We start from the raw sequence: 214527 nt of genomic DNA, 5'->3' as shown, positions 1-214527 counted from the left end.
GTACTGAGCAGCCCATTGGGACCTAACGATTGATAGGTTTGAAGGCATTGTTTCATGGAGGAAAAGGAAACATCTAGCGTTCTTGCTAGATGTTTCAGAGAATCTTCTCCGCGAAGATATTTTTCGATAGCGGTAACCTTATCTGCTCCAGCTATTTTTGCTTTATGGGACATAAAAAAATGCTCCTCCTTACAGGTAGACAGTTTTATTATTTCAACTGTCTACCTGAAGGGGAGCATATCACTTCAACGGCGACAGGGCTTTTTATTGATACTTTATACGTTGATGGCATTTCCAACGCCCAGGTCAGATCATAAAAAAGAACCAGGATCACATGTATCCTGGCTGCTGGTGTTGCTTCGTTTACTGTTGGTTGTTCTCCTGAGACATGAGCGATACAGGGCGTTGCGGAGTGAAAGTGGAGATCGCATGCTTGTATACTAATTGTTGCTTGCCTTCGCTATCAATCACAATCGTGAAATTATCGAATGCTTTAATATACCCGCGCAATTGAAATCCGTTCACAAGGTAAATGGTAACCGCGATGTTTTCTTTCCGCAAATGATTCAAGAACGTATCTTGAATGTTGATCGTCTGTTTCATGTACACTACCCCCTAAAAGGACTTGTATGTTATATATTCGGCAATTGTTGAAACTTTCCTGCCAATATTCGCTTGATAGTTTCCACGTTATTCCTCTGTTCGGCTGGATCAGTCATGTCAAACCATTGAATTTCTTCCATACGACGGAACCAGGAAAGCTGGCGTTTGGCAAAATGCCGTGTTCGTTGCTGTATGTCGTTCACCGCTTTTTCTAGCGTGATCTCTCCATACAGGTAAGGGATGAGCTCTTTGTACCCCAAGCCCTGCATAGAGACCAGTGACGCGTCGTAGCCAGCATCCAAGAGCCCCCTCACTTCCTCAACCAGCCCCGCTTCGATCATGAGTTCGACCCGGTGGTTGATTCGTTCATACAGCTTTGCGCGGTCCATCGTGAGACCAATCATCACCAAATCATAGGGTGAATGCTGCGCCCGCAGCTGAAAGTCGGACATTTTGTACCCGCTGCTTTCATAAATCTCCAGTGCGCGAATCACCCGCTTTACATCATTGGGATGCAGGCGTTCGGCTGTAATCGGATCGACATCGGCCAATCGGGCGTGCAGTGCTTCCACGCCTTCGCTGTCAGCCAATCTTTGCAGTCGATCACGCAGCTCAGGGTCTTGAGATGTGGTGGAAAACTGAAATCGATGAGTAACTGATTCTATGTAGAGACCTGTTCCGCCGACGATAAACGGAAGTTTGCCACGTCGGTTGATGTCTGTAATCAACCCTGCGGCACTTTCCTGAAACATCGCGACAGAGTATTCCTCGTCTGGATTTTTAATATCAATGAGGTGATGCGGTATGCTCGCAAGCTCCTCAGGTTCTGCTTTTGCGGTGCCGATATTCATTCCACGGTATACTTGCATGGAATCACCGGAAATAATCTCACCGTCGAACTGTTCGGCCAGCTCCAGGCTAAGCTGGGTTTTGCCGACCGCTGTTGGGCCAATAATCACGACTAGCCTTTCTCTCTGTTGCAAGGTCACTCCCCTCCACCTATCTCTTTGTAGCTGTACACGACCTGCTGGCCGCGGGAGCGAAACGGCGTAAAACCAAAGCGCTCGTACATCCTACCTTCTTTTCCTTCTTTCATTACCACACGTTTTCTCGCAACTCGCTGCGCTTCCAAAACAGCCTCCTCGGAAAGAGCATCTGGATTGGCGAGCTCACGAACTCCGGCGATCCCCGACGAGCTTTGTACCGTTACTTCGAACATGGGATCGAAATAAACGACGTCGAAGGAACGGGCAGGCAGTCCTCTCAGTACTTCTAGATGGTTGCCACATCGCACCTCAATACGACGCATGGCTTGCTCCAATTCTATCGCATCGGAAGACCAGTGCCGCAACCCATCCTCTACTAAGATGGCTAGCAATCGCTCAGATTCGATGCCAACGACTTTCCCCTTTGCGCCAGTCGCATGAGAAAATACAATCGCATCAGCACCCAGACCCAAGGTGGCGTCCAGCACTTCATCTCCTGGTTGAATTTGGCAAGCAACAAGCATAGTATCAGTATCGCCGCGCATGAGCCGCTTTATACGAAAAGCAGATGTGTTCGGATGAAAAAAGAATGGTTTTTTCCCCGGCACTTCCAGACGTGCTCCGAGAGCGGAAACCACCAATACTTCTTGTACCCCATATCGCTTGCGCATTTGACCCAATGAAAAATCGCGTCGATTCACAACTTGTAGCCCCAATGTACTAGCCAATTCAGCTGCGTGACGCAAGGTTTCTTCACCAGGCTCAAGTCCTGTTGTAACAATCACGCCTTTGTTCCCTTCCTTACGTCTTCGCCCTTTTTTGATAAGAACTGCTGTTCTAGAAAAACGACTCGACGGTTTTTACATAAACGGTAACGATCATATTATTGTAAGCAGGATTAATTTTCCGGTCAAATAGAATCTGAACCAAACTGTTTTCCTCTTCGCTATGACAATCATACCATTTTTTATGAAAGCGCGTCGGACTGTAGTATGATTTTCCAGTCCATCCATATGAACAAGACCCGCGAAGTTCCGTGGGTCTTGTTTGTTGCGAATATCTACTCCTCTATGCTAAGGTTCGCCTGTTTGATCCAGTCCAGCCTGCGGTTATTTAACAGACCAAGATTGTAATAAATAATCGATTGAGCGCCTGCGTTCACTGCTGTTTTCACCCTCGCTGCCAACTCGGCTGCTGACTGGATTTGGCTATGATGCAGGGAAAAAGCTGCCCCCAGTGCAGCTTCTGGCGCTACAAGCTTGATCGCATGGAACGTATACGCCACCTCATTGACACTGTCCCCATAAGCGAGCGGAACGACACGATCGAGAGTAGCCGCTGCTTTTCGCAACGAAACCCCTTCCCAATATGACTGGTTCACGAAAAACGGTGTCGAGGACGGAAAACCATCCACCGCAATCCCCATACTCTGCGCAATTTCCTTCAGGCTCCTCCATAGCCCATCCACTACTTCCAGACGGGATTGCTGATAGTGATACAATTCTGGATATTCCAACAGCAAAAAGGCAACTTCTCTCGATTCTGCTGATACTTGCGTGAGAGAATCGGCATCCACCATCTGACTGACTAGCCTCGATACAAGCTGTCGGACTGCTCCTACATCGATTCGCTTCGATTCGGCACGCTCCGTACATGCCCCGCAAAAACAGAGCGAGAGTAACCATTGCAGTGATTCTCCTAACGGCAGAAGACATACTTCATGATGCTCACCATGCTTCATCGGCAAAAAAGCAGTCGCTTCGATCAAAATCCGCTCCGGCTTGACCTGCTCCAGCGTATCGGTAAAAAGCGCCTTGGCGTAGTGCTGAACCTCAGGCTGCGATGGACATAATGCGTATGTGTATGTATCCTCCCAAATGTTTTGCACACAAAGATCTGGATGAGCCAAACCAAGCGTAGAATTGTGAAGGCCAACCCACCATGTATGAAATCCCATTCCTGCCTGCTCACAAGCTTCTTTCATTTTGGCAAGAATGCCTGCTTGTGCGATTTGCTCGTGTACGGTCGGGCGCAAACGGTTATACTTCGACCATTCAGGCGTAAACGATACTCCTGAAAACGGCAGCCTGCGAAACGTTTTGCTTCGCGGGTGAAAAAATCTCCCCTGATGATAGCTGCTATTGACAACTGCTGTATTGCATCTGGCTTCTTGCAAGGTTTGCATTACTGCTTCAATACCACTCTCGGCTATATCCCAGGGATAAATAAACATCCCGTTTTGTCGTGATGAACTCATTTCGTTTCTCCTCGTTTTTGCAAGTAATCATATGTCAGTGTTTGCCAAAAATCAACCTTGATTTTCAAATTTTCTGAATAATACCTCCAAGAAACATCACCAAGGAATTGTCCCAGGCAGGGGGTGTCTGTCAGGGATGCATGTTTCTTCAACATGTCATATTTAGCGTATCAGTATAAATTTCATAAATATTTCATTTTTATTTAACATTTTATTTTTATTTAGCATTTTATTTTTGTTAGAATCTGAAAGAGTTTTACATTACATATAAAGAAAATAGGGGTTGGTTTCATGATTGCACTGGATAATGAATGGAATTCACTTAGGGTGTTCTACGGCCTAACAAAAGAAGACTTAGACCTCTTGTATTCACACAAAGAATTCTTCAGCACTCACTCAAAAGAAATCGTAGATTGTTTTTATGAGAAATTGGAAAAGCATCCTAATTTGGATCAATTGATTCGTACAAATGTAACAATGGACCAATTAAAGAACATGCAGATTTGGTATATCGAAACACTTTCTTCTCATATTATTGATGAAGAATATGTAAACAGCCGAAAACGAATCGGAACAACCCATGCGAGAATTGGATTGTCAGCTTCTTGGTTTTTGGGTGGATACTCACTATATTTACGTCTTTTTTCAGAAAGAATTCAATCGCTAGAAAACTCAACTGCATTTTATCAGGCTCTTATCAAAAGAGTTTTTTTTGATTCTGCAATTATTCTTGAACAGTATATCGGTGACACGATGCGTGAAAATGTAAGCTACCGCCACAATATGGAGCAAATGGCAGCCGAATTGACAGCTACAACCCAGGAAGCGCTTAGAATCTCTTCCGTCTTCACCGACTCCGCAACCAAACTATACGAATACAATGGTGAAATCGCTCATTCCATGAATGTGTTAAAGGAGCAGAATGAGGAGATTGAGAAACTCAGCGGCTTCGTAGCAGATGTTTCTACACAAACAAATCTTCTAGGCCTTAATGCTGCGATTGAAGCTGCTAGAGCTGGAGAGCACGGACGTGGCTTTACCGTTGTTGCTAATGAAGTACGTAAATTAGCCGATAAATCAAATGCTTCATCTAAAGACATCTATCAATCTCTACAGAACATTAATAATCAATTAATTAAAATTGATCAACAGGTTTCATTATCAACTGTTTCCGCTGAGCAATTAGATACTACTTCCGAGCAATTATTTTCTATCATCCATAAACTAGATGGAATTTCTCGTCGTCTTCATAATAAACACTAACTACTTCTGAACGGCCAAAGGAGCTTATTTCTTTGGCCGTGTTCTATTATGTAGCTCCTTCCTTTCTCACGTGCCAGGGCCTCCAACACCTTCATGATGCCACCGCGAGACCGACCTGTCTTGTATGCTTCTTATATTTACACTCCTGCCAGGTTTGCTAAGCCCAGCAACGGTTTGAGTAGCAATAAAGAAATCCGTTGCTTATCCTCCATAAAAAAATCCTCCTGCAAATTTCTCTGCGGGAGGATTGTGATGACAGATTGGGGTAACCGCAGAGGAACACCTGATTTCGATGGGAACCGAAGCAAATAGTCCACACAAAAATACCCTCCCCGGATTTTTCCGCAGGAGGGCATCGTTTACATCACACGCTTAAACATTTTTTCTAAGTCATAACCAGTAAAATGAATGACAATCGGCCTGCCATGCGGGCACGTATACGGACTGCTCGTCTTGCGTAGCTGGTTCAGCAAGCTTTCCATCTCAGCATGCGTCAGGAAGCGGTTAGCTTTAATCGATGCTTTGCAGGACATCATGATGGCAGCCTTTTCGCGCATCAGCACCACATTGGCTTGGGTGTTTTCTCCCGTTTCCAGTACAAACTGAATGAGTTCCTCAATGACCTCCAGCTCAGCCCCTTCTGGAAACCAATGTGGATGAGCGCGAACGATAAAGGTCCGCCCACCAAACGCCTCGATCTCCAAACCAAATGATTGCAAAAGCGACAGTCGCTTCTCCAGTTTGCTTGCCTCTGCAGCTGTATATTCCACCGTATGAGGGAACAGCATGATTTGGCTGGAAATGTCCTCTTCTGCAAGCTTGTCCATGAAATACTCGTAAAAAATTCGCTCCTGCGCGGCATGTTGATCAATTAAATACATGCCTTCGTCATTTTGCGCGACGATATAGGTACCATGGACTTGACCAACTGGGTACATAACGGGAACAGGCGAATCCGTTTCATTTTCTTTGGTTGCTTCCGGAAGTGGCGGTGGTTGTTCGGTACGTCCCGCGGCTGAATTGTCCTCCCTGCTCATTTCATTTAATGGATGCTCAGGAGGTGGTGCCTGGGCAATGTCCCATTGTACCGGAATCTTAGTCTCGAAAGGTTGGAAAGCTTCGCTAGTGCCCGTTTGATCCAACAAAGTCGCCTGCACGATTTCTTGCGGGATAGCCTCTACTTTTGCAGCCTCCAGCTTTTCATAGTTGGCTGCCGACTCTTTCACCGTGCCGTTCTCAATGGATGGTGCGACAGGCGTCACTAGATCCACTTGCTTACTTGGCACCTCCTGCTTGGCCATCCATTCCTGGAGTCGGGGACTCGCAGCTAATAACGGCGATTGCGGAGTGTCAGGCTTGGTGATTTGCAGGTCAAACTGCGGTTGAACGACCTGCGTGACGACCTTAGCTTTTGGTTGCGTAGCCATGGGTCTGACAATTCCCAAGCCTTGTCTCAATGTCTCTTTTACCGAATGTTCTATTGCACTGCACAACTCATCTTCTTTACTGAATCTCGCCTCTAGTTTGGCAGGATGTACGTTCACGTCGACCAGTGACGGATCCATCTCGATCTGCAAAGCCACAATCGGATAACGGCCGATAGGTAACAATGTATGATAACCGCGCATAATCGCATTGTTGATCGAATAGCTGCGCACGTACCGACCGTTTACCAGTGTCGAAAGGTAAGAGCGATTCGCCCTTGTCACTTCCGTCTTCGAAAGAAAACCAGACCACTTATAGTCAAGGGTCTCCCCTGCAATTGGAAGCAACAGCTTCGCGACCTGCACACCGTAGATAGCCGCCATGACGTGCAGCAGCTTTCCGTCGCCAGACGTTTGCAAGAGTGTCTTGCCGTTATGAGTCAGCAGGAAGGAGATCGATGGATGCGTGAGTGCAAGCCGATTCACATAATCAGAAATATGTCCAACTTCCGTGGCGATCGACTTCATGTATTTTAAGCGAGCAGGTGTGTTGAAAAACAAGCTGCGCACACATACTTCCGTCCCTTTTACAGCGGCTTTATCGGAAATCGTTCCGAGCTGCCCACCTTCAATGAAAAGATGAGTACCTACCTCACTACTGGACGTACTGCTCGTCAGCTCCATACGCGAGACTGCCGCAATACTCGGCAGTGCCTCTCCACGAAAGCCCAGCGTACGAATGCGGAACAAATCACGAGCGTTGCTGATTTTACTCGTGGCATGGCGCTCAAAAGCCAGCTGACAATCTTCCCGATCCATCCCTTTCCCATTGTCAACGATCCGAATCATCTCCAGACCGCCTTCCTCAACGTGGATCTCGATTGTCATTGCACTGGCATCAATTGCATTTTCAACCAGCTCTTTCACAACCGAAGCCGGTCTTTCCACTACTTCCCCTGCAGCAATCATATTGGCGAGATGCTCATCTAAAACTTGAATGGTTCCCATGAGTGCCTCCCCTCCGGACAAATCCTACCGCTTTTTCAATTGCTGTTTCCATGCATATAGTTTCATCATGGCGTCCATTGGCGTCGTTGAATTCAAATCCAGCTCGCGCAGTTCAGCCATAATCGCTTCTTCCTCCGCCGACGCAAACTGCATTGGTTCTTCGCGCACCGCAGCAACTGGTGCCGTCCAAAGCGATTCGAGCGACATTTGCACATCACTCGCTGCATTTCCATTCCCAGCACTTCCATTCGCCTCAAGCCCGGTTAAGATACTGCGTGCCCGCTCAATGACCCACGTCGGCATTTCCGCAAGCTCTGCCACATGAATTCCATAACTTTTATCTGCTCGTCCCTCTTCAATTTTGTGAAGGAACAAGAGCTTTCCTTCCCGTTCTTCGCATCGAGCATTGACATTCACGACACCACTCAACGTCTCTGCTAACCCGGTCAACTCGTGGTAGTGCGTGGAGAAGAGTGTTTTGGCACCGATTTTTTGGCAAATGTACTCAATGACTGCTTGTGCAAGCGCCATACCATCGTACGTCGAAGTCCCGCGGCCAATCTCATCGAGCAGAATCAAGCTCTTCGCTGTCGCTTTTTGCAAGGCGTGTCTGGTCTCGAGCATTTCCACCATAAACGTACTATGCCCGCCTACCAAGTCGTCGGCTGCCCCGATTCGTGTAAAAATCTGATCGACAATCGACAGCTTGGCCTGTTTAGCTGGAACGAAGCAACCGATCTGTGCCATCACCGTGATCAAGGCAATCTGTCTCATGTACGTACTCTTACCTGCCATATTCGGACCCGTAATGAGCAAAACTTGACGAATGGTCTGATCCATCTCCACGTCATTTGCCACGTATTTTTCGCGCTCCAGAACGGCTTCTACTACTGGATGACGCCCTTCTGTAATGACGTATTCGCCGCTTTCCACAAGCTCAGGGCGTACAAATCCCCGCTCGTCACTTACCGTAGCAAATGCCTGGAGAACGTCCACAGATGCAATGCGCTCCGCGAGGTTCTGCAGTCTTGGTATATGCTTCGCGACTTCACTTCTTACAGCCACGAACAGTTGGTATTCCAGCTCAATCATCTTTTCTTCCGCTTCCAGAATGAGAGCTTCACGTTCCTTCAGCTCTGGCGTGATGTACCGCTCTGCATTGGCCAAAGTTTGCTTGCGCTCATACCGGCCAGCGGGAACGTTGGCAATGTTGGATTTCGATATTTCGATGTAATAGCCGAACACCTTATTGAAGCCAACTTTAAGGGAACGAATCCCAGTCGCTTCCCGTTCTCCCTGCTCCAGTTGGGCAATCCACGTCTTCCCTTCACGACTTGCCGTGTGGAGCTTATCCAGGTACTCATCATATCCCGTCCGAATCATTCCGCCTTCACGAACCGATATCGGGGGATCATCCACTAGCGCATTAGCCAAATAGTTGACTATATCCGTACATTCATCCATCCCATGCGCCAGCTCCATCAATACTGGCGTATTCGTTTGGATCATATACTGCTTCAGCTCTGGAACAGCTTCCAAAGACATCCGCAGCTGAATGAGATCTCGCGCGTTTGCATTCCCGTAGGAAATACGGCCCGCCAGACGCTCCAAATCATAGACACGATCTAAGCAAGTCCGCAAATCGGATCGAAGCAGCATGTCACCCTTCAGGGCTTCCACAGCGCTCAGACGTGCCTCCAATTGATCGCGACTCAGCAATGGACGCTCAATCCATCTGCGCAAAAGACGACCACCCATTGCGGTCTGCGTCCGATCCAACAGCCACAGCAGAGAGCCTTTTTTCGTCTTATCGCGAATGGTCTCTGTCAATTCCAAATTGCGTCTGGAAAAGCCGTCCATTTGCAGATACTGCTTTGCATCGTACTGCTTTAATAGCCGCATATGGGCAAGACTGCGTTTTTGCGTCGTCCCTATGTAGAACAAGAGAGCATTGACCGCCGCTCGCATGGACATATCCAGACCTTTTGCCTGCTCTGCATACTGACTATCCACTGCAAATACGTCCAGTTGGTGCGTATCCACGACAGTAGATGGCAGTGCTGTCTTCGGCAAAACAGCGAGGCCAAAAAAGACGAGCTCCTTGGGGCGATATTGCAATGCTTCATCCAGAACAGCCTCTGCCTGACCCACCAAAGAGGTAACGTACATCTCGCCTGTACTCATATCACACGCAGCAACACCCGTTCGCCCTTCTACTTGGGCCAACGCTGCCATGTAATTGTTTTCCTTATCCGTCAGCCATTTGCCCTCCATCATCGTTCCCGGAGTAATGACGCGTGTCACTTCCCGGCGAACAACCCCTTTGGCTTCTTTTGGATCTTCGACTTGCTCACAAACGGCTACTTTATGACCTTTTTTCAGTAGCTCTGCAATATAGCCATCTGCCGCATGATGTGGAACTCCACACATTGGTATGCGCTCAGAACCACCACCATCACGTCCCGTCAGTGTAATTTCCAGCTCACGGGACGCAAGAACGGCGTCATCAAAAAACAGTTCGTAAAAATCGCCTAAGCGAAAAAATAAGAAAGTATCCGGATAATCTTTTTTGATAGCCAGATACTGTTGAATCATCGGGGTATATTGAGCCATGATTGTCTTCTCCTAGCCTACTATTTCTCGTCGTATTATATCATGATTGTTCGGTAATGTTGACCCTGCATACGTTGGTAGATATGTTTATAGCAGCTTCCATGTCTTGCGAAGGTCTTCGTCCGTTCTCCACGATTGACTTTCGATTAAAAAAGAAAAGTATCTATCCAGATGAAGTCGTGACAGCGTATAGCCTGGTAGCTCCTTTAATTCGTGCCAGACTTGGACTACGTACGGCAGGAGCTTTTCTTTTTCGCCCTGGTAGTACGCTTTGATGAGCGGGAGCTTTAAATGAGGCGTTGCTTCTAGCTTCTCGTGATTGATTGCAACCAAATGGGCCAAATGAAGAATGCCTCGAGCGACAAGGGGATCAACGAGCCAACTAGGGAGTGTACGATATTCGAATCCATATTCCTTCTCCCTTACATCCCCCAAAAATCCATAGCGCTCTCTGCGGCTCATACAGCCTGCATCCTCAATCAGAACAAGGGGAAGAGCTAAGTACGCATCCAGCTTTCGCCGAAGAGAAAAAGTAGGGGTAAGCCCGCCAAAATGAATATGCCCGCCGATTGGATAACCTTGAAACGGCATTCCGCCAGCGAGCCATTCGATAGACGCATTCCCTATTTTTTTGTATGCGAGTGCCAAATTATCGTAAATATGCATAAATAATTGATCAGGGTCCTCCGATGGCGCAGGTCTCAACTCTGCAACTGGGTGCTGATGGAGACCTAATTCTTCCCGGTAGCGTGTCGTATCACATCCGACCGTCCCATTGATGCTCAAAAAGTCAGAAGCAAGTGCCATTTCTCCCGTGGGCTTGCGCAAAGCAAATTCGGGATCAGCTCCCATGCTTTGCAGCTTTTGCGGCTGTTTGCGCATCCGACCTTCCCACCACACTCGAGCCCGCTGCATATATTCATCAGCATGCTTGGCTGGCCAATTTGGTTCCACCTCGACGACCTTAAGTCGATGGGGAGAAGCAGCCGTGATCGTCACTTGACCCGCATCGGCTCCGACGGCATACAAACTGCGAGCTGCCAGCCCTTGCACCACCTGAACCTCCGTTTCGGTGGAAGGCAAGGAGACGGAATGCCACTCGGGTTCCTGTAGGCGGTGCAGTAGCCATTGTGATTGCTCCTCGCTTCTGACGATATCCAGTACATAGTCTTGGTAAAGGCATATCCTATAGGTTCGCCAGCCCGGTCGCGCTGCTTTTCCTGTTGTTACAGGTATTCTCCCCTGCCGGAGCAACCAACGACCTATTTCAGGACGATGCAAATACGCTACCACTTCTTTAGCGTTGGCCGTCATCGGTTGTGTTGCTGGCGTTTCCTGCTTGTTAGCTCGCTGACTCGTCTTTGTGCGTAGAATCATGCCTTCCACACTCCCCCGCTATTCTCTCGTTATCTTATGACTACGCCCAGAAAAAAGTGAGAATGGTACGTACGTATCCGAAAAAAAGAAAAAAGAGGAGATAATTTCTCCTCTTTAGTCGAGCTCGTCGAGTAGCGTAGCGGAATCAAAGTCATCAAACTCGTCACTGTTATCTTCAAAGTCGTCAACCAGATGGAATTCTTTGTCATCACAACTATTGCAGACAACAACGCACACCTTTGTTTCTCCAATGACTTCTACTGCATATTCGCTTTCAACTCTGACCGTGATTGTGCCACCACCACTTAACTCCGCTTTTATGCACTTCGGTTGCTCCACGGCGCGTGCAACGATTTCCAGATCGCCTCTGCAGTTTTTGTCGAAGAACGTAAGCGGTACGAGTACGGAGAACTGAACAGTTTCCCGCTTGACTTCGGTTTGCGTGTTATTAGCAAACGAAAACCACAGGTTGACGTCATACGTACCAGATACTTCAACGGCATCTCCGACTTTCTCTGCTTGGAAGTTCGTGTTTATAATCCAGCATCCGAGGATCGTCGAAGGAGTTTGCGACGGTATGATGGTGTGGGTGGTAGTAGAAAATTTATGGCCTTTGCCGCAGACTGCTTTCGCGATAAGTTCCCGGCACTGTAGATCTTTGTCTATACCCGACATTTCGTTACCTCCTCCATACAACGTTTCTGTACATTTGTATGCAGGGCATTCGACTAGCGTGCAAACAACCACCTTATATTTGGGAAAGTTGTTGGGTATTCATCAAAACAGCGCCGGGAAGGCTTTCTATCAAGAATTAGGAGCAGCAGCCGTCAGATTTTTTCTTTTCAGGCCCGCCACCCGTCTCTCCGGTCAATGGGTTTCCGCCTGTATCCAAAATAATACGCTCCGAAACGGTGTTCGTGATTACGTTCGTGACCATTTGCAAAAGATCGTTCACATCTACCTGCGATTGCTTGAATTCCGTAACGATTGGAATCGAATCCAGTTCCTCATGCAATTGGTTGTATTCGCCTTCCACTTTTTTCACCAGTTCTGGCTTGTTGATGGATTCAAACATCACCATTTGCTTTTGTTTCTGCTTCAATGTATCAATCAAATCTTGCACACGTTCATTGTTCTTGATTTGCAGTTCGGCACGTTTGAAGAAATCAACTTCATTCGTACGCGCGATCATAGCTGCAAGCTCGCGAGCTTTATCAAGAATTTCTTTCTGAGTATATACGTTTGTTTGTTCCATAATGACCTACACCTCAACTTTGGATACGAGTTCGCCGTGGAGTGTCCACGTTTTCGCATCTGTAATTTTTATGTGAACATACTGTCCGATCAAGGATTTGTCGCCGGTGAAATGGACCAGCTTGTTCGTACGCGTACGCCCCGCAAGAACTTCCGAATTCGTCCTCGATTCGCCTTCCACCAGTACCTCGACGACCTGATTCTGCAGTTTTTTGTTCTGCTCCAGTCCGATGCGAGCCAAAACTTCATTGAGTCGATACAAGCGCGCTTTTTTCACTTCCATCGGAACGTTGTCTTCCATGACAGCTGCCGGTGTACCTTCACGCGGGGAGTAGATGAAAGTATACGCAAAATCGTACTTAACCTCTTCCACCATCGAAATCGTATCTTCGAACTGCTCGTCGGTTTCGCCTGGGAAGCCAACAATAATATCGGTAGAAAGCGAGACATTCGGGATTGCGTCCTTGATTTTGCGAACGAGCTCCAGATAATGCTCACGCGTATATTTGCGCGCCATCCGCTTGAGTACTTCTGTCGAGCCGGATTGGACAGGCAAATGGATTTGCTCCACGAGGTTGCCCCCTTTTGCCAGCACCTCAATCAAATGGTCGTCAAAATCGCGCGGATGACTTGTCGTAAAGCGCACACGCGGAATATCAATCTTGCGGATCTCGTCCATCAAGTCTCCAAATCCGTACTCGATGTCATCAAAATCTTTCCCATACGCATTGACGTTTTGTCCGAGGAGCATGATTTCTTTAAAGCCTTGGCGAGCGAGATCACGCACTTCCGCGATGACATCTTCCGGGCGTCGACTGCGCTCTTTTCCGCGGGTATACGGCACGATACAGTACGTGCAGAACTTGTCGCAGCCGTACATGATGTTAACCCAGCCCTTGGTGTTTCCTTCGCGGAGCTTCGGCATATTTTCGACGATATCGCCTTCTTTGGACCAAACCTCAATCACCATTTCTTTGCTGAACATCGCATCGCGCAACAGTTCTGGCAGTCGGTGAATATTGTGCGTTCCAAAAATCAGGTCGACCTGCTGGTAGCTTTTCAGGATTTTCTTGACGACTTTCTCTTCTTGGGACATACAGCCGCAAACACCGAGGATCAGATTTGGGTTGTTATTCTTGAGCCGCTTCATGTGGCCGAGCTCTCCAAATACTTTATCCTCTGCATTTTCGCGGATCGCACAGGTGTTAAATAGGATGACATCCGCATCTTCGACAGAATCAGAGGAAGTATAACCCATTGCCTGCAAAATACCAGAAATCGTCTCCGAATCGTGCTCGTTCATTTGGCACCCATACGTACGAACGTGATAACGCTTTCCTTTTCCGATGTTCTGCATATCTTCTGGGATATTAAAATCGTAATGGACTAAAATCTCTTCCTTACCGCGCTTTTTCGCATCTTTCAGAGAGGGGGCCTGGAAGTATTTCGCATAGTCTTCCGTTTTCTTTGGAGACTTAACGGATTTTAAGTCCACAGTCGCCTCTTTCGTTTCCTTCATCATATATCACCTCAGCTAAAATCATCTATATAAGTAACCAATAAAGAATTATATCATTTTGGGTGATACAAAAGCCAATGCATAATAACCATTATGAGGCAAAATATGTACGAAACGCTGAGAAACAAGCATGCCCTTACCATTGCTACATGCCTCTACAATTTTTTTGGAACTCCGTCTTTTTTCCTATTTTCACCATAATATTTTTTTCTCCTGCAACAATACAAGCCCACTAACCGTCTGAATAGCAGTCAACAAAAACTACATTGCCATTTTGAGGAGGTTAACATGAAAAGAGCACTAGCCGTATTTTTGTCGGTGTTAATGTTCTTAACGGTTATCCCGGTCGTCGGTGCCGCTTCCACCCCTTCGTTCTCAGACGTTCCACGTAGCCATTGGGCATACAAGGAAATTACGGAGATGGCGGCAAAAGGGATCATCAAAGGGTACGACAATCGGACATTTAGACCGAACAATGAAGTTACCCGCGCCGAATTTGCAAAAATTATGATCGCAGCAGCAGATGTAGATATAAACAAAAGCTACGTCGACCAAACCTTTAAAGATGTACCGCGTCATCACTGGGCATTTCTGTATGTGGAATACGCCAAGCCTTACCTGACTGGTTACAAATCCGGCTCCACCTACACGTATAAGCCTGATCAAGCGGCAGTACGCGAAGACATTGCTGTCGCATTGGTACGCCTGTTGGGCTACGATCAAAAGTACAAAGCCGACTTGAATCAATTGAAAAAGTTCCGTGATTACGAAGATATTTCGTCAGCACTGCGTCCGTATATTGCGATTGCGATCCAAACCGATCTGATGAAAGGATACAATGGCAATTTCCGTCCACAAGATCCAATTACTCGTGCGGAAGCTGCTTCTCTGCTCTATCGCGCTATTTTGGATCGTGACGATGATGATGAGATCAAAATTGTTTTCCCTACCCCTGGTCAACCGAAACCTCAACCAGAACCAGAGCGTATCAGTATCAGCGACTCCTTCTCTGATTCCAAATTGAAAAACTGGGATACAGACAAAGCGACAGGAAACTGGGAGGTCTCGAGCAAACAAGTGACAGCTGAATCCGATGACGATGATCTGGATCACTACTTCCTGCCGCTGAATTGGAATGAGTCTGACAAAGTTAAAAAATACGAATTGAGCGTAGATGTTAATGTCGTAGGCAGTGAAGGTTTAGGAGGACTTTACTTCAACGGTAAAGACGGAAAAGCCAATGTTGTATTCGTCCAAAAAGATCGCGTTGTTTTAGGAAAAGTGAATGATGTCGAAGAAGACGATATTGACATCATTACATCTAGCTCCTACAAGCTGAAATCCAGCAATCGCTTAAAAGTAGAAGTTAACGAGAACACTGTTTCCATTTACCTGAACGATCAATACTTGTTCGGTCAACAGTATGTGAAACAAGAAGGTAAAAAACTCGGTCTGTACTTGCAAGAAGATGCGACGAAAGGTGCTCCTCGCAAAACGACTTACCTGGATAATTTCTCCTTTAAAGAGACGAAATAAAGACCCATTTTCCACCCGACAAGCTACCTTGGCCTGTCGGGTATTTTTTCACTCTACTCAACATGCATGTTCTACCAAATGGAAAAAAGATAGCGAAAACGTAGAAATAAACGCATTTCAGATGTTATAATGGTAGCTATTCTTGTCCTGTGAAGGAGCCTTCCTATGTCATTTTCTGTAAATCAACCGTTTCGCTGGATGGACTCCGGTACCTACCAGGATAGTCCACTTGAGCCTTTAATCCGTGATGAAGCGTTGGCAGCCAGTATGCAATCTGAATCAGCAACACCCGTCATTCATCTCTGGGTGTACGATCAGGCGTTGTATCTCGGCCGCAGAGACGCCAAGCTTCCTCATCTCCAGCAAGCCTTGCGTAAGTTTGGTCAAGATGGCTTTGGTTGTGTTCTTCGCTCGTCTGGTGGCGCTTGTGTTCCGCTTGATGCTGGCGTACTTAATATGGCTTGTTTATTGCCTGACACTTCGATTTCCATTGACTCCTTCTTCTCGTTTGTTGCCCAGCTTCTTGATGTGGGCCTGCGTGATTACGGAAAGCTGGAATTTGGAGAGGTGACGGGTTCGTACTGTGCAGGGGAATACGATTTTTCCATTCACGGTAAAAAAATCGGAGGTATGGCACAAAGACGCACGCGACACGGCTCTATTTTGCAATTATGCATTAACGTCGACGATCGGCCACGAGGAGAATGGATGGAGCGCTTTTACCGTCTCGCCGGCTTGGATGAAATGCAAAGTCATAAGCCAATTCCTTCTATCGATGCTTCTACCGTTGGCAGCATTGCGAGTTTGACTGGAAAATTGGCGACTATGGATGATGTAAAAGCACGTCTATTGGAGACAATCCGTTCTGAGTGGGCTGTATCACCTACCCCCTTTTATGTGCAAAATGAGTTAGTGACAGAGTCAAGGCAACATTTGTCGCAGCGATTACACTTATTTTCTTATACCGCAAAAGAACTGGCCGCACCTGACTGGCACTTACCCGAATGACGGGGATTTTACTTGCTTTTGATTCTCCAGGTGCTGCCGGTAAAATTCTGGAGGAATTATGCATAGCAATCGAAAGGGGACGTTTCAGGATCTGAATGCCCTTTTTGTTTTTGGGGCTCTTACTGTCTTGATGATTCACATCCTCAGTTTTTTTCTCGCCAATGAGAAGACGTATCCGTGGAATAGTGATTTGCAAGCCGTTCTAATTATCTTATTAAAATTCGGCCGCTCCTTGTTTATCTTTGCAACTGGAATGCTGTTGTTCTACTGGTATCAAAACCGCCAATTGGATTGGCGTGCTTTCTGGAAAAAGCGCTGGCGGGCTGTTATTTTGCCTTACGTGATTTGGACGGCCATCTTCACCTATTTTAAACATCAAACCTTTGATCCGGCCGTGCTGGTAGGACCCTTTTTCGATAGTCTATTTACCGGTAGCTCTTTCTACCACCTGTACTACATTCCGCTTTACTTGCAATTGTGCTTGTTCTTTTGCCTGATTAAACAGTGGATAGAGCGGTACTTGAATTTCCGCTGGATCATCGTCCTATTCATAGGACAAGCTGGTCTGTACGTTCTCTACCACTATTTGTTCATTACGCCGTTATGGGCTATTGATTGGGATGCAAACCCATTCTTGTCTCTCATAAAACACACTTATGTTTACGGACAGCATTATGTTTTCATGTACGTATTAACTTTTGCACTCGGCGCGTATGCCGGGATGAATGTGGATAAATGGCGAACATGGGTAAAACGCCTTGAGATACCTTCTATTGTTGTGTTGGCAAGTGCAGCTGTTTGGATGGCTTACAGCTATCTTTCCGGGTACAAGAGCTATTACGAGAGCCTGAATATTTTCGAGCCGCTTTACTTGGTGTACACACTCTGTGTAATCATCAGCTTTTACCCTGTATCCAGTTACCTCGGCAAACTGCCTAAACTCGGTCCGTGGCTTGCCCGGTTGGCCAAACAGAACATGGCAATCTATTTGGTTCATCCGTTGATCTTGTTCTTACTGCAAAGCTACGTTATTCATCGACTAGGCTGGTCGACGCCTTCATTGGTTCTCGGCATGTTCGTGATTACACCGCCACTCTGTATTTTCCTTTACGAGTTGACGACGATGTCCTTTTGGATCAATCGAAAAAAACGGGTGGAAGCCAAACCCATTTTCAAAAATCAAACGTATAAAGCGTAAGGGAGGAACTGGTTTCCTCTAAGCTCCTAATGTAAAAAACATCAGGATCTCGCATACTAGAACTAGGGACGATTGTTCCACACCTCGATTACTTGCCTGGCGTAACTGCCGGGCTTTTTTCGTTTTAAGCCCCTCCAAAGCCTTGGCAACGCCAAGTTTTCTAAATGTAGCCCTACCGTTTGTACCTCTCTTACGGTATCATAGAAGGGGACCACAGGCAGTTCTTACTGCTTTAGAAGACAGAAAGAAAAGGTGGTGGATCTGAATGAATCAAGAGATCCCTTTGTTACATATTCCGATCAAAGATCTCATAATCGCGTCCACAAAGGTCGCACATGTGCAGCTAGGTAATTCGCTTGAGCACGCCCTGCTAGTCCTAATCAAGTCTGGTTATTCAGCCGTTCCTGTACTGGATCATCAGTATCGTTTGCATGGGTTAATCAGCACGAATATGATCATGAATAAAACTCTTGGTTTGGAGCGCTTCGAGACTGAGCGTATGTCCGAACATATTGTAGATGATGTAATGGATACGAAGGTCCCTCGATTGCGTGACACCGATGAATTTTTGAAAGCATTAGAAGTGTCCATTAATCACCCTTTTGTCTGTATAGAAGACGACGAGCACTATTTCCAAGGAATTTTGACTCGAAAATCGATTTTGGCTTTGGTATATCGTCACTTTCGCAATCTGCCCTTTCCTTTGGCTGACCAACAACAGCCGGCAGAATCGTAGATCACCGTATACGAAAAGACGGGGCAATAAATGCCACCGTCTTTTTCAAATTCTTCTGCGTTCTTCCTTAAACCAATTGGCCCGGCGCTAGAAGCTGATGTTTCCGTTTCTTTTTTTCCGCGAGCAATGTCTGGGCATACTCCAGTGGATGACGGTACGTTTGTTTAAACATCGCCTTCTCTCCTGCTTTGAAAAAAGAATAGCGTTGATCACGCACATTGACTTCAATTAAATACGGATTGCCTCGCTCGTCAATTCCCATATCCATCCCCAAGTCTGCTAGTGATGAAAAATGCCGACCGTACTGCTTCGCAATTTCCACCGCCGCAATGCCTACTCTTTCCATGACCGCTTGTTGTTGTTTTACCTCAGGAAAAATCGGTGCCAAAGCTTCCGCAAAAGGTACTGCTGTCCCACCACGCGAGAGATTGCTGAGCTTGTTTTTCTTATTGGCGACCTTGGCAACCATCCCGCTAACTGTCCACTGCTTCTCTTTGTTTTTCTGCACCGAAACACGAATATCAAACGTTTTGCCTCCATAACGTGCCAAAGGAATTCCGCGCTGGATCAAAAATCTTTTGTTACCGACCCAACGTCGCACCGTGGAGAGTATCTGCGAATGAGATAAGATCTGACGTTTTTTCGATGCAATGAAGTGATAATTGCCTCCGTGCCGTTCAATACGTGCTACTCCAATTCCAACAGATCCAATTGAAGGCTTGACGTACACCACCTGGTATTTATCCAAGAACAGCCGCAACTGCTCCATGGAATAAGGCACTGTATGGGGCAGATAGCTGCGAATCTGTTCGTTTTTCCAGAGCATCTGATGTACTTTTCTCTTATCTCGTACAACCAAGCCGTTAAATACTGTCTTCTTTTGGCTCAATCTTCGAATGACATTCCGTGCTTTTGAATCCCCTGTCAAAACACGATTGTGGATGACTCGCGGGACTGAAACCAGTTGTGAAACGAGTCGGCTTCCGTTCCAAAAATATCCCTTGACCCGCTCATCTCCTGGCTTCACATGCCGCGGATGGAAAAAAACAGGCTCCAATCCAAGCTCTTTACCGATTTCGACATAATAAGGCAGACGCTCATATGACTTGATGCCATGAATTCCTTTCTCCATAAGGGCCCAATCCAACATTATCCCGATTCTGTCCACGTAGATCCCCCTTGCCACATTGCTCTACATAGGGTATGTGCCAGAAAGGGCAAGAGCGTGCCTATTTTTGTACACCTGTCGGCGACCCGACAAAATATTGCTTTCTCATAGGAATATGTCGGATGCTGCGCTTGCCCGGGAAAGGATCGCGTTGCGTTCTTTTTATTGTCCCCTGCGTTCGATAGCCAGTAAAAATGGTGCTTGGTTTTGCTGATTGATATATTGGTATTTTAAAACCAAGTAATCTAATTGACTTAGCTCGTGGCAAAATGCTTCCACTGCCTCTTTTTCGGTCTCTCCCGCCGGGTGCCCCCAATAAATCATGACTGTCATGATTCCCCCTGGTCTGAGCACCCTCAACCCTGATTGAATCGCCTGAATGGTACTGCTCGCTTGTGTGGTGATTTCTTTGTCTCCACCCGGCAAATAACCCAAATTAAACATGATCGCCGCGGCACTAATCTCCAGCTTGTCAATTTCCTCATGACTGGCGAGCTTCATTTCTACCCTGTTTGCCAGACCTTCTCTCTCAAGTCTCTCTCGCGTTTTCTCGATCGCCTGTGGCTGGATATCGAAGGCGATTACTTTCCCTTCTTCTTGCACCAATTGCGCAAGAAATAAGGTGTCATTTCCATTCCCCATCGTGGCGTCTACCACTGTTTCTCCTGCTTGTACGCGTTCACGGATTAACTTGCGTGCGACTTCTAATACATTTGGAAACAAAGTCAACTCTCCTCTCTATGTACACAAACAACGTTATAAATCGATTTGCAGACCGATGCGTGCGGCATAAACTGGACCTGCGACAAAGGCATTCGCCTCTGCGATTACCTGCGACTCATCATAGCCGTAAAACAAATGCGTAACTAATAAAGAACGGCACGATAGGGATTGTGCCAATTCTGCCGCTTGGCGAACAGACAGGTGCCCATTTGGCTTGGCTGGTAAATTGTAATCCAGATAAGTCCCCTCGCAAATAAACAAATCCGCTTGACTTGCAAAGCCCTTCCAAGCTGTCCCTGGTCCACTGTCAGCTCCGTATACGAGAACGCGTCCGTTTGCTTCTAAGCGCATGGCGTAGCATGGATCACCGTCACCATGGTCTGTCCGTAAAAAAGTAATCGCGACGTCCCCAATGGTTACAGACGTTTCTTCGGTGATTGGGGTAAAGGTGGTCGCTTCTCGATACACCAATGTCTGAGCATTGACAACTGGCAGCCCAGGAGCGTAGATCGGAAGCGGCTTGTCGGCAGGTCTTTGGCCAAATAACTGATGAACCATCAAACCGTACTGCATCACTCCTACATCCGCAACATGATCATGATGATAGTGAGATAAGAGCATGGCATCCAGCTCAAAAATGGGTAAATGCTTGCCTAGCTGCGCAAGAACACCGCTGCCGCAGTCGAGAAGAATTTTGACACGCTCTGTCTCAATCAGGTAACCAGGAGTAGCACCCCCTGGGCCAGGATAAGGAGATTGATAGCCTAACACGGTAACGCGCATATTCGGTTCACTCCCTCTCATAGGATGGAATAAGGTGGGACAGGAGGTCTGAGATGCAAGGAACATGGAGAGCCGCATGGCAGATCGCTTTTACGTATATTGGGACAGTCGTAGGAGCTGGTTTTGCCTCAGGCAAAGAAATTGTAGAGTTCTTTGTTCAATATGGAACACAAGGCTTAGTTGGCATCATTCTGGCGACGACGCTGTTTATTTGGGCCGGCATCCGCGTCATGCTGATTGCCTATCGGATTCAGGCCGATTCCTATCAAGAGGTCAGCACCTATTTATTTGGGCATCCGTTTGGCACTGTATTTAATACTTTGCTTCTAACCGTATTGCTAGGCACTACCTCCGTCATGCTCGCTGCTACCGGTGCGATTTTTTGGGAGTCTTTTCGATTATCCCCCCAAATCGGCATTTGGTTTAGCATGATTTTGATTTTTTTCGTGACGAAAAAAGGGCTGTTCGCCATCCATCACGTGAACAGCATTTTTGTACCGATGCTCATTGGCTTTACTGTACTTGTCTTCCTTTATACGAAGCCATGGTTAGATACGGGTGTCGTCGTTGAATCGTTACGGCCTTGGGCGTGGCTTAGCTCTCCCTTTTATTATGTTGCCTTAAATGTCACACTTACACAAGCGGTTTTGATTCCGATGGGCAGACAGAGTACAAGCGAGAAGCCTCTCATTCTGGGGGGAATCATAGGAGGCTTGGGAATCGGCCTTCTGCTCTTGCTCGCTTACGCTTCTCTGTCTGTAAAAATGCCGGGAATCCATCACGCGGAAATGCCCATGATCGCTGTGCTGCAAGACTTGGGACCAACTATTCCCTTTTTGTTCTCCCTATTGGTATATGCCGAAATTTTCTCGACTCTTGTGGCAAACGTATTTGGTCTAGCCCAACAGATTAGACAAGTTATCCCCCTTCGAGGTCCGACTATTATACTCGGAATTTTGCTCATTTGCTATTCGATCAGTTTTATCGGGTTTAGCGCGCTTCTCCGTTTCCTGTATCCACTCTTCGGTCAATTGGTTGTCTTTTTCCTTGTCATGCTCGTGTACAGGCAGTGGCGCGATCGCCTGTAACAAAAAAACCTCTCCCGTTAAGGAGAGGTTTTTCACTCTATCAAACTTAAGCAAATTCTTTAACCAATTTTTCGAAGTCTTCTTCAGACAAACGAATGTCTTGGTTAGCCAAACCTTCTTCTTTGAAGCCATTTACGAGAGCTTCGTAAGGTTTTTGCTCAGTATTTTGGTAGATCAGACCTGTAATCAGGCCTTTGTGTTGCATAGAGGTAGACATTGCTTTGATACGGTCATGTGGATCGTATCCTTCGATCGTGTCTACTGGTACGATGTTCTCTTTGAACCAGTCGTACGTGTTTACCTTGTTGTAGGTCACACAAGGGCTGAATACGTTGATCAAGGAGAAGCCTTCGTGTTGGATACCTTTTTCGATCAGTTCAGTCAAGCCCTTCAGATCGCTGGAGAAGGATTGAGCAACGAATGTCGCACCTACAGACAGCGCCAGTTCAACTGGAGAAATGGAGGACTCGATGGAACCTGCCGGTGTAGACTTGGTCACGAAACCAGTCGCAGAACGCGGGGAGGTTTGACCTTTTGTCAGACCGTAGATTTGGTTATCCATTACGATGTACGTGATGTTCATGTTACGACGGATAGCGTGTACAGTATGGCCCATACCGATCGCGAAACCATCCCCGTCACCACCTGCTGCGATAACTGTCAGCTCGCGGTTCGCCATTTTCACACCTTGTGCGATTGGCAGGGAACGTCCGTGAATACCGTGGAAACCATAGCAGTTGATGTAGCCGGAAATACGACCAGAGCAACCGATACCGGAAACAACCGCCAGATTTTCCGGTTCCAGGCCTACGTTTGCTGCGGCGCGTTGAATAGCCGCTTGGATGGAGAAGTCTCCACAGCCTGGGCACCAGTTTGGCTTAACGTTATTTCGAAACTCTTTCATAGTCGCCATGTTTTACCAGCTCCTTCACTTCAGCATAGATTTCCTTCGGCAGGAATGGGTTACCGTCATATTTAAGCACGGATTCGATTTTTTCAGCGTTTCCAACGTGTTGTTTGAGCAGGTTTGTTACTTGAGCTTGGATGTTGTGCTCAACAACAACGACTTTCTTCGCTTTGTCTACGAGTGCTTTGATTTCTTCAGTTGGGAACGGATGCAGCAAACGGATTTGTGCATGGTTTACTTTGATTCCCTCTTGTTCCAGACGGCCTTTTGCTTCTTGAATCGTACCAATTGTGGAGTTGATACCCACAACCAGAACATCCGCATCAGCGTGAGGAGCATCTGCTGTTACAGCGCCTTTGAAGTTTTTCAGGACGCCTTCCATTTTGCGCATACGTTTATCCATTTGTTGAATACGGTTTGCAGCATTCTCAGATGGACGACCCGTTTGATCATGCTCAACACCAGTTACGTGGTGCAGTCCGTATTTTTGACCAGGAATAACACGAGGAGAAACGCCGTCTTCTGTTACTTCATAACGTTTGAACAGGTCGTTTTGCTCTTTTTCTGGCAATTCTTGTCCAGCAAGCAGTTTTCCGCGACGGATTTCTACTTTGCTGTAGTCAAATGGAGTTACTGTTTGTTTGCCCAAGGACAGTGTCAAGTCTGTCATCAGGATAACAGGCAATTGGTATTCTTCCGCAATGTTAAACGCCTCAACTGCATCGTAGAAGCACTCTTCTACTGTGCTTGGTGCGATAACTACTTTTGGAATGTCACCATGTGTACCATAGATCATAGCATTCACATCGGATTGCTCGATTTTGGTAGGCATACCGGTAGATGGGCCACCACGCTGTGTGTTCACGATTACAACTGGTTGTTCCGTGATACCAGCCAGACCGATTGCTTCCATCATCAGGGACAGACCAGGACCTGCAGAAGCAGTCAAGGAACGAGCACCTGCGAAGTTAGCACCGATTGCCATTGTTACAGCAGCAATCTCGTCTTCTGTTTGGATAACCGTACCGCCCAATTTAGGCAGCTTTTTAATCAAGTATTCCATTACCTCGGAAGCAGGTGTGATCGGGTAAGCTGGCATGAAACGGCAGCCTGCTGCTACAGCACCCAGAGCGATCGCATCGTTACCGATGAGGAACAGTTGTTTTTGTGGGTCAGCCTTTTCCATTTGGAACTCAGGCAGTTGACCACCAGTCAATTCATTTACAAAATCAAAACCGCGGCGAATGGCATCCATGTTCTTTTCAACCACTTTTTCGCCCTTGCGGAGGAACATATCTTCAACGATGGGACGGTAGCTTTCCACTGAAATGCCGAGGATGGCACTGGAAGCACCAATCGACACCATGTTTTTCATCAGGGAAGTTCCCAGCTCATCAGCGATCTCAGTCAGTGGTACAGTGAAGAAGCGAACAGGCTTCAAGCCGTCCGGCAACTTTGGATTAAATTTCGCATCCGCGATAATGATACCGCCTTCACGAAGCTCATGCGCATTGAAATCGATCGTCTCTTGGTCAAACGCTACGAGAATGTCCAGATCGTCAGAGATCGCACGCATTGGCGTTGTGCTCACGCGAATTTTATTGTTCGTGTGTCCACCCTTAATACGGGAAGAGAAGTGACGGTAGCTATACAGATGGTACCCCATCCGGTTCATCGCCATCGAGAAAATCTCACCAGTACTCTCGATGCCCTCCCCTTGCTGTCCTCCAACTTTCCAGGAAAGTTGACTAATCATTCAGATTCCACCCTTTCAGTGACTGTGAGAAAAGCTGCCTATCACACCTTGAAAAGACTGATAAGATGTGACATTTCTGTGCATAGACAGTAACAATTGTAGTCCTGTCCATGTCAAATTGCAAGTGCTTTTACTCAACTTACTTTTGACCTGAATTTTAATGTTGAACTTGGTACATTAATATCCTCATGCTTTATTGTAGCACGTTTCCGAAAACACGCAACCAATTTCATTGCACAAATTTCAATACTTCCGCCTCTTTATAACGTTTTAACAAAGCTTCTAGTAACTGGGAGTAATCTGCTGCGGATGCCATGTCTCCAAACGTCTCGGTAATCCCATCGAAATCGGAGCCAAAACGTACGTGGTCTACGCCACCCAATGCGCAGATGTGATCCAAGTGGCGCAACAAGTCATCGATCCAGACCTTACGCTTCTCCGATACGGTAAAGAAGTCTACAAACGTCAAGCCGATCGCTCCATCATTGGCGATTAACGCTCGAATTTGCTCGTCCGTCAAATTGCGAGAGTGATTGCATATGCCTCTTACGCTCGAGTGTGAAGCGATCACTGGGGCTCTCGAGTATTCTAGTACATCCCAGAATCCCGGATCAGCACTTCTCGTCCAAATGAAGTAAGTCCACCTGGATTCGGATCTCCATTTCCACTCGCTAGGGCATTGACATGATTCTAGGTCAGCGTCATGCCTCGTTCGCCAAGCCGGAACCACGTACGTAGCTGAACGAGGCTCTCTTCTAATGCATGCGCGCCTTCTACAAACAGAATAGCCCCTTTCTGTCCCTTTAATACGCATTCTGCCAAATCTCCCTTTGTGAAAATGGGGGCGGAACTTATCACTCGCCACCTTTTGATAAAAAATATCGATCATTTCTAGTACTGTATGAAAACGCCGTCAAAACGGCACCTGAGAAGGGACAAAACAGGCAAGCACTTGTATGTCTACATTCCCTTTTTCAAGAGCGGTAAAACCAGAATGTATGCTTGTCTTCTTTATAAAAGTCATCGCAATGCGCATCAAAGATTTTCATATGGAAATGCTCCTTCTCTTCGATAACCTCGGAGGTCATGCTTCTGGACAAACGAAAAAACCTGTTCATTCTTCGAACAAACAGGCAGGTGAAGCATTTGCAGTTGTATCATCTGGGTTCTACGATTAATTTGATTGCAGTTCGCTCTTCTCCATCAATCACGATGTCGGTAAAGGCTGGAATACAAATGAGGTCAACTCCACTCGGCGCTACGAACCCTCGTGCGATTGCTACTGCCTTCACAGCTTGATTAAGCGCCCCAGCGCCAATGGCTTGAATCTCAGCCGCTCCTCGTTCACGAAGAACTCCGGCAAGGGCACCAGCAACGGAATTGGGGTTAGACTTTGCTGAAACTTTTAATACTTCCATCCTTTTTGAACCTCCCGTCTGATAGGAATCCTGTCATCATTAGAATGATATTCGCATAACCCCTAAAAATTCCTGCTAACTCGCTTGAAAGATTCAAAAAATTCTAATCTTATTCCCATTATTCCATAAACGGATGGTCAGAGTCAATTCTGATTCGTTCCATTTTTTTCGCATGCCCAGTCGTTTTATCTAGCGTAATCAGCACCGCATTCAACTGTGCTGGATCTGGCGCTACCTCAAAACGAACAGGGAGCTGCGTCAAAAATTTCTTAATAACAGCTTCGCGTTCCATCCCCAAAATGCCGTTACTTGGGCCACACATTCCTACATCACACAAAAATCCGGTTCCTTGAGGCAAAATACGTTCATCAGCGGTTTGCACATGGGTATGTGTCCCCACGACCGCTGTTACCTTTCCATCGAGGTACCACGACATTGCTTGCTTCTCCGATGTGGCTTCGGCATGAAAGTCTACAAAAATGAGCTTCGTACGCTTCCGTGCTTGCTCTACTAGCTTGTCAGCCATTTGGAACGGACAGTCAAGCGGTGGCAAGAACGTACGCCCCATCAAATTAATAACGGCTAGTTCCCCTTCAGGTTGCTTGATATATGTAATCCCTTTTCCAGGAGCTCCTTCTGGGAAGTTCGCGGGTCTAATCATCCGCGGCTCATCATCAATAAAATCGAAAATTTCTCTTTGGTCCCACGTATGATTCCCGAGCGTAATCGCGTGAACACCCCATTCGAAAAGCTCCTTGGTAATTTTCTCTGTGATCCCGCGACCATGCGCAGCATTCTCTCCATTCGCTACGATAAAGGTAGGGTTGTATTTTCGTTTTAGTAACGGCAGATATGTTTTCACGATCTCTCTGCCAGGCGAGCCCATAATATCTCCAATGAATAACAACTTCATTACCAAATCACCTCATTGCTAGTATACACAATTCCTCTGCTCATTAGAAAACTTGACTTCCGCAAGCAATTGATGTGCGACAAAAAAAGTAAAGTGGCACGCAGCCACTTTACTTTGCATACTCAACTGCCCGTGTTTCACGGATAACCGTTACTTTAATATGACCAGGGTAGTCAAGTTCATTTTCAATTCGTTTCGTGATATCCCGTGCCAGACGGGTAGCTTCCGCATCGTCAATCTTATCAGGTTGAACCATCACGCGAATTTCGCGTCCTGCTTGAATCGCATAAGACTTTTCTACGCCATCGAACGACTCAGAGATTTCTTCCAGTTTCTCCAAACGTCTGATATATGTTTCCAATGTCTCACGGCGTGCACCTGGGCGTGCGGCAGACAAAGCGTCAGCAGCTCCCACGAGCATAGCAATGACGGAAGTTGGTTCGGTATCACCGTGATGAGACGCAATACTGTTCACTACTACGTGATGCTCATTGTACTTCTTAGCCAGTTCAACACCGATTTCAACGTGTGAACCTTCTACTTCATGGTCAATCGCTTTTCCGATATCATGCAGCAAACCTGCACGTTTGGCCAGCTTCACATCTTCTTTCAGTTCTGCCGCCATTAATCCGGCGAGATGTGCCACTTCCATAGAGTGCTTCAGTACGTTTTGACCGTAGCTTGTACGATAACGCAAGCGTCCGAGAATCTTGATCAGATCCGGATGCAAGCCGTGAACGCCTGTTTCAAACGTTGCTTGCTCACCGTATTCACGGATTCGCTCGTCTACTTCGCGACGCGCTTTTTCCACCATTTCCTCGATGCGAGCTGGGTGAATGCGACCGTCTGCGACCAGTTTATCCAACGCTGTCTTGGCAATTTCCCGACGAATCGGGTCGAAGCCAGACAGGATGACTGCTTCTGGAGTATCGTCAATAATCAGATCGATACCAGTCAACGTCTCCAGGGCACGAATGTTACGTCCTTCGCGTCCGATAATACGTCCCTTCATCTCATCATTTGGCAGCGTAACCACGGAAACGGTTGTTTCTGCTACGTGGTCTGCTGCACAACGTTGAATGGAGGTCGTAATGATCTCACGAGCACGCTTGTCCGCTTCTTCCTTGGCTTGAGTCTCAATCTCCTTGATCATCACAGCCATTTCGTGACGGACGGTATTCTCCACATCTGTGAGAATGATCGTCTTCGCCTCATCCTGCGTCAAGCCGGAGATTCGTTCTAGCTCTGATACTTGTTCTTTATATAAGTGCTCTACCTTGCTTTGCAGTTCTGCGATGGCACGGTCACGCTCGGATAATTCTTCTTCTTTGCGCTCCAACTGCTCCATCTTGCGGTCCAACGATTCTTCTTTTTGTAGAATTCGTCGTTCCTGACGCTGGATCTCATTGCGTCTCTCACGCAATTCAGTTTCCGCTTCGGATCGAAGCTTGAACACTTCATCCTTTGCCTCCAGCACCTTTTCTTTCTTAACGGCCTCGGCGTCCCGTTTGGCTTCCTCCACGATCTGTCGTGCAGCTTCTTCTGCACTGGAGATCTTCGCTTCCGCAATCGATTTACGAGTGAAGTAGCCAGCACCCAAGCCGATCAGCAGGGCAACGAGCACAATGACAACAGTAATTATAGGATCCATAGGCTTTTTCGTTTCACCTCCTTATTGTAAGACATCTCCCCGCTTTCCAAGCATTTGTTTTTCATGGAGTGCTCTCACATTTGAACATTCGGCTAAAAAACAAGACCGATTTTACTCGGTCCGCTGAATCCGTACTGCTTTCGCACGGTTGTTCAGTTGTTTCATAGGCAACGAGTGAGCAAATCACAAAAAGTTATGATACACCAAGTAAATACAAACCTATTTTATTATTTGTGAACAAGAATTGTCAAGATCATGCAAATAGAGTTGGCCCTAACTATCGCTTCTATGACGCAATTCTTCACGCATTTGTTGAATGATCGCATGAGAGAATCCCTTGCGCATCAGCATGGACAGCAGCTTGCGTTCTTCATCGGGGTTCGGTGCCCCCTCTATGCGTCGCGCCTTCTTCTCTATCAATGCGCGGGCAGCATCGAGTTCAGCCTGCCTAGACACGCCACGTACTGCATCCTCTACAATCGCTCTGTCCACTCCACGCTGAGTAAGCTCCATACGCAGCATATACGGGCTCCGCGGCTTCAAACGCAATCGCTCGTCTACCCATTGCTTCGCAAATGCTTCATCATCGATGTAGCCGTGATCCTTGCAACGCTGGCATATCTCTTCGGCAATCTGCGTAGAAAATCCCTTCTCTACCAAATAAGAATGCAGCTGACAGCTTGTACGTGGGCGTATGCCAAGGTATCGCAAAGCACCTAAATACGCTTTATGCTTTTCTTCTGCTATCAGGACTTCTCGGCAAAAAGCTTCATCTAATTCTGTTCCCTTAAATAGGTTGTACTTTACCAGTATGTCTTCATGTACGGTAATGGCATACTCGCCTTCTACATCGATATGGTAGCGTTGCTTTTGTTTGATATCTCGATGAACGGCAGTAATCAGGCCGCTCTTCATGATGATTCACTCCTTCGCAAAGCTAAAATAACAGCCTGTCTCATCGACAGGCTGCTCTTCTACTCTTCATTAATCCAGATCAAATGTAGGCTCTTCATCTTGCTCTGGGTCATTTACCGGCTCAGTTTCTGGAACAGAGCCAGGGTTCAGACTGAAGTATTCGCGCACTTTTGTTTCAATCTGAGATGCAATGTGCGGATTTTCCTTCAGGAAGACTTTCGAATTTTCTCTACCTTGGCCGAGACGTTCTTCGTTGAAGGAATACCAAGCACCACTCTTTTGAACGACATCAATTTCAGAACCGATGTCGAGAATGCTACCTTCTCTGGAAATACCTTCGCCGTACATAATGTCCACTTCTGCAACCTTAAATGGTGGAGCCACTTTATTTTTGACAACTTTGATCTTCGTCTTGCTACCCATAATGTCGTTGCCGATTTTGATAGATTCCGCTTTACGAACATCCAAACGAACACTTGCGTAGAACTTCAAAGCGCGTCCACCTGGAGTTGTTTCCGGGTTACCGAACATAACTCCCACTTTTTCGCGAAGCTGGTTGATGAAGATCGCAATCGTTTTGGACTTGTTGATGGCACCGGACAGCTTGCGGAGTGCTTGGGACATCAAGCGTGCTTGCAAACCTACGTGAGAATCTCCCATCTCGCCCTCGATCTCTGCTTTTGGCACGAGTGCCGCAACGGAGTCGACTACGATAATGTCTACCGCACCAGAACGTACCAGCGCTTCCGCGATCTCCAACGCTTGCTCACCAGTGTCTGGCTGGGACAACAGCAATTCGTCGATGTTCACACCCAGCTTAGCAGCGTAAACCGGATCCAAGGCATGCTCAGCATCGATAAACGCAGCCTGTCCGCCTTGTCTTTGCACCTCTGCGATCGCATGAAGTGCTACTGTTGTTTTACCGGAAGACTCTGGTCCGTAAATCTCAATAATCCGTCCACGTGGGAATCCGCCCACACCAAGTGCGATATCCAGAGCAAGCGCTCCACTCGATACAGTAGAAATCTGAACGTTGGAAACTTCCCCCAACTTCATAATAGAACCTTTACCGAATTGCTTTTCTATTTGACGCAATGCACTCTCCAAAGCTGCGCGACGATCTGACAAATGGTACACACCCTTTCAATTTTTCGCTTCTGTTTTGCTTGTCTTCATCATACCTCGAGACAGAAGTGTTTGCCAAGTATTTTTTGCGAACAAATATTCGCATTGCAAAAAAGCAGCCATTTCCTGGTTGTTCCCAGTGAAATGGCTGCTTTTCAGTACTAACAAATTAGGAACGCTTCGCTCCGCGAGGCTTTGCAGGCTCCAGATTGATTCGTTTTCCGTTGATGCGTGTTTGACGGAGTGACTCATATACGAATGCCGCTACCTCTTCTGGAACCTCAACAAACGTGAAGTTCTCGAAAATGTCGATGCGACCTACTGATTTTCCTGGAATACCAACAGATTCAGAGATCTCTCGTACCAGATCCTGTGGCTTCATGTTCGCATTGCGGCCTACGTTCAGGAAGAAGCGAACCATGCCTTTTGCTGCACCCGTCTCACCGAAGTTGTACGCTTCTACTTCCTGCCCTTGTCCTGCTTCTGTATGGAATGCCAGGTGCAATGCAGCAGCAGCTACTTTTTCAGCCGGGTATTGACCTACGAGAGCATCCGCTACCTTTTGATACATATCCGCAATTGCATCGCTTTCCAAAAGGCTAGTCAACTGTTCACGCAGTTGCTCTTGTTTGCGCTCAGCCACTTCCTCCAGGGAAGGAACATTGCGAGAGAGCACTTGTGCTTTTGTCTGCTTTTGGATAAACATCATCTGTCTTACTTCGCGAGGCGTAACCAACGTCATCGCAATTCCTTTGCGACCTGCGCGACCAGTACGGCCAATACGGTGTACGTAGCTCTCAGAGTCTTGTGGAATATCGTAGTTGATTACGTGAGAGACGTTTCCTACGTCGATACCGCGTGCTGCTACATCTGTCGCAATCAAGAATTCAATCGAGCCCTCACGGAACGCATTCATAACCTTGTCACGTTGTGCCTGTGACAAGTCGCCATGCAAGCCGTCCGCAAGGTATCCGCGGGATTGCAGCACTTCGGACAACTCATCTACACCGCGTTTGGTACGGCAGAAAATGATACCCAGCTCTACATCCTCACTGTCCAAGATGCGGCAGAGGCTCTCTACTTTGTTGCGGTCAAACACTTTGTAGTATACCTGTTCGATCAATGGCGCCGTTACTTCTTCACGGCTCACCGCGATCGTTTGCGGCTGTTTCATGTAACGGGTAGCCAAACGCTTGATCTCCGGCGGCATTGTCGCCGAGAACAGCAAGGTTTGACGCTCTTCTGGCATATGTGTGATGATCGTCTCGATATCTTCGATGAAGCCCATGTCCAGCATTTCATCCGCTTCATCCAAAACGAGTGTATGTACGTGATCCAGCTTCAATGTTTTGCGGCGCAAGTGGTCCATAACACGTCCAGGAGTACCTACAACGATTTGTACACCTTGGCGCAGTGCACGAATTTGATGTCCGATCGACTGTCCGCCATAGATTGGCAGCGTACGAACTTTGTTGTATTTGGAGATGCGCAAGAGCTCTCCTGCAACCTGAATAGCCAGCTCACGAGTAGGGGTCAGCACGATCGCTTGTACACGATTGGCAGGCGTAATCTTTTCTACAAGTGGAATCCCGAACGCAGCAGTCTTACCAGTACCTGTCTGTGCTTGACCAATCAGGTCTCCGCCATCCAGAACTTTTGGAATGCAAGCTGCCTGAATCGGTGATGGCTCCTCGAAGCCCATATCGTGAATCGCTTGCAGAATAGATTTATGTAAAGGAAAATCGGAAAAAATCGTCATGAAAAAAATCACCTTTCTTTTTGCATTTGCAGCGCATAAAACAACGCGTATTTAGCGGCACGCCCAACGATTGCGTGCCTTCTTCCGGCAAGGCGCAGCTCTTTTACAACTGTGGGCATTCCTTCAGCCGCGATCCCTACGTAAACAAGGCCAACAGGCTTGCCCTCGGATGGATCGGGTCCTGCCACTCCCGTAACAGAAATCCCGTAAGTAGCTCCCAGCTTTTCTCGAACATGCTCAGCCAGCAATTGAGCTGTTTTCTCACTGACTGCCCCATCTGTTTGCAAAATGGAATCAGGTACTTCGAGCAGCTGATTCTTCACTTCATTGGTATAGCAGACTACCCCGCCGCGAAACACTTGCGAGCTTCCTGGTACAGAGGTAATCAACGAAGCAATTGATCCTCCTGTGCAGCTTTCTGCACAAGCAATCGTCTCATTTCTCTTTTTCAGCTCAGAAACCAGCACATCATGCAGGGACGAGTTCTCCCCCATCCCGTACATATACTGGCCAACACGGCTGAGAATTTCTTTTTCTACAGGCAAGATTAGGGCTTCCCCTTCTTCGACTGTAGCAGCTCTTGCCGTAATCCGCAGCGTTACTTCGAATTCTTTGGCGTATGGCGCGATCGTTGGATTGTCCTGCTTTTCGATCAGATCGAGCAGTTTTTCCTCCAAGGCGGATTCGCCTATTCCGTAGAACCGGAGGACATGAGAATGAAACACTTGTTTATCGGGGAGCAAATCAGTCAAGTAAGGCATCACGTAATTCTCGACCATTGGATACAGCTCACTTGGTGGTCCCGGCAACAGCACGAACGTACTACTGTCATGACGGATCGCCATCCCCGGCGCCATCCCGAAATCATTGGAGAATACATGGCTGCCAGAAAGCACCAGCGCCTGCTTACGATTGTTCTCCGTCATGACAATCCCACGTTGCGAAAAGAATTTTTCAATTCTCTCCATGGCCTCTGAATTCGTTTCCAATCCAATGCCTACATGCCCCGCCACGGTCTCTTTCGTCAAATCATCTTGAGTCGGCCCTAGCCCACCCGTGAAAATGACGAGATCAGATCGCCCTGATGCCAATCGAATCACTTGTAGCAATCGCTCCGTGTTGTCTCCCACAACCGTATGAAAGTATACTCCCACTCCAATTTCCGCCAGCTTCTGAGAAAGAAACTGTGCGTTGGTGTTAGCGATCTGGCCTAACAAAAGCTCGGTACCTACCGCGATAATCTCCGCTCTCATCTTCCTCATCCATTCTCTTTGAGAGTAGAAAAGCCTCTAAACTAACAGTTTATCACTTGCAAACGCTCAAGAGAAGAGTCTTGTGAAAAAAGAGACCAATACCCGCATTACGAGTATTGGATCACGTTACGATTTTTCGCAAAGTAGTCGTACCCGGAGTAAATCGTGATGATCACCATCGCCCAAGTAGCTACTTCGTCGAACGGAATACCGAAGAACCCAAATGGGAAGTTGCGAATCATGACAGCCGTAATCGCTACGATCTGCACCCATGTTTTCAGTTTACCCAATGCACTCGCAGCAATTACCTGTCCTTCTGCCGCAGCAACTAGCCGTAGACCCGTTACCGCAAACTCCCGGCTGATAATGACAATCGCAATCCACGCTTCCAAACGCTGCATCTCAACGAGTGAAATGAGTGCTGCAGAAACCAAAAGCTTATCAGCAAGCGGGTCCAGAAACTTCCCCAAGTTCGTCACGATTTTCTTTTTCCGTGCAATATAACCGTCGAGTCCGTCCGTACTGGCTGCTAGGATAAACACCAAAGCCGCAATCAGCTCGTTATACGTCATCGTCAGGCTGCCAATCGAAAATGTCCCGATGTTGTAACGCACCAGCAGAAAAAACATAACTACCGGCACCAGAAAGATCCTGGCGAGGGTGATGCGGTTGGCGAGATTCACCTAGACTACCTCCCCGGCTAAATCGTATTCATAGGAGTGTGTTATTTTTACTTTTACGATGGAGCCCAGTTCGCCTTTAAAACCAGTGACGAATACTTCACCATCGATTTCCGGAGCGTCATACTGTGTTCGACCTACATAAATATCGTTACGTCCTTCGTAACGTTCAATCAAAACATCCAAGACCTGGCCAACAAAGCGTCCGTTGCGATCTCCGGCTACTTCACGCTGAATTTCCATCAGCATGTTCGCACGTTTTTCCTTAACTTCTTCGTCTACATGATCAGGCAGACGGGAAGCTGGAGTGTCATCCTCGTTGGAGTAAGTAAACACACCCAGTCGATCAAAGCGGATATCTTTGACAAACTCGCTCAGACGCTCGAAGTCTTCCTCTGTTTCCCCAGGGAACCCTACGATCAAAGAGGTACGCAGCGCAACATCTGGAACCTGCGCGCGAATTTTTGCTACCAGCGCACGAATGTCCGTCTGTCTTCCAGGGCGACGCATTCTTTTGAGAATATGGTCTTCCGAGTGCTGCAAAGGCATATCTACGTATTTACACACTTTTGGATTGGTAGCAAAGGTGTGGATCAATTCATCCGTGAAAAATCCAGGGTATGCATAGTGAAGACGAATCCACTCGATGCCCTCTACTTCTGCCAGACGGTTTAAAAGTTCAGGAAGCATCAACTTTCCATCGTAAATATCCGTTCCGTAGTTCGTAGAATCTTGTGCGATCAGACTTACTTCTACGACCCCTTGTGCGGCCAAATGACGAGCTTCTTCCACGATGGACTCGATTGTACGACTGCGGAATCCTCCACGCATCAAAGGAATCGAGCAGAAGGTACAGGCGTTGTCGCAGCCCTCGGCAATTTTAATATATGCGGAGTACGTGCCTTGTTTTACTTTCCGCTTCACTACATCTTCGTACGTAAAAATGGGATTTCCTACAAAAATCGGTCTCTTGCCCTCTAGTGATTCTTCGATAATACCAGTAATCGACATAAAATCGCCTGTTCCGACAATGCCATCCACCTCAGGAATCTCGTTCAAGATATCCTCTTTGTAACGTTGTGTGAGACAGCCTGCCACCACAAGCGATTTCAGTTTGCCGGATTCCTTCAATTCACCCATTTCCAGAATCTTATTTACGGATTCTTCCTTGGCTGCATCGATGAAACCGCAGGTATTGACGATGACCACAGTTGCTTCTTCCGGGTTATCAACCAGTTCATAGCCTTTTTCATCTATCAGATGGGCCATCATGTCCGAATCAACGAGATTCTTTTCACAGCCCAGCGTAACAATCGCTACTTTTTCACGCGTGCCTACCTTCTCTGTCATCTTTTTTCCTCCAATTGGTCACACCAACCCATATTACACCTATCCAGTATAATATAAGCCTAAAGGAAGTGTCAAAAAAGAGAAAAGTACAAAAGGCAAGCATATGCTTGCCTACTGGGTGACCGCCTCTTTTATTTTCATCGTAAGATTGGACGGCATTGACTTCATTTTAGACGTGTCTACCAAGACTCCGTTCACCTTCAATTCCACTACAGTCGGTTTGCCCAAACGAATATAAGCGGATTTCCCCAGCTCAATCGTTTTTTCCTGATCCTTCTTGAGCGTGCCCTGCTCAACATACGTTTTGCCTTTTCCTTCCGAAATACCAAACCAGCTTGTTTCGTCTTTCACCTTCAGATAAACCGTAATTTTTTCTCCACCTTGCAAGGAATAGTTATACATCGATCCTTGCTGCGATTCAAATGTGATGGTTGCCTGAGGAGTTTCCGTAACGTTCTCAGGTGGGTTTGTTCCTGTTTCAGGATTCGGTGTCGTAATAGAAGGAGGCTTTGGTTGTTGAGCAATCGGGGATGTTGCCGCTCCACCACCAGTGCCAGGCGTAACAATTTCCGCTCCAGGGTTAACTGTTCCACCCGGCATTGGCTGAGTCAACTGACCTCCGTTGTTGTTGACGACAGCGAAATAAATAACCCCGATAATCAAGGCAATAAACAATACGAGCAAGGTTTTGGTAACCCATCGCCCCGCTTGTAATGGATTGTTCGCTGAAGCAACTCTTCTGCGACGCAGTCGCTCTACTTGCTCTGTAGGTGGCTGGGCCGGCAAATCGGACTGAAAGTGATTCAGGATGTGGTTCGGGTCTAGACCGACAGCTTCCGCATAACTCTTTATAAATGCACGCGCGTAAAAGTGGCCAGGAAGTACGTGAAAATGACCCCTTTCAATTGCTTCCAAATATCGCCGCTGTATCTTGGTGATACGTTGGATGTCGTCGAGCGTGATTCCTTTTTCTTCGCGGGCCCTTTGCAGGACTTGACCTAGCTCAGACACAGCTGCCCCTCCTTAATTCATTTCGAAATTATCAAAGCCGCGATTGTTGATAAGCTCATATGTAATCTCTTCATCCGGATGATGACGCAGCTCAATAATGTAATGGAAATCATCAAGTTGATACTCTGATTCCCTTACGAATATATCCGGATGCTCAATGATTTTTGCGGCAGGAAAGTTCATAATCTCCCGAAGCAAGGTAAAGTGCTTTTCTGTCGATCGCAGCGTTGAGACAATTCCATCTATCAAATATACATGATCAGTAGACATTTCATCAATGGCTAAGGAGCTCCGCACCGTCTGGCGCAACAAAGTAGAGGAAATAAATGTCCAACGTTTATTGGCGGATACGCTGGCAGCAATCATTGACTCAGTCTTCCCTACGCGAGGCATTCCACGAATCCCGATGAGCTGATGACCTTCCTTCTTAAGGATTTCTGCCATGAAATCGACCAGCAAGCCCAGCTCCTCACGAACAAAGCGAAACGTTTTTTTGTCCTCGCTATCCCGTTCTATATAGCGACCGTGGCGAACAGCCAAGCGATCCAGCATTGTCGGGGGACGTAACCTCGTTATGGTTATGTTGTCCATTTTTTGCACAACGTTGCGCAAAACCTCCATTTTTTCATCATCATCGGTCAAGAGCAGCATACCTCGACGCATGGTATCCACACCATTGATCGTCACAATGTTGATGTTCAACATCCCCAGAATAGAAGATACGTCCCCTAAGAGACCGGGACGGTTACGGGCAATCTCATACTCCATGTACCATTCTTTCTTCGCTTCCATATGCAATCCTCTCCGCCAGCCAGAATTCTCTTCTTATGTAGTATATCACGTTCGTTTCATTCGACAATCGCGAAAAGAAAAATCCCCAAAAGTAGGGGATTTGAATGGCTAGTTGCCAGCGTTCGCGTCATTGCGATTCTGAACAAGCTTCACCATGAGTGATGCCAAAGCTTGTTGCTGCTGTTGATCACCTGCGTCCCACAGCTGTTTCAACAGGCGCTCCTGATCGTTTTTCGGGTCTACTTGCTCAGACAGATAGCTACCGATTTGATAAGCTACATTTTGAAGCGTATCGCTTTCCATCCCGGCTTGTTTCGCTTGTTCTACCCGATCTCCGAGAAACGCTTTCCAGTCGCTAAAATTGTCAAGAATCGACATAGGGAAATTCCCTCCTTTTGTACGTTGCGAACAGATTTGCTGCCCACACAAAAGATAGAATTCCATCATTTCTCGTATTTTATTCATGCATACTTACCTTCTACGTGTACCATCCACCGTTTGGACTAATCACTTGCCCTGTCACATAACTGGAATCCGCCGATAGCAAAAAGCGCACGACTGCTGCTACCTCATAGGGTTGTCCGAGCCGGTTGGCCGGTATTTCTTCCGCGATCATTTCCATTTCATCTGGAGAAAAGCGCTCCATCATTCCACCAGCAATAGCTCCTGGGGCGACTGCATTTACCGTGATTCCGTTAGGTGCCATTTCCTTTGCCAAAGCTTTGGTGAACGTATTAATTGCTCCTTTGGTCATGGAGTACAGCACCTCACACGAACCACCCGTAAGCCCCCAAATAGAAGAAATGTTGACGATACGCCCATACCTTGCACGCAGCATAGCTGGAACAGCAGCTTGGCAGACCAAAAAAGTGGATCGAACATTGAGTGCGATAAGGTCATCGAATTTCTCCACAGTCACATCTGTAAATAATCCGACATCATCCACTGAAGCGTTGTTCACGATCAACAGTGGTGCAACCTGCATATGAGCAAACATCGCGGAAATTTGCTGTGGATCCCGCAGATCAGCCTGGAGGATGCCGAACGGAACACCCCGCTCCTGGCATTTTTGCACCAACGGCTCCAATTTTTCCATATTTCGATTGTAATGCAGATAAAGGGGAACCCCCGCATCAATCAGGTAGGCACCGATCGCCTGCCCGATCTCTCCGGAAGCTCCCGTAATTAACGCCCATGGCGTCTCTTGCTTGAACATGAATACATTACTCCTGTGGCGAAGCGGAACGAACGATGGAAACAGCCATCTGCTCGGTTAAAAAATGCTCCTTCAAACGTTTTTCCACATCTTCGCGTGTGATCGACTCCAAGGTCGGCACTACGGAAAACAGATCATTCCCGTTAAATTTGAAGCTGGTAAACTGGTTAGCAATAAACTCTACAGAGTTTAGAGAACGCAGGAAGTTTCCGATTTTTTTACGCTTGGCACGCTCAAAATCGTCCTGAGCTATACCAGTTTGCTTCAATTGATCGATTTCCGCTTTGATTGTTTCCACTAAACGCTCTGGATCAGGTGTATCTCCACCAATGATCGTATAAGCATAATCCTGCTCGCTGCTGTAGTCAAAATCAAAGCTTTCCGTAATCAGCTCGCTATCATACAAACGCTCATAAACAGCGGAGCTAGTACCGAACGCGATGTCCAATACCAGTTTAGTAGTCAACTCGCGTTTTAACAAGGCTTCCTTGGTTAGACCGTTTTCCTTTTCCTTGATTCCGATCATGCATTTGGGCAGACCAACTGTTAGAAACGCTTCTACTTTCGCCTCTGCTGGCGCTGCCGGCTCTTCTGGAAACACGAGCGTGATTTGTGGCGCAGGAGGAAACTCCTTTGCTCCCTGGTTTTCACGAATGAGCTTCATGATCGCTTCTGGTTCGAAGGAGCCCACGACCAACAAGAGCATATTGGCAGGATGATAAAACGTTTCATAGCACTGATACAAATATTCTTTTGTAATATGAGAGATTGTCTCGATCGTACCCGCAATTTCAATGTTAATCGGATACTTCTGGTACATGGCCTTTAGAAGGTTCATGTACACCTTCCAATCAGGATTGTCATCGTACATGGTGATTTCCTGGCCGATGATTCCTTTTTCCTTTTCTACACTGGCATCTGTAAAATACGGGTCCTGCACATAATCAAGCAGCAGATTCAGATTGTCATCCAGCTTATCTGTGCACGAGAACAAATAAGCCGTGCGATTGAAGCTCGTGAACGCATTGCAGCTCGCCCCGTTTTTACTGAATTCGTGCATGACATCCCGATCTTTTTTCTCAAACATTTTGTGCTCTAGAAAATGCGCAATGCCGTCGGGAACATTGATTTCTTCCCCGCTTCGGGTACGGAAATGGCTATCAATGGAGCCGTAGCGAGTAGTGAACACAGCGTATGTTTTGCTGAAGCCTTGTTTGGGAACCAGATATACTTGCAATCCATTTTGGAGAGTTTCATGATATACCGTTTCATTTACTTGTTCAAAGACCGTGGTCTGCATCTTATGCCTCTCCCTTCTTGTCTCGCAGCAGATAAACCGTGTCGATCGTCACCTTGCTCGCTACCTTCTTGATATCTTCAATTGTCGCTTGGTTGATCCCCGCCAAAAGCTCTTCGATTTTCCGAGGACGTCCGCTAATTACACCATTGTACGTAAAATCAATCATGCCGCGTGCACTGTCCAGTAGCTCACGGAATTGGTTGGACAAAGTCGCACGCGTCTGGCTCATTTCCTCATCCGATATGGTTCCTTGTTGCATCAGATCAAGCTGCTGCTTAATTATCTCAACTGCACGCTGATATTTGCTAACATCAATCCCGGACATAATCATGAGAATCCCTTTGTGGCTCTCTAGTCTGGATACGGCATAGTAAGCAAGACTCTCTTTTTCACGGACATTGACAAACAGCTTGGAGTGAGGAAAACCGCCTAAAATCCCGTTGAATAAGAGCAGCGTCGGGTAATCGTCATCCTTATAAGTGATCTGCGTGCGGCAGCCGATGTTGAGCTTTGCTTGGTTAACATCAAGTCGATCGATCACTTCGCGCTCAGCAGATACGTCCTTCACCGTCGATGCGATCTGCAGCTCTCCTGCTTGGGAGCGTTCCAATGGGATATGCTTGCGAATAGCCTCGCTTACTTCCTGCTGATCAACATCGCCCACCACGAACATGTTGATTGGATTCGTCGTCGTTACTTCTTTAAAATATTGATACAGCTCCTGACCCGTGATCTTTGGCAAATCCGCCACACGGCCTTGGACGAGAAGAGAGAAGGGTTCACCTTTACACATTTCTTCTGTCACCCGTTGGTTCGCATACTTCATTTTGTCGTCGATCAAACTCTCTATCCGTTTTCGTAGCGTCTCTTTTTCCTGTGCCAAGTACTTTTCGGAAAAAGCGTTGTCCTGTACATACGGTCTGACAAGCATATCTCCTACGAATTCGATGGCCTGCTCCAAAAGAGAGGCCTCATTGGACAAATATTTTTCATTCGGTACTTCCATATAAATTTGCAGAATTTGCCGCTCGCCTTTTTTCATGACATCGACATCAAAGATGGCACCGTAAAGGAAATCCAAATGTGCTCGCAATAGCTTCGTTTCTGGAAAACGAGCGCTGGCACGTTTCATGACCATTGCAAGCAATGCTGTTTTCGTTACGTGTTCCTCCGATAGCGCCTGTTCAATCATCGTCACGATCGTCGTTGTCTTGAACTTTTCGGTTGGAAGGATATGTACGTTCATCCCATTGATTTGGGAGCTTTGAAATGCAATTTCGGTTGTAGTAGCAGTCATAGTCCAATCTCCCTTCTCCATCAGCTTACTTCTTACTCTTCTCTATTGTAACCAATTGTTAGGGCATCAAGCATCAGAATCTTCCATTATATATCCCAGTGCTTCATCCTATGCGCTCACGCAAGTCCCGTAATACGCAAATCACAGCGCTTCCATTGTATAAAAAAAGAGCGAACGACACCTTTTTACGAAGGGCGTTCACTCTTTTCCTTACATATCCATTGCATCCCAGTCTCGAGGATCATCCGATGTATCATGCTCTTCAACAAATCGACCACAATCAGACGAAAGACAGAGCATGCCATCCAACTGCTCATCGTGAAAGGGTAAGCCGTGGCTTCCCCCACAGTACGGACAAGTCCACATACGAAGGGCCTCCTTTTAAGCGTGAAGGTACTCCGTAGTAGTTTGTCCCAATTTTAGAGCGGACTATCTACTTTATTTTGCTCCCAAATCCGCAAGTAATCATATGGATCGATCGCCTTCCCCGTGCTGTTACGATAGAGACCAAAATGCAGGTGAGGTTCAAACATTCCCACTGTCCCAGCTCCACCATAGCCTGTATCTCCAACAAAACCGATCAGCTGTCCTGCTTTTATCGTTTTCCCTACATGCAATCCTGGTGCATACGCCTGCAAATGAGCGTAATACATCCGATATTGGCCATTCTCATCCGTAATGTTTACTCTCCAGCCACCATACGTATTCCAGCCCACTTTGTTGATCGTCCCATCGGATACCGAGTAAATCGGCGTTCCTTTCGGTGCCATAATGTCGATGCCCTCGTGGCTACGGACACTGCCGTTATTCGTCTCGGTCCACTCTCGATCGGAACCAAAGCTATCCCCATACGGCTCATACCAACTATTATTGTGGAAAGGAAACCGAAATTGTTCCCCAATCAATTGATCATCGGCGACTTTTGTAGCAATGGAGTGCTCAGCTCTTCGTGCACCTTCTGGCAAAAATAAAATTTGGCCCACCAGTACCTCATCAGAAGAAAGATGGTTATTTTTCTGAATGGCACTCATGTTCGTGTCATGGCGAGCTGCAATTTTTGATAAGGTATCACCCTGTTGAACGACATATGGATTCAAGGAGTATTTCACACTCGTAGCCTTGTCTTCCACAGGTTTGGATTGTATGTATGCAACGGTTGAAGTCTCATCCCATTGGACTTGATAGCCAAATGCCTCGGATATAAAACGGATCGGAACAAGCGTCCGCTTATTCATGATGATTGGAGAGACATCCATCTTCAAACGTTTTCCATCTACATACCCTAACTGGCTGCCGATCGTAAGGGATATATGCTTGCCTTTTTTGTTGAGCCATACTTTTTGAGTGGCGGCATCGTAGCTGACTTCTGAGCCTGTTGCCTCCGCTACTACCCGTATCGGAACGAGCATACGCCCATTTCGATGGATGGGCGATACATCTGATTGAACTCCCTTTCCATCGACAACGACAGAAATGACAGGTCCCGGCTCTTTTGCTGAAACCGTTCCACCGGATACTGCTATCATCAGGCAAAAAACAAAAGCGCCTAGAATCCTGTTCCATCGATAACTGCTGTACTTATGTAGACAGCGGTTCATCTTTTTCCCTCCCCACAGACAATTTGCAAAAACGGAATGGACCGTTTTTTTGCGGACCGCAAGCAGTCACAAAAATTATCGCACAGGGAAAGTGACAGGTTCTAGACGCCAAATTTTGTCAACAAATGATTAACGTGATCCCGTATCGTAAGGTTTGCCCAGGGCCGCTGGAGCACTGGATCGTCCAACTAGACCAGCCATCACGAGAATCGTCAGTACGTACGGAAGCATGAAGATAAATTCAGTAGGAATGTAATTGGTCAATCCGAAGATTTGCACCAAAGACTTGATCGCTTGAGCGACACCGAAGAACAAGGCTGCTCCCATCGCACCCGCTGGATGCCATTTACCAAAGATCAAGGCTGCAATCGCGATAAACCCTTGTCCGGAAACCGTGTTATGGGAGAAGTTACTGGTTGTCGTCAAAGAAATGGTAGCTCCACCTAATGCAGCCAGCATACCACTGATCATAACAGCCGTGTAGCGCATTCTCTTAACATTGATCCCTACTGTATCAGCAGCACGCGGATGCTCACCAACTGAACGCAAGCGCAATCCGAATGGTGTCTTAAATACAACATACCACGTAACGAAAACAGCAATGAAAGCTAGAAAGCTAGTAGGATACGCCTCAAAAATGGCATGTCCGAGATACGGAATTTCACTCAATCCAGGAATACTGAATTTGTTAAACACAGCGGTCAATGTTGTTGTCTGACCTGCTCCGTCAAAAATAATTTTGGTCAGGTAGATGGAAAGTCCAGCTGCCAAGAAGTTCAGGGCCACACCACTGACGGTCTGGTCCGCTTTAAATGTAACCGAAGCAACGGCATGCGGGAGTGCAAAAATACAACCGGCAATCCCTGCCGCAATAAATCCGACCCAAGGTGCCCAAGTACCAAGTGAATCTTGGAAAGCATAGGTCATTACTGCTCCGGTAAAAGCACCAATAATCATCATACCTTCTAGCGCAATGTTCACGACACCAGAACGCTCTGAGTACAATCCACCCAATGCGGCAAAAATCAAGGCAGTGGAAAACACGATGGTATCATGAACCAGGTTGCTGAGAATTAATCCCCAATCCATCAGTTTCCACCTTCCTTTTTCTTCATCAAGATCGGCTTAACGAAAATTTTCACGATGCCATGTGCAGCAACGAAGAAAATAACAGAAGCAATCACGACACGAATCAACTCAAACGGTACACCCGCACTAAACTGCATGCCGCTCGCGCCGAATGTGAGAACCCCAAACAATATGGCAGCAAGGATAACCCCGAATGGAGTATTTCCACCAATCAATGCTACCGCGATTCCATCGAATCCATAGCCCGTATGCTGCGTCATAATCGCTTGATAGTGGAAAACGCCCAAAATCTCAGTAGCTCCACCGATCCCAGCAAACATACCGCCAATGAACATGGCCTTTACAACATTACGATTCACGTTCATACCAGCATACTCAGAGGCATGCGGGTTCAAACCAACAGAACGCAATTCAAAACCAGATTTTGTTTTCCAAAGGATGATATAGAAGAAAATAGCTGCGAGTACGGCAATCAGTGTACCCCAGTGCAAACGAGCATTGTCAAACATTTCAGCGAGCCATCCAATGGTAATAATCGCAGAATCCTTTACCTCTTCCGATGTTTGCTTGCCTGCTGGAATAAAGAAAGCATTCATGATCCAGTTTGCAAAGTAAAGTGCTACCCAGTTCAACATGATGCTGGTAATAACCTCATTGACACCACGTGCTGCTTTTAAATAACCGGCAATGGCACCCCACAAACCACCAGCTACAGCGCCTGCAAGGATAGCAAGCGGAGCATGAATGATAGCTGGAAGGTCAAAAGAAACACCTACGACAGTAGAAGCAATCATCCCTACGATAAATTGACCTTCTGCCCCGATGTTAAAGAGACCGGTACGGAAAGCAAACGCTACAGCCAATCCTGTAAAGATCAAAGGCGTAATTTGGCGAATCGTTTCACCAAAGTTATACGCGCTTCCAAATACTTTTTTAATCAAAGCCGTGTAGGCATCGATTGGATTAAATCCACCTGCCAGCATAGCGATTGCTCCGGTCAAAAGACCAAGAATGATCGCAACGGCAGGAACGAGAAACGATTCTTTCGTGAAGACCGCAATGACTTTATTCATCGTTTCCCCCTCCTTGCATTACTTTTCCGCCGGACATCATCAAGCCGAGCTCTTGCTCCGTTGTCGATTTCGCATCGACAATCCCCACAATGGCTCCCTCATAAATAACCGCAATCCTGTCGGACACATTGATAACCTCATCCAGCTCCAAGGAAAGCAAGAGAACTGCTTTTCCCTGATCGCGTTGATCAATCAGCCTACGATGAATAAATTCGATAGCCCCTACGTCCAAGCCACGAGTAGGTTGAGCCGCAATCAGCAAATCCGGATTCTTGTCCACTTCGCGGGCAATAATGGCCTTCTGCTGGTTTCCTCCCGAGAGCGCACGTGCTGGCGTGTAAATACTTGGAGTTCGAACGTCGAATTCTTCGATAAGCTTGGCCGCATGCTTGTCAATGGCGCCATAATCAAGAAAACCGTTTTTGCAAAACGTTGGATGGAAGTACGTTTCCAATACCATATTTTCACTCATGGTGAAATCAAGAACCAATCCTCGTTTATGCCGGTCTTCTGGAATGTGCGACAATCCTGATTCCGAGATGCTACGCGGACTTTGATTCGTAATCTCTTTTCCATTAAGAAGGACACGCCCACTTGTTGCTTTACGCAAGCCTGTTAAAACTTCAATCAGTTCACTTTGGCCATTTCCGTCGACTCCTGCAATTCCGAGAATTTCACTAGCGCGAACCTCTAAGCTGAGATTGTTCAGCGCATTCACTCCACGGTTACCCATCGCAGTCAAATTCTCAACGGAAAGAATCGTTTCTTTTGGTTTTGCTTCCGTTTTATCGACGCGGAAGTTTACTTCACGACCAACCATTTTCGCAGCCAAATCGTCTGGATTCGTATCTTTTACCAATACGGAGTCAATGACTTTTCCTCGACGAATAATCGTAACTGCGTCACATACAGCCATAATTTCTTTCAGTTTGTGTGTGATCAGGATAATCGTCTTACCTTCTTTAACCAAGTTATGCATGATCTCGATAAGTTCATGGATTTCCTGCGGCGTCAATACAGCCGTAGGCTCATCAAAAATCAAGATGTCGGCACCGCGATAAAGCGTTTTCAAAATCTCTACACGCTGCTGCATCCCTACTGAGATATCCTGAATTTTTGCTCTCGGATCAACTTTGAGCCCGTATTGATTCGACAGTTTTTCTACCGCTTTCTCAGCGCTTTGAATATCTATCTTCAACCCGTTTTTCGGTTCATTTCCTAGCACAATGTTTTCCGTGACTGTAAATGTTTCTACGAGCATAAAATGTTGGTGAACCATTCCGATACCAAGTTCGTTTGCAATCCTTGGACTTGTGATCTGTACAACTTTCTCGTTAATCAGAATTTCGCCTTCATCCGGCTGATATAGACCGAACAAGATATTCATGAGTGTGGACTTGCCTGCGCCATTCTCTCCGAGCAGCGCATGAATTTCACCTTTACCTACAGACAGCGTAATACTGTCATTCGCAACAATGCCTGGGAACCGTTTTGTGATCCCTCTCATTTCAACCACTTTTTTTACCGAGTTCATGCATGCTCACCCCATTTTTCGGGTCTAGTGTGAAGGTAAAGGACAAGGCCAGTAGCTCGAACCAGCCTTGTCCGTTTGCAGCTTCCTTCTTTTTACTTGTCAGGAACTGTGATTTCGCCTTTAACGATTTTTTGCTTGTATTCTTCAACCAGCTTCAGTACGTCTTCAGGAACGTTCTTCGTGGAAGTGTCAGCCAGACCTACACCGTTTTCAGCCAGTCCGAGCCATTGTACTCCGCCTTTGAATTTACCCTCAGAAAGGTCTTTCGATACACGAATAACTGCTTCGTCAACACGTTTTACCATGGAAGTCAATGTTACATCGTCGCCGAAAGTCAGGGATTGGTCTTTGTCAACACCGATTACCCATACGTTCTCGCCTTTAGCTTTACGGTCTTTTGCTTCGTTGAACACACCGTCGCCTGTACCGCCGGAAGCGTGGAAGATGATGTCCACACCTTGACCGTACATGGAGGAAGCCGTAGATTTACCCATGTCTGGTTTGTCAAAAGCACCCGTGTAAACTTTAACTACTTGAATGCTTGGATCTACAGCTTTTACGCCCGCTTCGAAACCAAGATCAAAACGTTTGATTACCGGGATGTCAACGCCACCCACGAATCCAACCTTTTTCGTTTTGGTCATTTTCGCTGCAACTACCCCAGCAAGGAAGGAGCCTTCATGCTCTTTAAAGAGTACAGATGCTACGTTAGGAGCATCTACTTCAGCGTCGATGATCGCCAATTTTGCGTCTTTGTTTTCATTTGCTACTTTTTTCAGGTGGTCACCCATCAGGAAGCCGATACCCCAAGTCAGATCCCAACCGTCTTTTACGAATTGAGTCAGGTTTGGTACATAGTCAGCATCTGATTTTGATTGCAGATAGTTTACGTTTTCTTTCGGGAGATTCATATCGGTTTGGAGTTTTTGCAGCCCTTCCCAAGCACTCTGGTTAAAGGAGTTGTCGTTTACACCGCCAACGTCTGTAACCATACCTACTTTGATAGCTTTAGCGGCTGGAGCGCCTCCATTGCTACCAGTTTGGCCTTGAGGCTGTGCTTCTGGTTTGCTTCCGCACCCAGCAAGAACGAGCGACAGGCTGAGTGTTGCCACAGAAAGCACGGATAGAACTTTCTTCATCTGAGATTACCCCCTGTTTTTAGTTGATGAAATTGTTGAGTGAGGTTGCCCCCACTGTTACAACCGTCTCCGTACGACATGAAAGTGAATTTTGTCAGCTCTGAAGTAATTATGGGAGTATAGCACTGGCTTTTCACTTTCGTCGTAATGAATCTGTTTGAGCAAGAGCATGGGAGCAGATTTATCGCAATGCAGCAGGTTGGAAACCTTTTCATTGTAGCCCATGGGTTCTATATCGGCTACTGCGTATGCGATCCTTACCCCTGTTACGCTCTCCAGCCATTTGAAGATAGACTCTCCACTTGCCGCATAGCCCCCGGGCACCAGATGTGCAGGAATGCGGTCCACACAATAAACCACAGGCTCACCGTCAGCCGTTCGAATTCGCTCTACTATGAGAACGCCTTCACCCGGATTTAAGGCTAGCCGCTTCCTCTCTTCTTCAGCAGATTCGCCAAAGGATGTTTTCAGGATCAAGGTTCCTGCTGTATATCCTTGACGCTCGATTGCATCCGTCACACTAAAGAGTTCCCCAATCCCGCCCGAAAAAACAGGCTTTGAATTTATAAAGGTACCTACACCGTGTCTACGAATGACAATCTTCTCTTCCTCAAGAAGTCGGAGTGCCTCGCGAAGCGTCGCCCTGCTTACACCAAGCTGTTTGGATAGTTCGGCTTCAGAAGGGAGGCGTTCACCAGGACGAAGAAGTCCGGTTTCGATATCACTCTTGATCTTGTCCATTACCAAGAGAAACAGTGATCGAACATTCCCTTTGATGCTCATCATCATTCACTCCTGCTGTCCTTCAGCCATCCCAACAGGTAGGACGTCAGACCTCTGATTCGTATGAGACTTAATAACAACAATTTCCGTCAATCTCTTAGAAATTTTACATGAGGGGCGGGTATCATGCAAGCCAAATATTTATGAATAATAATGCAAAATGATTAATTTCGACAGGGATTTTCCTCCTAAAATAGGAAAAAAGACCCTGCCAGTACAAATGTTGGCAAGGTCTCTCTTTATGAAATATTACTTTCTATGGACGGACGTGGAAGACGAACCTCACGAGGCTTGCTTCCCTCATAAGGGCCGACTACTCCTTGGGCTTCCATCATATCAATCAATCGCGCCGCTCGTGTATAACCGACACGGAGGCGACGCTGCAGCAAGGATGCCGATGCCGTCTGCGCTTCAGAAACGATTTGGACAGCTTGATCGTACAGTTCATCATCCACGACTGGCTGCTGTTCCTCTTGCACGTCACCCGGGATCATCTCTTCATTGTAGCGAACCTCTTGCTGTTCTTTTACAAAACGAACGACCTCTTCTACTTCCTTGTCGGATACAAAGGCTCCTTGAACACGGGTAGGCTTGGATGCCCCCATCGGAAGCGAAAGCATGTCGCCTCTACCGAGAAGCTTTTCTGCTCCTCCCATGTCGAGAATCGTTCTGGAGTCAGCCATCGAAGACACCCCAAAGGCAATCCGGGATGGGATATTTGCCTTGATCACACCTGTAATGACATCTACGGAAGGACGTTGGGTCGCGATGATGAGATGAATCCCGGAAGCACGAGCCATTTGCGCGAGTCGACAAATCGCATCCTCCACTTCTCCCGGAGCTACCATCATCAAGTCCGCAAGCTCATCGACGATGACGACGATATAGGGAAGTGGCGCGCCTTCCACTTGTGCATTGTACATTTCGATATTGCGGCTTCCTGTTTTGGCAAACAAATTATAGCGCCGTTCCATCTCGGCCACGACTTTTTTCAATGCAACAGAAGCCCTTCTCGGGTCAGTAACAACTGGAGCTAGCAAATGCGGAATTCCGTTGTACACATTCAGTTCCACCATTTTCGGGTCAACCATCATCAGCTTGACTTCTTCTGGCTTGGCTTTGAACAAAATACTCATGATCAATCCGTTAATACATACTGATTTACCGCTTCCCGTCGCACCCGCCACGAGTAAATGAGGCATCTTGGTCAAATCTGCTACGATCGGCTCTCCGGAAATATCCCGGCCAAGAGCAACGGTAAGCTTCCCTGGCGCATCTTGATACTCGGGAGCTTCCAACACTTCTCGTAATGATACAACCGCTACCTCCGAGTTCGGAACCTCAATACCGATTGCTGATTTTCCTGGGATCGGTGCCTCAATCCGGATATCTTTTGCTGCCAATGCCAAAGCAAGGTCATCCGTCAAGCTGACAATCCTGCTTACTTTTACCCCTGTAGCGGGCTGAACTTCGTAACGTGTAACAGCGGGTCCGCGATGTACCTCGGAAACAGTTGCATTGACGCCAAAGCTCTTCAGTGTCTGCACTAATTTTGCCGCGTTTGAGGTATGATCGACGTCTTTAGCTGTTGAACTCGCTTTGGGCCTTGCGAGCATTTGCAAACTTGGCAGCTCATACGGTATGGTGTTCTGTTCTTCTCCGGTATCTATTGTACCGAAGATTTCTTCTTCTCCTTCAAGCGCAAACGTAATTTCTTGACTCGTTTTTGGTTGTGCAGTTCTCGCTTGATGGCTAGGATCAATCGGTTCCTCATCCTCTTCCAGCGCAATCCGATCCGTAAAATCACGAATTAATGGGGCGTTCGGTTGCTGGATTTCTTCCTCCTGAATAGAAGGCTGTGATTGGGATTTTTGCTCCTTCAACGCCGTAACAGCAATGGCCTCGTTCTCTGCCTCCGATTGCTTTTGCTTGCGAGCCTCTTCGGCTTCCTTTGCTTCTTTCTTTCGCTTCTCGCTCTCTTCCTGCAAAAGCTGTACAGAGTCCTTCACTGTATGCTTCGCCTTTCCGTAAAACAACGCGAGCTTGTCCTTGGCAAACATCAAAATGTTTACATAGGAAAGATTGAACAGAAACATCAGTCCCACAAGGAAAAGGAACACGATCACGAGACCAGTACCAATTGTTCCAACAAGACCATTTGTCACCGCAAAAAACAGGGCACCGACCATTCCTCCGCCTACCCCAGTGGTGGACACTTTCTGGCCATGATCAAGCCAAATTCTGTCCCATGTCACCTTCATAATGCTTTGCTCTGCAAATTTTCCATCTGCGGTAATTTGTTTGTACAAAATCATGTGGTCCCAGGTCAAAATCGCCACACCAATGAGCGCTATGCCTAAGACGCGGTAAGTAAGCTTCGGTGACTTTCTCGTAAACATCATATGTATGGCCATACCGATTAGCAGAACAGGAATGATAAAATCCCATGAGCCCGCAATAAATCGAAATAGAAGTGCCAGTACATTTTTGCCCAGCCATCCACTCTCCAATAGCCCGATCAAGGACAGAACGATGATCAGAAGTCCCAGCAGTTCTATTTTGACAACTGAGGCCAATGCCGCTTGTGAACGCTCTTTTTTTCTCCTACTCAAAGGCACGCCTCCTCCTCGTCATTATACTCGTTATGTACCGAATGTTAAAAAAGGCAGCCGTCGCGTGTTCGGCTGCTGTTCGTACTTCACTAGTATAACACAGGAAATTCATAGAAATACAGGACTTCTTAGGCGAGCCACTCAGGTTGAAACTGAATTTTTTGTCCGGGCGCGTATTGCTCCTTCAGGTAGTCTTGCGGATCTGGACTAATCAGCCTGACGATTTTTCCTTCAAACGGTCCGGTTTGCTCAATGAGCATCGTGGCATGACCCACTGCGATCTCTTTCAGCTCTTGTTTCTCCACTTGCTCCATGTTCTCAAAAACCGTTTCCATCGGAATGATGGAGTATAAGATCATTGGAGTACACTCTCCTCGCCTTTTCGCTCTTTGATCAGTTCGTTCAGTTTTTTCAGCGCGCTACCAAGACCGCCGACTTCATCAATTAAGCCATATTTTACCGCATCTACACCAATCACATTGGTTCCAATGTCTCGTGTCAATTCACCGGTTCGTGTCATAAGCTCACGGAACTTTTCTTCTGATACTTTGGAATGACGGGCAATAAAGCTTACTACACGATCCTGCATTTTGTCCAAGTACTCAAACGTTTGGGGCACACCAATCACAAGACCCGTTAATCGGATCGGGTGAATCGTCATCGTAGCTGTTTCTGCAATAAACGAGTACGAACCCGCTACAGCAATTGGCACACCAATGCTATGACCACCGCCGAGTACGAGTGTGACTACCGGTTTGGACAAGGAGGAAACCATTTCCGCAATTGCTAAGCCCGCTTCCACGTCCCCACCAACCGTATTCAAAATAACGAGCACGCCCTCTATTTTACTGTTTTGTTCTGCCGCAACCAGTTGAGGAATAAGGTGTTCGTATTTGGTCGTCTTATTTTGTGGAGGCAATTGGATATGCCCTTCTACTTGTCCAATGATAGTCATACAATAAATATTGCTTTCGAGCTGTGGGACGTTTGTCTGACCAAGTTGGGTAATGGAATCGAGCAGTTTTTTCTTCGGATCTTCTTGTGCAGGTGCTTCTGATGGCGGCGAGGCAGCAGGCTCCTGATCATTCGTTGGTGATTGTGGCTGGGATTCCTTACTATTTACCGCTGTGTTTGCAAACGGCGGCCTATTTAAAAAATCGCTAAATTGTTGATTCGACATGGATGATCCTCCCTCACTTTCCTCTGTAGTATGGATAAGGGGAGGAAAAATCATGCGCCCTCAAAGGCAAAAAAAGCCAAAAACCCTTATTCTAAAGGATTTCCAGCTTTTTTTCGTGATCCTACACTTCCATGATAATCGGCAAGATCATCGGACGTCTCCGCGTTTGCTCGTACAGATAACGGCCTAATGACTCTTTTACGTTATTTTTAAGTGAAGACCATTCATTCACATTTTCTTCCATGCATTTGACAAGTGTTTGGGTCACTATGCGATTTGCCTCATCCAGCAGCTCTTCGGATTCACGCACGTAGACGAAACCGCGAGAAATAATGTCTGGACCTGACAAAATCGTGCCATTTTGTTTGCTGAGTGTAACGACAACTACCAGTATGCCATCTTGTGACAGTAATTTGCGATCTCTAAGTACGATGTTTCCTACATCACCAACACCCAAGCCGTCAATCAAAACGTTGCCAGCATGGACTTTTCCACCGTAACGGGCCTTGCCCCCTGAAAATTCAACTGTATCGCCGTTATCCAGCAAGAATGTGTTTTCTTCAGGAATGCCAACCTGTTCAGCAAGTAAGGCATGTGTTTTCAACATACGATATTCACCGTGAACGGGAATAAAGTACTTAGGCTTCATTAGGTTAAGCATCAGGCGCAATTCCTCTTGGCTACCATGACCGGAGACGTGGACGGTTCCGTTAGGTCCATGGCCACCATAAATAACATCTGCACCAATGCGCGATAATTGATCGATCGTACGGGCCACGTATTTTTCATTCCCTGGAATGGGAGTGGCTGCAATAATAACGGTATCCCCTGGAAGGATGTCAATTTTCCGATGGGCGGATCGGGCCATCCGAGTGAGCGCGGACATAGGCTCTCCTTGGCTTCCAGTTGATAAAATAACAACTTGTTCAGCAGGCAATTTGTTGATTTCATCGATCTCAACAATCAAGCCCTCAGGGACCAACAAGTACCCTAAGTCTCTGCTGATAGTAATGACATTTTGCATGCTCCGGCCGACAACCGTCAATTTACGGTTGAACTGTGCTGCAGCGTCCACCACTTGTTGAATGCGGTGAACATTTGATGCAAACGTAGAAACAACAATACGTCCAGATGCTTTGCTGAACACATCCATGAGTGCTTTGCCCACTGAGCGTTCCGATCCGGTAAATCCAGGCCGTTCTGCATTGGTACTGTCAGAGAGCAAGCACAAAACGCCTCTGTCACCGATCATCGCCATTTTGGCCAGATCAGCTACCTGATTGTTGACAGGTGTTTGATCGAACTTGAAGTCTCCTGTATGAACGATGTAACCCTCCGGCGTATCCAGGCATACCCCTACACAATCGGGGATGCTGTGGTTTACGCGGAAGAAGGTCGCCTTCATCTTTCCGAGAACGACTTCCGAGTCGCTGTTGATCAATACGCGTTTTGTTTCGTTTAGGATACCCGCTTCTTTTAACTTTGCATCAATTAAACCAAGGGTAAGTTTTGTCGCATAAACCGGGACTTTCAAATGCTTCAGCACGTAGCTGAGGCCGCCGATGTGGTCTTCGTGTCCATGCGTAATAATAATACCCCGAACCTTGTCGCGATGTTCCTCCAAGTAGGTGATATCCGGAATAACCATATCAATCCCCAGCATTTCCTCTTCTGGGAACTTCAATCCGGCATCAATCACTACGATGTCGTCACCGCTTTGTACCACGTACATATTCTTCCCAATTTCGCCGACTCCGCCCAGGGCGAAAACGAGAACAGAGTGATTCGACTTTGCCAAAACGTGTAACCTCCTATATTTAGTTGTCATGTCCACTCAAAAAAACCGCCCCAAATCACTTGTTCTTATTATACCCGAAGTGAAATCATGAACACAAGGAAAAAGAGCCATCCCGGACTGGAATGGCTCTTGATCTTCTATGGAGTTAAACAAGCAGGGAATGCACAAATGCTTTTTCTTGTTCGTTCAGCTCGACTAAAGGCAGTCGAACGCCCCCAACTTGAACACCGAGCTTTTCTAAAGCAACCTTGGTTGGTCCTGGGCTCGGGTAAGCAAACAGGCCTTCAAAAATCGGCAACAGCTTGCGATGGAGTCTTGCTGCCTCCGTATAGTTACCGGCAAAATAGGCGTCCATCATATCTGTCATAGGGCGGCCAACCACGTGACTCGCCACACTGACAATGCCCACTCCCCCGATAGACAGGATGGGCAAGGTTAATCCATCATCGCCACTGTACAGCTCAAAACCTTCCGGGGCATGCTCAATGATTTGCGCCATCTGCGACAAATTGCCGGAGGCTTCCTTGATGCAAACCACATTAGGCAGTTCTGCCAAACGAAGTGTCGTTTCAGCAGTCATATTGACCACGGATCTTCCCGGCACATTATACAGCATCACAGGCAGCTTGGTCGCTTCCGATAATGCCTTGAAGTGTGCGTAAAGTCCTTCTTGTGATGGCTTGCTGTAATAAGGTGCAACGACCATGACAGCGTCCACTCCAATGGATTGTACAGCTTGGGTGAACTCAATGCTGGAGGCTGTATCATTGCTGCCTGTTCCTGCAATGATGTGGCATCTTCCTTTTGCGTAGGAAACCACATGACGGAAAAGATCGAGTTTCTCCGTACGGGATAGTGTCGGTGATTCACCTGTGGTACCACTCAATACGATTCCAGTTGTGCCATTTACAATCAAATGGTCAATCAGTCGCTCTGTTTTATCGTAATCGACCTGCAGCTGCTCATTAAAAGGCGTTACCATAGCGGTAACCAGTCGGCCAAAACGTGCCACTACCTCTCCAACTCCTCTTATCGTGATCAGTAGGTATTTAAAGTCAGGATATCCTCTTACATATGTTGAACATGCAGGTTGAACTGCTGATGAAGTGCGCGAACCGCCCTTACCATGTCCATTTCATGCACGAGTACCCAAATGGTTGTATGAGAGTCTGCCGATTGAAGAATTTGAATATCTTCTTGTGTAAGTGCCTCCACGATTCTCGCCATCACGCCGGGTACGCCCGTCATCCCTGCACCAATCACGGACACTTTTGCGCAATGCGGCAAAAGCTGCGGCTCGTATCCCATTTCCGTTAACAGACGAGCAGCTTTTTCTCCCATTTCATCATGGACCGTGTAAGCAACACCCATTGGGTTCACATTGATGAAATCTACACTGATGTTATGAGTTGCCATCGTTTTGAAGACTTGCAGCTGTGTATCATAAGACCCTTCTTTGTTCGCGACCTTGATTTGAGTAATATTCGGTACATGAGCGATTCCCATAACGACTCTGTCGTTTACAGTGTAGCCCAATTTCCCGATCTCCAGCATAGTCGTAACAAGTGTACCGGGGTCGTCCGAAAACGTAGAGCGAACACGAATCGGCACGTTTGCGTGCATCGCGATCTCCACCGCTCTAGGATGAATAACTTTTGCACCCAGGTGAGCCATGTTGCAAATTTCCGTGTAGGTCACCATACCGAGCCGCTGCGCTTCTTCAACGATACGCGGGTCCGCCGTCATGATGCCTTCCACGTCGGTGAAAATATCCACCGTTTCAGCCTTCAAGGCGACACCGAGGGCGGTTGCAGTCGTATCGCTTCCACCCCGTCCCAGTGTCGTAATTTCCCACTCGGCTGTACGTCCCTGAAATCCTGGAACGATCACAACTTGGTTTTCCTGCAAGTCCTGCAAAATACGACTTGGATCGATCGACATGATTTGTGCATTCGTAAAGTCGTCGCTCGTCACTATATTTGCCTGACCGCCTGTCAAAATCGTTGCTTTAATTCCCCGTGCATTCAACATGCTGCACATGACTGTAGCAGAGATAATTTCTCCGGTATGCATCAGCATATCCATTTCTCTACTCGGCAGTTGGTTCCCATTCGCACGAACCAACTGCAAAAGTGTATCGGTCGCATATGGATCACCCTTGCGACCCATCGCCGATACGACAACGACGAGGGCATAGCCCTCATCAATTGCTTTTTCCATATGGTAGATTGCCCGCATCCGGCAATCCTCCGTCGTCAAGGAAGAACCACCGAACTTCTGGACGAGAATCTTCACTAACCTCTCCCCTATACTCTTGCTTTTATGAGTTCTTCAGCGATTTGTACTGTATTCCATGCTGCACCCTTGAGAAGATTGTCAGAAACGATCCACATATGCAGTCCACGAGGATGATGGAGATCACGACGCACCCGGCCCACGAATACTTCCAGTTTGCCTGTTGCATCAGTAGCGAGTGGATACTGCTGTTCCTCCGGCGCATCTACTAACACGATACCAGGAGCATTTTTCAGCAGGGCCTTTACTTCTGCCAGATCGTAATCCTGTTTCAGCTCTACATATACCGACTCGCTGTGGCCGTAGACCACTGGAATACGTACGCAAGTAGCTGAAACAAGTACAGTGTCATCACCGAAGATTTTTTTGGTCTCATTGACCATTTTCATTTCTTCATAAGTAAAACCATTGTCGGTGAACACATCAATCTGCGGAATCGCGTTGTACGCAATCTGATGATGTACAGGTAATTTGCCTACGGGAAGTACGTTACACTGCGGTTCTTTACCATCCAAAATGTCTCGACTCTGGTCGAGCAATTCATTGATCGCAGATTGACCTGCACCAGATACTGCCTGGTAAGTAGAAACGATAATTCTGTCTATACCAAAACGATCATACAGGGGTTTTAGAGCGGCAACCATCTGAATCGTAGAGCAATTCGGATTCGCAATGATTCCATTATGAGCGAGCGCAGCATCCATATTTACTTCTGGCACAACGAGAGGAACATCCGGGTCCATCCGGAATGCGCTGGTATTGTCAATGACAACCGCACCATGACGCACTGCGTGATGAGCCAGTTCCTTGCTGACCGATCCGCCAGCACTAAACAGGGCAAAATCAACCCCTGCAAAACTGTCTGGAGTCGCCTCTTCCAGTACAATTTCTTGCCCCTTGAAGGTGACTGTTTTTCCTGCAGAACGTCCAGAAGCAAGCAGCTTAAGCTGTTTGATTGGGAAGTTACGCTTTTCTAATAGTTGAATCATCTGCTGTCCGACTGCACCAGTCGCACCGACTACAGCAACATTGAAAGTCAGTTGGTTTGCCATCTCTTACTCTCCTCCTAATCGCGAAAAAGCAGGTTTATTGTTTTTTCTGTAGTCTTATCAGTAGTTAAATCTTTCGATGAGCAAGGGTTGCAATTGTCGTCCTTCCAAAGCTGCTTCGCATGTTTCTACTAGGAGATCCATACGAGCTACAAGCGAGTTCGGTTTTTTATCCGGGGCATCCTGCCCGAACGGTACGAAATACATATTTTTCGCGGCCAACAGCTTGGCAATATTGGCTGCATTTAATCCCAGACCATCATTGGTGGATATGGCAATCACAATGGGTCGCAAATTACGCATCGTCGCTTTAGCCGCCATCAGTACAGCACTATCGGTAATGGCATTCGCCAGTCGACTCGTCGTACTGCCTGTGCATGGCGCAATCAGCATGACATCCAACAGCTTGGAAGGTCCCAACGGCTCAGCCTGAGGAATCGTCGAAATAAGCTCTTCCCCCGTCAGTTCCTTAATTTGTTGCTGCCAGCTTTGCGAAGTACCGAAGCGTGTATCCGTGGTCATAATCGTATTCGATACGATCGGTACCACCCGTGCTCCGGCATCCACAAATCGCTTAATTTGCGGCATGGTTTCCTCAAAGGTGCAATGCGATCCAGACAATCCAAATCCAATGGTCTTTCCCTGAAGCTTACTCATGTTGCATCCCCTCCTGGCGCTTTCCTTTGATCCGCAATAAGACGAGACAATGTTTGGGCTAAAATTTGTCCAGCGGTTTTCGGTGCAACGATTCCAGGCAATCCGGGAGCAAGAAGAGCTTTGATACCTCGTCTTTCAGCGTAACGAAAATCTGTTCCCCCTGGCTTGGAGGCTAGATCAAGTATAAACGCCGACTGAGGCATTTGAGCAATCACTTCTGCCGTGAGTAATAATTGCGGGATGGTATTAAAAATGAAATCAGCATTCGTAACCTGTTGCCTTACTTCGCTTATATGGAAGGGAGTCAATCCCATCTCATAAATGCGTGCCAAGTGTTCTTGACGTCTGGCCCCAACTCTTACGCGGGCCCCCAACGCATGCAATGCTCGAGCCATGGACAAACCTGTTCGGCCCAATCCCAAAACAATTGACTGTGATCCATGAATCGTAATATCCGTATGCTGAATCGCCATCATTAACGCTCCCTCTACAGTAGGGATAGAGTTATAGATAGCAACGTCATCACGATCCAAGAGCTCCACGAGAGGAAGCTGTGTGGAAGCCAACAGCTTTTTCAGATAAGGCTTTGCCATTCCCGTGTAAACCACGCAATGACTCGGCAGACTTGCCACATGTTCGTCTAGCAACTGCAGTTGTTTGGAGCAAAAAATACTTTCCACGTATCCTTGGTCATCGGTCCCTACGATGGGTAGGATGAGGGCGTCCACGTCTTTCAACACATCGCATGTTAATGGTTTCTTCGTTGCCCCTGTAAAATTACTTTCCAGGTTGTCGAAGCCAACTAACGTGACGCTAGCATCCAGTTGTATGCATCGCTTAATGACTTCCAACTGGCGAGCGTCTCCGCCGATGAAGGCAACATGTATGCCCGTTAGCATGCTGCGTTCCCCTTTCCACACATTTTACTGCATTAAATGATCGGAACGCAAAGGTTTTCCTTTTGGAAAAGTTGACGGAAATCCATGCGGTCTACCCCCATCCTATTCCGCTCCTACTACTTCGGTGACAGTAGCGCCTACTTTTGAGAAGCTTGTGCCTCAGGGGCTTGGAGCTGGATGATGACCATATCTGGCCCAATTTTTACGATGGAACTCCATGGGATCACGAGGTCCTCTCGCTTCTTGCCGAACCCAAAGAAACTACCTCCTGGCAAGATGATGGATTGAATCGCACCATTTTCGGGATGGATGACTAAATCGGAATCACTGATGACTCCCATTTTCTCCCCGTTGTCCAGTCCGATAATCTCCTTCCCACCCAACTCGCTTAAGCGCATGGAGAAGCCCCCTTTGTCCTTTCATTTACTGTTGATATACGCAAAAAAATCCGGGCTATGCCGGATTTTTGCCTACAACAAAATATCGTTCTTCACGTTTTCAGGGAAGCCATCGAGTGGGCTCACCATCGCCATTGACATCTTGGAACGGAACAACTGCTGCGCCACAGCCAGAACAGATTCATGGGAAACACGGTCTATTTTGGCGATGATCTCATCTAGACTAAGGTGACGGCCCAGCAAGAGTTCATTTTTTCCAAGGCGACTCATACGGCTATTCGTGCTTTCCAAGCTGAGCATCAAGCTGCCTTTCAGTTGCTCTTTTCCTTTGTTCAGCTCTTTGTCCGTAATTCCATGATCAGCGACATCGCGCAGGACGCGCGAGACAATGTCAAATACCTGTCCTACTTGCTCTGGTGCCGTTCCTGTATACACATGGAACGTACCCGCTTCTTTATAGGACGAATGATAGGAGTAAACAGAGTATGCCAAGCCTCGCTCTTCTCGAATCTCTTGGAACAGACGCGAGCTCATGCTGCCACCCAGCACGTTGTTTAGCAAAATCAAGGAGTAAACCTCGGGATGTCCTACCTTAAACCCAGGTAAAGACAGGCACAAATGCGCTTGCTCTGTGGCCTTGTGATGAGCGATCACATTTCCAGCAAAGTCAGGAGTAGACAAGGTCGGCATACTGCCTGGACGCGAGAAAGTCTGAAAGCGCTTTTGAATGTCTTCAATCAAACTGTCTTCAAAATTACCCGCTACTGTAATCACCGTATTCGTTGGCAGATAGTGCTGATCAATATAAGCGAGCAAATCGTCACGCTTCAAGCTGCGCAGGACATCTTCCGTACCCAAAATCGAATACCCTAGCGGGTGTGTGCTGTACGAAGCGCGTGCAATCAAATCATGCACCAAATCATCTGGCGTGTCTTCATACATGCTAATCTCTTCAATGACGACGTTCTTTTCCTTTTCCAACTCATCTGCATCAAATACCGAGTTGAAATACATATCGGAAAGAACATCGAGAGCGATCGGAGCATGCTGGTCGAGCACCCTTGCGTAATAGCAGGTATATTCCTTCGAAGTAAAGGCGTTCACGTTCCCGCCAATCTCATCAAAGGTTTCCGCAATTTCCTTTGCAGAACGAGTTTTTGTGCCTTTGAAAAACATATGCTCGAGAAAATGGGAAATCCCGTTATTTTTCTCGTTTTCATATTTCGAACCAGTCCCTACCCAGATGCCTAAGGCAACGGAGCGAACGGACGGAATCCGTTCCGTCACGATTCGAAGACCGTTATCACACGTATGACGTTGTATCACGTAAATCCTCCTCGGTTGTTCATCTGTCTCTACCCGAAACCTCGGGGAATTTCTTGTAAACACGTCTAACTATAGCAAACTTCCTTTGTCTCCACAATAAATGAACATGTATTTACGGTGACGGGAGTCTACGACTCGATATGACCTCCGAGACTGTTGTCGGCTGTAGCCCCTTCTTTTTCGCGATTGTCAGCAGTTGATCCAAACTGGCCTCGGAAGTAGAAGTAGGATGCATGAGTACGAGGACACCATTCTCCATTTTACGGCTTATTTTATTGATAACAGAAGCAGGCGAAGGTTTCTGCCAGTCTACCGTATCTGCCGTCCATAGAATCGTCTTCATTTGATAAGAAGAATGCGCGATTTGTACAACGCGCTGGTTAAAAGCACCAGATGGCGGTGCAAACAGGGAAGGCTTTACTTCCAGCGTTTTAAAAATAACATCTTGCGTACGACTTATCTCTTGATGAATTCTCTGTGTTCCCAGTGTGTTCATATCGGGATGGGAATACGCATGATTCCCAATCTCATGGCCACGTGCCATGATCTTTTTTGCTTCTTCTGGGTAACGTTTTACCCAAGAGCCATCCAGAAAGAACGTTGTCTTTACCTTATGTTTATCGAGTGTATTGAGCATCGAATCAAGATACTCATTTCCCCAAGCCACGTTGATCATGAAAGATATCGCTGGTTTATTTGGATTTCCTCGATAGATAGGTTGTGCTCCCAATTGCTCAAGCGAAACCGCTGGAGGTACTTCCTTGTATACCAGCAAATCAGGGCTGGACACACCCGCAGCCAGCATTTTATTGAGGGATTCTTCTACATCGACGACACGTCCATTATAGCCGGGAATCGCCTTCCACGTCTGATCGACGACGGCATCGATTGGCTCTTCCTCTCTACCCTCTCTCCACTTTTCAATCTGCGCCCGTAAACGCGCTTTTTCATTTTCGTTTCGATCCCCATTCACTATTTGGACATTTTTGAGCGTGCTAATGTAATGATGAATAGGCTGATAATTCAAGAGAACAATCAGCGCAGCTCCATATATAACGATGAACAAAAGTCTCCTGGTCCTATTCGTCATTAGGGCGTCGCCCTCCTCTATCAATCGTACGAGTCTCTCTTGTCCAATGTATGAGAGGAAGGAACGACTTAGACATACGAAACGGGAGCAACTGGCACAAAAAAGAAAAAAGCTTCCGTACACGAATTTCTTCGAGTGACGAAGCCTTTTGTTTTTCTTTATTCTGCTTTTGTTGGTGTTTCAGCAGCTTGTGCCGCAGCAGCCTGTTCTTTCAAAACTGCTTTGCGAGAGAGATTCACACGACCTTGGTCGTCGATCTCGGTCACTTTCACTTGTACTTTATCACCAACTGCGACAACATCTTCTGTTTTGGCTACACGCTCTTCAGCCAGTTGAGAGATGTGGCACAAACCCTCTTTACCTGCGAACAACTCGATGAACGCACCGTACTTCTCTACGCGTTTTACTGTTCCCAGGTACACCTGGCCAACAGCTACCTCACGAACCAGATCTTCAATGATTTGTTTCGCGCGCAGATTCGCTTCGTGGTTGATGGATGCGATGAAGACTCTTCCATCTTGTTCGATGTCGATTTTTACGCCGGTTTCTTCGATAATCTTATTGATGACACGACCTTGTGGACCGATTACATCGCGAATTTTCTCCGGATTGATCGTCATGGTCATGATTTTTGGTGCATAAGGAGACAGTTCTTTACGCGGTTCGGAAATCGTGCTCATCATATGGTTCAGGATGTGCAAACGGCCTACACGCGCTTGCTCCAAGGCCAGCTCTAAAATCTCACGGTTGATACCGGAAATTTTGATGTCCATTTGGATAGCTGTTACACCAGCCTCAGTACCCGCTACTTTGAAATCCATGTCTCCCAAATGATCTTCCATACCTTGAATATCAGTCAGGATCGAGAAGGATTTCTCATCTTTGCTCATGATCAAGCCCATCGCAATACCTGCTACCGGTGCTTTGATCGGCACACCTGCATCCATCAAGGCAAGTACGCTCGCGCAAATCGACGCTTGCGATGTGGAACCGTTGGATTCAATGACTTCTGACACGAGACGAATGGTGTATGGGAACTCTGTCTCAGATGGAATGATTGGCTCGATTGCACGCTCACCCAACGCACCGTGTCCGATTTCACGACGCCCTGGAGGACGCAACGGACGTGCTTCACCTACGCTATACGGCGGGAAGTTGTAGTGGTGCATGAAACGCTTCGATTCTTCCAGACCGAGTCCATCGAGAATTTGAACATCTCCCAGCGCGCCTAAGGTGCAAACGCTCAGCGCTTGCGTCTGACCGCGGGTAAACATAGCAGAGCCATGTGTACGGGAAAGAATGTTTGTCTCACTGGACAGCGGACGGATTTCGTGCAAAGCTCGTCCATCAGGGCGGACTTTCTCTTCCGTAATCAGACGGCGAACCTCATCCTTAACAATATTGCCCAGTACTTCGCTAATCATCTTTTCCTGCTCTGGATATGCCTCAGGGTCCTTGGCTGCAAAATGCTCTTTGGTTTCTGCCTTGATATCGTCAATCGCATCGTAGCGTGCTTGTTTTTCTTCGATGCGAACTGCTTCTTTCAGGCGAGCTTCCGCAAATTCACGCACAGCTTGGTCGATTTCAGGATCAACCTCATGCAAAATGACTTCCATCTTTTGCTTGCCGATTTCGGACACGATCATGTTCTGGAATTCTACCAGTTGCTTGATCACGTCATGACCAGCCATGATCGCTTCGAGCATTACCGCTTCTGGTACTTGGTTCGCAGCTGCTTCCACCATGTTAATCGCTTTGTGCGTACCTGCGACAGTCAGGTGAATATCGCTTTTCTCTGCTTGAGCTACAGTAGGGTTAATGACGAACTCGCCGTCAATTCGTCCTACGATTACTCCTGCAATCGGACCTTCAAAAGGAATCTCCGAGACGCATAGCGCTGCGGAAGTACCGATCATCGCAGCGATTTCAGGTGAGCAGTCTTGATCCACAGACAGAACAGTATTTACGATTTGTACATCGTTACGGAATCCTTCTGCAAAAAGAGGCCGGACAGGGCGGTCAATCAAGCGGCTAGCCAAAATCGCCTTTTCGCTTGGACGTCCTTCTCTTTTAATAAAGCCGCCAGGAATTTTCCCAACCGCATAGAGACGTTCCTCATAGTTTACAGTCAGTGGAAAGAAGTCAAGTGGTTTTGGTTCTTTCGAGACTGTAACTGCAGACAGGATTGCTGTATCGCCGTAACGAACCAAGACCGAACCATGCGCCTGTTTAGCCATTTTGCCAAATTCCAGGGTCAGTTTTCGGCCTGCCAGTTCGAAGTCATATGTACGGTATTGTTGCTCCATGATGCTAGCAGTCCTCCTTCACAACAATGTGCGTTTACACACTTTGTTTTCTACCTATATGTATTATTTCCTGCCATGATAAAAATTAAATGGGTACCTTTGGCAGTCGTTCTAGATAATAAAAAAAGCTTCTTTTGTGAAGCTAATGTAAGCAAACCATTTGTTTCCATGCTTTTACTCGTTTCGGATGGGCTTAGCGCATTTCTTGCGCTAAACCCTCCTACACGATAGAAAAAGCGGGCAGAACCCGCTTTCTACAAAACGCTGATTAGCGGCGCAGACCCAGGCGGTCTACAACCGAACGATAGCGTTGAACATCTGCTTCACGCAGGTATGTCAACAGGTTACGACGTTGACCAACCATTTTCAAGAGACCACGACGGCTGTGGTGATCTTTCTTGTGCGTACGCAAGTGTCCGTTCAGATTGTTAATGTTTTCGGTCAAGATAGCGATTTGCACTTCCGGTGAACCGGTGTCGTTCTCATGAGTACGGAACTCTTGAATCAGTTGAGTTTTACGTTCTTGAGTCAATGCCATCATGACTCACCTCCTCATTTTTTATACCGTTCGCCGAGTCTGCCGTCGGTGAGAATCGGACAGCCAAGCTACGGTTATCTGTACAACGTTTTGAATTATAGCATACCATTTTGTGAAAAGCAAAGAGAATCCTTTACGAGATTCCCTCTGCGAATTTTTGCTTTGCCGTTTGTACATCTCGTCCAATTTGCGCGATGAGTGCATCGACTCCAGCAAATTTCTGCTCTTCCCGAATGTAGAACAAGAACTCTACTTCTACTTCTTTGTCATAGATTTCACCAGAGAACTCAAAAATGTGCACTTCTAGTGACTTTTCTTTTTTCTCCAGTTCAAATGTAGGCTTGATGCCTACGTTCATGACACCATAGTAGCTTTGTTCATCCACGGTAAAGCGAACACCGTAGACCCCATTCTTTCCGATCAAGTACGGCTGATTCACTTGGACGTTCGCTGTAGGAAAGCCAATGGTTCGACCACGCTTGTCCCCATGCACGACTGTTCCGCGCACTTTGTAGGAGCGGCCTAACAAATGGCGAACCTGCTCGACATCCCCATGATGAAGATATTCACGGATGATCGTACTGCTCACTTTTTCACCCAAGCGATTTACAGGACCCACGATGTCGAGCCCATAGCGACCTTTGCTCATTTCTTGCAAGGTATGGGCAGTCCCCATCCCGCGATAACCAAAGGTATAGTCGAAGCCAACGACAATATGGCGGCATTCCAATGGAAGAAGGCACTCTGCGATGAAATCTTCTGGATAAATAGCCGCAAAGCTAATATCGAACTTCATCACATATGTGGTATCTACGCCCATCTTTTCGAATTGCTCGAGCTTGTCTGCAAGTGGTGTCAAATAGCGGGTATAACCGCTTTGCCCCAAAACTTCTCGAGGATGCGGATCAAAGGTCACTACCGTACTTTGCCATCCGTTTGCTTTCGCTGTATCAATCGCCTTTTGGATTACACGGCGATGCCCAATATGTACACCATCAAAGTACCCAAGTGCAATTGCACAAGGATTCGCTTGCAGGTCAGACGGAAACGGGTATGTCAGGTAGATCGTTTTCACGGATTACACCTCGGCTGGAAAGACTTTTTCTGGTTTGGCGAAAAGTCCTTTGTCTCCACGGCATACGCGATGAATGCCAAGTAATTCTTCCCCCGCAAACAAGCAAATCAAACTTCCTTCCTCCGCAGTGACGCCCGGAAGCGCAGTCGCAAGTCCATTACGTACTGCTTTGATCCGTTCTGGCTTGACCTGAAACGATGGTAAGAACGAGATTGCCTGAGGGATGGAGACCAAGTGGCGGGAAATGTCTTCCCCATTTGCTGCCTGTTCCTCAATTTGCTGGAGGGGGATTGCCTCTTGCTCCTGGAACGGGCCGCTTTTAATTCGCCGCAACAGCTTCATATGGGCAGGATAACCCAGAGCGCCTCCGAGGTCAACACATAAGGTGCGCATGTATGTGCCTTTGGAGCACGTGCACGTGAATGCAACATCGACAGTATCCCCATCCACGCTAATCTTATGGAGTGTCAGCTCATACAACGTCACTTTCCGTGCCTGCCGCTCGATCACCGTGCCTTCACGAGCTAGGTCGTACAGCCGCTTGCCGTTTACCTTTACCGCAGAGAACATCGGAGGTACCTGCTCCATTTCACCCAAAAAGGATTGGAACAGGGCTTGAATACGCTCCGTCGTAATCGATCCTGCATCTACTCCAGCTTGCTCCACCACTTCTCCGGAAGCATCTTCCGTCGTGGTAGTGGAGCCGAGGCGCATAACTACATCATAGCGCTTAGGCAGCTCTTGCAAATATTCAACTAGCCTCGTTGCGTGTCCCACGCAAATGGGGAGTACACCCGTTACATCTGGATCCAGTGTACCCGTGTGCCCCACCTTTTTCGTTCCATACAATCGACGAATACGTGCTACACAATCATGAGAGGTCATACCAGCTGGCTTGTCGATAACCAGCACGCCGTTCACGTTACTCATCGAATTTCACTCCTACTGCATCGTCCAGCACAGTCCATACTTTTTGCTGTACTTCTGAAAGTGGGCCTTTGATCGTGCATCCCGCTGCTTTTGCGTGTCCACCACCACCGAGCTGCTTCGCAATGACAGCTACGTCAACCCGATCACGAGCGCGCATGCTCACCTTGACCACTCCTGGTTCTGCTTCCACAAAAGAAACGCCGACCTCGACTCCTTCAATGTTGCGGCAGTAGTTGACCAATCCACCAGCATCTTCCCGCTCTGCACCCACTTCGGCAAAATCTGCGGCTGAAACTGTGATAGAGGCAATCAGATTTTGATGGGACAGTTGCAGGGTTTGGAGAGCGCGTCGCAGTACTTTCACATGGGCAAAAGTAATTTCCTCCAGACACCGCTCTGCTACGTCTCCTGGCTTTACACCGTAACCTAGTAATCGAGCAGCGATTTCCATGACGCGCGGTGATGTATTGGAATAGCGGAAACCGCCTGTATCCGTCAAAAGTCCGGTATAGATGCACAGCGCAAGCTCTTCATTGAAAGAAACCCCTGCTGCTTCTGCAACATCAAATAAAATCTCCGCTGTTGCGGCTGCATCCGGACGAACCAGATTTACCGTTCCAAAATGATCGTTGGTCGGGTGGTGATCGATATTCAGCAAAGCAGCGCCAGACGCAAATAAAGACCGTACATCGCCCATCCGCGACTCATCCGCGCAGTCTACAGCGATTACGGCCCCGAACGTTTCGTTCAGTGGTTGTTTGCGCAGGTTATAAAGACGGTCAAACCGCGGCAAGAAGTTAAACTTGATCGGTGTTTCCCCTTCGTTTACAACCACATACTCTTTTCCCAATTGTTCTAGCATGAGCACGACTCCCAAAGCAGATCCTGTAGCATCTCCGTCAGGACTTACATGAGAGAGAACCAGGAAGCGGTCGTGCTCCTGCATAAACCGCGCCGCTTCCTGTACAGCCATTTGATTAGGATTCATCCTGTTTCTCTCCCTCTGTGGAGATTTCCCGCAGGATTGATTCAATTTTGCTGCCGTAGTCAATGGACTCGTCCAGTTTGAATACAAAATCAGGAATGTGACGCAGCTTTACGCGTTTCCCGATCTCCGTACGCAAATAGCCTTTTGCTTTTGTCAAACCTGCAAGAGAAGCTTTACGCTCTTCCTCACTGCCGAAAATGCTGACAAAAACCTTTGCCAATTGCAGGTCACTGCTTACCTCTACATCTGTTACCGTTACGAAACCGACACGAGGATCTTTGAGTCCACGCTGCAATACGAGGCTCAATTCTTTTTTGATTTCTTCACCTACGCGGCTGATTCGTGTTTTATTCATCGATTTTCACCTCCGCTGGCTGCTCCTTACTCGTAGTATTCCGTATCCACGCGAATCAACTCTACCTCTGGATGGTTTTCCACGAATCGGATGACAGCCTGCATTTCTTGTTGTAAAAAAGAGATCTCATTAGCAACGGCAGCGATACCCAACACGGTACGCTGCCATTGCTCGAGATAAGCCACCTCTGCCGCGGAGACGTTAAATCGGCTCCGCAGCTTGCCGATCAGACTTTTGACGATGGCCCGTTTTTCTTTCAGGTTTTGGCTAGCGGGCAGAAACAGTTCAATCTGCACACCTGCTACCATTATTGTTTCACTTCAACCATGACGAATGCTTCGATGACGTCTCCGATTTTGAGGTCATTGAAGCGTTCCAAAGTCAGACCGCACTCATAGCCAGCAGCGACGTCTTTCGCATCATCTTTGAAGCGCTTGAGGGTATCGAGCTTACCTTCATAAATCACAATGCCTTCACGGATCAAACGCGCACCAGCATCGCGGCTCAATTTACCTTCAGTCACATAGCAACCAGCAATGTTTCCGACTTTGGATACTTTGAACACTTCACGAATCTCAGCTTGACCGATAATGTTTTCTTTGAAGACTGGATCAAGCATACCTTTGAGAGCAGACTCGATCTCTTCGATTACAGTATAGATGACACGGTGCAGGCGAATGTCGATCTTCTCTTGTTCAGCCATGCTGCGCGCATTTGGTTCAGGACGAACGTTAAAACCAATAATGATCGCATTTGAAGCATTTGCCAGTGTAACATCGGATTCTGTAATCGCACCAACGCCTGTATGAATGATCTTCACACGAGTTCCGTTGACATCGATTTTCTCCAAAGAACCGCGCAGTGCTTCCACAGAACCGTGTACGTCTGCTTTTACAATCAGGTTCAGTTCTTTGATATCGCCTTCTTGAATGTGTTGGAACAAATCATCCAAAGAAACGCGGGAGCTTTCACGACGCTCGGATTCACGTTGCTTGGAAGCACGTGCTTCCCCGATCGCGCGGGCTTTCTTCTCGTCTTCAAAGACACGGAACTGATCGCCTGCTTGTGGAACATCATTCAGACCTGTAATTTCTACTGGCGTAGATGGACCTGCTTCTTTCAGACGGCGTCCTTTGTCATTCACCATCGCACGCACACGTCCAAAAGCGGAACCGACAACGATAGGGTCACCTACACGGAGAGTACCTTGTTGAACCAAGATGGTTGCAACTGGACCACGTCCCTTGTCGAGCTCAGCTTCGACAACGGTACCGCGCGCAAGTTTGTCTGGGTTGGCTTTCAGTTCTTGTACTTCGGATACGAGCAAGATGTACTCGAGCAATTCCTCGATACCTGTGCGCTGTTTAGCGGACAATGGGGAGAAGATCGTATCGCCGCCCCACTCTTCGGCAACCAGCTCATATTCGGTCAACTCTTGCTTGATACGGTCAATATTTGCTTCTGGTTTGTCAACCTTGTTGACAGCAACGATGATCGGCACATTTGCTGCTTTCGCATGGCTGATCGCCTCAACGGTTTGCGGCATGACACCGTCATCTGCTGCAACCACCAGAATGGTGATATCTGTGATTTGCGCACCGCGTGCACGCATGGTTGTGAACGCCGCGTGACCTGGTGTATCGAGGAAAGTAATTTTCTTCCCTTTGATCTCAACTTGGTACGCACCGATATGCTGTGTAATTCCGCCTGCTTCTCCCGCTACTACGTTTGTAGAGCGAATCGCGTCCAGCAAGGTTGTTTTCCCATGGTCAACGTGACCCATGATGGTAACAACTGGTGGGCGCTCCCGCAGGCTTTCTGGTGCATCTACGTCTTCCAACGTTTCGAAGTTCGTTTCATCGATGATGATTTTTTCTTCGACTTCTACGTTGTAGTCCGCGCAAATGAGTTCGATAGCTTCACGATCAAGGTACTGGTTGATCGTCGCCATGATACCCAAGCCGAACAGTTTTTTGATGACTTCAGCTGGTTCCTTGCGCAGTTTCACTGCCAACTCATTTACAGTCAAAGACTCTGTAAACGTGATCTTTGTAGGTGGTTCAATCACAGGGCGTTGCGGTTTTTGTCCACCACCACCACGGTTGTTATTTCCTCCACGGCGGTTGTTTTGATTGTTGCGGTTATTACCACCACGGAATGGTTGACTCTTTTTGTTATCTTCGAATGTCTTTTGGGTTTGAGGGCCCTTTTTGATTTTCTCACGCTTTTCCAAACCAACATTGGAAGGAAGTTTTACTTTATCCTCAAACTCTTCCCCCGTACGACCCTCCGTTTGATTCGCTGCAGGTTGGTTTGCAGGACGCTGTTGGTTTTGTGGTCGTTGCTGATTTTGAGGACGCTGTTGGTTTTGTGGGCGTTGTTGATTCTGCGGCTTACGGTCAGACGGCTTTGCAGGTTGACTTCTCATATTGTTTGGTTTTCTCTCCTGATTCTTCCCCTGATTTTTTCCATGCTGAGGACTATGCTGATCGGGATTGCCACTTGCACTGCTATTTCCTGGACGATTCGTGCTTGTGTTCTTTGCTCCGCGATCGCTGTTTGGTCTGTCATTTCTAACCGGTTGAGCTTGCCCCGCTTGCTGCTGGGGTTTGATCTGTTGTCCTCTGGAGTCGTTGGGGCGTCGTTGATCGTCCGTTTGTTTGGGTCTTGCATCACTAGGTGTACTACGCGCTTCCGGTTTGGCACCAGAACGCAATTTGGCCATGTGATCCTCGATCCTTTTGATCGTCCCTTCTTCCATGATACTCATATGATTTGCTACTTCTATATTCAATCGTTTTAGCAAATTGAGGATTTCCTTGCTGCTCATGTTGTGCTGTTTGGCATACTCATACACACGTGTCTTCAAATATACTTCACCCTTTCTAAGTTAGGTGAGCAGACGCTGAATGCTTTCGGCCAATTTCCCATCGGTTACCGCCACGGTAACGCGCCCATCTTTTCCGATTGCGTGTCCCAATGAATGTCGGTCGCCAGTGGTTACACATGAGACACCGTAATAGGAACATTTATCCTTTACTTTCTTGGCGGTATTGTCTGATGCATCTGATGCGAGCAATACCAGGCGGGCCTGCCCATTACGCACAGCGGTAATGACCAATTCCTCTCCGGTAACGATCTTTCTCGCACGCATCGCCAATCCGAGTAATTGTGCTGCTTTTGGGGTCATTTTCCCACCATCTCCAGCCATTTCTCACGGAAAGCATCATACTTTTCTTGGGAGATGGACATATTGAGGGCACGTTCCAGCACTTTTTTCCATTTTCCCGATGCGAACGCATCCGGCTTCAGACAGCTTTCCTGCCGACACACATAGGTACCGCGTCCCGCCGCCCTTCCAGTAAGATCAATGACGATCTCTTCTTCTGGCGTCCGGACGACGCGGATTAATTCCTTTTTCGGAAACATTCCTTGGCAAACAATGCACTTACGCAACGGGATCTTTTTTTGCTTCATGATTATTCGTTGTCCGTCCCTTCATCGCTCTCTACTTCTTTTGGATAAGCGATGCCTTCTTGGTCGGCTTGGGACTCGCTCTTGATATCGATCTTCCAGCCAGTCAGCTTGGCTGCCAAGCGTGCGTTTTGGCCACGCTTACCAATCGCCAGAGACAATTGATAATCGGGAACGATCACACGAGTAACCTTCTCCGCTACGTTCACCTCAACATGCAGCACTTTTGCAGGACTGAGTGCATTGGCTACGTACTCGGCAGGATCTTCAGACCAACGAACAATGTCGATCTTTTCGCCTTTCAGCTCCGTAACGATCGTTTGGACGCGCATGCCCTTTGGACCGACACAAGCCCCTACTGGATCAACATCTGCGTTGATGGAATGCACAGCGATCTTCGAGCGATCGCCCGCTTCGCGCGCAACAGATTTGATTTCAACCACACCGTCATATATTTCTGGCACTTCTAATTCGAAGAGACGCTTCAAAAGCCCCGGGTGAGTACGGGAAACGACGATTTGCGGTCCTTTAGTGGTTTTCTCTACTTTGATGATGTATGCCTTCACGCGATCTTGTGATTTAAAATCTTCGGATGGCATTTTTTCGGTGATCGGCATAACGGCTTCCGCCTTACCCAGATCAATGTAATAATTGCGAGCGTCCATACGCTGAACGACGCCTGTTACGATATCGTCTTCACGCTCAATAAACTCGCTGTAGATCAAACCGCGCTCCGCTTCGCGAATGCGCTGTGTAACCACTTGCTTCGCTGTCTGAGCAGCAATACGTCCGAAATCACGAGGCGTTACCTCGATTTCGACGATGTCCTCCAGACGGAAGTTAGGATCGATTTCTTGTGCTGCTTCTTGAGAGATCTCCAGGCGCGGATCCAATACCTCTTCCACTACGGTCTTCCGCGCAAACACACGCACCATACCTGAATGACGATTTACATCCACCCGTACATTTTGGGCCGAGTTGAAGTTACGTTTGTATCCAGAGATAAGAGCCGCTTCGATGGCCTCAATCAGTACGTCTTTGGTGATGCCTTTCTCTCTCTCAATGGCTTCTAAAGCCTCGATAAAATCGCCGTTCATGACTTTCGTTGCCTCCTCCTTTACTTACCACAGGCTACACAGCTGAAAAATTAAAAGACAATTGCCATTCTCGCTGTGTCAATTTGCTCTTGGGAAATTACATACGTTTTCTTTGCTTCTTTTACAGTCAGCTTGCCATCCTCAAAGGATATCAGTTCGCCCTCGAACGTGGTTGCTCCTTCTACCGGCTCTTTGGTTGTGATATGCACATTTCGGCCGACAGCTTTCAGGAAATCCTTATCCTTGCGCAATGGGCGCTCAGCACCCGGCGAAGATACTTCTAAAAAGTATGCAGTAGGGATGGGATCTACTTCGTCTAGTTTTTGACTCAGCTTCTCGCTGACAAGGCTGCAGTCATCGATATCGATGTTGCCAGTTTCATTGTCGATAAACACGCGCAGAAACCAGTTGCTGCCTTCCTTTTTGTACTCGATGTCAACTAGCTCCAGGCCCAATTCTTCAACAATGGGCGTGACGAGTTCAGTGACGATGCCTGTTACCTTGCTCAAGCAAGTACCTCCTTCTCGTTTGAACCATGAGGTGTAGCCAGAAAGAAAGAGTGGGTTTCCCCACTCTCGTTCTGCCATGCGTATAAAACCAGTATTTCCAAAAAAATTATAGCATAACAGCCCTCTCCTGACAACCTTTGGATGACTGTGAGCCTTGACTGCACGCCTTAGAACAAGGATAGCTGGTTGGATTCTGGTAATCCTTTCAAGGCACCTTGCTCGTCCAGGAACTCCAAAATGGTCTTGGAGATACGGGAACGGGACAGGAGGTCTTCCTTGGACAAAAACTCTCCTTGCTCTCTCGCTTGCACGATGCTGATCGCTGCATTCGTCCCTAAACCAGGCAGGGCGTTGAATGGGGCGATAAGAGAATCACCCTCGATCAAGAAGCGAGTAGCGTCCGATTTGTACAAATCAACGTTGGCAAAGCGGAAGCCGCGTTCTACCATTTCCAACGCCATCTCCAAAACAGTCAGCAATGCCTTTTCTTTTGGCTGTGCATCGTGTCCCTTGCCCTCGATCTCTTCGATCTTTTGCTTGATCGCCGCTGAGCCTTTGACCATCAGCGGAATATCAAAGTCATCTGCGCGAACCGTGAAATACGTCGCGTAAAACTCCAATGGTCGATGAACCTTGAAATAGGCAATCCGTACAGCCATCATGACATAGGCGGTCGCATGCGCCTTCGGGAACATGTACTTGATCCGCTGGCACGACTGAATATACCATTCTGGCACGTTGTTGTTGCGCATTTCTTCCTGATCTTCCTCGGGAACCCCTTTACCCTTACGCACGGACTCCATGATCTTAAAGGCACGGGACGGCTCTAGCCCTTTATAGATCAAATACACCATGATATCATCACGACAACCAATTACGTCTGGCAGCTTACATGTACCGTTGCGGATCAAGTCCTGCGCGTTGTTCAACCAAACGTCCGTACCGTGAGAGAGTCCAGAAATCTGAACAAGCTCGGCAAACGTAGTCGGTTTGGTGTCTTCTAGCATCTGTCGCACGAATTTGGTTCCGAACTCAGGTATGCCCAATGTCCCCATGTTCGTTCCGATTTGCTCCGGTGTAACCCCCAAGGCTTCCGTCGAACTGAAGATGGACATTGTCTTTTTATCATCCAGTGGAATCGTCTTCGGGTCCATTCCCGTCAAGTCTTGCAGCATGCGTATGACGGTCGGATCGTCGTGTCCCAGAATATCAAGTTTTAGCAAGTTGTCATGAATGGAGTGGAAGTCAAAATGGGTTGTGCGCCATTCTGACTCATTATCATCAGCCGGGAACTGAATCGGACAAAAGTCTTCAATTTCCATGTAGTCAGGAACTACGATAATACCGCCCGGATGCTGCCCTGTCGTCCTTTTTACACCTGTGCAGCCGTTGACGATTCGAGCTATCTCCGCATTGCGCAAAGTCATGCCTCGTTCGTCGGCGTACTTGCGCACGTAGCCATACGCTGTTTTTTCCGCAACTGTACCAATCGTTCCTGCACGATATACGTAATCTGCTCCGAACAGCTCCTGTGTGTACTTGTGTGCACGCGGCTGATAATCGCCAGAGAAGTTCAAGTCAATATCCGGTACCTTGTCTCCTTTAAAGCCGAGGAACGTCTCGAACGGGATGTCCTGTCCGTCCTTGGCATACATGGTTCCACATTGTGTACATGCTTTATCCTCCAAGTCAAACCCAGAGGCGATTGAACCATCTGTAATAAACTCGCTGTGCTTGCAATTTGGGCAGCGATAGTGAGGTGGCAATGGGTTTACCTCTGTAATCTCAGACATCGTCGCAACAAAAGACGAGCCTACAGATCCACGTGAACCTACCAGGTAACCATCATTCAACGATTTCGTTACCAAACGCTGCGAAATCAAATAAATCACACCGAACCCGTGCTTGATGATACTGTTCAACTCTTTTTCCAAGCGATGCTCGACCAGTTCGGGCAATGGGTCACCATACAATGACCTTGCTTTGTCATAACACATTTGACGCAGCTCATCGTCCGCTCCTTCAATGATCGGCGTGTACAGCTTGTCAGGAATCGGACTTATATCCTCAATCATATCCGCGATGGCATTTGTGTTCGTCACGACAATTTCTTTTGCGGTCTCTTCCCCCAAAAAGGAGAACGCCTCCAGCATCTCATCCGTTGTATGAAAGTACAGCGGCGGCTGGTTGCCTGCGGTTGGATCACCTTTTGACAGTAAGAAAACATCACGGAAGATCTCATCCTGGGGATTCAGGAAGTGCACATCCCCTGTTGCAACGACCAGCTTACCGAGCTCTTTTCCCATTTGGACGATCTTTTCATGGTAGCCTTTCATCGTCTCCAGCGAAGGAATTTCTTCATTACGCAACAGTGGTGAGTAATGAGCGATCGGCTGTAATTCCAAAAAGTCGTAAAAAGCAGCAACTTCCTTCAATTCTTCAGGTGACTTACCGCGGAGAATCGATTGCATGAGTTCTCCGTCTTTGCACGCCGTACCAATTAGCAAGCCTTCGCGATATTTGGTCAGCTGGCTTCGCTGAATTCGTGGCCAACGGAAGAATGTTTCCACATGGGAGCGACTTACGAGCTTGTATAGATTTTTGAGGCCTTCTTTATTTTGCACGAGAATGGTCGCATGGAATGGGCGTCCGCTTTTATAGTCGGCCTCTTCGTTACTTTTTTCATTCAACTCTGCTAGCGATTTGATTTCCGCTTCTTTAATGTCCTTCAACATTTGCTGGAATACGTGAGCCAAGGCAACGGTATCGTCCAACGCACGGTGGGCATTGATGAGCTCGACATTGAACTTTTTCGCTAATGATCCCAAACGATAATTGCGCATTCCTTTGTACATCAAGCGCGCCAAAGGCAGCGTATCTAAAAATGGATTGGTCCATGGCTCCATGCCTATCCGTTTGGCGCAGGCGTTGATAAACGCTTTGTCAAACTCTGCATTATGTGCAACCAGGATAGCGTCACCAGTAAAGTCCTTGAACTTGCGGAGTACCACATCGAGTGTCTCTTGCCCGCGGAGCATTTCGTTCGTAATCCCCGTAATCTCGGTTGTCTTTGGCCCAATTTCCAATTGCGGGTCAATCAGCTCCGTCCATTGGTCGACAATTTCCGCGCCTTTCATTTTGACAGCCGCAATCTCGATGATTGTATGCTCTGACGCGTTTAAACCCGTCGTCTCCGTATCAAACACGACGTATTCCGTATTTTCATCAATGGAAAGATTATTGTCTGCTTGCAGGTTGTAAACGATATCGATACCATCCTCGACTACATACGCTTCCATACCGAGAATGCATTTGATGTTGTTCTTTTTGGCGATGGAATACGCTTCTGGAAAAGCCTGTACGACACCATGGTCAGTGACAGCAATGGCTTTATGACCCCACTTTGCTGCCGTCGAGATCAGTGATTTTACAGATGCAACGGCATCCAGCGCACTCATCGGCGTATGGCAATGAAGCTCGACGCGTTTCTCTTCCGCTTGATCTTTTCGAATGACCTGCTCAATCTGGTTCAAATCATTGGCATTCATAACGAGATCGCGTACAAACGTATCATGCTGGACACTTCCCCGCACTTTCACCCACATGCCGTCTTTCAGCAATTCGAGCATTTTCACATCTTCTTTATCACGAGAGAACATCTTCACCGTGAGAGAATCCGTATAGTCAGAAATGTTGAATGTGAGCAAATGACGTCCACTGCGAAGCTCTTTTACTTCTACGTTAAACACGGTTCCTTGGATGACGATACGGCGTTCTTCATCTTGAATCTCGCAAATCGGGATCGGCGCATCCTTGATTTCATAGCCCATCATGAGCGTAGTGACAGCCTCAGCTTTATCAGACGACTTGCTATCTTGCGCGACAGCCGTCATCACAACCTCGACAAGAGCACGTTCTTCTTCTTTCCGTTGCTCCTCAAAGGCCTTATACGCGTCATCGCTTTCTTCCCCATGGAAAGAAAAGCGCATCGAGCAATCGGTAGCTTTCTGGAAAGCAGCCAAAAGCTCATTATCCGCTCGTTTTCGCTTGGCAACCTCAACGGACATCTCCGTTGGCAAGTACACCTTGACTTCCTGTTGGTCGACTTGCTTACGCGCTTGACGCATCGTAACTGCCAAGGAGTTCAGCGTTGGCTCCAGCCCCGCCAGCAAGACATCCCAATACTCTTCGACTACGTGATCGAGAGACGGCTTTTGGTGATAGCGAAATCGGGTATCTACTTTGGCTAGATGTGAAAATGTATGCGTCAATCGCTTGGTAAAAGCTGCATAAACATCCGCAGGTATCATTCTCGGGAGGGCAAAGTGAAAAACCCATTCTTTGTTTTGCTTATACAGCTCTAGCTTTTCAATCTGAGCATCAAGAAAAAATCGCTCCACCCATTCGTCAGGAACTTCCATTTGCTTGACCAATAGGGAGAAGCGATGTTTTTGCTCTTGTAAACGGTCCACGGTTTTCCCACCTTCCCTATAAGTGAGCGTTCAAACAAGAAAAAGAGGCACTCCCCGTTAATCTAGGGGAGTACCCCGTAAAAATTCGACAAAATCCTTCTTATTCCTGCATGCAACTAGTTCCCGAACAACGCAGCTCCGGTTTGGTCAACACGGGATAGGAAACCTTTCACTTCATCGACCAATTGATCCAGCTTCACATCATGTGTTTCACCGTTTTTGCGGATACGCACTTCAACTGTTCCTTCTTGTGCCGCTTTATCGGAAACCGTAATACGCAGAGGCAGTCCGATCAAATCAGCGTCTTTAAACTTCACACCAGCACGCTCAGGACGATCGTCAAACAAAACCTCGACGCCAGCCTTGCGCAGTGCTTCTGTAATTTGTTCACTAGTTTGACGTTGCTCTTCTACTTTAACATTGACCGGAATCACATGCACATGGAAAGGTGCAACAGATACTGGCCAAATGATACCATTTTCATCGTTGTTCTGCTCGATCACTGCCGCAATTGTACGAGATACACCGATTCCGTAGCAACCCATGATCATCGGTTGACTACGGCCGTTCTCATCCAGGTACGTAGCACCCATCGCAGTGGAGTATTTCGTACCCAGCTTGAATACGTGACCGACTTCTACACCACGTGCAAACTTGATAACACCACCTGTACGAGGGCACTCGTCGCCTTCTGTAATGTTGCGCAAGTCAGCGTACTGGGAAACCGTGAAATCGCGGCCAGCAACTACGTGAGTCAGATGATAGTCTGTTTCATTGGCACCGACGACACCATCATAAACATCTTGAACAAAATTGTCCGCGATGATTTCCACTTTTTCAGGATCAATGCCAACAGGGCCAACAAATCCTGCAGGCGCTCCTGTCACCGAAACGATATCCGCTTCAGAAGCCAGTCCAACGATCGTCGCATCATACAAGTTTTTCAGCTTCACTTCATTGATCTCATGATCACCGCGGACCAGCACCATAACCAGCTTGTCGTCTACGCGGTAAATGAGGCTCTTGATGATTTGCTTTGCTTCGATTTGCAGTGCTTGTACCAATTGGTCGATCGTTTTAGTGCCAGGCGTATGCAATTTTTCTCGAGCTGGCGCTTCTGTTGCTGGCTTCGCAGATGGCTTGTACACGACCTCTGCCTTTTCCAAGTTGGCCGCATAATCGCCTTCTTCAGAATAAGCAATCGTGTCTTCCCCAATGTCACACAACGCCATGAATTCGTAAGTGCCTTTTCCGCCGATTGCACCTGCATCCGCTTCTACTGCACGGAAGTTCAAGCCTACACGGGTAAAGATGTTCGTGTACGCATCGTACATCGCCTGGAAGTTGCGATCCAGACCTTCTTGTGTCGTATCAAAAGAGTAAGCATCCTTCATAATAAACTCGCGGCAACGAATCAAACCGAAGCGTGGACGTACTTCATCACGGAACTTGGTTTGAATTTGATAAAGGTTGATCGGGAGTTTTTTGTAAGAGTTAATCTCATCACGCACGAGACTCGTAATGACTTCTTCGTGGGTTGGACCCAAGGCAAAAGGACGATCATGACGATCACGCAGGCGGACGAGCTCGGGACCGTATACATCCCAACGACCCGTTTGATGCCACAGCTCAGCTGGTTGCATCGCTGGCATCAACAGTTCTTGTCCCCCAGCATTGTTCATTTCTTCACGCACAATCGCTTGGATTTTTTGCAGGGAACGGAGCGCCAGGGGCAGGTACGTATAAATACCGGAAGCCAGTTGGCGGGCCATACCTGCGCGGAGCAGCAGCTTGTGGCTGGCAATCTCCGCGTCGGATGGCACTTCCCGCAGGGTAGGGATCAACATTTGACTTTGCTTCAACACGTGCGTGTCCTCCTTATGCCTCATCAGCAATCAACGTGCATTATCCTACAGTTGTAGTTTTTTGCTCGTTTACTATTTCTTCAATTTCTTTCATTAGCTCTTCAAACAACTCGGTTTCTTTTACTTTCCGAACAATTTCACCATTACGGAAAATCAAGCCCTCGCCATTTCCGCCAGCAACACCTACATCTGCTTCACGAGCTTCACCAGGACCATTTACCGCGCAACCCATTACCGCTACTTTTAACGGTACTTTCAGCGTGGAAACAGCATCCTCGACTTTTGTTGCCAGGCCGATCAGATCAATTGCGCATCGACCGCAAGATGGGCATGCAATGACCACTGGATCGTTGTTCACGATATCCAAGCTGCGAAGGATTTGTTTGGCTACTTTAATTTCTTCAACAGGATCAGCCGTCAGGGATACACGGATGGTGTCACCGATTCCCATCGACAATACCGTTCCGATCCCAACTGAAGACTTAATGCTGCCGGAGAACTGTGTGCCTGCTTCCGTTACACCAACGTGCAATGGATAGTTGCGCTTCTGTGCCATCAACGAATAGGTTTGGATCATTGTTGGAACATCGGAAGACTTCAAGGAAATGACGATGTTGTCGTAATTCAGGTCTTCCAGAATTTGCACGTGGTCCATCGCACTTTCTACGATTGCTTCTGGAGAAGGGTACCCATATTTTTCCAAAAGTCTTCTCTCGACAGAACCGGAGTTGACCCCGATACGGATCGGAACATTGCGCTCACGGCACGCTTCCACTACGCGTTGCGTTTTTTCTTTTGAACCGATGTTTCCTGGGTTGATTCGAATTTTATCAATCCCGCTCTCCAGTGCAATCAATGCCAGCTTGTGGTCGAAATGAATGTCGGCAACAAGCGGCAATGGAGAACGTTCTTTAATTTTTTTGATGGCACGTGCTGCATCTTCATTGATGACGGCCAAGCGAACAATTTGGCAACCGACATCGTGCAGTCTCTGAATCTCGGCCAGAGTTTTTTCTACATCGCGTGTGTCTGCTGTCGTCATCGATTGGATGACTACGCTTTTTTGGCCCCCGATTTGCACTCCACCTACAAAAACCGGTTTCGTCTCCTCGCGCTTGAACATTTTGCACCATCCTTTTACGTATGTCTGTTTTTCTTTCTATCGTGTTAGTACGTGATTAGGAGAACAATCGTTGCAGATCATTCCAAGTCACTACCAAAATTAGCAACATCAAAAAGGCAAAGCCCAAGAAATGAACCATTCCTTCTTTATGCGGGTCAACAGGTCGACCACGCAGTGCCTCTACTCCCAAGAATGCGAGACGTCCGCCATCCAAGGCTGGCAATGGCAACAGATTGAACAACCCAAGGTTAATGCTCAATACAGCAGCCCATTTCAACAGAATCGCCATGCCTTGTTGCGCAACCTCTCCAGTCATCTTGAAAATACCGACTGGACCACTCAAGTCCTTTAATCCGTATTCTCCGGTTACGAGCATTCCCAAGCTTTTCAGGATCATCACCGTAAAGTCGTAAGTGGAGTTCGCACCGTATTTGAGAACTTCTCCTGGGGCAAACGTGAGTGCATTGGTTACCATGATTTTGCCCACGTTGTTTTCGTCTTTCCCTACTTTCACTGGCACAGTCAAACGCTGGCCATTGCGCTCGTACTCAAACGTTAACTGTTGATCCGGCGCTTTGCTGATCTTCTCTACAACGTCTTTCCACGAGGATACCGGCTGACCTTGAATCGCGATCACCTTATCACCTGGCAATAATCCAGCTTGAGCAGCAGGTCCTCCCGGGATTACATCCCCCAGATAGCTGCCATTTGGTACGCCGTACAAGAAGCCGATCACGATAAACAAAACAAACGCCAGCAAAAAGTTGGCTGCAGGTCCCGCAAAAATCGCCCAAAAACGTTGTGAAACCGTCTTGCCTTTGAACTGTCTGTTCAGAGGGGCAATCTGTACTTCTTGTCCATCCTTGACCAGCTGAGCCTGTGGATGAACAGCAAACGTCTTCTGCTCTCCGTCCAGTTCAAGTACGATATTTAAATTTTGCTCCAAATCAAATTGTACCACCGTACCGGTAATCACACGAGCAGAACCAGAACTTGGCCCATCGAGCAAAATATGTGTGACCTTTCCTAACGCATCCCGCTCCACGCTTACTTCCATGTGCGGTTTTAACATATCCATCTCCGGGTCTTCTCCCGCCATGCGAACGAGACCACCGATGGGTAACAGGCGTAAGGTGTATTCCGTTTCTCCCCGCTTCACGCGAAAAATTTTTGGCCCCATTCCCAGTGCAAATTCACGACATAAGATCCCTGCCTTCTTGGCCAGAAGGAAGTGTCCTAGTTCGTGCACAAAGACAAGTACCCCAAATACAACGACAATCGCGAGAATTGATTCAACGGAATCCAGGTTGGGCAAAGGCAAGTGAACAGCCACCTTTCTGTCAAGTATCTAACTCTCATATTCCTTAAATGGAGACGAGCGCATAAGAGCGTGCCCACTCATCTGCTGCAAAAATATCTGCAAGCTCAGGACTCGCTACACCAGGGTGAGCTTCGCACGTTTTCCGGACGACCTTTTCGATGTCTAAAAAACGGATCGCTCCCTTCAAGAACATATCAACTGCGACCTCATTGGCTGCATTCAGTACTGCAGTATGCGTACCTCCTGCCATGCCGCACTCATACGCTAATTTTAACAGAGGATAACGCTCATAATCCATGGCTGCAAAATGAAGCGTGGCGATCTTGACCAAATCAAGTGGTTCCGTAGGCAGTTTTTTTCTGATGGGATAGCTCATGGCGTACTGAATCGGAACCTTCATATCCGGTGTACCGAGTTGGGCCATGACCGCTCTGTCTTTGTATTCTACCATAGAGTGTATGATACTTTCATAATGCAATACGCATTCGATCTGCTCATAAGGCAAATCAAACAGCCAATGAGCCTCGATCACTTCAAAACCTTTGTTCATCATGGTAGCAGAATCGATGGTAATTTTTGCACCCATGCTCCAATTCGGATGAGCCAATGCCTGCTCTACTGTCACTTGCTGGAGATCCTCGCGAGAGAGGTGACGGAAGGAACCGCCTGATGCGGTCAAAATAATCTTTGCCACATCTTCCTTACGTTCGCCTTGCAGACATTGGTAGACAGCTGAATGCTCGCTGTCTACTGGTATAATCGATACGCCTTTTTCTTTCGCTCGTTTCATGACGACAGGGCCAGCGCTCACCAGTGTCTCTTTGTTGGCCAGTCCAATTGTTTTTCCCGCCTCAATCGCAGCGAGTGTAGGTGCGACCCCTACACTGCCGACAACAGCGGTCATAACGAAATTGGCAGCTTCATGACGGGCAACCAGTTCCAAGCCTTCCGCTCCGTAAACAATTTCTGGTTGAGACTTCCCCGCCAATCTATCTCGCAGTTCAACGGCAGCCTTCTCATTTCCTACAGAAACGAGCTCGGGCTTGAACTTTTCCACCTGGAGTGTCAATAGGTCGACGTTTGTTCCAGCAGCCATAGCCACCACCGAAAAATCCTCAGGATGCTGGTCTACGACTTCAAGCGTGCTCGTTCCAACGGACCCCGTTGAACCTAAGAGCGCTATTTTTTTCACGGATTTCACCCTCTATATCTCTTTCTATATGCAAAAGGTTTTAGACAATACCTAATAGATGTAGAACCGGAAAGACGAGCAAAAAACTATCGAAGCGATCCAAAACGCCCCCGTGCCCCGGGATGAGCTGTCCTGAATCTTTCACATGGAAATGCCTCTTGAAAGCCGACTCAACCAAATCCCCCAATTGCCCGACGATCCCTGCAACAAGTGCAATGGTCAAAGCCTGATCAATCGCAAAATGTCCAAAGCTTGCATTGATGGAAAGAACAATCAAGACAGAAGCGACCAGACCGCCTAAGGCCCCTTCCACCGTCTTGTTTGGACTTATTTCTGGCCACAGTTTACGTTTACCTATTGCTTTTCCGACAAAATAGGCGCCCGAGTCAGTGGACCAGATTCCCATAATGACCATGACCGTAAGCATGAATCCTTCAGGTAGGTTTCGGGTAGCGGCCATATAAGTAAAACCGTAGCCTATGTATAACGCCCCCACCAGCGTAAGGGCGACGTGTTCAATGTGAAACTGATTTTTCCGTAAAACGGAGTAAATCAACAAGAGCAGGAGGACGGGCAGCATCAGATCCGGCAAGCTGATACTGAGCCAATCCGAAAATAATAGAGACGGCCATAAAATGCTTAACATCAATACATATCCGAGCAATCCTGCCAAATAAAATGACTGAATGCCAGCCATTCTCATAAATTCAAAATAGCCAATGACAGCCAGTAAAAACACTAATAGTGAGTACCAAACTCCACCAGCATACATCAATAATAGAAAAGCAGCCCCACCAATCAGGCCTGTTATTATACGTTGCTTCAACTGATTCCACCTCTCGGCTATACCGCCCCGTAGCGACGAGCTCGGCCTTGGTATTCCACGATTGCTTGATAAAAATGTTCACGGGTAAAATCAGGCCATAGCACGTCCGTAAACCATAATTCTGTATATGCTAATTGCCACAGCATAAAGTTACTCAAGCGAATCTCTCCACTTGTGCGAATCAAGAGGTCTGGATCGGGAATTTCGCTTGTATACAGGTAGCTCGATATCAATTCCTCTGTCAGCTGTTCTGGTTGAAGCTCGCCTGCTTTTACTTGTGCTGCCATCACTGAAAATGCTTTTGCCAGTTCATCTCGCCCACCGTAATTCAGGGCAAAATTCAATTGCAGACCGCTATTGTCCTTCGTTCTCTCTTCTGCTTCCAGCAGTGCTTTCAGCGTATGAGAAGGCAGCTCGTTTTTACTGCCCAGCATGCGTATGCGGACACCACGTTCTATTAATTCATCCAATTCTGTCGACAAAAATTCCTGCGGAAGTTTCATGAGAAAATCCACTTCATCGCGTGGACGCTTCCAGTTTTCGGTAGAGAATGCGTACATCGTCATATAACGAACGCCGATCTCGTCTGCAGCCTTGACGACTTCTTTTACTGCTTTCATTCCTGCACGGTGCCCGGCAACCCGGGGTAAACTGCGCTTATTGGCCCAACGACCGTTACCATCCATAATAATCGCCACATGTTCCGGAATCTTACCGGAACGATCCAACTCGGCTGGCTCCGATTGCTTTTCTTTGCGGCCCCATTTGCGCGCTAGATGTTCTAACATAAAGTGTTCCCCCGTAATGAGAGATATAGACGTACATCCCCCTCAAACGAGGGGGATTACCATTACCTATACTTCCAAAATGTCTTTCTCTTTGTCCTTAACGATCTTATCAACTTCGGCGATGAATTTATCCGTCGTTTTTTGTATGGTTTCTTGATGACGTCGGGAATCGTCCTCAGAAATAGTAGCAGCTTTTTCAAGCTTTTTGATTTCATCGTTTGCATCACGACGGATGTTACGAATGGCTACCTTTGCTTCTTCTCCACCTTTTCCTGCCAGCTTCACGAGCTCTTTACGACGCTCTTCTGTGAGTGGAGGAATGATCAGGCGGATAATCACGCCATCGTTGGATGGAGAAATTCCCAAATCCGATTGTTGCAGCGCACGGTCAATTTCTTTGAGCGCCGTTTTATCCCAAGGCTGGATTGTCAGCATACGTGGTTCTGGTACGCTGATGTTTGCCAATTGGCTAATCGGCGTTGGAGTGCCGTAGTAGTCTACTGTAACACGATCCAGCATCGCTGGGTTCGCACGACCTGCACGCAAGCTGGACAGGTCTCTTTTCAAAGCATTGATCGCTTTATTCATGCGATCTTCCATGTCATTTAGCACAGTTTGTGGCATAATTATTCCCCTTTCACTAGAGTACCGATTTTGTCGCCCATTACTGCCCGACGAATATTGCCTTCTTCAGAAATGTTAAAGACGATCAACGGAATACTGTTATCCATGCACAAGCTGGACGCTGTTGAATCCATGACACCTAACCCTTTATTCAGCACTTCCAGGAATGTCAACTGGTCGTACTTCTTAGCGTTCGGGTCAAGGCTTGGGTCTGCAGAGTACACACCGTCTACCTTGTTTTTCGCCATCAGGATTACCTCAGCTTCAATCTCAGCTGCACGCAGAGCAGCTGTCGTATCCGTTGAAAAGTAAGGGTTACCAGTACCGGCAGCGAAGATGACCACACGCATTTTTTCCAAATGGCGAATGGCACGACGGCGTATGTATGGTTCTGCTACCTGTCTCATCTCAATCGAGGTTTGAACACGAGTCGGGACGTTCACTTTTTCTAACCCATCCTGCAAGGCGAGTGAGTTCATAATCGTGGCCAGCATCCCCATGTAATCGGCTGTTGCTCGATCCATTCCTTTAGAGCTGCCGGAAAGTCCGCGCCAGATGTTACCTCCTCCGACGACTACTGCGACTTGTACACCCAATTCTACGATTTCCTTGATCTGGTTAGCGACGGAGAAAATTACCTTTGGGTCAATACCATACCCTAAGTCCCCCGCCAAAGCTTCCCCACTCAACTTTAACACAACCCGTTTATAGGCAGGAAGTGGCATGTGAAACGGCCTCCATTCATGAATCATTCTCTGTGCCCAGTCTTCATTCCTTCTAATTGGGAACAGGTACACACTGCTATTTACATGCAGAGAGTTTCACACAAAGTGAAACTCTCGCTTTGAAAATAGGGAACACGAAGGTGTTCCCTATAACCTTTATTATTGCTTATTAACTTGAGCCATTACTTCAGCTGCGAAATCTTCTTGTTTCTTCTCGATACCTTCGCCTACTTGGAAGCGAGCGAAACCTTTCAAGGTAGCACCTGCTTCTTTCAGCAGAACAGCTACTTTCTTGTCCGTATCTTTTACGAATGGTTGCTCAACCAGTACGTATTCTTCGAAGAATTTGGAGAGGCGGCCTTCTACCATTTTCTCAACGATGTTAGCAGGTTTGCCTTCAGCCAGTGCTTGGTTTTTCAGAACTTCACGCTCACGCTCGATCTCATCAGCGGAAACTTCTTCACGGTTAGCAAAACGTGGGTTGGACGTTGCTGCGTGCATGCCCAGGTCGCGTGCCAGTGTTTCGTCTTGTGTACCTTCCAAAGTTACCAGAACGCCAATGCGGCCACCCATGTGCAGGTAAGCACCGAATACGCCAGCGTCAGTTTTCTCAGAGAGTGCAAAACGACGGAAGGAGATGTTTTCTCCGATAGTCGCGATTTTCTCATTGATCACATGAGCCAGAGTCTCGCCAGCACCTTTGAACGGTTGCTCCAGAGCTTCTTCAACTGTTGCAGGACGTTGGGATACAACGTGCTCAGCGATGTCTTTCACGAGTGTTTGGAACTCAGGGTTTTTCGCTACGAAGTCAGTTTCGCAGTTAACTTCTACAACTGCTGCAACGTTTCCAGCTACCGCAGTTGCAGTCAGACCTTCAGCTGCGATACGACCAGATTTTTTTGCTGCTTTCGCGATACCGCGTTCACGGAGCAAGTCAATTGCTTTTTCCATGTCGCCTGCTGTTTCTTCCAGCGCGCGTTTGCAATCCATCATACCTGCGCCTGTACGCTCGCGCAGTTCTTTAACCGCTTGTGCACTAATTGCCATTGAGTGAAACCTCCTCGAAAAGTTACGATCCTATTATAATCGAAAAGCAAGTCACCTGTTAACCTCGGCGACGCTATTCAGCAAAAAAGGATGGACGGGGGTTCTGACACCCTCAGTCCACCCTTTAACACACATGCTTACGCAGTTGTTGTTGCTTGTTGCTCTGTACCTTGGTTTCCTTCCAGGAGAGCGTCTGCCATTTTAGCAGTGAGCAATTTCACAGCGCGAATTGCGTCATCGTTACCTGGGATCACATAATCGATTTCATCTGGATCGCAGTTAGTATCTACGATCGCTACGATTGGGATACCCAATTTACGAGCTTCTGCTACAGCGATGCGCTCTTTACGAGGATCGATGACAAACAGAGCGTCAGGCAGTTTATCCATGTGAGCGATACCGCCCAAGAATTTTTCCAGACGATCCATTTCTTTGCGCAGAACGATAACTTCTTTCTTAGGCAATACTGCGAAAGTACCATCGTTTTCCATACGCTTCAGCTCAGCCAAGCGAGCAGTACGCTTTTTGATGGTTGTGAAGTTTGTCAGAGTACCACCCAACCAACGTTGGTTGATGAAGTAGTGACCTGTGCGTTCTGCTTCTTCTTTAACGGATTCTTGTGCTTGTTTCTTCGTACCAACGAAGAGGATTTTTCCGCCGTCTTGAGCGAGTTCACGTACGAAGTTGTACGCTTCCTCTACTTTTTTAACGGTTTTTTGCAGGTCGATAATGTAGATTCCGTTACGTTCGGTGAAGATATAGCGAGCCATTTTCGGGTTCCAACGACGAGTTTGGTGACCGAAGTGTACACCAGCCTCGAGCAATTGTTTCATCGAAATTACTGCCATATTTCACACCTCCTTCAAAAATGGTTTTTGTGATGCCTACCTCCGCCTCACCGCATGTTCCAAGCAATTCTGCCATAGGCAGCACCGTTGCCGGAATTGGTGGACGTGCGATTTCAACACCGTAAATGAATATATCATATGGGAGTTTCAATTGCAACAAACGAATTCCATTTATTTCGTAAAAAAAGTTTTGGCCTTTTTGGCAGACGACAAACGGCCACATTTTCGTTACAGTGAAAAAACCGCCTATTTTTTAGGCGGCGTCGTTATCAATTTGACGATGTCTGCTTCCTTAGCAGCGGTCGACACTTCATAGGTACCGACACGAATACGATTCAGCTTGTCGCTTGCACGTAACTGGGCCACAAATTGATTGTCGGCAGGAAGGATTCCTTCCTTTACGAGAATCTGCGCTACATCCTCTGCTGTTGCTTTATACGGAACAGTGAAAGATACCTTCTTATCTGCTACAGGTGCTTCTACTGTCGGAGCTTTAGGTGCCACCGAATTTGGTGACGCTGGTGTCTGCGTATTCGGTACAGTTGGAGTAGGCTGGCCGTCCTTACTCACTGGATTTGTTGGCGGAATCACCTTTTGTTCCGATGAAGCCGCAGGTGTCGCAGACTGTACAGTTGGCGTCTGCGGTTGCTTTGTCACAGGCGCCACTGTTTGATCTACCTTTGGCGTAACTGGCGCCTTAGGCACTCCAGGAGCTGGTTTTACGTTCACTTTCTTTTCTTCCTGCCACTGCTTGTATTCTTCTGCTGTAAGTACGACCATCTCCAGCTCTTGTGCAGCTACTTTCATTTGATCTACAGTCATGGCTGGTGCTTGTGCAGTTTGCTTAGGCGCTAACAGTCCGATAATCGAGGTAGCCACAATCAGTCCTGCTCCAAATCCAAATAATAGCTCTTGTTTACGCATCGGCAAGACCTCGCTCATGCCTGTCAGCCAAGGAAAAGATCAAATCGATCTCCCCTCTGCCGGCACCGAGTCGTTTTGCGATCTCATCCCGAGACAAACCTTCTTTACTAAGCTCAAAGGCACGGCGATAACGTTCTCGCAGTGCCAGCATATCCACCTCTTGAACTTGAGGTGCTGGTTCTATCCTATGAGTATCCTTTGGAGCTTCTTGCTTGTGACCTTCACTCTTTTTCCATTGTTCTTCCATACTGTCTAATCGCTTGTGCAAACTAGCGATAACCTCGAGAAGATCCGCTCTCATTTCCTGCCATTCTGCGGCAAGAAGATTGGTTTCTTGCTTTACCTGTTTTTGAAGACGCTGAACGCTTTTTTCGAGCTCGTCCTTGTCCGTCGTGCGTTGTGTCGGTAATGAGGAAAAGGAGTCAACAGGCTGCTTCTTTTTTATGATAAAAGCAAGAAGCATACTGATCATTCCTGCTCCAATCAGGATGGGATACACTACGTCCATGTTGTCCACCTTTATTTCTGGCTTGACTTCATTTATAAAGAAATATCTATAATCCGTCCACGCAATGGATCTCTCATGAGATCAGCATTCGCAGATACACCTTCGCTCGATTCGGATAATTGGCTCCCATTGGATTCTTGTTTGTCCTGATGTTCTTGCTGTCCTTGCTTTTTTTCTCGTTCGCGTATCTGGTTCTTTTCTGATTGCTCAAGATCACTCGGGCGCTGGCGCATATGTTCATCCAGGTCTCTTCGCTGATCAATCATGGATTGTTGTTCATGCATGGTTCGTTGTTGCTGATGCTCCTGAATTCGGCTGACTTCTAACGTGCGTGGTATTGCCACCTGCAATTCAACCGCTTTCAAACTCATATGGCCCCAACTCCCTTGTCACACTAAGTATGTAAGCAGCCTGGATTAGATAAGAGTTGCTGTGCTAATCTCACCGTCCAGCACGATAAATCGCGTTCTCGCATACTCGTGCTTGATAAAGTGCACCAGCTTTCCAAACGTCATTTTAATTCCTGGATACATCACATGATATGCCTCAATAGCTGCTGGCCCTTCACCTTTCAGCTCGAGTTCAATATCATTTCTGCGTGCTTCCAATTCCTTGCTTTCTTTTTCCAAAACCAAACGAGTATTGGTCAGCTTGATTTGCATGAGACGCTTGTCTGCTGGAAGTTCTTTGCTGGCCTGAAGGATCTGGTTAATAACCCCTAGTCCTTGATCTGTTTTGCGTAAATTTTCATACACATTTTGTAGTTCTTTTTGAATATTCGCCAGTTCTTGTCTTAATTCCGGTTTTACTCCTACTTCGAGTATCGTAGGAGTGGCGCTGCTGTTCCCAAATACACGCGCCACAATCTTTTCCCCAGCCTGCAGCACGCCGCCAATGATGAAGCCCTTTGACCCTTTGCAAATGATTTGCTTTCCAGCGCGTACAGTTGAGAACATGATGCTTTGTGAAACAATCACTTGATTGCCAGCCGTCACATTGGCGTTTTGGATAAAGGATGTCCGGACATCCTTCCCCGCAACAATGCAGCCTTTGTCCTGGGCAACAATCCCGCTTTTGATCTCAATGGAGCCTTCCGCGTACAACTCGGCCCCTTCTACACTGCCAAGTACGCGTATATCTCCTGATGACTTTACGCGAAAGCCATTCAATACGTTCCCGCGAATGACCACCGTTCCCACAAAATCAATATTGCCAACACCAAAATCAACATCCCCGTTTACTTCAAATACGGGAAATACGTTCATTTTTGCCTGTTCCGTAAAGGAGACTTGTCCGTCAATAGCGGCGTATAGCATCGTCCGCTCTTGATTGAGTACAACATTTTTCCCAGGCTTTATGTTTATTTCCTTGCCGGCTTTGGGAGCGATGGGCTCTCCGGTAACTGCTGTGCCTGGTTGTCCCTGGCTTGCTGATATTTTACGTGCCAAGAGTTGTCCTTTTGCTACATTAGGGATTGTCGTCACATTATAAAAATCAACTCGGCCATCCTCTAGCTCTTTTGGACCTTCCCCTTCATTAATAGATGCCAAATAGGGGTACTCGATAGTCCCATCGGTTCCGGCCACAGGTGCAATCCCTTGAGCAACCTTTACTCTCGCGTTTGCATACTTCGCGGGTAAGGTGCACAAGTCCCGAACTACATCGTCGAGAATTCCATACTTCACATTGCTTGCTTGTAATGCTTTATAAACATCTGTTTCCAAGATGACAATTTCGTCGATATCTTGTTCGTCCACACGAAGAAGTACTTCGGCCTCCAATTTATCAGCTGAAATTTTTACTTCTATTTTATAGTTCCCGATCCCTTCCATCATTCTACCCCTCTCAAGCTTGGGTAATGTCCCTTTACATCAATTGCGATTTCCATCTGGACAACGCAGAACGAAGTCGGAAAAGAGCTTTGGAGTGCAACTGGGATATTCTTGAAGGTGACAAGCTCATTATTTCCGCAATTTCTGATAAGGTCATTTCTTCAAAATAAAACAAGGAGACAACCAGTCGTTCCTTTTCAGGCAATTTGTCGATGACCGTTACTAGAACCTCTTTTAAGCTGGATACTTCCGCCACATTATCAGGGCGAGGCGTGAGCTCGTCGATGATATACGAATGTCTTGCTGTTTTTTGTTCGTCTTCATCCCCTACTGCCTCATCGATAGAAACCATGCTGGCAAGAGAGGTTTCCAAGAAAACCTGTTGGAGCTCCTTTTTGCTTATTCCCAGATAATCAGACACTTCTTGATCGGTTGGCATTCGCAGCATTTGCTGTTCCAAGGTGGTGTATGCTTCTTCGATTTTTTTGGCCTTGTCTCGAACAGTACGAGGGATCCAGTCGTTCTCGCGTAGTCCATCGATCATTGCACCACGAATTCTCCACATGGCGTACGTCTCAAATTGGAGACCCCGGGTATGATCGAATTTAGCCAAAGCGTCTAATAGTCCAAAGCGCCCATAACTAATCAAGTCATCCTTGTCCACATTTGCTGGCAGATTAATTGCCAACCGATTTGCCACCTTATCGACCAGTGGCAAAAACCGTGTGACCAAGTCAACCTCCGCCTCGCGACTTCCCTCTTGCTTCCACATGACCCATTTATCGAACTCTTTTGCTTTTTCTTGACTGGTTAGCCGTGCCACGAATAGTCACCAACCTTTACTCATCTGATAAGCGCCTAACGACCTCTGCAACGGTGGCTGGATCCTCAGTAGGATGAATCCTTTCCATCTTGTTGATTGAGAGTGGTGCAAATGTTTGATCTTCCTGTTCGACTTGTTGTCCAATTTCCAGAACGACCCCACCTTCTGCTAGAGGAGAGCTTGTCCCCTCTAGCGTGTCCGTAACCATTGGTGGAGTGGATGACTGTATGAATGTTGCGAGCAGCCAACGAATTGGGAATGCAGCGAGGAAGAATAGGACAAATGCAATACCTGCTCTCTCCAGTGATACGAGCCAGACATTACTCGCCACAGCCGTACCCAGCGTTACAAGAAATGCGAGCATCCCTAATCCAAAATTAATCCAAATGGTTCCTAACATTTGTTATACTTCCTTCACACCTTGATTTACGGTCCTGATTTGAAGAATGCCGTTTGTGGCATCTAACTCTATTGTCCGACCGCAGTTTCCCCCTGTATCTTCTGCCACGATCTTTATATGAGCATCCTTCAATGCAAGTTTGCACGCCTCTACATTCCGAGGCCCAATCCGCATGGTGTCATTATTCCCTAAAAATGCGAACATTTGTGCACCGCCAGCCAATTTCGCAACTGTGTGTCTGGTCTCCGCACCAGCCTTCACCATCAACTGAATCAGATGAGGGATAGCGGTATCCGCATATTTGCCTATCGTTAGCTCCCCGCTTTTAGCCAAAGACGATTCAGGGAGCATAACATGTGCCATACCTGCAATTTTATGGATATGATCGTAGAGCACTACCCCTACGCAAGAACCTAAACCGGTAGTACGCAGCTTGCTCGGCGGCTTTGCCACACCGAGATCAGCCATCCCTATCTTAATAATCTCCATCGAACGGAACCCCTAATGAACGAAATAGTATTGGGAGCGATTCAGGATCAGGAATTAAGAAAAAGTTCCCTTTTACTTGATCATTGCCTTCGAAAAAAGCGGTGTCAATCGTGAGGGCAAAGTCACCCGCTTGACCCAACGCTATTAATCCATAACTTAGAATAGCTCCAGCCATATCCACAGCGAGTGCAGGTACGGACGGCTGTAAATTTAATTTTGTAAAATCAGCTAACGATGATAAATAAGAACCTGTTAAGATGTTGCCAATCTCATGAAGCGCCGAGATTTCCAGCTCTTCCCACTCGTACACATCTTTATTAATACCTGTAATTTGTTCGAGGAGGTGCTTGGCAGAATCCAAATCAAGGATAAAAAACATGTTACCTGGACAATCGCCTTCAACCCGGAGGAAGACGGTCACTACAACAGTTTCCGCTCCTCCTACAAAATCTGCCACTTCGTCAAAGGAGATGATCTTGACTTGTGGAACTTTCATATCGATTTCTTTTTGTATGAGCTTGGAGAGAGCCGTGGCGGCGTGACCAGCACCGATGTTCCCGATTTCCCGTAAAACGTCAAATTGGAAATCCCCAAACTTCGTAAAATCGCCCATTTTACTTACCCCTCAATTGCGTCCAACTGCTTGATTTCCTCAGTGCTCAATACTTTATCGAGGTTTAAGAGGATTAACAGTCGTTTATCCAGCTTAGCGACGCCTCGCAAATAAGCAGCCTCCACACCTCCAACAACTTCTGGAGGCGGTTCAATCGCATCAACTGGTATATCGATAACATCGTTTGCAGCATCTACAATGAGACCCACTTCCAACTCACCCACGGCCACGATAATGATTCGGGTTGCTTCGGAATAGACGCTTTCTTCGAGACTAAAGCGATTGCGCAGGTCAATAATCGGTGTCACAACGCCACGCAGATTAATAACCCCTTTGACGAAACTAGGCGTTCGAGGAACTCTTGTGATGTGCTCCAGCTTTTCAATGGATTTGACCTGATGAACCTCTACGCCATACTCTTCGTCCTTCAATCGAAAGACAATCACTTTGACTTCGCTAATGACTTCTTTTTGATCGAGCATGTGGCTGCCCCTCCTTCTACTTAATCAGCGAGTTACAATCTATGATGAGCGCGACCTGACCGTCTCCAAGGATCGTTGCACCTGAAATGGCAAATACATTGACCAGATATTTGCCGAGAGATTTTAGAACAATCTCTTGTTGACCGATGAACGAATCGACGACAAGGCCTGCCATTTTCTCACCTTTACGTACGATGACGACTGCCACTTCATCTTCCATCGTTTCGCCATTATCAGGCACTTGGAAAATGTCCTGCAGCGAAACGAGCGGGACTACACGTCCCCGGAAGTCGATCACTTTTTGGCGGTGAGCCATCATGATTTGATCTTTTTTAAACACAGCCGTCTCAATAATGGAGCTGAGTGGGACAGCGTACTTCTCATCTTTCACTTGTACCAGCATCGCGGAAATGATAGAGAGTGTAAGTGGCAATTGAATGAGGAAAGTCGTGCCCTGACCGCGCACTGAATCTACGCTGACACTGCCGCCCAACGATTCAATTTTGGACTTCACGACATCAAGTCCAACACCCCGACCGGAAATATCAGATACAACTTCCGCTGTACTAAAGCCTGCTGCAAATAGCAACTCGTGGATTTGCTTGTCACTCATGCTATCTGCATTGGCAGGATTGACAATACCTCTCTCAAGCGCTTTTTTGAGAACTTTATCTTTATTGATTCCAGCACCGTCATCTTTTACTTCAATAAAGACATGGTTCCCGCTGTGGAAAGCGCGGAGCTCAATTTTTCCTTCCTCTGGCTTACCCGCCTTTTTCCGATCTGCTGGAGACTCAATTCCGTGGTCAAGCGAGTTGCGCAGCAAGTGATTGAGTGGGTCCCCGATTTCGTCGATGACGGTACGATCCAATTCTGTCTCTGCACCGATAATCTCCAGATTCACTTTTTTATTCAGATCTTTTTGCAGATCGCGAATCATACGTGGGAAACGATTGAATACTTGCTCCACCGGTACCATGCGCATCGTCAGAATGATGTTTTGCAAATCGCCACTAATCCGGCTCATATGTTCCACGGTTTCCTGCAGTTCGTTCTTTCCAATCTCCCGTGCCAACTGCTCCAGACGACCGCGGTCAATGACTAGTTCGCTAAACAGATTCATCAAGATATCCAGGCGTTCGATATCTACACGAATTGTTTTTCCACCAGCCGTCGCCTTCTTCACTGGTGCTTGTGGAGCTTCTGCTGCTCCTTTTTCAGCTGGTGCTGGTGCCTTTTGCACTACGGGAGCAGGTGGAGCTTCCTTCTTCAATTGAATGGTCTCAATTGTCACGTCTTGGATTTCCGAAATGTTAAGAATCGTAGTGCGAACTTTTTCAATCGATTGCTCCGTCACATAGGCGATTTCAAACGATTGTTCAAATCGCTCATTCTCGATATCTTCAACAGCTGGCTTCGTTTTGATCACTTCACCCATAGATTCCAATTGATCAAAAACCATGTAGGAGCGGGCAGCCTTGAGCAAGCAGTTTTCATTCAATGTCACTTTGATCCACAAAACGTTGTTCCCGAGCTCCTGAGACTGCTTCAAGACCATCATGGCATAATCATCCAGTTCATGATCTTCAGCTGATGTAGTCTCTTCTTGCGGTGCTTCCACTTCCATCGTAGCAGCTGCTACTTCCTGCTCAGCTGAAAAGTCTCCCGCAACAATCGCCCGCAGCTTCTTTACAATAGCGGATACATCCGCTGATCCGTCTCCGCCTTCTGTGATATCGATGACCATGCCTTCAATCAAATCTACACTCTGGAAAATAGCGTCCATGATGTCACTGGTAATCGTTAACTTCTGATTGCGAATCAGGTCCAGTACATTTTCCGCTTCGTGAGTCAAACTCGCCATGTCTTCAAAGCCCATAGTTGCCGACATACCCTTCAATGTATGCGCGGAACGAAAAATCTCTTTGACGTGACCAATGTTACCCGGATCACTTTCCAAAAGTAACAAGTTGGCGTTGATCGCCTGTAGGTGTTCCTTTGACTCCTCAATAAACATGTCCAAATACTGATTCATATCCATAGGTGATCCACCTCCCAAAAATCAGTGCAAGAGCTTGCACAACAGCTCTGGAATCTTTTCCAATGGGGCCACGTTGTCTGCCAAGCCTGCTTGAATCGCTGCTCTTGGCATTCCGTATACGACACAGCTCGACTCATCTTCGATAATACTTGTGACATGGCCAAGCTCCTTCATGAGCTTTAGTCCTTTAGTCCCATCATTTCCCATGCCTGTCATGATGATTGCCCATTTGTCTACATTTGTCAATTGACTGACTGATTCAAACAGGATATCGACAGACGGTCTGTGTCCGCCTCGTGGCTCCTCTTGATGTAAGTAGGCCTGCAATCTCCCATTCACTTGACGAACCTCGAAATGGAAGCCTCCTGGAGCGATGTAAGCTGTACCATTTTCCAAATACTCGCCATCGACAACCTCGGTTACTCGAATCTGGCATAGCGAGTCTAACCGATTTGCTAACGATTTTGTGAAACCTGCTGGCATATGCTGAACGATGGCAATTGGTGCCGGAAAGTTCGCCGGAATTGCAGTCAGTACGCTCTGCAATGCTTTAGGACCACCTGTGGAAGTACCTAGAACCACCAGTCTTGCCTTTCCGCCAACTTGTGACCGCATCACGGCAGGCGGGCTCGGTATTTTCGTACGGATTACTGGAGATGCCGGTGTAACAGGTGCAGCTTTTGATTCGGAAGATACCGGTTTGACTACGCGAGGCATCAGCTTTTTCAAACGTGCTTTCGATGCTGCTGCCGCCTTCACGCGCTCGATAAGACGATCGCCCACTTTGTGGATGTCGAGAGAAATTGGACCAGAAGGCTTGGTTACAAAGTCAAACGCACCTAGTTCCAACGCATGAATCGTAGCTTCGGCTCCCTCTTTTGTCAGACTGCTCAACATGACGATCGGAACCGGGCACTCATTCATCAGCTTTTCCAGAGCGTCCAAACCGTTCATGACCGGCATTTCAATGTCGAGTGTGAGAACATCCGGCGCCAGTTCTTTGCATTTTTCAATACATTCGAGTCCATTCTTAGCTCGATCGATCACTTCAATCTCAGGATCCGTAGATAAAATGTCCGAAATCACTTTACGCATGAATGCAGAATCGTCCGTGACGAGAACGCGGATTTTGCTCATTCGAATGTCGCTCCCTTCCTACTTTTATGTCTCATCGTATGAAGTGCCTCAACTTCGCAAGAAAACCTTTGAGACCACTGACAGAAGCATCCGAAGTAACCGGACGATCCAAATACCGCTCTACCAGATTTCGTATGCTTCTCGCGGCTTGCGATTGTGGATATGTAAGTAGAAAAGGACGCTGCAGTTTAACAGCTTTTGAAACATAAGGATCATCCGAAACATATCCAAGCGACTGAATATCCATATTCAAAAAACGTTTAGAAACCATCGCAAGCTTGTCTGCCGTCATTTTCCCTTCTCTCTCCGACGACGCTCGATTTATCACCAATCGAATCGAAACAGCGGGATTGCGTGAGTGTAGCATTTTGATGACTGCATATGCATCCGTTATCGCTGGTGGTTCGGGAGTGGTAACAAGGATGACCTCGTCTGAGGAGAGCATGAATCGCATGGATTCTTTTGAAAAACCTGCTCCCGTATCAAAGATGATGGTGTCGGCATAGCCTTGCAGCGGATCAAGATGCGAGAATAAGCGATCAAGCTTCTCATCATCTAACTGCATAATCTGCGTAAATCCAGAACCACCCGCGATGAATTCTAAACCTCCAGGCCCTTGCTCGATAATGTCCCAAACAGTTGTATCTGGCTCTAACAAATGAAACAGATGCTTTTTTGGGGTAATTCCCATTAATACATCCAGATTTGCCAGACCCAGATCCAAGTCAAACAAAACCGCCTTATGTCCCTTCTCAATCAAACCAAGTCCAAAATTCAAGCTGAAATTGGACTTGCCGACACCACCTTTTCCACTTGTCACTGTCACCAGTCTAGTTGGTCGTGTCTTTTTGTTTTGTAGCATCCGCTCACGGAGTTGCTCTGCCTGGTCACGCATCTGCTTACTCTCCCATAATCATCGTTGAAACCAGCTCGGGTGTAGCAACAACGATATCATCTGGTACATTTTGACCTGTCGTTACATAGGAGAGCTGTAGATTCATCTCCTGACAAACATTCAACATCGTGCCAAAGCTGTTTGTTTCATCCGCTTTTGTAAAAATGACTTGCTTCACTTGAACTTCCGCAAAATTTTGGACGATTGCTTTCATATCATTGAATTTGGAGCTCAAGCTAAGTACTAGGTAGTTCACGCTGTCTTTTCCATGCTCCAACAATTCACGAATGCCTGCGACGTACTCATCGTTGCGAAAATTTCGTCCAGCCGTATCTACAAAAATGAGGTCACAATCACTTAAGCGCTCCATCGCTGCCGCCATTTCTTTCGGAGAAAAGACAACCTCCAGCGGGACATTCAAGATGTTTGCGTACGTCTTCAATTGTTCTACAGCCGCCATTCGATACGTATCCGCCGTGATAAAGCCAATTTTTCGCTTTTCCTTCAACATGCTGTTCGCTGCAAGCTTCGCAATGGTCGTCGTTTTTCCAACCCCTGTCGGACCGAAAAAGAAAGCATACCGTACGTTCTTACCCAGCTTTGGCGAAGATGCTGTATATGGCTCGATCATGGAAGTGACAATCGTTCTGCATACCGTAAACGCTTCTTCCTCCGTCCACTTTTCACCCTGCTTCGACATTTCCATCATTTTTCGAATGATTTCCGCTGTCAGCTCTTCAGTCACTTCTTGCTTCAATAACTGTGCACGAATGGACTGTATCACGGGAGGAAGTTGTTCACTTAAGTCATGCACAAGCAGCTTTTGAAACATTTGACGCATATCTCGCATTTCTGTAGCAATCGCGTCATGATTGCTTGCGTGTAAAGCTCTTTCTTGGGATGTCGCGACAGGAGCATGCTGCTCAGCTGGCTCTCCTTGCTTTGGCACAACTCTCGTATCTGAGATCGCTTCTTTTGGAGGTGTCGCAACCGCGGTTTGTGTCATCGCGGCTACAGTCTGCTCCCTACCTGTTGATTCAGCTTGTTGAGTCTCAGCTGTTTTTGTCACAGTCGGTCTTCGATACGCTTGAGCAGCCGTGTACGTACCCGTCTGCGATTTGGGCAAAACGTTGTTGGTTCGATGTTCAGCTGCTACTGTGGGATTTTCACGCTCGGGTGCCTTTTCATCGACAGCAGCGATTACTTCGATTCGTTGTTTGCCAAACATCCCGAACAAGCCACCTGTTTTGATCGGCTTGGAATTAAGAATCACTGCATCCATTCCTAAGTCCGTCCTGATTTTTTCCATTGCTTCTGGCATCGAATCGACAATGTAACGTTTTACCCTCACGAAATGTTCACCATCCCTACGCTTTGCACTTCAACATGTGGTTCGAGCTCGCTGTACGACAAAACGGGAACGTCTGGCATCATTCGATCTACTAATTGACGCAAGTACATTCGGACCGCTGGTGATGAAAGAATGATCGGCTGTTGACCCGAGTTGATCATCTTGCTCACTTCAGTCGACATGTTTTGGAAAATTCGCTGAGACGTTTCCGGATCCATCGCCAGATAGCTTCCTTGCTCAGACTGTTCCACACGTTCAGAGATTGCTTTTTCCAATCCTGCTCCAGCTGTAAGCACGCGAAGTGGTTGTCCTGGCTCCGTAAATTGGAGTGTGATCTGTCTCGCCATCGCCTGTCTCACATACTCTGTCAGTACATCTGGATCTTTTGTATACAAGGCATGATCCGCAAGTGCTTCGAGAATGACATGGAGATTACGAACAGAGACTTTTTCACGCAACAGCTTTTGCAATACTTTTTGGACGTCCCCAATGGCGAGCAAACTTGGAATCAGCTCGTCTACGAGAACTGGTGCTGTCTCCCGTACATTGTCGATCAAGGCCCTTGTTTCCTGACGACCTAACAATTCGTGGGCATGTCGCTTGATGACCTCTGTCAGATGTGTAGCCACAACAGATGGCGGATCGACAACTGTATAGCCAGACAGCTCAGCAATCTCCTTATTCTCTTCTGTTACCCATAATGCAGGCAATCCAAACGCAGGTTCTACGGTTTCTATACCAACAATGGAATCATCTTCAATCCCCGGGCTCATTGCCAGATAGTGATCCAGCATGATTTCCCCTTTTGCGACCTGGTTGCCTTTTATTTTGATCATGTATTCATTCGGTCGAAGCTGGATGTTGTCACGTATACGAATGACCGGTACAACAATCCCCATTTCGAGTGCGATTTGTCTGCGAATCATAATGACCCGATCTAGCAGATCTCCTCCCTGCTTCACATCAGCCAGCGGGATTAATCCATAACCGAACTCGAATTCGATCGGATCGACCTGTAACAGGTTCACGACGCTTTCTGGACTGCGTACTTCTTCCATTTGCTGCTCTTCCACCTTGTCGGCGGATTCTTGTATTTGCATCTTTTGGTTCTTTTCCATTTTCCAGGCAGCAAATGCCATGATCCCGCTTACTGGAAGTACAGGCAAAATTCCAATCGGTGTAAAGAGCCCCAGTAATAACATACATCCGGCTACGATATAGAGAAGGCGCGGAAAGCTGAACATTTGCTTGACGATGTCTTCTCCCAGACCTTCGCCAGAAGTAGAACGCGTTACAATAATACCCGCTGCAGTCGAGATTAAGAGCGCTGGAATCTGGCTCACCAGTGCGTCACCGACAGACATGGTAGTGAAGCGAGAGGCAGACTCGGCAAAGCTCATATCGTGAATGAGCATCCCGATGATAAAACCACCGATAATATTTACGATAAAAATGATAATACCCGCGATGGCGTCCCCTTTTACGAATTTGCTGGCACCATCCATTGCTCCATAAAAGTCAGCTTCGTTCTCAATCTTTTTTCTTCGGACACGTGCTTCTGCTTCTGTGATCATTCCTGCATTCAGATCCGCATCGATACTCATCTGTTTACCAGGCATCGCATCGAGCGTAAAACGTGCTGCTACCTCAGCGACACGCTCAGAACCTTTGGTGATTACGATAAACTGAATGATGATCAAGATCAGAAACACAACGAAACCGACGACTTGATTTCCACCGACTACAAAGCTACCAAACGTTTCAATAACTTTACCGCCTTCACCGTGCGATAAAATATTTCTCGTCGTCGACACGTTCAAGGCTAGTCGAAAAAGTGTTGTAATAAGCAAAACCGTCGGAAAGATCGAGAATTCCAAAGTTTCTTTTGTATACATCGACACAAGCAAGATGGTCAATGCAAGGGAGATATTCAAAATCAACAGCAAATCAAGAAGCGCTGAAGGAAGTGGGATTACCATCATGACAACAATGCTTATGACAAAAAGGATCGTACCAACTTCTTTAAATTTGAATCCCACTGGTCATCCTCCTTCCATTTATTTCACTTTCCCTTGCAGCTTGTAGACGTACGCGAGAACTTCCGCGACCGCTTTAAACATCTCTTCGGGAATTTGTTGCCCAACTTCAACTTGACTATAGAGAGCCCGGGCCAAGGGCTTGTTTTCCATGGTAACGATACGATGCTTTTTCGCTACTTCCCTTATTTTTAATGCTAGATAGTCTTGCCCTTTGGCGATTACCGTCGGTGCACTCATCGCACTTGCGTCATAGCGAACGGCAACGGCAAAGTGAGTCGGGTTCGTAATAATGACATCCGCTTTGGGAAGCTCCTGCATCATACGGCGAATGGCCATGCTTCTTTGCCGTTCACGAATCTTCCCTTTGATGAGCGGATCACCTTCCGCTTGTTTATGCTCGTCCTTTAGATCCTGTTTGGACATCCGCAGATTCTTTTCATGCTCATAACGCTGATAGGCGTAGTCCAGAATCGCGAGAATGAAAAGCAATAACCCGAGATAGATTCCCAGCTTTGTCACCTCTTCGGCAGTAAACGATAAGACTGCTCCGATAGACAATAAGGAAAGCTGTACAACTTGTTCCTTTGCATTCCACAAAATAACGTACGCGACGTATATGCCTGCGCTTATTTTTAATAAAGACTTCAGCAGCTCTACGAGCGAGCGTAAGGAAAAAATTCTTTTTGCCCCTTTAATCGGATCGATCTTTTCCAACTTCATTTGAAGGGGCTCTGTACTAATTAACCAGCCTACCTGCATGTAGTTCACCGCAAATGCGACAAGAAAACTCAAGCCTAGGATAGGTCCTACAATTTTTATCGCTTCAAATACGAGCTGCATCACAATGACTTTTAAATTTTCTTCATTTAATTGCCACGTGGTGTATGTAATCAATGACTCCCGCATCAAATCTTGAAAGGTGCCTAGCATGGTAGATCCAAGCATCATTAACAGAAAGAAAAATGCTGTCAAAGATAGGGCTGGGGAAAGATCCTGACTTTTCGCGACCTGCCCTTTTTTTCGTGCGTCTTGCTTTTTCTTGGGCGTAGCTTTTTCTGTCTTTTCCCCATTAAAAAATTGAAGATCTACTTGATAAGAAAGCCTCAATTGATTCATGGTGATCCTCCGAGCGATTTCATCATTTCTGCAAGTGCCCGGAACATGTTCCCAAACAATCCGTTCAGGGTCAGCAAGAACGCAGGCATTACCACGATAAGCAGTAAAAACCCGGCAAGCAGTTTAATGGGCAAACCCACTACAAAGATATTAAACTGCGGGACAGATTTGGCGATAATACCAAGAGAGAGATCAACCAGAAACAATGCAACGACAATCGGTGCCGCAATCATAAACGCACTCGTAAACATCGTTTGAAATGTTTTTACTGCTGTCATCATGACGTTTTCGCTTCCGAAAGCCGCCCACATGATGTCCACCGGTATAACCTGGTAGCTGCTTATCACACCTCGTATCAGCATGTGATGCCCGTCAATACTGAAAAAGTACAGGACGGCGAGAATGTTTTTGAAGTTACCTGTCACCGGGATATATGCACCCGTTTTAGGGTCAATCACGTTTGCCATTGCAAGACCCATCTGCATATCCATCAGTCCGCCGGCAACCTGAATGGCGATAAACATCATTTCACATATGTAACCAAGAATGACACCAACAAGCGCTTCTTTCATGACATACAGAATAAATGTCAAATCCATCGGAATCTCGCCTTGTATCGGTAAGGATTGGAAGCTGATGACGGCAATGATAAACGCTAGAGCGATTTTAAACTGATTCGGTACCCCACGAATGGAAAAGAACGGAGCCGTTACAAAAAAGGCACTCATTCGGACAAAAACAAGCAAGAATACGGGCAGATACATCAGAAAAAGATTCATATGCTACCCAACAAAACGATGAAGGTTACCGAAGATCCCCATCGTAAAATCAAGCAGTACCCGAAGCATCCATGGACCAGCAGCCAAGATCACGACAAATACGGCCACGATCTTTGGAATGAATGCGAGTGTCTGCTCCTGAATTTGTGTCGTTGCCTGAAAGACACTGACCATCAAACCGACCAGCAAGGCGACCCCAAGTGCGGGTGCCGAAATCAGCAGGATGGTATAAACAGAGCTTTGGGCAATCTGCATCAGTAATTCTTGTGTCATGCTCTACCTCCTGAGGCATTCGGAATGTCGCTAAAAACTGGTCAAAAGTGATTTCACAATGAGATACCAGCCGTCCACCATGATGAACAATAAAATCTTAAACGGCAATGAAATCATAACCGGCGGTAACATCATCATCCCCATCCCCATCAAAATACTAGAGACGATCATATCAATTACGAGAAATGGAATGAATATCATAAAGCCGATCTGAAAAGCCGTCTTCAATTCACTAATGGCAAAAGCAGGTACCAGCGCATTTAATGGAATATCTTGGATTGATTTTGGTCGTTCGGCTTTTGTGTATTCCAGAAAAAGTGCTAAATCCTTTTCACGCGTCTGCTTTGCCATAAATTCCTTAAAGGGTATGACCGCTGCGTCTAATGCCTGCTGTTGCGTTAGCTTTCCTTGCATAAATGGCTGCACGGCTGTTTCGTTTACTTGTCCAAGTGTCGGAGCCATTATGAAAAATGTCATAAATAGCGCAAGGGCAATCAATACCTGGTTCGGTGGCATTTGCTGAGTTGCCAACGCATTTCGTACAAAAGACAAGACAATGACAATTCGCGCAAAACTGGTCATTAAAAGCAAAATCGCTGGAGCTACAGATAATACTGTCAAAATCAGTAACAGCTGAATGGCCGTCGATGTCTCCTGCGGTGTTCCTGTTCCGCCGCCTATCTTCAAATCAATGCTCGGAACAAGCGGTGTCCCCGCTGGCGCCGCCATGACCATATCAGGTACGGATAGCAACACTGCGACAAGCATCAGCACCTGCAAAAAATATTTCATTTTTGGTCCCCTCTGTCCTGAGCTTGCTCTGTCTTCCAATGTTCTGTTTGGTGTGGACGATTTTTCAAGTCGTTCCATTGACCCTGCAACAGATCTTGAAAGCTTTTGCCGTCCATATCAGAAGAAAACAAGATTTCTTCTTCAGCCTGCTTTTTCTTACCGAACGGGAGCCATTCGAGAGAGAATGGGCTTTTCATCGGTTTGATCTCTGCGTCAGCCAAGATCAAATCTACCTCTTCACCCGGTTCGATCCTACGAAGCAATTGAACGTTTTCTCCAACTCCCACGATGTACAATGACTCACCGATCATAACAACCTGCAGTGTTTTGCCACTGCCAAGCGCAGTAGCACTAATCACTTTAATCGGTCCATGACTCCCGGCCCCTTGACGTCGACCAAGAAAACGGAGCAATAAAAAGATCAATACTGCAATAAAGCCTAGCGAAAAGATGACTTGAACCAGATACCCGATCATACTTCCTGTTCCGCTGCCCGGAATGGCCGCCGGCTGTTCACTGCCGGCGGGCGCATTGCTAGTTGGCACTTTTCCCTGGTTGTACGCATCCGCTACTGAACCTTCCGCAAAAACGGTACTCGGCAGGGACGAGACGAAAAGCAACAGGATCAGACTGAAGGCTAAAATGAGTCTTGCCCCTGCATTCCGGATCATCATCATTAGCTCATTGTCTTTTTGATCGCTTCTAGAACGCGATCTGCCTGGAATGGTTTTACGATGAAGTCTTTTGCGCCCGCCTGGATCGCATCGATTACCATCGCTTGTTGTCCCATCGCAGAGCACATGATCACGCGCGCGTTAGGATCCAACTTTTTAATTTCTTTCAATGCAGAAATTCCATCCATCTCTGGCATGGTAATATCCATGGTTACCAAATCAGGTCCCAATTCTTTGTACTTTTCAACTGCTTGTGCACCGTCACTTGCTTCCCCTACGACGCTGTACCCGTTTTTCGAAAGAATTTCCTTGATCATCATACGCATGAATGCTGCATCGTCGACGATTAAAACTTTGTTAGACATGAATAGCTCCTCCCTAAACTTCCACTTGATTGGTTTATTGTAATTTTTGAACACGATCTATCTGACTGATGATGTCTGTAACACGAACCCCAAAATTCTCATCAATGACGACAACCTCGCCCTTGGCAATTAATTTGTTGTTCACCAAAATGTCTACATGCTCACCTGCCAGCTTGTCCAACTGTATAATCGATCCAGCGGACAAGTCAAGGATTTCTCTAATAAGCTTTTTCGTACGTCCTAACTCAACTGTTACTTGTAATGGAATATCGTGAAGCAAGTTCAAATTTTGTATGTCTCCTGTATACATAGGAGCACCTCCAAGCGGAGCAAATTGTGCTGGTACTACATTCGCCTGATTAGCGGCAGGACCTCCGAAATGCTGTGGTGTTGGCGGAACCATTGGAGGTTGCTGATACATACCTGGGTACGGAGCGTAGCCAGGTGGCATCATTGGTTGTCCATACGCATCAGGATACATCGGCTGCTGTCCTGGGTAGCCCATTGGCTGTGCATAACCCGGCGGTTGCTGATACATCGGCTGCTGCTGTGGCTGTGGCGGCTGCGCTACAGGCGGTACATGGCTCTGTGGTTGCTCTTGTACGCTTGGTTGGGCAGAAGGAGCCGAGAGACTCATAGCAGGCAGAGAAGGCATTTCTATCTCATCTATGAGGGCAGCTGCTGCTTCTTCATCGCCTGCACCTCCAACCAGTCTATCAATCATTTTTTTCGCAAAGGAAAGCGGGAGAAGCTGCATAATATTTGAATCGATAAGTTCGCCTTGCTCTCCTACCTTTAAGCGGAAAGATACTTTCACCAGAGGACTGTCATCATCTGAGAAGCTATCTCCACCCTTTCCTTGCGCCAGATCCATTACGTCAATCCCTGGTGGGGTAATGTTAATGAACTGGTTGAAAATGGTCGACATGGACGTAGCAGCGGAACCCATCATCTGATTCATTGCTTCTTGAACCGCGCTGATATGAAGCTCAGACATTTCCGTGTTCGCTGGCCTACCGTCTCCGCCCATCATCAGATCCGCGATGACTGCAGCGTCTTCCATTCGAATGACTAGCAGGTTAATTCCCTTGAAACCATCTGTATATTCCACGTGGACAGCCACGTGAGGAATCGGAAATTCGCTTTCCAATTCATCGACATTAACTACGGAAACAGTAGGGGTTGTAATATCTACTTTTTGGCTTAACAAAGTAGATAACGCAGTAGCTGCGCTCCCAAAGGAGATATTACCAATTTCTCCGAGTGCATCCTGTTCAAACGGGGACAGAAAATCGGCAACATCCTGGGTCACTGCCGACACAGCTTCCTCTTCGTCCTCAACCAAGTTGTTCGCACGTAACAGCGCGTCAATCTCGTCTTGAGAAAGCATATCTCTACTCATTTTGTTCCTCCCCCTCCTCTATGACTTCATCAATCTGTACGGCGACTCTTCCTTTAAGTGTTCCTGGCTGACCCAAGAACTTTAAGTGGTCGCCAACTTTAATTTTCAACTTGTTGTCGATCGATTGATCTAATTGAATGACATCGCCTTTTTGTAGCTGCAGGAAATCTCCTACTGTAATCGTCGCTGTTCCCATTTCAGCAACAATCGGCAATTTTGCAACTTTAACTCGCTCTTCTACACGCAGGCGCTCTTCTTCATCCCGCGTTTTCTTCTGTTTGGAGAACCAATATTGTCCAGACAGCTTTGTCATGATTGGCTCCAGTACCACGTGAGGCAAACAGAGATTGATCATTCCTGTTGTATCGCCGATTTTGGTACTAAAGGAGATTACCACGACAATCTCATTAGGCGAGACGATCTGCATGAACTGTGGATTCATCTCCAAACCTTCCTGATACGGGTCCAGCTCAATGATTTGCTTCCATGCCTCGTGGAAAGTATCCAGCGCCTTGCCGAATACACGTTCCATCACCGTTGTTTCAATTTCCGTAAGGGCGCCCATCTTTTCCGGAATCGCCCCCTGTCCTCCCAGAAGTCGATCCAACATGGTATAGGCGATGTTTGGATTTACTTCCAAAACCATTCGTCCTTCCAGCGGAGGCGCTTCAAAGATGTTTAAGATGGTCATCTTGGGAATAGAACGTATAAATTCGTCATACGGCAATTGATCGACGGAGGCAACCGTAATTTGCACGAAGGTACGGAGCTGAGCTGAAAAATACGTAGTCAACAGCCTCGCGTAGTTTTCATGGATTCGCGTTAAACCACGGATCTGATCTTTTGAGAACCGCAGGGCGCGTTTGAAATCATATACTTTGACTTTACGCTCAGTTTCTTCCTTTTTCAGCTCGTTGGCATCCATTTCGCCCGAAGATAGGGCGGCCAACAGCGCATCAATCTCACTCTGTGAGAGAACCTCGGCCATATGTCGTCACCTCCTTGCTATGTATACCATAATCGCTTCCTATGACAAGACGCGTTTGGTTGTCACTACTTGAACAATCTTGCCTTCTTGCATCAGGGAGCTGATTTCATTCATGATTTTTGCTTCCAGCTTGTTCACACCTTCAGTTCCTTTTATGTCTTCTGGTGTCAACCCCGCCAATGTTTTAATAATCACCTGATTGACTTGCGGCAAACGCTGCTCCAACTCTGTTTTGGCAGCAGAACTGTCAGCCGTAATGCTAAAGCGTACAATCATATAATTATTCGTTAGCAAGTTCGTAGTAATTTCGCCGGTGTCAACGGAGAACTCTTTCATTTCCTCTGCCGTGAGCGGCTTCACTTCTTGCTCTTCCGTTATGCCTGTTTGCGCAGCCGGAGAGAGATATGTTTGCCAGAGAACAAACGAAATCACTCCCAGTAGCGATATCGCGATGATAATGATTAGAGCCATGTTAAACAATCGATTTTGAAACATCGCTAATGCCTCCCGCTATTCATTTGAATCACCCGGCATTTTCGGTACAGATGTTGCCGGAGGAACATTATGATAAAAAGCCTGAACACGTTCAGCGATGGATTCCACCGAATCCTTCACGATGTACTTTCTGTCGTTGAACAGCGTAATTACGCTATCCGGAGTTGCTTCAACAGTTTCAATGTGAGTGATGTTCAGATAAAAAGTAGAGCCGTTAAACCGAGTTAACTTAATCATTGGCTGCTCCTTTCCGGATTAAGCTGGGGAAGGCTTAGAACACTTCCCCGGCTATTTCCGTTAAACGAAATTATCGTTTCAGGTTCACCAGTTCTTCCAATACTGTGTCAGATGTCGTGATGATCCGAGAGTTTGCTTGGAAACCGCGTTGTGCCACGATCATTTCTGTAAATTCTTCAGAAAGGTCAACGTTGGACATTTCCAGCTGTCCTGCAATGATGCTTACTTTTGCATCTGCTGGTGTCACTGGTGTCATCGGGTCACCATCATTCGCTCCAGCGTTCACTGTGTTTTCGTAAAGATTGTTCCCAATCTTCTTCAAACCACCTGGGTTATTGAAGGTCATGATCCCAATGGTATTTGTAGAGTCTAATGCACCTGTTTCATCCACTGTTGTGATGACTCCGTCTTTTCCGATGGAGTAAGAAACAATCCCATCATTTTGGCTGATCTGAATTACACCCGGATCAGAGTTCATGAGCTTCATCCCTTGGGAATTCACCAGGTACCCCTCTGCATCACGTGTAAAGTTGCCTGCACGCGTATAATAGATCGTGGCCCCTTCATCCGGGCTTACCATAAAGAATCCATCGCCTTCGATAGAAAGGTCTGTTGGCAGGTTGGTTGTCATTGGACTACCAGCAGAGAAGACGGTATCAACGGATGCGATTGAAGCTCCTAGTCCAATCTGAGTTGGGTTAGTTCCGCCTTTCCCGCCAGCTGTAGGTGCCCCAGCCCCTTGAACGTTTTGGCTCAAAATATCTTGGAACATCACGCGGCCCTTTTTGAAACCGACGGTGTTTACGTTCGCGATATTATTACCGATAACATCCAGCTTTGTTTGAAAACCACGCAAGCCTGAAATACCTGAATACATAGATCGAAGCATACTAACTTCCTCCTTTACCTTCTCATTTACAGCGGCTACCTCTGTCAGTCGGTAGCCGAATGGGCTTCCTCAAAAGGAGGTCCAGCCCAGTAAACAGCCACCTACACGAAAATGGCACTGTCAATGTTAGTAAATACGTTATCCTTCATGCTGCCATCGTCTACGGCGGTAATAATTTTCCGATTTACGATGCTCACGACGTAGGCCACATTATCCATCATAATGAGAGACTCTCTGGCGCCTTTGGCGGCTGCTTTTTGCACAGCGGATTCCAAACGCTCCATCTGTTGTCGCTCTAGCGTAATGCCCCGCTCCTGCAAGCGATTGACGGCATGTTGGCTAAAACTAAGTGGCTCCGCCTTGGTTGCAGCGCCAATCGATTCCGTCAAATACTGCTGAAATAACGTGTTGTTTCCCGGAGCGGTTTGGGTAGTAGCTTTTGCGACGTGATTCGTTTTCGGAGGAAAATAGGGTTGCCCCACACGAAAATGGTTCATGGCGCTTCCTCCTTATATCCAATCCTAGACGATGTCGTCAATGCCGCGAGCCGTCTCCCGCAATCGATTCCATAGCACTTCTGTTGATTCATTGCTGTCTACCAAGGCATCGAGAGCAAATTCTTGCTCGTCTTTATCTTGTTGTCGTCGATTCTCTTGTTGTTGTCGTGCCTGTTCACGCTGCTGTTGGAAGTTAAAAGCGGTATCCTGCTGCTGGTTTACCTCCAAGCGATCAACCTGCAAGCCTTGTTGGGTCAAAGCAGCTCGAAGCTGTGGAAGCTGATTGTCCAGCATATCCTTTCCAGCTTGTGTTTCAGCATGGAACTGTGCTGTTATCACACCATTTTGGGAAGTAATTGTTACATCTACTTGGCCCAAGGATTGTGGATTCAGAATCAGCCTCGCCTCATGTACGCCATTATTTTGCGTCAACTGCATCTTGGAGACGAAAAGCTGTGTGACTTGCTGTGTCAGTTGATTGGCGTTCACATGATGTGTTGGAACAGACTGTTGCTGAAAGGTCTGTACAGATTGTGTCTGCGTATTAGATGAAGCAATAATCGGTGTCTGACCATTTCCATTCAACATGCCCTCTTCTGCATTGCCCTCTTGATTCAAAAGGCTGCTTTGAAGGGTAGACTGTACTGTTTGAGACTGAATCCCTGCCTCTTGCTTGTAAGCCGAGAGACCTTGATTCAAGCGCAGTGGAGAAATCGTCTTAAACGAGTCCTGTTGGGTTGTGTTCATGTTTGCCATCACATCGGATCGCAAGTTCAGTCCACTTCGTTTTGACTCCTCCGCACTTCCTTTTTGATTTTTCAGGGATTCGAGAAGAGCTGCCAGCTTGTCCAGTTCGTTTGGTGTTGCTTCCCCTTTTTTCAGGTTAGCTAGAATCTGCTTTAAATCCTCACTCACTTGACCAGCATTTCCTTGCGCTTTACCCAAGAGCTGTTCAATTGCAGTTGCAAACTTTTCTTGGGTGTCAGGCGGTAATTCGTCTTGCGTAGCTTGACCAGAACCAAGCAGTTGGGCAAGTAATGCCATGAGATCAGCTAATGCTAGCATATCCTCTTCACTTAAACCTTCGGACGCAACCGCTGTCTCTTCTGCGTTCCCCACCTGATCCAACACCTGCATCAATTGCATGGAAAACATTTGACCTAAACCCGTTCCTCCCGGATTCACTACGGGTGTCGCTGTAACAGATCCTGCTGATCCTACTGCAGGAGTCAAATTGGCCACATTCATCTCGTTCACCTCCTCTTTTTAATTTGTTGCTTATAGGAACGAAAACAGTTGATTGCTCAATCTATTTTCGAAGCAACTCTGTCGTGATGCGAGCCGCCAGATTGCCATCTTCTTTCTTGTCTTCATTGGCGATCGCAGAGAGAGTTTGTGCGCGTTTATCCACAGGCAAATTCTTCATTAAGGCAATAGCTTGGCCCTGGTTTGTCTGCATAAGCGAACGAATGATAGCTGCAGCATCCGCTGGAGGCAATTGAGCGAACGTCTTTTTCAGATCCTCTGCAGATTCTGAACCATCACGCGTATCACTTAACGCCTTTGCCAGAACATCAACACGTTGTTGCAGAGCTGCGATGTCATCATCTTTGTTCACTACTGAATCTTTTAACAAGATGGAAATATCCGCAGCTTTCTTCGGTTCCATCTTGGCCAAAATGTCTGCCTGTTGTACAGGCTTCATTTTTGTCATGACGGCAACCGACTCTTGCAGTTTTAGATTTTCAATGATGGCCGCCGCATTTTTGGGTGACATGGTTGTATACACTTTCGCCAAATCTGCAAACTGCTTCTGACGCTCTTCCTCAGTCGCACGCTTGTCTTCCATTGCCTTGTTTACATCATCGAGTTGCTTTTCCAGCGCCGCAATGGTGGCATCTTTCTTTGCTGACTCTTCTTTTAAAGAGGTGATCTGCTGCTGGTTTTTTGCTTGATCTTGCTGTAGGGTTGCCACTTGTTTGTCCATGTCAGGTTGTTCTTCTGAGCCGGGAGTTGCTGCATAGTCGTCCGGGACTAATTTTTCCACGTACGGTATGGAGTTAGCCCAGTGGAGAACAGTCCCTAACACGTTTACTCCGAGCAAGCTCAGGAGCACACCGCCAAGGAGGCTGGCAAACAGTGCAGGAATGACAATCATATAAAAGAACCATTCCCACCTGCCGTATTCCCGTTCTTCTTGGATTTCTTCCATTTGGAACCTCCCTCAGTAGCTTCGGCGAAGATAGAGCTGCGTACCGATCTCATCCAACTCTTTTTGCTCTCTTTGCTTCTGGTCGTCCAGAAATTGGTGGAGCGACTTTTCCCGAAGGCGTTGCCATAGCTGGGACTCTTTCATACGTTCCGTCAATCGTGACTGACAGCGTTCCACATCCTGTTCACAACCATGCAAGGTACGCTGCTGATTCTGGATGGATCTCGCAACAGACTGCTGATATTGCGTAATGGAAATGAGCTGCGCAGCACTGCATGTCTGCATCTGTACTTCCTGGAGCTTCATCGTCATCTCGTCATGATGCTCGGTTAGTTGAGAAAGCTTCCACTCTTCTTCGTTTTTACGCTGGATCGACTTTCCGAAAGCCCACTCTGCTTGTTCTTTTTCTTTTTCCTTTAAATCAAGGACCTTTTGGAGATGAAACTGAAACACACGCACGTTAGTTCACTCCTCCGAAATGAGCTGTCAACGCTTGGATAGCGCCCTGCAAAGTAGAAGGTTCATGCGTTCCTTGTGCCGTAAAACCAGAAATGATATCGCGATAGCGAATGGCTGCATCGATTTCCCGATTGCTTCCCGGCTTGTACGCCCCAATATTGATGAGGTCCTCCGCTTCACGAAACGTAGCCAAATGTTTTTTCAGCTGACGAGCAGCATCCAAATGGTTACTATCGACGATTTCATTCATGACACGACTAACACTCGCCATCACGTCAATAGCGGGAAAGTGACCTTTGTGAGCAATTTTTCGGTCAAGAACGATGTGACCGTCCAATATCCCCCGCGCCGCATCCGCAATCGGATCGTTCATGTCGTCTGAGTCAACCAACACGGTATAAAAGGCCGTAATACTTCCCTTATCCGCTGTTCCTGCACGCTCCATCAGCTTTGGCAGCATCGCAAACACCGATGGCGTATAACCACGCGTAGCCGGCGGTTCCCCGATTGCCAGGCCCACCTCACGTTGTGCCATGGCAAAGCGCGTGACCGAATCCATCATGAGCATGACATTCATTCCACGATCGCGGAAATATTCCGCTATGGAAGTCGCAATCATCGCTCCCTTGATTCGAATCATAGCGGGTTGATCGGAAGTAGCTACGACAACAACAGACCGCTTTAGTCCTTCTTCCCCAAGATCGCGCTCGATAAACTCCATGACTTCACGGCCGCGTTCTCCAATGAGACCAATCACATTGATATCTGCCGTAGTATTTCGAGCGATCATTCCCATCAATGTACTTTTTCCTACCCCTGACCCAGCGAAGATGCCGACCCGCTGACCTTTCCCGATGGTAAGAAGACCATCTATCGCTCTCACACCTACACTCAATGGTTCTTGAATGCGCGGTCGAAGGATCGGATTGGGCGGCATATTGTTGGTAGGATAGGACGTCAGCCCAAAAGGCAGTGAACCTTGATAGGGGCGCCCCAGTCCATCGAGGATCGAACCCAATATTTCAGGTCCAACTTTTACATCTAACGATCGTCCTGTCGCGACCACATCACAACCTGGACCAATTTCGGTCAATTCGCCTAGTGGCATGAGCAGCACTTTGTTTTCACGAAAGCCAACCACTTCTGCGATGATCGGTTCCTTTGTGTTAGCCGGATATAGGTGGCATATCTCGCCTAATTTCACTTCTGGCCCTTGCGACTCAATAGTGAGTCCAACAACCTGTGTCACTTTGCCATTCACGCGCATCGGATCTAATCCATGCAGCATGTGCTTGTACTTCGAGAGATCTAGGATGCTCATGGAGCCTCACTTCCTCTGGCAATCGTAAGCAGCGCCTGCTTAATCTCCTCCATTTGTGTATCGATGCGGGCATCGACACTTCCCAAAGCAGTACGGATGACACATCCACCATCTTGTACTGTATAGTCAGGGTAAATGGAGAGCTCTGCTTGTCCATCTAACAATTCCAGAAAACCAGCACGATGCTCGAGCACATAATCAAAGTACTTATGGTTGACGCACACCGTAATCTCGCCATGAACACGGGAGCGGCGGAGTGCTTTTTTGGTCATTTCCAGGACCTGCTCGGGATGCTGTTGCAATTCCTGTCCAATGATTTTTTTAGCAATTTCTATGCTGAGTTCCACTAGGAAAGGCTCCGCCTCAGCGATAATTTGTTTTTTCTCGGCAAACGCCTGTTCCAAAATGGTTTTTGCTTGGTCGAGTGAAGCTGTTTGCTCCTCGTATGCCTCACGTTTACCCGCTTCGAAACCTGCCTCTTGCCCTTCCGTCATTGCCTGCTCTTGCACTTGCTGAAACAATTGCGCAGCTTCCTGACGTTTTTGTTCCCACCATTCTTCCATCTGAGCAAGCGTCTCTTGTCTTACTTGCTCTGCTTGCTCCGCAGCTTGCTGCAAGATGTTTTGCGCAGTTTCTTCTGCATCTGAGATGATCGTTTTCGCTTCGATCTCAGCTTGATTAAAAATTTCCTGATTTTCTTGCAACCTTTCGGCAACTTCTTCCGTCTTAAGTGGTACAGGCGTTACCGAGAGGAGAAAAGATTCCTCAGAAGGCCTATAATTGGCGCTTTTGATGATCCTAGACAATGATATCATCTCCTCCACCGCGGGCGATGATGATCTCACCAGCCTCCTCTAAGCGACGGATAATTGCAACGATACGAGATTGTGCCTCTTCGACGTCGCGAAGGCGAACCGGACCCATAAACTCCATTTCTTCTTTGAACGTATCCGCCATCCGCTTGGACATGTTCCGGAAAATAACTTCCCGAACTTCTTCGCTGGATACTTTGAGAGAAAGTTGCAGATCTGCATTTTCCACATCGCGGATAACGCGCTGAATCGAACGGTTGTCGAGTGTAGCAATATCTTCGAAGACGAACATACGCTTCTTGATTTCTTCTGCCAGCTCTGGATCTTGAATTTCGAGGGAATCCAGAATCGTGCGTTCGGTTCCACGATCGACACCGTTGAGTACAGCCACGATCGCTTCGATCCCGCCTGCCTGCGTGTAATCTTGGGTAACAGTGGCAGAAAGCTTTTGCTCCAATACCTGTTCAACTTGAGCGATTACTTCTGGGGAAGTACTGTCCATCGTCGCAATACGTTTCGCAACCTCTGCTTGACGTTCTTGCGGAAGAGCCGACAGAATCATGGCTGCTTGTTGAGCCTCCAGATAAGAAAGCACCAAGGCTATCGTCTGCGGATGCTCATTTTGGATAAAGTTTAGAATTTGACCTGGGTCAGCTTTTCTAGCAAAGTCAAATGGTCGAACTTGAAGGTTCGCCGTCAAGCGATTAATAATATCCATTGCTTTGGTTTCACCCAAAGCTTTTTGCAAGATTTCTTTGGCATACGTGATCCCACCTTGTGCAATTACCTCTTTGGCAACCGCTATCTGGTGAAATTCAGATAAAATTTTATCTTTTTCATCAGTATCCACTTTTCGCACATTGGCGATTTCTAATGTCAGTTGCTCGATCTCATCCTCACGCAAATGTTTGAACACCTGGGCTGAAACTTCAGGCCCGAGTGAGATGAGGAGGATAGCTGCTTTTTGTCGTCCTGACAACTCTTTAGCGCCGCGAGCCATACCATTCACTCCTTAATCTTCTGCTAACCATGTACGAAGCAGAACAACAAACTCATCTGGTTTGCTTCGCGCCAATTTTTCAAGTTGCTTTCTGACCACTGCCTGGTCTCCATCTTCTTGGTAAATCAAGTCTGGTATTTCGGCCGCGTTTAACGGTGTCAGCAAGTCTGGGAATTCCTCTTCTTCTTGTTGTTGCTTCGCTTGACTGCGTCTGCGATAAACAAGGAAGGCAACAGCAGCAAGTGCCAAGACTGCAATACCACCAACTGTCCAAAGAACAGCAGGACTTAGTACACTGGAATCCTCAATCTCAGCTTTTCCTGAGAACTGACGAGGAAGTACAGAAATATGCTTGTCCAACTCAGCATCCGCTAAATCAGAAGCTTGATCACTTAAAGTGACACGAACAACATTGCGCAGCACTTGTTTAATGCTCTCGAGCGTAGCAGCATCCAACGTTCCACCAGCTGGCGGTTCTACCCCAACGTTGATTGTAATGTCTTCAATCTTGTACGGGCTTGATGTAACATTTCGTGTGATGCGATTTACTTCACGGTTAATCGTGTCATTCAACTCTTCGTATTGACTGTTACTTCCTTGTGGAGTAGCTCCCGGGTAGTTCGGAACTGCATTGTTATTGGTTCCTGCAATTCCCCCTGGAGGTTGACCTTGTCCAGAGAAGGCTTTTGATAATTTTTGAGAAGAAATGATAAGTCCTTCGTTATTCTCTTTGTCAGGTGCCTCAACGATGTTCTCTACGCGATTTTCCTTGTCAAAGTTCATTTTGATGAACGTATGGACGATGACTTTATCGCGTCCCATGATTGTACCCAACAAGTTGTACAGGTTTTGTTGAATTTTCTTTTCAACATCTGCTTTGATTGTTTCCTGTTGCTTAAAGCTACTCAATGTGCCTTCGTTTTCATTGCCTTCCGAACGTTCTAGCGGATTCGAATACTGGTCTGTAATCGCAATCGCGTCCATTGGCAATTTCGGAACGCTTCGGGAAACAAGCAGATAAAGTGAGTTAATTTGCTTTTGATCAAGCGTTGTTCCAGGTTCAACATCGACGATAACGGAAGCCGTCGCTGTATCCGGAGTCTCCGTCACCCAAACGCTTTCCTGCGGCAACGTAATCATCACTTGTGCGGAGCGTACACCTTTTACTCTTTCCAGCATCTTGCGTAGCTCTTGTTGCAAAGCTTCTTTCTTCATGACATCAAATTGGCGATCTGTCACTCCAAGTGTACTGGAGAAAATTTCTGCATTAATTCCTGCTTGACTCGGAATACCTTGTGCAGCCAGATCAACAATGACATCTTGTGCCATTTTTTCTGGAACCTCGATACTTGTACCATTCCCCGTGATACGATATGGAATTTGTGATGCTTCCAACTCTTGCTTGATAGTCCCGATTTCTTGTTCACTCAATCTTTGGTTGTAAAGTGGTTTGTACACCGGCTGAGAAGCGATGTATATGTATAGACCCAGAGAAATCAAGAGGAAGAGCGAAATACCGATAATCATCCATTTTTGTTTCTTGGAAAATTGGTTCCATTTTGATGTAAACCGGTCTTTGTATACTGCTAAACGTTCGTTCATGTTTCACCTCTCAAAGGATACCAACAACGATCAAATCGACATGCGCATGATTTCTTGATAAGACTCAATCATCTTGTTCCTGACCTGCATAGTCATTTGTAGCATAACGGAAGCTTTTTGACCTGCAACAGTCACTTGGTGCAAGTCGGTAATTTCTCCCGCTGCAAACTTGTCGGCAAGATTCGACGATTCTACTTGCGCCTGATTCACTTTATTCATGGCATCCGATAGAAACGATGAGAATTCTTGGGAAACTTCAGCTGGGGTTGGCTTGTTCACACTCGGTGTACGAATTGGCGTTAGTTGGGAGATTGCACTCATTTCCATTCCTTACTGTCACCCGCTTTACTTGATTTCCAATGCTTTTAGCATCATGGATTTGGAAGCGTTCAGTGCTGTCACGTTGGCTTCGTATGATCTTGAAGCGGAGATCATGTCCACCATCTCTTTCATCGGGTCCACATTCGGCATCAAGAGATATCCGTCTTGATCTGCATCTGGATGAGATGGATCATATACTCGCTTAAACGGAGTATTGTCTTCTTGAATCGCTGTGACCTTCACACCTTGTCCACCCCGACTTCCTGAGACTGTCCCCACGGCTGCTTGCAGGAAGTTATCAAATGTTCCATTTGTTTGAGGTGACAACTCCACCATTTTCCTCCGATATGGCTGCCAGGCGCCATCTACGAAGTTTGCTCGAGTGGTTTCCGCATTCGCAATATTGGAAGCAATCGTATCCAATCGCAAGCGGTTAGCTGTTAAGGCAGAAGCACTTGTGTTAATTCCTTGAAACAAGCTCATCTTTATTTACCTCCACCCTCAATTACACTGCGTAGTTTTTGAAAATGTCCTGCTGTCAATTGCGTTAATCCGCTGTACCAAATTTGGTTTTTGGCCAATTCTGTTGTTTCTGTTTCCAAGTCAACATCATTGCCACTGTTCTGAATGAAGTTATTCGGATTGGACACAACCTGTGGTACTGCAACTCCTACATTGCCAAACGGGAGGTGTCTTTGATTGGTCCGATACGCTTCTAACTTGCCATTTCCCGCTCTTGCGTTCAACTCATCTTGCAAAAAGCTCTCGAAGATGACTTGTTGACTTTTGAATTGAGGGGTGTCTATGTTGGCAAGGTTGTTTGCGATCGTTCTATGTCGCAATGTTGCAGCGTCGAGTGATCTCTCCAGGACCTGCAGATGGTAACTATCCAGCATTTTTCCTTCTCCCCCAATATGAGTCAATTATTTTCCCTAAAACCACCTATATTTCCTGTATTTTCGACACCCTAATACGATTCAATCATAGCAAAATCAATTTGGACAAAAAAGCCCCTTTTCATGACGTTTTTCAAAATGATTCAATGGGACTAAATCCCTTATCCTTCCTGTTTTTTTACTGCATTTTACAAGGAATCCATATTCAAACCAACACAAATGTCGAGGCATGCATAAAAAATCAATATATAATTTATGGTAATAATGTGTCGTTTTTTACTGCAACTAGGACTAAAGTCCTATGAGAAAAGGTGCAGCAACATGAGTTGCTACACCTTTTTGTTTACTTTCTTGTAACTTTTGACAAGGTATATTACGAGGTCTTGAGCTTCTCTAGCTCAGGCAGCAGCTTTTCATTCAGCACTTTAATGAAGGTACCTTTCATCCCCAAAGAACGGGATTCGATAACACCCGCACTCTCCAGCTTACGAAGTGCGTTTACAATGACAGAGCGAGTAATTCCTACGCGATCCGCGATTTTGGAGGCTACGAGCAGGCCTTCTTTGCCTTCGAGCTCTTCAAAAATATGTTCAACTGCTTCCAACTCGCTATAAGAGAGGGAACCAATTGCCATTTGTACAACCGCTTTGCTGCGTGCTTCTTCTTCGATTGCTTCAGAACGCTCACGCAAGATTTCCATGCCTACTACCGTTGCCCCTACTTCTGCAAGAATCAAGTCGTCATCGACAAATTGATCGTTAATGCGACCCAAAATCAGCGTACCAAGACGATCTCCTCCACCCATAATCGGAACAAGCGTCGTCCAACCTGTGCGGAATACTTCTTTCATTTCAACAGGGAAAATCGTGTATGGGCTATCTACATCCAGGTTCGCAGATGTTTCATCTACTTTCAGTAACCCCATGCTGTACTCTTCTGGAAAACGGCGCTCTTCCAGCATTTTGCGCATACGGCTGTTATCCATCTCTTGATGAATCGCAAAGCCGAGAAGTTTTCCTTTACGGCTTACAACATAAGTATTTGCTTCAATCACGTCGCTCAAAACTTGGGACATTTCATTGAAGTTCACGGCATGACCCGCGGATTTTTGCAACATGCGGTTAATTCTTCTTGTTTTTGACAGTAGATCCATCTGTATTTCCTCCTAATTATATGTGCTGCCTATCCAATGTTTATAAAATATATTGACTCAAGTCTTTGTTCCCCGCGATTGTACCTAATTTCTGATTAACATAATCGGGGGTAATCTGTACAACTTCTAGGTGGATTTCTGGGGCTTCAAAAGAGAGATCCTCCAGTAGCTTCTCCAATATGGTGTGCAATCTTCTAGCACCAATGTTATCTGTGCTCTGGTTGACCTCAGCAGCGAGACGAGCGAGTTCCTGTATGGCTTCCGGTGTAAATTCAACACGCACACCTTCTGTTTCCAAGAGGGCCACATACTGCTTGAGCAATGCGTTTTTAGGCTCTGTCAAAATCCGGACAAAATCTTCAACGCGCAAGCTAGTCAGCTCTACCCGAATCGGAAAACGACCTTGCAATTCAGGAATTAAATCTGATGGTTTTGCCATGTGAAAAGCACCAGCTGCGATAAACAGAACATAATCTGTTTTGACAGGACCATACTTGGTCATGACAGTTGAGCCTTCCACAATCGGTAAAATATCACGCTGGACCCCTTCACGGGATACATCCGGGCCACGCCCATCCTTACCCGCAATCTTATCAATTTCGTCAATGAAGATAATCCCGTGTTGTTCAGCTCGACGAATAGACTCCTGCGTAACTTCGTCCATATCCACCAGTTTTTGCGCTTCCTGCTGAATTAATACCTTTCGCGCATCTTTTATTCGCAATTTTCGTTTCTTCATCCGCTTAGGCATCAGGCTACCGAGCATATCTTGCATTTGCATCCCCATTTGTTCTGTACCCGGAACCTGGAACATGTCAAACATCGAAGGTGATTGATCTTCGACTTCAATCTCAATCATTTGCTCTTCTAACTGGCCATTCGTCAATTGCCACATGACTTGTCTGCGTTGCTGCTGAATCGACACTTCTTCTTGATCAGAGGTATCCTGCTGCTGTTGCTGCTGTCCACCGAAGAACATCTCCAACGGATTTTTGAACGAGTTCGACTGCTTGCGAGATGGAACGAGTACATTCACAATCGCTTCATTCGCAAGCTTCTCGGCTTTCTCTTTCACCGACTCTACTTTTTCCTGTTTGACCGTACGGATAGAAGCTTCCACCAGATCACGGACCATCGATTCCACATCTCGTCCTACATAACCGACTTCCGTAAACTTCGTTGCTTCTACTTTAATAAAAGGAGCACCTGTCAGTTTTGCAATCCGACGTGCAATTTCCGTTTTTCCAACACCAGTAGGCCCGATCATCAAGATGTTTTTTGGAACAACCTCTTCAATCATTTGCTCTGGCAAACGACTGCGACGATAGCGGTTGCGAAGCGCTACAGCAATAGCTTTCTTGGCTTGTGCCTGCCCGACAATGTATTTATCCAAATGCTCTACGATCTTACGCGGGGTTAATTGCTCAAGATTCAGCACAGTAGGTTCCTCCCTTTCGCTCAATTCAACTCATCCACAACAAGATTGTTGTTTGTGAACACGCAAATTTCAGCAGCGGTACGAAGCGATGCTTCCGCAATTTCACGTGCGCCAAGATGGGGCGCATATGTTTTCAATGCACGACCTGCTGCAAGGGCAAAGCTACCGCCAGAACCAATTGCAAGAATCCCGTCATCAGGCTCAATGATTTCGCCATTTCCGGAAATAAGCAGCAAATGCTCCTTATTGGCAACAATCATCATTGCTTCCAAACGACGCAAAATTTTATCCATGCGCCACTCTTTCGCCAGCTCTACAGCAGCTCGCTGCAGATTGCCGTGATACTCCTCCAGCTTTCCTTCAAACTTCTCAAAAAGCGTAATGGCATCAGCAACAGAGCCAGCGAATCCTGCTAAAACTTCGCCGCGATATAGACGTCTTACTTTTTTGGCACCGTGCTTCATTACCATGCTGTTGCCAAAAGTAACCTGACCATCTCCGGCCATCGCTACAGACCCATTGTGCTGTACAGCAAATATGGTTGTTGCGTGAAACTGTTCCATCACTGATTCCTCCCGTTATGTCCGATTGGCGGAACCTGTATTGCCCGGGTTTGCTCGTGGGTGAGCGGTGTCATATACATGCCGAAGTCGCTCTTTGGTCACATGCGTGTACACCTGTGTCGTCGAAACATTGACGTGTCCCAGTAATTCTTGCACGGTACGCAGATCTGCGCCGCCATTCAACATATGGGTCGCAAACGTATGACGAAAGGTATGTGGTGAAACCCGCAATTGAAGAGCGTACGTATCTACGTATTTGTCTACAATCCGCCGAACACTGCGGTCGGATAACGGTTCTCCCCGATAGTTAACCAGCAAATTGCCGTGTTCTACTTTTCCAGCCAACAGTTTTTCTCTTCCATATTCTAGGTATTGCCGAAGAACGTCGCAGGCATAACTACCAACCGGCACATACCGTTCTTTCGCTCCTTTTCCATAAACCAAGGCGACTCCCATGCTCGGATTCACATCATTCACAGATAAAGTGGTGAGCTCCGTAACGCGCATGCCGCTTGCATACAACAGTTCAAAAATCAGCCGATCACGAATTCCCAATGGAGTGGTTGTATCAGGCAGATCGAAAAAAGCTTGAACTTCTTGCGGATATAAAAAGGAAGGAAGTTTCTTCTCCATTTTGGGAGTGGAGACTAGTTGAAATGGATTCTGTTCCAGTTGACCTTCACGCAACAGAAATCGGTACAAGCTACGCAAACTGGATAGTTTGCGGGCAATACTTCGCCGGGAAAGCCCCCTGCCAGCCAATTGCGCGAGAAAGGAGCGACCATGCAAATAAGAAACAGCAGCAAATACGGTGATTTGGTGCTGTTCCATAAAGGAGACAAATTCGCTGATATCTGCCACATACTGCTTCACCGTATGAGGAGAGGCGTTTTTTTCAACTCGCAAATAGCGGGTAAACATCTCAATATCCGCAGAATTTTGTTGCGAAATGTCCATACGGGATGCACCCTCCTCGAAGCACCTATATAGTAACACAGACGAAAATCGGATATCAATGTTAATTGTGTCGTTCTTGTGTAAAATTCTGAATTGTATCTAGCGCTCGCTCAGCGAGCTTTTCATTTTTCAAACGCTTGTCTCGGATTCTTTCTGGCCATTCCGGTACGAGCCCGAAGTTTGCGTTCATTGGTTGGAAATGCTTTGGATCTGCCGTTGTAATATAACGAGCCATACTGCCCATAATTGTTTCTGGTGGAAGCACGATCAGCTCTTCCCCTTTTGCGAGTCGTGCCGCATTGATCCCCGCAAGTAAGCCAGAAGCTGCTGACTCTACATATCCTTCTACACCAGTCATTTGACCAGCAAAGAAAAGTGTTTCGCGATCTTTATACTGATACGTAGGCTTCAACAGTTTTGGCGAGTTGATAAAGGTGTTGCGGTGCATGACACCATAACGAACGATTTCGCAGTTTTCCAACCCAGGAATGAGTGAAAAGACTCTTTTTTGATCCGGCCATTTCAGATGAGTCTGGAAGCCTACAATGTTATACAATGTCGCAGCACTATTGTCCTGACGAAGCTGTACAACTGCATAAGACTTTTTACCTGTTCGCGGATCAACCAGACCTACAGGCTTCATGGGACCAAATGTCATGGTTTTGTGTCCACGCTTTGCCAATACTTCAATCGGCATGCAGCCTTCGAAGAAGATTTCCTTTTCAAATTCCTTCAATGGAACAGTTTCCGCAGAGATCAACGCATCATAGAAGCGATTGAACTCCTCTTCTGTCATCGGGCAGTTCAGGTAGGCTGCTTCACCTTTATCATACCTGGAAGCAACGAATACCTTATTCATATCAATCGAGTCTTTCTCGATAATTGGTGCTGCTGCATCATAAAAGTACAGATATTCTTCACCCGTCAGCTCTTTTAACTTTGTAGACAAAGCTGGAGAAGTAAGTGGCCCCGTCGCAATTACGACAATCCCATCAGGAATTTCAGTAATCTCTTCCGAAACGACCTCAACTAAAGGATGATTACGAACCGCATCTGTAACATGAGCAGCGAACTCGTGTCTGTCTACGGCAAGCGCGCCTCCAGCTGGAACCGCGCAACGATCTGCAGCATCGATAATGACAGAGTTCAGCCGACGCATTTCTTCCTTTAATACACCCACTGCATTCGTCAACGTGTTAGCACGCAATGAATTACTGCATACCAACTCTGCAAATTTATCTGTATGGTGTGCAGGCGTTTGTGTCTTCGGTCTCATTTCATACAGCCTTACTTTTACACCCGCCTGCGCGATTTGCCATGCTGCCTCACTACCAGCGAGACCAGCGCCCACTACTGTAATTGTTGGTTGTGACATGCTGTTAATCCTCCAAACTACAAAATCGAATCAGGCTGCTTAGGAGTCTGCCTCTTCTTGATAATCACACTTGGTGCAAACAATGCTAACTCCTTGCTTCTTACGCTTTTTCTCCACGAGCATGCTGGAGCATTTTGGACAAGGTCTGGCAATCGGTTTGTCCCACGATACAAAATCGCATTCCGGATATTGATTGCAGCCGTAAAAAATACGACTCTTCTTAGATTTACGTTCGATAATCTCTCCGGTTTCACACTGCGGACACTTTACGCCGATTTCTTTAACAATCGGCTTCGTATTCCGGCAATCCGGGAATCCGGAACAAGCTAAAAACTTTCCAAATCGACCAAGCTTATAAACCATCACACGGCCGCAAAGCTCACATGATTCATCCGATTCTTCGACTTTCAGCTCTACTTCTTTCATTTCTTCTTCTGCAACAACTACGCGCTTTGCAAAGTCTTGATAAAAATCGTCCAGGACCTGCACCCAGTTGGTGGTTCCTGCTTCGATATTATCCAAACCCGATTCCATTTGCGCAGTGAATTCCACGTTTAGAATCTCCGGGAAAAACTCCTCGACAAGCGTGATCACAATCTCGCCCAGCTCAGTCGGGACAAAACGCTTCTCCTCTAACGCCACATAGCCCCGCTTTTGAATGGTCTCTAATGTAGGCGCATAGGTAGACGGACGTCCAATTCCCATCTCTTCCATCGTTTTAAGCATGCGTGCTTCGGAGAATCGAGGCGGTGGCTGTGTAAAGTGTTGACTCGGCTCGATTTCTTTTTGTTCGAGAATTTGTCCTTCTTCAATGGGCGGCAGGAAGCTTTCTTCTTCTGCGCCATCATCGCTTCCTTCAATATATACCTTCATAAATCCAGGGAACTTCACTTTCGATCCTGTTGCTCTGAAGGTAACTCCACCTGCGTCGATATCTACGCTCATCGTATCAAGAACAGCTGATGACATTTGACTGGCAAGGAAACGCTCCCAGATTAATCGGTACAAGCGAAGCTGATCTCTCGACAAGTATTCCTTGATTTCATCTGGTGTACGCATCACACCTGTTGGGCGAATCGCTTCGTGAGCATCTTGAGCATTCTCGTTTTTCACTTGATTACGTGGCTCAGTTAATACATAGTCTGGCCCGTATTTCTCAAGTATGTATTCTCTTGCTTCATTCTGTGCAGTTGCAGATAGGCGAGTAGAGTCTGTTCGCATATAGGTAATCAAACCAACTGCGCCCTCTTTATTGCCAACGTCAATCCCCTCATAGAGCTCTTGAGCAATACGCATGGTCTTAGAAGTGCGGAAGTTCAGCTTACGTGCTGCCTCTTGCTGTAAAGAACTCGTGATAAAAGGAGGTGCAGGATTGCGCTTACGTTCACGCTTGGTTACCTTTTGTACCACGTATGGTTTGTTCTTCATTCGTTTCAATACCGCTGCTACATCATCTTCCGAATGAAGCTCCACCTTCTCGTCGCCATAACCATAGAACTTCGCGTTAATTTCTTTTCCGTCGCTGATCAATGTGCTCGCAATCGTCCAATACTCTTCCGGGATAAACTCTTGGATCTCCCGCTCACGATCCATGATAAGCTTTACCGCAACCGATTGAACACGTCCGGCACTCAAGCCTTTTCGAACCTTTTTCCATAAAATTGGACTGATATTGTATCCCACGAGTCTGTCTAGAATGCGACGTGCCTGTTGAGCATTTACCAAGTCCATGTTTATGTGTCGTGGATGCTTGAATGCTTCTTTGATGGCATCTTTGGTAATCTCATTAAATACCACACGAAGTGGCTGGTTCAAATCGAGCCCCAAGTATTGTGCCAAATGCCAAGCAATTGCCTCCCCTTCGCGATCCGGGTCGGCTGCGAGATATACTTTTTTCACTTTTTTAGCGGCATCTTTTAAGCCTTTCAATACATCGCCTTTACCGCGAATGGTTATGTATTTGGGTTCAAAATTCCGCGTAACGTCTACACCCATTTGACTTTTCGGCAAATCGCGTACATGCCCGATAGACGCTTTCACGATATATTTACTACCCAGGTATTTTCCAATGGTTTTGGCCTTCGTAGGGGATTCTACGATTACTAGCGTATCAGCCATTTTTTTCCTCCCCTTTTAGTAAGGAATCTTCCCTATTATTAAATACCCTCATCCGGTTTGTCAAACACTTGTGCCTCTAGGTATTGCCAAAAAGCTAGCGGATATGCTATCGCCGTGCAAAATAACCCCCAGGAAGCGCCACAATGACCCCTTTTGCTTCCAGACGAATGACCAGCTGATGTAGCATCCTGCGTTGGTCTTTTTCTAAACTGCTCATTAACTCATCCAGATGAATCCCATCATAGGTTACGGCTTCCACAATAGCTTTTTCTTCATTAGATAAGGGAATAACCTCCGTTGGATTTCTTTTTTCGACCCACTGCATCTGGTCAGCTTCTGGAAGATGATGCTTGATTTCCTCCCATATATCGTTACTGCACGTTACTAGCTTTGCACCTTGTTTGATCAAGTTATGCGGTCCCGCACTCATCAATGAAAAAATTGGACCAGGAATTGCAAAAACTTCCTTGCCCTGCTCAAGTGCACAGTCTGCCGTAATCAAGGACCCGCTTTTTTCTGCTGCTTCTACCACTAAAACACCGATAGAAAGTCCACTTATGATGCGATTTCGCTCTGGAAACAATCCAGAAACAGGTGGAATATGAGGAGGATATTCGCTGAGGAGTAGGCCAAAAGATTCAATTTCGCGATAAAGTTCTCGGTGTCGAGAAGGATAAACATGATTCATTCCGCAACCGAGCACACCAATGGTCTTACCGCCTGCTTTCAAGGTAGCTTGGTGAGCCTCCGCATCAATTCCATACGCTACCCCTGAGACAATGACAAGACCAGCTTGTACCAATTCTCGGACAAAAAAGCTACAGCTCGCTCTTCCATATGGTGTCGGTTTGCGCGAACCAACGACGCCAATCGACAATTTTTCCAATAACGTGTGATCGCCACGATAAAACAACGCCCATGGAGAATCGGGGATATTTCGGAGCGAAACGGGATAATCATCGTCAAAAGGACATAAGAAGCGCGTTCCCTCTTCTTCACGCTTTTCCAATAGTGCCATAGCTGAAGCTTCATTGCTTTGCTTGTCAACCTGCCCAATGATCAAGGAAGTCAATCTGAGCTCACGTGCCAGTTCATGCCAATTTTCGATAGCGGTCTGAAAAGAACCTGTGATTTCAAAGATTTCTCGAATTTTCTTTCTTCCCAAGCCTGATATCATCGTTAACACATACACCCAGTCTCTCTCGTCGAGCTTCGCCTTTTCCACTCCAAAATCCTCCTTCATCCCGATCACAATTGTCACAGCGGACACCTTTTGAAAGTTATTCTATCGAAAGAAAGAGGTTGCTTCAAAAATAAAAAAGTGGACAAGCCTAAGCCTGTCCACTTCCTTCTTATCTGCTTACTTGCCCATTACTTTCTCGAGCATACCGCGCTCTTTCAGCAATTCAACAAGTGTTTCACCGATTACTGCAGGTGTTTTCGCTACGCGAATACCGCATTCTTCGAGCTTCGCGATTTTCTCAGCAGCTGTACCTTTACCGCCAGAGATGATCGCACCAGCGTGGCCCATACGTTTTCCTTCAGGAGCAGTTTGTCCCCCAATGAAGCCTACAACCGGTTTTTTCATGTTAGCAGCGATCCACTCTGCTGCTTCTTCTTCCGCAGTACCACCGATTTCACCCAGCATGATAACTGCTTCTGTGTCTGGATCTTCGTTGAACATTTTCAGTACATCGATGAACTCCATACCTTTTACTGGGTCTCCACCGATACCTACAGCTGTGGATTGACCAAGGCCGCGAGTAGAAGTTTGGTGAACTGCTTCATAAGTCAAGGTACCGGAGCGAGATACGATACCCACTTTACCTGGAACGTGGATGTAACCAGGCATGATACCGATTTTGCACTCACCTGGAGTGATTACGCCAGGGCAGTTAGGACCTACGAGAAGGGTTTTCTTGCCTTCCATGTAGCGCTTAACTTTCACCATGTCCAGAACTGGGATACCTTCAGTAATGCAGATTACCAGATCCAGTTCAGCGTCAACTGCTTCCATGATCGCGTCAGCAGCGAAAGGAGGAGCAACGTAGATAACGGATGCAGTTGCACCTGTTGCTTCAACTGCTTCTTTTACTGTGTTGAAAATTGGAATACCGTCAACTTCGGTTCCACCTTTACCAGGTGTTACACCGCCCACCATTTGTGTACCGTATTCAACGGCTCCGCGAGTGTGGAACAGACCAGTTGCACCCGTAATCCCTTGCGTAATTACTTTTGTATTTTTATTAACGAGAATACTCATCGCGTAATTTTCCCACCTTTTTTAACGTGTAGGAATTTATAAGCACTTGCTTATAAATTTCCGGAGCGCATGAAAACTTTCCGAAGAGTCGCGGTCGCTCAAACTTGAGTTCGCCTCGATAGATGTTTTCTTAACGTATCTACTCGAAATATCTTACTTTACCAAGGATACGATTTTCTCAGCGCCATCCGCCATAGATTCTGCAGCTACGATGTTCAAACCGGACTCATTGAGGATTTTCTTACCCAAATCTACGTTTGTACCTTCGAGACGTACAACGAGAGGTTTGTCCAATTTGATTTGTTTTGCTGCATTCACTACGCCGTTTGCGATAACGTCACATTTCATGATGCCGCCGAAGATGTTAACGAAAATACCTTTTACTTTTTCGTCACGGAGAATAATTTTAAACGCTTCCGTTACTTTCTCTTCAGTAGCTCCGCCACCAACGTCAAGGAAGTTAGCTGGGTCTCCACCGTAGAATTTCACGATGTCCATTGTTGCCATCGCAAGACCTGCACCGTTTACCATGCAACCGATGTTACCATCAAGTGCGATGTAGGACAGATCGAACTTGGAAGCTTCGATTTCTTTCTCATCTTCTTCATCCAGATCGCGCAGAGCTACGATGTCAGGGTGACGATAGAGAGCGTTGCTGTCGAAGTTCAGTTTCGCATCCAGTGCCATTACTTCACCGTCGCCAGTTACAACCAATGGGTTGATTTCAGCGATAGAAGCATCTTTATCAACAAAAGCTTGGTACAAGCTCATCATGAACTTGGCAGCTTTGTTAATCAATTCTTTAGGAATGTTGATTGCGTAAGCCAGGCGACGAGCTTGGAAGGCATTCAAACCTGTTACTGGATCAACTACTTCTTTAAAGATTTTTTCTGGAGTGTTTGCTGCTACTTCCTCGATGTCCATACCGCCCTCTTCGGAAGCCATCATTACAACACTTCCAGTAGCACGGTCAACTACTAGACCAACGTAGTATTCCTTCTTGATGTCGCAGCCTTGCTCGATCAGAAGGCGCTTCACTTCTTTACCTTCTGGACCTGTTTGATGAGTAACCAGTACTTTGCCAAGAATTTCGCTGGCATATGTACGAACTTCATCAAGGTTTTTTGCAACCTTTACCCCGCCAGCCTTACCACGGCCACCAGCGTGAATTTGCGCTTTTACTACGTTTACTTGGGTGCCCAGTTCTTTCGCTGCTTCAACAGCTTCTTCCACTGTGAAAGCTACGCGTCCTTCAGGAACTTTTACACCGTACTGCTTAAGTATCTCTTTACCTTGATACTCATGAATGTTCATTCTCCATCCTCCTATGGCAGATAAAGATCGGCAGGCTTTTAGACCGGTTCAAAGACGTCTGTCTTTTTCCGGTCATAACCTCCACTATCAGTGCAACGTAACTATTCTACGACAAAAACTGCAAAAGTGGTAGTAATATGTTCTTTTTATCGTGACCAGAAATGCGAAAATCCATGAGGAAATTCCTCATTTTCGTAGAGATTGAAACAATTTCCACACGTTTTCAGCGAGTTCATCGTGAATGTACCATGTTTGTTCATACTTAAAATAACGTGGATATAGTTCAATTCTCTGTTCTTTATCATTCACCAAAAAATGAAGTTCGTATTGTTTTTTGCCCGGATCTTTCGGTGGAACAATTAGTGGATCTGCATTTTTTAAAACTCGGACAGATTGATGGGCAATTCCTTGCTCGATCGTCGTTTGAGTGACATCCAACTTTGTGTCTTGGACGTTCATTTCACCAATTGCTGTGATGCGAATCCGTGTAGATTTAAATAACTGGTCAATCCTGTCATCCTTACGATTGCTTGGTGGCATCCATTCCGTTAACCGTGAAAAGAGGCTACCCTCTACGTGAAAGAAAAACGTTTCTCTCCCAAAAGGAACCGCAATCAGCGTCGGCGTTAAAATGGCCACTTCGACAGGCTTGTCAGCAGAATTCATTCTCATCCGATAGTTCGGGTAGAGTGGATATTGCTTGCTGCGACTGTCCACTTCTGGAACTGCCGATTCCATTACTTTCCTGATGTATTCTGCTTCTAATTCGTTCAACACGCGCGCCTGCCCAAGATCCTCTGCCGCTAAACGCACGCTCTGAATTTTTTGTGAGAGCACTCCTTTGCCAGTTAACTTGTTTATCCACTGATAAAAATAGCTGGCACCCGCTCCACGATACGTATGTCCCCCAAACTCACTTGCCGACTCACCCACTGTCACGACAAGTGGAGCCTGCTGTGTCCGATAAAGGACGAGCGTAAAACGTACATCTTCTTGCTTTAAAGGCTCGGATGATATTTGTAAATCTTGTCCCTGACCGGACAGTTCTTGTAAAAACAAGCGCAAGTCCAATAATACTTCCTGTCCATCCGTTGACATCACCGTTACTTTGTCAACCGTACCAAGCTCTTTCTCGATATGATCTTTCATGTCATCAGAAACCTTGCCTGACTGTGCACAGCCCGTGACGAACAAGCTACTCACCATCATAACCAGTAGACACGTACGTAAAGACGATATCACGCAGTAACCCTCCTCGTGTATTCCTGTAAGATAACGCTACAGAAGTCCCAATCGACGGCTGATCTCACTGCCTAGCTTTCGTTTCACGTAAATTTCACCAATTTGGTGCGGATCTTTTACGACAACGGAGCGATTGTTCGTACGAATTACCACATACTTTTCATTGTTTTTATCCAAACCGCAGATCAAATCAGATGAAGCTTCTACAAAAATAGCTACCACTGTTTTCCCATCTATTTTTTTCAACGAAATTTTTGGAAATGGGGTCACAAACGGCGAAGTCTTATCCTGGATGTATTGCGTAATGGCTAGAATGTATTTGTCCGGGTCTCCGTACTGCTCGATCTCATGATCAATCCCACATACTGTCCCCTCATCTGTTATACCTAAAAATAAATTTCCGTTGTTTGAATTCGCAAACGCCACAATAGACTTAATAATTCCCGTCTTCGAATAAAGAAAGTCGCGTTTGAATTCAATCATGTCGTTCTCACCAAGTTTTGTTGCTGTTACAGGATCATCAATTCGGCCTAAATAGCGAAAGCGACTGATGGCACCTAAGCGATAGACATATTCTTCAAATATATCAGCAGGCAGAGAAAGGTCTTCTATGCTTGCATCTGTGTTTTGCCACAATTTATATGTTTGCGGAGCAAAGCACATGTCAAACAATACGTTCCCACCGAGCGAGCGTATGTTCATACCAATGGAAGCAGGCATGATCTTCCCCGGATGATAAGGGGCATCTGTTTGCACTTCCAAAACTCCTGAATGAATTAAATAATCGAAATAATGACGCGGTAATTGTACATGTTGCTTTAATAACTGACGTTCTGGCTTGGGTCGTCTGATTTCCTGATAAAAATCAAAACGCACAGATTGTTCTTCCAGTTGGCTTACCATCGCAATCAATGAACAAATATGGCGCATGTTTCCCCTCGTTTTGTGTTAGAGTAGGTGTCATTGTTTGGTCATATTTTAACGCAACCTTTTAAGAATTGACTAGTTTTTTCGTTATTTTTGTGATTGGTAGTGATGTAAGATTGTTTGCAATTTAAACGAAAGTCCCATTTCTCCGCTAATTTTCAGCTTGCCCGTTACAAAAGCAACCGTGGGATTCAAGCGACCCTCTACAAGCTTTATAAAATCTTTGTCAGACAACTCCACCTTGCAGCCCGCTTCCCTTGTCACACCCATCGTGTAGTCCGCTTGATTATCGGCAAAAACCACTTCGTAGGTGCCCCCCTCTTCCCCACTTAGGACAAAATGGTAAACCGCATGTAATCCAGCGATTCCTTGTGGCAGAGCGTTTATTCTATTCGATAAATCCTGAAGAGTTTTTTGTACCTGCATGCTCACTTCTCCTTGCTAGTTATGTATGAGGGACCGCTTTCGGTAAAAAAAGAAAGCCGGGAGTTTACCGGCTTACTTTACACGGACAGCTGTGCCTGTGGCAATAACCATCATCATACCTTCTCGCAATGTTTCGAAGTCGAGATCAACCCCAATCACTGCGTTTGCACCTAACGCCCTTGCTTTTTCTTTCATTTCACGCAAGGCCAGTTCGCGACCTTCTGAGAGCTTGCTCTCATACGAGCCACTTCTGCCTCCGATGATATCCGTAATTCCTGCGAGAAAGTCCCGGACTACGTTTGCACCCATGATTACCTCTCCGCTGACGATATCCAAATACTCCTCCACTTCTTTTCCTTGGATCATGCTGGTAGTAGTTACGATCATGTCATTGCCTCCTCATATTGATCTCTGCTCACAATATGTATTACGTACCATAAAATAATCGGTTGCGAAGAAAGATCTAAACCTGTCCAAAAGTGTATGCGCATTGCTAGCAAACTATACTTTTCCTATCCCATAGTGGAAGTAAGTGTTTTGGATAATTTGGCAGCTGAGGAGCCTAAACTTGCTTCTGCGATTAATTCCCGCCAAGACCTAGCGAAGAAGTCTGGTGTTTGGAACCCGTTAACATGGCCAACTGCTGCAGATACAAAGATATCCAGAACGTTTGTTGGACGTGTAATAAGCGAAATGTATTCCTGAATCTGTTCATCCGAAATCGTAGAGATCAAAACAAACTCGTCCCCTGCATAACGACATAAGTAATCCCCCTGTTCTTCAGCCAAAGAAGAGAGAACCGAAGAATAGGTGCGGATGACATCATCCCCAAATGGATGGCCATGCAGCTTATTTATTCGGCCAAAGTCGTTCAAATCAATAAAAAGCAAATGGAAAGGTTTACGCTCCTTTAAAAAATTTTCCCCAATAAACTGGATGTAAGGAGCGCGATACAAACCCGATAATGGGTCTCGATATTCTGCTATTTTCATCTCTACGATTTCTTTTGTGATGAATCCGATCAGTTGATCCTCTTGCTTGACCAAAGCCAGACCACTTTGTTCTTGATGAAGCGCGTGATAGGCCTCCCAAACATTGTGATTGGCTGACAGATAGAACGGCTGACTGCTCATGGCATCGGCAACGATTCGGTTAGGATGAGCGGACAGCACGTCTCTCGTCGTAACCATTCCCAGCACCTCTCCGTGATCCATGACAACTAACGAATCAACATGAGATTCGTTCATTCGCTCCGCCGCATAAGAGACACTTTTGTCAGAGGTGATGGTACAAATCGTCGTCGTCATGATGTCGGAGATGTTCATAATAGATCCACCTCTCGTTGAACAGACAATGCTATTTTCAATTCAGATCGTAGAACCATCGAGTCGCTAATCATACGCTCTGCCTCTTCCAGAATGATTTTCATCAATAATTTTTCATCAATCATTTGCAAAAGGGTATTTCTTAACAAGACTGCCTCAATCTTCGGATGATTCATCTTCAGTAAAGTAAACTGCTCTGGGGAAAGTGCATCCGCCATTCTCCTTACAGCCTCGGGACCAATCGGTGCTTTCCGCCCGATGATCAACAGATCCTGCATCGGAGGGACTTCAAACTCGGATATTTTTAAGGAAAGCGTTGCTTTCCGAGAATATACGTTGTTATCACTAGCCATAAAAATTCCTCCAATTCTGCATTGCCCTCTTATTCGTCCGGCAAACTGCCTGGTTTACCAAACAAGTATCCCTGGCCGATTGCAACGCCCAATAAAGAAGCACAAGCAAAATCCTCTTCTTCTTCAACTCCTTCGAGAATGAGTTGAGGTGCATCTTTGCAAAAATCAACAAACAATTTTACGGTCTTTTGCTTTTCTAATGAACTCGAGAGCTCTTGCGAAAAAAAGCGATCAATTTTGATGTAATCAGGTGAAATATCTTCAATTTTACTAAATATGTTTGCGCCATCTCCGACATCATCCAACGCAATTAGGAACCCCAACTTTTTCAATTCAGCTATGCGTCGGGTAAAAATAGGTTCGCTCCAGCATTCTCCTTCCATAATCGATTCGTTGATCTCCAAAACGATTTGGGTTAAAAAGGGACGGAAGGTACGAGCGATCTTTTGAATGAAGCCAGGAAATGTGTCTTCTATTATGGTAGAAGGAAAAATATTCACAAATAAAAGCTCGTTTTTGTGTTCAATCGACGAGTGAAAAAAGGTCAAGAGCGCATAATGCAGGGAATGGACGTCGAGTTCTGGCAGCATTTTGTTTTCCTTCGCCAAAGAAAACAATGCCTCTGGATGGATCCCCGCTTTACTGCGAAGTAATACTTCATACCCTATCCTACTTTTCTCAGGAAGTTGACATATTGGCTGAAATGCGTGGTAGTACTCTTTTTTCTTAAATAATTCTGCAATGCTCTCCATCAATTTTCCTTTCCCTTTCCTAGCAAGTATGAACACAAAGAAAAAGCTTCTTCCATGCGCGAGATAGTCTGCGCCATGGAAGTGCTGGGAAATGTACCTACATGCACGCGAGCAAAAGAGATTCCACTCTCTTTAGGATACTTCTAGTCAGAACAATAACTAGGTAATAAAGATTACAAATATCCGCAGACATTTCGACAATATATGTCTTTGTCCCTACTTATTCGCCAACATCTTGCATATTCCTTTCCAGATCATACTAATTGTTTCAAATTAATCAGGAACATTGTACGTATCATGGCTATTTTCTATCGTTATATTTTCGCTATATGATAGATGTATCAAGTAATTCCATAACTTGTAAACCGTTCTGAATCGCTTTCTATAAATGAAAATAGAAATTTTTATGTTTGTTCCGTTGTTAGCAACTATTGAGCCTTTTCATATGGTATAGAAAATGGGTACCGACTTCATTCAAAGGGAGGAAGGAAGGCCAGTGGCCAACACCTCAACGTATACACTGCAAGTTCAGGAAGGTCACTTGTTCACGATTACGCTAGTGGCAAATCCCTCAACCGGCTATCAGTGGGACCTGTCTAATCCAGTGGATGCTCGCTTTTTATCGTCGCATGCGAATCATTTTGTTCCTCCATCATCGCCAGCTCGTATGGGGCAAGAGGGGCATCAAGTCATGTCCTTTCAGGCTCTGCGGCGAGGAATGACGTCGATTTCTTTGAAGTATTGTCGGCCCTGGGATAGTGGGGATTGCGGGGCGTTTGTGTTTTATGTTGTTACGGTTGTGTAGGATTAGGTTTAAAAAGTACTTACTGTTACGGACTTGGTAGTGAAGTTGTTAGTCTGCATATGCTGCGTTGATTTCCGGTGCAAATGAAGACTAAATAATTTCCCTTGGAAACTTGACTATTTGACATTTGGACAAGCGTTGACATCTTTACAGACATGACTATGCAGCAAACTGTACATCAATGCAACAATAGTTGACGAAGCAAAGTTGTGGGAACAAAGTAGGAGCATATCTGCATGTTGATTCAAACCGCGCATATTGATAATCATCCAAACATATATGGTATAATTTGGATGAGGTGAATAATATGGGATTCATTGTTTTATCTGCATTGTATCTTAACCCTATTCTGGCTATTTTGTTCTTTGTTAACTTTACATTTATTATGAAGAAAATTGTCAACAATAAGGATTATAGGCGAAATGCTGTTTTTGGATCATTGCTGATTGTGTGGATCTTTTTTTCATATGGAATGCTCATTATGGCAAGGTAGTTGTTTTAGGAAGTGAGCAAATTCAAATGAATACAAAAAAATTTCCTTGTCCAGGTTGATTGATGGACTCACAGATTCAGATAGAAGTGCAAACAAAGTACCCTTACGAGAGGCACAGGGAACCTTTATTCGTTTTGGGCTAGCGCCGAACATGGCGAACCATTTGTTAAAAAGCCTACAATGACGAAAAAGATAAAAAGTAGATGCCACTTACTTGGGACTACATTGTAATGATCCCAGTGCTAACTACTGTGCTACTCTGTTTCTCAACGAAAACGTTGGAAATATCTACTTTGCACAAAATCCGAGACATAGGAGCTGAGAGTATTGTTCAAACGTTATACAAATAAATACGCTCGTTGGATTCGGATTCTGGCTTTTGTTATTACGATAGTTGGTTTTATCGTCGGGTTATATATTTGGTTCGACGATCTTAATGATAATTTTCTTCATTTTCTAACCAGTGTGTTTTATTCTATCATTCCTTCTATATTCTTGCTTGGATTTGCGGAAGTAATTGAAATCTTATACCGTATTCATTTACGGTTAGAATTTACTGCAGAAGATAAGACTTTGTTTGATGAAACTAGTGAGTCTGAATAAAGCTGAAAGTATACGCTTCATACTAAAAAATGAAATTTGTTGAGAATAATTTGAACAGGTTTACTTCTTCCGAGTATCGAAGGAATCCACAGGGACAAGGTTGAAAATAATATCCTTGGAATATCATTAAAAAAGGAAACACCATACTCTCCTTTTATAGATACGAAAGATGATAGTCCTGGTGGGCGCTTAAGAGCAGCGCGAACAGCAAAACAAATGTATCTGATCGATGTTGCTGCTGCCACAGGTTTATGTACAAGAACAATCGGATTAGCAGAAGCTAATAAATTGAAAGTCTCCCCTCCTAGCTTAAGGCGCCTTTCCAATGTGCTTGGCGTCTCAGTTGCTTTTCTTGGTTGTTTTGAGAAAATGCCGGAATCAACTTTGGGGGAACATATTATTAAAGCGCGCTTGTACTATGGGTACACAAAGAGAGAATTTGCTGCGCTATTACGAATAAGTGAGCGCACTCTATACGAATGGGAATATGACCGCAAGATTCTACCCGAAGAACCAAGAGTCATTATCGAGAGATACTTAGATATATTAAGTAGAGATTTTTTAGAGTACCCTTACAAAAGGGGAATTTTTATTTCGAATTTTCAGCCTGAATAATTGTTACTTCTATAAAATCGTTTGAATTTTAAAAAGAAAATGTCCCTTACTTATAGAAGGGACATTTTACTATTTGTTATAAAACCGTAAATCATTCCAATATTTTAAAGGAGTTTGTCACTTTATCTATTGTCGAAGCGTATTTGTCAAGATCTCCATCCTGGCATGCAAATCCTATTACATAGCCCGTTTTACCTTTTGCCACAACAGTCAATCTAAGGGCTATATTTACATTATCTCTTTTTCCTTTCAATAAGATCTCAAGAGCTGAAAGGCCATTAACAGTTAGATTAGAAGTGTTTTGAACTTCAAGCCCAGGAGACCGTTTCTTCATCGTCTCAATAATTTCATTTTTATAGGTTTCCATGGGCGCCCGAGCTTCATCAGGCAACGTAGTCGACATTACCATAATATGTTCTGAAATAAAGTCTTCATCACTCTCCTTTGGGGAGTTAAACGCAACACTACCGTCATTTGAATCTTCAACAACCGCCCAATCAAATGGGTAAGATATCGAAAACTTATTATTTCTATATTCTTTGAATTCAGTTGCCTCAACTGTTTCGTTTGTTTGGGAGCAGCCTAACAGAAAACTCACTACAAAAAAGCAGTGAATCCAGATTCTTAGATGACGTGGTATTTTCATTTTTATCCTCCAGAAAGTCATTATTCGTTTACTATGATAATTATATTAACAACTTCACTTGAAATGAAAGCTGTCAATTACCATTCTTTTTATTTTAAAGTACCACCTTGGGTTCTATATGCGTTAGCTCGTTCATGCGCTTCGTCTTGAGCCTTTTCTCGTTTTGCTTTGTCTTTGATTTTTTCTGCCTCTCTATATTTTTCTTTTTCTTTTAGTATTTTATCATTCAATTCTTTGATACGATCTATACTTGTCTCTCTACTTAACATACCGCCTTTTTCTCGTGCATCTTTAGCAACTGCTTTTGCTTTTTCCTTTCCAACTTTATCACCTATTCGGTTAGCGGCTTCCCAATCTACCTTTGCTTTTAGTATACGATCATTTTGATACGTTACATTATTCATATACTTATCAATCGCTTGTTTTTCCTTATATGTAAAGTCACGATAAGTTTTTTTATTACTTTGAGTTATATATTCATTAATTTTTTTACCTGACTCTTTAACTCGGCCTTTCTCTCTCTCAACAAACTCGGCTAATCCTGGTGATACTCCAATTTTTGAATCTGCAACCGAAATTACATAACCGGTACCTAATGAAGCGATTAATGCAATATCTTTATCTTTCTGTGGTGTTAGTTTCATATAAGCTGGTGATACTGCGATTGCATTCACCAATGCTGATGAACCTAGTTCAGATATTATAGCCCCTGTAACAGCCTCTGTAACAGATTGCGAAATCGATTTACTACTCCCAAACTTGGTATCACCTTTAGAGAGATTAGCTGCGGCATCGTAATAAACATCTGCAGTTGACGTACCTATTGCAACGATTTTCCCCGCTGTACCTGGAAGAGTTGAATCACTAACAATTCTACTTAGCATTTTTTCGGCTGCATTATTTGTAGCTGTTGAAAGCGACGCACTAACTGAGGCTTCACTACTTGCCTCACCCCATGTCTTTTCTGTTTTGGGTGGAATCGGTGGACCATGCATTACTCCTTTGTTATTTGATGTTTGAGCTTGTTTAGGCACCGTAGCTGCTAAATTTCTTGCCACTTCACTAATGTCAACTCTATCTACACTAGTTTTTTGTACGGAAGTCTTTGATGCGCTGGTATTACTTTGCTGGGTACTATTAGTCTTCGTTGGATTTGGTGGACCATGCATTGCTCCCGTGTTATTTGATGTTTTGGTACTACTAGTTTTCGGTGGAATCGGTGGACCGTGCATTACTCCTTTGTCATTTGATGTTTGGGCTTGTTTAGGCACCGTAGCTGCTAAATTTCTTGCCGCTTCACTAATGTCAACTCTCTCTACACTAGTTTTTTGCACGGATGATTTCGATAGGTTTGTATTGCTTTGTTGAGCGCTACTAGAGGTTCTAGAGGATTTTTTTGCTTCTGCTTGGGCTTTTGCCTCTAAAGCTTGACGGCGTTCTAATCTTGCATCTCTTCTGTCTTCATTACGTTCACTACGCGATAATCCCATAAACACTCCTCCAATTACTTACAATTTAGCTTCAATATATTACTATCAATCTTATATCTTGATAAAGTTTAATGTTTCGACATTTTTCAACTTTTTTTGACAGTCTATCCCTAAATATTGTTATTCTATTTGACATTTACTAACTAGCACGATTCGACAAAACAGATAAAATTATATTTCAAATTACGAAAACTACGTGACGGATAATACTATTTTCTGCAATTTATTATGTATTTTTATAGAAAATAGACCAAAGATGCCATTGTTACTCAAGCAGATAATAATTGAATACCCATCTTCTTAAAAAGAAACGGGTTAGTTATTTCTAAAGCCAGAAAATATGAAAGGATTTTCTTTACTATTTTGTAAATTAAAGAGTTTCTAGCTGTAGCGTCCACACCTAGATGAACATTGTGTTAAACATTCATAATTATGTAGTATCAAAAAAGTAATCCACGATCCAATGCTCGGTAACGTATTGCTTCAGCTACATGTGCTACCTCTACGTTGGAAGCGCCATCTAAATCAGCGATAGTTCTTGCTACTTTGACTATCCTGTCGTAAGCTCGGGCACTTAAACCGAGAGTTTCGAAAGCTAACTGCAGCATCTCCTGCCCTTCCTTGTCCAGCTGAGCGAATTGTCGCAGTTCTTCACCATTCATCACACTATTAAAAGGACATCCGGGACGATAGTGGTATCTTTCGCATTGGATAGCCCTCGCTAGTTCTACTCGCTGCTGAATGTCTTTTGAGGACTCCTCTGCTTTTCTGTTGTGAAGAAGTTGAACGGGTACTCTCGGCACCTCGATGTGCAGATCGATGCGGTCTAGCAAGGGACCTGAGAGCTTTGAGCGGTATTTGTAGATTTGTTGGGGAGAGCACGAGCAGGTTTGCTTCTCTCTGGTACCGAAGAATCCGCACGGACAAGGATTGCACGAACCAATTAACAGAAACCGAGCAGGAAAAGTAAAAACCTGCTTAGATCGTCCAATTGTGACAACCCCTGATTCCAGCGGCTGACGCAGTACCTCTAATACATGCCGAGAAAACTCGGGCATCTCATCCAGGAAGAGGATCCCACCGTGAGACAAGCTACACTCTCCGGGACGTGGGATCTGCGCACCACCGCCAATCAGTGCAGTAGCGGTAATCGTATGATGCGGGGCACGAAAAGGTCTCTCCTCGACAAGCCCACTCTCCCGCTTCATTTGACCAGCAATACTGTATATTTTCGTTACTTCGTAAGATTCATGAATAGTCATGTTGGGCATGATACCAGGCAGGCAAGTAGCTAAAAGTGTTTTCCCTGAACCTGGAGGCCCCACCAATATCACATTATGAAATCCAGCTGCTGCGATCTCCAAGCCACGTTTTACAAATTGCTGTCCGTAAACATTGGCAAAGTCCGGAGGCAGCTGGTTTGCATTTGTCTTGCCTGTCTCCGATTCGGGATAAATCAAGTCTGAGTTTTTACTAAGAAGTCCTTCTTTCCAGTAGTTCACGGCCTCTTCCAGATTGCTCACAGGCAATACGATAATGTCGACGAGCCGTGCTTCCGCTGCATTTTGTTCGGGGAGAATTACGTGGGTAAATCCTGCATTTTTAGCTTCTAGCAGGATGGGGAGTACACCCGTTACAGGGCGAAGAGAACCGTCTAATGCCAACTCTCCTAGAATGAGGATTCTTTCTGGTCTAGGGAGCATTTGCTTCGAGGCTAGTAAAATTCCAAAGGCAATAGCAAGGTCAAAGCCTGAGCCTTCCTTGCGCTGGTCTGCTGGTGCCAGGTTGACGGTGATCCGCTGCATTGGATAGTCGTAGCCTGCGTTGCGCAAGGCGGCACGAACACGATCTCTTGCTTCTTTTACTGCTGAACCACCCAGTCCGACCAAATCGAATTGAGGCAAACCATTTGCTATGTCTGTTTCTACAGTGACGACCATTCCGTCAATGCCAAGCACCGTGCCTGAATAACTGCATGCGTACATGTTCTCTCCCCCTCTGGTTATAGGGTAGGAAAAGATAGAGGGGGTGGGCAAGTAAATTGGAGCTTTTGCCTGTACGTTTATGTCGAGATCAATTCTTTAATGGCTTCTTTGTAACGCAACAACCGCTCATGGTCTTTTGGTTTGGGATCTGGAATACGGCTCAAGTCACAATTATCTTCCAGGTCTGCTAGTTTCACAATCCTTGCTAGCGGGTTGCGTTTTGCTCTTTTGACAAATTCCATATAAGTTTCGTCTTCATCTCTGGTAACAGCTATTACAGTCTCAACAATCTCAGTTGAAAACCCCGCTTGAAATAAATCTTCTTTCGTTACCTCTGTGTCTTCTAGTACATCATGGAGTACAGCAACGATCATCGATTCCTTACTTGGCATCTTCATCATTATCCTTAATGGATGAAGTATGTAAGGATTTCCACCTTTATCAAGTTGTCCAGTATGTGCATTGGTTGCAATTACAATCGCTTTTTCTAACGTACTCATCGACTTCCCCCTTTTCTAATGAACTGCCAATTTCATTGAATATTTGCTAAGCCATGAACATCATATGTTTTAAAGTCATACACATGCCCATCAAGAATCCAAGGTTTATGATCATCTAGCCATCGATCAATATCTAAACGCTTTGAATTCCATCAAATACTTCATCGATTACTACTGCGCACTATCTCCCCAAAAATAGTTGGTCTATTCGTTTCAAACTGATAAATCAGTTCTTCACCTAAAATGCTTATTGATTGTTCCCAGGGATGCCCTAAGTATCCCCACTTAAAATCTTTATACAAAAAGAAGTAATAATCACCATCCAGGTAAAACCCTATCCTTCTACTAGCATTGCCATTTTCTAAATGCGGGTTATAGAAGTAACATTCGTGATGCCAATCATGTGCATAAATATATTTGTCAGGTCCTGTCACCGTTCTTAGGTTGGTAACACACTACTCCTCAAGATCATCGATATCGTCATCCGAAAATGGAATCCATTGACCTTCAAAAATTATACTCTCTGATTTTGCTAAACAGTTGACTATAAAAGTCTGCACTCTCCCCAATCAGCTTCTACTCCCCATACATTATGGAAAACTTTTACTCCAATAGGTATACTTCAAATATACAGGTAAGGAGTTGGTTCTATTTGATTTTTACGGTTGATTCCCAGCAAATTTCCATCCACTACGAACATGCTGAACCTGTTCAGATCGACTGGGACGAAGTGTACAGTGTCTCTTACTATAAAATCGATTGCATTGAGTATGAAATGGGTTACCTCGTTTTTGACTTGGTATTTGGCGAGTTCATTGAGATTAATGATAGTGATCAAAATTGGGAAAAAATCGTAAATGATCTTGAAAAATACTTACCCTCGCAAACAAGCGATTGGAGGCATTCATTACATAGTTGGTCGATCGACGACGGCATTCTTTATCTTTATGAAAAAGTGTAAAAACGAAGGTGAACTGGACCGTAACGATTTAGAAGAGGTATTATTGCTGAAACCAATTGAATACGATAGGGAAAACGATAATCGCTAATATATCTTGGCCGTATTTTTATGAAAATCTTTAAGAATGGGACCAAACCGTGCTAGATGGATGCAATTACAATTACGCCTTACAACATTTTCCACTCATCGACTACGAACAAGACAAGACCCCTATTTTGACATCTGTGAAGTTGAGTTCATTCACCGTTAATCTCACTGCTTTCTCTTCAATTCATTCAGCAGTTCAATTATCCGTTGGTTTTGATCCACTTGCTTTACGATGTTCTGGTTCAGCTTCCGAATTGCGTCGTAGATTGCAAAAAGTCCTGCCAACAGTAGAAAAGCAAGCATCCATTCCATGCCGTCTTCCCTCCTTACGATTTTCAATGGTACAGAAAAGACCCGCGTTCGAATGCGAGTCTTTTCCCATGCTATGTTGTCTCTTCTTAAGCAATCGAGCTATTTCTGATAGACAGAGATGTATTGTTTTTGCACGTGATCTGCTAACCAAACAAGCTCATTTCCATGGTAAAACTTCACACCATCTTGCCAAGCTTGCCTCGCATCGATTCGCAAAAGTACGGGATGATCGTCTCGTCTTTTCCCAACCTGCTGTGCTGTTTGGACGTCTTCCGACAGATGCACATACTGTCTTCCTTTTGGCACAAGCCCGCTAGCCAAAATAGAATCGAGAAATCTTTGCGGCGTGCCATGAAAAAGATACGCAGGCGGTTCTTTTTCTTCCTTGTGAATCTTTTGCGGCACTGAATGTCCATAGAGAGCGCGAATTTTGCCTTGATTGACCTCATGGCGCTTTTTTTCCGATAATGCAATCATCGTATGTAAATCTTCTTCGGTAACTGCTTGCCACTTGCGCTGTTCATGAAGTGACAAAAGCAATTGCTTGATAGGCACCCATCCTTGTTCGTCTAACTCAAGCTCATATTCATGGGGTGCATGACGAAGCGCATAGGACAGTTCTTTACTTAATTTTTGATAATCCATACACTCATCTCCCCTTACAAGTCATAGCCACTTTTTACGCAAAAAAGTAACCGAGACTCACTGCAGCAGCAATAAATAGATGAACGATGAAATTTCCTGTTAGTCGAACCCAGAGCCGTTGACTTTTCATCGTCCAAAATCCATAAAGGAGAGCAACGATCAGATAAGCCAGAACATAAACGAAAAACACAGGACTGCTCTCCTTTTTAGGACATTTCTTTTTTTATGTTCGCAATTAGCTTGTCAGCATTGTTTTCATCGTTATCAAACATAACCAGGTCTTGCAAGGCAATCCCTTCCACCGATTGAATTGCTGTGGACATAGAATCGGCCAGTTGCTGCATATCAGCTTTGTCTGCAATTTCAACATCTAGAACCAATACAAGTTTTTTCTTCATGGTGAAAATCCTCGCTTTACGATAAGTATGGATAGTGCGATCGAGCCGTTTCATCCCCATTATACAAAATAATCCGGTATACATCGACCATGTCCAATAACAGCTTAATCCGAAATCTCTATATATGCGTAAACACTCTACTTGTTACTTTGATACGCTCCAGTTTCAGTACCTGCTGATCTTACTTCATAGTCATTGATCCCGTGAAAAATCTTTTCTGCCGTCAAGCTCCTCCATTTATTTCTGCTGCAAATGAACAGTAGCTTCATTCTTCCTCCTCATCTAAATCTTCAAACTTCCAGTCCTCTGGTTCCGGAAAATAAGCGTCATACTCTTTCCGGGCATTCACGCTCATTGCCTCTAGCCATGGCCAATAATGCATTGCATAGTCCTCACCAAATCCCATCCGCCAAAACAAACTATATGGATGCTCTTCTGGAAACACAATCCAAGGCGGCAAATAGAAATGCGGCTGATACCCATCTAGGCTTTCACGTACTTCCATCCATGCTCTTCCTAGTAGGTTTGGATCGCTACTCGTACGATCGATTAAGGTTGCATCCCCAGTCGAAAGCAAAATTTCACGAATGACAGGATACTGCTCTACTTTTGCTCGTAATGCCTTGCACATGATCTCTTTTTCTGAGGTAGTCCCAAAAACATTCTTGGCTTGAAGATAGTGTTCCAAGGTTGTCCATCGTTCCCCTTCCAACTCTATTGGATGATTGGAGGAATTGGAGAAGCAGCCATACGGTTTATCTGGCTGATCGAAGTGAATTTCGTGAGGTAGCTGTATATGTTTTCGTATATGATTCTGCATGAAAATTTGCACCTCCCTATATTTCGTAGCATTTCCCATCATGACTAACTGACAATCCACGCCTTCTGTAAATACTTCCGAAATATCTCATCCAGCTTGTCTGTTGGGTCGTCCAGATCATTTGTAAATTGGCTAGCCAGTGCAGTCAGACGCTCAATTTGTTCCTCAATAAAATGGTGAAGCTCTTCAATTCTTGGCTCCAAGTTCAACTCATCTCCAGCCATTTTTCTTTGGAGCAGCTCAGAAATTTTACCTTTTAACGTTGAATCAGTTATCAGCTCTGCAACTAGCTGATCAAATCCAATGGGAGGATTCGTATGGTACCTTTCGATCCAGATGCATGCGAGGATCGGGCGTAACACATAAAAATATTTTTTGATTTTGACTTGCTCGCCTTGCAGATAGTCTCGAAAATTCCCCTTTGCCATACTGAGGTAATGATGCAAGGAAGCCTTTGGCGAAAATACTTCCGCTTGCAGCCTTACCAGTTCATCTCGAAAGCCAAGTGTATCGAGATATACAATGTTTGACACAAGCCATTCTTGCAAGGGCGGATTCGATTTTCGAAATAGCTTGAGTGCTTTTCGAATGTCCCAGCCGTTTATATCTAAGAGGTCATTGATCGGTACTTCCACAACATCCCGTTTGTCATCAATGGACAAATACCATTCCGGTTTCTTCACATAAACAAAACGTACATCATAATCGCTATCTTTAGATGGAAATCCCCATGCCCGGCTTCCCGATTCAACAGCGAACAATATTTTCAAGTCATGCGCTTGCTCAATTTCTTGTAACTTTTCCAAGATGGTCTCTCTCAAGATTCATTCCTCCTCCACAACAAATAACAGGATTTCCTTTCACTTGGAAAAAAACTCGCTGAATCAGTTACGATTCAGCGAGTTTCTTGTCATCCTTTATTTTACCGTTACTTCGATTTCCACTTCATAGCCTTTGTATTCAGCTGTAATAGTGGCCTTACCTTTCTTTTTACCTTTTACCGTACCGCTGCTGGATACTGAGGCTACGGAAGATTTACTAGACTTCCATTTTGCTTTAGAGCTGCTGATGTCATCGCCATCATAAGTGAGTTTGATCTTTTCGGAGTCACCCTTTTTAATGGTAATGCTTGTGTCATCTGCTTCCAGCTTGCTAGAGCCTTTGCTGTCAACTTTTACTTCAATTTCAACTTTTTCGCCTTTATACGTAGCTGTAATAGTTGCCGTACCTTTGCCTTTTGCTGTAATTGTACCACTGCTGCTAACCGTTGCTACGGAAGATTTAGAGGTTTTCCACGTTGCTTTTGAACCGCTGATTGAACTTCCATCGTATTTCAAGCGAATCGTTTCTTTTGCACCTTTTTTCAAGGTAATGCTCGTATCGCTTGCTTCCAGCATGTCTGAAGAAGAAGTATCTACTTTTACATCAATTTCTGCCTTGTAGCCTTTGTATTCTGCTGTAATAGTAGCGGTACCCTTGCCTTGGGCTGTAATCACACCACTGCTATTCACGGTTGCTACAGAAGAATTAGAGGTTCTCCAAGTTGCACTGGAGAGAGAAATTCTTTCATTATCGAATTTGAGCAGTACAAAGTCTTGCTGCCCTTTTTTCATGGAGATTTTTGTTTCTTCTGCTTCAAGTCTGCCAGAACTGTCTGTATCTACGTAAACCTCAACCTCTACTTCGTAGCCTTTGTATTTTGCAGTGATCGTTGCTGTACCTTTGCCTTTTGCAGTAACGACACCATCATCGTTTACAGTTGCTACTGAGGACTTCGAAGTTTTCCAGGTTGCTTTAGAACCAGAAAGTTTATCGTCGTCATATGTCAACTTAATCGTTTCTTTATCGCCTTTTTCCATTTTCAGCTTGGTAACATCTGCTTCCAGCTTACCATCTGAATTTCCGCCTTCAACATCAACGCGGATTTCTACTTCTTGGTCTTTGTAGCTAGCAGTAATGACTGTGCTTCCTTCGCCTACACCTTTAATTTCACCATCGTCAACTGTTGCAACAGTTTTATCTGCGGTTTTCCAAGTCGCTCTTGATCCAGGGAGACTGCTGCCCGCAAATTTCAAACTAACGTTTGTTTTTTTGCCTTTTTTAACTGAAACCTCTGTTTTCGTTGCTTCGAGAGTCTGCGCTCTGTCAACAGTCACTCTAACTGTAGCACGATAACCGTTGTATCTAGCAGTAACAACAGTCGTTCCTACTTTCTTACCGTACACAACCCCATTGCTGACAGAAGCGATGCTGGAGCTGCCAATTTCCCAATCAACCAATGCGTTATCGATCGGGCTGCCATTATAAGTAAGGCGAATGGTTTCTGTATCCCCAATCGTAACATTCACTGAGCCTACGCTTGCTTTCAAGCCAGTAGTGCTTGCTACCATGCTATACGCTTCAATAGGTTTTGGTGTCGCAACTTGTGCAGAAGCAATGCCTGTAACTGAAAACTGAACAGTACAAATAGTTGCTACTGCTAAGGAGACGTTTTTCATTAAACTGTTCTTAATCTTTTTCATGGTTTTTACCTCCAAATTATTTCCTATACTTCTATTGACGAATGAGATGGAAAAATGTCACACCAAATCAGCTATTTTTTTGAAAAATATTTGTTTTTCTTTTAAACAATTGTTTGTATCCCGGGTTCGTCTGTACGAATCGATCCGTTTCATCAAAAAAAATGCTTCCCAGCTTTTGAGCCGGAAAGCGGATATTGATGCTTGGAGGAGTTTCATCGCGTCGAGTACAGTACATAGTACGCTGGCTCTGCGACTGATGCTGTAGACGTATCCCCAATATATCCGTGGTCGAGAGCCCGTTTTTCCTAGAAAGCACTCTCATAATGCTCAATGACCGGCTTCATGAATTCTCCACCTTGCGTTGATGTACCGGTATAAATCGCGATGACATCAAAACGAAAGCCCGGGATTGGCTGTGAGCTTTTTTGCAAGTATTCAATGGCAAGCTCACGCAGCTTCTGTTTCTTCTTCCAGGTAATAGACTCGCCCGCTGTTCCAAAAAATTGGCTGCTCCTGGTTCGAACCTCAACGAAAACCAGGCACTTTCCGTCTAGCGCAATTAAATCCATTTCCCCACGTTTTGTTCGAACATTTCGATCGACAATGCGGAACCCCTTGTTTACTAAATATTCTTCAGCAATCTGTTCTCCTCTTTGACCAAGAAGACGGCGGCGATCGCTCATGATTTAGTTCCTCCGCCTTTATCGATGCGATAGACAAATGCAAGGATTTCTGCCACAACTTGATACAGCTCCGGAGGAATTTGTTGATCCAAATCCAGCTTACCCAAAACCTCTACAAGTGATGGGTCCTCTTGTACCGGTATATCATGCTCCTTCGCTGTCTTCAGTATATTGTCAGCCACGTACCCCTTGCCTTTAGCCACAATCTTTGGCGCTTCCATGATACCCGCCTGGTATTTTAGTGCAACTGCCTGTTTTCGTTTTTGCTCTGAAGAGGATGGCTTCATACGCGAAGGTCAACCCCTTTATAGTCTGCCAGGATGGGGCCCTTGGTTTTGATTGGACTTGTCGACTTCCCGCGCTCGGCTGGGACTGGCTGGACACGCATTGCCGATAGATGGTAACCAACATCCTGTAATTGCTCAGCAAAACGATCCTTCGACCCTTGAATGAGGGCTTCCACCCATGGCGTATCGTTAAAAATTTGCAGGTTAACAATTCGATTCACGATACTTACATCAATCATGGTTGTCCCCATACTTTGGAGTTCCAAATGAAAGAATAGACGGCAGTTCTCCGGATCAAGCTGTCCAGAGCCTTTCTTTTTCGATTCAATTTGGACGAAAGCCGTCTCATCCCCTTCACCTTGGCGAATCGGAATTTGCATAACGATTTGAGACAAAGCTTGGTTAGAGGGTTGTATCATCATCAACTGCTGTCCGGTCACTTGTTGCAGCAGTTGATCTGCTGCTTCACGCAAGGCGGTTGGAAGTGCCTGAGCTGGCGCTTGACTGATTTGCAGCAAGAGGGATTTGACTGTATCCATCTGCTTTAATGAATGCGAATCAATTGCCCCTTGTGAAAATGCCTGTCCCATCAATTCTCTTTCATGGGTTACGCCTAAATGACGAAACAATTCAGCAATCGGGTTAGCAGATGTGGCTCCGCTTGCTGCACCAGATGCTTGAGACACCATTTGTGGTATGACTTTTTGCCCCGCGTCGTTTACTACGGCCCTTTGCTCTGCCATCTGCTTGTTTTGGACTGGATCCTGATTCATCTGGAATGACTGAGGAGTAGGCGATGGCTCGTTTCGAGCAATTTTTGAATCGATGCTTGGGCCACTTGTCTGGTTAGACACCAACTGATTACTCTTTCCGGTCATGGCGCTTTGCTGCGTGTCTACCTGTTTACTGGCGGTGTTTGGTGCAGGCACAGTCTCAGTAGAAACAGGTTGTGATGGCAATGGTATGTTACGGAAAGCCTGCGCTGATGGTTGGGGCGATGTCTGCACTTGCGATGAAGGCTGACCGCTCTGCGCAGGCAGCGGCTGTGTCTGACTTCCTCCAGTCGCGTTCTGCGAAGCACCTTGATTGGGTTGATTCCCTTGGGGCATTTGTTTGACTGCCAGTCCCTCGTCTGTACCATCGTTGCCCGCGATAAGAAAAGAGAGTCCCGTCAACTTTTCTTTTAACTGACTAACAAGCTGTTTAACATCTCCCGCTGCTGCATTAGCTTGTCCAGGAACTTGCTGTGATTGGCTTGGAGACACTTGCCCTGTCGACTGTGAAGGCTGGCCCTCTCCCTCTAAAAAGAGCGAGGCTTGCTGTAGCAGGTTTTGTATGAGCTGACCCATTGGCTTGTCCGATAAAAAAGCTTTGAGCCCTGCGATTGTATCGGGAGACAGCGGCAAATTTCGTTTCATGGCAGTCATGAACGCCTCAATAGTGGCATTATCTACGCCTAATCGCTGTGCAACGGCCGAAAAAGCTTGAATCGTTTCCTTATTCACAGGAAGATTGGCACCAAGCAGAGCCTGCACGATTGCTTTGTTCTCTTTTGTATCGGCAATCCCCAGTGACCGCATTAGCCCTTCTAGGGACGCGTCTTTGCCAGCTCCTTCCCCGACGCTTTCCAAAACCTTCAACGTGACGACACCTGTTGATGGCTGGACTTGAAGCCAAGCTTTTTGGCCCGGTTCCAGACTTGCTTCCATTTTAGCCTGAACCTGCATTCCCCCGACTTGTACGAGCGCCATATTGTCCGGGTAATGCTTGATTACCGTGCCTTTAAACACTTGTCCGGGAGTAAGCTCAACCGGCTTCGGAGCGGATATGGGTGCTTTTTGCACGAATGATTGAATAAGTTGCGACGGGGAAAACATGCAGATCCTCCTCCTGTAGGCAGTATGTTACTAGCCCTTTTTATGCGTGTTCTTTTACGCCAGTGAATGTCTTGCGGTGAATCGGCGTAGGTCCAAATCGAGCAATTGCTGCCAGATGCTCAGGGGTGCCATAGCCTGCGTGTTTGTCAAAGCCATAGGCAGGATATTGTTCGGCATACTGGGCCATCAATCGATCACGGGTGACCTTCGCTACAATCGATGCAGCTGCAATTGAGACGCTTTTGGCATCTCCGCCGATAATCGGAACCTGTTCGCAATCCATTCCGGTTAGCTGCACGGCGTCAATCAGCAAAACATCTGGAGCGCTACCTGCCTGTTGGATTGCCAGCTTCATCGCCTCTTTTGTAGCAGCTAATATATTGATCGCATCGATTCTTGCTGCATCGACAATTCCGATTCCCACAGCAAGTGCATCTCTTTGAATGATTTCGCAAAAAGCCTCCCGGGTGGATACGGGTATCTTCTTCGAGTCATTCAGGCCTGGCAAGTAAAAATCCTTGGGCAGACACACGGCACATGCAACAACAGGACCAGCCAACGGACCTCTTCCAACCTCATCTACCCCGAATATGTATTGATGCCCCTTATCAAACATAGCTTTCTCATAGACGGTCATGTCAGCCCACATCTGTGCGAGCTTTTCTTGGCGTGCAAGCGCTGCTTCCGCCTGCTTCGCCAAAGCCTGTACCCCCGCTCTTTTATCTTCTTTCAGCAATTGTAAAAAATCTTTGGGTACCTCGTCCAACTTTTCCATCGTCACTCGTATTTCTTTTATCGACATATCTGCTAGATTCATTGACTCATTTCTCCTTACAGATCCTCATAGTAAAAAACCTGCCTACCGTATATGTCGATAGACAGGTTTTTGATGGCTGGAAAGTTTATTCTGGAAAAGATACTGGCTTACCAATCGGTTCGTCCATTTCCCAGTCAATCGGGCGCTCGACAGAGATCGTTCCCAGCTTGCCGGAACGGAGCTCACGCAGGAAAATTTCCGCTGCCTTGTCGTAGTCGATATTACCGCCAGAAACGAGACATCCGCGCTTCTTCCCGATTTCTTCGAGCATTTCTACTCGATCCTCAGGTAATTCTTTTAGCTTGAAGCGTTCGATCAGGCGTTCCGGATAGTAATGCATCATGTAGCTGATGACAAATAATGCTACCTCCGTAAAATCGATAAGCTCGTCTTTAATTGCCCCACTTGCCGCCAATCGTAGACCTACCATCTGATCTTCAAATTTCGGCCAAAGAATACCAGGCGTATCGAGAAGCTCCAGTGTATCGCCCATTTTTACCCATTGTTGCGCCTTGGTTACCGCTGGTCGATCACCAGTGGCTGCTACCGAGCGCTTGGACAAGCGGTTAATGAGGGAAGACTTGCCGACATTGGGGATTCCCAAGATCATGATGCGGATGGCTCGACCTTGCATCCCCCGCTCACTGCGTTTTGCCAGCATGTCAGCTGCTAGCTCCTTACACATTTCTGGCAGCTTGCTGACACCTTTTCCACTCAGGGCATCAATTGGCAGTGTGCGAATGCCTTGCTTGCGAAAATAAGCAATCCACTCATCTGTTGCCCGTTCATCCGCCAAATCTGCTTTATTAAGTAAAATCAAACGTGGTTTATCACTGACAATCTCATCAATCATCGGATTACGGCTGGAAAGCGGCAGACGTGCATCGAGAAGCTCGATGACTACATCGATTAATTTCAGCTTTTCCGTTACTTGACGACGTGCTTTAGCCATATGGCCAGGAAACCATTGGATCGTCATGATGTCTCACCTACCTTGAAGCTTTGCGTTATCTTGTCAAGCGAATTCCCGCAACCGGCCAAAAAGTAAATTCAGCTCTGCCAACAACCGTACTGACGGCAACAGGACCGATGGCTCTGCTGTCATGACTGTTTAACCTGTTGTCGCCCATCACAAAGATATGGTCTGCTGGTACTTGGACCGGAGGAAAATCGTGGGTAAAGAACGGCTCTCCCTGCTGCTTCGCTTGCTCTTTTGATTGTGCAAGATACGGTTCCTCTACCACTTTGCCATTGACCAGCAGCTGATCGTTTTTGACCTCTACTGTATCACCCTCAACAGCAATGACTCTTTTGATGTAATCTCGCTCCTTTTCAGCATGGAACACGATGATTTCACCAGGCTTCGGATCTTGCAAAAAATAAATCGCCTTGTTCACAACTAACTTTTCGCTGTTATGTAATGTACTTTCCATGGATTCGCCTTCTACAATAAACGGGGCGAACAAAAAGGTACGAATGAGAAACGCCAAGACCAAAGCGATCCCCAGTGCCTTTATCCATTCCCATAGTTCATTTTTCTTCTTATGACTGGAGGTAATTTCTTCGCTCATGACCTACGATCCTCCCATGAGAACTCGTCCAACCTTAGCTGTAACATATGTCAAGATGAGCTATTTTATTTCAAGATCGTTAAATGGAAAAAAGAGGCCTGGCAAGCAGGCCAGTCCTCTTTCTAAGCGTTACGCTTATCGACGAATTTCTTTAATACGAGCTGCTTTACCTACGCGATCGCGCAGATAGTACAGTTTCGCACGACGTACTTTACCATGACGCACGATTTCGATCTTGTCGATCTTAGGCGTGTGTACTGGGAATGTACGCTCAACACCTACGCCGTAAGAAATCTTACGAACTGTAAATGTTTCGCTGATACCTGTACCGCGACGGCGAATGCATACGCCTTCGAACAGCTGGATACGCTCACGCTGACCCTCGATAACCTTAACGTGTACACGAACAGTGTCACCAGGTCGGAACGCAGGAATGTCCTGTTTCAATTGCGCTTTTTCCAGTTCACGGATAATTTGGTTCATTTGAATTTCCTCCTTCCGATAGACGTTCTTACTCGTCTAACCCATAGGTCCAGCCGCTTAAGCTGCGTTACGAGTAGCGGACCGCCTTAGTCAGCGGGCAAAATTGCCACAAGAAGTATATTAACACAGCGGGCACAAAACTACAAGACTCTTCTCCTATTTGTTCCCTACTTTTTTTCCTGCTCCAATTCAGCCAATAGCTTTTTCATTTCATCTGTCAGTGCGAGCTTTTCCAATAAATCTGGACGCCGTGCTTTTGTTCGACGCAGCGATTCTTTTAACCGCCAGCTTTCAATATTGGCGTGGTGCCCTGACAACAGTACGTCTGGCACCTTCCAGCCGCGAAACTCAGCCGGTCTTGTGTAATGAGGGTATTCGAGCAGTCCCGTTGAAAAGGAATCCTCGACAGCTGACGTCTGGTTGCCCAACGCTCCTGGTTGCAGACGAACGACACTGTCAATGACCACCATCGCCGCAAGCTCTCCCCCTGTCAGGACGTAGTCGCCAATCGAGATCTCATCCGTGACGAGATGTTCCCGAATTCGCTCGTCGTACCCTTCATAATGACCGCAAATGAAGACAAGATGCTCTTCTTGCGCTAACTCTTCTGCAAGCTTCTGATGATAAGGCACACCCTGTGGACACATCAGAATTACTCGGGGTTTCTTCTCTCCAGATAAGGCTTCTACGGCCCGGAACAACGGTTCAGGCTTCAAGACCATTCCTCCGCCACCGCCATAAGGGGTGTCGTCTACCGTTCCGTGCTTGCTCTCGGAGAAATCGCGAAAATTGGTGACATGAAAATCAACCAGTTCTTTTTCGCTTGCCTTTCCTAAAATGCTGCTGGACAAAACACCTGTAAACATTTCGGGAAAGAGCGTAAAAATATCGATCCGCATCTGAAGTTCCTCCTACAGCAAGCCTTCCATCAGATGGCAGACCACACGTTTGTTCGCGATGTCCACTTCCTTGATGCAATCATCGATATACGGCAGCAAGATTTCTCCGCGTTTCCCCTTCACTACCCACACATCGTTTGCTCCTGGCTGCATGACATCCACGATTTTCCCCAGTTCTTCGCCTTCGTCGGTTACTACAACGCAGCCGACGAGCTGATGAATGTAGAACTCGTCCTCTTCTAATTCCATCAGCGCTTCCTCTGGAATTTTTAACTCTCCGCCCTTGTACTTTTCGATATCGTTAATATGCTCATAGCCTTCAAAGCTCACAATCTCAAAATTTTTATGCGAGCGACGAGAAGCGATTTTCAACTTTAGCGGCTCACTGAGTGTCGGATGGAACAAGTACAGCTCATTTCCTTTTCGAAAACGCTGATCTGGAAAGTCAGTCGTTGGTGTTACACGTACTTCACCACGCAGACCATGCGTATTAACCAGTTTGCCTACTCCATAAAAGCTATTTTGGCTCAACGTGTTCATTCCTCCTTTTCTTTGATCCCATTTTTTGTTTGAAGCCGAATCTCATGTACCTGGCCATCTTTTATCATGATTTCCGTTCCGGACATAATTTCATCCCAGATATCGCCCTCTTGAATCGTGACAGGGCTTTGAACCGTCTGGTAATCGATCTCGCTTCCCTCTGGAAGATTTTCTACCTGCTGGAGGGTATATGTCAGGTGATCTATCTTTTCCTTGCGTCGACGCTCTTCCTGCGCGATTTTTTCCTGCGCCAACGCATATGTATCCGCAGACTTTTTCTTCGCCTCGGTTAATAGCTTTTTTGATTGAAACTGCCACTGCTCCCACTCTTTACGCTGCAAACGAAGTCGTTGGCTATACTGATCAATGAGAGCAGCCCGTGATGCTTCCGTAATGATCAGTTTAACCTGTACCGTCCGAAATATAGTAAGCACCTTCGCCACTCCTTTCGGAAAAACCATCATGGTTTAAGAGCATCTTGGATACTAGAAAAAAGACTGGGAAAGCTCCCAGTCTTTTCTCATACAATTTCAACCGTGACACGCTTGTCCGTTTCCACGGATGCGGCGATCACGACCGTGCGCAGGGCTTTCGCGATTCGACCTTGCTTGCCAATAATCTTCCCCATATCATCAGGGTGTACCGACAATTCAAAGACGAGAGTTCGCTCTTTGTCCACTGCGTTAACACGAACCTCATTCGGATGATCGACGAGAGCTTTAGCGATCGTTTCGACCAGCGCTTTCATCATCAAACCTCCAGATGACCGACTTATTTGCCGTATTTGGTTTCGTGTACTTTTGCGAGTACGCCTTCTTTGGAGAGAAGGTTACGAACGGTGTCAGTTGGAGCTGCACCATTCAGGATCCATTGTACCGCTTTGTCGGTATCAATTTTCACCACTGCCGGTTGTGCAACCGGATTGTAGTAACCGATTTCTTCAATGAAACGGCCATCGCGTGGGGAACGGGAGTCAGCTACTACTACACGGTAGAAAGGAGCTTTCTTGGAACCCATACGCTTCAGACGGATTTTTACTGCCATGTTGTGTCACCTCCTGTATTAATCAACGCTAGAAGAGCATCTGCGTTGGTGCTACTATATCTGAACCATCGCGGCCAGCTGACAAGTCAGTGTCGCGAAGAGATCATGCCTGCTTACTTGAACGGTGGCTTGAAGTTAAAGGGGAAGTTCATCCCGCCCTGGTTGTTGCCTCCGCCTTTTCCCATGAAAGGTAATCCGAAGCCTTTTTTCTTTGACTTCTTGACCATCTTGTCAGCAGCGCCTGAGAATTGCTTCATCATCTTTTTCATTTCCTCGAACTGCTTGAGGAAGCGATTGACTTCTTGAATACTCGTTCCGCTTCCGCTTGCGATGCGCTTGCGACGGCTTGCATTCAATAAATCAGGATTTGCGCGCTCTTGTTTGGTCATGGATTTGGCGATCGCTTCAACACGGGCAATCTGCTTCTCATCCACATTCATTTTGCCCTTCATCTTGTTCATTCCTGGCAGCATGCCGAGAATGTCTTCAAAAGGACCCAGGTTGCGAAGCTGCTGCATGGAATCTAAGAACATGTCGAAGGTAAACTCACCTTGACGCATTTGGCGTTCCATATCGCGTGCTTTGTCTTCATCCACGGATGCCTGTGCCTTTTCAATCAGGCTGAGTACGTCCCCCATACCCAAAATACGGGAAGCCATACGATCCGGATGGAACGGTTCGAGCGCATCCAGCTTTTCACCCATCGCCGCGAATTTGATCGGCTTGCCAGTGACAGCTTTGACGGACAGTGCCGCACCGCCTCGAGTATCACCGTCGAGCTTCGTGAGAACCACACCAGTCAGTTCGAGCTGGCTATTAAAGCTCTCTGCTACATTGACGGCATCTTGACCTGTCATCGCATCCACGACGAGCAAAATCTCATCGGGCTTGGTTACCTCGCGAATCTGCTTCAACTCGTCCATCAGCGCTTCGTCAATATGCAGGCGACCTGCGGTATCGATGAGGACTACGTCGAGATGATTCGTCTTCGCGTGTTCAATCGCTTGGCGAGCGATATCGACAGGACTGACTTGATCACCGAGAGTGAAGACGGGAACATTGAGTTGGTCCCCTAAAACCTGAAGCTGCTTGATCGCAGCAGGACGGTAAATGTCTCCCGCTACCAGAAGCGGCTTACGGTTTTGCTTTTGCAAATACTTGGCCAGCTTACCGGTTGTGGTTGTTTTACCTGCCCCTTGCAGACCTGCCATCATGATGACGGTCGGCGGTCGGTGCGCCATCGTGAGCTGAGCGACGTTGCCACCCATCAGAGCGACCAGCTCTTCATTCACGATCTTGATCACCATTTGACCAGGCGTCAGGCTTTTCATAACTTCCTGACCGACTGCGCGCTCCTTGACACGAGCAACGAAGTCTTTTACTACTTTAAAGTTAACGTCTGCTTCCAGCAGGGCCAGACGAACTTCACGCATCGCTTCATTCACGATGGTCTCGTCTATTTTCCCTCTGCCGCGCAGTTTGTCAAACGCGTTTTGCAGCCGATTGGCTAAGCTCTCAAACGCCATGCGAGCCCTCCTAATCCATCTCTGACAGTTGGTGGAGCAAAGTGTTCAGCTCGTCTCTTGTGTCGCTCTCCGAAAGCTCATTTACAAGTTCGTTCATGCGATTCAACACGTCCATGCGTTTTTCATGACGCTCAGCGAGGCGAAGCTTCTGATCGTATTCAAACAATTGCTTCTCTGCCCGCTTAATATGATCATAAACAGCTTGGCGGCTGACCTCATGCATCTCGGCAATTTCTCCGAGCGATAAATCGTCCAGATAATACAGCTCAAGATATTCTCGCTGCTTGCCCTTGAGTAGCGGCGCGTAAAAGTCAAACAAGAGATTGACTTGATTGGTCTTTTCTAACATGAAACCAATCCTTTGCTATGAGGTACTCGTTTCAAACTGTAAAGACTTTTTCTTTACAGCACGTAGATTATAGTACCTAATTCCACACCTAGTGTCAAGCTTTTTTATTGACATCATTTTTGCATCTTCGAAACACTATGTTTTTACGCATTTTCCTGCTGTTCTGTTTCATCTTTTTGGATCAATCCAGCAAACAGGGCATGAACAAATTGCTCAGGATCAAACTGCTGCAAGTCATCCATTCTTTCACCCAAGCCGACGTATTTCACCGGGATGTTTAGCTCGTTGCGAATCGCAATGACGATACCGCCCTTTGCTGTACCATCCAGCTTGGTCAGGACTAAACCTGTTACTCCAGCAGACTGCCCAAACGTTTTTGCCTGCGAAAGCGCATTTTGCCCAGTCGTAGCGTCCAAAACTAGCAAGACCTCGTGCGGAGCTCCTGGCAATTCGCGTTGCAATACGCGGTGTACCTTCGCCAGCTCTTCCATAAGATTGACTTTGTTTTGCAAGCGACCTGCTGTATCGCACAACAGCACATCGACCTGTCGGGATTTCGCTGCCTGAATCGCATCGTAGATCACCGCAGCTGGATCAGAGCCTTGCTGCTGCTTGATTACGTCAACTCCTACACGCTCTCCCCAGACCTCCAGCTGTTCAATCGCTGCTGCGCGGAACGTGTCACCTGCTGCCAGCAGCACTTTTTTATTTTGCTGCTTGAACATATGCGCCATTTTACCGATCGTAGTCGTTTTCCCTACTCCGTTTACCCCTACGAACAAAATGACGTTCAGACGACCATCCTCTACATTCAGAGTCGTATCCGCACCATCATCATTTTTCAAAAGGGCAACCAGTTTTTCTGAGAGTATGGGCTGCAGGTCGATCGCATTCTCGATTTTTTGCTTGCGAACCTCTGTCCGCAGGTCGTCAATGAGCTCCATCACGGTATTGACACCCACATCGGAGGTAATCAAAATTTCCTCTAATTCATCGAAAAAGTCATCGTCGATCTTTTTGTAGCGACGTACCAGATCCTCTACTTTTTCTACTAGCAGGTCTCTCGTTTTAGCCAAACCATCCGTAAACTTCTGGGTGACCTCTTCGGACTTTTGGACAATAGCATCACGAAGGCGCTTGAAAAAACTCATGTTCATCTTCCTTTGCGGGTAGTATCAATTGAATGGCAAATCCGTTTAAGAGGCTGATTCGATAAACTTGTCACTGTCCTCCAGCTTCACGGAGACGAGTTTGGACACGCCGCCCTCCTGCATCGTGATACCGTATAGCACGTCTGCGCTCTCCATTGTGCCTTTTCTGTGTGTGACGCAAATAAACTGCGTCTGGTTGCTGAAATGGTGCATGTACTCGGCGAAACGGTTAACGTTTGCCTCATCCAAAGCGGCTTCTACCTCATCCAATACACAGAATGGCACTGGCTTCACACGCAGGATGGCAAAAAGCAAGGCCATTGCAGTCAAAGCACGTTCGCCCCCGGATAAGAGCGCAAGATTTTGCAGCTTCTTGCCAGGTGGCTGAGCCACGATATCGATGCCCGTCTCAAGCAGGTTATCTGGGTTGGAGAGTACGAGATCTGCACGTCCTCCTCCAAACAGTTGGACAAACACGTCGCGGAACTGCTCCGAGATCGCATCAAATGTTTCTTTGAAGCGGCGCGACATCTCCGCGTCCATTTCTTGGATCACTTGATAGAGCATGTCTTTTGCTTCATTCAAATCTGCTTCCTGCGAGCTTAAGAACTGCTGGCGCTCAGACAGGCGCTCATATTCCTCAATCGCGCCAAGATTCACAGTGCCAAGTGCCCCAATTTGCTTTTTGAGACGATTGACCACTTGTGTCTCTTCTTGAATCTCGCCACGTGCCGGATATTTTTGCTTCGCCAGGTCGTAACTCATTTCGTATTCTTCGGAGAGTTTATTCAACAGATGATCGAGCTCTACCTCGTTGCGGTTGACTTTTACTTCTTCCTGATGAAGCTTTTCCTCGAGTGATTTGACCTCGCGGCGGATTTCCTTCACCTGCTGTTCCACTTGCTCCTGTTTGTAAAAGAGAGTCGCCCGCTCGCTTCGCCGCTCTTGAATCAAGCCAGCTACACGGTCTTTATCCTGACGCAATTCGCTAATGCGCTGATCTAGCTCAAGCCCGGACGATTCGTTCGTACGCTCCAGCTCATCAAGAGATGCCAAGTTCGCGTTTTGTTCTTCCCATTCGCGCTGCAATTGGCTTTTTTGCTCAAGCAAGCGTTCTGTTTGCTCCAAGCGTGATTGATATTCTTGCTTGACCTGCGCATTCAGTACCTTGAAACTTGTTATTTTTTGATTCATTTCTTCTTTGGATTCGAGCTGCTCTTGGCGTTTCGCCTCTGCTTCTGCGATCTGCGCACCGAGCTCTTTTTCCTCTTGCTCCATGGCTGCCAAAGAGGCTTGCAGCTGCTCCTGCTTGCGTTTGGCTTCTTCCATCTCGCGGCGATAGCTTTCAATATCTTGTTCAACAAGCTTCGCTCGTTCGCACAAGGATCTGCCTTCCGATTCCTTTTGCTGCAAGAGTCCTTTTACTTCCTGTTCTTTCAGTCGCAGACTCTCGCCTTCTGTACGCAGAGCTTCTTGCTCCTGCTGCATTTGCGAAAGTTCCTTCGTTAACTGCTCCATAAGGGTAGTATGCCCAGAAATTGCCTGGTCGATTTCTACCAGCTGCGCTTCCAGTTCTTCTGACTGACGGTTGCGTCCAAGCAGGTTCGTGCTGTTCTTTTTCAAGGCCCCCCCTGTCATGGAACCGCCAGCATTCACGATATCGCCTTCCAGTGTCACGACCCGATAGCGGTAGCCAAGCGTACGGGCCACACGGTTTGCCTGCTCCAGCTTTTCCGTAATAATGACATTGCCCAATAGACTTTCGAGGATGGGTCGGTACGCTTCCTCAAAGGTCACGAGCTCACTCGCGATTCCGACGACTCCACTCTCCGCCTCCAGCTGGCGCTTATCGCTTGCCTGCAAGGTGCGAGGACGGATAACATCGAGCGGTAGAAATGTCGCCCTACCTGCATTGTGCTGCTTCAAGTGAGCAATGGCTGCACGACCAGATGCTTCGTTGTCCACGACGACGTTTTGCAGTGCGCCACCCAATGCGACCTCTATCGCTGTCTCGTATTGCTGTGGCACGACAACGAGCTCAGCGACCGCTCCATGAATTCCTTTGAAGCCCCGCTCGCGTGCTTTCAAAATTTCTTTTACCCCTTGTTGAAACCCTGCGAACTCCGACTGCATTTCTTTTAATAGGTCGAAACGAGACTTCGCTGCTTCTCGCTTTTGTTCCCAGTGACGCAGTTCTCGACGGGCTGTTTCAAGGCGGGCTTGTCCTTCGCGCATACCCTCGACCAGCTCTTTGTATCTAACGCCAGTTTCTTGAATAATAGAAACGATCTTCTCCAGTTGATCTTGGAGTTGGCTTAACTGAGCTAGCCGCTGCTCTTCTTCTTCATCGAGCTGTTTTTTTCCAGACAATTGACGTTCGACTCTGGCCTCGCTTGTCTTGAGAAGCTGCTCTTGATGACGATTTTCGTTGCGCAGATTCGCCATTTCGTTGAGCTTCTCAAAGTAATCGCTCTTCAAACGCTCCACGTCATCAGTCAGTGATTGCACCATGGAAAAAAATTGACCTTCTGCTTCTTGCAGCAAAGCGTGGGCTTCGGTCATGCGGCGATCCGCTTCCTTGGCCCGTTCTTGTTCTTCTGCCAGTTCTGCCTCAAGCCCGTGCTGCTTCTCGGTAATCCGATGCATCTGCTCCATCGTCTGCTGGCGATTGGCATTGAGATTGCGCATACGCTCCCGCAATACCTCACGTTGCCCTTCGACTTTCTCGGTCTCTTCGCTGACTGTCAAAAGTACTTGTTGGAGTTCTTCGATAGATTGGTCGATCTGGGTAACATGAAAACGCGCTTGCTCCAAATCAGCTTCTTGCTTGGATGCTTCGGTCGTTTGGCCGATTAACAGGTGCTTGAGTTCCTCTACGCGTCCTGTGGCGGCTTCCCACTTCGTATGAGCCGCTTCAATTTGTTGCACATAAAGAGCTACTTCATGCTCAACCAGCTGGCGATGAAGCTCCTTGTACGTCTTTGCTGTTTCTGCCTGCTCCTGCAAAGGTCCGATCTGCTCCGTAATTTCACTGACGATATCGTGAATACGCACCAAATTTTGCTCGGTGTCATCGAGCTTTTTCTCAGCCTCGCGTTTGCGTGTTTTGTATTTGACGATTCCGGCTGCTTCCTCAAATATTCCACGGCGATCCTCAGACTTGGTACTGAGAATTTCCTCAATTTTTCCTTGACCGATAATGGAATACGCTTCTTTACCCAGCCCGGTATCCATGAACAGCTCCATGATGTCTTTTAGACGGCAGGATCTGTTGTTTATGTAGTACTCACTGTCACCAGAACGATACACTCTGCGGGTAACGGATACCTCCGAATATTCCACATCAAGCGAACGGTCTGTATTGTCCAAGGTGAGTGTCACTTCTGCGAAATTCACTGGCTTGCGCTTGTCACTGCCCGCGAAAATAATGTCCTCCATTTTCGCTCCACGCAACGACTTCGCGCTCTGTTCCCCCAGCACCCAGCGGATCGAATCAGAAACGTTACTTTTCCCACTTCCATTCGGTCCCACTACAGCTGTTACCCCTGGTACAAATTCCAATTCCGTGCGATCGGCAAAGGATTTGAATCCAGCCAGCTCCAGGCGTTTCAAATACATACGTACGGTCCTCCTTAAGAAACCATCCAAGACTGCCTGCCAATTGACAGACTTACAAACATGCAAGGATCGGATGGTACCCGAAAAGAAGCCCCTGCATCGAACAGGAGCTACCTACTACGAGCCTACATGGTCATCTGTAGGTAAGTGTATCATAGATAGCGGTCATCTCGCAGTATTTTCCCTCTGTTTCCCACCCGAAAGAAAAAAGCTGCACCATCTTGTAGCAGATGATGCAGCCCTTCTCGCTGACGAGTGATTATTTATCCCCCAGCTTGACCAATGCTCGAGCAGCAGCTTGCTGTTCCGCTTCTTTCTTGGAACGGCCAGAGCCGATGCCAAGCGAACGATTGTTCAAAAGCACCTCAGATACGAATTCTCGATTATGAGCTGGTCCTTTTTCTTCTACAATTCGGTAATGGATGTCTCCCAGATTGTCTTGCTGAACAAATTCCTGCAACTGGCTCTTGAAGTCTGTTACCTGGGCAAACTCTCCCTTGTCGATGCGCGGGTACACGTATTTTTCCATAAAGGAAAAGACTGCGTCCAATCCTTGATCCAAGTAAAGCGCACCTACAAACGCCTCAAAAACGTCCGCTAGCAAGGCTGGTCGCTGACGTCCACCTGTCAGCTCTTCCCCTTTTCCCAGCAATACGAGATCGCCAAAATTCAACAGTTCAGCAAACTTGACGAGAGAAGGTTCACAGACAATGGCTGCACGCAGCTTCGTCATTTCCCCTTCGCTCATCTTCGGAAAAGTTTTATATAAAAACTGGGAGACGGTCAACTCCAGCACAGCATCCCCCAAAAACTCTAGCCGCTCATTGTCTGATATTCGTTTGCCGCGTTGCTCGTTCACGTAGGAAGAATGGGTGAATGCCTGCCGCAAAACACTTTCATCACGAAAGCGAAAGCCTATCGTTTCTTGCAGCTGTGCAAAATTCATCACCCTCACCACCATTCCAGGAGACTGCCTACTTTTTCTATCAGTAGGGCTCATTTATGCTTCGTATCGCTTCAGGATTACCGTTGCGTTGTGACCGCCGAATCCAAATGTATTGGAAACAGCCACATTGACGGTCGCCTTGCGCGCATGGTTCGGAACATAGTCCAGATCACATTCTGGATCCGGGTTTTCCAAGTTGATTGTCGGAGGCAAGACTTGATCACGCAGTGCATATGCTGTCGCGATTGCCTCGACCCCACCAGTAGCACCCAACAAATGGCCTGTCATCGATTTGGTTGAGCTGACAGCCAGTTTGTATGCGTGCTCGCCAAATACACTCTTGATCGCTTGTGTTTCTGCGATATCTCCTTGGCCAGTAGAAGTACCATGTGCATTAATATATTGAACTTCCGTTGGGTCAACGCCAGCGTCTTTCAGTGCGCTTGCCATGCAACGCGCTGCTCCTTCGCCACCAGGAGATGGAGAAGTAATATGGTGAGCATCTGCACTCATCCCGTAGCCAATGACTTCCGCGATGATCGTTGCTCCACGTTTTTTTGCATGCTCGAGCTCTTCTAGGATCAGAACACCAGCACCTTCGCCCATTACGAAGCCATCGCGATCTTTGTCAAACGGACGGCTCGCTTTTTGCGGCTCATCATTTCTGGTGGACATCGCTTTCGCTGAGCAAAAGCCTGCAAATGCCATTGGACGCACTGTTGCTTCTGCTCCACCTGCGATCATGACATCTGCGTGATCGAACTGGATCAAGCGCAGTGCATCACCGATCGCATTTGTACCTGTCGCACAAGCGGTAATCGCACTGGAAGTTGGTCCTTTTGCACCGTATTGAATGGATACTGCACCAGACGCCATATTCGCAATCAGCATCGGAATGAAGAAGGGACTCACGCGACGCGGTCCTTTTTCCAACAAGACGGAATGCTGCTCTTCCCATGTAGTCAGACCACCGATTCCGGACCCGATGTATACACCCACTCGTTCCGCATTTTCTGGCGTGATCTCCAGTTTTGCATCTTCTACAGCCATTTTGGCAGCAGCTAATCCAAACTGAACGAATCGGTCTGTACGTCGGATATCTTTCTTGTCCATATACTGCTCAGGATCGAAGTTTTTCACTTCGCCTGCAATTTGTGTTGGATAATCAGAAGCGTCAAAGGCAGCCACACGGTCAATGCCTGATTTTCCTTCCAGCAAGCTGTTCCAGAAAGTCTGCGCGTCATTCCCTACTGGAGAAACGACACCAACGCCAGTAATCACCACTCTGCGTTTCATTGCAATCACCTCTATATGAAAGTCAGCAGTCAGCTTCTTACATTCACTGCATGCAAAACGTGTATTTGTTCGGATTATGTACAGGTGGCTATTGAAGGAGAAGTCCCGTATGGTACGGGACTTCCAACAGATCATCCTACTTGTGAGATTCTATGTATTTAACAACCTCACCAACAGAAGTGATCTTTTCAGCATCTTCGTCGGAAATCTCTAAATCAAACTCATCTTCGAGTTCCATTACGAGTTCAACCACATCCAGGGAGTCAGCGCCCAGGTCTTCTTTGAAAGAAGCTTCCAAAGTAATTTTGGACTCATCTACACCCAGACGATCGACGATGATTTTCTTCACACGCTCCAAAGTATCTGCCATCTTGCTTCACCCCCTCTCCCGTATTATAGTGGATGAGCTTTCAAAAAACCAGTTTTCGTGAAAATGCTCAATTGAGGTTTTCTTTCTACATATACATTCCGCCGTCTACGTGCAGGGTCTGCCCTGTCATGTAGTTGGCAGCGTCGGATGCAAGGAACAGAACGACAGATGCGATATCATCTGTTTGTCCCAAACGGGCAAGCGGAATTTGGCTTGTAAGTCCTGCTTTTACATCCTCCGGCAATACAGCAGTCATTTCTGTATCGATAAATCCTGGTGCAACAGCATTTACCGTGATGTTGCGGCTAGCCAGCTCGCGAGCTGCCGTCTTCGTCAAGCCAATAACCCCAGCTTTTGCAGCTACGTAGTTAGCTTGTCCAGCGTTCCCCAGAACACCTACCACAGAAGTGATGTTGATGATTTTGCCTGAACGCTGCTTCATCATTGGGCGGGTCGCTGCCTTTACGCAGTTGAATACACCCTTCAGATTCGTCGCAATGACATCGTCCCACTCGTCTTCTTTCATGCGCATGATCAGGTTGTCACGAGTAATTCCCGCGTTGTTCACGAGAATATCGATCGCACCAAAATGATCCAAAGCAGCTTTGAACATGTCGTTGACATCTTCAGTAGAAGAAACGTTCGCGCGAATCATGATGGCATCGCGGCCCATTTCTTTAATCAGCGCAACAGTCTCGCTCGCTGCCGCCTCACTACCTGCGTAATTGACAACTACATTAGCGCCAGCTTCTGCCAGCTTCAAAGCAATCGCACGCCCAATACCACGGGAAGCCCCTGTGACCAGTGCTGTTTTTCCTGTTAACATAGTACCCCTCCGTTCAAAAGCTCAGTAAGTGAATCCATATCCTGTACCGAGATAATCGTCGTATCCGCTGGTGCGATTTTCTTGATCAAACCGGCCAAAACTTTTCCTGGACCGATTTCTACAAAGGTTGTCACTCCTGCTTCGACCATCCATTGTACAGAATCCTCCCACAAAACTGGAGCAGAAACTTGTTGAACCAATTGGTCTACTATGATTGCAGCTTCAGACACTGGTCTGGCCGTTACGTTTGCCACAACAGGCACAGTCGCTTCTTGTACCGTAACGCCAGCCAAAACTGCTTTCAGTTTATCTGCTGCCGGCTGCATCAAGCTCGAGTGGAACGGACCGCTTACATTCAATGGAAGGACACGCTTTGCGCCCGCTTCCTTCGCTTTTTCACCGGCCAGCTTCACACCTTCAGCAGAACCAGAGATTACAATTTGCCCTGGGCAGTTCATGTTCGCTAATTGAACAGGATGTCCAGATGCTGCTACTTCTTCGCAAACCGCATGCAGTGCTGCACGGTCCATGTTCAAGACAGCGGCCATTGCACCTTTTCCCGCTGGCACTGCCTCTTCCATGAACTGACCACGAGCTCGCACTGTTTTGACCGCATCTGCAAAGGACAAAGCCCCTGCTGCAACCAAAGCAGAATACTCACCCAAGCTGTGGCCTGCTACGAACGCAGGCTTATAGTCAGGCAACTTTTCGTTCAATGCTGCCATAACAGCGATGCTTGCTGTCAAAATAGCTGGCTGTGTATTTGCCGTCAGCTTCAATTCCTCTTCTGGTCCTGCAAAACACAGTCCCGACAAGGAAAAGCTGAGTGCCTCATCAGCCTGCTCAAATATGTGACGGGCCGCTTCCGATTGTTCGGAGAGAGCTTGCCCCATTCCTACAAATTGTGAACCTTGCCCCGGAAAAACAAAGGCTACTTTTCCCATTCCTACTTGCTCCCTTCTGCCGGAGTCGTGCACCACTTCAAGAGCGTCGCTCCCCAAGTCAAGCCGCCACCAAACCCTACCAGAATCAGGTTATCGCCTTCTTTTACACGACCAGCCTTTACTGCTTCATCCAACGCTACAGGAATGGAAGCAGAGGACATGTTTCCATAGCGATCCAGGTTGATCGCTACTTTATCCTCAGACAGACCGAAACGCTGTACGGCAGAGTCGATAATGCGTTTGTTTGCCTGATGCGGCACCAACAGGTCGATCTCTTCCTTTGATACACCCGCTTTGGACAAGACAGCCTCTGTTGCTGAATTCATGACGCGAACGGCGAATTTGAAAACTTCTCCGCCTGCCATGTAGAGATAGTGCAATCCTTGTTCGACAGACTCAGCAGATGCAGGCGTTCTGGAACCACCTGCCGGCAAGCACAAGAGGGACCCGCCTGATCCATCCGCGCCGAGCTCAAAGGACTGGAAGCCGTAGCCCTCGGTAACTTCACCGATAACAGCCGCACCCGCACCGTCTCCGAACAAGACACATGTATTTCGATCTTTGTAATTCGTAATTTTGGACAAGGTCTCAACGCCTACGACCAACACTTTTTTGTACAAACCGTTTTGGATGAACTGAGTCGCTGTCGTAATTCCGTACAAAAAGCCTGTGCAAGCTGCGGAAAGATCCATGGCAGCCGCACGTGTAGCGCCCAGCTTTTCTTGCAGCAAGCAAGCAGTAGACGGGAACGACATATCAGGCGTTACGGTCGCGACAATGATCATATCCAGTTCTTCTGCGCTGATGTTTGCTTTTTCGAGCGCTTCTTTGGCAGCCTCGTAAGCCAAGTCGGAGGAAGCTTGCTCCGGTGAGCTGATGCGGCGTTCTCTGATTCCAGTACGGGAAACAATCCACTCATCAGATGTTTCCACCATTTTCTCCAGATCAAAGTTCGTCAACACCCGCTCCGGGGTATAAGAGCCTGTAGACAAAATTCCTACTGAACGCTTTGTACTCATCTGCTTCACTCGCTTTCTCCCAAAGTATTTTTCTGTAATGATTGCTGGATAATCTCGTTCACGTCCTGCTGAATAAACCGCGTAGCACTGACAATGGCGTTTTTCATCGCACGCTCATTTGAGGAACCGTGGGCCTTGATCACAGGGGATTTCAATCCCAGCAAGGGAGCACCACCGTATTCCGCATAATCCATTTTCTTTTTAAAACGAACCAATCCTGGTTTCAGAATGGCCGCTCCTAGCTTATTAATGAGGCTAGACATAAACTCCTGCTTCAACTGCGAAAAGATTGTGGAAGCAGCACCCTCTACGGCCTTTAACAAAACATTTCCTACAAAGCCGTCGCATACGAGCACATCACAGGCTCCTTGCATAACATCACGTGCTTCCACATTTCCTATAAAGTTCAGGTCAGCTTCTTGAAGGAGAGGAAAAACCGCTTTCGTCAATTCGTTTCCTTTTCCTTCTTCCGTCCCGACATTGAGCAAGCCTACTGTCGGACGCTCGAAGCCCAACACTTTTTCAGCATACAAGCTCCCCATCACCGCGTATTGTACAAGCTGATGCGGCTTGGCATCCATATTGGCTCCGACGTCCAGCGTCAGTGTTACGCGGCCTTTTGTATTCGGGATATAGGCACAAAGCGCAGGGCGCTCGATTCCATCCATGCGACCTGCGTACAGCAAGCCTGCTGTCATTAATGCGCCTGTATTCCCAGCCGAGATCATCGCGTCGACTTTTTTCTCGCGGGCCATCTCAACAGCTACGACCAGCGAAGAATTTTTCTTGCGCCGAACAGCTCGAACCGGTTCATCATCTGGCAAAATCACTTCCGCTGCAGGAACGATTTCAATGTTTGCCGGAATATCCTGCGGCAAGTGGTTCCGAATAGCCTGTTCATCTCCCACCAATACAACTGTAATGGCCGGGTTTTCCTTGATGGCAGCAAGCGCCCCTAATACCGTACTCTTCGGTGCGTGATCGCCGCCCATCGCATCCACTGCAATTCGCAACCGTGACTCCTCCTTACTCCTCATCCATGCTGTTATGGTAGCTCGACATTTCAACTACACGGAAGGTTGCGGTAAAGACCAATTCACCTTGGACCTTCGTCTCTACACGCACCTTGCATTCGTCGCCGTTACGGCTTCTCACCAAGGCTTTGGCAACCAGCTTTTCCCCTGCTCGTACAGGACGGACAAAGCGGATCCTCGCTGTAGCTGTCAACGCTACCTCTGCGTTGATTACTGCTACTGCCAATGAGTTGGCCTGAGCAAATATATAATGCCCTCGGGCAATTTGTGTTTTCGAAAAAACATGCTCTTCTTTAATTTCCAAAACGGAAATGGCCTGTGAATCGAGCTGTAGATCAATAATCTCACCGATGATTTCATCGATGCCCAATGATTTTACAGGATCAAGACTTTTCTCTGCGACTGTCTTGATACGTTCACGTAGCTCCGGTATGCCTAATTCCAGTCTGTCTAAGCGTATGGTTTGAATACTGACACGAAATAACTCAGCCAGATCTTCGTCCGTCGCAAATGGGTTATCCGCCAGATACTGCACTAAGCGGGACTGGCGATCTTTTTTTGGCAAGCGGGCGATGCTGAACACCCCCTTAAGCAGGATTCAGTTGTACTATGTATGATTGCGATCTGTTTTTAATACCTGGTACCAAAACACAGTATAAGGGAGAAGATGTGGAATTACAAGTGTCGATCACGAAATTAGGTAGCCATCCCTAACGATAAATGAGACGAATGATCTCCTCAATCCCCGGTTCTTTCATCTGGATGTCCAAAGGCTCACCCCACCCCGCCACTTCGGCAAGGATTCGCGGCGAAGAAATTTTTCCTTTGTCGAAGTAAATCGAAAGTACATTCTCTGACAGCTCCATCCGCTCGATTCCCTCTAGGTCGTAAAGCTTTTCAGGCGGTTGTCGAAATTCAATTCGTATGAGACTTGGCAGCCCTATCTGGCGTCGCAAATCGGCCAAGCTCGTATCCATCATCTTTTTGCCATGATTGATCACGATAATCCGGTTGCAGAGCTGTTCAATATCGTCCATATCATGAGTCGTCAATAGAATGGTCTTCTTCTGGGTCTGATTCACGTCTTTCAAAAAAGCTCTGATGCGAGTCTTCGCAACCACATCCAACCCAATCGTCGGCTCGTCTAAAAACAGGACAGGCGGATCATGCAGCAGAGCGGCCGCTAAATCAGCTCTCATCCTTTGACCTAACGACAACTTGCGCACTGGCGTATCAAGGAATTCATGGAGGTCCAGCAGTTCCTGATACACCTCCATCGATCGTCGATACGCCTTGTCGTCAATCTTGTACATCGCTTGCAAAATTTCGAAGGAATCTCTGACTGGCAGATCCCACCAAAGCTGTGTTCGTTGCCCGAACACCACTCCGATTTGTGAGGCTACCTGAATTCTTTCTCGTTGCGGACTATAACCGCCGATTCGTATTTCCCCCTGACTGGGATGAAGAATTCCTGCCAGCATTTTGATTGTCGTCGATTTTCCTGCGCCATTCGGCCCGATGTATCCCACGAACTCTCCTCTGTCAATGGAAAAGGAGATATCGTGGACGGCTTTGACTTCCCTTCGTTCACGTGAAAAGAGTGTTCGTAGAGAAGCAAAGCGCCCCTCTTTCGCTTGATTCAGGAAAAATGATTTTTCGATGTGCTTTGCTTCAATCATGTTACCCCTCCTTAGCTCCCTGTACTATGGTAGTGTCGAACCCCAACATTCCACAGCATACGAGCGAAATAAAAAGCACTTGCTGCGGCTACCGGGGTGAGGATCGGATAAAACCATTCGCTCCCTTTGCCCAACAGCGTCAGCATTGGCAAATAATTCATATACGCAATCGGAATCGCTGAGAAAAACAGCCATTTGAGCCAGCTTGGATATAGCCCGATCGGATAATTGGAAGCATTGGCTGGCGCATAGATGGTAAAGGTCAGCATGTCTTTCATCTGATGCGTCCAAAAAGCGACCCCAGCCGTAGCAAGACCAATGGAGAAATAGATCACTCCGCCAGACAAAATGGCAACCGGTGAGAATAGCATCAACCCCATGATCGATTGCCCTTCCGCCGCAAGACCCGACAAGGAGATGACCAAAACAGACACCCCTTGCACCAAACCTCCCACTCTCGACAAATCAAGATTCCGAGTCAATAGCAGAAGCAAAGGTGAAACAGGCCGGATGAGCAATTGATCGAGCTCCCCTTGTACGATGTACTTCTCAAAGTCGTTAATTTCCGGGGCAAACAGTCGATACAAGGAGACAGATGCCGAGGAAATCCCGTAAAGCATCCCAACCTCGTAAATATTCCACCCGACCACATCGTGAAATCGGTACAAAATGGCAGAGAGAATAATAAAATCGAGCACCATAATCATTCCAGTCGTGGCAGCGCTCGTGACAAAATTTATCTTGTACTGCATTTGCGAACGAATGCTGGCCGCAATCAGTTTGCGATAGAGGGGAAACATGTGGTTATCCTCCTTGAATTTCAAGCTTTCTTCTTGCCATGGTCGTCACCAATAAAGCAACTACCGTTAAAACGAGCGCCCAGCCAGCTTGGACAAGCATGCCATAAGGAGGAGCAAGCTCTAGCAAGGTCATAACTGGATAATAGATCATCGCGGAAAAGGGTAAATAAGGTGCAATTTTTCCAATCATTCCGGGCATCAAGTCTATCGGAATCATTTGTCCACCTAACCCAAAGATCAATGACAAAAGGATGAGGTGTACCCAGCGAATTTCTGTCGTCCAGAAGGAAGAAATGCCCGCGAGATAAAAGAGCAACATACCTATGTAAGTTCCTAGCAGAAGCGAGAGGATAAACCAGAAGTAAGTGAACGGATCAGAGGGGAAAAAGAAGCCTACCGCTAACCCTAGCAGCAAGCCGATCGGAACACTTCGGTAACAAGCATTGTACAGAAGTCGTCCAAACTCCTGACTAAGCATGTACCAAAGATAATGAACAGGCTTGATCATATCCAGACTGACAGCCCCACTTCTTACCGCTATTTGTACATTCAGACCTGGGGACAGAAATGTTGTCATCCAGAGAACACTTTGGCAAATCGCGATGTAATACCCCATCGTTTTGACATCATAGGGGCCATATACTTGTTTTCCAGAAAGGACACCCGTCCAAATGGCAATAAAAACAAGCCCAAAAATCGAGCTTGCGACATTGTTGACGACATGCGATAAACGATACTGAAGATTTCGACGATAGCTCTTGCGAATAATCCGCCAATAGACCATAAAACCCTCCTCTTGGAAAAGTCAGGATTACCAGAATAGCAGGGGCCGTACACAAATGCAAGAAAAAAGAAAGAGCCCTCCCCATTGAAGGACTCCCTCTGATAAATCCATTTGCTGTCACGCTGGTCACCCATTCACGCCAGCCAAATGGAACTTATCCTCTTTTTTATGGATCAATAGCTTCATGTGGAAGCTACAATCACCTCTACATCGTTAGCGTGCAAAGCCTCCGCTATTTCCTTTTCAGGCAGCTTATCGGTGACGATAATATCGATCTGGTCAAAACCTGCAACGCGGTACAGCATGCTTTTTCCAAACTTGGTATGGTCAGTAAGTATGATCACTTGATCGGCCCGCTTGATCATTTCTTTGATCAGAAAACCGTGATCTTCCTGCGTAGACATGAGCCCTTCCTTTGTAAGACCGCATGCACCAACCAGTACTTTATCCACATGAAAATCAGCGAGGTTTTGAATCACGCGTGTACCAAGCACACATTGATCCTCGGCATGTACGTCTCCGCCCAAAAGCTTGACAAGAACGCCTTCTTTTCGGGACATACTGGCGGCAGTCGCTAATGAATTCGTGATGATGACGTGGTCACGGGTCTGCAAGGATTCCACCGTGAGCTGAACAGTTGTGGACGCATCGAGCAGCATATAGTCGCCGTCTTTGATCAGACGGGCCGCCGCTGCCGCAATACTGCGCTTTCCTGTCAAATCAAGCTGCATTCGTTCCTGATGGGAGTAGTTCTTTTTATTGAGGCTGGGCAGTACTGCTCCTCCCCTGGTCCGCAGGATTTGTCCCTGCTCCTCCAGCTTGACGATATCACGCCTCGCTGTGTCACGGGAAACCCCAAACTGCTCAACTACTTCTTGCACACTGATTCGCTGGTGCTCCTGCAAGTACGCAAGAATCGCAGCGAGCCTCTCCTCTTGAAACACGAAGCCTCAACCCCATCCTTATCTTACCTTCATTATAAGTCATTTAAGCAATTTACGCAAGCGATAATAAGCGTTTGTAAGTATTTATAAGCAAAAGGAAGGAACAAAAAAAGCAAGGCGATTTCTCACCTTGCTTTCTTAGCAGCGAATATTACTTCGCTACTTTCACGCCTTTGTAGTGACCGCAGCTTGGGCAAACACGATGCGCAAGCTTGTATTCGCTGCAATTATCGCATTTGATCATGCCTGGAATCTCTAATTTGAAGTGCGTACGACGCATTCTTTTACGGGTTTTGGAAGTTCTCCGTTGAGGTACTGCCATCTTCCTTACACCTCCTTCAACTGACAAATGCTAAGAAGCTCTATTGGGTGGACAGTATAGGCAAAATGCTTATGCCATCCTTCAAAAATGAGACGCTGCCACGAATGGTCGGCGAATCATCTTGAATACAGTAAGAATACTTATTTGCTGTCTTTGAAAAAGTCAGCCAACCCAGCCAAACGCGGGTCAACACGCTCATTCTTGCAGCTGCATGCCACATCATTACGGTTCACACCGCAAGTCGGGCACAGACCTTTGCAATCCTCCTCGCAAAGCGGAAAGGTCGGCATTGCCAGTAAGAAATCCTCTTGCAGCAGCGAGTCCAGCTCAATTTCATCGCCTTCCAGAGGAAGGATATCGCTGTCCTCGTCATCTTGCAGGATTGGATCATCCGCAAGCGCAAATGTCTCAGAGAAATCTACTGTTGCCTGATCGACAAAAGGATTCAAGCATCTCGCGCAGACAAAATTCACATCTGCCTTCATGCTCCCTTTTACGTAATAGAGATTGCCCAGCTGTACAACTTCACCACTCGCTGTCACAGGAGTAATCCCGCGAATCTCGTGATGGCGCTTCTTCAGCTCATCTGCATCCAAGGTTACCTGGAATGGCAACGGCTCTCCTTTTCGGTGCTCTAACTCTGCTAACTTAATGTTCATAGCATTTTCACCTCATGCACAACAAAGATGATTATAGACCCTGCCCAAAGCTTTGTCAACCATTTTTGCTTGACAGCTAGTTTGCTCAGGTAGATTTCGGTTTTTGTCCATTCAAGTACGTAATCGCTTCTTCTACCGTCTTGATCGGAACCACTTTCATTGAAGTTCCAATCCGCTTGGCAGTCGCTAACGCCTCCTCGTAATTGGAGCTCGTATCTGGCGTATCCTGCGGAGCAAAGAAGATCTCTGCGCCGGCTTTGTCCGCTGCGATTACCTTTTGATTAATGCCACCGATCCTGCCTACTTTTCCGTCCAACGAAATCGTGCCTGTTCCTGCAATTTTATAGCCTTTTGTCAAATCCGTCTCCGTATTTAACTGGTCATAAATCTCCAGGGTCATCATTAAACCAGCAGAAGGACCACCAATCCCTTGAGAGGCAATGGTTACTTCTTTCGGAATGATGATTTCCTGTTTGTTGTCAGGGCGTACACCAATTCCAACTGACTTGGATTCAGGTAGTGGTTCCAAGGTTAACATCGTTTTGGCCTCTTGTCCATCTCTTGTGTACGTAATTTCGACTTGATCCCCTGCTTTTTTTGTAGAGAGGGCTGTCAGCAAATCTTTTGCCTCAGACGTGCGAACCTCGTCTACATACGTAATGACATCTCCGATTTGCAATGCTTTATGGGCAGGGAACCCTTCTAGAGTACCCATCACCCACACACCCTGCTTCTCGATTTTCACTTCAAAACCGGCAAGGCGGAATGCGACTGCCTCCGCAATTTTTTGTGAATTGTCCATGACCGCTTGTTCTCGACGGATAAAATCTTCGCTGTCCTCGCCCTTGCCTACAACCAGCTCCTTGGGCAACAACTCAACATCCTGCGCCATTTTTGCATACCAATACCACAGCAAATTCGCTTCGCCCATGCGAACCGTCGTGAGCATGAAGGATCCCGTGTCGTCTTTCTTGCCGCCCTCCACTTGAATCATCGGCCCCAACTCAATCGCTGAACCCGGACGACTCACGTAATAATTCGTCGGTACAAAAAAGGAAATGCCCAACAAGACAAAAACCAAGGCAAGTATCCAGCTAAAGCCTCTGGTTCCTGTAGATCTGCGTCTGTTGGCATAAAGCTGTTCCTCACTCATTCTTGTGCCTCCCAATTTGCAATTCGTTCCTGAATGCGTTCAATATGTTCAGTGCCCGCACGTTCGCCTAGCTCGATAATTTCTTCGACACCCGTGTACGCGATACTGCTATAGTGTCCAACATCCGGTCTGATTACGATGTCTGCCGCAATGATTCGATGTCGCAGAATTTCCCTTTCCATCACATCAATCGTCTGGGCGATGACATCAAAAATACTTTTGACCTCCATCCGTGTATCGAATTGGGCGACATCTACCGCAATCACGATATCGGCACCCATGTCACGTAGCACCGTCACCGGCACACGATCAATAACTCCTCCGTCGACTAAAAGCCGCCCCCCTACTTTTTCAGGAACGAAGATGCCTGGAATGGATATGCTCGCTCTCACCGCTTGATCAATTGGGCCTTCTCGAAATACAACTCGCTCCCCTGTTTCAATATCCGTTGCCACAATGGCAATCGGCTTGTTCAGCTCTTCCAAGCGCTTTCCGTGTGTTAACAGACGAATTAATTGCTTGATCTTTTCCCCCGTAACAAAGCCCATGCTGGGCACGGTTAAATCGAGCCAATGCTTGCGTTTTAAATTCAGGGCAAGCTTTCCCATCATGTGCGGTTCAATTCCGTTGGCATAGACGGCTCCAATCAAACTCCCCATACTGGAGCCAGCCAGCATGTCAATCTGGATGCCATGTGCTTCTAGCGCATTCAATACACCAATATGTGCAAAACCGCGAGCGCCCCCAGAACCCAGGGCTACACCCACGATTGGTTTACGCTTTGTCTGCATGGAAAAACCCCTCCCCGTAACCAGCCTATGTGGTAAATGGCTGTACCTTTCACACTTGGGAGATATTCGTCGACCAAGCTTACGCATAGTTCTCCCGCCTGCCACGTAGACATGTACTACTACTTTTCTTCGATTCAGGAGGAATCCATGTCACGCCACTCACCCGTACTTACTTTGTTGCTCGCCATCTCGACAGTTTTCATTGTTATTTCGTTGATTGCTTACTCGCAGATTTCTTTTGAAGCTGCCGTACGCGGTCTGAAAATATGGTGGGAGGTAGTTTTCCCCTCTACCCTTCCCTTTATTGTGCTGTCTGAGGTGTTGATGGGTCTGGGCGTCGTTCATTTCGTCGGCGTGTTACTGGAGCCATTAATGCGCCCACTGTTTAACGTTCCGGGCACTGGCGGGTTCGTACTGGCTATGGGCTTCTCGTCCGGTTATCCGGTAGCCGCAAAGCTGACTACACGCCTGCGTCTGCAAGGCAATGTGACGAAGGCTGAAGGTGAACGTCTCGTCTCCTTTACAACGACGGGAGACCCCTTATTCGTCATGGGAGCAGTGGCAATCGGCTTTTTCCACAGTGAGCAAATGGGCATTATTCTAGCCCTAACTCATTATTTGTCAGCTGTACTCATGGGCGTAATCTATCGTTTTCATGCGCCTTTTGCCATTACTTCAGCCCCATTGGAGAAAAATTCACTGCCTCTTCCTTTACGCGCGTTGCAAGCGATGCATCGGGCACGTGTCCGTGACGGACGTCCGTTCGGAAAATTAATGGGAGAAGCGGTGCAATCCGCTCTGAATACCTTGTTCATGATCGGTGGCTTCATCATTGTTTTTTCGGTCTTAATTCAACTATTCTCCACGATTCATTTGACGCAAATCATCAGTACGCTTCTCTCGGTTTTCCTCGGCCCCTTTGGTTTTCCGCCAGCCTTTTCCCAAGCAATCGTGGCTGGTTTGTTCGAAGTAACCCTTGGCGCACAGGCAGCGAGCATTGTGCCTGATAATGTTTCCTTGGTCTGGAAAGCGGCCATTGCCAGTGCGATATTGTCTTGGGGCGGTTTGAGCGTTCACGCGCAGGTCGCAAGTATCTTGAGTGAAACGGATATTCGTGTCGCCCCTTACTTGATTGCCAGAGCGCTGCACGCTTTGCTGGCTGCGATTTTGACCTTTGTCTTCTGGGGGCCACTTGCCACAGTCAGCTCCTGGTTCGTGGAGAAAGCCGTCCCCGTATTTGTGCATGTGAAATCCGAGATTCCGACGACGAGTTGGTGGGAGACCTTGCTACTATCAGGGGGAATCGCCATCGGTGTCGGTGCGATTCTGTTGTGTACCAGCCTGACTCTTTCGCGTATGAACCGCAGCAAGACGCGATAGTCTACTCGGCCATTTTTCGCTTCAGTGCCTCTTCTACGACCGGCGGCACCAAATCAGCGACACTCGCCTTGTATTTTGCAACTTCCTTTACAATACTTGAGCTCAAGTACGAATATTGATTGTTCGTCATCATGAAAAACGTTTCGATATTTTCGTCGAGCTTTTTATTAATCGAGGCGACTTGCATCTCATATTCAAAATCAGAAACAGCACGAAGGCCACGAATGATCACCTGTGCGCCCTTTTTGTTCATGTAATCAATCAACAGGCCGTCAAAAGAGTCCACTTCTACATTTTTCATGTCAGCCGTTGCCTGACGAAGCAATTCGACGCGCTCTTCTACGCTGAATAATGAGTTTTTCTTCGAATTGATCAAGACGGCAACAATAACCTTATCAAAAACGTTGGCACCCCGCGAAATAATGTCGAGATGCCCATAAGTAACAGGGTCGAAGCTTCCTGAACATACAGCGATTGCCATAGCGGGTTATCCTCCCTTAGTGCTCTTTATGCACCTTGATTTGAAAGTTAGTCTTGTGGTTCCAAATCGTAATAATACACGGTAACGGCTGTATCCCCATACTTCGCCGCTCGATCCTTCACACAATGACCAATCACATCCGGAAAAGAGTCTGAGATATCATGCTCAGCCACGATCCACGCTCCGTCCGCCAACATTCCCAGCTCCTGCAACATCTTGATTTCTTCGACAATTTTTTGCTGGGCGTATGGCGGGTCTAAAAAGACGAGGTCAAATTTTTGATTGCGGGTACTCAGTGTGCGAATGGCGCGCTCTGCATCCATTCGATATAGCTCAGCATGATCGTCCAGCCTGCAAGTGCTGACGTTTTCTTTTACCACGGCAAATGCTTTATGATCGCGCTCCACGAAAACAGCTCGATCCGCTCCCCTACTCAATGCCTCGATCCCGAGACCGCCTGTTCCTGCGTATAGGTCCAATGCCCACCCGCCATCGAAATACGGGCCAATCATATTAAAAATCGATTCTTTGACTTTATCGGTGGTCGGTCTGGTTCCTTTGCCCGGAACTGCTGCCAACCGTCTTCCTCTGTGTTCTCCAGCGATGACTCGCATACTCATTTCACCTGTCTGCTTTCCTATATGTATGTTTTAAGACGCGATTTTCTAAGACTGAGAATGATATCATACTATCACAACTGCATACACCCGTAAAATTAGCAACTGGAAAAATTTATGCGCAAGACAGGTATACAACTCCATTCGATTGGAAAAGATGATGAATAGCGACGCAACGGTGTCGCTGACAACCGCGGAGAAGACTTACGTTTCCCCATAAGCTCTTCCTCCGGTTTCTCCTCTCCCATAATTGAAAGGCTGTTCACTTTGGCGCACGACGTGTCTGATAGGAGCATTTCGTGCCATCGCTCCCTTCATCGGGAGGAGTTGAACGGCTGCCCCTCGTCATTGGCGATGGGGTATTTTTTTGTGTCCAGCGCATACTACATGTACCTGCAACACCCTCTTCATGTAGCTTGCCTGAAAGGAGTGAGTCATTCATGGCAGAAAAGCGACCGTCTGCACAAAAGCTGAAGGCGTCCAAAGCCCAGTCCATTGCCGACCGGACAGGCAAAGACGTCGAGCTGGCGCGTGACATGCAATCTCGTGCAGATCAATCGGACATCGTCAAACATGGACAGTAGCTGCATACGTAGCCAGCCGCATCGAATCGGCTGGCTTTTTACTTTTCCACCTTCAATTCCCTCGGCACTTCTTTTAAGCGGATACAGATACTATACAAAATAACTGTAAAGGAGGTATCCGTATGCATACGGTGTGGAAGGGCTCAATCAGCTTCGGCCTCGTCAATATACCTGTTCGCATGTTTACTGCAACGGAAGAGCGCGATATTCGCTTTCGCCAACTGCATAAAGAGTGTAATACCCCGATCAAGTACGCAAAAATGTGCCCGCACTGCGAACGCGAAGTCGATACAAGCGAAATCGTCCGTGGCTTCGAATACGAAAAAGGACATTTTGTCATGATTGACGATGATGATTTGGAAGCGATTACGCCAGAAACACGCAGAGCCATTGAAATCATCGACTTCGTAGACTTGTCGGAGATCGATCCCGTTTATTTTCATAAAAGCTATTTCCTCTCTCCACAGGACACTGGCGAAAAAGCTTACGCCTTGCTGCGATCCGCCATGGAACAGACAGGAAAGATCGGCGTTGCGCAGGTGACGATGCGCAATCGGCAAAGCCTGGCAGTTATCCGACTGTATGAGCATTGCATCATGCTGGAGACGATCTTCTACCCAGATGAGGTACGTCCCGTCAGTCAAGTGCCTGCCTTGCCAGAAGCCACTGTTCCGTTGGCCGAAAATGAACTGAAGATGGCAACTGAGCTCATCAGCAATATGACGCTCCCATTTGATCCGGCAAAATATACGGATGAGTATCGATCCGACCTGCAAAAATTGATTGAGAAAAAATTGGAGGGTCAGGAGATCGCCACTGCACCTACCGTGGCAAGAACCAATGTTATTGATCTCATGCAGGCTCTAAAAGAAAGCTTGGAGTCTACAGCTGGTCAAGCCCCTGTTCCCATCAAAATCGAGCCAGAACCAACTCCGTCAAAGCCTGCGCGAAAACGCACCACTGCTGCCTCCTTGTCTGAAAAAGAGCAAGCATCGAAAAAGGAGACCGCGGCCAGTCCGAAAAAAACTACGACTACTTCTACAACCAAAACATTACGCAAAAAGAAGGCTACTTCTGGTTAGGCTACACCAAAAAAACCTGCCCACAAAATGGACAGGTTTTTTGTTTTCACATGATGGAATCTAACTAGGCGCCATCTTCCTGCATGGTTCAATATGGATATGCACGGCGTTAATCCGGTGAATCTTGCGCATCTGTTCTTCAATTTTCTCGGTAATGGTGTGGCTCTCCACCACATTCAAACCTGGATCTACATGGATCACAACATCAACCAGAACGCTACTTCCATGGTAGCGGGCTTTGATGTCACTGATATCCTTTACTCCTGAAATCGAGGAAATCGTTGCCCGCAGGTCCGCAAGCTCGCTCTCGTCAAAGCCATCTGTCAAACGGTGGGTTGCTTCCCTGAAAATGTCCCAAGCCGTCTTCAAAATGATGAGACCAACGACAAAAGCAGCTAATGGATCGAGCCAATGCAATTGAAATTGTGCGCCAGCTACCCCGATAAACGTCCCGATACTGACAAATGCGTCTGAACGGTTATCAGCGGCCGCTGCATCAAGTGCTTGGCTGTTTGTTTTGATGGCGAGCTTTTTATTGTAGCGATAGACGAAAAGCATAATGACAGCTGTTGCCAGTGCTGTCCACCCTGCCAACAGGTCAGGAGCCGAATGTTGTGGATCAAACAAGGATGGTACGGCATTCGTAACGACCTGAACTCCGACAAATAGCATAATAAATGATGCGACAAGTGCTGAAATCGTCTCCGCCCGGAAGTGACCATACGGGTGATCTTTATCAGGTGGTTTCCTTGCAATACGCAGCCCGATCAAAACAGCAATCGATGCGACCACATCTGTTGAGTTATTAAGACCGTCGGCCATTAAAGCTTCCGACGCAGTGACATACGCAACTCCTATTTTTAATACAGAGCAGAAAATGTAGGCGAAAATACTCACCCATGCTCCACGTTCTCCTTGTTTTAGATCCGAATAAACATCCATACCTCATCACCTCAAAATACTTCTCCATCCTGCTCCGACAACGCTGAAAATCAAAGCGCTGGAAGCAGTTGCTTTTTTTCGAACTTCATCGTAACAGATAGGAATCATGTGGGTCTACAGAAACAGTTTTAGTCCGATTCACGAGAATAGGGGGGAGGAAAATGTGTTGCACACCTGCAATTTTCCCACAGGAAAGTTTTCCTTGAAATTAAATGGACTTCCCGTTATCCTATTCTTGCAATCCAAAATAAAAAAGCACGGGAGCTTGGGATTCACCAGGCTGAGAGGATGGTACTGTGCCATCGACCGTTGAACCTGAACTGGGTAATGCCAGCGGAGGAATGTCATATACGACACGAAAAGATGCGTGTATCTTTAGGATACCCGTTTCTTCTCTACTCTCGCGTTGGCGTCGCATATTGTTTATGCGGCGCTTTTTCGCGGGCAGTTTCTTTCGCCTCCCTAAACGGTTCTCGCTTTCGTGCAACCAAAACAAGGAGGTTTTTCTTATGTCATTGGTGTCATCTTTTCCAGGCAGTCGCAAAGTATACGAAACAGGTAGTCGTGCGGACATCCGTGTCCCGATGCGCGAAATTTCCCTTCAACCAACCGAAGGATTGTCTGGCTCCATCCCCAATCCTCCTCTTCGCGTGTACGACACGAGTGGCGAGTATACCGCAACAGGCTACGTCCCTGATATTCAAGCAGGACTGCCTTCCATCCGCCACAAATGGATCGATGAGCGAAATGATGTGGAAACGTATGTCGGTCGCGAACCACAACTAGTCGACGACGGCATCCGAAACGAAGAAAAGGCTGCCACTCTCCCTACTTTCCCTCGAGAAGGCTACAAACCAAAGCGGGCAAAGCCAGGCAAAAATGTTACCCAGCTTCATTATGCCCGAAAAAATATCATCACACCGGAAATGGAATACGTTGCCATTCGCGAGGGTGTCTCCCCTGAATTTGTACGGGCAGAAATCGCCGCTGGACGTGCGATTCTCCCTTCTAACATCAATCATCCTGAAAGCGAGCCGATGATCATTGGCCGCAACTTTCATGTCAAAATCAATGCCAACATCGGAACGTCAGCCGTCAGCTCTTCGATGGAAGAAGAGGTCGAAAAAATGATTTGGTCTGTCCGTTGGGGGGCTGACACCATTATGGACCTCTCGACGGGAAAACATATACACACCACGCGGGAGTGGATTATCCGCAACAGTCCTGTTCCGGTCGGTACTGTCCCGATTTATCAAGCACTTGAAAAAGTAAATGGGAAAGCCGAGGATTTGACATGGGAGGTTTATCGAGACACCTTGATTGAGCAAGCGGAACAAGGCGTCGATTACTTCACAATTCATGCTGGCGTTCTATTGCGCTACATTCCTATGACAGCTAACCGTGTTACCGGTATCGTCTCTCGCGGCGGATCAATTTTGGCGGCATGGTGCCTGGCCCATCATGAGGAAAACTTTTTATATACGCATTTCGCTGAAATTTGCGAAATTCTGAAGGCCTATGACATTTGTGTATCCCTTGGAGATGGACTACGTCCTGGCTCTATAGCGGATGCGAATGACGAGGCACAGTTCGCGGAGCTTGAAACATTGGGAGAACTCACAAAAATTGCGTGGGAACACGACGTACAAGTCATGATTGAAGGTCCTGGTCACGTCCCTATGCACCTCATTCGCGAAAATATGGATAAACAGTTATCCATTTGCCATGAGGCTCCTTTTTACACACTTGGGCCGCTCACGACAGACATTGCCCCCGGCTATGATCACATAACTTCAGCGATTGGCGCTGCCATGATTGGATGGTTCGGAACAGCGATGCTCTGCTACGTAACGCCTAAGGAGCATCTCGGCCTCCCCAATAAAGAGGATGTCCGCAACGGTTTAATCGCATACAAAATCGCAGCGCATGCTGCTGATCTCGCAAAAGGACATCCGCGGGCAAAACAGCGAGACGATGCCTTATCCAAAGCTCGTTTTGATTTTCGCTGGAACGACCAATTCAATTTGTCTTTGGACCCAGAGCGCGCCCGCGAATATCACGATGAAACGTTGCCAGCAGAAGCCGCCAAATCCGCCCATTTTTGTTCCATGTGCGGGCCTAAATTTTGCAGCATGAAAATATCGCACGACATTCGTCACATCGCCAACGAACAAGGGTCTGCCCAAGATCCCGCCATCCTTGCTGGGATGCAGGAAAAATCACGTGAGTTCCGAGAACAAGGAAGCCGTTTGTACCAGTCGTAATGAAGGGGGATGCCTATGGAGGAAGCCAGTCGTTTACGTGAAAAGATCATTCGACTAGAGGCTGAGCTAGAGCAATCTAAACAACAATTGCGACTCATTCAACAGGACTGCAACCACGTCTACATCGAAACTCCACTTACGCGAACATGCTCCAAGTGCCTGCAATCCGAAAGCCTCTATTATTAATAGAAAAAGGTCGAAATCCTGTTGGAGGATCTCGACCTTTTTTCTTGGTTATTTCGCCATTCCGATTTGCAACGGCAGTCCTTCTTTATAATAGAGAGAGGGCGATAGCAGAATGAAGAAAATATGGATTTGCAGAAAGCCTTGCTTCTTCAAAATGTCGTGTATGGCACTAGCAATCGCATCATGTTGCTTTTGTTCACGCGGAAACATCATAATCTCTACAGACAAAGGACTGTTTGTTAGTTGCTCTACCTGAAGCAGCTCCAATTTCACCTTTTCCTGAGCTACCTCAGCAATTTTGGAAAACTCTTCTATAAGAATCTGAGAAATGGGCTCTATGTCTTGCTTCGCAAAGCCTTTAAACCGAAGAAACGGCAAGTCAATTCCTTCTTTCGTAAATGAATTCGCACAGTCATTATAAACAAGTCTCTAATTGTATATCAATGAAAAAAGGATTAAAGAAAGTGAACAACAAACATTCCCAACTGGAGCAAGAGACGCAAAGAGGGCCATATCAGAGAGCAGCTCCCTTCCCATGAGGTGTGGTGGACGTACCACGGAAGGAGGAAGCAGCTCAACCAGATACAGCCCAACCCGCTAACCCAGTTACTTTATACAGGTAGTATAGCTCGAATTCAATACTTAATCAATAAAAAAGTTTCGTAAAATTCACACAGGAATTCATCTTCCAGCACCACTCGTATAGATCATGCCCATCCGTGAAACTGTATTAGAAAACTGGGCAAGTCCCAACTAAACATAGAGGTGGCAGCTATGGAACTAACTCCGCTATTTCCTTTTGAGCCTACCAGCACGGAAGCCATACCAGAAGGACCACAATGGATAGGCCAAGTGAAATGGGATGGCGTTCGCATTCTTACCTATTACGATGGATACGAGGTCAAACTGTTCAACCGAAAATTAAATGAACGGACTTTCCACTACCCAGAGGTAACCGATATTCACTCGTACTGCCGTGCCGATTCTGTGATTTTGGATGGAGAAATAATCGCTCTCGGTTCGGACGGAAAGCCTTCCTTTTACGAGGTCATGAAGAGAGACGGGCTGCGACGTTTAGAAAAAGTCCCCCAGACACAAAAGCTCGTCCCTGTCACATACATGGTCTTTGATGTCCTGTACTGGAACCATGAATGGGTAACCTCCTACCCACTGTCAGAGCGACAACAAATACTACGAAAAATCATCACGCCTACTCCTCATGTGCAGCTAGTTGAAAACTTTCCAGATGGAGACGCTCTTTATCGTGTCATCGAAGCGCAAGGCATGGAAGGAATCATTATGAAGGATTCGTCAAGCAGCTACTTGATCAACGGAAAGGATCAGCGCTGGAGAAAGAAAAAGTACTACCGGGATCTCATCGCTGTTGTAGGCGGTATCACGCTTCGGAATCATATTGTCAATTCGTTGCTTCTGGGTCTGTTCGATCAAAAAGGTTCTTTTTGGTACATCGGTCATGCCGGTACCGGAAAATTGACGCACACGGACTGGCGCGATTTTACGGAGAGAATCCAGCCCCTCGTCCAACAGAAGATGGCTTTTGTTAACAAGCCACCACGCGCAGCCAATACGTTATGGATACAGCCGAAAATTACCGTCAAAATCAAATTTGCAGAGTGGAAGGAAGGGCATTCCTTGCGACAGCCAAGCATACAAGGCTTTGTGGATGTCCCTCCACACCAGTGTGTTTTAGAGTAAGGCCCCCTTTGACTTTCGCCCTCATTGTCGAAACGATCCAGCCTGTTTTGCTCTTCCCAGTTTTTGCTTGCCATGATTAAGAGCCTGCATTTCCCCGTAGCTCGTCAACAGCGCTATCAGTAAGAGGGTAATGTAGGCAACAGCTGTCGCACCCCCACTTAACGCTGATTTATCCTTAAAAAAGTCCCCAATCAATATCACGATCACACAACCACTTAAACAGACTGTCGTGGTCCACACCATCGACCGGTAAAATCGATAAAGCTTCGTTCCTTCGGGAATGAGGCTTTGCTCTCTTCCTTTATTCTTTCGACTTACATGAACAAGCAAAAAGAGCGCTAGCGGCAATTGGAAGCCAAGCACGATCATCGGCAAGCTATAACTAATAAATTGATCGATATGTGCTATATTGGGAAACGCGAATATGGACGACACAACGATAAACCATCCACACGGTGCATTGAGTGTATTGTAATGCCGCTGTCCCCCAAATGATCCCACCCCCACTAAAAATGCCAAGTAAGCGACAATGACTTTAATTGTGAAAGCGGGGAACCAAATACTAAAGAGGATCATTTCGACCCTGTCCAAAAAATCTGTAATGTGGATTTGCTGAACGAGAATATAGATGGGGAAATTCAGCCGACCGGCGATAATGTAGCCCATCACCCCGAGCAAGACGACCAGTATAATCGTCGTTCCAAAGCCAACAATAATGACCCCGTGCTTCATCGCAGCATAAAATAGCCGCGGCTCTACAATGGCATGTAAGAATGCCCCAATGAGAAAAATATCACCATATACACCTACTGGTAAAAAGTTGCTGACCACGATCCGATCCAATCGACTGGTCAAGATTGGTTCCAATCGCTCTATGTTGTATTCATTCATCAGCAGGAAATATAACGAAATGCACATGATGAAATAAAGAGGAAAATAAAACTCGTTTACCCGCGCCGCCACCTCAAGACTCGTTTTACCATAGTACATCATCAGTAAGACGAAGACGAGTAAGACGACCTCCAATGGTGTGTTTGGCAATAACGAGATATGTAAAAAATCAGCAGCCCCTTTAATATCGATCGCCAGGATGATCCAAATGTAAAACAAAATGAGTAGATTGACAGCTCCACCAATCCATTTCCCGCCAATAATAAACAAGATTTCAAAGATATTCTTCCCAGGATAAGCCTCCACCAGCTTACTCAAAACGTAGGCGATAAAAAGCGCATAAATGATGGGGATAATTTGAGAGAACCAAGCATCCATCCTTGCTACCTGAACGACAGATCGCAAGAAACTGATCATCATTCCTGTCATCAAGACACTGCCGACGAGCCAGGCAATTTGTCGATGATTGACAACTTGCTTGTGAATCATACTTGGGCCTCCTTATACGAACTGATCCACCCACCGCTTCACATGGGGAGAGAAAATGTTCATGATGTTACTCGTAGGCAGGATTTGATAATACTGGAATTGCAAAGCGATCAGACAAATAATGGTTAGGGTGTAGAAAATAAAGATGACTCGCTGCTGTCTTCCATCCATGCCTTTTCGCTTCAGGATGAATTCTCCGAGGGAAAGTAACAGCATGAAGACAAAAAAGACCAGAAATATTCTATTCATAATCCTCTTCACCTTTGGTTATATTCTTCGTTGTCTGTCCGACATTGATCAGGTTCACTTTGGAATGGATTTCATATGTGATTTTCGGAAGCTCCTCATTCCACCTGCTTCGATATCGGTCTCGCCACTCTCGCGGATTATTTCTTGACAAGGCGATTCCTAACCCAATGAAGTCTGATTGTTTCTTTTGGATCGTTTGCATCATATGGTTCACACCGTTATTGATCTGCTCGACGAGCTTCGCTTGCAGCATTCTAATATTTTTCTCTTCCTCAAGATCGAGGTGTGACTGATTCTCCACCACAACGGCAGAAGCGTATAGGTCAATTTTGAAATGGATGCGGCCTTTCCTAACTACGGGCTTGATATTCGCCCTTCCTTTCGAAAGAGTTATCGTAAGCCGTTCGTGCTTGGTAAGGGACACCACAACAGAAAACGGTGTAAAATCGCGTTGGAACAATCGCAAGCCGAGCAGTTCTTTGGGCTTCGCAATGGTTACGAGCTTGTCTTGTCGAAATAACCCTACCCCCGTCGCCTCTATTTCTTTTGACTTTCCTTTTGGATAGGAATCCACGGCTGATAGAACGGGTAAGATGGCATCAACCCCAGGTGTACCGAGCATCTGGGCCACATCCTTCAACGTTACATTAATGCCCCCCATCTTGACCAACTCCCGCATCGCTTCTCCTGAAAAACGTTCAAATTGGGGCTGTGCGGTTAGTAATTCGATTGCTTTGCCTTTTGTCATGACAATGTAAGCTGTCAGTCTATTTTCTGGAAAACGTGCCACAATATCGAGCACATCCGACATACCGTCCTTCGCCAGTTCTTCGCCTATGACGATCATTCGGTGATGGGAGTAGTAAATTTCACGAGACATTCTTGCCTGGATCAATCCATTCGCTTCCCGAATTGTCCTGCCGACTGCGGAATCAACGTAATAACTCTTATCACCACTCGTCCCCCCACCACCTCCGGACTGGGCGCCTAGGCTGCTGACCAGGGGGACCTGAATGGATAACCGATACCTGCCGTCTGGTTCCTTATCCATCGCCATTGCAATGACGATAGCTATATCATTTACTTCACGGCGATCCCAACAACCAGATACTAGGAACATACAGAGCGACACCACCAAAATGCGGGTCACAGCCTTCACGATTGTCCCTCCTCGTTTGGTTGACGGTTGCCTGTCATCCCTGATTGCCCTCCTCTTTGCTGAATAGAATTGGCATAACCATCGTTCATACGCCTCGCATTTTGTACACCCAAAAAGCTCGGGCGTTTTTCCATCATTGACCACGGTGCCCTCATCAGTACGTCTTTGAGATCGCCGATCGAAATCGGTCCTAACGGCGATAAATAAGGGACACCAAAAGAGCGCAGGTTAGCCATATGCCCGAGGATTAGCAATAACAATACCAGCATTCCGTAGATGCCGAGAATGGAAGCCGCAATCATGATCGGAAAACGCAGCATTCGCAAGGAAATTGATGCATTAAAATGCGGGATGGTAAACGAGGCAATCCCTGTGAGCGATACGACGATAACCATGGGGGCAGAAACAATCCCTGCCTGCACGGCTGCCTGACCAACGACCAGCGCACCTAAAATACTAACGGCTTGCCCGACCGTTTTCGGGAGACGAATCCCCGCTTCTCGCAAGGCTTCAAAAGAAATTTCCATGATGAAAGCCTCCACGATAGCCGGAAAAGGAATAGACTCGCGCGCAGCCGCAATACTTAAAAGGAGCGTGGTTGGTAGCATCTGTTGGTGATGTGTCGTAATGGCCACATATAAAGCAGGGGTAATGAGCGAAATGATGAGAAATACATAACGCAGCAGGCGAACAAGCGTAGCCATTTGAAATCGCTCGTAGTAATCCTCACTGGCCTGCATCATCATCCAAAACGTAACAGGCGCGATTAAAACCATCGGTGTTCCATCCACAAATATCGCGACACGTCCTTCCAGCAATGCCCCAGCAACCGTGTCCGGGCGCTCGGAATACATAAGCTGAGGGAAAGGCGAGTATGTGTTATCCTGGATCATTTCTTCGATATATCCGCTTTCCAGCACAGCATCTAAATTAATCTTGCTGATTCGACCAGTGACCTCCTGTACGATCTCTGGATCAGCAATCCCATCCAGAAAGGCAACCACCAGATTGGTGTTCGTCTCACGTCCAACTACCAAGGACTTCATTTTCAAACGAGGTGTTCGCAATTTGCGCCGCAGCATCGACGTGTTCGTGCGAATATTTTCGATAAAACCCTCACGCGGTCCCCGGACGACCGCTTCTCCTTCCGGTTCGTTAACTGAGCGTTTTTCTGCTCCCCGAATGCCGAGCGTCAGCGCTTCTGTATTTCCCTCTACCAGAATGCCTGTATCACCTGAAAGCACAGCCTGTAGCAGCTTTTTATAATCGTCTACTCTTCCCATCTGGGAAACAGGTAAAAGTGACTCTTCTATCACTTTTATATCGTCATCGCCGTCTTCAAGCACCATCAACGATTTCAGTGCTGAATTAACCTCTTTTGTATCAATTAGCCCATCGACGAAGACAGCAATCGCTCGGACACTGTTTTTTTGGCGGAATTCTCGTATGACAAAATCGGAGCAATCAGCGAACATTTTTTTCAACAAATCAATGTTCTCTTCCAATTGAGGCGAAATCGGTATACCCTCCAGCTCAATCAAGCTGCAGGCATTCATTGTCTCAATCAGTTCCTTCATTTTATCTTTCTTCTTGAATTTCATTTCATCACCAACCACTGGAAATCTACCCGTATTATGGTTGAATGACAGGAAATATATGCGCAGAGGTATTTCCATTACATAGAGGAGCATGAATGGGAGATAGTAGGAACACCTATACCGTTTCAAAAGAAGGTGAAAACGTCATTGCGTCCTGCAACAAAAGAGTACGAGCTGACGATCGACAATCACACATTGTCCATCACAAACCCTGACAAGCCCCTGTGGCCAGAGGCCGAGGTAACCAAGCTAGATTACTTGCGCTATTTGTTGATTGTCGCAGCCCCACTGCTCCGCTATAGCAAGGATCGACTCTTAACCGTCATTCGCTATCCGCACGGAATCGGTGACAAGCACTTCTATCAAAAAAACGCTCCTGACTATGCACCCGACTGGATACAAACACATACGTGGGAAAATGTCCGTTACGTACTGTGCAATGATCGAGCAACACTCGTGTGGATGGCGAATCAAGCGGCATTGGAGTGGCACGTCTCCTTTCACCTCGCTAAGGATGAGACTCCGACAGAGCTTGTGTTTGACCTCGACCCTTCCACAGATGATTTTGCCGTTGTGATAGAGTCAGCCCTCTTATTGAAACAGCTGCTCGATGAATTACAGCTGGCTTCATGGGTCAAGACATCTGGTTCCAGCGGATTGCAAGTATATGTTCCAATCGAACTCCGCTATACGTTTGAACAGACGCGCCAAGTCGGGCATTTCATCGCATCCTATTTAGTCAGCAAGCATCCCTCACTTTTAACTATCGAGCGCTTAGTGAAGAATCGCGGGGATAAGCTGTACATTGACTATTTGCAACACTGGCGGGGAAAAACATTGCCAGCCCCTTATTCAACCCGTGCAAAAGAGCAGGCAACCGTATCAACGCCACTCCTGTGGGAAGAGGTTCCCCATTGTCATCCCACAGACTTCACCATTTATACGGTTCCCAAACGTCTGGAAACATTCGGAGATTTATTCTCATCCGTCTCTGCTCCCACAAAACGGGCCTCCCTTGATTCCATCCTCGGCTTTTTGCGGTCCCAGTAAGCCATTAGTTGGAATCAAGCAGCCTATTTGTGCTATACTTGGCACAGATGTTTTGAGGCAAGGAGGCACATTCATGATTGATCCGATCGCAATTGCAATCGGCCCCTTAAAGATTCACTGGTATGGCATTATTATGGGGCTGGCGTTTTTCTTGGGTACTTATCTCGCTCGCTACAATTCCAAACGTTCTGGCATTGATCCTGATCACGTCTTGAACATGGTGGTTCTGATCATTCCAGCAGCCATCGTTTGTGCAAGATTGTATTATGTTACGTTTGAATGGCAGCAGTACAAAGACAACCCACTGGACATCTTCGCAGTTTGGCAAGGCGGCTTGGCTATTCACGGTGGATTAATCGGTGGAGTTCTGGCAGGAGCCTGGTATATTCGAAAACACAAACTGCCGTTCCTTCGTTTGGCTGACATTTTTATGCCCAGCGTTATTCTTGGGCAGGCTATCGGACGCTGGGGTAACTTTATCAACCAGGAAGCACATGGTGATGCTGTTTCTGCCGAATTCATGGAGAAGTTCCCCGCATTCATCCGCGAGCAAATGTTTATCGGCGGACAATATTACCATCCTACATTCTTGTATGAATCGATATGGAACCTTATCGTTTTCGGCATTCTCATGCTCATGCTGTACCGATTCAAAAAATTCGATGGACAGGTCTTGTTCAGCTACATGATCCTGTATTCGATTGGACGCTTCTTCATTGAGGGCATGCGTACAGACAGTTTGTTGATTGCCGATACCCTGCGTGTCGCTCAATTAGTCAGTCTGTGCTTGATTGCTGCCGGTGTCATATTGATGCTCGTGTTTGCACGCAAAAGCAAGCAGGCAGGACATTCCCAAAACTCGATCGAATAACGTCAACATGCCATATTCAATGCCACTCAGGTCAGTCCGACTGGGTGGTTTTTTCTTTGCCTTGTCTGAATTGTCGCAATGCAGGCAATAACTAGGAGAAAGAATGAAAAAGGAGGGGAATAAGATGGATGATGGAATTTTGGAAGAGTATCTCGATCGCTACGTACGTATTCATTTTGCTCCTGATATGATCGGCCAAGGATTATCCGCATACGCAGAAGGCAAATTGTATGATTACAGTCCCAACGGTATTTTAATTGAAGAACGGGATGGCTCGCTGGACTATATCCCATTCTCTGCCGTACGCCTCGTGCAAATTAAACCCAAGCCCGGCATATGGGAGCGTTTAACGGGATCAAGCTAATGAAAAAGACACCTTCCCGCGCACTCTACACGGAAAGGTGTCTGTTGTCTGTTGGATAAGATGTAGCTCTACAGGAATACGTCAAACACGACGTAGCATGCAGCAGCCAAAAGTCCGGTAATCGGAAGGGTAATGACCCAAGTGACCAAAATCCGACCAGCCAAACCCCATTTTACTGCGTTCAGCTTTTGCGATGCCCCAACCCCCAAGATGGCGGATGTGATCACATGCGTTGTGCTCACTGGCAGTTTCAAAGCTGTAAAGATTGTGATAATCAAGGCAGAAGACAGGTCTGCTGAGAAACCGGAAATTGGCTTGATTTTCATAATCTTACCACCCAAGGTCTTGATGATCCGCCATCCACCAAAGGCTGTACCTAAAGCCATTGCAAGAGCAGCTGAAAGTTTTACCCACAGTGGAATAGTGAATTCTCCCGGTTGTTGTATCAAGAATCCTCCGGAAATCAGAGCAAGGGTGATTACGCCCATTGTTTTTTGCGCATCGTTGGCTCCATGGCTGAAAGCCTGCCAAGCTGCTGACAATACTTGCATCGAACGGAAACCTTTATTGGTTTTGTGATACGCTGAGTTACGAACAAACCAAGACACAAGCTTGATCACCACAAAACCAACAGCAAAGGCAACAAGCGGTGATACGATCAACGCTTGGATAATGCTAATGAAGCCTGACCAGTTAATGGCACCACTTCCTGCGGCACCAAAAGCTGCACCTGCAACGCCGCCGATAATCGCGTGCGAGGACGAGCTAGGAATTCCGAACCACCAGGTGATTAGGTTCCACAAAATCGCAGATGTCAACGCGGCCAAAACGACGATCAATCCATTTTCCAGCTTGAATGGATCGGTAATGCTTCCCCCGATTGTCTTCGCTACTCCCGTATACGAGAGTGCACCAATCAAGTTACACAGGGATGCAATAATAATCGCGGTTTTCGGACTTAATGCGCGCGTAGAAACAGAAGTCGCAATCGCGTTCGCCGTATCGTGAAAACCATTGATAAAGTCAAATGCTAACGCCATGATGACGACGAGTACGAGAATAATCACCTCTGGCGAAAGATCAAGCATTCTTTAACACGATCCCTTCTACCAGGTTGGAGACGTCTTCAGCGAAGTCAGCACAGTCTTCGAGCTTATCGTAAATCTCTTTGAGTTTGATCGCTTCCATTGGGTTGGTATCAGGAGAATTCAACAAATCAGATACCATTTTGCGGTAGTTGGAGTCAGATTCATGCTCCAAATCTTTGATTTCCCCAGCGATTTGTGTAACGACTTTATGATCCAGCTTGCGTAGTGTGCGAATCAGCTCAATCAGCTTAGCCGAGCATTTCACCAAAATATTGGCTTGTGCCAATACACGTGGATCTGGTTGAGTCACTTGGTACAAATACATACGATCAGCGACACCGTCAATATAGTCGATCATCGAGTCCATCGTATGAGCGAGTTGGTGAATGTCTTCACGCTCAAGCGGAGTGATAAAAGTAGAGTTCAACTCGTTCATGATGCGACGAACGATTTCGTCTCCTTCTTTTTCGACAGCTTTGATTGCCTTAACCTTTGTTTCTAGATCCTGATAATTTCCTATCATTTCATAGAAAAGATGAGTTCCTTTGTGTACCGTGGCAATCTGCTGTTCGAACAGATCAAAGAAGATATACTTGTTTGATTTCAACATACGGGACTTCTTCACTCCTTTGAATAAATGACACCTACCAGATTATATCGAATGTTATTGTTTCCGTAAATTTAAAATCAAGGTCAAATGTGTATATTTTTCTTTAAAGAATTATTAAGTTTTTGTAAATGCCCTTTACAATCAAAAAAAACACCCGTGTCAAGAGAGATGACGAGTGTTAGTCTTGCCAATATTTATCATTTCATTCGAAGCGACCATCATGCAATCTTTCCTTTTTTTCGCTTCATACATAAGCGTATCTGCTTTTTTCGCTAACTCTTCCGCTGTTTCAGCATGCTGTGGATACGAGGCTACTCCGATACTGACCGTGACACCTGAAAGAGCGTGTCGGACTTGATTTTGAATTCGTTCCCCGATTGCCAGTCCTCTTCTTGTGTCTGTTTGCGTTAGCAAAACGACGAATTCTTCCCCACCCCATCTTCCAATCGTGTCTTGTTTCCGTACACTCGCTTGCAAGAGTCTTGCAAATTGGCAAAGAAGTCGGTCGCCTTCCAAATGGCCAAATGAATCATTAAATATTTTGAAATTATCCAAATCAATAAACAATAGAGTAACAGATTGATGATTGCTTTTTGCCAATTCTACTTCTTCGACCAACTTGTCCAGAAATCTGCGATTGACGAGAACGCCTGTAAGTGAATCGTGATAAGCCATCTGCCGCAGCCGATCTACATATTTCCCTATTTGATAGGCAGCTAGCGTCTGAATGACAGCAACAAGCAAAAGAAAGATCATCACACTGTCATCCGTCGGCAATCCGTATCCGATCAGCCAAACCGAGATGATCATACAGGACACACCCAAGCTAATCCAGCGTGAGCCCAAAATACACTACCCCCGATCTATCCGTTGTAACTCTTCTTATTCGTACATTAGACCTATTTTCAGAAATATTCACTAGGTCTTTTTTCGTATAACCAGGAATATTTTACCTATGTTTTTTTGTAAGTTCAAGCAAATCACGAAACTGTCACTTATTCATTCAAGCGAATCTTGGAAAAGTCCTGACAACCAGCCTGTGGCCTTTCGCACATGGTGCAACATGAATTGGAACCAATTGGTAGGGATAAGCTAAAGGCTAATAAAAATAGACGGGAGTGAATGAATGTATGCCCCGTATAGAAGCAGTGGCTACAGCAGTACCTTCCCACGAGATTACACAAGAGGATTCCATGAAGCTGGCACGCCTATTTTTTCAAGATGCTTTTCCCGACATAGATCGTTTGTTACACGTGTTTGCACACAGTCACATTCAGAAGCGACATTTTAGTATGCCAATGGATTGGTTTTTGGAGGATCGGCCGTTTGCAGAGAAAAATCAATTGTATATCGAACATGCGGAAGCCTTGGCAGAGGAAGCAGCCCGAAAGTGTTTGACGAAAGCTGGAGTCGAGCCGTCATCCATCGATTGTCTGATATTTGTATCAAGCACTGGCATTGCGACCCCAAGCATCGATTCCCGCTTGCTCCATCGTTTAGGACTCCGTTCGCAAGCAACCCGTGTCCCTTTGTGGGGCCTTGGCTGTGCCGGTGGAGCAATGGGCTTATCACGTGCATGTGAGTACACTCAGGCTTATCCCTCCCGGCGAGTTTTGCTTGTGAGCGTAGAACTGTGCGGCTTGACCTTCATCCGGCAAGATTTGTCCAAAAGCAATTTGGTCGCAACATGCCTCTTTGGAGATGGAGCTGCAGCCGTATTAATAGAAGGAGATCAAGTCATGTCCTCTTCGGACACGCCTAAGGTTCAATTTTGTGATGCGCGAACGACAACATGGCCGGACACCGCAGATGTCATGGGATGGGAATTGACCGATCCGGGGTTAAAAGTCATTTTCTCTCGGGACATCCCTACTCTCATTCGTTCTTCGATGCGAGAAAACGTTGAGAGCTTTTTGTCACCGCATGGGATGTCTATTGACCATCTACGTCATTTCATTTTCCATCCAGGCGGAGCCAAGGTATTAACGGCTTACCAACGGTCTTTGGGCATTGGCACAGAAGCCACACGTTTTTCTGAAGATGTCCTCACCAATTTTGGAAACATGTCTTCCCCTACGGTTTTGTTCGTCTTGGAAAAAAGCATGGAGAAGGCGTGGGAGCCAGGAGATCGCGGATTGGTCGCCGCGCTTGGACCTGGATTTAGCTCCGAGCTCTTACTTCTGGAGGCGAGATAGTCATGTTGCTCTTCTTTGGATTTGTCTTGGCTGGAGTCGTGTTGCAGCGACTGGTCGAGCTTCTCGTTGCTGTGAGGAATGCCCGCTATATCCGCTCAAAAGGAGGCTACGAGGTTGGGGCGAGTCATTACAAATACATCGTCCTTCTTCATTTTCTCTTTTTTCTCTCGCTTTTTTTCGAAGTGGTGGGAAAAGGCAACTCCATGGTTCTGCCCTCTTGGTGGGCGTTTCCGTTCAGCCTGTTTTTGATCGCGCAAGGACTTCGTTACTGGTGTATTCGCAGCTTGGGCAAACGATGGAATACCCGCATCTTCATACTCCCGGGCGAGGCTCCAATCAAGCGAGGTCCTTATCGGTTCATTCGTCACCCCAACTACTTGGTCGTATCGCTTGAGCTGCTCCTACTCCCTCTAACATTTGCCGCTGTGGCAACAGCCCTGGCGTTTTCTCTCTTAAATGCCTGGCTACTCCTGCGCATACGGATTCCCCTGGAAGAAGCAAGCGTCTACGATAGTCATCGTGAGTCATAAAAACGAAAAGTCTTTGGCACATGCACATGCCAAAGACTTTTTTATCAGACAAAAGGTTTATCACTTGTCATTCAGCGGGTAAAGAAAAGAAGCTGTTAACTCTTTCCCGTGAGGTGGATCAAGTGAATCGTACAACTATAGTAGAGCCTCAGGAGACCAAGCGGATCATCATCCGAGACTTTTTCGCTTTGATTGAAAAGGTACCAAACAAGGATGACCAAGCTAGTATTCAAACATTTCTTCGCTATTTGCAAAGCCTGCTAAGAATTAAGCAAGTCGTTCCTCCAGTTGTGGAAATCATGACGGTCATCAAACAAAACAAACCACTTCTCTACCACGCGGCACGCAGAATTACTCTTCCTTCAAGCAATCTGCACATGCTATTTCAGCTAGAAATGGATATTATGCTTGCCCATGAAAGGCTCCGTCAGTACGACAAATGATTGGGTAGGCTATGCCTTACCCTTTCAAGTTTTCTGGATTCAAACATTCAAGCTCTGCTATGACAAAACGACCATCTTTGCGAATCAGGACGTCATCAAACCAGATTTCCCCTCCGCCCCAATCCGGACGCTGGATGGAAACCATGTCCCAGTGGACAGACGATTTGTTGCCATTGTATGCTTCGTCATAGCATTGACCAGGCGTGAAGTGGAAGCTTCCGTCTATTTTTTCGTCAAACAAGATATCTTTCATCGGGTTGCGAATGTAAGGATTCACACCGATAGCAAATTCTCCAACGAAGCGCGCTCCCTCGTCCGTATCCAAAATTTGATTCAATCGTTCGGTATCATTCGCTGTTGCTTCCACAATTTTGCCGTCCTTGAAGGTCAGGCGAACATTTTCGAATGTGAAGCCGTGGTATGGTGTTGGCGCATTATGGGTGATAACGCCATTTACGGAATCCTTCACAGGTGCTGTATACACTTCACCATCTGGGATATTGCGCAGGCCAGCACATTTCACAGCAGGAATGTCCTTGATTGAGAAGGTGAGATCTGTTTCAGGTCCTACCAAGCGAACCTTGTCTGTGCGATTCATCAAGTCAACCAGACTGTCCATTGCTTTATCCATTTTCGCGTAATCGAGGTTACATACTTGGAAGTAAAAATCTTCAAAAGCTGCTGTAGACATGTTCGCAAGCTGTGCCATGGAAGGATTCGGATAACGAAGAACAACCCACTTCGTTTTAGGCACGCGCACGTTCATTACTGGCAGCTCATACAGGCGAGAATAGATACTCAGCTTGTCACTCGGAACATCAGCCATCTCATTGATGTTGTTCGCTGCACGAATTCCGATATAGCCTTGCATTTTCTCCATGAGTTCAACTTCATGTTGAGCCATGGTCTTCAGCTGCTCTTCATTGCAATTCATTGCGATTTCTCGGCTTACGGCGGGATCAATCAATTGAACATAAGGACTGCCGCCTGCTTTGTAAATCTCACGCACGAGGGCTTGCACCAAATCCGGTGTGTCCCCTTTCGCGTTGATCAAAATGTTTTCCCCTGGCTGTACTCGTACAGAATAGTTAACCAGATTGTACGCTAATTGATCTAATCGTGAGTCTCTCATTCGTGGCACACCCTTTTTAAATTTTCTGATTCCTCTTGTATTTTTACCGATACAATCTACTAAGTCAATAAAAAATTTTTTATCAATGGAATAAAAAGCGACCAGCCTCCTTGCATCCAGGCTGGCCTTGCTCTTTTTCTGTGTTGTTACATCGTCTGCTCTCTGTCCTCGATGGTTCCCATCTTGTACATGTCACTGACCATCTCCTGCGTCGTAGCCAGGCCATCCGTATATTCGTCTGCCTCTTGATAGTAGACGGCTCCGTCTGCATCCTCAGTGCCCAGCTCTTTCGCCCTGGATCGAGCCTGATCCTTCTCATAACCTGCCATATTCGTTCCTCCTTCCTTTTGGCTTCTATCCGCTTTAGTTTGTACGGGAATCTCCAGCTTTAGCCAAAAAAGACGCCTTGCCCAATTGAGGGACAAAGCGTCTTTATTATCAGCTATGCTTATTTTTCGTTATCGGATTCTGGAGCGATCATTGCCCAACCAGCTGCTGGAGCACTCACTGGAGTTACGCCACCAGTTGTAACAAATTGATCTACTCCTGGCATCATTGCCCAGCCAGCTACGTTAGAGATTACTGGAACATATTGACCACTTACCCATACGTACTCATCTTTACCTGGCATGATAACCCAGCCACCTTGTTGAGTCAAACCTTGAATTGGGGTAACGGTTTGTGGAGTCGCAGGTTTTACTTCTGGTTTAGTTGCTGGTGCAGTTGTTGTTGTTTCAGTTGCCGGCTTTTCTTCAGTAGCTGGCTTTTCATCTGTTGCAGGTTTTTCTTCTGTTGTCGTTGTTGTTGCTTCTGTTGCAGTAGTTGTTTCAGTAGCTTTTACTGCCTCTTCAGCAAATGCAGCTTGTGTGAAGAGAGCTGCTCCTAGGATACAAGAACTCATGATCAGTGTGCTTTTCTTTTTCATATGTGTACACTCCCATTCCGCGGTACACACTTTTGTCCTACACGAATGTCCCCAAACCCGAACTTAAGGCATGCTATATGCACTGCTGCATTTTCCTAAGAAAATACGTAAACTGTTCTAACTCGTCGTCAGTCAGATTCTCCAGCAGCTTTCCTACTAGTGCTCTCCTGTGGCACAAAAGTCCTTCCAGAGTTGGAACGGCTTGTTGTGACAAAGTGACCCACACGACACGGCGATCCTGTTCATCTCGAACCCGGTCGATAAACCCGGCCTTGACCAACCGATTAAGTGCGATTGTGGTGGCACTATTGGATAACTTCAAAATAGTCGCCAGCTCAGAAACTGTGCTTCGTCCTTTTTGATGTAGCACACGCAACAAGATAAACTGCTTCGGACTGATTGACTCTTCCTCTAGCCAATTGTTAATAAAGAAACGAGCAATCTCGACAAATACTCCATCCAGTTCCTCAAGTTTACTGGCACGGGACATATTGCTCACGACATCACCTATTTTCGGAAAATTAATAATATAAGTACTTTTACTATAAAACTATATAGCCTAAGTACCGGAAGATCAATAGGACTCCCGAAATTATTTCTTTTCACGAAAGATATGTATGAGCCAGACAAAGTGTTTACCACTTAATATTTTTATTGTAAAACTTATTTCAAGAACATCTTAACTCAAACAGGAAAAACTGACAATAGGTTAGCTTGCAAAATAATGTTACGACTTTTTCGAGCTTCATCCATGATGCCAATTATTTGCTTGAATCATCTTTCGTATCCATTCGTAAAGCATGTATAATGAGAAGACAGCCTTACACACACGAGGCATTTGACTCAGGCATATTTGCCACAGAAATCACATACATAGGAGAAATTCAATGGAACAAACAAAACCTACACCAAAATGGAAAGTGGAATTGCTCGATTGGTTGAAATCGTTTGTCTTGATTGGCGGATTGACTGCCTTTATCTACGTATTTGTCATGGCTCCCTACGTCGTCCAAGGGCGTTCCATGGAAAGTACGTTGCATGACCGCGAGCGCGTCATCGTTAACAAAGCGATTTATTACCTCAAAGAACCGCAACCTGGCGATATCGTCATCATTCATCCAGATGCAACTGGCGACAACTGGATCAAGCGCGTGGTCGCAGTAGCGGGTGACACCGTAGAAGCCAAAAATGATCAAGTGTATGTCAATGGCCAACCGCTCAGCGAAGAGTACTTGGTCGAAAACAAACTAAAAACTGCTTCGGCAGGTGTGACGTTAACCGAAGATTTTGATCCTGTGAAGATTCCTGAGGGCAGCGTGTTTGTCATGGGGGATAATCGCAACAACAGTATGGACAGCCGCGTCATTGGCCCTGTTCAACTGGATCATGTAGTAGGACGTGCAGAGGTCGTATACTGGCCACTGTCCCAGATTCGCCTTCCGCGTTAGCATTTATTCAGGCAGCAAAAAGCCGCTCCTTATTGGGGCGGCTCTTTTCATTTTCGATGGCGTTATTTGTGGGCAATTGCCGCTTCCGAAAAATAATCCTCCAAAGTAAGGCCACCTGCCATAATTTCTTTCGCCATTTCCTTGCCTACATAACGCAAATGCCAAGGCTCATACGCATATCCCGTCGTATCTTCCTTGCCCTTCAAATAACGAATGACGAACCCAAAGTCTGCACAGTTGGCAGCCAGCCATATTCCTTCAGGTGTTTCAGCAAATGACTCTTCCAAGCGTGTATTGGCATCATATCCGGACACATCCATAGCCAAGCCAGTCTGATGTTCGCTCTTTCCAGGTACAGCACTGTAGGCAGCCGCATGTTCAGCACCTTGCGTCTTTACATACGTCTCGTACAGCGATTTTTGGGTCTTATACGAGCGGTAACCGGATACGGCATACAGTTCAATACCTTCTGTCTTTGCTTTGGCAAACAGTTCTTCTAATGCTTGTGCGGCTTCTGCTCTTAGCAATCGCTTCTCCACTTTTTCATCAAAAGGAAACGGCACATTTGGCTCCACCAAATCCGGTGGAATATAATCGCCAGGCAATGCCCGTTGTTTATTTACGACAACCGAGAGATCTGTTGCATTTGTAACGGTTGGCACTCCATCCACATCTTTTATCGTCTCTGCAAGAGATGCCCGTTGGGGACGTACTGTCGCCTCGTTATTTGGCTCAACTGTCGTCGACTGCGTTCCCTCACCTGCGGGCTGTCCATTCGACTCGCTGGATAGCAATCCGCTTAATGAGGGAGGCTCACATCCACTGAGTAGTGCTACTGATAGTGCTGCGACGATCGCAAGGCTGCTGGTGCGAATTTTGTTCATGATCGATCCTCCTGGTTCCTTACAGACACATACGTTCTGCTCTACCTTACCATGGAGTACTACGAAAGAAAAGGTAGATAGGTCACGCTTTTTCGGAGGTATATTTCTCGTTTAGGTTTTTGACAAGCGCCGGCAACCATTCATCCAGCGACCAGAATGGGAAGCCCGCAGCCTTAGCCTTGCTGTTATCCATGTAAAAGGATGCTACAAATCCAAAGGGAGACGCATCAGAAGCATTTGTCGTTTGCTCGATTTGGGCAGGCTTTCCGACTGTTTGCGCAATTGTCTCCATCAGCTCAGCAAGCGAAACAATCCCATCTGAGCATGCATTCACAGGCCCTGTGATGGACGTTGTCACCACCCATGCCAAAAATTGTGCAGCTTCCTGTGCATGAATAAAGCACATTCGGGCAGCGGGATTCGCAATACCAATCGGCCGCTCCTCTTGCACTTGCTCAATATGAAACCATAGCCGACGAGTGTAATCGTCTTCCGCTAGCACAATCGGAAAACGAACAGCTACGACAGGGAAGGCCTTTTCCTGAAAAAAGACGGCTTCTGCTTGACGCTTCCCCTCTTGATAGGTTGTCTCGTCTCTCGTTTTCCGATTGATTGCATACGTGTATGGATCAAATGCCTCTTCCTGTAGTTGTTCTTCGGCATAATCGTAGACGGATAAGGTAGAGGTCAAAACGTACTTACCTACTTTCCCCCGAAAAACCTTACACGCATCCATAGCATTTTGGGAGGAATAACAGATGTTATCGTACACCACATCCCACTGCTCTTCTCCAGCAACAGCAAGAGAATGGACGTCATCGCGATCAAGCGTAATTCTTTTAACAGAGGCAGGTAACTCCACTTGGGTAAGCCCCCTCGTCGCCACCGTAACGTCTGCCCCAGCTTCAACGAGAAGCTGGACCAATCGCTTTCCAAAAAATCGCGTTCCTCCGAGTACAAGTACCTTCTTCATTTTTTGCTACATCCTTTCCTTGATCAGCCTACTTTTTGCTATTCAACTCGATGGACCGCTCTCCTTCCTTCCACATGACTGTATAGCCCAGCTTCTCGCCAACTTTCTTGACAGGCAAGTAAGGAGTCCCCTTCACCATGACCACATCAGACTGAAAGGACGTCACTTTTTGTCCCAACCCTAACAGCAACTTGTTGGCCTGAACATAAGCTACTCCATCTATCATCACCTTTTGCTCTGCTGTGTATGGATAGACATTGCCGTTTACTTTTAAATCAAAGGGGCCTTCTTTTTCTTTAGGAGACTGGATTGGCTGAGCAGCCGTATACGCGATGGCATCAACCCCGAGTACAGTGCCCTCACGGGTGTTGTCCGCTCCGCCGTACATTTTTCCCGTTTCAAAATCGTACACAATCGCTTGGACGTTGCCAATGTTCGTCGGCTCCTCAGCAAAGACGTGACCTTTTGCCATCAATTGCAGGATGACATCCTGGTCAATGCCCGCTTCCCACGTCACATTCGGATAGCTGCTTGAAAAAATGCGTGGTGCACGGATGGCATCCTCGATCTCCATTCCATGATCGATCACATTGAGAATCGTCTGTGATACTGAGGCAATAATCGTAGAGCCACCAGGTGAGCCAATTGCTAAAAAAGGCTTCCCGTCTTTTAGCACCATAGTTGGCGTCATGCTTGAACGTGGACGCTTTCCGGGCTCGACCTGATTGACACCGCCAGGAATCGCGTCAAAATCCGTAAGCTCATTATTGAGCATGAAGCCGTAACCTGGAACCATCACACCGCTGCCAAAAATATCTTCAATGGTGGTCGTATACGCAACGATATTCCCCCATTTGTCCATCACAGAAAAGTGCGTGGTCTGCTTGACCGGAGATTGATCCCTCAGTTTCATGGACACCTCTGGCTTTTTGCCAGGATCGTACTTCCAAGGGTCTCCTGCCACTACATTGGCATTCGCTGTTTCTTCACGAATGAGCTGACGCCGTTCCTTGATGTATTCGCCCGCAATCAGCCCTTTTTTCGGTACTGGATAAACGTCCTCGTCCGCCATAAAAGCCGCCCGATCTGCGTAGGCGAGGTGATTGGCCTCGATCAAATGATGCAAATAGGCTACCGACCCGATGCCGTCCTTTTGGTTATCGTAGCCCTCCATCAGCTTCAAAATCTGAATGAGTGTCAATCCGCCAGAGCTGGGGGGTGCCATCGAAATCACTTCATAGCCGCGATACATGCCGCGGACCGGTTCACGCTCTTTTACTTGATACGCCTGCAAATCACTAAGAGTCATGGAGCCACCCGTTCTTTGCACTTCCTCCACGAGAGCCTTGCCAATTTCCCCTTCATACAAGGCATCTGAGCCTTTGTCCCGGATGATCTTCAACGTTTTCGCCAATTGGGGCTGAACCAGCATCTCGCCTTCTTTGAGTGGAACTCCGTTTGGCGCAAACACTTGTGCAGCAGTCCCGTGCTTTTTCAACTTTTCCATGGAATTGGCAATAAATTGAGCGGACACCCAGTTGACGCGAACTCCTTTTTCCGCCAATTCAATCGACGGTTCTACCACTTTGCCCAAGTCCCATGTCCCATAAGATTTCAGCGCCTGCTCTACGCCCAGCAATGTCCCTGGGACACCTACCGCCTGACCGCTCGTATGTCTCTCCTCAAATGGGATCGGCGTGCCATCTGCCTGTAAAAACATATCGGGAGTCACCTTGGAAGGAGCCACCTCTCGACTATCTATCACCGTCACTTTGTTTTGATCCTTCACATAAATCATCATAAAACCACCGCCGCCGATACCGGACATATACGGTTCTGCTACATTTAGAGCGAATTGGATCCCAGCCGCAGCGTCAATCGCATTGCCGCCCTTTGCCAAGATATCTCTGCCGACCTGCGCCGCTGCTGGATGAGAGACCGCGACAATTCCTTTTGTAGCTCCTTGCACACCTGCTGGCACACCTGGGACTTTTCCCACAGCAAAATGCGGAAACGAAAGCACGGAAACAATCGTGAGGGCAACCAACATCCCTTTTTTCATGCGATCCCTCCTATTCCATTTCATTACTTCTACTATTATTATAATTTTCAGCATTTTTTAAGGTCAACCCACATTGACAGTTGCCTAGGCAAACTTTTCTCTACAGAAAAAAACACCCTTCTGCAGCAAGACTTGTCGTCTTCACAGAAGAGTGTTGCGATTTTTGCTTATGGCATGATGACCAAATTGCTCACCACGCGTCGTTCTTTGCCACCTGAAGGCTTGTTCAACAGCTTGCCATTGTAATAAAACGCACTGGAGCCACCGCCGTCGAGGTTATACGCATCCACGACATGCCACTCTTGCAGCTTTCTTTGCGCTTCCTCCAGCGTAACACCAGTACTCCAGCCATCTCGTCTTCCGTCAATGACAATCAGCAACAAATCGCCGTTGTCGAAATGGCCGATCAGTGTTCGCGGTTGACGTGCATTCGCCCATTCACGCGGAATAGACAATCGCTTTCCGTCCTGCAAGAGGCGCGGCAAGAAGCTCGCTCCCTGCAGTATCCCTTGTTGCGTAATTTGCGCCTGCGTCTTGATGTTTGTTCCGACCAGATGACCTTTGTTGTTAAAACCGACAAAGCTCAACTTCGCATTATTGGAAAAGGTGCGAATCTTGCCGTCAACAACCGTAATGCCTAACGGAGTCAGATTGCCCTGCTTGTCCGCCATAAAGCCGCCTGCATTGATTGCCAGAATGGCTCCTGTACGCTTACCGGCTTGACTCGTCGTTTCTCCCTTACTTTTCACAGAGTTGTTGGCCAGCACCATTTTCAGCGCTTTCGGATCATTGAGGCGAACTTTGGCCATATAACCACGGTATCCGCCTTCTTGCAGGGAATAGACCTTCACTGTGGAGTTTTTCCCGAAGTGTTGACCGATCGGCTTGCCAAGCATGTTGGACAAAATCGTGTCCAATACATCCGCAGATTTTTGTGTCTGGGATTTGCTCGCTTCAAGTGCGCTACTGATCTTCTTGTTTTGTTGCTCGTATTCTTTCTGTTCCTTTTTCGAGCGATCCCGGATGTCTTCGATGACGATTTCTACATTTCGAAGCTGCACCTTGGTGTCGTTGAGCCGTTCCCCCAGCTCATCTGCTTGGCTCTTCGCTACGGCAGAAGGAAGCTTCAGGCCTTCTGTCTGGAGCTTGTCCACTGGATTGTCCAGCGCAAAAGCGACCAAAAAACCGAGAGCAGGCGCCAACAGAAAGAGAAAGAAACGATTTATCTTACCAAGCACGGGCAGCATCCTCCAATTTTTTCAGAGATGCTTTCAAATCAACCAGCTGTTTGTTGAGTTGGTCAACCCGTTCCTGCAGAGCTTCTTTGGTCTTGTTCGTTCCACCAATGGTTTCACCCGTCAATGCCAAATCTTCTTCCAGATTTCCCAGACCCTTCTGGACATTTTGCATTTCTTCCTGCACCAGAGTCAATTGATCTCCCAATGCCTTCATCTGCTTTTGATTATTTTCTTGAATTTGATCAATTCGTTGGTTTACAATTTGTTGCTGCTTGTCCAACGTATAAACAGCAAAGGCATATCCAGCATAGGCAAGTCCTACCCAGACCAGAACGGCCAAAACGATCGGTAGTAAAGGACGCTTACCTTCAGTCTGGGAGGGAATCAATGCCTGAAAAAGACTGCCTCTTCTGCGTCTTCCTTTCTGCTTCCCGTTTGCCGGGAGTGGCAGTGTGGGTGACGAAGTCGATGACGCTCCCATGTATTTGTCGTCCATCGGCTCCCTCCTCCTTTCTGTGACATAGAGTGAGGTTTCATTATAACATAGAAAGTTTTTGAAGCAGCATTTTGCTGAATAATGGGAAAATACGTCGAGAAATAAAAATACCGCCACTTTTTTGGGGCGGTACTTCGCTTTATTTTCGGAGTTGAAATTCGTTTTGCAGCTGATTGTGCAGTCTTTGCAAAAATAAGATCGGGTCTTCCTTGTTGGTCTGTTCGTCAATAAGCTCTAATTTTTTGCGCATGATGCTGGCAATTTGATTCCCGAGTTCATATTTTTTCGCTTGTGATAAAGAAGATAATCTGCTGATGAAGGAGGAAAGCAGCTGCCAGTCCTCTCGGGTAATCGCCTGTTTTTGGCGCTCATCAAGCACGAGTAGCGCATGATTCAAATCAAAGCCGTTTGGCTGTTTGTCTTTCTTTTTCAGAAAAAGAGTCGAGTGCTGTCCTGACTCCACCACAACAATCGTGCCCGCTACCATATCGCCAATTCGCTTATCACGGGGGTGGAAAAAGCAGACGAGCGCCCCGAGAAAATAACCAGTTGGCATTGCGTCGATGATGCGAAACAGATTCCGGATCGTCGAGGAAACAAAAGTCGCAGGCTGTCCATTATCACGGATGACCCGGATTCCCACCAGCCTTTTGCCAACGGTTTGCCCGCCCCAGAACGCTTCCAGTAACCAATAGTAGCCAAAGTTCACGATAAAGATAGCCAGTAGAACGATGGCAATCGTGTAGTTGTCATCATCCAGGAAAAACCCTTCATCTTTTCCAAATAAAACTATACCAAACAAAATAAATACAGTAAGATTAACCAGGAGCAAGATTCCTGTATCAATCAGCATCGCAGTGGCGCGGCTGCCTAGACCTGCCGTCTGAAATCGCAGCATAACATGCTCGGGTGTCACAACAGACGCTTCCCGATTTGACCCACTGACGTATGTCGGTTCATTCATGATGTTTTTCTTCCCCCCTCGAAACTTTGAGTTTTTTTCGAGTTATTACACAATCGCTAATGAAGGAGGCATTATACATGGATATTACCTCGTTTTGGCACAAGCATAAAGCCTCTTGGGCCGAACTAGAACAATTAGTGGAGCGTTTTACCCGACAACCACGGCACATCAGTGCTACCGATATAGATCGCCTGACACAATTATACAAGAAAACATCTGCTCATTTGGCCTATGTACGCTCCTACCATCCCGCTGACGAGATCACCCTCTACTTAAATCAACTCGTCTTACGCGCACATAATTTGGCTTACAAGCAGCGAATAGGCAGCTGGCAGCAGCTCAAGCAATTCTTTGGCAGCTACTTAATGGGTCTCGTACATAAGCGAATGAGCTTCATTGGTGTGGCAGCGCTTCTCTTCATCATCGGTGGTATTTCTGGTTTTGCCGCCGTCATGGTTGATCCACTCAACCTCTATTATGTATTACCACAGGGGATGGCTGAGCAGATCGATCCATCCAAGCTAGGAGAAGGGCACGAATCCCTCGACAGTCCGGTCATCTCTACGATGATTATGACCAACAACATCAAAGTCGCGATGCTGGCCTTTGTCAGTGGAATTACGTTTGGAATCGTCCCCATCTACCTTCTCTTATTCAATGGACTTCTGGTTGGAGCTTTGGCAGCTGTCTACTATCAGGCAGATAGCAGCTATGCGTTTTGGGCCTACATTTTGCCCCACGGCGTGATCGAGCTGACCGCGATTTTCATTGCTGGCGGAGCAGGGCTTCACATGGGATACCGTCTGCTTGTGCCCGGCCGCTACGCTCGAAGACATCAATTTCTGGAGGCGGCAAAAGAGTCTGCGCATTTGCTGTTGGCTACCATCCCACTTTTGTTCATCGCGGGAATCATCGAGGGCTATATTACTCCATCGAGTCTCTCACTCGAAGCCAAGTACATCGTAGCTGTCGGCACATTGCTTTTGCTGGTTGCCTGGTACCTCGTCGGATACAAACCGGATTCTCACAAAGCTTCTCTTGATTTGATGTCCAAATAAGTATTGATAACCGTCAGCGTCAATTGATCGGCCGGAACGTCCAGTACCTGGATACCCGCGCCGATCATTTTTTGTTGAAACGCCCTGCGATCGAGCTGGAACCGTTGAGCTACCGCCTTCGTAAACGCCAAGCTGCTGTTGCTCGTGTCTATATGACTCCATTCATGCAGAAGCGGATCTGCCAAAGACAGCAGCAAGAGCAAATGTGAACGGCGCATCCGCCACAAATAATTGCTCAACTGATCTTCGACGAGGTAGTTCTCCATATCTGAAAAAAGAACCACCAAGCTCCTTCTCTTTTGCTGACGATTCAAAAATTCAAGCGCCTTCGCCGGATCAGCCTCAACAAAATCACTCGTTAGGTTGTAGGTTGCCTCCAAAAGGGTATGCAAATGACGCAGCCCTCTGCCTGGAGGTATGTACGTCTTGATCTCATGCGAATAGGCTAGTAATGCTACCTGATCTCCTTGACGTAATGCCACTGCCGCTAACGTGAGAGCAGACTCCAGCGATCGATCCAGTCTCGTCTGATTATCCAGCTCGACGCCCATCAACCTGCCGCAATCGATCAGAATGGTAATTACCTTGCCATGCTCTGGTCGATATTGGTTCGTCATTAGACGTCGAGAGCGTGCTGAAGCGGACCAGTTAATCATCCGAGGATCATCGTCAGGGACGTAATCGCGGATCGCATGGAATTCCGTACCCGCTTTCGCCCTGCGCATGATTTTCTTCCCGTCCACGATCAGGCTCTCCTGAAGCGAAGCCAAATAGCCACGAACAGCTGAAAGGTCGGGGTATACCTTGATCGTTTGTTCACACGAAAAGCGGCTTTGGCGATACCACAAGCCGAGCTTGCCATGCCAACGCATGTAAAGCCAGCGGAACACATACTCTCCGCGTTCTTTTCCTCTTGTTTCAAAGCTGATGCTGGTTAAGGGTTGCTCCATCACACCTATGACCGGTCCGGCTTCTTCAAATGACAGCGGAAGATCATCCACGATGGAGTACGCAACGGATTGCCCGCTATTATTGGCAAGCTCAAGCTCGATCGAGAACGATTGTCCGATATCCGTCTGCTCAGGCAAGATTCGGCGGATCGACAAGTCTCGGCGTTTGGGGATGGTAACCCAATCCAAGATGCTGGCGATCAGGAGTAAACCATTGTACAAAAAGAATATCGAATAGCCAATCTCCAGCAGAAATCCGACGATCGCGATGGGTGTGCCTAGCAAAACCGCCACAAGCAGTCGCTTGGATGGCAAGACAAAACGGTCTGCCAAAAAATCAGCGAGGAACTGGAATAGCCGCCAGCGTCTCTTCGATGATGTGGTCACTGGTACCCCCCTCCAATTCTACCTGCGGTGACAGAATGAGTCGGTGCCGCAATGCGGGGCGGGCCACCATCTTCACGTCATCAGGCGTCACAAACTTGCGATTGTCCAAAAGCGCCCAGGCTTTGCTAGCCATTAACACGGCGATTCCAGCACGAGAGCTGGCACCTAAGAGCAATCGTTTCGTTTCGCGTGTATTGCGTATCAGTGTCGTAATGTACTCTAGAATCGAATCATCCACAACCACTTCTTCTAATTGGCGTCGCTTCTCCAAAATCGCCTCCCATGTAAAGAGCAGCTCTTGATTCCGCTCGTGGCTGCGCTTGTTGGGAATATGTTTGGCGAGAATTTGCTTTTCATTTTCATGGGAAGGATACGACATCGTTAGCTTGAACAAAAAACGATCGAGCTGTGCCTCCGGCAACACATACGTTCCTTCGTACTCCACCGGGTTTTGCGTAGCGACGACGAAATACGGATCTGGCAAAGGATAGGTGACACCATGAATCGTCACTTGCCCCTCCTCCATGGCTTCTAAAAGAGCCGCTTGGGTTTTCGGGGGAGTCCGGTTGATCTCATCCGCCAGCAATAAGTTAGCGAAAACAGGACCTTTGATGGTCTCAAACTGGTTCTGCTGCATATTGAACACCACATGACCAATAATGTCCGATGGCATCATGTCAGGCGTAAATTGAACGCGCTTGCTCACGCCTCCCATCAATTCCGATAAGGTCCTTACCATTTTCGTCTTTCCGATACCAGGTACACCTTCTAGCAAAACGTGTCCACCGGCTACCAAAGCGGTTAGCAGCAGCCGAACATTTTGCCGCTGACCAACCAGCTCTTTTTCCATTTGTTGCAATAATTGCTCCACGGTAGTTGTCACTCCTTCTCCAGACGCTTCGTAATCTCATCCATCAACAGACTGTCTGCAAGCAAGCTCTTTGGCGAGTATCGCCCTTCGTTTTTTGCCTGTTCCAGTCGTTCCAGCAGATGAGCGAATTTCTCTACCTCTTGATTTGTCCATCTTGTTTTGGCATATCGCACGATTTCCACACGATCTGCTCGTTGATGCACTCCCCACCGATCGTACAACAGCTGTCGCATGTATGCTTCTCGATGTCGCAACGCATCCTTTGCCAGCTCTCTTCGCTCATACCAGCTAGACACGGCGAGCAACGTCTCATCACCACGGCGCACCGTCCACTCCCTAAGCGTATAGACTGGTCCGAAACGTTTTCCTCTCCACCACACATACAGCAAAAGCAGGATACCAAGTTGCATGCAAGCGGCTATGAGCCATCCTGGGTAGATCGCTAAAAAACCTGGTTTTTCTTGCAAGCCATGATGGTATTCGTCTACCCAAAGAACAGACCAATCTCCTTGTACATGCGGCCAGATCGCTTCAAAGTGGGACAGTCGATCAATTTTTTGATTGGTTAGCCATTCCGGTACGAGAAAAAACGTGACACTTCCATCTCCTACCTCTGTTCTTCCCCCGAGTATCCCCTGGTCGTCGTAGAGAAGGGGCTCCATGTCGTCATCTTCTACAAATCTCAATGAGGTCTCTGCCTTGCCCATGAACCCGCCCTGAACGAGAGGTCCCTGAATGTTTCGCTCCTGATTTTCTTTATCCCGGATGTACTTCGTATGAAAGGGAAGGTCTTCCCACTCTGGTCTCGAGTGAAAGAGAATCAGGTCATTCCCTTCACTGACCCAATCCAGAATGTCTATCTGTTCCTCTGGCATCAGTCTTTCCGGCTCTACTACGAGCATGGCCTGCCCAGTTGCTGTCGGTAAAAAACGCATAGGCTGCCGCCATTCCTTTACCTGCTTTCCTTTTTCCTCCAGCAGTACGAGCACAGCCTTGATTCCGCTCGGCTGTGCAGACGAAGCCAAATACGGTGGGAGAGGCTCAGCTGTAGGCTTGACGATCAACCAGCCTACGATGACGAGCAACAAGGTAGCCACAGCGATTCCGACACGATAGGTACGCAAACTATCCATGCTGTCCCTCCTCGCGCCAGATGCCTTCCAGTTCGTTTACACGCCGCCAGAACGACCCTTCGTCAACAAGTGCCTGCCCGTACCAAACAGCGTCGAATTCTCGTGCGAAGCTGCCAAACACATCACGTAAGCTCGGCTGATTTGCCTCAATTTCTTCTGCGTATTCCCAATTCGTTTTCCATTTCTCTACACGAACCCATGACTTCATTTGCAAATATACCAACAACGCCAAAAACAACGAGCGTTCTCCTTCCCGCCATTCTCCTCGCGCTGCTTTTTCTTTCGCATCGCGCAAATAGTCTGCATGAGAACGTATTTTTTCACCTTCCATAAACAGCGGTCGATGCTTCTTCTGTTCCCAAATCATTCTGCGGAACAACCAGTAAATGATGCCGACCAGTCCCAGTACTGCCAAAATGAGCACGAGTGTAGATACGGTATTAGCCGCACCAGATGGAATATGACTCCACTCAAAAAGGTCGGAGATCAGCTCGATCACAAACTCCACCGCTTTTTGAATCCAGTTCTCTCCGCTGCCTTGGGGCAAATTGAACTCGTCTCTGGCTAGAATCTCTTGCAAATGCTCCTTTTCATCTACCCAAGGACTCGTGCTAATCATGTGTAACTCCCGGCTTTTGTGCAGGTGTAGGAGCTGGTGGTTCTACTGGTGCAGCTGTGGCAAGCTGACGGCTTACTAGCTCTTGTAAATCTGTCCCGTCTTTTCTCACACGCAGATCAAAGTAAGCCAAAGCGTAAACAATGGCCATCCAAGGGCTCAAGAGGCAAGTAAGTGCAACCAGAATAATTTGCGCGAGGATAGATGTACCTAAGACACCAGTCAGTACTAATTGCATGCCGCTAGAGAACATTGAGTAGATCACACTAAGAACAACAAAAATACCGAATAACCGCCAAAAGTTTCCTTTTGTCAAATTCCAGCTTTGACCGATTCCGACACCATCGCGTTCGAACAGAACGAGCGGCATATAAAACCCCCAGCGAATTAAGAAAAAGCCCGGTACGAGCATCATCCCAGCAATTAAGAATAAATAGCCAAATAAAACTAGAACGATCATGAGCACAATGCTGCTTTCATCTGACGGATCAAATATGGTTTCCATTGTCATTCCACCAGCGAAGGCGATCATAAAGAAAAACAATCCATATACGATGACAAATGCTGTCGACACTGCAAACGCGATTACTCCATATAGGAAAGTACTGCCCGCGAGCGGCCAAAATCGGCGAAGTGCCCCCTTCAAGGCATCTTTTAAGCTCAAGGTCTCTCCCTCGAGAGCAGCCTTCGTCAGTAATATTGAACCGGAAATCATTTGCGGATAGGCGATGATCAAAAGGATCGGTCCGACAAGGAATATGAATATGAGCAACATAGGAAGGCTTTGAGTCATAAATTCTTCTTGTCCGGCAAATCTTGCACCTAACGATTCTGCGAAGTCCATACCTTCTGTATCTTGTGCGAGCAAAGGCACTCTGGTCAGATCAACCAGAAGCAACTGCTGCAGGAGTAATAATGGACCGAACCAAATTAAAGCTAACAAAAAGAATGCTCCAAAATGCTGGCGATACACTGAAAAGCTCTTGTCCAACAGCTTCCCCACTCCCATGGGGGCAATCGGCGTACGATTCATGAGAAACCTCCATCTTTCTTTTTGAGAGTACCTGATAAGTATACACGATTTTCCTGTTTTTTTAAAAAAATCATCTAATTTTGCTAATGTTTCCCTGCCTGATTTTGTCAAATCAGGTGTTAGTCCAATGCGGTCATCCCTCTGTTGAATATGATATTGCATGCATAGTTAGGAGGGTGTTGCCTTTGAAAGCATTGAGAAAGAAGAAGCTAAAAGCAAAGCAAGCCCGCTGCCGCTGCAAGAAGCGATCCACCAAACGCAAATCCAATAGTCTGCTCAGGAAACTACGCCGTTTTGTGCGTATCCACGTTCGCGCACCTCAAGTGAATGTGACCACCCCCACACCGCAAGTAGAAGCGCCTGTTGTGCAGGTAGAAGCGCCTGTTGTACAGGTAGAAGCGCCCGTTGTACAAGTAGAGGCACCTTATGTACAAGTAGAAGCTCCGAAGCCAATCGTCATCCCGGCACCTTTAGTGAAGGTAGATGTCGAAAAGGAAGAATCAGCGGATCAAGCATGTATAGAAGGGCTTCGTCAAGAGCTCAGCAAATGCATGAGAAACGATCAACTTGTGGAGGTCTTACTAACGACAGATTGGGGACCTGAGAGTCGTTATTACCGAGTCGGCAAGCTCCTTAGAGTGGACGAAGGAATCATTGAATTACAGACCTTAACCTCCTCACGTACCAATGGAGCTTCTATCGTTATTCCTATCACCCATATCGTCGCGATTATTCCAAATGCAGCTCCAAATTGAACAAGCTGATATTCTGCGAGGCTTTAGGATGGCCTAAAGATGCGGGGAGTCTGTGCGTAGTAGATTCCCTGCATCCCCCATTTCGTGCAAACACATGTGGGACTAGCCCTTTTGTTCAGACAGGCCAGTCCACTCTAGC

At 46.7% G+C, this 214527-nt stretch carries 221 protein-coding genes, 2 pseudogenes and 1 riboswitch; of the genes and pseudogenes, 25 read left to right on the top strand and 198 right to left on the bottom strand.

Translation table 11 applies throughout. From position 1 onward, the window contains the following. Positions 1 to 363: 363 nt before the first annotated feature. The 4 genes from hfq to C7R91_RS03205 form a co-directional block, all read right to left on the bottom strand. Positions 364 to 603 (bottom strand): RNA chaperone Hfq, encoded by a 240-nt coding sequence (gene hfq, locus C7R91_RS03220; RefSeq protein ID WP_007719110.1) that lies wholly within the window; start codon positions 601 to 603, stop codon positions 364 to 366. A gap of 29 nt (positions 604 to 632) precedes the next feature. Then, complete coding sequence (miaA, locus tag C7R91_RS03215) at positions 633 to 1592, bottom strand: tRNA (adenosine(37)-N6)-dimethylallyltransferase MiaA (RefSeq protein WP_047067726.1); 960 nt, start codon at positions 1590 to 1592, stop codon at positions 633 to 635. Further along, positions 1589 to 2374 (bottom strand): class I SAM-dependent methyltransferase, encoded by a 786-nt coding sequence (locus C7R91_RS03210; protein WP_047067730.1) that lies wholly within the window; start codon positions 2372 to 2374, stop codon positions 1589 to 1591. The genes miaA and C7R91_RS03210 overlap by 4 nt, the downstream gene beginning before the upstream one ends. Positions 2375 to 2649: 275 nt before the next feature. Next, positions 2650 to 3846: an alpha-amylase family protein gene (locus C7R91_RS03205; RefSeq protein WP_052773364.1), complete on the bottom strand. Its 1197-nt coding sequence runs from the start codon at positions 3844 to 3846 to the stop codon at positions 2650 to 2652. A gap of 291 nt (positions 3847 to 4137) precedes the next feature. Here C7R91_RS03205 and C7R91_RS29885 point away from each other — a divergent pair, with 291 nt between their 5' ends. After that, the gene (locus C7R91_RS29885) at positions 4138 to 5109 is read left to right on the top strand and encodes a globin-coupled sensor protein (protein ID WP_047067732.1); all 972 of its coding nucleotides are present in this window, start codon (positions 4138 to 4140) and stop codon (positions 5107 to 5109) included. Positions 5110 to 5246: 137 nt separating this feature from the next. Here C7R91_RS29885 and C7R91_RS03195 read toward each other — a convergent pair whose 3' ends face one another. The 7 genes from C7R91_RS03195 to miaB all read right to left on the bottom strand — a co-directional run bounded on the left by C7R91_RS03195 (position 5247) and on the right by miaB (position 14304). After that, positions 5247 to 5426 (bottom strand): hypothetical protein, encoded by a 180-nt coding sequence (locus C7R91_RS03195; protein ID WP_047067734.1) that lies wholly within the window; start codon positions 5424 to 5426, stop codon positions 5247 to 5249. Positions 5427 to 5468: 42 nt separating this feature from the next. Further along, positions 5469 to 7541 (bottom strand): DNA mismatch repair endonuclease MutL, encoded by a 2073-nt coding sequence (gene mutL / locus C7R91_RS03190; RefSeq protein ID WP_047067736.1) that lies wholly within the window; start codon positions 7539 to 7541, stop codon positions 5469 to 5471. A 24-nt stretch (positions 7542 to 7565) separates the two neighbouring features. After that, on the bottom strand, positions 7566 to 10154 hold the full coding sequence (gene mutS, locus C7R91_RS03185; RefSeq protein WP_047067738.1) for a DNA mismatch repair protein MutS: 2589 nt from the start codon (positions 10152 to 10154) through the stop codon (positions 7566 to 7568). Positions 10155 to 10241: 87 nt separating this feature from the next. Beyond that, complete coding sequence (locus tag C7R91_RS03180) at positions 10242 to 11531, bottom strand: putative amidoligase domain-containing protein (protein WP_047067740.1); 1290 nt, start codon at positions 11529 to 11531, stop codon at positions 10242 to 10244. Between the two features lie 114 nt (positions 11532 to 11645). Beyond that, the gene (locus tag C7R91_RS03175; protein ID WP_047067743.1) at positions 11646 to 12206 is read right to left on the bottom strand and encodes an outer spore coat protein CotE; all 561 of its coding nucleotides are present in this window, start codon (positions 12204 to 12206) and stop codon (positions 11646 to 11648) included. A gap of 136 nt (positions 12207 to 12342) precedes the next feature. After that, complete coding sequence (locus C7R91_RS03170) at positions 12343 to 12786, bottom strand: YlbF/YmcA family competence regulator (RefSeq protein WP_047067744.1); 444 nt, start codon at positions 12784 to 12786, stop codon at positions 12343 to 12345. A 6-nt stretch (positions 12787 to 12792) separates the two neighbouring features. Further along, positions 12793 to 14304, bottom strand: a complete 1512-nt coding sequence (gene miaB / locus C7R91_RS03165) for a tRNA (N6-isopentenyl adenosine(37)-C2)-methylthiotransferase MiaB (protein WP_047067746.1) — start codon at positions 14302 to 14304, stop codon at positions 12793 to 12795. Positions 14305 to 14592: 288 nt separating this feature from the next. Here miaB and C7R91_RS03160 point away from each other — a divergent pair, with 288 nt between their 5' ends. From C7R91_RS03160 to cbpB, 4 genes are all read left to right on the top strand, one after another. Beyond that, complete coding sequence (locus tag C7R91_RS03160; protein ID WP_047067748.1) at positions 14593 to 15840, top strand: S-layer homology domain-containing protein; 1248 nt, start codon at positions 14593 to 14595, stop codon at positions 15838 to 15840. 165 nt (positions 15841 to 16005) lie between these two features. Then, the gene (locus C7R91_RS03155) at positions 16006 to 16848 is read left to right on the top strand and encodes a lipoate--protein ligase family protein (RefSeq protein ID WP_047067750.1); all 843 of its coding nucleotides are present in this window, start codon (positions 16006 to 16008) and stop codon (positions 16846 to 16848) included. Between the two features lie 58 nt (positions 16849 to 16906). Next, entirely contained in the window at positions 16907 to 18046 is a 1140-nt protein-coding gene (locus tag C7R91_RS03150; RefSeq protein WP_047067752.1) for an acyltransferase, read from the top strand. 265 nt (positions 18047 to 18311) lie between these two features. After that, the gene (gene cbpB / locus C7R91_RS03145; protein ID WP_047067754.1) at positions 18312 to 18782 is read left to right on the top strand and encodes a cyclic-di-AMP-binding protein CbpB; all 471 of its coding nucleotides are present in this window, start codon (positions 18312 to 18314) and stop codon (positions 18780 to 18782) included. 67 nt (positions 18783 to 18849) lie between these two features. Here cbpB and C7R91_RS03140 read toward each other — a convergent pair whose 3' ends face one another. From C7R91_RS03140 to C7R91_RS03130, 3 genes are all read right to left on the bottom strand, one after another. Further along, complete coding sequence (locus C7R91_RS03140) at positions 18850 to 19950, bottom strand: YheC/YheD family endospore coat-associated protein (RefSeq protein WP_047067756.1); 1101 nt, start codon at positions 19948 to 19950, stop codon at positions 18850 to 18852. A 162-nt stretch (positions 19951 to 20112) separates the two neighbouring features. Beyond that, positions 20113 to 20673, bottom strand: a complete 561-nt coding sequence (gene mnmM / locus C7R91_RS03135) for a tRNA 5-(aminomethyl)-2-thiouridylate-methyltransferase MnmM (RefSeq protein WP_047067757.1) — start codon at positions 20671 to 20673, stop codon at positions 20113 to 20115. 33 nt (positions 20674 to 20706) lie between these two features. Beyond that, entirely contained in the window at positions 20707 to 21456 is a 750-nt protein-coding gene (locus C7R91_RS03130; RefSeq protein ID WP_047067759.1) for an MBL fold metallo-hydrolase, read from the bottom strand. Positions 21457 to 21509: 53 nt separating this feature from the next. Here C7R91_RS03130 and C7R91_RS03125 point away from each other — a divergent pair, with 53 nt between their 5' ends. Next, positions 21510 to 22544 carry a YkvI family membrane protein gene (locus C7R91_RS03125; protein WP_047067760.1) on the top strand — a complete coding sequence of 345 codons (1035 nt, stop codon included), beginning with the start codon at positions 21510 to 21512 and terminating at the stop codon, positions 22542 to 22544. A 46-nt stretch (positions 22545 to 22590) separates the two neighbouring features. On the opposite strand, the gene C7R91_RS03120 is transcribed toward C7R91_RS03125, so the two are convergent. The 113 genes from C7R91_RS03120 to C7R91_RS02570 form a co-directional block, all read right to left on the bottom strand. Then, positions 22591 to 23457 (bottom strand): 2-oxoacid:ferredoxin oxidoreductase subunit beta, encoded by an 867-nt coding sequence (locus tag C7R91_RS03120; RefSeq protein WP_047067761.1) that lies wholly within the window; start codon positions 23455 to 23457, stop codon positions 22591 to 22593. Beyond that, positions 23429 to 25207, bottom strand: a complete 1779-nt coding sequence (locus tag C7R91_RS03115) for a 2-oxoacid:acceptor oxidoreductase subunit alpha (protein WP_047067763.1) — start codon at positions 25205 to 25207, stop codon at positions 23429 to 23431. Before C7R91_RS03115 ends, C7R91_RS03120 begins: the two co-directional genes overlap by 29 nt. 229 nt (positions 25208 to 25436) lie before the next feature. Continuing rightward, on the bottom strand, positions 25437 to 25778 hold the full coding sequence (locus C7R91_RS29625; protein ID WP_236697791.1) for a dipeptidase: 342 nt from the start codon (positions 25776 to 25778) through the stop codon (positions 25437 to 25439). Positions 25779 to 25897: 119 nt separating this feature from the next. Continuing rightward, entirely contained in the window at positions 25898 to 26029 is a 132-nt protein-coding gene (locus tag C7R91_RS29620; protein ID WP_236697792.1) for a dipeptidase, read from the bottom strand. 335 nt (positions 26030 to 26364) lie between these two features. Further along, positions 26365 to 26625, bottom strand: a complete 261-nt coding sequence (gene spoVS, locus C7R91_RS03105; protein WP_003385776.1) for a stage V sporulation protein SpoVS — start codon at positions 26623 to 26625, stop codon at positions 26365 to 26367. Between the two features lie 118 nt (positions 26626 to 26743). Next, positions 26744 to 27538, bottom strand: coding sequence for a TIGR00282 family metallophosphoesterase (locus C7R91_RS03100; RefSeq protein ID WP_016743384.1), 795 nt, complete (start codon positions 27536 to 27538; stop codon positions 26744 to 26746). 109 nt (positions 27539 to 27647) lie between these two features. Then, positions 27648 to 29189 carry a ribonuclease Y gene (gene rny, locus C7R91_RS03095; RefSeq protein WP_007719154.1) on the bottom strand — a complete coding sequence of 514 codons (1542 nt, stop codon included), beginning with the start codon at positions 29187 to 29189 and terminating at the stop codon, positions 27648 to 27650. Between the two features lie 273 nt (positions 29190 to 29462). Next, positions 29463 to 30104, bottom strand: a complete 642-nt coding sequence (locus tag C7R91_RS03090) for a RecX family transcriptional regulator (protein ID WP_047067768.1) — start codon at positions 30102 to 30104, stop codon at positions 29463 to 29465. Positions 30105 to 30173: 69 nt separating this feature from the next. Next, entirely contained in the window at positions 30174 to 31232 is a 1059-nt protein-coding gene (recA, locus tag C7R91_RS03085) for a recombinase RecA (RefSeq protein ID WP_047067770.1), read from the bottom strand. A 166-nt stretch (positions 31233 to 31398) separates the two neighbouring features. Further along, the gene (locus tag C7R91_RS03080; RefSeq protein ID WP_016743381.1) at positions 31399 to 32988 is read right to left on the bottom strand and encodes a DEAD/DEAH box helicase; all 1590 of its coding nucleotides are present in this window, start codon (positions 32986 to 32988) and stop codon (positions 31399 to 31401) included. 8 nt (positions 32989 to 32996) lie between these two features. After that, a complete protein-coding gene (locus C7R91_RS03075) occupies positions 32997 to 34241 on the bottom strand; it encodes a competence/damage-inducible protein A (protein ID WP_047067772.1) in 1245 nt (414 codons plus the stop codon). A 107-nt stretch (positions 34242 to 34348) separates the two neighbouring features. After that, positions 34349 to 34924 (bottom strand): CDP-diacylglycerol--glycerol-3-phosphate 3-phosphatidyltransferase, encoded by a 576-nt coding sequence (gene pgsA / locus C7R91_RS03070; protein ID WP_047067774.1) that lies wholly within the window; start codon positions 34922 to 34924, stop codon positions 34349 to 34351. Beyond that, the gene (rimO, locus tag C7R91_RS03065) at positions 34925 to 36271 is read right to left on the bottom strand and encodes a 30S ribosomal protein S12 methylthiotransferase RimO (protein WP_047067776.1); all 1347 of its coding nucleotides are present in this window, start codon (positions 36269 to 36271) and stop codon (positions 34925 to 34927) included. 111 nt (positions 36272 to 36382) lie between these two features. Then, positions 36383 to 37282 carry a helix-turn-helix domain-containing protein gene (locus tag C7R91_RS03060; protein WP_047067778.1) on the bottom strand — a complete coding sequence of 300 codons (900 nt, stop codon included), beginning with the start codon at positions 37280 to 37282 and terminating at the stop codon, positions 36383 to 36385. A gap of 12 nt (positions 37283 to 37294) precedes the next feature. Further along, entirely contained in the window at positions 37295 to 38074 is a 780-nt protein-coding gene (locus C7R91_RS03055; protein ID WP_016743377.1) for a YmfK family protein, read from the bottom strand. Positions 38075 to 38182: 108 nt separating this feature from the next. Continuing rightward, complete coding sequence (locus C7R91_RS03050; RefSeq protein ID WP_047067780.1) at positions 38183 to 38452, bottom strand: DUF3243 domain-containing protein; 270 nt, start codon at positions 38450 to 38452, stop codon at positions 38183 to 38185. 100 nt (positions 38453 to 38552) lie between these two features. Beyond that, a complete protein-coding gene (ymfI, locus tag C7R91_RS03045) occupies positions 38553 to 39290 on the bottom strand; it encodes an elongation factor P 5-aminopentanone reductase (protein ID WP_047067783.1) in 738 nt (245 codons plus the stop codon). Positions 39291 to 39297: 7 nt separating this feature from the next. Next, positions 39298 to 40590, bottom strand: coding sequence for an EF-P 5-aminopentanol modification-associated protein YfmH (yfmH, locus tag C7R91_RS03040; protein WP_047067785.1), 1293 nt, complete (start codon positions 40588 to 40590; stop codon positions 39298 to 39300). Between the two features lies 1 nt (position 40591). Then, on the bottom strand, positions 40592 to 41887 hold the full coding sequence (yfmF, locus tag C7R91_RS03035; protein ID WP_047067787.1) for an EF-P 5-aminopentanol modification-associated protein YfmF: 1296 nt from the start codon (positions 41885 to 41887) through the stop codon (positions 40592 to 40594). A gap of 210 nt (positions 41888 to 42097) precedes the next feature. Further along, positions 42098 to 42253: a hypothetical protein gene (locus C7R91_RS29245; protein ID WP_162837737.1), complete on the bottom strand. Its 156-nt coding sequence runs from the start codon at positions 42251 to 42253 to the stop codon at positions 42098 to 42100. A 53-nt stretch (positions 42254 to 42306) separates the two neighbouring features. Further along, positions 42307 to 43485, bottom strand: a complete 1179-nt coding sequence (locus tag C7R91_RS03030) for a stalk domain-containing protein (protein ID WP_047067789.1) — start codon at positions 43483 to 43485, stop codon at positions 42307 to 42309. A gap of 129 nt (positions 43486 to 43614) precedes the next feature. Continuing rightward, on the bottom strand, positions 43615 to 44574 hold the full coding sequence (locus C7R91_RS03025; protein ID WP_047067791.1) for an ABC transporter permease: 960 nt from the start codon (positions 44572 to 44574) through the stop codon (positions 43615 to 43617). After that, the gene (locus C7R91_RS03020) at positions 44574 to 45647 is read right to left on the bottom strand and encodes an ABC transporter permease (RefSeq protein WP_047067793.1); all 1074 of its coding nucleotides are present in this window, start codon (positions 45645 to 45647) and stop codon (positions 44574 to 44576) included. The genes C7R91_RS03025 and C7R91_RS03020 overlap by 1 nt, the downstream gene beginning before the upstream one ends. Further along, positions 45640 to 47181, bottom strand: coding sequence for an ABC transporter ATP-binding protein (locus C7R91_RS03015; RefSeq protein ID WP_047067795.1), 1542 nt, complete (start codon positions 47179 to 47181; stop codon positions 45640 to 45642). The genes C7R91_RS03020 and C7R91_RS03015 overlap by 8 nt, the downstream gene beginning before the upstream one ends. A gap of 92 nt (positions 47182 to 47273) precedes the next feature. After that, complete coding sequence (locus tag C7R91_RS03010; RefSeq protein WP_047067797.1) at positions 47274 to 48320, bottom strand: BMP family lipoprotein; 1047 nt, start codon at positions 48318 to 48320, stop codon at positions 47274 to 47276. A gap of 57 nt (positions 48321 to 48377) precedes the next feature. After that, positions 48378 to 49103 carry a GntR family transcriptional regulator gene (locus C7R91_RS03005; RefSeq protein ID WP_017249274.1) on the bottom strand — a complete coding sequence of 242 codons (726 nt, stop codon included), beginning with the start codon at positions 49101 to 49103 and terminating at the stop codon, positions 48378 to 48380. Between the two features lie 239 nt (positions 49104 to 49342). Beyond that, positions 49343 to 51721, bottom strand: coding sequence for an FtsK/SpoIIIE family DNA translocase (locus C7R91_RS03000; protein ID WP_047067800.1), 2379 nt, complete (start codon positions 51719 to 51721; stop codon positions 49343 to 49345). A 122-nt stretch (positions 51722 to 51843) separates the two neighbouring features. After that, positions 51844 to 52074 carry a YlzJ-like family protein gene (locus tag C7R91_RS02995; RefSeq protein WP_047067802.1) on the bottom strand — a complete coding sequence of 77 codons (231 nt, stop codon included), beginning with the start codon at positions 52072 to 52074 and terminating at the stop codon, positions 51844 to 51846. After that, entirely contained in the window at positions 52071 to 52895 is an 825-nt protein-coding gene (locus C7R91_RS02990; RefSeq protein WP_047067804.1) for a ClpP family protease, read from the bottom strand. Before C7R91_RS02990 ends, C7R91_RS02995 begins: the two co-directional genes overlap by 4 nt. Before the next feature lie 121 nt (positions 52896 to 53016). Further along, the gene (locus C7R91_RS02985; protein WP_218033842.1) at positions 53017 to 54723 is read right to left on the bottom strand and encodes a ribonuclease J; all 1707 of its coding nucleotides are present in this window, start codon (positions 54721 to 54723) and stop codon (positions 53017 to 53019) included. Between the two features lie 115 nt (positions 54724 to 54838). Then, on the bottom strand, positions 54839 to 55705 hold the full coding sequence (gene dapA / locus C7R91_RS02980) for a 4-hydroxy-tetrahydrodipicolinate synthase (RefSeq protein WP_047067809.1): 867 nt from the start codon (positions 55703 to 55705) through the stop codon (positions 54839 to 54841). A gap of 56 nt (positions 55706 to 55761) precedes the next feature. After that, on the bottom strand, positions 55762 to 56988 hold the full coding sequence (gene dapG, locus C7R91_RS02975) for an aspartate kinase (RefSeq protein ID WP_047067811.1): 1227 nt from the start codon (positions 56986 to 56988) through the stop codon (positions 55762 to 55764). Between the two features lie 11 nt (positions 56989 to 56999). Then, positions 57000 to 58040 carry an aspartate-semialdehyde dehydrogenase gene (locus tag C7R91_RS02970; RefSeq protein WP_047067813.1) on the bottom strand — a complete coding sequence of 347 codons (1041 nt, stop codon included), beginning with the start codon at positions 58038 to 58040 and terminating at the stop codon, positions 57000 to 57002. A gap of 57 nt (positions 58041 to 58097) precedes the next feature. Continuing rightward, positions 58098 to 58694, bottom strand: a complete 597-nt coding sequence (locus C7R91_RS02965; RefSeq protein ID WP_047067815.1) for a dipicolinate synthase subunit B — start codon at positions 58692 to 58694, stop codon at positions 58098 to 58100. After that, positions 58691 to 59593, bottom strand: coding sequence for a dipicolinate synthase subunit DpsA (gene dpsA / locus C7R91_RS02960; RefSeq protein ID WP_016743359.1), 903 nt, complete (start codon positions 59591 to 59593; stop codon positions 58691 to 58693). The genes C7R91_RS02965 and dpsA overlap by 4 nt, the downstream gene beginning before the upstream one ends. A 137-nt stretch (positions 59594 to 59730) precedes the next feature. Next, positions 59731 to 59991, bottom strand: coding sequence for a YlmC/YmxH family sporulation protein (locus C7R91_RS02955; RefSeq protein ID WP_047067819.1), 261 nt, complete (start codon positions 59989 to 59991; stop codon positions 59731 to 59733). Between the two features lie 72 nt (positions 59992 to 60063). Continuing rightward, a complete protein-coding gene (locus C7R91_RS02950; protein ID WP_047067821.1) occupies positions 60064 to 61317 on the bottom strand; it encodes a M16 family metallopeptidase in 1254 nt (417 codons plus the stop codon). A gap of 112 nt (positions 61318 to 61429) precedes the next feature. Further along, positions 61430 to 62407, bottom strand: a complete 978-nt coding sequence (locus C7R91_RS02945) for a polysaccharide deacetylase family protein (protein ID WP_047067823.1) — start codon at positions 62405 to 62407, stop codon at positions 61430 to 61432. 158 nt (positions 62408 to 62565) lie between these two features. Then, positions 62566 to 64713, bottom strand: a complete 2148-nt coding sequence (gene pnp / locus C7R91_RS02940; protein ID WP_047067825.1) for a polyribonucleotide nucleotidyltransferase — start codon at positions 64711 to 64713, stop codon at positions 62566 to 62568. A 268-nt stretch (positions 64714 to 64981) separates the two neighbouring features. Then, positions 64982 to 65251 (bottom strand): 30S ribosomal protein S15, encoded by a 270-nt coding sequence (rpsO, locus tag C7R91_RS02935; RefSeq protein ID WP_015891708.1) that lies wholly within the window; start codon positions 65249 to 65251, stop codon positions 64982 to 64984. 133 nt (positions 65252 to 65384) lie between these two features. Next, positions 65385 to 66326, bottom strand: a complete 942-nt coding sequence (locus C7R91_RS02930; RefSeq protein WP_017249287.1) for a bifunctional riboflavin kinase/FAD synthetase — start codon at positions 66324 to 66326, stop codon at positions 65385 to 65387. Positions 66327 to 66329: 3 nt separating this feature from the next. Beyond that, positions 66330 to 67256, bottom strand: a complete 927-nt coding sequence (truB, locus tag C7R91_RS02925) for a tRNA pseudouridine(55) synthase TruB (RefSeq protein WP_047067844.1) — start codon at positions 67254 to 67256, stop codon at positions 66330 to 66332. Then, positions 67249 to 68244, bottom strand: a complete 996-nt coding sequence (locus tag C7R91_RS02920) for a DHH family phosphoesterase (protein WP_047067846.1) — start codon at positions 68242 to 68244, stop codon at positions 67249 to 67251. Before C7R91_RS02920 ends, truB begins: the two co-directional genes overlap by 8 nt. Further along, the gene (gene rbfA, locus C7R91_RS02915; RefSeq protein WP_007719226.1) at positions 68234 to 68599 is read right to left on the bottom strand and encodes a 30S ribosome-binding factor RbfA; all 366 of its coding nucleotides are present in this window, start codon (positions 68597 to 68599) and stop codon (positions 68234 to 68236) included. The genes C7R91_RS02920 and rbfA overlap by 11 nt, the downstream gene beginning before the upstream one ends. Before the next feature lie 26 nt (positions 68600 to 68625). Beyond that, positions 68626 to 68907, bottom strand: coding sequence for a DUF503 domain-containing protein (locus C7R91_RS02910; protein WP_047067848.1), 282 nt, complete (start codon positions 68905 to 68907; stop codon positions 68626 to 68628). Next, complete coding sequence (gene infB / locus C7R91_RS02905; RefSeq protein ID WP_047067850.1) at positions 68907 to 71468, bottom strand: translation initiation factor IF-2; 2562 nt, start codon at positions 71466 to 71468, stop codon at positions 68907 to 68909. The genes C7R91_RS02910 and infB overlap by 1 nt, the downstream gene beginning before the upstream one ends. Positions 71469 to 71489: 21 nt before the next feature. Continuing rightward, positions 71490 to 71789 carry a YlxQ family RNA-binding protein gene (locus C7R91_RS02900; protein WP_016743350.1) on the bottom strand — a complete coding sequence of 100 codons (300 nt, stop codon included), beginning with the start codon at positions 71787 to 71789 and terminating at the stop codon, positions 71490 to 71492. Beyond that, positions 71786 to 72076 (bottom strand): RNase P modulator RnpM, encoded by a 291-nt coding sequence (gene rnpM / locus C7R91_RS02895; protein ID WP_015891714.1) that lies wholly within the window; start codon positions 72074 to 72076, stop codon positions 71786 to 71788. The genes C7R91_RS02900 and rnpM overlap by 4 nt, the downstream gene beginning before the upstream one ends. Positions 72077 to 72078: 2 nt before the next feature. Further along, complete coding sequence (gene nusA / locus C7R91_RS02890; protein WP_047067855.1) at positions 72079 to 73170, bottom strand: transcription termination factor NusA; 1092 nt, start codon at positions 73168 to 73170, stop codon at positions 72079 to 72081. A gap of 50 nt (positions 73171 to 73220) precedes the next feature. Continuing rightward, the gene (rimP, locus tag C7R91_RS02885; protein ID WP_047067857.1) at positions 73221 to 73679 is read right to left on the bottom strand and encodes a ribosome maturation factor RimP; all 459 of its coding nucleotides are present in this window, start codon (positions 73677 to 73679) and stop codon (positions 73221 to 73223) included. A 167-nt stretch (positions 73680 to 73846) separates the two neighbouring features. Next, positions 73847 to 78151 (bottom strand): PolC-type DNA polymerase III, encoded by a 4305-nt coding sequence (locus C7R91_RS02880; RefSeq protein ID WP_047067859.1) that lies wholly within the window; start codon positions 78149 to 78151, stop codon positions 73847 to 73849. A gap of 116 nt (positions 78152 to 78267) precedes the next feature. Continuing rightward, positions 78268 to 80013 (bottom strand): proline--tRNA ligase, encoded by a 1746-nt coding sequence (locus tag C7R91_RS02875; RefSeq protein ID WP_141336869.1) that lies wholly within the window; start codon positions 80011 to 80013, stop codon positions 78268 to 78270. A 43-nt stretch (positions 80014 to 80056) separates the two neighbouring features. Then, positions 80057 to 81139: a flavodoxin-dependent (E)-4-hydroxy-3-methylbut-2-enyl-diphosphate synthase gene (gene ispG / locus C7R91_RS02870; protein ID WP_047067862.1), complete on the bottom strand. Its 1083-nt coding sequence runs from the start codon at positions 81137 to 81139 to the stop codon at positions 80057 to 80059. Between the two features lie 55 nt (positions 81140 to 81194). Then, positions 81195 to 82460: an RIP metalloprotease RseP gene (rseP, locus tag C7R91_RS02865; protein WP_047067864.1), complete on the bottom strand. Its 1266-nt coding sequence runs from the start codon at positions 82458 to 82460 to the stop codon at positions 81195 to 81197. Between the two features lie 43 nt (positions 82461 to 82503). Then, complete coding sequence (locus tag C7R91_RS02860; RefSeq protein WP_047068610.1) at positions 82504 to 83652, bottom strand: 1-deoxy-D-xylulose-5-phosphate reductoisomerase; 1149 nt, start codon at positions 83650 to 83652, stop codon at positions 82504 to 82506. A gap of 40 nt (positions 83653 to 83692) precedes the next feature. After that, positions 83693 to 84478 carry a phosphatidate cytidylyltransferase gene (locus C7R91_RS02855; RefSeq protein WP_047067866.1) on the bottom strand — a complete coding sequence of 262 codons (786 nt, stop codon included), beginning with the start codon at positions 84476 to 84478 and terminating at the stop codon, positions 83693 to 83695. Positions 84479 to 84495: 17 nt separating this feature from the next. Beyond that, positions 84496 to 85266: an undecaprenyl pyrophosphate synthase gene (uppS, locus tag C7R91_RS02850; protein ID WP_047067869.1), complete on the bottom strand. Its 771-nt coding sequence runs from the start codon at positions 85264 to 85266 to the stop codon at positions 84496 to 84498. 66 nt (positions 85267 to 85332) lie between these two features. Then, positions 85333 to 85890 (bottom strand): ribosome recycling factor, encoded by a 558-nt coding sequence (gene frr, locus C7R91_RS02845; protein WP_015891724.1) that lies wholly within the window; start codon positions 85888 to 85890, stop codon positions 85333 to 85335. 2 nt (positions 85891 to 85892) lie between these two features. Further along, positions 85893 to 86615 carry a UMP kinase gene (pyrH, locus tag C7R91_RS02840; RefSeq protein WP_007719254.1) on the bottom strand — a complete coding sequence of 241 codons (723 nt, stop codon included), beginning with the start codon at positions 86613 to 86615 and terminating at the stop codon, positions 85893 to 85895. Between the two features lie 159 nt (positions 86616 to 86774). Beyond that, a complete protein-coding gene (tsf, locus tag C7R91_RS02835) occupies positions 86775 to 87662 on the bottom strand; it encodes a translation elongation factor Ts (protein WP_106786164.1) in 888 nt (295 codons plus the stop codon). 137 nt (positions 87663 to 87799) lie between these two features. Next, complete coding sequence (gene rpsB, locus C7R91_RS02830; protein ID WP_015891726.1) at positions 87800 to 88510, bottom strand: 30S ribosomal protein S2; 711 nt, start codon at positions 88508 to 88510, stop codon at positions 87800 to 87802. Positions 88511 to 88756: 246 nt separating this feature from the next. Next, positions 88757 to 89434 (bottom strand): DNA polymerase III subunit gamma/tau, encoded by a 678-nt coding sequence (locus tag C7R91_RS02825; protein ID WP_236697793.1) that lies wholly within the window; start codon positions 89432 to 89434, stop codon positions 88757 to 88759. Beyond that, complete coding sequence (locus tag C7R91_RS02820) at positions 89427 to 89942, bottom strand: DUF6115 domain-containing protein (protein ID WP_047067875.1); 516 nt, start codon at positions 89940 to 89942, stop codon at positions 89427 to 89429. Before C7R91_RS02820 ends, C7R91_RS02825 begins: the two co-directional genes overlap by 8 nt. Positions 89943 to 89974: 32 nt before the next feature. Then, a complete protein-coding gene (locus C7R91_RS02815) occupies positions 89975 to 90313 on the bottom strand; it encodes a hypothetical protein (RefSeq protein WP_047067877.1) in 339 nt (112 codons plus the stop codon). A 45-nt stretch (positions 90314 to 90358) separates the two neighbouring features. Further along, positions 90359 to 91777, bottom strand: a complete 1419-nt coding sequence (locus C7R91_RS02810) for a flagellar assembly protein A (protein WP_083995004.1) — start codon at positions 91775 to 91777, stop codon at positions 90359 to 90361. Positions 91778 to 91808: 31 nt separating this feature from the next. Next, positions 91809 to 92597: a FliA/WhiG family RNA polymerase sigma factor gene (locus C7R91_RS02805; protein WP_047067879.1), complete on the bottom strand. Its 789-nt coding sequence runs from the start codon at positions 92595 to 92597 to the stop codon at positions 91809 to 91811. 16 nt (positions 92598 to 92613) lie between these two features. Further along, positions 92614 to 92997 (bottom strand): hypothetical protein, encoded by a 384-nt coding sequence (locus C7R91_RS02800; RefSeq protein WP_047067881.1) that lies wholly within the window; start codon positions 92995 to 92997, stop codon positions 92614 to 92616. A 3-nt stretch (positions 92998 to 93000) separates the two neighbouring features. Continuing rightward, the gene (locus tag C7R91_RS02795) at positions 93001 to 93486 is read right to left on the bottom strand and encodes a chemotaxis protein CheD (protein ID WP_007719270.1); all 486 of its coding nucleotides are present in this window, start codon (positions 93484 to 93486) and stop codon (positions 93001 to 93003) included. Beyond that, positions 93473 to 94099: a chemotaxis protein CheC gene (locus C7R91_RS02790; protein WP_047067884.1), complete on the bottom strand. Its 627-nt coding sequence runs from the start codon at positions 94097 to 94099 to the stop codon at positions 93473 to 93475. Before C7R91_RS02790 ends, C7R91_RS02795 begins: the two co-directional genes overlap by 14 nt. Positions 94100 to 94104: 5 nt before the next feature. Further along, complete coding sequence (locus C7R91_RS02785) at positions 94105 to 94581, bottom strand: chemotaxis protein CheW (RefSeq protein ID WP_007719278.1); 477 nt, start codon at positions 94579 to 94581, stop codon at positions 94105 to 94107. 16 nt (positions 94582 to 94597) lie between these two features. Continuing rightward, positions 94598 to 96622, bottom strand: coding sequence for a chemotaxis protein CheA (locus tag C7R91_RS02780; protein ID WP_047067886.1), 2025 nt, complete (start codon positions 96620 to 96622; stop codon positions 94598 to 94600). 21 nt (positions 96623 to 96643) lie between these two features. Further along, positions 96644 to 97759, bottom strand: coding sequence for a protein-glutamate methylesterase/protein-glutamine glutaminase (locus C7R91_RS02775; RefSeq protein ID WP_047067888.1), 1116 nt, complete (start codon positions 97757 to 97759; stop codon positions 96644 to 96646). A gap of 31 nt (positions 97760 to 97790) precedes the next feature. Then, positions 97791 to 98654 carry a MinD/ParA family protein gene (locus tag C7R91_RS02770; protein ID WP_047067890.1) on the bottom strand — a complete coding sequence of 288 codons (864 nt, stop codon included), beginning with the start codon at positions 98652 to 98654 and terminating at the stop codon, positions 97791 to 97793. A gap of 4 nt (positions 98655 to 98658) precedes the next feature. Next, complete coding sequence (flhF, locus tag C7R91_RS02765; RefSeq protein ID WP_047067892.1) at positions 98659 to 100005, bottom strand: flagellar biosynthesis GTPase FlhF; 1347 nt, start codon at positions 100003 to 100005, stop codon at positions 98659 to 98661. Beyond that, positions 100002 to 102044: a flagellar biosynthesis protein FlhA gene (gene flhA, locus C7R91_RS02760; protein WP_047067893.1), complete on the bottom strand. Its 2043-nt coding sequence runs from the start codon at positions 102042 to 102044 to the stop codon at positions 100002 to 100004. The genes flhF and flhA overlap by 4 nt, the downstream gene beginning before the upstream one ends. An 18-nt stretch (positions 102045 to 102062) precedes the next feature. Next, positions 102063 to 103160: a flagellar biosynthesis protein FlhB gene (gene flhB, locus C7R91_RS02755; protein ID WP_047067895.1), complete on the bottom strand. Its 1098-nt coding sequence runs from the start codon at positions 103158 to 103160 to the stop codon at positions 102063 to 102065. Continuing rightward, positions 103157 to 103939: a flagellar biosynthetic protein FliR gene (fliR, locus tag C7R91_RS02750; RefSeq protein WP_047067897.1), complete on the bottom strand. Its 783-nt coding sequence runs from the start codon at positions 103937 to 103939 to the stop codon at positions 103157 to 103159. The genes flhB and fliR overlap by 4 nt, the downstream gene beginning before the upstream one ends. 3 nt (positions 103940 to 103942) lie before the next feature. After that, on the bottom strand, positions 103943 to 104212 hold the full coding sequence (fliQ, locus tag C7R91_RS02745) for a flagellar biosynthesis protein FliQ (RefSeq protein WP_007719290.1): 270 nt from the start codon (positions 104210 to 104212) through the stop codon (positions 103943 to 103945). Between the two features lie 30 nt (positions 104213 to 104242). Beyond that, the gene (gene fliP, locus C7R91_RS02740) at positions 104243 to 105004 is read right to left on the bottom strand and encodes a flagellar type III secretion system pore protein FliP (RefSeq protein ID WP_047067899.1); all 762 of its coding nucleotides are present in this window, start codon (positions 105002 to 105004) and stop codon (positions 104243 to 104245) included. Continuing rightward, positions 105001 to 105681: a flagellar biosynthetic protein FliO gene (locus C7R91_RS02735; RefSeq protein ID WP_047067901.1), complete on the bottom strand. Its 681-nt coding sequence runs from the start codon at positions 105679 to 105681 to the stop codon at positions 105001 to 105003. The genes fliP and C7R91_RS02735 overlap by 4 nt, the downstream gene beginning before the upstream one ends. Then, on the bottom strand, positions 105681 to 106043 hold the full coding sequence (locus C7R91_RS02730) for a response regulator (RefSeq protein WP_007719294.1): 363 nt from the start codon (positions 106041 to 106043) through the stop codon (positions 105681 to 105683). Before C7R91_RS02730 ends, C7R91_RS02735 begins: the two co-directional genes overlap by 1 nt. 34 nt (positions 106044 to 106077) lie before the next feature. Continuing rightward, the gene (gene fliY, locus C7R91_RS02725) at positions 106078 to 107445 is read right to left on the bottom strand and encodes a flagellar motor switch phosphatase FliY (RefSeq protein WP_047067903.1); all 1368 of its coding nucleotides are present in this window, start codon (positions 107443 to 107445) and stop codon (positions 106078 to 106080) included. Further along, a complete protein-coding gene (gene fliM, locus C7R91_RS02720) occupies positions 107438 to 108433 on the bottom strand; it encodes a flagellar motor switch protein FliM (protein ID WP_017249321.1) in 996 nt (331 codons plus the stop codon). The genes fliY and fliM overlap by 8 nt, the downstream gene beginning before the upstream one ends. A 39-nt stretch (positions 108434 to 108472) precedes the next feature. Then, the gene (locus C7R91_RS02715) at positions 108473 to 108928 is read right to left on the bottom strand and encodes a flagellar basal body-associated FliL family protein (RefSeq protein ID WP_047067905.1); all 456 of its coding nucleotides are present in this window, start codon (positions 108926 to 108928) and stop codon (positions 108473 to 108475) included. Between the two features lie 15 nt (positions 108929 to 108943). Continuing rightward, on the bottom strand, positions 108944 to 109165 hold the full coding sequence (locus C7R91_RS02710; protein ID WP_017249323.1) for a flagellar FlbD family protein: 222 nt from the start codon (positions 109163 to 109165) through the stop codon (positions 108944 to 108946). Between the two features lie 70 nt (positions 109166 to 109235). Then, positions 109236 to 110054 (bottom strand): flagellar basal body rod protein FlgG, encoded by an 819-nt coding sequence (gene flgG, locus C7R91_RS02705; protein WP_047067908.1) that lies wholly within the window; start codon positions 110052 to 110054, stop codon positions 109236 to 109238. A gap of 101 nt (positions 110055 to 110155) precedes the next feature. After that, on the bottom strand, positions 110156 to 110551 hold the full coding sequence (locus tag C7R91_RS02700) for a TIGR02530 family flagellar biosynthesis protein (RefSeq protein ID WP_047067910.1): 396 nt from the start codon (positions 110549 to 110551) through the stop codon (positions 110156 to 110158). A 24-nt stretch (positions 110552 to 110575) separates the two neighbouring features. Then, entirely contained in the window at positions 110576 to 111799 is a 1224-nt protein-coding gene (locus tag C7R91_RS02695; RefSeq protein ID WP_047067912.1) for a flagellar hook-length control protein FliK, read from the bottom strand. Between the two features lie 61 nt (positions 111800 to 111860). Next, a complete protein-coding gene (locus tag C7R91_RS02690) occupies positions 111861 to 112763 on the bottom strand; it encodes a MotE family protein (protein WP_047067914.1) in 903 nt (300 codons plus the stop codon). A gap of 12 nt (positions 112764 to 112775) precedes the next feature. Then, a complete protein-coding gene (fliJ, locus tag C7R91_RS02685; RefSeq protein ID WP_047067916.1) occupies positions 112776 to 113222 on the bottom strand; it encodes a flagellar export protein FliJ in 447 nt (148 codons plus the stop codon). A gap of 1 nt (position 113223) precedes the next feature. Continuing rightward, the gene (gene fliI / locus C7R91_RS02680; RefSeq protein WP_016743320.1) at positions 113224 to 114543 is read right to left on the bottom strand and encodes a flagellar protein export ATPase FliI; all 1320 of its coding nucleotides are present in this window, start codon (positions 114541 to 114543) and stop codon (positions 113224 to 113226) included. Continuing rightward, entirely contained in the window at positions 114540 to 115358 is an 819-nt protein-coding gene (fliH, locus tag C7R91_RS02675; RefSeq protein WP_047067918.1) for a flagellar assembly protein FliH, read from the bottom strand. Before fliH ends, fliI begins: the two co-directional genes overlap by 4 nt. After that, positions 115342 to 116355: a flagellar motor switch protein FliG gene (fliG, locus tag C7R91_RS02670; RefSeq protein WP_007719331.1), complete on the bottom strand. Its 1014-nt coding sequence runs from the start codon at positions 116353 to 116355 to the stop codon at positions 115342 to 115344. The genes fliH and fliG overlap by 17 nt, the downstream gene beginning before the upstream one ends. Positions 116356 to 116367: 12 nt before the next feature. Beyond that, positions 116368 to 117957 carry a flagellar basal-body MS-ring/collar protein FliF gene (gene fliF, locus C7R91_RS02665; RefSeq protein WP_047067920.1) on the bottom strand — a complete coding sequence of 530 codons (1590 nt, stop codon included), beginning with the start codon at positions 117955 to 117957 and terminating at the stop codon, positions 116368 to 116370. Positions 117958 to 117987: 30 nt separating this feature from the next. Then, positions 117988 to 118284, bottom strand: a complete 297-nt coding sequence (fliE, locus tag C7R91_RS02660) for a flagellar hook-basal body complex protein FliE (RefSeq protein WP_047067923.1) — start codon at positions 118282 to 118284, stop codon at positions 117988 to 117990. A gap of 18 nt (positions 118285 to 118302) precedes the next feature. Continuing rightward, positions 118303 to 118761, bottom strand: coding sequence for a flagellar basal body rod protein FlgC (gene flgC / locus C7R91_RS02655; RefSeq protein ID WP_047067924.1), 459 nt, complete (start codon positions 118759 to 118761; stop codon positions 118303 to 118305). 2 nt (positions 118762 to 118763) lie between these two features. Then, positions 118764 to 119174, bottom strand: coding sequence for a flagellar basal body rod protein FlgB (flgB, locus tag C7R91_RS02650; RefSeq protein WP_047067926.1), 411 nt, complete (start codon positions 119172 to 119174; stop codon positions 118764 to 118766). Positions 119175 to 119547: 373 nt separating this feature from the next. Continuing rightward, positions 119548 to 120327, bottom strand: a complete 780-nt coding sequence (gene codY, locus C7R91_RS02645) for a GTP-sensing pleiotropic transcriptional regulator CodY (protein WP_016743316.1) — start codon at positions 120325 to 120327, stop codon at positions 119548 to 119550. 40 nt (positions 120328 to 120367) lie between these two features. Then, entirely contained in the window at positions 120368 to 121765 is a 1398-nt protein-coding gene (gene hslU / locus C7R91_RS02640; RefSeq protein ID WP_304363575.1) for an ATP-dependent protease ATPase subunit HslU, read from the bottom strand. Between the two features lie 20 nt (positions 121766 to 121785). Next, positions 121786 to 122328 carry an ATP-dependent protease subunit HslV gene (hslV, locus tag C7R91_RS02635; protein WP_015891764.1) on the bottom strand — a complete coding sequence of 181 codons (543 nt, stop codon included), beginning with the start codon at positions 122326 to 122328 and terminating at the stop codon, positions 121786 to 121788. Between the two features lie 15 nt (positions 122329 to 122343). Next, positions 122344 to 123285: a tyrosine recombinase XerC gene (xerC, locus tag C7R91_RS02630; RefSeq protein ID WP_047067930.1), complete on the bottom strand. Its 942-nt coding sequence runs from the start codon at positions 123283 to 123285 to the stop codon at positions 122344 to 122346. A gap of 61 nt (positions 123286 to 123346) precedes the next feature. Beyond that, positions 123347 to 124660 carry an FADH(2)-oxidizing methylenetetrahydrofolate--tRNA-(uracil(54)-C(5))-methyltransferase TrmFO gene (gene trmFO, locus C7R91_RS02625; RefSeq protein WP_047067932.1) on the bottom strand — a complete coding sequence of 438 codons (1314 nt, stop codon included), beginning with the start codon at positions 124658 to 124660 and terminating at the stop codon, positions 123347 to 123349. A 39-nt stretch (positions 124661 to 124699) separates the two neighbouring features. Then, positions 124700 to 126778, bottom strand: coding sequence for a type I DNA topoisomerase (gene topA / locus C7R91_RS02620; RefSeq protein ID WP_047067934.1), 2079 nt, complete (start codon positions 126776 to 126778; stop codon positions 124700 to 124702). A 106-nt stretch (positions 126779 to 126884) separates the two neighbouring features. Further along, entirely contained in the window at positions 126885 to 128003 is a 1119-nt protein-coding gene (gene dprA, locus C7R91_RS02615) for a DNA-processing protein DprA (protein ID WP_047067936.1), read from the bottom strand. 135 nt (positions 128004 to 128138) lie between these two features. Beyond that, entirely contained in the window at positions 128139 to 129041 is a 903-nt protein-coding gene (gene sucD, locus C7R91_RS02610; protein ID WP_015891769.1) for a succinate--CoA ligase subunit alpha, read from the bottom strand. Positions 129042 to 129194: 153 nt separating this feature from the next. Further along, positions 129195 to 130355, bottom strand: a complete 1161-nt coding sequence (sucC, locus tag C7R91_RS02605) for an ADP-forming succinate--CoA ligase subunit beta (protein WP_047067939.1) — start codon at positions 130353 to 130355, stop codon at positions 129195 to 129197. Positions 130356 to 130541: 186 nt separating this feature from the next. After that, a complete protein-coding gene (locus C7R91_RS02600; protein WP_047067941.1) occupies positions 130542 to 131597 on the bottom strand; it encodes a hypothetical protein in 1056 nt (351 codons plus the stop codon). A gap of 36 nt (positions 131598 to 131633) precedes the next feature. Then, positions 131634 to 132527, bottom strand: coding sequence for an AlbA family DNA-binding domain-containing protein (locus C7R91_RS02595; RefSeq protein WP_047067943.1), 894 nt, complete (start codon positions 132525 to 132527; stop codon positions 131634 to 131636). A gap of 84 nt (positions 132528 to 132611) precedes the next feature. Further along, entirely contained in the window at positions 132612 to 132950 is a 339-nt protein-coding gene (locus C7R91_RS02590; protein WP_047067944.1) for an SCP2 sterol-binding domain-containing protein, read from the bottom strand. Between the two features lie 72 nt (positions 132951 to 133022). Next, positions 133023 to 133337 carry a YbjQ family protein gene (locus C7R91_RS02585; protein WP_047067945.1) on the bottom strand — a complete coding sequence of 105 codons (315 nt, stop codon included), beginning with the start codon at positions 133335 to 133337 and terminating at the stop codon, positions 133023 to 133025. Positions 133338 to 133462: 125 nt separating this feature from the next. Continuing rightward, the gene (locus C7R91_RS02580; protein WP_047067947.1) at positions 133463 to 134275 is read right to left on the bottom strand and encodes a CBS domain-containing protein; all 813 of its coding nucleotides are present in this window, start codon (positions 134273 to 134275) and stop codon (positions 133463 to 133465) included. Beyond that, a complete protein-coding gene (locus tag C7R91_RS02575; protein ID WP_017249346.1) occupies positions 134272 to 134628 on the bottom strand; it encodes a hypothetical protein in 357 nt (118 codons plus the stop codon). Before C7R91_RS02575 ends, C7R91_RS02580 begins: the two co-directional genes overlap by 4 nt. A 29-nt stretch (positions 134629 to 134657) precedes the next feature. Next, a complete protein-coding gene (locus tag C7R91_RS02570; protein WP_047067949.1) occupies positions 134658 to 135380 on the bottom strand; it encodes an EAL domain-containing protein in 723 nt (240 codons plus the stop codon). Positions 135381 to 135876: 496 nt separating this feature from the next. Between C7R91_RS02570 and C7R91_RS02565 the strand changes: the two genes are divergently transcribed. The 3 genes from C7R91_RS02565 to C7R91_RS02550 all read left to right on the top strand — a co-directional run bounded on the left by C7R91_RS02565 (position 135877) and on the right by C7R91_RS02550 (position 137896). Continuing rightward, positions 135877 to 136185 carry a protease inhibitor I42 family protein gene (locus tag C7R91_RS02565; RefSeq protein ID WP_106786163.1) on the top strand — a complete coding sequence of 103 codons (309 nt, stop codon included), beginning with the start codon at positions 135877 to 135879 and terminating at the stop codon, positions 136183 to 136185. A gap of 820 nt (positions 136186 to 137005) precedes the next feature. Then, on the top strand, positions 137006 to 137281 hold the full coding sequence (locus C7R91_RS02555) for a hypothetical protein (RefSeq protein ID WP_047067955.1): 276 nt from the start codon (positions 137006 to 137008) through the stop codon (positions 137279 to 137281). A 216-nt stretch (positions 137282 to 137497) separates the two neighbouring features. Beyond that, complete coding sequence (locus C7R91_RS02550; protein WP_236697794.1) at positions 137498 to 137896, top strand: helix-turn-helix domain-containing protein; 399 nt, start codon at positions 137498 to 137500, stop codon at positions 137894 to 137896. Positions 137897 to 137987: 91 nt separating this feature from the next. Here C7R91_RS02550 and C7R91_RS02545 read toward each other — a convergent pair whose 3' ends face one another. The 5 genes and pseudogenes from C7R91_RS02545 to C7R91_RS02525 all read right to left on the bottom strand — a co-directional run. Further along, positions 137988 to 138542, bottom strand: a complete 555-nt coding sequence (locus C7R91_RS02545) for a PsbP-related protein (protein ID WP_047067957.1) — start codon at positions 138540 to 138542, stop codon at positions 137988 to 137990. Between the two features lie 89 nt (positions 138543 to 138631). Next, positions 138632 to 140032: a hypothetical protein gene (locus tag C7R91_RS02540; protein WP_047067959.1), complete on the bottom strand. Its 1401-nt coding sequence runs from the start codon at positions 140030 to 140032 to the stop codon at positions 138632 to 138634. Positions 140033 to 140472: 440 nt separating this feature from the next. After that, positions 140473 to 142017, bottom strand: a complete 1545-nt coding sequence (locus C7R91_RS02535; RefSeq protein WP_047067961.1) for a YifB family Mg chelatase-like AAA ATPase — start codon at positions 142015 to 142017, stop codon at positions 140473 to 140475. A 77-nt stretch (positions 142018 to 142094) separates the two neighbouring features. Beyond that, positions 142095 to 142517: an HD domain-containing protein gene (locus tag C7R91_RS02530; RefSeq protein ID WP_047067963.1), complete on the bottom strand. Its 423-nt coding sequence runs from the start codon at positions 142515 to 142517 to the stop codon at positions 142095 to 142097. A 161-nt stretch (positions 142518 to 142678) separates the two neighbouring features. Continuing rightward, positions 142679 to 142957 (bottom strand): annotated as a pseudogene (locus C7R91_RS02525) (DUF2716 domain-containing protein); the annotation flags it as partial. Between the two features lie 212 nt (positions 142958 to 143169). Between C7R91_RS02525 and C7R91_RS02520 the strand changes: the two are divergent. Next, positions 143170 to 143478, top strand: coding sequence for a hypothetical protein (locus C7R91_RS02520; protein ID WP_047067965.1), 309 nt, complete (start codon positions 143170 to 143172; stop codon positions 143476 to 143478). A gap of 252 nt (positions 143479 to 143730) precedes the next feature. Here C7R91_RS02520 and C7R91_RS29240 read toward each other — a convergent pair whose 3' ends face one another. The 40 genes and pseudogenes from C7R91_RS29240 to C7R91_RS02325 all read right to left on the bottom strand — a co-directional run bounded on the left by C7R91_RS29240 (position 143731) and on the right by C7R91_RS02325 (position 176674). After that, complete coding sequence (locus C7R91_RS29240) at positions 143731 to 143877, bottom strand: hypothetical protein (protein ID WP_162837738.1); 147 nt, start codon at positions 143875 to 143877, stop codon at positions 143731 to 143733. A 99-nt stretch (positions 143878 to 143976) separates the two neighbouring features. After that, positions 143977 to 144522: an RNA 2'-phosphotransferase gene (locus C7R91_RS02515; RefSeq protein ID WP_047067967.1), complete on the bottom strand. Its 546-nt coding sequence runs from the start codon at positions 144520 to 144522 to the stop codon at positions 143977 to 143979. 34 nt (positions 144523 to 144556) lie between these two features. After that, entirely contained in the window at positions 144557 to 144712 is a 156-nt protein-coding gene (locus C7R91_RS29235) for a hypothetical protein (RefSeq protein WP_162837739.1), read from the bottom strand. Between the two features lie 16 nt (positions 144713 to 144728). After that, positions 144729 to 144920, bottom strand: coding sequence for a hypothetical protein (locus tag C7R91_RS02510; RefSeq protein WP_017249355.1), 192 nt, complete (start codon positions 144918 to 144920; stop codon positions 144729 to 144731). A gap of 155 nt (positions 144921 to 145075) precedes the next feature. Further along, positions 145076 to 145189: pseudogene (locus tag C7R91_RS02505) on the bottom strand (arsenate reductase/protein-tyrosine-phosphatase family protein); the annotation flags it as partial. Then, on the bottom strand, positions 145186 to 145740 hold the full coding sequence (locus C7R91_RS02500) for an NADAR family protein (RefSeq protein ID WP_047067969.1): 555 nt from the start codon (positions 145738 to 145740) through the stop codon (positions 145186 to 145188). The gene C7R91_RS02500 and the pseudogene C7R91_RS02505, both read right to left, overlap by 4 nt. A gap of 44 nt (positions 145741 to 145784) precedes the next feature. Further along, positions 145785 to 146561, bottom strand: coding sequence for a nucleotidyltransferase domain-containing protein (locus C7R91_RS02495; RefSeq protein WP_047067970.1), 777 nt, complete (start codon positions 146559 to 146561; stop codon positions 145785 to 145787). A 96-nt stretch (positions 146562 to 146657) separates the two neighbouring features. Continuing rightward, a complete protein-coding gene (locus C7R91_RS02490; RefSeq protein ID WP_047067971.1) occupies positions 146658 to 148262 on the bottom strand; it encodes an Ig-like domain-containing protein in 1605 nt (534 codons plus the stop codon). Positions 148263 to 148567: 305 nt separating this feature from the next. Then, positions 148568 to 148945: a YraN family protein gene (locus C7R91_RS02480; protein ID WP_047067976.1), complete on the bottom strand. Its 378-nt coding sequence runs from the start codon at positions 148943 to 148945 to the stop codon at positions 148568 to 148570. Next, entirely contained in the window at positions 148942 to 149232 is a 291-nt protein-coding gene (locus C7R91_RS02475; RefSeq protein WP_047067978.1) for an EscU/YscU/HrcU family type III secretion system export apparatus switch protein, read from the bottom strand. Before C7R91_RS02475 ends, C7R91_RS02480 begins: the two co-directional genes overlap by 4 nt. Beyond that, a complete protein-coding gene (locus tag C7R91_RS02470) occupies positions 149229 to 151109 on the bottom strand; it encodes a TP0910 N-terminal domain-containing protein (protein WP_047067980.1) in 1881 nt (626 codons plus the stop codon). Before C7R91_RS02470 ends, C7R91_RS02475 begins: the two co-directional genes overlap by 4 nt. A 40-nt stretch (positions 151110 to 151149) precedes the next feature. Further along, positions 151150 to 151926, bottom strand: a complete 777-nt coding sequence (rnhB, locus tag C7R91_RS02465) for a ribonuclease HII (RefSeq protein ID WP_047067982.1) — start codon at positions 151924 to 151926, stop codon at positions 151150 to 151152. An 85-nt stretch (positions 151927 to 152011) separates the two neighbouring features. After that, a complete protein-coding gene (gene ylqF, locus C7R91_RS02460; RefSeq protein WP_007719698.1) occupies positions 152012 to 152905 on the bottom strand; it encodes a ribosome biogenesis GTPase YlqF in 894 nt (297 codons plus the stop codon). A gap of 28 nt (positions 152906 to 152933) precedes the next feature. Next, on the bottom strand, positions 152934 to 153497 hold the full coding sequence (gene lepB, locus C7R91_RS02455) for a signal peptidase I (RefSeq protein ID WP_047067985.1): 564 nt from the start codon (positions 153495 to 153497) through the stop codon (positions 152934 to 152936). A 135-nt stretch (positions 153498 to 153632) separates the two neighbouring features. After that, positions 153633 to 153980, bottom strand: a complete 348-nt coding sequence (gene rplS, locus C7R91_RS02450) for a 50S ribosomal protein L19 (RefSeq protein ID WP_047067986.1) — start codon at positions 153978 to 153980, stop codon at positions 153633 to 153635. 167 nt (positions 153981 to 154147) lie between these two features. Next, the gene (gene trmD / locus C7R91_RS02445) at positions 154148 to 154879 is read right to left on the bottom strand and encodes a tRNA (guanosine(37)-N1)-methyltransferase TrmD (protein ID WP_047067988.1); all 732 of its coding nucleotides are present in this window, start codon (positions 154877 to 154879) and stop codon (positions 154148 to 154150) included. A 12-nt stretch (positions 154880 to 154891) separates the two neighbouring features. Then, entirely contained in the window at positions 154892 to 155419 is a 528-nt protein-coding gene (gene rimM / locus C7R91_RS02440) for a ribosome maturation factor RimM (RefSeq protein ID WP_047067990.1), read from the bottom strand. Beyond that, positions 155416 to 155853 carry a YlqD family protein gene (locus tag C7R91_RS02435; RefSeq protein ID WP_047068613.1) on the bottom strand — a complete coding sequence of 146 codons (438 nt, stop codon included), beginning with the start codon at positions 155851 to 155853 and terminating at the stop codon, positions 155416 to 155418. The genes rimM and C7R91_RS02435 overlap by 4 nt, the downstream gene beginning before the upstream one ends. Before the next feature lie 86 nt (positions 155854 to 155939). Further along, positions 155940 to 156167 carry a KH domain-containing protein gene (locus tag C7R91_RS02430; RefSeq protein ID WP_007719711.1) on the bottom strand — a complete coding sequence of 76 codons (228 nt, stop codon included), beginning with the start codon at positions 156165 to 156167 and terminating at the stop codon, positions 155940 to 155942. Between the two features lie 23 nt (positions 156168 to 156190). Then, positions 156191 to 156463: a 30S ribosomal protein S16 gene (rpsP, locus tag C7R91_RS02425; RefSeq protein WP_047067992.1), complete on the bottom strand. Its 273-nt coding sequence runs from the start codon at positions 156461 to 156463 to the stop codon at positions 156191 to 156193. 113 nt (positions 156464 to 156576) lie between these two features. Then, on the bottom strand, positions 156577 to 157989 hold the full coding sequence (gene ffh, locus C7R91_RS02420) for a signal recognition particle protein (RefSeq protein ID WP_047067995.1): 1413 nt from the start codon (positions 157987 to 157989) through the stop codon (positions 156577 to 156579). Between the two features lie 10 nt (positions 157990 to 157999). Further along, a complete protein-coding gene (locus C7R91_RS02415; RefSeq protein ID WP_047067996.1) occupies positions 158000 to 158338 on the bottom strand; it encodes a putative DNA-binding protein in 339 nt (112 codons plus the stop codon). Between the two features lie 143 nt (positions 158339 to 158481). Next, positions 158482 to 159489: a signal recognition particle-docking protein FtsY gene (ftsY, locus tag C7R91_RS02410; RefSeq protein ID WP_047067998.1), complete on the bottom strand. Its 1008-nt coding sequence runs from the start codon at positions 159487 to 159489 to the stop codon at positions 158482 to 158484. Positions 159490 to 159534: 45 nt separating this feature from the next. Beyond that, positions 159535 to 163107: a chromosome segregation protein SMC gene (gene smc / locus C7R91_RS02405; RefSeq protein ID WP_047068000.1), complete on the bottom strand. Its 3573-nt coding sequence runs from the start codon at positions 163105 to 163107 to the stop codon at positions 159535 to 159537. A 259-nt stretch (positions 163108 to 163366) separates the two neighbouring features. Further along, complete coding sequence (gene rnc / locus C7R91_RS02400) at positions 163367 to 164053, bottom strand: ribonuclease III (RefSeq protein ID WP_026043146.1); 687 nt, start codon at positions 164051 to 164053, stop codon at positions 163367 to 163369. 54 nt (positions 164054 to 164107) lie between these two features. Further along, complete coding sequence (gene fabF / locus C7R91_RS02395; RefSeq protein WP_047068003.1) at positions 164108 to 165349, bottom strand: beta-ketoacyl-ACP synthase II; 1242 nt, start codon at positions 165347 to 165349, stop codon at positions 164108 to 164110. Between the two features lie 136 nt (positions 165350 to 165485). Next, entirely contained in the window at positions 165486 to 165719 is a 234-nt protein-coding gene (gene acpP, locus C7R91_RS02390) for an acyl carrier protein (RefSeq protein ID WP_005834336.1), read from the bottom strand. An 85-nt stretch (positions 165720 to 165804) separates the two neighbouring features. Continuing rightward, the gene (fabG, locus tag C7R91_RS02385; protein WP_047068008.1) at positions 165805 to 166545 is read right to left on the bottom strand and encodes a 3-oxoacyl-[acyl-carrier-protein] reductase; all 741 of its coding nucleotides are present in this window, start codon (positions 166543 to 166545) and stop codon (positions 165805 to 165807) included. Further along, positions 166539 to 167489 carry an ACP S-malonyltransferase gene (gene fabD / locus C7R91_RS02380; protein WP_047068010.1) on the bottom strand — a complete coding sequence of 317 codons (951 nt, stop codon included), beginning with the start codon at positions 167487 to 167489 and terminating at the stop codon, positions 166539 to 166541. The genes fabG and fabD overlap by 7 nt, the downstream gene beginning before the upstream one ends. Positions 167490 to 167491: 2 nt before the next feature. Beyond that, on the bottom strand, positions 167492 to 168508 hold the full coding sequence (locus C7R91_RS02375) for a beta-ketoacyl-ACP synthase III (protein ID WP_047068614.1): 1017 nt from the start codon (positions 168506 to 168508) through the stop codon (positions 167492 to 167494). Positions 168509 to 168513: 5 nt separating this feature from the next. After that, positions 168514 to 169521, bottom strand: a complete 1008-nt coding sequence (plsX, locus tag C7R91_RS02370) for a phosphate acyltransferase PlsX (RefSeq protein WP_047068012.1) — start codon at positions 169519 to 169521, stop codon at positions 168514 to 168516. A 13-nt stretch (positions 169522 to 169534) separates the two neighbouring features. Beyond that, positions 169535 to 170125 (bottom strand): transcription factor FapR, encoded by a 591-nt coding sequence (gene fapR, locus C7R91_RS02365; protein ID WP_047068014.1) that lies wholly within the window; start codon positions 170123 to 170125, stop codon positions 169535 to 169537. Positions 170126 to 170252: 127 nt separating this feature from the next. Further along, the gene (locus C7R91_RS02360; protein WP_047068016.1) at positions 170253 to 171221 is read right to left on the bottom strand and encodes an ABC transporter ATP-binding protein; all 969 of its coding nucleotides are present in this window, start codon (positions 171219 to 171221) and stop codon (positions 170253 to 170255) included. 11 nt (positions 171222 to 171232) lie between these two features. After that, complete coding sequence (locus C7R91_RS02355; RefSeq protein WP_047068018.1) at positions 171233 to 172021, bottom strand: ABC transporter permease; 789 nt, start codon at positions 172019 to 172021, stop codon at positions 171233 to 171235. Between the two features lie 4 nt (positions 172022 to 172025). Beyond that, positions 172026 to 172805 (bottom strand): ABC transporter permease, encoded by a 780-nt coding sequence (locus tag C7R91_RS02350; RefSeq protein WP_047068020.1) that lies wholly within the window; start codon positions 172803 to 172805, stop codon positions 172026 to 172028. A gap of 182 nt (positions 172806 to 172987) precedes the next feature. Beyond that, positions 172988 to 173749 carry a DeoR/GlpR family DNA-binding transcription regulator gene (locus tag C7R91_RS02345; RefSeq protein WP_047068021.1) on the bottom strand — a complete coding sequence of 254 codons (762 nt, stop codon included), beginning with the start codon at positions 173747 to 173749 and terminating at the stop codon, positions 172988 to 172990. A 151-nt stretch (positions 173750 to 173900) separates the two neighbouring features. After that, positions 173901 to 174071 (bottom strand): 50S ribosomal protein L32, encoded by a 171-nt coding sequence (gene rpmF / locus C7R91_RS02340; protein WP_005834357.1) that lies wholly within the window; start codon positions 174069 to 174071, stop codon positions 173901 to 173903. Between the two features lie 140 nt (positions 174072 to 174211). Further along, complete coding sequence (locus tag C7R91_RS02335) at positions 174212 to 174730, bottom strand: YceD family protein (RefSeq protein WP_047068023.1); 519 nt, start codon at positions 174728 to 174730, stop codon at positions 174212 to 174214. Positions 174731 to 174815: 85 nt separating this feature from the next. Next, positions 174816 to 175883, bottom strand: coding sequence for a SepM family pheromone-processing serine protease (locus C7R91_RS02330; protein WP_047068026.1), 1068 nt, complete (start codon positions 175881 to 175883; stop codon positions 174816 to 174818). After that, positions 175880 to 176674 carry a patatin-like phospholipase family protein gene (locus C7R91_RS02325; RefSeq protein WP_047068027.1) on the bottom strand — a complete coding sequence of 265 codons (795 nt, stop codon included), beginning with the start codon at positions 176672 to 176674 and terminating at the stop codon, positions 175880 to 175882. Before C7R91_RS02325 ends, C7R91_RS02330 begins: the two co-directional genes overlap by 4 nt. Before the next feature lie 147 nt (positions 176675 to 176821). Here C7R91_RS02325 and spoVV point away from each other — a divergent pair, with 147 nt between their 5' ends. After that, entirely contained in the window at positions 176822 to 178054 is a 1233-nt protein-coding gene (spoVV, locus tag C7R91_RS02320) for a dipicolinic acid transporter SpoVV (protein WP_047068029.1), read from the top strand. 1 nt (position 178055) lies between these two features. On the opposite strand, the gene coaD is transcribed toward spoVV, so the two are convergent. Then, a complete protein-coding gene (gene coaD, locus C7R91_RS02315) occupies positions 178056 to 178535 on the bottom strand; it encodes a pantetheine-phosphate adenylyltransferase (protein ID WP_047068031.1) in 480 nt (159 codons plus the stop codon). Positions 178536 to 178582: 47 nt separating this feature from the next. Continuing rightward, positions 178583 to 179149 carry a 16S rRNA (guanine(966)-N(2))-methyltransferase RsmD gene (gene rsmD, locus C7R91_RS02310; RefSeq protein ID WP_047068033.1) on the bottom strand — a complete coding sequence of 189 codons (567 nt, stop codon included), beginning with the start codon at positions 179147 to 179149 and terminating at the stop codon, positions 178583 to 178585. A gap of 443 nt (positions 179150 to 179592) precedes the next feature. Here rsmD and C7R91_RS29230 point away from each other — a divergent pair, with 443 nt between their 5' ends. Further along, positions 179593 to 179736 (top strand): hypothetical protein, encoded by a 144-nt coding sequence (locus C7R91_RS29230; RefSeq protein WP_016743266.1) that lies wholly within the window; start codon positions 179593 to 179595, stop codon positions 179734 to 179736. A 122-nt stretch (positions 179737 to 179858) separates the two neighbouring features. Beyond that, a complete protein-coding gene (ku, locus tag C7R91_RS02300; protein ID WP_047068035.1) occupies positions 179859 to 180818 on the top strand; it encodes a non-homologous end joining protein Ku in 960 nt (319 codons plus the stop codon). A gap of 60 nt (positions 180819 to 180878) precedes the next feature. On the opposite strand, the gene C7R91_RS02295 is transcribed toward ku, so the two are convergent. Then, on the bottom strand, positions 180879 to 181760 hold the full coding sequence (locus C7R91_RS02295; protein WP_047068037.1) for a cation diffusion facilitator family transporter: 882 nt from the start codon (positions 181758 to 181760) through the stop codon (positions 180879 to 180881). A 247-nt stretch (positions 181761 to 182007) separates the two neighbouring features. Next, positions 182008 to 182120, top strand: a riboswitch (TPP riboswitch). A gap of 149 nt (positions 182121 to 182269) precedes the next feature. Between C7R91_RS02295 and thiC the strand changes: the two genes are divergently transcribed. Both thiC and C7R91_RS29225 read left to right on the top strand, forming a co-directional pair. Beyond that, complete coding sequence (thiC, locus tag C7R91_RS02290) at positions 182270 to 184024, top strand: phosphomethylpyrimidine synthase ThiC (protein ID WP_047068038.1); 1755 nt, start codon at positions 182270 to 182272, stop codon at positions 184022 to 184024. 15 nt (positions 184025 to 184039) lie between these two features. Continuing rightward, positions 184040 to 184210 (top strand): hypothetical protein, encoded by a 171-nt coding sequence (locus tag C7R91_RS29225; protein WP_162837740.1) that lies wholly within the window; start codon positions 184040 to 184042, stop codon positions 184208 to 184210. A gap of 48 nt (positions 184211 to 184258) precedes the next feature. Here the strand turns inward: C7R91_RS29225 and C7R91_RS02285 are convergent, their stop codons facing one another. Then, positions 184259 to 184588, bottom strand: a complete 330-nt coding sequence (locus C7R91_RS02285; protein ID WP_047068041.1) for a DUF1904 family protein — start codon at positions 184586 to 184588, stop codon at positions 184259 to 184261. Between the two features lie 396 nt (positions 184589 to 184984). Here C7R91_RS02285 and C7R91_RS02280 point away from each other — a divergent pair, with 396 nt between their 5' ends. Continuing rightward, entirely contained in the window at positions 184985 to 185926 is a 942-nt protein-coding gene (locus C7R91_RS02280) for an ATP-dependent DNA ligase (RefSeq protein ID WP_047068044.1), read from the top strand. A gap of 21 nt (positions 185927 to 185947) precedes the next feature. Here C7R91_RS02280 and C7R91_RS02275 read toward each other — a convergent pair whose 3' ends face one another. From C7R91_RS02275 to C7R91_RS02260, 4 genes are read right to left on the bottom strand one after another with little or no spacing between them, the layout of a single operon-like run. Further along, a complete protein-coding gene (locus C7R91_RS02275; protein WP_047068046.1) occupies positions 185948 to 187306 on the bottom strand; it encodes a GerAB/ArcD/ProY family transporter in 1359 nt (452 codons plus the stop codon). Between the two features lie 12 nt (positions 187307 to 187318). After that, a complete protein-coding gene (locus tag C7R91_RS02270; RefSeq protein ID WP_047068048.1) occupies positions 187319 to 187555 on the bottom strand; it encodes a hypothetical protein in 237 nt (78 codons plus the stop codon). Further along, a complete protein-coding gene (locus C7R91_RS02265; RefSeq protein ID WP_047068050.1) occupies positions 187548 to 188714 on the bottom strand; it encodes a Ger(x)C family spore germination protein in 1167 nt (388 codons plus the stop codon). Before C7R91_RS02265 ends, C7R91_RS02270 begins: the two co-directional genes overlap by 8 nt. Next, positions 188711 to 190291, bottom strand: coding sequence for a spore germination protein (locus C7R91_RS02260; RefSeq protein WP_371863601.1), 1581 nt, complete (start codon positions 190289 to 190291; stop codon positions 188711 to 188713). Before C7R91_RS02260 ends, C7R91_RS02265 begins: the two co-directional genes overlap by 4 nt. A 168-nt stretch (positions 190292 to 190459) precedes the next feature. On the opposite strand from C7R91_RS02260, the gene ligD reads away from it, so the two are divergent. The 3 genes from ligD (at position 190460) to C7R91_RS02245 (ending at position 192597) form a co-directional block, all read left to right on the top strand. Continuing rightward, positions 190460 to 191362, top strand: coding sequence for a non-homologous end-joining DNA ligase (gene ligD, locus C7R91_RS02255; RefSeq protein ID WP_047068053.1), 903 nt, complete (start codon positions 190460 to 190462; stop codon positions 191360 to 191362). A gap of 73 nt (positions 191363 to 191435) precedes the next feature. Then, a complete protein-coding gene (gene lgt, locus C7R91_RS02250) occupies positions 191436 to 192233 on the top strand; it encodes a prolipoprotein diacylglyceryl transferase (protein WP_047068054.1) in 798 nt (265 codons plus the stop codon). 124 nt (positions 192234 to 192357) lie between these two features. After that, positions 192358 to 192597: a hypothetical protein gene (locus tag C7R91_RS02245; RefSeq protein WP_047068056.1), complete on the top strand. Its 240-nt coding sequence runs from the start codon at positions 192358 to 192360 to the stop codon at positions 192595 to 192597. 68 nt (positions 192598 to 192665) lie between these two features. Here the strand turns inward: C7R91_RS02245 and C7R91_RS02240 are convergent, their stop codons facing one another. The 3 genes from C7R91_RS02240 to C7R91_RS02230 all read right to left on the bottom strand — a co-directional run bounded on the left by C7R91_RS02240 (position 192666) and on the right by C7R91_RS02230 (position 195105). Continuing rightward, on the bottom strand, positions 192666 to 193685 hold the full coding sequence (locus tag C7R91_RS02240; RefSeq protein WP_047068058.1) for an inorganic phosphate transporter: 1020 nt from the start codon (positions 193683 to 193685) through the stop codon (positions 192666 to 192668). Continuing rightward, positions 193678 to 194295, bottom strand: coding sequence for a DUF47 domain-containing protein (locus tag C7R91_RS02235; protein ID WP_007728239.1), 618 nt, complete (start codon positions 194293 to 194295; stop codon positions 193678 to 193680). Before C7R91_RS02235 ends, C7R91_RS02240 begins: the two co-directional genes overlap by 8 nt. A 159-nt stretch (positions 194296 to 194454) precedes the next feature. Then, positions 194455 to 195105, bottom strand: coding sequence for a GGDEF domain-containing protein (locus C7R91_RS02230; protein ID WP_236697796.1), 651 nt, complete (start codon positions 195103 to 195105; stop codon positions 194455 to 194457). Between the two features lie 320 nt (positions 195106 to 195425). Here C7R91_RS02230 and C7R91_RS02225 point away from each other — a divergent pair, with 320 nt between their 5' ends. The 3 genes from C7R91_RS02225 to C7R91_RS02215 all read left to right on the top strand — a co-directional run bounded on the left by C7R91_RS02225 (position 195426) and on the right by C7R91_RS02215 (position 197463). Further along, on the top strand, positions 195426 to 196490 hold the full coding sequence (locus C7R91_RS02225) for a type III polyketide synthase (protein WP_047068066.1): 1065 nt from the start codon (positions 195426 to 195428) through the stop codon (positions 196488 to 196490). Between the two features lie 2 nt (positions 196491 to 196492). Then, a complete protein-coding gene (locus C7R91_RS02220) occupies positions 196493 to 197020 on the top strand; it encodes an isoprenylcysteine carboxyl methyltransferase family protein (RefSeq protein ID WP_047068068.1) in 528 nt (175 codons plus the stop codon). A 122-nt stretch (positions 197021 to 197142) separates the two neighbouring features. After that, positions 197143 to 197463, top strand: coding sequence for a hypothetical protein (locus tag C7R91_RS02215; RefSeq protein WP_047068070.1), 321 nt, complete (start codon positions 197143 to 197145; stop codon positions 197461 to 197463). Positions 197464 to 197479: 16 nt separating this feature from the next. Here C7R91_RS02215 and C7R91_RS02210 read toward each other — a convergent pair whose 3' ends face one another. The 4 genes from C7R91_RS02210 to C7R91_RS02195 all read right to left on the bottom strand — a co-directional run bounded on the left by C7R91_RS02210 (position 197480) and on the right by C7R91_RS02195 (position 200019). Beyond that, entirely contained in the window at positions 197480 to 198595 is a 1116-nt protein-coding gene (locus C7R91_RS02210) for an aminopeptidase (protein ID WP_047068072.1), read from the bottom strand. A gap of 146 nt (positions 198596 to 198741) precedes the next feature. Continuing rightward, positions 198742 to 198924 (bottom strand): DUF4025 domain-containing protein, encoded by a 183-nt coding sequence (locus C7R91_RS02205; protein WP_047068074.1) that lies wholly within the window; start codon positions 198922 to 198924, stop codon positions 198742 to 198744. Between the two features lie 119 nt (positions 198925 to 199043). Beyond that, positions 199044 to 199520 (bottom strand): hypothetical protein, encoded by a 477-nt coding sequence (locus C7R91_RS02200; protein WP_047068077.1) that lies wholly within the window; start codon positions 199518 to 199520, stop codon positions 199044 to 199046. Between the two features lie 73 nt (positions 199521 to 199593). Continuing rightward, complete coding sequence (locus C7R91_RS02195; RefSeq protein ID WP_047068079.1) at positions 199594 to 200019, bottom strand: MarR family winged helix-turn-helix transcriptional regulator; 426 nt, start codon at positions 200017 to 200019, stop codon at positions 199594 to 199596. 388 nt (positions 200020 to 200407) lie between these two features. Here C7R91_RS02195 and lepB (C7R91_RS02190) point away from each other — a divergent pair, with 388 nt between their 5' ends. Next, entirely contained in the window at positions 200408 to 200968 is a 561-nt protein-coding gene (lepB, locus tag C7R91_RS02190) for a signal peptidase I (protein WP_047068080.1), read from the top strand. 62 nt (positions 200969 to 201030) lie between these two features. On the opposite strand, the gene C7R91_RS02185 is transcribed toward lepB (C7R91_RS02190), so the two are convergent. From C7R91_RS02185 to C7R91_RS02160, 6 genes are all read right to left on the bottom strand, one after another. Next, positions 201031 to 201852, bottom strand: coding sequence for a M15 family metallopeptidase (locus C7R91_RS02185; RefSeq protein WP_047068082.1), 822 nt, complete (start codon positions 201850 to 201852; stop codon positions 201031 to 201033). An 82-nt stretch (positions 201853 to 201934) separates the two neighbouring features. Further along, the gene (locus C7R91_RS02180; RefSeq protein WP_047068085.1) at positions 201935 to 202825 is read right to left on the bottom strand and encodes an NAD-dependent epimerase/dehydratase family protein; all 891 of its coding nucleotides are present in this window, start codon (positions 202823 to 202825) and stop codon (positions 201935 to 201937) included. Positions 202826 to 202853: 28 nt separating this feature from the next. Beyond that, positions 202854 to 204887, bottom strand: a complete 2034-nt coding sequence (gene ggt, locus C7R91_RS02175; RefSeq protein ID WP_047068086.1) for a gamma-glutamyltransferase — start codon at positions 204885 to 204887, stop codon at positions 202854 to 202856. Positions 204888 to 205054: 167 nt separating this feature from the next. After that, the gene (locus tag C7R91_RS02170; protein WP_083995007.1) at positions 205055 to 206134 is read right to left on the bottom strand and encodes a phosphodiester glycosidase family protein; all 1080 of its coding nucleotides are present in this window, start codon (positions 206132 to 206134) and stop codon (positions 205055 to 205057) included. Continuing rightward, positions 206115 to 206621, bottom strand: a complete 507-nt coding sequence (locus C7R91_RS02165; protein WP_047068093.1) for a coiled-coil domain-containing protein — start codon at positions 206619 to 206621, stop codon at positions 206115 to 206117. Before C7R91_RS02165 ends, C7R91_RS02170 begins: the two co-directional genes overlap by 20 nt. Before the next feature lie 139 nt (positions 206622 to 206760). Continuing rightward, complete coding sequence (locus C7R91_RS02160; RefSeq protein WP_047068095.1) at positions 206761 to 207585, bottom strand: RDD family protein; 825 nt, start codon at positions 207583 to 207585, stop codon at positions 206761 to 206763. Between the two features lie 77 nt (positions 207586 to 207662). Between C7R91_RS02160 and C7R91_RS02155 the strand changes: the two genes are divergently transcribed. Beyond that, a complete protein-coding gene (locus C7R91_RS02155; RefSeq protein ID WP_047068097.1) occupies positions 207663 to 208643 on the top strand; it encodes a stage II sporulation protein M in 981 nt (326 codons plus the stop codon). Here C7R91_RS02155 and C7R91_RS02150 read toward each other — a convergent pair. From C7R91_RS02150 to C7R91_RS02130, 5 genes are read right to left on the bottom strand one after another with little or no spacing between them, the layout of a single operon-like run. Then, the gene (locus tag C7R91_RS02150; protein ID WP_047068099.1) at positions 208610 to 209980 is read right to left on the bottom strand and encodes a DUF58 domain-containing protein; all 1371 of its coding nucleotides are present in this window, start codon (positions 209978 to 209980) and stop codon (positions 208610 to 208612) included. The two genes, C7R91_RS02155 and C7R91_RS02150, sit on opposite strands and share 34 nt — an antisense overlap. Next, positions 209931 to 210851, bottom strand: a complete 921-nt coding sequence (locus C7R91_RS02145) for an AAA family ATPase (protein WP_047068101.1) — start codon at positions 210849 to 210851, stop codon at positions 209931 to 209933. The genes C7R91_RS02150 and C7R91_RS02145 overlap by 50 nt, the downstream gene beginning before the upstream one ends. An 8-nt stretch (positions 210852 to 210859) precedes the next feature. Beyond that, positions 210860 to 211984, bottom strand: coding sequence for a DUF4350 domain-containing protein (locus C7R91_RS02140; RefSeq protein WP_047068103.1), 1125 nt, complete (start codon positions 211982 to 211984; stop codon positions 210860 to 210862). Next, on the bottom strand, positions 211977 to 212603 hold the full coding sequence (locus C7R91_RS02135; RefSeq protein WP_047068105.1) for a DUF4129 domain-containing protein: 627 nt from the start codon (positions 212601 to 212603) through the stop codon (positions 211977 to 211979). Before C7R91_RS02135 ends, C7R91_RS02140 begins: the two co-directional genes overlap by 8 nt. Further along, positions 212596 to 213633, bottom strand: a complete 1038-nt coding sequence (locus C7R91_RS02130) for a DUF7847 domain-containing protein (RefSeq protein ID WP_047068107.1) — start codon at positions 213631 to 213633, stop codon at positions 212596 to 212598. Before C7R91_RS02130 ends, C7R91_RS02135 begins: the two co-directional genes overlap by 8 nt. 185 nt (positions 213634 to 213818) lie before the next feature. Between C7R91_RS02130 and C7R91_RS02125 the strand changes: the two genes are divergently transcribed. Next, positions 213819 to 214388 carry a hypothetical protein gene (locus tag C7R91_RS02125; protein ID WP_047068110.1) on the top strand — a complete coding sequence of 190 codons (570 nt, stop codon included), beginning with the start codon at positions 213819 to 213821 and terminating at the stop codon, positions 214386 to 214388. The last annotated feature ends 139 nt before the right edge of the window (positions 214389 to 214527 follow it).

It is taken from the genome of Brevibacillus formosus (assembly GCF_003013405.1).
GTDB lineage: Bacteria > Bacillota > Bacilli > Brevibacillales > Brevibacillaceae > Brevibacillus > Brevibacillus formosus.
This window is presented reverse-complemented; position numbering and strand designations above follow the sequence as displayed.

Bases quoted from the DNA above. Each gene is read 5' to 3' on its own strand.
- hfq (WP_007719110.1), bottom strand. From the start codon at position 603: ATGAAACAGACGATCAACATTCAAGATACGTTCTTGAATCATTTGCGG.
- C7R91_RS03205 (WP_052773364.1), bottom strand. From the start codon at position 3,846: ATGAGTTCATCACGACAAAACGGGATGTTTATTTATCCCTGGGATATA.
- C7R91_RS29885 (WP_047067732.1), top strand. From the start codon at position 4,138: ATGATTGCACTGGATAATGAATGGAATTCACTTAGGGTGTTCTACGGC.
- mutL (WP_047067736.1), bottom strand. From the start codon at position 7,541: ATGGGAACCATTCAAGTTTTAGATGAGCATCTCGCCAATATGATTGCT.
- mutS (WP_047067738.1), bottom strand. From the start codon at position 10,154: ATGGCTCAATATACCCCGATGATTCAACAGTATCTGGCTATCAAAAAA.
- C7R91_RS03180 (WP_047067740.1), bottom strand. From the start codon at position 11,531: ATGATTCTACGCACAAAGACGAGTCAGCGAGCTAACAAGCAGGAAACG.
- C7R91_RS03175 (WP_047067743.1), bottom strand. From the start codon at position 12,206: ATGTCGGGTATAGACAAAGATCTACAGTGCCGGGAACTTATCGCGAAA.
- C7R91_RS03170 (WP_047067744.1), bottom strand. From the start codon at position 12,786: ATGGAACAAACAAACGTATATACTCAGAAAGAAATTCTTGATAAAGCT.
- miaB (WP_047067746.1), bottom strand. From the start codon at position 14,304: ATGAAGGAAACGAAAGAGGCGACTGTGGACTTAAAATCCGTTAAGTCT.
- C7R91_RS03160 (WP_047067748.1), top strand. From the start codon at position 14,593: ATGAAAAGAGCACTAGCCGTATTTTTGTCGGTGTTAATGTTCTTAACG.
- C7R91_RS03155 (WP_047067750.1), top strand. From the start codon at position 16,006: ATGTCATTTTCTGTAAATCAACCGTTTCGCTGGATGGACTCCGGTACC.
- C7R91_RS03150 (WP_047067752.1), top strand. From the start codon at position 16,907: ATGCATAGCAATCGAAAGGGGACGTTTCAGGATCTGAATGCCCTTTTT.
- cbpB (WP_047067754.1), top strand. From the start codon at position 18,312: ATGAATCAAGAGATCCCTTTGTTACATATTCCGATCAAAGATCTCATA.
- C7R91_RS03130 (WP_047067759.1), bottom strand. From the start codon at position 21,456: ATGCGCGTTACCGTGTTAGGCTATCAATCTCCTTATCCTGGCCCAGGG.
- C7R91_RS03125 (WP_047067760.1), top strand. From the start codon at position 21,510: ATGCAAGGAACATGGAGAGCCGCATGGCAGATCGCTTTTACGTATATT.
- C7R91_RS03120 (WP_047067761.1), bottom strand. From the start codon at position 23,457: ATGGCGACTATGAAAGAGTTTCGAAATAACGTTAAGCCAAACTGGTGC.
- C7R91_RS03115 (WP_047067763.1), bottom strand. From the start codon at position 25,207: ATGATTAGTCAACTTTCCTGGAAAGTTGGAGGACAGCAAGGGGAGGGC.
- spoVS (WP_003385776.1), bottom strand. From the start codon at position 26,625: ATGGAAGTATTAAAAGTTTCAGCAAAGTCTAACCCCAATTCCGTTGCT.
- C7R91_RS03100 (WP_016743384.1), bottom strand. From the start codon at position 27,538: ATGAAGTTGTTATTCATTGGAGATATTATGGGCTCGCCTGGCAGAGAG.
- rny (WP_007719154.1), bottom strand. From the start codon at position 29,189: ATGGATCCTATAATTACTGTTGTCATTGTGCTCGTTGCCCTGCTGATC.
- C7R91_RS03090 (WP_047067768.1), bottom strand. From the start codon at position 30,104: ATGAAGAGCGGCCTGATTACTGCCGTTCATCGAGATATCAAACAAAAG.
- C7R91_RS03080 (WP_016743381.1), bottom strand. From the start codon at position 32,988: ATGACGATTTTTTCCGATTTTCCTTTACATAAATCTATTCTGCAAGCG.
- C7R91_RS03075 (WP_047067772.1), bottom strand. From the start codon at position 34,241: ATGAGAGCGGAGATTATCGCGGTAGGTACCGAGCTTTTGTTAGGCCAG.
- rimO (WP_047067776.1), bottom strand. From the start codon at position 36,271: ATGACAGAGAAGGTAGGCACGCGTGAAAAAGTAGCGATTGTTACGCTG.
- C7R91_RS03055 (WP_016743377.1), bottom strand. From the start codon at position 38,074: ATGGAAGCGAAGAAAGAATGGTACATGGAGTATGAGATTGCCCGTAAC.
- C7R91_RS03050 (WP_047067780.1), bottom strand. From the start codon at position 38,452: ATGTCGATTCTTGACAATTTTAGCGACTGGAAAGCGTTTCTCGGAGAT.
- ymfI (WP_047067783.1), bottom strand. From the start codon at position 39,290: ATGTTCAAGCAAGAGACGCCATGGGCGTTAATTACGGGAGCTTCCGGA.
- yfmH (WP_047067785.1), bottom strand. From the start codon at position 40,590: ATGCAGACCACGGTCTTTGAACAAGTAAATGAAACGGTATATCATGAA.
- yfmF (WP_047067787.1), bottom strand. From the start codon at position 41,887: ATGACTGCTACTACAACCGAAATTGCATTTCAAAGCTCCCAAATCAAT.
- C7R91_RS29245 (WP_162837737.1), bottom strand. From the start codon at position 42,253: ATGTGGACTTGTCCGTACTGTGGGGGAAGCCACGGCTTACCCTTTCAC.
- C7R91_RS03030 (WP_047067789.1), bottom strand. From the start codon at position 43,485: ATGAACCGCTGTCTACATAAGTACAGCAGTTATCGATGGAACAGGATT.
- C7R91_RS03025 (WP_047067791.1), bottom strand. From the start codon at position 44,574: ATGGATTGGGGATTAATTCTCAGCAACCTGGTTCATGATACCATCGTG.
- C7R91_RS03020 (WP_047067793.1), bottom strand. From the start codon at position 45,647: ATGAATAAAGTCATTGCGGTCTTCACGAAAGAATCGTTTCTCGTTCCT.
- C7R91_RS03015 (WP_047067795.1), bottom strand. From the start codon at position 47,181: ATGAACTCGGTAAAAAAAGTGGTTGAAATGAGAGGGATCACAAAACGG.
- C7R91_RS03010 (WP_047067797.1), bottom strand. From the start codon at position 48,320: ATGAAGAAAGTTCTATCCGTGCTTTCTGTGGCAACACTCAGCCTGTCG.
- C7R91_RS03005 (WP_017249274.1), bottom strand. From the start codon at position 49,103: ATGAGCATCAAAGGGAATGTTCGATCACTGTTTCTCTTGGTAATGGAC.
- C7R91_RS02995 (WP_047067802.1), bottom strand. From the start codon at position 52,074: ATGATCTTATACTCCATCATTCCGATGGAAACGGTTTTTGAGAACATG.
- C7R91_RS02990 (WP_047067804.1), bottom strand. From the start codon at position 52,895: ATGTCGAATCAACAATTTAGCGATTTTTTAAATAGGCCGCCGTTTGCA.
- C7R91_RS02985 (WP_218033842.1), bottom strand. From the start codon at position 54,723: ATGACAACTAAATATAGGAGGTTACACGTTTTGGCAAAGTCGAATCAC.
- C7R91_RS02970 (WP_047067813.1), bottom strand. From the start codon at position 58,040: ATGGCAAACCAACTGACTTTCAATGTTGCTGTAGTCGGTGCGACTGGT.
- C7R91_RS02965 (WP_047067815.1), bottom strand. From the start codon at position 58,694: ATGAGTAAGCTTCAGGGAAAGACCATTGGATTTGGATTGTCTGGATCG.
- dpsA (WP_016743359.1), bottom strand. From the start codon at position 59,593: ATGCTAACGGGCATACATGTTGCCTTCATCGGCGGAGACGCTCGCCAG.
- C7R91_RS02955 (WP_047067819.1), bottom strand. From the start codon at position 59,991: ATGCGCTTAAGCGAGTTGGGTGGGAAGGAGATTATCGGACTGGACAAC.
- C7R91_RS02945 (WP_047067823.1), bottom strand. From the start codon at position 62,407: ATGACGAATAGGACCAGGAGACTTTTGTTCATCGTTATATATGGAGCT.
- pnp (WP_047067825.1), bottom strand. From the start codon at position 64,713: ATGGAGCAACAATACCGTACATATGACTTCGAACTGGCAGGCCGAAAA.
- rpsO (WP_015891708.1), bottom strand. From the start codon at position 65,251: ATGGCATTGACTCAAGAACGTAAAACTCAACTGATTCAAGAGTTCCGT.
- truB (WP_047067844.1), bottom strand. From the start codon at position 67,256: ATGAGTAACGTGAACGGCGTGCTGGTTATCGACAAGCCAGCTGGTATG.
- C7R91_RS02920 (WP_047067846.1), bottom strand. From the start codon at position 68,244: ATGAATCCTAATCAAATGGCTGTACAGGAAGCGGCGCGGTTTATGCAG.
- rbfA (WP_007719226.1), bottom strand. From the start codon at position 68,599: ATGAATAAAACACGAATCAGCCGCGTAGGTGAAGAAATCAAAAAAGAA.
- C7R91_RS02910 (WP_047067848.1), bottom strand. From the start codon at position 68,907: ATGGTAGCAGGTGTGCAGATTGAACTGTTTCTGCCCGCTAGCCAAAAC.
- C7R91_RS02900 (WP_016743350.1), bottom strand. From the start codon at position 71,789: ATGACCCCAAAAGCAGCACAATTACTCGGATTGGCGATGCGTGCGAGA.
- rnpM (WP_015891714.1), bottom strand. From the start codon at position 72,076: ATGAAGCAAAAAAAGATCCCGTTGCGTAAGTGCATTGTTTGCCAAGGA.
- nusA (WP_047067855.1), bottom strand. From the start codon at position 73,170: ATGAACGGCGATTTTATCGAGGCTTTAGAAGCCATTGAGAGAGAGAAA.
- ispG (WP_047067862.1), bottom strand. From the start codon at position 81,139: ATGTTCAAGCGCGAGGAGACGAAACCGGTTTTTGTAGGTGGAGTGCAA.
- uppS (WP_047067869.1), bottom strand. From the start codon at position 85,266: ATGTTAGAACATCTAGCGCGCAAATGGGGCCGCAAAGAAAAGCAATCG.
- frr (WP_015891724.1), bottom strand. From the start codon at position 85,890: ATGCCACAAACTGTGCTAAATGACATGGAAGATCGCATGAATAAAGCG.
- pyrH (WP_007719254.1), bottom strand. From the start codon at position 86,615: ATGCCACTTCCTGCCTATAAACGGGTTGTGTTAAAGTTGAGTGGGGAA.
- tsf (WP_106786164.1), bottom strand. From the start codon at position 87,662: ATGGCAATTAGTGCACAAGCGGTTAAAGAACTGCGCGAGCGTACAGGC.
- rpsB (WP_015891726.1), bottom strand. From the start codon at position 88,510: ATGGCAGTAATTTCGATGAAACAATTGCTCGAGGCTGGTGTACACTTC.
- C7R91_RS02825 (WP_236697793.1), bottom strand. From the start codon at position 89,434: ATGCGTAAACAAGAGCTATTATTTGGATTTGGAGCAGGACTGATTGTG.
- C7R91_RS02820 (WP_047067875.1), bottom strand. From the start codon at position 89,942: ATGGACGTAGTGTATCCCATCCTGATTGGAGCAGGAATGATCAGTATG.
- C7R91_RS02815 (WP_047067877.1), bottom strand. From the start codon at position 90,313: ATGAGTTTGAAAGCGGTTGAATTGCAGGTGGCAATACCACGCACGTTA.
- C7R91_RS02810 (WP_083995004.1), bottom strand. From the start codon at position 91,777: ATGATGGAAGGGATCGGGAACTATAAAATAGAAGTAAAAATTTCAGCT.
- C7R91_RS02800 (WP_047067881.1), bottom strand. From the start codon at position 92,997: ATGTTAGGAACCATTTGGATTAATTTTGGATTAGGGATGCTCGCATTT.
- C7R91_RS02795 (WP_007719270.1), bottom strand. From the start codon at position 93,486: ATGGAGATTATTAAGATAGGGATGGCTGATCTCGGTGTGGCAAAGCCG.
- C7R91_RS02790 (WP_047067884.1), bottom strand. From the start codon at position 94,099: ATGGGCGATTTTACGAAGTTTGGGGATTTCCAATTTGACGTTTTACGG.
- C7R91_RS02785 (WP_007719278.1), bottom strand. From the start codon at position 94,581: ATGCTCGATCAAAAAGAAGTCATTAGCGAAGTCAAAGTGATTGTCTTT.
- C7R91_RS02780 (WP_047067886.1), bottom strand. From the start codon at position 96,622: ATGGATATGAATCAGTATTTGGACATGTTTATTGAGGAGTCAAAGGAA.
- C7R91_RS02775 (WP_047067888.1), bottom strand. From the start codon at position 97,759: ATGAGCAAAATCCGCGTTCTCGTCACGGACGATTCTGCATTCATGCGT.
- C7R91_RS02770 (WP_047067890.1), bottom strand. From the start codon at position 98,654: ATGCGTGACCAGGCAGAGCAACTCCGTGAGCGGATGCTACAAAACAAA.
- flhB (WP_047067895.1), bottom strand. From the start codon at position 103,160: ATGAATCAATTGAGGCTTTCTTATCAAGTAGATCTTCAATTTTTTAAT.
- fliR (WP_047067897.1), bottom strand. From the start codon at position 103,939: ATGAATCTTTTTCTGATGTATCTGCCCGTATTCTTGCTTGTTTTTGTC.
- fliQ (WP_007719290.1), bottom strand. From the start codon at position 104,212: ATGACACAAGAATTACTGATGCAGATTGCCCAAAGCTCTGTTTATACC.
- fliP (WP_047067899.1), bottom strand. From the start codon at position 105,004: ATGAAATATTTTTTGCAGGTGCTGATGCTTGTCGCAGTGTTGCTATCC.
- C7R91_RS02735 (WP_047067901.1), bottom strand. From the start codon at position 105,681: ATGATGATGATCCGGAATGCAGGGGCAAGACTCATTTTAGCCTTCAGT.
- C7R91_RS02730 (WP_007719294.1), bottom strand. From the start codon at position 106,043: ATGTCTAACAAAGTTTTAATCGTCGACGATGCAGCATTCATGCGTATG.
- fliY (WP_047067903.1), bottom strand. From the start codon at position 107,445: ATGAGTAGAGATATGCTTTCTCAAGACGAGATTGACGCGCTGTTACGT.
- fliM (WP_017249321.1), bottom strand. From the start codon at position 108,433: ATGGCCGAGGTTCTCTCACAGAGTGAGATTGATGCGCTGTTGGCCGCC.
- C7R91_RS02715 (WP_047067905.1), bottom strand. From the start codon at position 108,928: ATGTTTCAAAATCGATTGTTTAACATGGCTCTAATCATTATCATCGCG.
- C7R91_RS02710 (WP_017249323.1), bottom strand. From the start codon at position 109,165: ATGATTAAGTTAACTCGGTTTAACGGCTCTACTTTTTATCTGAACATC.
- flgG (WP_047067908.1), bottom strand. From the start codon at position 110,054: ATGCTTCGATCTATGTATTCAGGTATTTCAGGCTTGCGTGGTTTTCAA.
- C7R91_RS02700 (WP_047067910.1), bottom strand. From the start codon at position 110,551: ATGAACCATTTTCGTGTGGGGCAACCCTATTTTCCTCCGAAAACGAAT.
- C7R91_RS02695 (WP_047067912.1), bottom strand. From the start codon at position 111,799: ATGAATGTGGCCAATTTGACTCCTGCAGTAGGATCAGCAGGATCTGTT.
- C7R91_RS02690 (WP_047067914.1), bottom strand. From the start codon at position 112,763: ATGGAAGAAATCCAAGAAGAACGGGAATACGGCAGGTGGGAATGGTTC.
- fliI (WP_016743320.1), bottom strand. From the start codon at position 114,543: ATGAGCATCCTAGATCTCTCGAAGTACAAGCACATGCTGCATGGATTA.
- fliH (WP_047067918.1), bottom strand. From the start codon at position 115,358: ATGATATCATTGTCTAGGATCATCAAAAGCGCCAATTATAGGCCTTCT.
- fliG (WP_007719331.1), bottom strand. From the start codon at position 116,355: ATGGCTCGCGGCGCTAAAGAGTTGTCAGGACGACAAAAAGCAGCTATC.
- fliF (WP_047067920.1), bottom strand. From the start codon at position 117,957: ATGAACGAACGTTTAGCAGTATACAAAGACCGGTTTACATCAAAATGG.
- fliE (WP_047067923.1), bottom strand. From the start codon at position 118,284: ATGGAAATGAGTGCAATCTCCCAACTAACGCCAATTCGTACACCGAGT.
- flgC (WP_047067924.1), bottom strand. From the start codon at position 118,761: ATGAGCTTGTTTCAAGGAATTAACACAAGTGCTTCTGCCTTAACAGCT.
- flgB (WP_047067926.1), bottom strand. From the start codon at position 119,174: ATGCTGGATAGTTACCATCTGCAGGTCCTGGAGAGATCACTCGACGCT.
- codY (WP_016743316.1), bottom strand. From the start codon at position 120,327: ATGGATCTACTGTCAAAAACAAGAAGAATTAACCGCATGTTGCAAAAA.
- hslV (WP_015891764.1), bottom strand. From the start codon at position 122,328: ATGGAACAGTTTCACGCAACAACCATATTTGCTGTACAGCACAATGGG.
- xerC (WP_047067930.1), bottom strand. From the start codon at position 123,285: ATGGACATTTCGCAACAAAATTCTGCGGATATTGAGATGTTTACCCGC.
- trmFO (WP_047067932.1), bottom strand. From the start codon at position 124,660: ATGTCACAACCAACAATTACAGTAGTGGGCGCTGGTCTCGCTGGTAGT.
- topA (WP_047067934.1), bottom strand. From the start codon at position 126,778: ATGGCTGATACGCTAGTAATCGTAGAATCCCCTACGAAGGCCAAAACC.
- sucD (WP_015891769.1), bottom strand. From the start codon at position 129,041: ATGAGTATTCTCGTTAATAAAAATACAAAAGTAATTACGCAAGGGATT.
- sucC (WP_047067939.1), bottom strand. From the start codon at position 130,355: ATGAACATTCATGAGTATCAAGGTAAAGAGATACTTAAGCAGTACGGT.
- C7R91_RS02595 (WP_047067943.1), bottom strand. From the start codon at position 132,527: ATGCGCCATATTTGTTCATTGATTGCGATGGTAAGCCAACTGGAAGAA.
- C7R91_RS02590 (WP_047067944.1), bottom strand. From the start codon at position 132,950: ATGCAGGTACAAAAAACTCTTCAGGATTTATCGAATAGAATAAACGCT.
- C7R91_RS02585 (WP_047067945.1), bottom strand. From the start codon at position 133,337: ATGATCGTAACTACTACCAGCATGATCCAAGGAAAAGAAGTGGAGGAG.
- C7R91_RS02580 (WP_047067947.1), bottom strand. From the start codon at position 134,275: ATGAACATCTCCGACATCATGACGACGACGATTTGTACCATCACCTCT.
- C7R91_RS02575 (WP_017249346.1), bottom strand. From the start codon at position 134,628: ATGGCTAGTGATAACAACGTATATTCTCGGAAAGCAACGCTTTCCTTA.
- C7R91_RS02570 (WP_047067949.1), bottom strand. From the start codon at position 135,380: ATGGAGAGCATTGCAGAATTATTTAAGAAAAAAGAGTACTACCACGCA.
- C7R91_RS02550 (WP_236697794.1), top strand. From the start codon at position 137,498: ATGTATCTGATCGATGTTGCTGCTGCCACAGGTTTATGTACAAGAACA.
- C7R91_RS02545 (WP_047067957.1), bottom strand. From the start codon at position 138,542: ATGAAAATACCACGTCATCTAAGAATCTGGATTCACTGCTTTTTTGTA.
- C7R91_RS02540 (WP_047067959.1), bottom strand. From the start codon at position 140,032: ATGGGATTATCGCGTAGTGAACGTAATGAAGACAGAAGAGATGCAAGA.
- C7R91_RS02535 (WP_047067961.1), bottom strand. From the start codon at position 142,017: ATGTACGCATGCAGTTATTCAGGCACGGTGCTTGGCATTGACGGAATG.
- C7R91_RS02530 (WP_047067963.1), bottom strand. From the start codon at position 142,517: ATGAGTACGTTAGAAAAAGCGATTGTAATTGCAACCAATGCACATACT.
- C7R91_RS29240 (WP_162837738.1), bottom strand. From the start codon at position 143,877: ATGGAATGGATGCTTGCTTTTCTACTGTTGGCAGGACTTTTTGCAATC.
- C7R91_RS02515 (WP_047067967.1), bottom strand. From the start codon at position 144,522: ATGGATTATCAAAAATTAAGTAAAGAACTGTCCTATGCGCTTCGTCAT.
- C7R91_RS02510 (WP_017249355.1), bottom strand. From the start codon at position 144,920: ATGAAGAAAAAACTTGTATTGGTTCTAGATGTTGAAATTGCAGACAAA.
- C7R91_RS02500 (WP_047067969.1), bottom strand. From the start codon at position 145,740: ATGCAGAATCATATACGAAAACATATACAGCTACCTCACGAAATTCAC.
- C7R91_RS02490 (WP_047067971.1), bottom strand. From the start codon at position 148,262: ATGAAAAAGATTAAGAACAGTTTAATGAAAAACGTCTCCTTAGCAGTA.
- C7R91_RS02480 (WP_047067976.1), bottom strand. From the start codon at position 148,945: ATGAGCGATCGCCGCCGTCTTCTTGGTCAAAGAGGAGAACAGATTGCT.
- C7R91_RS02475 (WP_047067978.1), bottom strand. From the start codon at position 149,232: ATGAAGCCATCCTCTTCAGAGCAAAAACGAAAACAGGCAGTTGCACTA.
- C7R91_RS02470 (WP_047067980.1), bottom strand. From the start codon at position 151,109: ATGTTTTCCCCGTCGCAACTTATTCAATCATTCGTGCAAAAAGCACCC.
- rnhB (WP_047067982.1), bottom strand. From the start codon at position 151,926: ATGAATCTAGCAGATATGTCGATAAAAGAAATACGAGTGACGATGGAA.
- ylqF (WP_007719698.1), bottom strand. From the start codon at position 152,905: ATGACGATCCAATGGTTTCCTGGCCATATGGCTAAAGCACGTCGTCAA.
- lepB (WP_047067985.1), bottom strand. From the start codon at position 153,497: ATGAGCGAAGAAATTACCTCCAGTCATAAGAAGAAAAATGAACTATGG.
- rplS (WP_047067986.1), bottom strand. From the start codon at position 153,980: ATGAACCAAATTATCCGTGAACTGGAAAAAGCGCAATTGAAACAGGAC.
- trmD (WP_047067988.1), bottom strand. From the start codon at position 154,879: ATGCGGATCGATATTTTTACGCTCTTTCCCGAAATGTTTACAGGTGTT.
- rimM (WP_047067990.1), bottom strand. From the start codon at position 155,419: ATGAACACGTTGAGCCAAAATAGCTTTTATGGAGTAGGCAAACTGGTT.
- C7R91_RS02430 (WP_007719711.1), bottom strand. From the start codon at position 156,167: ATGAAAGCGCTGGTCGAAACGATCGCTAAAGCTCTCGTCGATCATCCG.
- rpsP (WP_047067992.1), bottom strand. From the start codon at position 156,463: ATGGCAGTAAAAATCCGTCTGAAGCGTATGGGTTCCAAGAAAGCTCCT.
- ffh (WP_047067995.1), bottom strand. From the start codon at position 157,989: ATGGCGTTTGAGAGCTTAGCCAATCGGCTGCAAAACGCGTTTGACAAA.
- C7R91_RS02415 (WP_047067996.1), bottom strand. From the start codon at position 158,338: ATGTTAGAAAAGACCAATCAAGTCAATCTCTTGTTTGACTTTTACGCG.
- ftsY (WP_047067998.1), bottom strand. From the start codon at position 159,489: ATGAGTTTTTTCAAGCGCCTTCGTGATGCTATTGTCCAAAAGTCCGAA.
- smc (WP_047068000.1), bottom strand. From the start codon at position 163,107: ATGTATTTGAAACGCCTGGAGCTGGCTGGATTCAAATCCTTTGCCGAT.
- rnc (WP_026043146.1), bottom strand. From the start codon at position 164,053: ATGAATTTTGCACAGCTGCAAGAAACGATAGGCTTTCGCTTTCGTGAT.
- fabF (WP_047068003.1), bottom strand. From the start codon at position 165,349: ATGAAACGCAGAGTGGTGATTACTGGCGTTGGTGTCGTTTCTCCAGTA.
- acpP (WP_005834336.1), bottom strand. From the start codon at position 165,719: ATGGCAGATACTTTGGAGCGTGTGAAGAAAATCATCGTCGATCGTCTG.
- fabG (WP_047068008.1), bottom strand. From the start codon at position 166,545: ATGTTAACAGGAAAAACAGCACTGGTCACAGGGGCTTCCCGTGGTATT.
- fabD (WP_047068010.1), bottom strand. From the start codon at position 167,489: ATGGGAAAAGTAGCCTTTGTTTTTCCGGGGCAAGGTTCACAATTTGTA.
- C7R91_RS02375 (WP_047068614.1), bottom strand. From the start codon at position 168,508: ATGAGTACAAAGCGTTCAGTAGGAATTTTGTCTACAGGCTCTTATACC.
- C7R91_RS02360 (WP_047068016.1), bottom strand. From the start codon at position 171,221: ATGATTGAAGCAAAGCACATCGAAAAATCATTTTTCCTGAATCAAGCG.
- C7R91_RS02355 (WP_047068018.1), bottom strand. From the start codon at position 172,021: ATGTTTCCCCTCTATCGCAAACTGATTGCGGCCAGCATTCGTTCGCAA.
- C7R91_RS02350 (WP_047068020.1), bottom strand. From the start codon at position 172,805: ATGGTCTATTGGCGGATTATTCGCAAGAGCTATCGTCGAAATCTTCAG.
- rpmF (WP_005834357.1), bottom strand. From the start codon at position 174,071: ATGGCAGTACCTCAACGGAGAACTTCCAAAACCCGTAAAAGAATGCGT.
- C7R91_RS02335 (WP_047068023.1), bottom strand. From the start codon at position 174,730: ATGAACATTAAGTTAGCAGAGTTAGAGCACCGAAAAGGAGAGCCGTTG.
- C7R91_RS02330 (WP_047068026.1), bottom strand. From the start codon at position 175,883: ATGAGTGAGGAACAGCTTTATGCCAACAGACGCAGATCTACAGGAACC.
- C7R91_RS02325 (WP_047068027.1), bottom strand. From the start codon at position 176,674: ATGCAGACAAAGCGTAAACCAATCGTGGGTGTAGCCCTGGGTTCTGGG.
- spoVV (WP_047068029.1), top strand. From the start codon at position 176,822: ATGTCACGCCACTCACCCGTACTTACTTTGTTGCTCGCCATCTCGACA.
- coaD (WP_047068031.1), bottom strand. From the start codon at position 178,535: ATGGCAATCGCTGTATGTTCAGGAAGCTTCGACCCTGTTACTTATGGG.
- rsmD (WP_047068033.1), bottom strand. From the start codon at position 179,149: ATGCGAGTCATCGCTGGAGAACACAGAGGAAGACGGTTGGCAGCAGTT.
- C7R91_RS29230 (WP_016743266.1), top strand. From the start codon at position 179,593: ATGGCAGAAAAGCGACCGTCTGCACAAAAGCTGAAGGCGTCCAAAGCC.
- ku (WP_047068035.1), top strand. From the start codon at position 179,859: ATGCATACGGTGTGGAAGGGCTCAATCAGCTTCGGCCTCGTCAATATA.
- C7R91_RS02295 (WP_047068037.1), bottom strand. From the start codon at position 181,760: ATGGATGTTTATTCGGATCTAAAACAAGGAGAACGTGGAGCATGGGTG.
- thiC (WP_047068038.1), top strand. From the start codon at position 182,270: ATGTCATTGGTGTCATCTTTTCCAGGCAGTCGCAAAGTATACGAAACA.
- C7R91_RS29225 (WP_162837740.1), top strand. From the start codon at position 184,040: ATGGAGGAAGCCAGTCGTTTACGTGAAAAGATCATTCGACTAGAGGCT.
- C7R91_RS02280 (WP_047068044.1), top strand. From the start codon at position 184,985: ATGGAACTAACTCCGCTATTTCCTTTTGAGCCTACCAGCACGGAAGCC.
- C7R91_RS02275 (WP_047068046.1), bottom strand. From the start codon at position 187,306: ATGATTCACAAGCAAGTTGTCAATCATCGACAAATTGCCTGGCTCGTC.
- C7R91_RS02270 (WP_047068048.1), bottom strand. From the start codon at position 187,555: ATGAATAGAATATTTCTGGTCTTTTTTGTCTTCATGCTGTTACTTTCC.
- C7R91_RS02260 (WP_371863601.1), bottom strand. From the start codon at position 190,291: ATGAAGGAACTGATTGAGACAATGAATGCCTGCAGCTTGATTGAGCTG.
- lgt (WP_047068054.1), top strand. From the start codon at position 191,436: ATGATTGATCCGATCGCAATTGCAATCGGCCCCTTAAAGATTCACTGG.
- C7R91_RS02245 (WP_047068056.1), top strand. From the start codon at position 192,358: ATGGATGATGGAATTTTGGAAGAGTATCTCGATCGCTACGTACGTATT.
- C7R91_RS02240 (WP_047068058.1), bottom strand. From the start codon at position 193,685: ATGCTTGATCTTTCGCCAGAGGTGATTATTCTCGTACTCGTCGTCATC.
- C7R91_RS02235 (WP_007728239.1), bottom strand. From the start codon at position 194,295: ATGTTGAAATCAAACAAGTATATCTTCTTTGATCTGTTCGAACAGCAG.
- C7R91_RS02230 (WP_236697796.1), bottom strand. From the start codon at position 195,105: ATGATCATCTCGGTTTGGCTGATCGGATACGGATTGCCGACGGATGAC.
- C7R91_RS02225 (WP_047068066.1), top strand. From the start codon at position 195,426: ATGCCCCGTATAGAAGCAGTGGCTACAGCAGTACCTTCCCACGAGATT.
- C7R91_RS02220 (WP_047068068.1), top strand. From the start codon at position 196,493: ATGTTGCTCTTCTTTGGATTTGTCTTGGCTGGAGTCGTGTTGCAGCGA.
- C7R91_RS02210 (WP_047068072.1), bottom strand. From the start codon at position 198,595: ATGAGAGACTCACGATTAGATCAATTAGCGTACAATCTGGTTAACTAT.
- C7R91_RS02205 (WP_047068074.1), bottom strand. From the start codon at position 198,924: ATGGCAGGTTATGAGAAGGATCAGGCTCGATCCAGGGCGAAAGAGCTG.
- C7R91_RS02200 (WP_047068077.1), bottom strand. From the start codon at position 199,520: ATGAAAAAGAAAAGCACACTGATCATGAGTTCTTGTATCCTAGGAGCA.
- lepB (WP_047068080.1), top strand. From the start codon at position 200,408: ATGGAACAAACAAAACCTACACCAAAATGGAAAGTGGAATTGCTCGAT.
- C7R91_RS02185 (WP_047068082.1), bottom strand. From the start codon at position 201,852: ATGAACAAAATTCGCACCAGCAGCCTTGCGATCGTCGCAGCACTATCA.
- C7R91_RS02180 (WP_047068085.1), bottom strand. From the start codon at position 202,825: ATGAAGAAGGTACTTGTACTCGGAGGAACGCGATTTTTTGGAAAGCGA.
- ggt (WP_047068086.1), bottom strand. From the start codon at position 204,887: ATGAAAAAAGGGATGTTGGTTGCCCTCACGATTGTTTCCGTGCTTTCG.
- C7R91_RS02170 (WP_083995007.1), bottom strand. From the start codon at position 206,134: ATGCTGCCCGTGCTTGGTAAGATAAATCGTTTCTTTCTCTTTCTGTTG.
- C7R91_RS02165 (WP_047068093.1), bottom strand. From the start codon at position 206,621: ATGGACGACAAATACATGGGAGCGTCATCGACTTCGTCACCCACACTG.
- C7R91_RS02160 (WP_047068095.1), bottom strand. From the start codon at position 207,585: ATGAATGAACCGACATACGTCAGTGGGTCAAATCGGGAAGCGTCTGTT.
- C7R91_RS02155 (WP_047068097.1), top strand. From the start codon at position 207,663: ATGGATATTACCTCGTTTTGGCACAAGCATAAAGCCTCTTGGGCCGAA.
- C7R91_RS02140 (WP_047068103.1), bottom strand. From the start codon at position 211,984: ATGGATAGTTTGCGTACCTATCGTGTCGGAATCGCTGTGGCTACCTTG.
- C7R91_RS02135 (WP_047068105.1), bottom strand. From the start codon at position 212,603: ATGATTAGCACGAGTCCTTGGGTAGATGAAAAGGAGCATTTGCAAGAG.
- C7R91_RS02130 (WP_047068107.1), bottom strand. From the start codon at position 213,633: ATGAATCGTACGCCGATTGCCCCCATGGGAGTGGGGAAGCTGTTGGAC.